The organism is Streptomyces sp. NPDC101160, from assembly GCF_044768205.1.
Classification (GTDB): Bacteria; Actinomycetota; Actinomycetes; order Streptomycetales; family Streptomycetaceae; genus Streptomyces.
The window spans coordinates 165,673-362,730 of sequence record NZ_JBIWPJ010000004.1; the positions used below are offsets into that span (position 1 = coordinate 165,673).

The window sequence follows — 197,058 nt, forward strand, 5'->3', positions numbered from 1 at the left end:
CTCCTGCTCGCCGTCACGGGCTGTTCCTCCGCGGACGCGAAGGCGTCGGTGGCGGTTCCCGGTCCTCCGGCGGCCGAGGCCGCCTTCTGCCGTGCGCTCGCGAAGGAGTTGCCCGACACCGTGGCGGGTCTGGAGCGGACCGGCACCGAGCCGGAGTCCGAGCTGACCGCCGCGTGGGGAGATGCGGCGATCGTACTGCGCTGCGGGGTCCCCCGGCCCGAAAAGATGAACGATCCGCAGGCGCAGGGGATCGACGCGAACGGCGTGAACTGGCTGTTCGAGCCGCGCGCGGGCGACGGACCCCGCTTCACCACGACGTACCGGAAGACGTACGTCGAGGTGACGCTCGACAAGCGGTACGCGCACGATGTCGGCCCGCTCGTGGATCTCGCCGCCCCCGTGAAGAAGGCCGTCCCGCCCAGCCTCTGAGCGGGAGGGCCCAGTCTCCGAGCGGGAGGGGCTGCCTAGCGCAGGCCGGTGGAGCGGTTCAGCGCGGCCTGGATGAGCCGGTCGACGAGCTCCGGGTAGCTGACGCCGCTCTCCTGCCACATGCGCGGGTACATGGAGATGGGCGTGAAGCCGGGCATGGTGTTGATCTCGTTGATGACGAAGCCGCCGTCCTCGGTGAGGAAGAAGTCGGCGCGCACCAGGCCCTCGCAGGAGACCGACTCGTAGGCGAGGACGGCGAGGCGCTGGATCTCGGCGGTGGCCTCGTCGCCGATCGGCGCGGGCACCAGGCCCGAGGCCGAGTCGATGTACTTCGCCTCGAAGTCGTAGAAGTCGTGGTCGGTGACCGGCGGGATCTCGGCCGGCACGCTGGCGCGCGGGCCGTCCTCGAACTCCAGGACGCCGCACTCGATCTCGCGGCCGCGGACCAGCGCCTCGACGATGATCTTCGGGTCGAAGCGGCGGGCCTCCTCGACGGCCTCGTCCAGGCCGGAGAGGTCGTCGACCTTGGTGATGCCGACGGAGGAGCCGCCACGGGCCGGCTTCACGAAGAGCGGCCAGCCGTGGTCGGCGGCGAACTCCACGATCTTCTTGCGGGCCGCGGCCGGGTTCTGCTCCCACTCGCGCGGCCGGATCACCTCGTACGGGCCGACGGGCAGGCCGAAGGAGACGAAGACGCGCTTCATGTACTCCTTGTCCTGGCCGACGGCGGAGGCGAGGACGCCCGCGCCGACGTACGGGATGCCGGAGAGCTCCAGGAGGCCCTGGAGGGTGCCGTCCTCGCCGTACGGGCCGTGCAGCATCGGGAAGACCACGTCGACCTCGCCGAGGGCCTGCGGCAGCGCGCCGGGCTCGTTGAGGACGACCTCGCGGCTCGCGGGGTCGACGGGCAGCACCACGCCGCCGGTCTCGGACTCGGCGAGCTGGGCGACGTCCGGCAGGACGCGGTCGGCGATCGCCATCCGCTCGGGGGCGTCGGCGGTCAGCGCCCAGCGCCCCTCCCGGGTGATGCCGATGGGCAGCACGTCGTACTTGTCCCGGTCGATGGCGCGCAGGACGGCACCGGCGGTGACGACGGAGATGGCGTGCTCGGAGCTGCGTCCGCCGAAGACGACGGCCACGCGCGGCTTGCGGGGGCTCTGGGTGTTCTCGCTCATATCGCGATGAGCGTACCCTGCGACGTCCGAACTCCTGAGCGCCCCGCTCGTACGGCGCGCGTTCGGCTCAGTGCGTCGCCCGTCGCCGGCTCGCCCTCGTCCTCAGCGCCGCTCGGCCTTGGCGCTGCGCGACATCAGCTCCTTGAGCGCGACGATCGGCGGCTTGCCCTCGTGGACGATGGACACCACCGTCTCGGTGATGGGCATGTCGACGCCGTGCCGGCGGGCCAGATCGAGCACGGACTCGCAGGACTTGACGCCCTCGGCGGTCTGCTTGGTGGCGGCGATGGTCTCCTGGAGGGTCATCCCGCGGCCCAGGTTGGTGCCGAAGGTGTGGTTCCGGGAGAGCGGCGAGGAGCAGGTGGCGACGAGGTCGCCGAGGCCGGCCAGGCCGGCGAAGGTGAGCGGGTCGGCGCCCATGGCGAGGCCGAGCCGGGTGGTCTCGGCGAGGCCGCGGGTGATGAGCGTGGCCTTGGAGTTGTCGCCGAGGCCCATGCCGTCGGCGATGCCGACGGCGAGCCCGATGACGTTCTTGACGGCTCCGCCGAGTTCGCAGCCGACGACGTCGGTGTTGGTGTACGGGCGGAAGTACGGGGTCATGCAGGCGGTCTGGAGCCGCTGGGCGACCGTCTCGTCGGCGCAGGCGACGACGGCGGCGGCGGGCTGCCGGGCGGCGATCTCACGGGCGAGGTTGGGGCCGGTGAGCACCGCCACGCGCTCGGCCGGCACGTCCGCGACCTCGCGGATGACCTCGCTCATCCGCTTGGCGGTGCCGAGTTCGATGCCCTTCATCAGGGAGACGAGGACGGTGCCGGGGGCCAGCTTAGGCGCCCAGTCGGCGAGGTTCTCGCGCAGCGTCTGGGAGGGCACGACGAGGACGGTGAAGTCGGCGTCGCGGGCGGCCTCGGCGGCGTCGGCGGTGGCCGTGATGCCCTTGGGGAGTTCGACCCCGGGCAGGTAGTCGGGGTTGACCCCGGTGCTGTTGATCGTCTCCGCGAGGGCGGCCCGGCGGCCCCAGAGGCTGACCTCGCAGCCCGCGTCGGCGAGCACCATGGCGAAGGCGGTGCCCCAGGATCCGTTGCCGAAGACGGCTGCCTTGGTCACTTCTTGCCTTCCTCAGCGGCCTTCGCGGCCTTGCGGCGCTGCTCCTGGCGGGCCTTCTTGTGGTCGTACGGCTCGGCCGGGGCCTTCTCGCCGCGGACCTCCTCCAGGATCCGGGTGATCGCCGCCATGATCTCCTCGGTGGCCGCGCGCAGCACGTCGGGCGTGGGCTCGAGGTCGTAGAAGCGGGAGAGGTCGACGGGCGGACCGGCCTGCACGATCAGGGTCTTGCGCGGCCAGAGGCTGAGCTTGTTCTCCTTGGCGTACGGCGGCATCGCGAGGTTGGCGCCCCACTGGGCGACCGGGATGACGGGCGCCTTGGTGAGCAGCGCGACCCGGGCGGCGCCGGTCTTGCCGGCCATGGGCCACATCTCGGGGTCGCGGGTGAGGGTGCCCTCGGGGTAGAAGGCGACGCACTCGCCGCGCTCGATGGCGTCGACGGCGGACCGGAAGGCGTCCAGCGCGTTGGTGGTCTCGCGGTAGACCGGGATCTGACCGGTGTTGCGCAGCATCGTTCCCACGAAGCCGCCCTTGAAGAGCCCCGCCTTGGCCAGGAAGCGGGGCACGCGGCCGGTGTTGTACTGGTAGTGCGCGTAGGACAGCGGGTCCAGGTACGAGTTGTGGTTCACCGCGGTGATGAAGCCGCCGTCGGCCGGGATGTGCTCCGTTCCGCGCCAGTCCCGCTTGAACAGCACCACCAGCGGGGGTTTGGCGATGACCGCCGCCAGGCGGTACCAGAAGCCGATTCTGCGGCGGGACACTCGGACACCTTTCTCCGGACTCTTTCGCGGGGGGGGTCAAGTGTCGCCCCCCGCTCCTGGGCTGTCGAGGACACCGTACGCCCCGGGGCCCGGCCGGTTCGCGCGGGCGGGACGGAACTCCCGGGGCGCGGGCGGGCGGAAACCGGGCGGTGGGTGGGAGAAGAGAGGCCGGTGGGCGGGGGGAAACCGGGTGGCGGGTGGGGAAAAGGGGCCGGCGGACCGGGCGGAGGCGGGAAGAATGGGGCCCGATGAAGAGCTACGCCGACGAGAGCGCGGACGACGGCTGGTCGCTGGTCGTGCCCCTGAAGCCGCTGGCACGGGCGAAGAGCCGGCTCGGCCCCGCGGTGGGCGGCCCGCTGCGCCGCCGCCTGGCGCTGGCGTTCGCCGAGGACACGGTGGCGGCGGTGCTCGCCTGCCCCGCGGTACGGGATGTGGCGGTCGTCACGGACGATCCGGCCGCGGCCGGGGCGCTCGCGGCGCTCGGCGCGCGGATCGTGCCGGACCTGCCGGGCGCGGGGCTCAACGGGGCTCTCGCGCATGGAGCCCGTACGGTGCGGGCGGGGCGGCCGGGGGCCCGGGTGGCGGCGCTGAACGCGGACCTTCCGGCGCTGCGGCCGGCCGAGCTCGCGCGGGTCCTGGCGGTGGCGGGGCAATTTCCGCGGGCATTTCTCGCGGATGCCGCCGAAATAGGTACGACATTCCTCTCGGCCGGTCCGGACACGGAATTGGAACCGGCTTTCGGAGGGGCTTCCCGGCGTCGGCATTTGTCGTCGGGAGCGGTGGAAATCCGGCTGGCGGGGGTGGATTCCGTACGCCGGGACGTGGACACCGGAGAGGATCTGGCGGCGGCCCTGGCGCTCGGCGTGGGGCCGCGGACGGCGGCCCGCTGGGTGCGCGCGGCCGGGTAGCGGCCGGGCCGGATAGGCTGCCGTGCATGCAGGCGACCGCGTACACGTACGATCCCGAGACCCACAGCGGCAGTGTGCTGCTGGACGACGGCACCCCGGTCGATTTCGGGGGCGAGGCCTTCGTGGCGGGCGGGCTTCGGCTGCTGCGGCCGGGGCAGCGGGTGCGGATCGAGACGGAGGGCGAGGGTGCGGCCCTGCGGATCACGCTGGTGACGCTGCAGACGTTCTAGCGGCGCTCGTACGACCGCACACGCGACCGCACACGCGACCGCTCGCACGGCCCGTCCACGCGCCTGCTCGTACAGCGCCGATACGGCCGAAAATCCCCTTGTACGCGCCGCGGGCCGGGCTCCCCGACAGGGAGCCCGGCCCGGCGTATGAGCACGCGCCGCCTTACTTCTTCGCGGCGGTGGTCTTCTTCGCGGTGGTCTTGCGCGCCGTCGTCTTCTTGGCGGGCGCCTTCTTCGCGGTGGCCTTCTTCGCCGGCGCGGTCTTCTTGGCGGTGGTCTTCTTCGCCGCGGCGGGCGTGGCCTTCTTGGCCGCGGCGGCGGTGGTCTTCTTCGCCGTCGTGGTCTTCTTCGCGGCGGCCGTGGTCTTCTTCGCGGCAGCCGTGGTCTTCTTGGCCGCGGCGGCGGTGGTCTTCTTCGCCGGGGTGGCCTTCTTCGCCGGGGTCGCCTTCTTCGCGGCGGCCTTCTTGGCGGTGGTGGCCTTCTTGGCCGCGGCCTTCTTCACGGTGGCAGACGCGGCGCCACCACCCATGAGGCTGCCCTTCGGGGCCTTCTTGACGGAGACCTCGCCTCCCTTGGGGAGCTTCTTCGAGCCGCTGACCAGGTCCTTGAAGCCCTGACCCGCACGGAAGCGCGGAACGGAGGTCTTCTTGACCCGCACGCGCTCACCCGTCTGCGGGTTGCGGGCGTAACGGGCGGGGCGGTCGACCTTCTCGAACGACCCGAAGCCGGTGACCGAGACCCGGTCGCCGGAGACCACGGCGCGCACGATGGCGTCGAGCACGTGGTCGACGGCTTCGGCGGCCTGCTGGCGGCCGCCCAACTTGTCGGCAATCGCTTCTACGAGCTGCGCCTTGTTCACGTCTTCCCCTTCGGAGACTTTGCCAGAACGAAAGTGTTCAAGCTTTTTCGCACGTTAGGCATGTATATACCGCAAATCAAACACGAAACGGGCTAATCACCCTAGTGCCGCAACGCGGAAGAGCCGTTGCGGAGTTCCGGGCGTCAGTCGTCTTCAGGGAATCGACCCTCGTCGAGGTCCTTCATCAACCGGTCCAGACGCGCTGCCGCGTCCGTGATGTCGTGCTTCGCCGCGGCCGTCACGACCAGCAGCTTCCGGGACAGCGCCATCCTTACGCCCTCCGGGACTTGCAGTTCGCGCACCCTTCTGTGCGCTTGCTTCAATCGGGCGGCGACGGCCTCGTAGAGCTCGAGTTGGCTGTCACCTTCCATGCACCGATTGTGCCATCTAGGGCGAGTTGTCGCCCGACCGGGCCTCAACAAGCGACTGCGCCCCCCACCGGGCGGTGGGGGGCGCAGTCGTGGAAACGCGCTGCTCAGACCGTAATTGTACGGGGCTTGAAGGCCGGTCGAGCTGCCTCGTAGGCGGCGATGTCCGCTTCGTTCTGAAGGGTGAGGCTGATGTCGTCCAGACCGTTCAGCAGCCTCCACCGGGCGTTCTCGTCGAGCTCGAAGTCGGCGTCGATCCCGGGGGCGAGGACCTTGCGGGCCTCCAGGTCGACGGTGACCTCGACGGTCGGGTCGGCCTCGGTCAGCTCCCACAGGGCGTCGACGGTGGCCTGCGGCAGGACGACGGTGAGCAGGCCGTTCTTCAGCGAGTTGCCGCGGAAGATGTCGGCGAAACGGCTGGAGATCACGGTCTTGAAGCCGTAGTTCTGCAGCGCCCAGACGGCGTGCTCACGGGAGGAGCCGGTGCCGAAGTCGGGGCCGGCGACCAGGACCGTGGCGCCCTGCCGCTCGGGGCGGTTGAGGACGAACTGCTCGTCCTTGCGCCAGGCCTCGAAGAGACCGTCCTCGAAGCCGTCGCGGGTGACCTTCTTCAGCCAGTGCGCCGGGATGATCTGGTCGGTGTCGACGTTGCTGCGGCGCAGCGGGACGGCGCGGCCGGTGTGCGTGGTGAAAGCTTCCATGGTTCCTCAGACCCCCGCGGTGGTGGCGACGTCGGACAGATCGGCCGGGGAGGCCAGGTGGCCCAGGACGGCGGTGGCGGCGGCGACCTGGGGGGAGACCAGGTGGGTGCGGCCGCCCTTGCCCTGCCGGCCCTCGAAGTTGCGGTTGGAGGTGGACGCGGAGCGCTCACCGGGGGCCAGTTGGTCGGGGTTCATGCCCAGGCACATGGAGCAGCCCGCGTGCCGCCATTCGGCGCCAGCCTCCTTGAAGACCTTGTCCAGGCCCTCCTCGACGGCCTGCAGGGCGACCCTGACGGAGCCGGGGACGACCAGCATGCGGACACCGTCGGCGACCTTGCGGCCCTCCAGGAGGGTGGCGGCGTTGCGCAGGTCCTCGATGCGGCCGTTGGTGCAGGAGCCTACGAAGACGGTGTCGACCTTGATGTCGCGCAGCGGCTGGCCGGCGGTCAAGCCCATGTACTCCAGGGCCTTTTCGGCGGCGAGGCGCTCCGAAGCGTCTTCGTACGAAGCCGGGTCGGGGACGTTCGCCGAAAGCGGGGCGCCCTGGCCGGGGTTGGTGCCCCAGGTGACGAACGGGGCCAGCTCGGCGGCGTCGATGACGACCTCGGCGTCGAAGACGGCGTCCTCGTCGGTCTTCAGCGTCTTCCAGTACGCGACGGCGGCGTCCCAGTCCTCGCCCTCGGGGGCGTGGGCGCGGCCCTTCAGATAGGCGAAGGTGGTCTCGTCGGGGGCGATCATGCCCGCGCGGGCACCGGCCTCGATGGACATGTTGCAGATGGTCATCCGGGCCTCCATCGAGAGCTTCTCGATGGCGGAGCCGCGGTACTCCAGGACGTAGCCCTGGCCGCCGCCGGTGCCGATCCGCGCGATGATCGCCAGGATCAGGTCCTTGGCGGTGACGTCCTCGGGCAGCTCGCCGTCGACGGTGATCGCCATGGTCTTCGGGCGGGCCATGGGCAGCGTCTGGGTGGCCAGCACGTGCTCGACCTGGCTGGTGCCGATACCGAAGGCCAGCGCGCCGAAGGCACCGTGCGTGGAGGTGTGGGAGTCACCACAGACCACGGTGGTGCCCGGCTGGGTCAGTCCCAGCTGCGGTCCCACCACGTGGACGACGCCCTGCTCGACGTCGCCCAGCGGGTGCAGCCGGACGCCGAACTCGGCGCAGTTCTTGCGCAGGGTCTCCAGCTGGGCCCGGGAGACCGGGTCCGCGATCGGCTTGTCGATGTCGAGCGTCGGGGTGTTGTGGTCCTCGGTGGCGATGGTGAGGTCGAGGCGCCGCACCTGCCGGCCGTTCTGCCGGAGGCCGTCGAAGGCCTGGGGGCTGGTCACCTCGTGCAGCAGGTGCAGATCGATGAAGAGGAGGTCGGGCTCGCCCTCGGCGCGCCGGACGACGTGGTCGTCCCAGACCTTCTCCGCGAGTGTCCTACCCATCGCTTTCCCTCCGGCCGGCGGCGTGCGCCGGCACCCTAGAGACCCGTTTCGCGGGCCGTCGTGCGGCCGCACCTCAAGAGTGACAAGATCCTCGGAAAATTGAACTTGCGTTTCACAGAGTGAGACGCGAATATCGTTTCATGGACAACTCTAGCGGCGTAGGCGTTCTCGACAAGGCAGCCCTTGTCCTGAGCGCCCTGGAGTCCGGTCCGGCCACCCTCGCAGGTCTGGTCGCGGCGACGGGACTCGCACGACCCACGGCACACCGACTGGCCGTGGCACTGGAACACCACCGGATGGTGGCCCGCGACATGCAGGGCCGGTTCATCCTCGGACCGCGGCTGGCGGAGCTCGCCGCCGCGGCCGGTGAGGACCGCCTGCTCGCGACCGCCGGGCCGGTGCTGACACACCTGCGCGACGTGACGGGCGAGAGCGCCCAGCTCTACCGGCGCCAGGGCGACATGCGCATCTGCGTGGCGGCGGCGGAGCGGCTCTCGGGCCTCCGGGACACCGTGCCGGTCGGCTCCACGCTGACCATGAAGGCCGGCTCGTCCGCGCAGATCCTGATGGCCTGGGAGGAGCCCGAGCGGCTGCACCGCGGCCTCCAGGGCGCGCGCTTCACGGCGACGGCCCTGTCGGGCGTACGGCGCCGCGGCTGGGCCCAGTCGATCGGCGAGCGCGAGCCGGGCGTGGCGTCCGTCTCCGCGCCCGTACGCGGCCCCTCGAACCGCGTGGTGGCCGCCGTGTCGGTCTCGGGCCCGATCGAGCGTCTGACCCGCCACCCGGGCCGTATGCACGCCCAGGCGGTCATCGACGCCGCCGCCCGCCTGACCGAGGCCCTGCGCCGCAACGGCTGACCCTGCCCGCTTTCCCTCTCTTCATCTGTACGTGTCCGGCCCACCGCTCCAACGCCGCAGCGGTGGGCCGGAGTTGTGTGCGTGTCCTGACACACAACGAAGAAGCCCTCCCCCGAAGGGAAGGGCTTCTTCGTTCTGTACCCCCGACCGGATTCGAACCGGCGCTACCGCCTTGAGAGGGCGGCGTGCTAGGCCGCTACACAACGGGGGCGTGGATCTTGCGTTTCCGCAGATCACAGCTGGTCTACCAGGACTCGAACCTAGACTAACTGAACCAGAATCAGTCGTGCTGCCAATTACACCATAGACCAAAGTGGTTTAGACCAACTCGTACCCCCGACCGGATTCGAACCGGCGCTACCGCCTTGAGAGGGCGGCGTGCTAGGCCGCTACACAACGGGGGCCCTAGCGATCCTGCATCGGGTTCACCGGGAGCTACCCAAGTGATCCCGCGGGAAGGATCTGTACCCCCGACCGGATTCGAACCGGCGCTACCGCCTTGAGAGGGCGGCGTGCTAGGCCGCTACACAACGGGGGCTTTGTGGATGCCATCCACGGTTTGCAGATGAGCTCTGCGAGCTGGCCTACCTGGACTCGAACCAAGACTAACTGAACCAGAATCAGTCGTGCTGCCAATTACACCATAGGCCACCGGAACTTGATCACTTCGAGAAGGGATCCTGCTCGGCTTGCGCTTTCGGGGCTTTCCGGCCTTTCGGCCCGTTCCCCTGGGCGCAGGAAGAACATTACCCGAAGGTGGACGGTGCTCCAAAACGCGTATCCCCGAGCAGCACCCCGGGCAGCTGGTGGAGGTCCGTGATGCGGTTCAGCTCGGGCCGTCCGCCGGTGTCCGCCCGGTCCAGCCAGACCCCGAGCAGCCCCGCCTCGACGGCGCCGCGCGCGTCGGTGTCCGGCTGGTCCCCGACGTACGCCACCTGGCCCGGCGGCAACCCCAGGGCCGTACAGGCCGCGTGGAACGCCTCCGCGGCCGGCTTGGCCACTCCGAGCTCGGCGGCGCAGAGAACGGCCTCGAAGCGGTCCCGTACGCCCAGGGTGCGGAGCTTGGGGTCCTGGGCGTGGATGCTGGAGTTCGACAGGACGCCGTGGCGGTAGTCACGGGCCAGCAGGTCGAGCACGGGCACGGCGTCGGGGAAGAGCTCCCAGGCGGCCTCGTAGTGCACCACGTAGCGGTCGAACCAGCCGTCGGCCTCGTCCGAGGTCATCCCCGGCCGCTCCAGGAAGTCCCGCACCCGCCACCGCCGCTGCTCCTGCCAGTCGCCGAGCCCGGCCTCGTAGCGCCGCCAGTGCAGCGCCGTGAGCTCCTTCCAGCGCCCGAGGGCCTGGTCGACGGAGTCCCACCCGTCGACCAGACCCTCGGCGGCCAGGTGCGCCCGCATGCCGGCGCGGTCGGCGCCCCCGTAGTCGAAGATCGTGTCGTCCACGTCCCAGAGGACGGCGCGGATGGTCATGGAAATGACGGTACCCCCGGCCCGGGTGCGGGACGGGGGTACCGGCGGGTACGGACCGGGTCAGCCGGCGAGCTTCGCCAGGGCCGCGTCGATGCGGGCCAGGGTCTTGTCCTTGCCCAGGATCTGCAGCGACTCGAAGAGCGGCAGGCCGACCGTGCGGCCGGTGACGGCGACGCGGACCGGGGCCTGGGCCTTGCCGAGCTTGAGGCCGTGGGCCTCGCCGGCGGTCAGGACGGCGTTCTTGAGCGACTCCGGGTCGTTCCAGTCGGCGTCCACGAGCTTCTCGCGGGCGGTGGTGAGCAGGGCCACGGGCTCGCCCTTCATCGCCTTGTCCCAGGACGGCTGGTCGAAGACCGGCTCCTTGAGGAACAGGAAGTCGACGTTGGCCGTGATGTCCGACAGGACGGTCAGGCGGGTCTGGGCGTACGGCGCGATGGCCTCCCAGGCGGCGCGGTCGAAGTCCTCCGGGGCCCAGTTGGCGTGCGGGGCCTTCAGCCACGGCTCGCAGGCCGCGGTGAAGTCCTTCACGTCCAGCATGCGGATGTGGTCCGCGTTGATGGACTCGGCCTTCTTGAGGTCGAAGCGGGCCGGGTTGGCGTTGACGTCCGCGATGTCGAACTTCTCGACCATCTCGGGGATGGTGAAGAGGTCCTGGTCGGCGGAGAACGACCAGCCGAGGAGCGACAGGTAGTTCAGCAGGCCCTCGGGGAGGAAGCCGCGCTCCCGGTAGAGGTTGAGGGAGGCCTGCGGGTCGCGCTTGGAGAGCTTCTTGTTGCCCTCGCCCATGACGTACGGCAGGTGGCCGAAGGCCGGGATCTGCTTGGCCACGCCCAGCTCGATCAGCGCCTTGTAGAGCGCGATCTGGCGCGGGGTGGAGGAGAGCAGGTCCTCGCCGCGCAGGACGTGGGTGATCTCCATCAGGGCGTCGTCGACCGGGTTGACCAGGGTGTACAGCGGGGCGCCGTTGGCGCGCACGATGCCGTAGTCCGGGACGTTCTCCGGGGTGAAGGTGAGCTCGCCGCGGACCAGGTCGGTGAAGGTGATCGTCTCGTCCGGCATCCGGAAACGGACGATGGCCTCGCGGCCCTCGGCCTTGTAGACCTCGACCTGCTCGGCGCTCAGCTCGCGGCAGTGGCCGTCGTAGCCGGACGGCCTGCCGGCGGCGCGGGCGGCCTCGCGGCGGTCGTCCAGCTCGGTCTGGGTGCAGTAGCAGTGGTACGCGTAGCCGCCGGCGAGGAGCTTGTCGGCGACGTCCTTGTAGATGTCCATCCGCTGCGACTGGCGGTACGGCTCGTGCGGGCCGCCGATCTCCGGGCCCTCGTCCCAGTCGAGGCCGAGCCACTTGAGCGAGTCGAGCAGCTGGTTGTACGACTCCTCGGAGTCGCGCGCCGCGTCGGTGTCCTCGATGCGGAAGACCATGGTGCCCTGGTTGTGCCGCGCGAAGGCCCAGTTGAAGAGGGCGGTGCGGACCAGGCCCACATGGGGGTTGCCGGTCGGGGAGGGACAGAAACGGACGCGGATGTTCGCGTTAGCCACGCTTGATCACCCTGTTGGTGAGAGTGCCGATGCCTTCGATGGTGACGGCGACCTCGTCGCCGACGGTGAGGGGGCCGACCCCGGCGGGGGTGCCGGTGAGGATGACGTCGCCCGGGAGCAGCGTCATGGCCTCGGTGATGTGGACGACCAGGTCCTCGATGGAGCGGATCATGTCGCTCGTACGGCCGAGCTGTCGTTGTTCGCCGTTGACCGTGGCCTGGATGGTCAGGTCGCTCGCGTCGGCGATGCTCAGGCCGGTCTCGACCCAGGGACCCAGCGGGCAGGAGGTGTCGAAGCCCTTGGCGCGGGCCCACTGGGACTCGCGCTGCTGGACGTCGCGGGCGGTGACGTCGTTGGCACAGGTGAAGCCGAAGACGACGTCCTTGACGCGCTCGCGGGGAACCTCGCGGCACATGCGGCCGATGACCACGGCCAGTTCGGCCTCGTGGTGCAGCTCGTTGGAGAAGGAGGGGTACTCGATGGCGTCGCCGGGGCCGATCACGGAGGTGGTGGGCTTGAAGAAGGCCACCGGGACCTCGGGGACCTCGTTGCCGAGTTCCTTCGCGTGCTCCGCGTAGTTGCGGCCGATGGCCACCACCTTATTGGGGAGCACGGGCGGCAGGAGCCGGACCTTGCTCAGCGGGACCTTGGTGCCGCTGAGCTCGAAGTCGGTGTACGGGATGCCCTTGATGATGTCGAGGACCAGGCCGCCGGACTCGACGGTTCCCTCGCCCTCGACCGCGCCGAACGCGACGTTGCCGTCGATGGAGAATCTGGCGATGCGCACGAGTGCTGTCGCCCCTCACTTGCTACTGGCTGGAGTCTGACGCTCCAGGCTAACGCGGCGCGAGGGGCCGACCGGCGGATTTGCCGCCGGTCGCGGACGTGCGGGGACTTACGGGGCGGTGGAGAGGTACGCCGGGACGTACGGCGCCGGCGGGGTCATCAGGACCGTGCGGCGCGGGTTGGCGGTCGTGCCCGGGAGGGCGGCGGCGTACTCGGGCTGGACGGGGCGGCCCAGCTGTGCGGCGTCCTCGAGGTGGGCGAGGGTCGAGCGGCGGGGGTTGGCCGTGGTGCGGAGTACGGGCGTCGTCTTCATCGCGGTGTCGGACCCTTGTCTGCGGTGGGGGGCGCCCACGCGGGCGCGCGGGTCTCCCATTCTGTAAAGCGTCAGGCTAAACATGCAATTCCCTTCGATTGCATGGCGGACCCAACGAACTACGTGTGAGTTTGCTCACCAATTGAGGAACAAAGCGGGCATTACGCTCCGCCACGCGAGGTGACCGAAACGGACATTCCTCCACTGAACGCGGCATTCCGCTCCTGATCATGTCGACTGGGACACCCCTCCCCCCTTGCCCCTTCGGGCAGATTCGCCCGATTCCTCCGTGATCATCTTCTACATGGGGTGACACTTCGTACACGCGTTGTCATCCCCTTGGGGCCACGCCCCACGGCCCTTGTTGGAGATCCGGCACTGTGCTGGAATTCCACGCACCGCCGCGGGTTTGAGGCCGGTGTGCAGGGGGCGCAACGCAGCGCCGGCCGAGTGGCGGGACTAGGGGGATCTGCGCCGGTCACCGACGACCACCACTGGGACGCACCTGCGTCCCACGACGCCGACACCGTCTTCTCCGTTCATCCGGAAAGACGCCTGGTCCAGAGGTTGCGACGCTAGTGCAGGGACGTTTCAAGAGGGATGGCACGGGCTCTTCCCAGGCCCGAAAGGGCCGAGGGGAAGCTCCGGCGGAGCAGGAGCCGCGTGCCGGGACCCAGCACGGTTCCCCGGCCTCGCAGCCGCAGCATGCTTCCGGCGGCCCCGGCAACTCCGGCGCCGACCGCGGCGGCAAGGGCGGCAAGGGCGCCAACCCGGCCAAGGCCGGCGGCTCCGACGGTGCCCGCGGTACGGCCGCGGACGCCGCCGCCGAGCACGCCCCGCTGCCCAAGCTCAACGCCGAGGCTCAGGTCGGGCCCCGAATAGCCCTGCGCAACTGGCGCATCTCCACCCGCCTGGTCGCCCTCCTGACCCTCCCCGTGGTCGCGGCGACCAGCCTCGGCGGCATCCGCATCAGCGAGTCCCTGCACGACATGGACCAGCTGGACCAGATGCAGCTGCTCACCCGGCTGACCAAGGAAGCCACCAACTTCGCCGAGCAGCTCCAGCAGGAGCGCGACCTGTCCGCCGGTCCGCTGGCCAACGGCAAGGACCCGAGCGACTACCAGGTCGCCAACCCGCGGAAGAACACCGACCGCGCGTACCGGGCGTTCCTGGAGGCCACCAAGGAGATCCCGGCCACCGAGGACGACGAGTCGCTGCGGAGCATCCGGCAGAACGTCAACCAGATCGCCTCGCAGGTCAGCCAGCTCGGCACCATCCGCGTCAACGCGTACAAGCAGGACGGCACCGCCCACTCGGTGACCGTCGAGGCGTACAGCCGGCTGATCCGCTCGCTGCTCAGCCTGTCCCAGGACATGGCGCAGGCCACCAGCAACCCGGAGATGATCAAGCGGACCCGCGCGCTCGCCGCGTTCTCGTCCGCCAAGGAGTACGCCTCCATCCAGCAGGCGATCATCGCCTCCGCGCTGCCGCCGAACGACAGCAAGCCCGCCAACCTCCAGCTCGGTGACCGCCTCTACGGCGAGGCCGCGTTCACCAGTGAGGGCGTCGAGCTCAAGTCCTTCCAGGCGATCTACGAGTCGGCCGGCGGCGACGCCGCGGAGCTGACCGCCTCGCTGACCAACGGCAACCCCTCGATCGAGGCGGCCGACAACTACTCGCAGCGGCTGCTGAACTCCAGCCGCGGCCTGCCGGACGTCAAGCGCGGCCACCTGAACTTCACCGACGAGTACGGCACCAAGATGCGTGCCATGAAGACCATCGAGGCGACGCTGCTCGGCGAGATGGAGACCAAGGCGCGCGAGCTGCGCCAGGAGTCGCAGCGCGACGCCATCATCAACGGTGCGCTGATCCTCCTCGTCCTCGGCGTCTCGCTCGTCGGCGCCTTCGTCGTGGCCCGGTCCATGATCCGGTCGCTGCGCCGGCTCCAGGACACCGCGACCAAGGTCGCCCAGGAACGCCTGCCCGAGCTGGTCAAGCAGCTCTCCGAGGCCGACCCGCAGGACGTCGACACCTCCGTCGAGTCCGTCGGTGTGCACTCCCGCGACGAGATCGGCCAGGTGGCCGCGGCCTTCGACGACGTGCACCGCGAGGCGGTCCGCCTCGCCGCCGAGCAGGCCCTCCTCCGGGGCAACGTCAACGCGATGTTCACCAACCTCTCGCGCCGTTCGCAGGGTCTCATCCAGCGTCAGCTCTCGCTCATCTCCGAGCTGGAGTCCCGCGAGGCCGACCCGGACCAGCTGTCCTCGCTGTTCAAGCTCGACCACCTCGCGACGCGCATGCGCCGTAACGGTGAGAACCTCCTCGTCCTCGCCGGTGAGGAGCCGGGCCGCCGCTGGACCCGCCCGGTCCCGCTGGTCGACGTGCTCCGCGCCGCCGCGTCCGAGGTGGAGCAGTACGAGCGCATCGAGCTGGCCTCGGTCCCCGCGACCGAGGTCGCCGGCCGCGTCGTCAACGACCTCGTGCACCTGCTCGCCGAGCTGCTCGAGAACGCCACCTCCTTCTCCTCGCCGCAGACCAAGGTCCGGGTCACCGGTCACGCGCTGCCCGACGGCCGCGTGCTCGTCGAGATCCACGACACCGGCATCGGCCTCTCCCCCGAGGACCTCGCCGCGATCAACGAGCGGCTCGCCTCGCCGCCCACCGTGGACGTCTCGGTCTCCCGCCGCATGGGTCTGTTCGTGGTCGGCCGCCTGTCCCTGCGGCACGGCATCCGGATCCAGCTGCGCCCGTCCGACTCGGGCGGCACCACCGCGCTCGTCATGCTCCCCGTCGACGTCGCCCACGGCGGCAAGAAGCCGGCGCCGAAGGCCGGTCAGGCCGGCCAGGGCGCCGTCCCGCAGGGCCAGGGCGCCCCGGGCGGCCGGCTCACCGCCGGTCCCGGCGCGGCCGGCGGCCTCGGCGGCGGGCGTCCGGGCGGTGCCCCGTCCGCGCCCGGCGGCCGGCTCGGCGCGGGCGCGGCCCGTGGCGCGCTGCCCGGCCAGGGCGGTCAGCGGCCGAACGGCCAGGCTCCGCAGCAGCCGCAGGGTCCGAACCTCTTCCAGGAGCGCCCGCAGGCGCCGGCCCCGGCCCAGGCCCAGGACCGGTCCCTGGACCGGGGTCCGGAGACCGCGCAGCTGCCGCCCGTACCGCAGGACCCGCAGCAGCCGGGTCTCGGCGGCGCGGCGCCCGGCGGTTTCGTCGGCGGCGCGCAGAGCGCGATCCCGTCCCGTACGGACATCTGGGGCGGCCAGAACCCGCAGGCCCAGCAGGACCGGCAGGCCCAGCAGGACCGGCAGGCTCCGCAGGACCGGCAGCAGCCGGCGCCGCAGGGCCAGAACGGCTTCCCGCGTGCCGAGCTGCCGGGCGGCAACCCGCAGCCGCAGCAGCCCCGCCCGCAGGCCACCAGCTGGGGCAACGACCCGGTGCAGCCGGTCCGCCGGCCGCAGCAGGACATGACCCCGCCGGACGCGCCGCGCGGCCACGAGGACCCGGAGACCACCGGCGGCTACCCGCAGCCGGTCCCGGGCTACCCCGAGGGCCCCGGCTCCACCGGTCAGTTCGCCCGCCCGGACTACGGGATGCCGCAGCAGCCGCAGGCCCCGCAGGGCTACCAGGACCCGGCGTCCACCGGGCAGTTCCCGCAGGCGGACTACGGGATGCCGCAGGCGCCGCAGCCCCAGCAGGCCCCGCAGCAGCAGGCGTTCGGCCACCAGCCGTACGTGCCGCAGGCGCAGGCCCCGCAGCAGCACGCCCAGGCCCCCGCGCCCCAGCAGCGTCCGGCGAACCAGCCGGCCCAGCCGCAGCAGCCGCAGCTCCAGCAGCCGCGTCAGCCGGAGGCCCTGCCGCCGGCGCCGTCCGCCGGTGACGGCCGTACTCCGCTGTACGACACGCTGGAGACGAACTGGTTCCACCAGGAGCAGGCCCAGCAGGCCCAGGCCCAGCAGGGCGGTCAGGCTCAGCAGGCCCAGGCCCAGCAGGGTCAGCACGGTCTCCGTCCGCAGCAGGCCCCGGCGCCGCGTCAGGCCGCCCCGGCCCCGCGGGTGCCGGACGTCGAGCGGACCATGCAGACCCCGGTCGTCCCGCAGCGGCCCGCCCCGGCGGCCCCGCAGCAGCCGGAGGCCGGGCGGCAGAACGGCGCGGCCGCCTGGCGGACCTCGCCCAACGACGAGCTGGTGCGCCAGGCGGAGCGGGCGCGCAAGCCCGCGGCCGGCGGCGTCACCACCTCCGGGCTTCCGCGGCGCGTGCCGCGGGCCAACCTCGTGCCCGGGACCGCCCAGGAGCAGGCCAGCTCGGCCGGCCCCCAGGTCTCCCGCGCACCCGACGACGTCCGCGGCCGGCTCACCAATCTGCGCCGCGGTATCCAGCAGGGCCGTCAGGCGGGCAACTCCACCACGGGTTCCTTCCACGTCGGCCCGACCCAGCAGCAGGAGCGTTAGTTGAGCGCGATGAGCCAGGCGGCGCAGAATCTGAACTGGTTGATCACCAACTTCGTGGACAACACCCCAGGGGTGTCGCACACGGTGGTGGTCTCCGCCGACGGACTGCTCCTTGCCATGTCCGACGGGTTCCCCCGCGACCGTGCCGACCAGCTGGCGGCGGTCGCGTCCGGACTGACCTCGCTGACCGCGGGGGCGTCCCGGATCTTCGAGGGCGGGCCCGTCGCCCAGACCGTGGTGGAGATGGAGCGCGGCTTCCTCTTCATCATGTCCGTCTCCGACGGTTCCTCGATGGCCGTGCTCGCGCACCCGGAGTGCGACATCGGCCTCGTGGGCTACGAGATGGCGCTGCTCGTCGACCGTGCGGGCAGCGTGCTCACCCCCGACCTGCGGGCCGAGCTCCAGGGCAGCCTGCTGCGCTGAGCCAACCCTTTGTCCGTATCCGCAACCGAACCGACGTGCCCAGGGCGGTGCGCCCCTCCGCACCGCCTCCGGACCGTTCACCGTCCGGCCGCCCCACCCGGCCCCCCACCGGCCCCATCAGACGGCAGAAGGTTCTGCTGTCACGCCCGGAGGATTCATGACCCCGCCCCCCGCCTCTCACGATCCGTACGGCGTCTCCATAGACGATCCGTACGGATCGGAAGGCGACCAGCCGCTGGTCCGTCCCTATGCGATGACCGGCGGCCGGACCCGGCCGCGCTACCAGCTCGCCATCGAGGCGCTGGTCAGCACCACGGCCGACCCGGCGCACCTGGCCACCCTGCTCCCCGAGCACCAGCGGATCTGCCACCTGTGCCGTGAGGTGAAGTCGGTGGCGGAGGTCTCGGCCCTGCTCTCGATGCCGCTCGGTGTGGCGCGCATCCTCGTGGCCGACCTGGCCGAGGCCGGCATGGTGGCCATCCACCAGCCGGGCAACGGAGAGGCCGGCGGCACGCCGGACGTGACACTGCTCGAAAGGGTGCTCAGTGGACTTCGCAAGCTCTAGCGCCGGTGCCGCCTCGGCGGGCCGGTCGACCACCAGCGCGAAGATCGTGGTGGCCGGCGGCTTCGGCGTGGGCAAGACCACGTTCGTCGGCGCCGTCTCCGAGATCAACCCGCTGCGGACCGAGGCCGTGATGACCTCCGCCTCGGCGGGCATCGACGACCTCACCCACACCGGCGGGAAGACCACCACCACGGTGGCGATGGACTTCGGCCGCATCACCCTCGACCAGGACCTCATCCTGTACCTGTTCGGCACGCCCGGTCAGGACCGTTTCTGGTTCATGTGGGACGACCTGGTGCGCGGTGCGATCGGCGCCGTGGTCCTGGTGGACACGCGGCGGCTCGCCGACTGCTTCCCGGCCGTGGACTACTTCGAGAACTCGGGCCTCCCCTTCGTGATCGCGCTCAACGGTTTCGACGGGCAGCAGCCGTACACGCCGGACGAGGTCCGGGAGGCGCTGCAGATCGGGCCCGACGCGCCCATCATCACGACCGACGCCCGCCACCGCGCGGACGCCAAGAGCGCGCTCATCACCCTCGTCGAGCACGCGCTCATGGCCCGCTTGAAGTAGTACACATCAAGTAGAAGTCGAGATACGGCAGTTGTCGTAGAGGTTTTGGGGGTGGTCTGTGTCCTTCGACACGACCACCCCCACGTTGATAACAATCCGACAGAGAATCGGGGCGGGTCGGACACCCGACGCATCCAAGCGGTATCGCTGCGCTCACGTGAGCCCTGCCTTTTGGCGGGGCTCGCTCTTTATGCCCGTTTTATCTGTGGCGTGAGTGCCAAAAACCGGCTGCTTCACACTGTTTGGATGCGGCCCCCCTCACGTGCTGCAATTCATGAACTCCCGAGTAGTACGGCCCTGAACGAAACACCCGGCACAACGTAGGTGCCGACGCCGAGAGGTTGTTGGTCGAGTGAGGCGAAGCAAGGAAAGCTCCGCGGAACCGCAGGCGCGGGGCAACTTCACGCCGCCGTCCCACGCGGTGCCGCAGCCCGCGGAAGAGCTTCCACCCCCGGCCGCCGGCCGCAAGGGCAGCTCCAGCAAGCTGGCGCCGCGGAACTGGCGCGTGCCCACGCGTCTGAACGCGATCCTCCTCATACCCGCGCTCGTGGGCCTGGTCATGGGCGGCTTCCAGGTGAAGACGTCCATCGACACCTGGCAGGAGGCGCAGGACGCCGAGAAGACGGCGCTCATCGTGCGCGCCGCCTCGGACTACGGCCAGGCACTGCTCAACGAGCGCGACCTGACCGCCGCTCCGCTGCTCAAGGCCAAGAGCGCCGAGGACCGCCAGAGCGACGAGATCGCCCAGGCGTACGCCGCCACCGACGAGGCCAAGGCCAAGTTCGACCAGACCGTGCAGAACATGCCGGGCGGGCAGGGCCTGGAGCGCCGCCTCGGGCTGTTCCGCAAGGCCGAGCCGAAGCTGCAGCAGCTGCGCAAGGTCGCCTACACCCGCGCCATGGACCCGGTGAACACCCAGCTCGGTTACACCGAGGTCCAGCACTACCTGATGGAGTTCTCCAACGAGCTCGGTCTGGGCACCGGGAACATCACCAGCTACGGCCGTACGGTCTACGCCATCCAGCTCGCCAAGGCCGCCGAGTCCCTCCAGCGCTCGATCGGCACCCAGCTGCTCGTCCGTCCTTCCAAGAAGGAGGACGTGTTCGCGCAGCAGACGGTTGCGTTCAACTCGTACAACTACCTGGAGCAGATCGCCCTCGGCGAGTACAACTCCGGCGGTACCCAGGAGGACGTGGACCGGCTCAAGGAGGTCATGGCGGGCAAGGCCGCCGAGGGCTCCAAGAAGATGGCCGCGCTCGGCATCGAGCTGCCCAAGGGCGGCGGCCAGGACCCGTCCGTCTACGCCGGCGTGGCGCAGGCGATCGGCCGGTCCAAGGACGCCGACGCCATCGGCTCGCTGAAGCAGGAAGGCATCACCGCCGACACCTGGATGGCCGTCTCCACCGCCAAGTTCGACGGCTACACCGAGGTGGAGAAGGAACTCGTCGACAAGGCCGTGACCGAGGCCGCCGACATCTCCGACAGCGCCCAGACCGACGCCTGGGTCAACGGTGGCGTCGTCGTGGTCGCGCTGCTCGCCGCGTTCGTCATCGCCGGTCTCATGGCCCGCCAGATGGGCCGCTCGATGCGCGAGCTGCGCTCCGCCGCCTTCGGCATCGCCGAGCAGCGCCTGCCGATGCTCGTCGACCAGCTGTCCCGTACCGAGCCGGGCCGGGTCGACACCCGCGTCCAGCCCATCCCGATCGACACGACCGACGAGATCGGCGAGGTCGCCCGGGCCTTCGACCAGGTGCACCGCGAGGCCGTCCGGCTCGCCGCCGAGCAGGCCCTGCTCCGCGGCAACATCAACGCGATCTTCACCAACCTCTCGCAGCGCAACCAGTCGCTGATCGAGGGCCAGCTGACCCTCATCACCGACCTGGAGAACAACGAGGCCGACCCGGACCAGCTGGAGAACCTCTTCCGCCTGGACCACCTGGCCACCCGTATGCGCCGCAACGGCGAGAACCTCCTGGTCCTCGCCGGCCAGGAGCCGGGCCGCCGCTGGGACCAGCCGGTCCCGCTGGTCGACGTCATGCGCGCCGCCGCCTCCGAGGTGGAGCAGTACGAGCGCATCGACATCGAGGGCGTGCCGGAGGCCGACATCCACGGCCAGGCCGTGACCGACCTCGTGCACCTGCTCGCCGAGCTCCTGGAGAACGCCACCACGTTCTCCTCCCCGCAGACCAAGGTCCGGGTCACCGCGACCCGGCTGCCCGACGGCCGCGTCATGGTCGAGATCCACGACAAGGGCATCGGCCTCACCGCCGAGGACTTCGCGGACATCAACCACAAGCTGGCCAACCCGCCGACCGTGGACGCCGCGATCTCGCAGCGCATGGGCCTGTTCGTGGTCGGCCGGCTCGCCGACCGGCACGGTGTCCGGGTCCAGCTGCGCCCCTCGGGCGAGCAGGCCGGCACCACCTCCCTCGTCATGCTGCCGGACGCGATCACGCACGGTGGCGGTGGCGAGCAGCCGATGCAGGACGGCTTCACCGTCTCGCAGATGATGCCGCAGCAGGAGCAGCCCTCCTTCGACCCGCAGACGCAGCCGATGCGTACCGCGGCCGAGCTCGGCTTCGACGACTCGCGCTACGAGGAGCCGGCCGACGAGCGCCAGCTCGACCCGGTCAACCGCTCGCTGATGCGCGAGGAGCGCCGCGCGGCCCTGGAGGCCCAGGTCCAGCCCGGCGGCGACGCCGCGCTGTTCCGGGACGGGGCCGACCTCGGCGCCGCGCAGCAGGGTTACGTACCGCAGGAGCACGAGCAGGAGTACGCCGCGGAGTACTCCGGCGACTACGCTCAGGGCCAGGACGGCTACGCCCCGGCGCAGGACGCCTACGGCTTCCCGCAGCAGGGCTACGAGGGCTATGAGCAGCCCGTCGACGGTTACTCGGAGCAGGCGTATGCGGAAGCCGCGTACGACGGCTCGGCGAACGGCCAGACCGGCTACGTCAACGGCTACGAACCCCAGTCCCACCAGGATGACTGGCCGCAGCAGCCGGCCTACGGCGACGCCTACGCGCAGCAGTTCGGGACGGAATCGGAATCTGTCCAGGTCGCTCCCGAACAGCACCTGGACCACGTAGGCTTCGACCGTCCGGGTGCCACGCCGAACCCCGTCCCGGACACCGGCAACGGACTGACCGGAGCCGGACTGCCGCGCCGCGGCGGCGGCGCCCCCCAGGCGCCGCGGACCGCGCAGCCCGCGCAGTCCGCGCCGCAGGCCCAGCCCGCGCAGCCGGTCGGCGACAGCTTCAACGGCTTCGGCGTCGGCAACGCCGGTGCGGCCGGCAACGGCACGGCCGGCAACGACAACGAAGCCCACGGTTCCGACGACTGGCGCTCGGCCAACGACGAGCGCTGGAAGCGGGCCGAGAAGCTCCGCGACCCGAAGGCGGGCGGGGTCACCTCCTCCGGCCTTCCGCGACGGGTCCCCAAGGCCAATCTGGTCGAGGGCGCGGCGGAGCACACCCCGCAGGGCGGCCCCCAGGTCTCCCGCGCACCGGAGGACGTCCGGGGCAGGTTGAGCAACCTGCGCCGGGGCATCCAGCAGGGACGCAGTGCGGGTACGGACACGAACGGATCGGGCCTCGGCCCGGGCAACACCTACAACCAGGAGCGTTAGTGTGAGCGCGATGAGCCAGGCGGCGCAGAATCTGAACTGGTTGATCACCAACTTCGTGGACAACACCCCCGGGGTGTCCCACACGGTGGTGGTCTCCGCCGACGGCCTCCTGCTGGCGATGTCCGACGGGTTCCCCCGGGACCGCGCCGACCAGCTTGCGGCGGTCGCGTCCGGTCTGACGTCGCTGACCGCGGGCGCCTCCCGGATCTTCGAGGGCGGCGCGGTCAACCAGACCGTGGTGGAGATGGAGCGCGGCTTCCTCTTCATCATGTCCATCTCCGACGGCTCCTCGCTGGCGGTGCTCTCCCACCCCGAGTCCGACATCGGTCTCGTGGGTTACGAGATGGCGCTGCTGGTCGACCGCGCGGGCAGCGTGCTGACGCCTGACCTGCGGGCAGAACTTCAGGGAAGCCTTCTCAACTAACAGACAGACAGTGCGTTTCTCGCCACCGCACCGTAGGGTGCGGTGGCGCGGTTCCGAGGGACATGGGGCCGCGAGGCAGTCGGAGGAGGAAGACGTGGGCACACCCCCGGGCGCGAGCCCTTACAACGGTTACGACGCGCATCAGGCACCGCTCGGCGACGCCGCGCAGAACCGGTACAACTTCCCTTCCGCGCCGAGCAGACAGGGCGTGTCGCAGCCCTACCAGCAGCCCCAGGCCCCGCAGCACGTCCAGCACACCGCCGCCGGCTCACCGAGCGCGCCCGCCGCGCCCGGCCGCCGGCCCGGCTCCCAGGGCGGTTCGGGCGGGCACAACCCGCTCGTCCGTCCGTACGCGATGACCGGTGGCCGTACCCGGCCCCGGTACCAGCTCGCCATCGAGGCGCTGGTCAGTACGACGGCCGATCCGGCCCGGCTGCAGGGGCAGTTGCCCGAGCACCAGCGGATCTGCCGACTGTGCTTCGAGATCAAGTCGGTCGCCGAGATCTCGGCACTTCTCTCCATCCCCCTCGGCGTCGCCCGGATTCTCGTCGCCGACCTGGCGGAGGCCGGACTTGTCGCCATCCACCAGCCCGGCGGCGACGAGGCCGCCGGCGGTCAGCCAGACGTGACACTGCTCGAAAGGGTGCTCAGTGGACTTCGCAAGCTCTAACGGCGGTGCGGCTCGTTCTACCACCAGCGCGAAGATCGTGGTGGCGGGCGGCTTCGGCGTGGGCAAGACCACATTCGTCGGCGCCGTCTCCGAGATCAACCCGCTGCGAACCGAGGCCGTGATGACCTCCGCCTCGGCGGGCATCGACGACCTCACCCACACCGGCGACAAGACGACGACGACTGTCGCCATGGACTTCGGCCGCATCACCCTGGACCAGGACCTGATCCTGTACCTCTTCGGTACGCCCGGTCAGGACCGCTTCTGGTTCATGTGGGACGACCTGGTCCGGGGCGCCATCGGCGCCGTCGTCCTGGTCGACACCCGGAGGCTCGCCGACTGCTTCCCGGCGGTCGACTACTTCGAGAACTCGGGCCTGCCGTTCGTCATCGCGCTGAACGGCTTCGACGGCCACCAGCCGTACACCCCCGACGAGGTCCGCGAAGCCCTGCAGATCGGCCCCGACACCCCGATCATCACGACCGACGCCCGCCACCGCGCGGACGCCAAGAGCGCGCTCATCACCCTGGTGGAGCACGCGCTCATGGCGCGCCTGCGGTAAGTCCCGGCGGACCGAGGACAGTTGCGCGAAGGCCCCGTACACCGATCCGGTGTACGGGGCCTTCGCATGTGTGCGGGTCCGCGGTACGGGCCGGTCAGGAGCCGAGGACCTCGACGTGGTCGCCCACCGCCACGACCAGGACCCGCGCGCCGGGCCCGGTGGTGCGCCAGCGGTGCCGCACCCCGCCGGAGAGCAGGATGGTGTCGCCGCGTCCGAGCCGGTGCACCCGGCCCTCGGCCTCGACCTCCACGGCGCCCTCCGCGACGTAGAGCAGCTCGTCGTTGCGGTGCCGGAACTCGCGGTCGGCCTCCTGCGCGCCGGTGAACTCCAGGGCGTGCAGCTGGTGCCGGCCGCGCACCACGGGCCGCACCCGGGCGTCCGGGTGCAGGCCGCTGTCGGCGTCGGCGCGTACGACGTCGACCGTGCGCGTCTCGTCCGAGGCGGCGAGCAGCTGCACGGCGGTGGTGTCGAGGGCGTCCGCGATCCGCTGCAGCGAGCGCATGCTGGGCCGGGCCCGGTCGTTCTCGATCTGGCTCAGGAAGGGCGAGGACAGGCCGCTGCGGGCGGCCACGTCGGCCAGGGTGAGTTCCAGGGCCCGGCGCCGGCGGCGCACGGCGGCCCCCACGCGTGGCGTGTCCGTCGCCTCCACCGATCCCCTCCCTTTCCCCTGTTCCCGAACCCTACGCGACCCGGGCGGCGACCCCGGCCACGGTTTCGTACTCCTGACACACGCCCGTCACACAACACCTCTACGGTCAAAGTCAGTTGCTCTCATCAAAGAAACTTTGACAGCCGAGGAGTCCCGCCATGTCCGTCGTCGACCAGAACTCACGCCGCCGGCGCCCCACCGGCCTCGTCGCCCTCGACGAGGAGGCCGCCTCCCCGGGCTACACGCTCTTCGCCCCGCTGACCGGCTCCGGCGAGGTCTACCTCGTCGACCTGCACGGCAGGCCCGTCCACCAGTGGACGCTCCCCTACCGGCCGGGCCGGCACGCCCGGCTGCTCGCCGACGGGACGCTCGCCTACAACGGCGTGCTGCCCGGCGAGCCGGCGCTGTTCCCGATGTGGCACAAGTACCGCGGCGGCGTGATGCTGCGGGCCGCGCCCGACGGCACGGTGCTCGGCGAGCACCGCGACCCGTTCCAGCACCACGACGCCCACCACCTCGACGACGGACGGATCCTCTACACCGCGCTCGAACCCCTGCGCGGCGCCGAGGCCGCCTCCGTGCGCGGCGGGGTGCCCGGCTCCGAGGCGCAGGACGGCACCGTATGGGCCGACACCATCCGCGAAGTCGCGCCCGACGGCACCCTGTTGTGGTCCTGGCGCGCCGCCGACCACCTCGACCGCGCCGACTACCCGCTGCACCCCGCGTACGCCCGGGAGCACTGGCCCCTGATCAACAGCGTGACCCCGCTGAGCGACGGGAACATCCTGGCGAGCCTGCGCAGCGTGTCCGCGGTCGTCGTGATCAGCCGGGACACGGGCGAGATCCTCTGGCGGACCGAGCCCGGCACCGTCTCCCAGCAGCACGCGCCGACCGAACTCGCCGACGGCCGGCTGCTCGTCTTCGACAACGGCGTCTTCCGGCCGCACAGCGACGTCCCCTACTCCCGGGTGATCGAGATCGACCGCGGCAGCGGCAAGGTGGTGTGGGAGTACCACGACCCGGCCCGCGAGTTCTTCTTCGCGCCGTTCATGGGCTCCGCGCAGCGCCTGCCGAACGGCAACACGCTGGTCACCGACTCCCCCTCCGGACGGCTCTTCGAGGTGACCCGGGACGGCTACCTCTGCTGGGAGTACGTCGTCCCGCACTTCGCCCCGTACCGCGAGAAGGAGGTACGCGGCCTGTTCCCCGCCGAGCCCAACGCCGTCTTCCGCGCCTACCGCTACCAGGCGTCCGACCTCCCGTGGCTGGGGGCCGGCTCGTGACCCCGACCGCCACCGCCCCGTCCTCCGCCTCCGCCTCCGCCTCCGACGCGCCCGTCGCCTCCGACCCGTCCTCCGCACCCGTACCGGTGCGCCGCCTCGTCCCGCTGGCCGCCCAGCACGTCCTGGCGCTGATCGCCGCCCCGGTCTCCACCGTCTTCCTCACCGCGGGCACCCTGCACCTGTCGCCGGGCGCCACCGCGTCCCTGCTCAGCGCCGTGCTCGTGCTGTGCGGGGCGGGCGCGCTGCTGCAGTCGCTCGGCAGGTGGCGGATCGGCGCCCGGCTGCCCTTCGTGATGCTCCCCGGCGGAGCGGCGACGGCGCTGTTCCTCCAGATCGCCCAGGAGCACGGCGCGCCGGCCGCCACCGGCTCCGTGCTGCTCGCGGCGGCGCTGCTCATCGCCGTGCTGCCGCTGTACGCGCGGATCGTCCGGCTCTTCCCGCCGCTGGTCATGGGCGTCACCGTGCTGCTCATCGGCGTCGCGATGATCCGGGTCGCCGCCCGGCTCGTCACCGGCCCCGACGGCACCGGGGAACCACGCGCGGTGCTGCTCGCCGGCCTCACGGTCGCCGCGACGGTCGCCGCCCTGCTGCTGCTGCGCGGGGTGTGGCGGCAGACGGCGATCCTCATCGGCATGGCGGCGGGCACGCTGCTCGCCGTCGTCACCGGCCTCGGCGCGTTCACGCCCGCCGCCGGCAGCGGCTTCTCGCTGCCCGCCCTGCTCCCGTACGGCGCACCCCGCTTCGACCCCGTCGCCGCGCTCCCGCTGCTCGTCTTCGCTCTCACCACCCTGGCCGAGATCACCGGCCAGACCGTGCTGAACAGCGAGACCGTCGGCCGCACCCCCGACCCCGGCCGGGACGTGCCCCGGGTCGCCCGCGCCGACGCCCTGGTCTCGCTGGTCGGCGGCCTGTTCGGTACGTCGCTGATGGTGACCAGCGCGGAGAACATCGGCATCGTCCGGCTCACCGGCGTCCGCAGCCGGTTCGTCACCGCGGGCGCGGGGGTGCTCCTCGTGGCCCTCGGCCTGGCCACCCCGGTGTCCCGGGCCGTGGCCGGCCTGCCGGCGGCCGTGGTCGGCGGCTCCTCGCTCGTCGTGTACGCGGTGATCGCCGTGATGGGCGTGGAGATGCTGCGCCGGGCCGATCTCTCCGGCACCGGCGGCGGTGCGACGGCGGCGGCCCTGGCGCTCGCGGCCGGCCTGCTGCCGCTGCTCGTCCCGGGCCTGTACGACGGCTTCCCGGCCGTGGCCCGTACGGTCCTGGGCAGCGGGGTGGTCGCGGGCACCCTGACGGCGGTGCTGCTGACCCCGCTCCTGACGAGGGCGCGGCCCGGCGCCCGTACCGCGCCGGAATCCACCGGATAGGGCCGCCGGGAACGCCGAGGCCCCCGGCTCGGGAGGAGCCGGGGGCCTCGTTCGCTTGTCAGCGCCAGCTGTGCGGGGCGCGGAAGCCGTTCTCGCGTTCCAGACGGCGCCAGCCGGCCGTCGTGTGGCGGGGGTGGGCGGGCTCGGCGGGCTGGGCGGCGGCGCGGGCGAGGAGGACCGCGGTGATGGCGGCGAGCTCCTCGGGGTCGGCGTGGCCCTTCTCGACGCGGAGCAGGTTGGCTGTGGCAGGCGTGGTCACTTCGGTGGGCTCCTCTTACTGAGGCGGGTTGCCGTGCTTGCGGGACGGCAGGTCGGCGTGCTTGGTGCGGAGCATGGCGAGGGACCTGACGAGCACCTCGCGGGTCTCGGCGGGGTCGATGACGTCGTCGACCAGGCCGCGCTCCGCGGCGTAGTACGGGTGCATGAGCTCGGCCTTGTACTCCTTGACCATGCGCGCGCGCATCGCCTCGGGGTCCTCGGCCTCCGCGATCTGCTTGCGGAAGATGACGTTGGCGGCGCCTTCGGCACCCATCACCGCGATTTCGTTGGTGGGCCAGGCGTACGTCAGGTCGGCTCCGATGGACTGGGAGTCCATCACGATGTAGGCGCCTCCGTACGCCTTGCGCAGGATCAGCGAGATCCGGGGCACGGTCGCGTTGCAGTACGCGTACAGCAGCTTCGCGCCGTGGCGGATGATTCCACCGTGCTCCTGGTCGACGCCGGGCAGGAAGCCGGGTACGTCCAGAAGGGTGATGATCGGGATGTTGAAGGCGTCGCACATCTGCACGAAGCGGGCGGCCTTCTCGGACGCCTCGATGTCGAGCACACCGGCCAGCGTCTGCGGCTGGTTGGCGACGATGCCGACGACCTGGCCGTCGAGCCGGGCCAGGGCGCAGATGATGTTGCGGGCCCAGCGCTCGTGGATCTCCAGGTAGTCGCCGTCGTCGACGAGCTCCTCGATGACCTTGTGCATGTCGTACGGGCGGTTGCCGTCGGCGGGCACCAGGTCGAGCAGCACGTCGGAGCGGCGGTCGGCCGGGTCCTCGGAAGCGACGACGGGCGGGTTCTCGCGGTTGTTCTGCGGGAGCATCGACAGGAGGTAGCGCACCTCGGCGATGCAGGTCTCCTCGTCGTCGTACGCGAAGTGCGCGACGCCGCTGGTCTCGGCGTGCACGTCGGCGCCGCCGAGGCCGTTCTGGGTGATCTCCTCGCCGGTGACCGCCTTGACGACGTCCGGGCCGGTGATGAACATCTGCGAGGTCTCGCGGACCATGAAGACGAAGTCGGTCAGCGCGGGGCTGTAGGCGGCGCCGCCGGCGCACGGGCCGAGCATCACGCTGATCTGCGGGATGACGCCGGACGCCCTGGTGTTGCGCTGGAAGATGCCGCCGTAGCCGGCGAGGGCGGAGACGCCCTCCTGGATACGGGCGCCGGCGCCGTCGTTCAGGGAGACCAGCGGGGCACCGGCCGCGATGGCCATGTCCATGATCTTGTGGATCTTGGTGGCGTGGGCCTCGCCCAGGGCGCCGCCGAAGATCCGGAAGTCGTGCGCGTAGACGAAGACGGTACGGCCCTCGACCGTGCCCCAGCCGGTGATGACACCGTCGGTGTACGGCTTCTTGGCCTCCAGGCCGAAGCCCTGCGCGCGGTGCCGGCGCAGCTGCTCGACCTCGTTGAAGGAACCAGGGTCGAGCAGCAGCTCGATGCGCTCGCGAGCGGTCAGCTTGCCCTTGGCGTGCTGAGCCTCGGTCGCTCGGTCACTCGGGCCACGCCGAGCCTGCTCACGCAGCTCGTGCAGCTCGGCCACACGGCCACGGGCGTCGGCGGGCTCGCTCGGGATCTGGTCCACAACGGTCATGTACCGACCCTACGAAGTCGGTCGGGAAAACCCCGCCGTCCACTCCGTACAGTCTCGCGTGTCGAATCCTGGTGAGGCCTGACAGAACCGTCGCCTCACCGGCGCGAGTCAACAGCCAGACACCCCCGACGATTGTAGGGTTTCCACATAAGCGGCTCGTGACCACGGCTGAGGGGGCGGCCGGCGCACCGACCACCCCCTCAGTCTGACCCCGGCGGACCGGGGGCCCGGACCGGACGGCTCAGCAGCCGCCGCAGTTGTAGTAGGTCACGTCCCAGTGGCTGCCCTCGTCGGCGTAGACGTTGCCGGAGGCGGACTGCCACTGCGGGGCGCCGTCGCCGCGCAGGCCTATGTAGCTGAAGGTGTTCTTGATGTAGCCGCCGAGGCACGTGTACTTGCTCATGTCGAGCTTGTAGCCGTTCCAGTGCGAGTAGGTGCCGCTCGCGTGGCCGGTCTCGGTGCCGCCGGTGATGTTGATCGCGCAGCCGCTGGCGCGCTTGAGGGTCTGGGCCCCCTGGGCGGTGGCGAGGTTGAGCTGCTCGAAGGACGTGCAGCTGGAGTTGTTGCGGTCCGAACAGTTACCGGACGAGGACCAGGTGATGCCGACCTCGCGGAACATCGAGGTGGCGGTGGCCTGACTGATCTTGGTGACGGCGGCCTGGGCGTCGGTGGCGCCGGCCAGCACGCCGAAGCCGGGGGCGAAGAGGGCGCCCAGGACCAGGGCGAGGGCGGTGAGGACGGAGCGGAGTTTCACAGATGCCTCCTGCGGATGACCGTGACGGTTGGGGACGGCTGTGCAGGTGGTGCTCGCGCATGGTGCCGCAGTTCTACGCGCGTCCGCCAGAGGGCGTCGGGGGCCGTTCGGTGAACCTCTTCCCTAGATGTTGAAAGTTGAACGGAATAGGTCTACAGTCGTTCTCGTTGAAGGTTCAACAAAGCGCACTCTCCCCTCTGCGCACCGTCCCCAAGGAGCACGTCATGGGTCTGTTCAACCGCAAGAACAACACCGAGTCCGCCGCCGCCGTCGCCACCCTCCCCGTGGACCCGGCCCTCGCCGCCCTGACCGGCGACTACACGATCGACCCGGCCCACAGCAGCATCGGCTTCACCGTCCGGCACGCGATGGTCACCAACGTCCGCGGCACCTTCGCCGAGCACGAGGGCAAGCTGCAGCTGAACGGCGCCGAGCCGGCCGCCTCCAGCGCCGCCATCGACGTGAAGATCGCCTCGATCGACACCGGCATCGCCGACCGCGACGGGCACCTGCGCAGCGCTGACTTCTTCGACGCCGACGCCTTCCCGCTGATGAGCTTCCGCTCCACCGAGGCGGCCCACCTGGGCGGCGACAAGTACCGCGTCAAGGGCGACCTGACCATCAAGGACGTCACCAAGCCGCTCGCCATCGACCTGGAGTTCAACGGCACCGCCACCGACGTCTACGGCAACGAGCGCGTCGGCTTCGAGGGCTCGGCCGAGATCCTGCGCTCCGACTGGGGCCTGACCTGGAACGCGGCCCTGGAGACCGGCGGCGTCATGGTCAGCGACAAGGTCAAGCTGAACTTCGACATCTCCGCGATCAAGAACGCCGCCTGACCCGCCCCCTTCCGGGCCCGCAGCGCACGCACCCCGAACCCGGCAGCCGCCACGGCTGCCGGGCGGTGGTGTTTCCCGGGGTCTCTCAGCCGCGCTCCAGGGCGCCGAGCACCCGCTCCAGCTCCTCCGGCAGGACCGCGATCAGGACGGGCCCCGCGGCCGACTCACAGGCCACGACCCGGGCCCTCGGATTGAACCGGATGGCCTCACGCAGCGTGGGCGGACGCGTCCCGGCCGGGCGCAGGTCCGCCGGCAGGGCGAGCTCCGGGCCGCCCCGGGAGGGCCGCCAGACCGGCGGCTCCGCTCCGATCACCAGTCGCCCGGCCCGCCAGCGGGCCCCCTGGCCGGGCCCCTTGAGGAGGCCGGGCACCGCGACGACCTCTCCCGCGGCGAACGCGTCCGATCGCCGCCGCTGCTTGCGGTTGACCAGCCAGCCGACGAGTGCGGCGAACGCCGCCAGAAAGATCAGCTCGATCACGCGTACTCCTCCAGACGGTCGGCGGCCGCCGTCACCGCGCGGACCAGGCGGGTGTTCTCGGGGGCGCCGGGGCCGCCGAGGAAGGCGAAGCGGCGGCGGGTGTAGCTGTAGGCGAGGGTACGGGAGGGGTCGGCGAAGGACTGGGAGCCGGGGGCGCCGCTGTGGCCTATCGCGGTCGGGCCCAGCTCGGGGTGGCGGGTGGCGAGCGGCACGAAGCCGAGGCCGAAGGCGTTGAACTCGCCGGTGACCAGGTCACGGCCGGAGGAGTGGGTCCGGGAGAACTCGGCCAGCACGTCGGGCTTCAGCAGCGGCGGCCGGCCGGCCAGTTCGCCCGCGACCGCCGCGTACATCCGGGCCAGGCCCCGCGCGCTGCCGATGCCGCCGCCGGAGAGCGGGGCGGCGGCGTGGACGGCGCGGGAGTTGCCGAAGGCGACCAGGTCGGCGGGCGGGTCGCCGTGCAGGCCGAAGGAGACGGCCATGAGGCTGGCCGGGTCGACCGGGCTCGCCGCCAGGAAGGCCTGCTGGAGCGGCGTGGGCAGCATCGGCAGGGCCGGGCGGAAGCGCGCTTCGAGCTCCTCGGGGAGGCCGAGGTGGTAGTCGACTCCGTAGGGGGCGCGGATCCGCTCCTCGTACAGCTCCTGGACCGTCCGGCCGGTGGCCCGCAGGACGACCTCGCCGACCAGGGCGCCGAAGGCGAGCGCGTGATAGCCGTGGCCCGTGCCGGGCTCCCAGTACGGGCGGTGCGCGGCGAGCCGGGCGGCGACCAGCCGGTCGTCGGCGAGCTCGTCGAGGGTGAAGCCGCCCTCGACGCCGATGGCGCCGGACCGGTGCGCGAGCAGCCCGCGCAGGGTCAGGGCGCCCTTGCCCTCGGCGGCGAACCCGGGCCACCAGGACGCCACTTCGCGGTCCAGGTCGAGCGCGCCGTCCTGCACGAGAAGGGCGACGACCAGGGCCGTGGCGCCCTTGGACGAGGAGTACAGCGCGAGCAGCGAGTCCCCGTCGACCCCGTCGCCGCCCCACAGGTCGACCACCTGGCGGCCCCGGTGGTAGACCGCGAGCTGGGCGCCGCCGTCGCGCGCCTCGGCGGCTGCGACGGTGGCGAACTCCTCGCGCACGGACTCGAATCCGGGCGCCACGGTGCCGTGGACGTCAGTCACGTCCGCCCTCCCCCTTCGTCTGCGGACGCTCGTCCGCGCCTGCCCCTCGCAGAGGCGAACGATCAAGGGCCCGCGCGGATTCCCGGCGGCCGCCGACCGACGCGATTGTCAGTGGCGGTCGCTAGCGTCGGCGGCATGGAATTCCGTATCGACAGCGGCGCGTTGACCGAGGCCGTGGCCTGGGCCGCCCGCGTGCTGCCCGCCCGTTCCCCCGTGCCCGTCCTCGGCGGCCTGCTCCTGGAGGCGGCCGGTGGCCGGCTGCGCGTCTCCGGTCTGGACTACGAGGCGTCCGCGCGGATCGAGGTCGCCGCCGACGTCCTCGGCGAGGGCCGGGCCCTGGTGCTCGGGCGGCGGCTCCTCGACATCTGCAAGGTGCTGCCGCACGGCCCGGTGGACTGCGCGGTCGACGGCGCCCGGCTCGCGGTGACCGGCGGCGACGCCCGCTTCGGGCTCTCGCTGCTGCCCCTGGACGACTACCCGGCCCAGCCCGCGCTGCCCGCCTGGCGCGGCACGGTGGACGCCGACGCCTTCGCGGCGGCCGTCGGGCACGTGGCGGTGGCGGCCGGCCGGGACGACTCGCTGCCGATCCTCACGGGCATACGGCTCGGCCTGGACGGCCCGGTGATGACGCTGGCCGCGACCGACCGCTACCGCTACGCGGTGCGCACCCTGGACTGGCGGCCGGCCGAGCCCCTGGACGCGCCGGACAGCCCGGACGCGCCGGTCGACGTCGTGGTGCCGGCCAGGCGCCTCACCGAGATCGCCCGCTCGCTCGCGGGCGCGGGGACGGTCCGGCTGGCCCTGGACGGCGGCTCCGCCGGTTTCGAGAGCGGCGGCAAGCGCACCACGACCCGGCTCATCGACGGCCGCCTCCCCCGGCACGACAAGCTCTTCGCGCTCGGCGAGCACGCCGTCGCGGTCACCGAGCGGGTCCCTCTGGTCGAGGCCGTGAAGCGGGTCGCGGTGGTCGCGGAGGGCGACAGCCCCGTACAGCTCGCGTTCGACGGCACGACGGTCCACCTCCAGGCCGGGTACGAGGACGACGTGGCCTCGCAACGGCTGCCGGCCGCCCTCACCGGGGCCGGGTCGATGACGGTCGCCTTCAACCCGGGCTATCTCCTGGACGCGCTCGGCTCCTTCGACGCGCCGGAGCTCGGCCTCCACCTCGTCGGCCCGGGGCAGCGCGCGCTGATCACGGCGGGCGGCGACGGCGGGGCCGGGACCCACCGTCATCTGCTGATGTCGGTGAAGCCGCTGGTGTGAGGGCCGTTAGAAGCCGCCGCCGCCTCCGAAGTCGCCACCGCCTCCGAAGTCACCGCCGCCACCGAAGTCACCGCCACCACCGCCGAAGTCGCCCGACCCGAAGTCGTCCGGGTTGAAGTCGGCGCCGGAGAAGTCGCCGCCCTGGAAGTGCTGGAAGTCCCCGCCGCCGTACTCGGCGGCGTAGGCCGGGGTGGCGAGCATCGAGCCGAGCACGGTGCCGACGAGCAGGCCGGGCAGCATGCCGCCGCCGAAGTAGCCGCCGGCCCAGGGGCCGTACGCCGGTCCGGCCTCCCAGTACGGGCGGCGGCCGCCGTCGGTCTCGACCGTGCGGGCCTGCGGGTCGAGCCCGTCGTCCAGGCGGGCCGCGTCGGCGGCGCAGACCGGGACCTCGCGGGCCGAGCCGCCCGCCGGAGTCCAGGTGCGGTCCGCGACGGACGGGCCGTGGCGCGGGTCGAAGAAGCAGGGCGCGCGCCGCTCGGGCAGCGGCCGGCCTTCCCGACGCGCGGCGAGCACGGCGAGCGAGAAGCGGCCGTCCTCCAGCGACTCGGTGACCCCGCGCACCTCGTGCGGCCGGGTCACCGCGCCCATCCGGGACTTCGCCTGGTCGTAGGAGTCGAGGGCCCGTTCGTAGTCACCGCGCATGGCGTCCGTGGCGCCCGCCTCGGCCGGGTGGAAGTCGAGTCGCTCCAGTTCCTCGCCGAAGGCGGTGATGTCCTCGTCGACGACGACCCGCAGCCGGTCCAGGGCCGCACGCTCCTCGGCCTCCCGGCGCAGCCGCTTGCGCCGCGAGAGCGCGTAGAGGCCGGCGCCGCCGGCCACCACGACCGCGCCCAGGGTGACCAGGCCGGCCACCGGCACCCCGCTGCCCTTGCCGGCCCCGCCCCAGGAGGCGGGCGCGGAGCCGCGCATGCTCGGCAGGGCCTGGTCGACGAAGTTGTTCAGCTGGGTCTTCGCGTCGACGCCCGGCTCCTTCACGGCCGTGACGAGGTTGTGCACGGCGTTCTTGGACAGCACGACACGGTCGGCGCCCGCGTCGAAGCCGTTGCCGAGGCGTACGGCGTAGAGGCCGGTGATCCCCGTGTCGGTGCGCAGTCTGAGCAGCAGGTCCTTCGGCGGGAACTGCGCGTTCGCCGGCAGCACCGCCACGAACAGCGGCTTGTCCGCGTCCTTGATCTTCTTCGCCAGGGCGTCCGCGTCCCCCTTCGACAGCTGTCCGGCCGCCCCGGGGTCCACGTACACCGGGCCCTGCTTCAGGGCGGCGGCCGCGTCGGAGATCCCCGTGGCCCTGGCGCCCGCGAGGGGCGCCAGGGCCAGGGAGAGCAGCAGAAGCAGTCCGCCGATGGCCGACAGCAGCGGGATCCTGGTCCTCATACCACCGTGATTACCCCCAAAGAGGGATATTCAGACCTGATGTCGCACGGCCGTGCGATCAGCGCCCGCGGGGCCGGGTGATCAGGCCCCAGCCGTACGGGAACTGCGGGGTGCCCAGGCGGCCGGCCTGCTTCAGCGGCAGCTGGTCCTCGGACTTCGGCCAGGTCAGCGGCAGCCGGCCGGTGAAGCCCCGGCGCCCGTAGAGGACGTCGGCGATCCCGTCGCCCTCGCTGCCGGGCAGCCAGGAGGCGACCAGCGCCCCGATCTCGCCGAGCCGGTCACCGATGAACTGCGGGCGGCCGGAGACGACCAGGACCACGCACCGCATCCGCCCGCAGACGCGGTCGACGGCCTGCTTGTCGGCCGCCGAGAGCTCCAGGTCGTGGCCCTCGGTGCCGACGTCGCCCATCCCCTCCGCGTACGGGTCCTCACCGACCACGACCACGCCCACGTCGTGCCCGGTCATCGGGGCCGAGGCGTCCTCGGAGTAGGTGACGCGGGCCGTCGGGTCCGCCCTGCGGATGGCCTGCAGGATCGTGGTGCCGCGCGTCGCGCGGTCGGCGGCGCCCTGCCAGCCGATGGTCCAGCCGCCCTCCTGGGCGGCGAGGTCGTCGGCGTCGGAGCCGGCCACGTACAGCCGCCGGCCCTTCCTCAGCGGCAGCAGCTGCGCCTCGTTCTTCAGCAGCACCTGTGACTTCGCCACGGCCTCGCGGGCGGCCGCCCGGTGCTCGGCGGAGCCGATCCCGGCGAGGTGGGCGGTGTCGGCGTACGGCTTCTCGAAGAGGCCGAGGAGGAACTTCTTCTCCAGGATCCGGCGGACGGCGTCGTCGATCCGGGAGAGCGGGATCCTGCCCGCGGCGACCTCGTCCGTGACGATCCGGCCGAAGTCCCTGTAGGTCAGCGGGGCCATGGTGATGTCGATCCCGGCGTTGACCGCGTCGCGCACGTTGCCGACCGCGTCGCCCGGCATCTGGTCGACGGCCTCCCAGTCGCTGACGACGATGCCCCGGAAGCCGAGCTCGCCCTTCAGGACCCCGCTGAGCATCTTCCGGTGGGCGTGCATCTTCACCGGCCCGCCGGGCTCGCCGACGACTTCGAGCGAGGAGAACGAGGGCATCACCGAGCCCGCCCCGAGGGCGATCGCCCGCCGGAACGGGGCGAGGTGCACCTTCTCCAGTTCGTTGCGGTCGATCAGGGTGGCGCCCTGGTCGAGGGTGTACGGCGGCCGGCCGGAGCCGTAGGCGGTGCCGCCGTCGCCGATGAAGTGCTTGACGGTGGCCAGCACCTTGTCGTTGCGGGCGAGGTCGCTGCCGTCGGCGGCGCCCTGGAGGCCGCGGACGGCGACCGCCAGGGAGGAGACCAGGTCCGGGTCCTCGCCGAAGGACTCGTACGTGCGGCCCCAGCGCACGTCGCGCACGACGCAGACGCAGGGCGAGAAGTTCCAGGCGATGCCGGTCGCCCGCGCCTCCTCGGCGGTGATCGCGGCGAGCCGTTCGACGAGCGCGGGGTCGCGGGTGGCGCCGAGTCCGATGTTGTGCGGCATGACCGTGGCGTCCTTGACCAGGGCGTGGCCGTGCACGGCGTCGGTGGCGAGCAGCAGCGGGATCTGCAGGCGGGTGGCGCGCGCGTACCCCTGGTAGCCGTCGGTGGTCTGCCGCCACTCCTCGGCGGTGCGGGCCGGCGCGCCGTCGGCCGCGGAGTCGTGGACGACGGAGCCGAGGGCGTAGGTGGTGATGTCCTGGTCGGCGCCGAGGGTGTTGCGGGCGGCCTGGGTCATCTGCCCGACCTTCTCGGCGAGGGTCATCCGTCCGAGCAGGTCGGCGACCCGTTCCCGGACGGACCGGGCCGGGTCCAGGTACGGCAGGCCGTTGGCGTCCACCACGACCAGCGGGGGCCGTTCGGGCGCGGTGGCGCCGGTGACGTCGAGGGTGACCGGCACGGTCTCGGCGGTCTCGGGCGTCGGGTCGCGCAGGGTGGCGACCTCGACGGTGCGTACGGCCCCGGGCAGGGTGCCGATCGGGAAGATGACGGTGCCGGAGGCGGCCCGGTAGTCACGGGAGGGGTCGGCGGCCCGCGGCCCGGCCGCCGGCGCGGGCGCGCCCGCCCGTGCGGCCGCCGTCGGGCGGCCGGCCGTCGTCCAGCGGACCGTCACGCGGCGGGTCAGCGGGCGGGTGGCGTCGAGGCGGAGGCGGACCCGGGCGGTGCCGCCCTCGGTCACCGTCGTGACCGGCGGGGCGACGAGCCGCACCGGGTGCCGGTTCCGCTCGGTCCCGGGCGCGGCCGCCGCGGCGGTGGGGTCTCCGGTGAGCAGGGCCGCCGCGCTGACGGCCGCGGTGACGGCCGCCACCGCGCCCGGCCGCACCCCATGGAATGTACGACTAGTCATACCGGACATACTTGGGCGTAAAGGCCCCGGAACCCCGGTACGACGCGCGGTCACTCCGCCGGGTCGACGCCCGCCCGCAGCAGCCCGTAGGTGAAGGCGTCCTCGATGGCCTGCCAGGAGGCGGCGATGACGTTCGTGCCGACGCCGACCGTGGACCACTCGGCGTTGCCGTCGCTCGTGGTGACCAGGACGCGGGTGGTGGACTCGGTGCCGTGGCGGCCCTCGAGGATGCGGACCTTGTAGTCGGTCAGCTCGAACTTGGCGAGCTGCGGGTAGATCCGCTCCAGGGCGACCCGCAGGGCCCGGTCGAGGGCGTTGACGGGGCCGTTGCCCTCGGCGGTGGCGACGATCCGCTCGCCCTTGGACCACAGCTTCACGGTGGCTTCGTTGGCGTGGGTGCCGTCCGGGCGGTCCTCGACGATCGCGCGCCAGGACTCCGTACGGAAGTAGCGCCGCGGCCGGCCCTCGGCCTCCTCGCGCAGCAGCAGCTCGAAGGAGGCGTCGGCGGCCTCGTAGGTGTAGCCCTGGAGCTCGCGCTCCTTGACCCGCTCGACGACCCGGGCGACCAGGGCGCGGTCGTCGCCGAGGTCGACGCCGAGCTCCTTGCCCTTGAGCTCGATGGAGGCGCGGCCGGCCATGTCGGAGACGAGCATCCGCATGGTGTTGCCGACCAGCTCGGGGTCGATGTGCTGGTAGAGGTCCGGGTCCACCTTGATCGCGGAGGCGTGCAGGCCCGCCTTGTGCGCGAACGCGGAGACGCCGACGTACGGCTGGTGGGTGGACGGGGTGAGGTTGACGACCTCGGCGATGGCGTGGGAGATCCGGGTCGTCTCGGCGAGCGCGCCCGCGGGCAGCACCCGCTTGTCGTACTTGAGCTCCAGGGCCGCGACCACGGGGAAGAGGTTGGCGTTGCCGACCCGCTCGCCGTAGCCGTTCGCGGTGCACTGGACGTGGGTGGCGCCGGCGTCGACGGCGGCGAGGGTGTTGGCGACGGCGCAGCCGGTGTCGTCCTGGGCGTGGATGCCGAGGCGGGCGCCGGTGTCGGCGAGGACGGTGGCGACGACGGCCTGGACCTGGGCGGGCAGCATGCCGCCGTTGGTGTCGCAGAGGACGACGACGTCGGCGCCGGCCTCGTGCGCGGCGCTGACGACGGCCTTGGCGTAGCCGGGGTTGGCCTTGTAGCCGTCGAAGAAGTGCTCGCAGTCGACGAACACGCGGCGGCCCTGGGAGCGCAGGTAGGAGACGGTGTCGCGGACCATCTCCAGGTTCTCGTCGAGGGTGGTGCGCAGGGCCAGCTCGACGTGCCGGTCGTGCGACTTGGCGACGAGGGTGATGACCGGGGCGCCGGAGTCGAGCAGCGCCTTGACCTGCGGGTCGTCGGCGGCCCTGGCACCGGCCCGGCGGGTCGCGCCGAAGGCGACGAGCTGCGCGTTCCTGAACCGGATCTCCTGCTGGGCGCGGGCGAAGAACTCGGTGTCGCGCGGGTTGGCTCCGGGCCAGCCGCCCTCGATGAAGCCGACGCCGAAGTCGTCGAGGTGTCGCGCGATGGTCAGCTTGTCGGCGACGGTGAGGTTGATTCCTTCACGCTGGGCGCCGTCGCGCAGCGTGGTGTCGAAGACGTGGAAGCTGTCGTCGGGGCGCGAGCTCTCGCCGTTCTCCGTGGTCATGACGTGATGGCTCCTGTCGGATGTGGCTCCGGAATGTCTGGATCCACTTGCCCCCATTCTCACGCGCGGTCCGTTTCCGGCGGTGGTGGGGCCGGAAAACGAAAAAACCCCTCGCGGGTGCGAGAGGTCTGCGCGCGGGTCTGGGGCACGGTGGCCGCTGCCGTGGGGGTGGAGTCCCACGGTTCAGCGGTCACTGCGGACCGGCGCGCTGCTGCCGATAATCATCGTGGTAGCAAGCACGTCGGCAGTTTGCCACACCCGCGCGCGGCGTCGGACACGAATCTCACGATGCGGAATCGACGGCGGCGGGCGCGCGGGAGGACTTCGCCGGCGCCGCGGTGCCCACCCGGGCCAGGTCGATGTCGCGGGTCTCGCGCATCGTCACGTACACGATCAGGGAGACGGCCGCGCAGCCGGCGACGTACCAGTAGTAGCCGGACTCGATCCCCGCGTTCTTGAACCACAGCGCCACGTATTCGGCGGTGCCGCCGAAGAGGGCGTTGGCGAGGGCGTACGGCAGGGCGACGCCGAGGGCTCGGACGCCGGTCGGGAAGAGCTCGGCCTTCACGCAGGCGTTGATGGAGGTGTAGCCGGTGACGACGAGGAGCGCGAGGAGGGAGAGGCCGAGGGCCGGCCAGAAGGAGCCCGCGTGCTTCAGGAGCGTCATGATCGGCACGGTGAGGAGGGTGGAGCCGACCGCGAAGGTGATGAGGAGCGGGCGGCGCCCGATGCGGTCGGAGAGGCGGCCGGCGAGCGGCTGCAGGCACGCGAAGACGATCAGGGCGCAGAAGGAGACCAGGGTGGCCGTCTGCTTGGGCAGTCCGGCGGAGTTGGAGAGGTACTTGGTGAGGTAGGTGGTGTACGTGTAGTAGGCCACCGTGCCGCCCATGGTGAGCGCCATGACGAGGAGGGCCTCGCGCCGGTGCGCCCAGAGGGCCTTGAGGGTGCCCTTGGCGCGGCTGCCGACGCCGTCGTCGGCGGTCTCCTCGTACACCTCGGTCTCCAGCATGGTGCGCCGCAGGTAGAAGACGACGGCCGCGCCGAGGGCGCCGATGACGAACGGGATGCGCCAGCCCCAGCTGTGCAGGGCCTCGGCGGACATGGTCCGCTGCAGGACGATCTGCAGGCCCAGGCCGATGATCTGGCCGGCCGTCATCGACACGTACTGGAAGCTGGAGGCGAAGCCGCGCCGGTCGGGCGCGGACGCCTCGGTGAGGTACGTGGCGCTGGCCGCGTACTCGCCGCCGACGGAGAGCCCCTGGAGCAGCCGGGCGACCAGCAGCACCGCGGCGCCGCCGTAGCCGGCGACGGCGTACGTGGGCGCGACGGCGATGAGGACCGCCGAGGCCGACATCAGCGTGACGGTCAGGGTGAGGGCCGCCTTGCGGCCCTTGCGGTCACCGACCCGGCCGAGCAGCCAGCCGCCGACCGGGCGCATGAAGAAGCCGACGGCGAAGATGCCGGCGGTGTTCATGAGCTTGGCGGTGTCGTCGCCCTCGGGGAAGAACGCCCCCGCGAAGTAGGTCGCGAAGCTCGCGTACACGAACCAGTCGAACCACTCGACCATGTTGCCGGCGGACCCGACCCAGATCTTCTTCCAGTGCTCTCGTCCCATGGGCAGGAACCGTGCCGGAGGTGAGCCCGGCTCAACAAGGCCGCACGGGGCAACGATCGGGAGTACTTGCGTGCCTAACGGTCACGGAAGCAGGGTTTCGGCGATGAACTCCCGTACGTGGGCGCGGACTTGATCCCGCCCGGTGCCGGGGATGCCGACGGCGACGTGCACGCTGAACCCGTCGAGCAGCGCCCGCATCCGGTGCGCGAAGCGGTCCGGGTCGACCGGCCGGAACTCGCCGCGCGACACGCCCTCGGCGAGGATCGCGACCAGGTCGCGGTGCCAGGCCCCCTCGATGGCGGCCTGCCGGGCGCGGGCGTCCGCGTCGGCGTTCTGCGAGCGGTTCCAGACCTCCAGCCACAGCGTCCAGTGCGGATCGCGCGGCCCGTCCGGCACGTACACGTCCACGTACCCGTCGAGCCGCTCCCGCGCCGTACCCGGCTTCGCGAGCAGCGCACCGCGCTCGGCGCCGAGCCGCCCCTCGCTCCACTCCAGGGTCTGCAGCAGCAGCTCGTCCTTGGTGCGGAAGTAATAGAGCAGGTGCCCGCTGCTCATCCCCACCTGCCGCCCGAGCCCGGCCATGGTCAGCCCGTCGAGCCCGCGCTCGGCGATGGTGTCCATCGCCGCCGCGAGCACGTCCTCCCGCGGCGGCGCGGCCTGGTTGCGCCGTCGGGGATGGGGGGCGGGGCCGGGGTGGGGCGGGCTGCTCTGACTCACTCGTACGTTCTACAGGATGCGGCGGCCGGGAGGATCCGGCCGCCGGGTCCGTGCCTGCCGGCGGTCTCAGACCGCCGGCTGCTGCTGGGTGATGCAGTGGATGCCGCCGCCGCCCGCGAAGATCGGGCGGGCGTCGACGAGTACGACCTCGCGCTCCGGGAAGAGGCGGCGGAAGATCTCGGCCGCGAGCTCGTCGTGCGGGTCGTCGAAGGCGCAGAGGACCACGCCGCCGTTGCAGAGGTAGTGGTTGATGTAGGAGTAGTCGACCCAGTCGCCCTCCTCGTCCTTGAGGACGGTCGGGGCCGGGACCTCGATGACCTCCAGCGGGCGGCCCTGGGCGTCGGTCTGGCCGCGGAGGAGGTTGACGTAGAGGCGGGAGCGCTCGTAGTCGGGGTGCTGGGGGTTCTGCTGGCTGTGGACCAGGACGGTGCCGGGGCGGGCGAAGGCGGCGACGATGTCGACGTGGCCCTGGGTGCCGAAGAGGCCGTAGTCGCCGGCCAGGCCGTGCGGCAGCCAGATGGCCTTCGTCGTGCCGAGCTTCGCGTGGATCTCGGCCTCGACGTCCTGGCGGTTCCACTCGGGGTTGCGGCCCGCGCCCAGCTGGACGGTGTCGGTGAGGAGCACGGTGCCCTCGCCGTCGACGTGGATGGCGCCGCCCTCGTTCACCAGGGCGCTGCTCACCACCGGTACGCCGGCCGCGTCCGCGACATGGCGGGCGATCTTGGAGTCGTGCTCCCAGCGGGCCCAGTCCTGCGCGCCCCAGCCGTTGAAGACCCAGTCCACGGCGGCCAGCCGGCCCTGCTCGTCCTTGACGAAGGTGGGGCCGATGTCGCGCATCCAGGCGTCGTCCAGTTCCCGCTCGAGCAGCTCCACGTCGTCGCCGAGCAGCGCGCGGGCGGAGTCGCCGTCGCCGGGCGCGACGACCATCGTCACCGGCTCGAAGCGGCGCACGGCGCGGGCCACGCTCGCCCAGGCGGCGCGGGCCTCGGCCAGCTCCTCTTCGTTGGTGAAGGTCGGGTTGGGGCTGGGCCAGGCCATCCAGGTGCGCTCGTGCGGCGTCCACTCGGCGGGCATGCGGTAGTTCATCAACAGGTCCTAAGCGGGTCAGAGGAAGTAGAGGCGGTTGAGCGAGACGGACTCGGCCGCCTCCGAGCGGATCGGCGAGCCGTCCAGCGAGACGAGGCCGGTGTGGCCGTCGACCTGGACGTCGCCGACGCGCGAGTTGCGGAGCAGGTCGGCGGGGCCGATGCCGCGGGTGCCGCGCACGGGGACGCGGCGCCGGCGGGTCGGCAGCGCGTCCGTCCCGAGGTCGACGGCGGCCTGCGCGACGAAGGCGACGGCGAGGTCGGCGGGCGCGGCGCCGTGCGCGCCGAACAGCGGGCCGAGGACGAGCGGCTCGCAGGTGTCGGTGGCGGCGTTGGGGTCGCCGGTCACGCCCCAGGCGGGGAAGCCGTTCTTGATGACCAGCTGCGGCTTCGCGCCGAAGTACTCCGGCCGCCACAGCACGATGTCGGCCATCTTGCCGACCTCGACCGAGCCGATCTCGTGCGCGAGGCCGTGGGCGATGGCCGGGTTGATGGTGAGCTTGGCCATGTAGCGCAGCACGCGCGCGTTGTCGTCGTGCGCGCCGTCGCCCTCCAGCGGGCCCAGCTCGGCCTTCATCTTGCCGGCCATGGCGAAGGTCCGGCGGACGGTCTCGCCCGCGCGGCCCATGCCCTGGGCGTCGGACGAGGTGATGCCGATCGCGCCGAGGTCGTGCAGGACGTCCTCCGCGCCCATCGTCCCGGCCCGGATCCGGTCGCGCGCCATGGCGGCGTCGCCGGGCAGGTCGGTCTTGAGGTCGTGGACGGAGACGATCATCCCGTAGTGCTCGGCGACGGCGTCACGGCCGAAGGGGAGCGTCGGGTTGGTGGAGGAGCCGATGACGTTCGGCACGCCCGCCATCTTCAGCACGTTCGGTACGTGCCCGCCGCCGCAGCCCTCGATGTGGAAGGCGTGGATCGTCCGGCCTTCCAGGACGCGCAGGGTGTCCTCGACCGACAGGCACTCGTTGAGGCCGTCGCTGTGCAGGGCGACCTGGACGTCGTGTTCCTCGGCGACGCGCAGCGCGGTGTCCAGGGCCCGGGTGTGGGCGCCCATGTCCTCGTGCACCTTGAAGCCGGAGGCCCCGCCCTCGGCGAGCGCCTCGACGAGCGGCGCCGGGTCCGAGGAGGAGCCGCGGGCCAGGAAGCCGATGTTGACCGGCCAGGCGTCGAAGGCGCTGAAGGCGTGGCGCAGGGCCCACGGCGAGTTGACGCCGACGCCCCACACGGGGCCGAACTCCTGGCCGATGATCGTGGTGACGCCGCTGGCGAGCGAGGCCTCCATGATCCGGGGGGAGAGCAGGTGCACATGGGTGTCGACGGCGCCGGCGGTGGCGATCAGGCCCTCGCCGGAGACGATCGAGGTGCCGGTGCCGACGACGACGTCGACGCCGTCGAGGGTGTCCGGGTTGCCGGCCCGCCCGATGGCGTGGATGCGGCCCTCGCGGATGCCGATGGACACCTTGCGGATGCCCTGCACGGCGTCGATGAGCAGCACGTTGCTGATCACGACGTCGCAGGTCTCGCGGACGGCCGCGGCCTTCAGGTGGAGGCCGTCGCGGGCGGTCTTGCCGAAGCCGGCGAGGAACTCGTCGCCCGGCTTCTGCGAGTCGGACTCGACGCGTACGACGAGGCCGGAGTCGCCCAGGACGACGCGGTCGCCGGCCCGGGGGCCGTGCACGGAGGCGTACTCGTAGGGGTCCATCAGCTGTCCTCCTTCGGGGACTCGAACGGGGCGGAGGACAGGTGGTCGAGGGTTTCGCCCGCACCGAGATATCCGCAGGCAGCGGCCCTGCGCAGGGCCTCCTCCTTCGCGCCGGGAGCGTCGAGCGGGCCGTCGACGAGACCGGCGAAGCCGATGGCCACGCGGGCGCCGCCGATCGGCACGAGCCCGACCTCGGCCTCGCCGCCCGGGTCGAAGCGGGTCGACGAGCCGGCCGGGGCGGCGAGCCGCATCCCGTAGGCGGCGGCGCGGTCGAAGTGGAGCCGCGGGTTGGCCTCGAAGAAGTGGAAGTGCGAGGTCACGCTCACCGGCACGTCGGCCGTGTTGCGCACGGTCAGCCGGAGGGCCGGCTCGGTCTCCTCGTACGCGGGCCCCGGGAGCAGCGCGCCGGGCGCGCCCTCTCCGAGCGAGCCCCCGCCGATGGGGTCGGAGACCACGGCGAGCCGGGAGCCGTCGTCGAAGACGGCCTCGACGTGGACCTCGGTGACCACGTCGGCCACTCCGGGCAGGACGTCGTCGGGGCCGAGGACGGAGCGGGCCGCCTCGATGGCCTCGGCGAGCCGCCGGCCGTCCCGGGCCGCCTCGCAGACAGTGTCCGCGATGAGCGCGGTGGCCTCGGGAACGTTGAGCTTCAGGCCACGGGCCCGGCGGGCGCGAGCGAGCTCGGCGGCGCCGAAGAGCAGCAGCCGGTCGCGTTCCGTGGGGGTCAGTCGCACGCCGTGCACCTCCTGATCGAATCGAGCCGATGGAACGACTTTGAGCAACACTCTAAATGTTGAGACGGCATCTTCCAAGCATTGACGTGACCAATAACCGTGGTTCACATTGGGCCACTGAGCCTGATAGAGCGCCGCTCTAAAACCGGCCCGCAGAAATCCCCCCACGCCCCACCCTCCTCCCCCACCCCCTCCCGGAGTTCCCATGGCGATAGAACAGCGCGGAGTCGACACCATCCCCGAGGCGGAACGCACCAGCGGCCCCCGCGACCTCGTCTCGATCCTGCTGGGCTCCAATCTCTGCCTCGGCGTGATCGTCTTCGGCTGGCTGCCGGTCTCCTTCGGTCTCGGCTGGTGGGCGTCGGTGACCTCGATCGCCACCGGCACCCTCGTCGGCGTGGCCGTCACCGCCCCGCTCGCGCTGGTCTCGCTCCGCACCGCCACCAACCTCTCCACCTCCTCCGGCGCCTTCTTCGGCGTCCGCGGCCGCCTGGTCGGCTCGGTGGTCGGTCTGCTGCTCTCGCTCGGCTACACCGCGCTGACCCTGTGGATCGGCGGCGACGTGATGGTCGGCACCCTGGAACGCCTGATCGGCCTGCCCACCGGCGGCGCCACGCACGCCGCCGTCTACGCGCTCCTCGCCGCCCTCACCGTCGTCGGCGCGGTCTACGGCTACCGGCTGCTGCTCAGGCTGAGCCAGGCCCTCGCGATCGGCATGACCATCCTGCTCGCCATCGGACTCGTCGCGTACGCCGGTGACTTCACCACCGCGGCCGTGCCGCACACCCCGTACCTGCTCGGCTCCTTCTGGCCGACCTGGCTGCTCTCCGCGGTCGCCGCCGGACTCAGCGGCCCGGTCGCCTTCATCACCCTGCTCGGCGACTACACCCGCTACATCTCGCCGGCGAAGCACAGCCCGAAGAAGGTCTGGCGCGCCACCTGTACCGGCCTGGTCATCGGCCTGCTCGTGCCGCAGCTCTTCGGTACGTTCACCGCGCTGGCCGCCCGCGGCGGCACCGACTACGCCGGACCGCTCGTCGCGGCCTCGCCCGTCTGGTACCTGGTCCCGCTGCTGCTCGCCGCGACCGCCGGCTCGGTCGGCAACGCCGGACTGATGCTCTACTCCATGGGTCTGGACCTCGACGCGATCCTGCCGAAGGCCACCCGCGCCCGCGCCACCCAGGTCGTCGCGGCCGTGTCCACCGCCTTCGTCTTCCTCGGCCACTTCGCCTCGGACGCGCAGACCGCGATGACGTCCTTCGTCCTGCTCCTGACCGCCATCGGCACGCCGTGGGCGGTCATCACGCTGATCGGGCACCGGCGATGTCGCGGCGAGTACGACGCCGAGGCGCTCCAGGTCTTCAACCAGCGCTCGCGCGGCGGCATCTACTGGTTCAAGGCGGGCTGGCACCCGCGCGCCACGGTCGCCTGGGCGATCGGCGCCGCGGTCGGCCTGACCGCGGTGTCGACCCCGCTCTACGAGGGCCCGCTGCTCTCCCTGACCGGCGGGATCGACTGCAGCTTCGTGTTCTCGGGGATCGTCGGCGGCCTGCTGTACACGGCCCTGACGCCGGGGGCGGCGAAGGCCGCGGACGCTCCGGCCGCGGACGTGGAAGCGCCCGGGACGGAGACCGTCCCGGGCGCCCTGGTGGACTGACCGCCTGCGAGGCCTACTTGCCCAGCTCGTGCATCCAGCCGTGGACGTCCTCGGACTTCCCGGTCTGGATGGCGAGCAGGGCCTCGCGCAGCTTCATCGTGACCTCGCCGGGCACGCCGCCCGAGTGCTGCCAGTCGCCGCGGGCGGACTTGACCGTGCCGACCGGGGTGATGACGGCGGCGGTGCCGCAGGCGAAGACCTCGGTGAGGGTGCCGTTCGCGGTGTCCTCCTGCCACTGGTCGATGGAGACGCGCGCCTCCACGGACTCGTAGCCGAGGTCGTTGGCGACCTGCAGGAGCGAGTCGCGGGTGACGCCCTCCAGGATGGAGCCGGAGAGGGTCGGCGTGACGATCTTGTTCTCGTTCCCGTACACGAAGTACAGGTTCATGCCGCCGAGCTCCTCGACCCACTTGTGCTCGACCGCGTCGAGGTAGCAGACCTGGTCGCAGCCCTTCTCCGCCGCCTCGGCCTGCGCGAGCAGGGAGGCCGCGTAGTTGCCACCGGTCTTGGCGTCGCCCATGCCGCCGGGGACGGCGCGGACGCGGTCCTCGGAGGCCCAGATGGAGACGGGCTTGACGCCACCCGGGAAGTACGCGGCGGCCGGGGAGGCGATGACCACGAACAGGTACTCGTTGGCCGGCCGGACGCCCAGGCCGACCTCGGTCGCGATCATGAACGGGCGCAGGTAGAGGGACGACTCGCCGCCGTGCTCGGGAACCCACGCCTTGTCCTGCTGGACCAGCACGTCACAGGCCTCGATGAAGGTCTCGACCGGCAGCTCCGGCATCGCGAGCCGGCGCGCGGACGACTGGAAGCGGCGGGCGTTGGCGTCGGGGCGGAAGGTGGCGACGGAGCCGTCGGGGCGGCGGTACGCCTTCAGGCCCTCGAAGATCTCCTGGGCGTAGTGCAGGACGTTCGTCGCCGGGTCGAGGGAGAGCGGGCCGTACGGCACGAGCTGGCCGTCGTGCCAGCCGCGGCCCTCGGTCCAGCGGACGGTGACCATGTGGTCGGTGAAGTGGCGGCCGAACCCCGGGTTGGCCAGGATCGCCTCGCGCTCCGCGTCGGACAGCGGGCTGGAGGAGGGCTTGAGCTCGATGGTGGGCGTCGTCATGAGTGCTTGTCCTTCACCGGTTGTGTGGGTCGGACCGCGCTCACGCCGCTCCGCAGTCACACAGGTCACTGCTAGGACGTCCGAGCTTTCCCGCATGCCGCGGCCCACGTCCGATTATCGCGCGCGGTGCCGCGGCACGAAACGGGTGGGTACGCGTAGACGCGCGGAGACGCGCGCGCGGTCCGAGGATTCGATGGTGGCACCGGGCGACCGCACAGGAACAGCCGCCGGGTGCTGGTGTGCGACCCGGCGGCTGGGTGGATGTCAGCGTCGGGTCAGCTCGCTACGCGTACCGCGAGCGCGTCGCCGATCTCGTCCGTCGTACGGACCCTGTCACCGCGCTCGGTGAGGTCGGCGGCGACGGCCTCCTCGATCCGGGCGGCCTCGGCCTCGTGGCCGAGGTGGCGCAGCAGCAGGGCGACCGAGAGCACGGTGGCCGTCGGGTCGGCCTTGCCCTGGCCGGCGATGTCCGGCGCGGATCCGTGGACCGGCTCGAACATGGAGGGGAACTCGCCGCTCGGGTTGATGTTGCCCGAGGCGGCGACGCCGATGCCGCCGGAGACGGCCGCGGCGAGGTCGGTGATGATGTCGCCGAAGAGGTTGTCGGTGACGATGACGTCGAACCGGGCCGGGTCGGTGACGAGGAAGATCGTCGCGGCGTCGACGTGCAGGTAGTCGGTCGTGACCTCGGGGAACTCGGCCGCGACCTTGTTGAAGATGTTCGTCCACAGGTGGCCCGCGAAGGTCAGCACGTTGTTCTTGTGGACCAGCGTCAGCTTCTTGCGGGGGCGGGCCTGGGCGCGGGCGAAGGCGTCCCGGACCACGCGCTCGACACCGTACGCCGTGTTCACGGACACCTCGGTGGCGACCTCGTGCTCGGTGCCCTTGCGGATGGTGCCGCCGTTGCCGGTGTACGGACCCTCGGTGCCCTCGCGGACGACGACGAAGTCGATCTCGGGCTGGCCGGCGAGCGGGGTGGCGACACCGGGGAGCAGTTTCGAGGGGCGCAGGTTGACGTGGTGGTCGAAGGCGAAGCGCAGCTTCAGGAGGAAACCGCGCTCCAGGACGCCGGACGGGACGGACGGGTCGCCGATCGCGCCGAGCAGGATCGCGTCGTGCTGCTTGAGGGCGTCGAGGTCGGCGTCGGTGAGGGTCTCACCGGTGGCGTGGTAGCGCTGGGCGCCGAAGTCGTACTCCTTCGTCTCCAGCTTCACATCCTCGGGAAGGACGGCCGCGAGGACCTTGAGGCCCTGGGCCACGACCTCCTGGCCGATTCCGTCGCCGGGGATGACTGCGAGATTGATGCTGTGAGACATGTCGGCACCCTACTCTTCGTCCCATCGTCTGACACGTTCCGTCCACCATGTGGACGAACGGACAGCAGTCACGGAGGGACGGACGTTCCTGCGGATCAGTGACCGGTGGAGCCGCCGTTGTCACGGCGGTCGAGGGCGCGCTGGAGGGCGGCGGCGGCGTTCTGGCGGGCCTCGTCGGAGGGACGGGCGGCGGAGTGGCGGACGCGGCGGGCGGTCTGAGCGGCCATGAGGGATCGACTCCTTGAGATCAGTTCTCCGGACGTGCGGGTACGGAGGGGCGTGGTGATCGAAGGCGCCGGAAGGGGCGGGGAGCGCCGCCGCAGGGGTTGCCTGCTCGGGGGCGTCGCGCTCTCGACCGCCCTGCGCTCGATGGAGCGGGACGTTCGGCTTCTACAAAGCTAGGACAGCGGGCTGCTTCTGTCTCCACAATTACTCGGACTTCCTACTATCTGAGACGGCGGTCAGCCCGCCCGGCGCCCGGACTGCGCCCGCAACTCCCGGATCAGCGCCCGCACGGCGAGGGATCCGCCCAGCTCAGGGGTGGTGACATAGCCGACCGAGCGGGTCGGGCGCTCCGTTCCGAGATCGGTGATCTCGACCGAGGACGGTGCTCCGATCAGGGACAGTTCCGGCATCACGGCCATGCCGAAACCGGTGCTCACCATCGAGAGCACCGCTCCGTCGTCCTCCGCCTCCACGGTCGCCGGCGGCAGCCACTCCTGTGCGGCCCACCACTCCCTGGTGTACGAGGTGCAGTTCTCCACCCAGTCGACCAACGGCAGCGAGCGCGGCGCCGGATGCCCGGCCGGATGCACCAGCGCGTATCCCTCCTCCAGGAGCACGCCTCCGATCAGCTCCGGCGGTACGGGCGACGTGGTGCCGATCGTCGCGATGCCGAGGTCCGCCCGCCCGTCGAGCACCTCGCCGGCCGTGCCGCGCCCCACCTCCCGCACGATCCGGACCTCGGGCGCGATCCCCGGGTGCCGGGCCGTGAGCCGCTCCAGGGCCGGCGGCAGCAGATGCAGGGCGGCGCTGCGGAAGGCGGCGATCCGCAGTGGACCGGAGAGGGTTCCGGCTCCGCCGGCGCCCCCGGCCGCGCCCCGCACCTCGGCGCCCATCACCTCCAACAGCCGCAGCACCCGCCGGGCATGACCGAGCGCCACCTCCCCCGCCGCCGTGGGCGTCGCACCCTTCCGGCCCCGCTCGAAGAGGACCGCCCCGAGCTTGCGCTCGCTCGTGCGCACGGAGTGGGAGACGGCCGACTGGGTCATGCCGAGCGCCGTCGCGGCGGCCGAGAAGCCGCCCTCGCGCGCCACGGCCAGCAGGATCCGCAGTTCACCCACGGCGGGCAGGGGTTCGGTCGCCATCAGGGCTCTCACCTCGTCGTATGAGCGGGATTCATGGAACGGGGGCAGCCATCGACGCTACCTCCTGCCCGGCCGCCGGATTCCTTCCTACGGTCTTCCGCATGACGAACGAGACCATGATCACCGTCCGGCAGACCGCCCGCCCCGACGGCTTCCCCACCCCCGGGCTCTTCTCCTTCACCGAGTCCCCGCTCCCCGCCCCCGAACCCGGCACCGCCCTGGTCGAGAACCTGCTCTGGTCCGTGGACCCCTACCACCGCGAGGCCATGGACGGCGACTTCCTCTGGACGCTCGGCTCACCCATGGAGGGCCGGACGCTCGGCCGGGTGCTCGACTCCCGCGACCCGGCGCTGCGCCCCGGCGACCTGGTCCTGCACCGCAAGGGCTGGCGCACCCACTCCGTGGTCGCCCGCGCCGAGGTCCGCCCGGTCCCCGACTTCGGCCCCGGGGTGCCGCTCGCCGCGCACCTCAGCATCCTCGGCGGCACCGGGCTCTCGGCGTACGTGGGCCTGACCCGGATCGCCCGGCTCCAGCCCGGCGAGGACCTGTTCGTGTCGGCGGCCGCGGGCGGGGTCGGCACGGCGGCCGGCCGCTTCGCCCGGCTGCTCGGCGCCGGCCGGATCGTCGGCAGCGCGGGCTCGGCGCGCAAGGTCGCCCACCTCACCGGGCGCATCGGCTTCGACGCGGCCTTCGACTACCACGACGGCCCGGTCGCCGAACTGCTCACCAAGGCCGCCCCGGGCGGCGTCGACACCGTCCTCGACGGGGTCGGCGGCGACCATCTGGAGGCCGCGATCGGATCGCTGCGCGACCACGGGCGGATCGCCTGGGTCGGCGCGGTCGCCCAGTACCACTCCCTCGCCACTCCCCCGCCCGCCCCGCGCAACCTGTTCGACCTGGTGGAGAAGAGCGGCCGCCTGGAGGGCTTCCTGGTGCGCAACCACATGGACGCGCAGGAGGAGCTGTACGACTTCGCGGTGGAGCACCTGCGCAGCGGGCGCCTCGAGCCGGACGTCACGGTGGTGGAGGGCTTCGAGCACATCGTGACGGCGTTCCTGGGCATGCTGCGCGGCGAGAACACCGGGAAGATGCTGGTCGCCCAGGAGGGACTGGAGAGCTAGCTAGATTGCTTTCCTACCTAGGTAGTGATGGAATGCCGTCATGGCCGCAGACCGCAGATCCAGCTGGCTCAAGGGAGTCCTCGACCTGCTCGTCCTCTCCTGCCTGACCGCCGGCGAGAGTTACGGGTACGAGATCGCCAAGTCGCTCGCCGAGGCGGGCCTGGGCGAGATCAAGGGCGGGACGCTGTATCCCGTACTGAACCGCCTGGAGGAGGCGGGCCTGGTGGAGGCCGAGTTCCGGGCCGCCGAGCGCGGACCGGGGCGGCGCTACTACCGGCTCACCGAGCGGGGGCGTACGCATCTGGCGGCCGAGAGCGCGGCCTGGACGGAGTTTCACCGGGCCGTACGAGGCAAGCTGCAAGCGGGGGGAAACGCATGAACACCGACGCCTACTTCACCGAACTCGCGGAGGCGCTGCGCACGACCGGCGTCCCCGAGGAGCAGCTCGCGCGGACCGTCGACGAACTGCGCGCCCACCTCGCCGAGTCGGGCACGGCCCCGGAGGAGGAGTTCGGCCCGGCCGCGCTGTTCGCGGCCTCGCTCGGCGGGCTCGCCCCGGCGCCCGGCGAGCCGGACCGGGCGGCGGAGCACTGGACCTGGACGGCGGACCTCTTCAACGACCGGCGGATGCTCGCGGTCCACGGCGACCAGGGCTGGGAGGTGGAGCACCTGGACTCGCTCGGCCGCTTCGTGTGCCGCCGGGCGCCCGGGGTCGCGCTCGCCTGGGAGTACCGCCGCGAGGTGATCGCCGGCCGGCGCCGCGCGAAGGTGCTCGCCGAGCTGGACCCGGAGGGCTGGGAGCTGTGCGGCGAGTGGCTGGTGTACGGCTACTTCAAGCGCCCCAAGGCGGCGACCGCGGGACCGGCCGGCACTCTGGACGCGCCGCCGGCGGCGCCGGAGAAGGTCTGGTTCCTGAGCCGCCGCGCCAAGGCGCTGCTCACTGTGTGGGCGCTGGCGTGCGGCGCCGCGTACCTGTCGCTCGGCCTGCCCGGGTTCGCGATCCTGGTCGCGGTCGGCAGCGCGCTGTCGGCGGTGTACACGGCGAACCTGGAGACGAGGCGGGGCAAGGTCGCGGGCGCCCGTACCGCCACCGGGAAGGACTGACGGAGCACCTCACGGGGATTCACATCACGTCCCCGTCCCGCCAGTCGAAGACCAGCGGCTCGGCCGGGTCCGGCAACGGGCGCCCGGCCGCCGGCCACAGATACGTCGAGTCCTCCTCGTCCGGCAGCCGCACGATCCCCGCCGGGCTCAGCGTCTCGATCCGCCCGCGCCACAGCCGCCATCCGCGCCCCCGGTAGAGCCCGGCCCCGCCCTCCGACGCGGACAGCGCCCCGAAGGCGTAGGCCCCGTCGATCGCGCGCTCCAGCTCGCCCATGATCCGCCCGCCGAGGCCCTGCCGCCGCAGCTCGGCCCGTACGGCCACGGCCTCGACGTACCCGACGCGGTACGAGCGCCCGTGGTGCAGCACGCGCCGCATCACCAGGCTGCCGTGCGCGGCGACGCCCCACTCGTCCTCCGTCCAGGCGTGGAGGCCGCCGAGCGCGTGGTCCCAGTCCTCGTCGGAGAACTCCCCGTCGAAGGCGTCGTCCAGCATCTCGCGCACGGCGCGGAGCCGCTCGGCGCCGAGCTCGTGGGTGGGGGCGGTCCAGAGGGTCATGCCCCCAGTCTCCTCCGGCGGTCTCCCCGGCCGCGGGACGGCGGAATGGAAACCGCCCCCGACCTCGGTTGGGGGACCAAGGAAGGGGGCGGTGACTAGGGGGAGGGGCTGCCTCAGCCCATGTGCGGGTAGCCGTACTCGGTCGGCGGGACCAGCGTCTCCTTGATGGCCCGGGTCAGGGTCCAGCGCATCAGGTTCTGCGGGGCACCGGCCTTGTCGTTGGTGCCGGAGGCGCGGCCGCCGCCGAAGGGCTGCTGGCCGACGACGGCGCCGGTCGACTTGTCGTTGATGTAGAAGTTGCCCGCGGCGAAGCGCAGCTTCTCCATCGTGTACGCGGCGGCGGCGCGGTCGTTCGAGATGACCGAGCCGGTGAGGGCGTAGTCGGAGACGGACTCCATCTGGGCCAGCATCTCGTCGTACTTGTCGTCCTCGTACACGTGGACGGCGAGGATCGGGCCGAAGTACTCGGTCGTGAAGACCTCGTTCTCCGGGTCGGTGCACTCGATGACCGTCGGGCGGACGAAGTAGCCCTCGGAGTCGTCGTAGGTGCCACCGGCGACGATCGTGCAGGTCTCGTCGGCCTTGGCGCGGTCGATGGCGGCCTTGTTCTTGGCGAAGGCACGGTCGTCGATGACGGCGCCGATGAAGTTCGACAGGTCGGTGACGTCACCCATCTTGATGCCGTCGACCTCGGCCGCGAACTCCTCCTTGAAGCCGTCGTTCCAGATGGAGGCCGGGATGTACGCACGCGAGGACGCGGAGCACTTCTGGCCCTGGAACTCGAAGGAGCCGCGGGTCAGCGCGGTCTTCAGGACGGCGCGGTCGGCGCTGGGGTGGGCGACGACGAAGTCCTTGCCGCCGGTCTCGCCGACGATCCGCGGGTAGGAGCGGTACTTCTCGATGTTGTTGCCGACCGTCTTCCACAGGTGCTGGAAGGTCCTGGTCGAGCCGGTGAAGTGGATGCCGGCCAGGTCGCGGTGGTTCAGGGCCACCTCGGAGACGGCGATGCCGTCGCCGGTCACCAGGTTGATGACGCCCTTCGGCAGGCCGGCCTCCTCCAGGAGCTCCATGAGGAGCACGGCGGAGTGGGTCTGGGTCGGGGACGGCTTCCAGACCACCACGTTGCCCATGAGGGCGGGGGCGGTGGGCAGGTTGCCGGCGATGGCCGTGAAGTTGAACGGCGTGATCGCGTAGACGAAGCCCTCGAGCGGGCGGTGGTCCAGACGGTTCCACACGCCCGGGGAGTTCGCCGGCGGCTGCTCGGCGAGGATCTGGCGGGCGTAGGCCACGTTGAAGCGCCAGAAGTCGACGAGCTCGCAGGGGGTGTCGATCTCGGCCTGCTGGGCGGTCTTCGACTGGCCGAGCATGGTGGAGGCGGCCAGCGTCTCGCGCCACGGGCCGGCGAGCAGCTCGGCGGCGCGCAGGATGATCGCGGCGCGGTCGTCGAAGGACATCGCGCGCCAGGCCGGGGCGGCGGCCAGGGCGGCGTCGATGGCGTCCTGGGCGTCCTGCTGGGTGGCGCCGGCGAAGGTGCCGATGACGGACTTGTGGTTGTGCGGCTGCACGACGTCGACGCGCTCGCCGCCGCCCATGCGCTTCACGCCGCCGATGGTCATCGGCAGCTCGCGCGGGTTGTCGGCCAGCTCCTTGAGCTTGGCCTCCAGGCGGGCGCGCTCGGGCGAGCCGGGGGCGTAGCCGTGCACCGGCTCGTTGACGGGAGTGGGGACCTGGGTCACAGCGTCCATGAGTCTCGGAACTCCTTCGGAGGGGTGTGGGGCTCAGCCCTTGGTGAGGATGGAGCGGACGAAGAAGAGGAGGTTGGCCGGCTTCTCCGCCAGGCGGCGCATGAAGTAGCCGTACCAGTCGGTGCCGTACGCGGTGTAGACGCGCATCCGGTGGCCCTCGGCCGCGAGCCGGTTCTGCTCCTCGGTGCGGATGCCGTACAGCATCTGGAACTCGTACTCGTCCAGCTTGCGCCCGGCGCGGCGGGCGAGCTCCTGGCCGACGGAGATGAGCCGGGGGTCGTGGGACCCGATCATCGGGTAGCCCTCGCCCTCCATCAGGATCTTCATGATCCGGACGTAGGCCTTGTCGATCTCGGGCTTGTCCTGGATCGCGACGGACGCGGGCTCCTTGTAGGCGCCCTTCACGATGCGCACGCGCGAGCCGTTGGCGGCCAGGCGGCGGGCGTCGTCCTCGGTGCGGAAGAGGTACGCCTGGATGACGCAGCCGGTCTGCGGGAAGTCCTTCCGCAGCTCCTCGTGGATGGCGAACATCGAGTCGAGGGTGGTGTGGTCCTCGGCGTCCAGGGTGACCGTGGTGCCGATCTCGGCGGCGGCCGCGACGACCGGGCGCACGTTGGCGAGGGCCAGCTCGTGGCCGTTCTCCAGGGACTGGCCGAACATCGAGAGCTTCACCGACATCTCGGCGCGGGCGCCGAGGCCCAGCTCCTTGAGGCGGCCGATGAGCTCCAGGTAGGCGTCGCGGGCGGCGTAGGACTGCTCGACGGTGGTGATGTCCTCACCGACGACGTCGAGGGTGACCTCCAGGCCGCGGGCGGCCAGGTCCTGCACGATCGGGATGACGTCGCCGACGGTCTCGCCCGCGATGAAGCGGGCGACGACCTGCTTGGTCCCGGGGGCGGCCGACACGAAACGGCGCATCTTGTCGCTGCGCGACGCGGCGAGGATCACGGGACCCAGCACGGGGCACCTCCAGAGGGCAGGGTGAGGAAAGGTGTCGTACCCGGATGGACGTGACCAACCGGGAACAGCACGAAGAACCACCGTGAAACCTAAGGATCGCTCCGATCGTCCGCCATCTACAGCTGTCACGCATCCGTGGCCGCGCTCTCAGACATCTGTCTGAAGGCGCGGGCGAACGGTGCGAGAATGGGCGCCGTGAAGGGCGATTACCAGGACCTGGTGGACGAGATCTCGACGCTGCTCGGCGCCCCCGCGACCCTGGAGAACCGGGACTTCGGGCTGATCGCCTTCGGCGCGCACGACTCCGAGGACGACAGCGCCATGGACCCGGTCCGCACCCGCTCGATCCTGACCCGGAAGTCCACCCCGGCGGTCCGGGCCTGGTTCGAGGGCTTCGGCATCACCCGCGCGACCGGCCCGGTCCGCATCCCGGCCGCGCCCGACGCGGGCGTGAACCGGGGCCGGATCTGTCTGCCGGTACGCCATCGGGGCGTGGTCCTCGGTTACGTGTGGCTGCTCGACGCCGAGCCGGGCCCCTCGCACGCCCAGCTGACCGCCGCCATGGAGGTCGCCGCCCGGATCGGCGACCTGCTCGCCGACGAGGAACGGGCCGGCGCCGACCTCTCCCGCGAACTGCGCGCCACCCTGACGGCGGAACGCGGCTGGCAGTACGACATGGCGGTCGCCGCCCTCCGCACCGCCCTCGGCCCGGACGCCGACGGCCTGCACGCCCTGATCTGCCTGGCCCCCTGGCCGGACGAGGACTCCCCGTCCCCACGCACGGTGCCGGGCGCGGCGGCTCTCTGCACGGTGCCGTGGAGCCGGCCGCGAACGGGGGACGCGGGGCCAGGGCCGGGCATGGGCGCGGCATCCCGTACGGGGGCGGGGGCGCGGCCCGGCTCGGGCGGCGGCGCGCGGGCAGGCTCGGGCGCGGCATCCCGTACGGGCGCGGGGGCACGGTCCGGCTCGGGCGGCGGCACGCGGGTGGCCTCCGGCGCGGGAGCCCGTACGGGCGCGGGCGGCGGGCTCGCGGGCGACCCGGGGCCCGGCGCCCCGGCCGGGTCCACGGAGGGCGGCGGCGCGGCGCGGGCGCTCGCCGCGCTCGTGCGGCTGCGTTCGGGGGACAACCTGTCGCCCGCCACCACGGCGGCCGGCCGGCTGCAGGCCACGGCGGGGGCGGCCGGGGTCGCCGGCATCGCCTCACCGCGGCGCGGGCTCGCGGACCTCGACATCGCCTGGCGGGAGGCCGCGTCGGCGGCGCGGGCCGCGAGCGCCCAGCCGCACCTCGGCCCGCTGGCCGAGTGGGCCGCGCTCGGCCCGTACCGGATGCTCACCGCGCTCCCGCCCGCCGAACCGGACCCGGCGGTGCGCGCCCTGCTCGCCCCGGCCCATGCCGAACTGGCCCGCACGGCCGAGGTGTTCCTCGACCACGCCGGCCAGGCGGGCCGCACGGCGACGGCCCTCGGCATCCACCGCCAGACCCTCTACTACCGCCTCTCCCGCGTCGAACAGCTCACCGGCCTCGACCTGGACGAGGGCGAGGACCGGCTGCTGCTGCACATGGCGCTGAAGGCGGCGCGGCTGTAGCCGCCGGGGCCGTCAGGCGGGCGGCGCCGGCTCCAGGCGCACGCAGCAGCGCCCCTCACCGGGCGCGAGACAGGCCTCGTACCCCTCCTCGTCGAGCCCTTCCAGGACCCCGCGCACCAGGTGCAGGTTCATCCCGCACACGGTCGCCGTGTGCTCGCGCGCGAGCGCGTGGAAGGGGCAGTTGCCGAGCACGAGGGCGGTCCCGCCGGGCCCGTCGGGACGTGGCTCGAACCCGTACCGCTCCAGGAAGGCGAACAGCTCGGCGCGTTCGCGCGCGGCGAGCCGGGCGCCGAGCGCGTGCGCCCTGCGGTGCAGTACGGCCCTGACCGGCTCGCCGGTCTCCTCGGACTCCTCCAGGGCCTGGGCGAGCAGCCGGCCGGCGAGTTCGTAGTGCCGCTCGGGCAGGCTGACGGCGACCTCCCGCGCGGAACGCCGGTAGAGCTTGGCCGGGCGGCCGGCGCCGGGGCCGGTGCGGCCGGTGCGGCGCTCGTAGACCACGTCGAGCAGGGACTCGTCGGACAGCCGGTCCAGATGGAACGCCGCGGTCTGCCGGGCGATCCCGAGGGCCTCGGCGGCCTCGTCGCGGCTGACCGGTCCGGGCTGCCGGACCACGTGGTCGTAGAGCCTGCGCCGGGTCGGCTCGTCGAGTGCGGCAACCGCCGATACGTCTTTCGAGTGCTCCACGAACACCAGTGTAAAACCCATCGCCATTGACTAAAGAGGGCGACCGCGCTTCTATCGTTAATGAGAGTTGTCGATAGAAATCGACAGCGCGGACCCCGAGAGGCGTGTGCCATGTCGTCCTCAACCACCGCACCCACCACCCCCGCGCGGCAACAGCGCCGGGCCGCCCTCCGCGACCCCGGCTACCAGGCCTTCCTGATCCTGCGGACCGGCTTCACGGTGGCGCCGATCCTCTTCGGCCTGGACAAGTTCGCCAATCTGCTCACCGACTGGCCCCACTACCTCGCGCCGTGGATCAACGACATCGTGCCCGGCACCGCGCAGCAGGCCATGTACGCGGTGGGCGGCGTCGAGATCGTCGCGGGCGTCGTCGTCGCGCTCGCCCCGCGGTTCGGCGGCTGGCTCGTGGCGGGCTGGCTGGCCGGCATCATCGTCAACCTGCTGACCATTCCGGGGTATTACGACGTCGCCCTGCGCGACTTCGGCCTGCTGCTCGGCGCGGTCGCCCTGGCCCGGCTCGCGGAGCGCTACCGGGCGCGGTGACCACCCCTACTCCCCCATCAGCACCTTGAGGCCCTCGGTCAGGTCGTCGGCGCTCGGCGCGGTCTCCGGGTCGACCATCCACTGGATCATCACCCCGGTGGCCAGGGCCTGCACCAGCAGCCCGGCGACCCGGGCCTTCTCGGGCTCGGCCGCCGGGTCGATGCCGAGGAAGCCCTCCGCCATGCCGAGCCGGCCCTCGCGCTGGGGCTCCTTGATGGCCTCGCGCAGCTTCTCGTCGTCGTCGATGCGGGTGACGACCTCGGTCTGCAGCTTCCACACCGGGCGGCTCGCCTCGGCGCTGGCGATGAGCTGCGCCCAGACGTCACGGAAGCGCTGGTACGGGTCGGGGGAAGGATCCTTTCCGGCCTCCTCGGCCGGGCCCACCCGGTGGCCCCACTCCTCGGTGAGCGCCAGGAACGCCTGCTGGAGCAGGGCGTCCTTGGAGCCGTAGTGGTAGCCGATGGAGGCGAGGTTGGTGCCCGAGGCGGCGACGATGTCGCGGGCCGTGGTGCGCCCGTACCCCTTCTCCAGGAGGCAGCGCTTGGCGCCCTCCAGCAGATCTTCCTTGTGTCCCATGAAAAGCACTGTACCCGGCCTCTAGACATCCGTGTAAGACGAGTGTCTAGAAGCCGGGTACGAGGTCCGGCGGGTGAAGCGTCAGACCAGGTTGACCGAGCGGGCCGAGGCGGCGCCGATCTCGGCGGCGATGTCCGCGAGCACGTTCGCCGGGACGGTCTCGTCGACGGTGAGCACGACCAGCGCCTCGCCGCCCTCCACGGTCCGGGAGACCTGCATGCCCGCGATGTTCAGACCGGCCTCGCCGAGGATCCGGCCCACCGTGCCGACGACACCGGGACGGTCCTCGTAGCGCAGCACCGCCATGTGGTCGGCGAGCGCCAGGTCCACGTCGTAGTCGCCGACCGCGACGATCTTCTGCAGGTGCTTCGGGCCCGCGAGCGTGCCGGAGACCGAGACCTCCTGACCGTTCGCCAGCGTGCCGCGCACGGTGACCATGTTGCGGTGGTCGGGCGACTCGGAGCTCGTCGTCAGGCGCACCTCGACACCGCGCTCCTGCGCGAACAGCGGCGCGTTGACGTACGACACCGTCTCGTCGACGACGTCCTCGAACACGCCCTTGAGCGCGGAGAGTTCGAGCACCTTCACGTCGTGCTGGGTGATCTCGCCGTACACCTCGACGTCGAGGCGGGCCGCGACCTCGCCGGCGAGCGCCGTGAAGATCCGGCCGAGCTTCTCGGCGAGCGGCAGACCCGGCTTGACGTCCTCGGCGATGACGCCGCCCTGCACGTTGACCGCGTCCGGGACCAGCTCGCCGGCGAGCGCCAGGCGCACCGACTTGGCGACCGCGATACCGGCCTTCTCCTGGGCCTCGTCCGTGGAGGCACCGAGGTGCGGGGTGCAGACGACCTGGTCGAGCTCGAAGAGCGGGGAGTCCGTGCAGGGCTCCTTCGCGTACACGTCGAGGCCCGCGCCGGCGACCCGGCCCTCCTTGAGCGCCGAGTACAGCGCCGCCTCGTCCACGATGCCGCCGCGCGCGGCGTTGACGATCCGGACCGACGGCTTGACCTTGTGCAGCGCCTCGTCGCCGATGAGACCGAGGGTCTCGGGGGTCTTCGGCAGGTGGACGGTGATGAAGTCGGCGACCTCGAGCAGCTCGTCCAGGGACAGCAGCTTCACGCCCATCTGGGCGGCGCGGGCCGGCTGCACGTAGGGGTCGTACGCGACGATCTTCATGCCGAAGGCGGACATCCGCTGGGCGACCAGGACGCCGATGCGGCCGAGGCCGACGACGCCGAGGGTCTTCTCGCTGAGCTCGACGCCCGTGTACTTCGAGCGCTTCCACTCGCCGTTCTTCAGCGCGGTGTTGGCCTGCGGGATATTGCGCGCGGTGGCGACGAGCAGACCGCACGCGAGCTCGGCGGCGGTGACGATGTTGGAGGTCGGGGCGTTGACGACCATCACGCCGGCCTTGGTGGCGGCGGAGACGTCCACGTTGTCCAGGCCGACACCGGCGCGGGCGACGACCCGCAGCTTCTTGGCGGCGGCGATGGCCTCCGCGTCGACCTTGGTCGCGGAGCGGATCAGGATGGCGTCGACATCGGCGATCGCGGGGAGCAGTTCGGCGCGGTCCGCGCCGTTGCAGTGCCGGATCTCGAAGTCCGGGCCCAGGGCGTCGACGGTGGCGGGCGACAGCTCTTCAGCGATGAGTACGACGGGTTTCGAGCTCACGTTGAGTCCTCACAGAGACGGTGCGGACGGCCGTCCCGACGGCCGCAGCAGTGGAGGGGGCTAGCCGCGTGAAAGCGCACGACGCTGTGGGCCAGACGCGATGTTGTTGAGCAGTGTAGTGGTGCGGGGACACGGTTCCTGCGCCTCCTTGGCAGGATCACTCATCCGTGGTTGGACGGGGTGTCCAAGGCCGTGGGACGAGGTGTCCAGGATGTGGCACGGGGCCGGACGAACCGCCCGGCCCCTTGCCTTGGAGGCTTACGCCTCCTCGTCGTTCACCCAGCTCATGAGCTTGCGCAGCTCCTTGCCGGTGGTCTCCAGGAGGTGCTTCTCGTCCTGGGTCTTGTACTCGTTGTACTTCTTCAGGCCGCCGTGGTACTCGTCCATCCAGTTCTTGGCGAAGGTGCCGTCCTGGATCTCCGCGAGGACCTTCTTCATCTCGGCCTTGGTGGCGTCCGTGATGATGCGCGGGCCGGTGATGTAGTCGCCCCACTCGGCGGTCTCGGAGACGGACCAGCGCATCTTCTCCAGGCCGCCCTCGTACATGAGGTCCACGATCAGCTTCAGCTCGTGGAGGCACTCGAAGTACGCGATCTCCGGCTGGTAGCCGGCCTCGACGAGGGTCTCGAAGCCCGCCTTGACGAGGGCGCTGGCGCCACCGCAGAGGACGGCCTGCTCGCCGAAGAGGTCGGTCTCGGTCTCCTCGGTGAAGGTCGTCTTGATGACGCCGGCGCGGGTGCCGCCGATGGCCTTGGCGTACGACAGGGCCAGGGCGAACGCGTTGCCCGTGGCGTCCTTCTCGACGGCGGCGATCGCCGGGACGCCGCGACCCTCCTCGTACTGGCGGCGGACCAGGTGGCCCGGGCCCTTCGGGGCGACCAGCGCGACGTCGACGCCGGCCGGGGGCTTGATGAAGCCGAAGCGGACGTTGAAGCCGTGGGCGAAGAAGAGGGCGTCGCCGTCCTTCAGGTTCGGGGCGATGGACTCCTCGTAGACCTGGGCCTGGATCGGGTCCGGGATGAGGATCATGATGACGTCGGCCTCGGCGGCGGCCTCGGCGGGCGTCACGACGCGCAGGCCCTGCTCCTCGGCCTTGGCCTTGGACTTGGAGCCCTCGTGCAGACCGACGCGGACGTCCACGCCCGAGTCGCGGAGCGACAGCGCGTGGGCGTGTCCCTGGCTGCCGTAGCCGATCACCGCGACCTTGCGGCCCTGGATGATGGACAGGTCGGCGTCGGCGTCGTAGAACAGCTCGGCCACTGGGAATCTCCTTGAGGTGCTGGTGTTGCTCCCACCGTACGGCGGGGTGCGGGAGGAAGGTTTTCGGGTCTCGCCAGGCGGACCGCCGGGTGGACCGGCGGTCACGGCCTGTTGACGACAGAGAGTGTCACGCGCTGCGGTCGAGGGCCCGCAGGGACCGGTCCGTGATGGACCGGGCGCCACGCCCTATGGCGATCGTGCCGGACTGGACGAGCTCCTTGATGCCGAACTGCTCCAGCATCTTCAGCATCGCCTCGAGCTTGTCACTCGAACCGGTGGCCTCGATGGTGACCGCCTCCGGCGAGACGTCCACGGTCTTCGCTCGGAAGAGCTGGACGATCTCGACGATCTGGGAGCGGGTCTCGTTGTCGGCGCGGACCTTCACCAGGACGAGCTCGCGCTGGATCGCAGCGCTGGGCTCGAGTTCGACGATCTTCAGGACGTTGACCAGCTTGTTGAGCTGCTTGGTCACCTGCTCAAGGGGCAGGTCCTCGACATTGACCACGATGGTGATGCGGCTGATGTCGGGGTGCTCGGTGACACCGACGGCGAGGGAGTCGATGTTGAAGCCGCGACGGGAGAACAGGGCGGCGATCCGGGCGAGGATGCCGGGGGTGTTCTCGACCAGGACGGAGAGCGTGTGCTTGGTGGACATGGTGTGGGTCTCTTCCCTCTAGCTCTTCTTCGCTCTGCGGCTCAGTCGTCTTCGCCGTCGCCGAAGTCGGGGCGGACGCCCCGGGCGGCCATGACCTCGTCGTTGGAGGTGCCCGCGGCGACCATCGGCCAGACCTGGGCGTCCTCGTGGACGATGAAGTCGATCACGACCGGGCGGTCGTTGATGGCGTTGGCCTCGGCGATGACCTTGTCGAGGTCGGCCGGGTCCTCACAGCGCAGCGCGACGCAGCCCATGGCCTCGGACAGCTTGACGAAGTCCGGGATACGGGTGCCCCGGGCGTCCGGGTTGACGTCGTCCGGGCCGGAGTGCAGCACCGTGTTGGAGTAGCGCTGGTTGTAGAACAGCGTCTGCCACTGGCGGACCATGCCGAGGGCGCCGTTGTTGATGATGGCGACCTTGATCGGGATGTTGTTCAGGGCGCAGGTGACCAGTTCCTGGTTGGTCATCTGGAAGCAGCCGTCGCCGTCGATGGCCCAGACCGTACGGTCCGGCGCGCCGGCCTTGGCGCCCATGGCGGCCGGGACGGCGTAGCCCATCGTGCCGGCGCCGCCGGAGTTGAGCCAGGTGCGCGGCTGCTCGTAGTCGACGAAGTGCGCGGCCCACATCTGGTGCTGGCCGACGCCGGCGGCGAAGATCGTGCCCTCCGGGGCCAGCGCGCCGACGCGCTGGATGACCTGCTGCGGCGACAGGCTGCCGTCCTCGGGCAGGTCGTAGCCGAGCGGGTAGGTCTCGCGCCAGCGGCTGAGGTCGCTCCACCAGGCGCTGTAGTCGCCCTTGTGGCCCTCGGTGTGCTCGGCCTGGACGGCCTGGACCAGGTCGGCGATGACCTCGCGGGCGTCACCGACGATCGGGACGTCGGCGGCGCGGTTCTTGCCGATCTCGGCCGGGTCGATGTCGGCGTGGACGATCTTGGCGTACGGGGCGAAGCTGTCCAGCTTGCCGGTGACGCGGTCGTCGAAGCGGGCGCCGAGGGCGACGATCAGGTCGGCCTTCTGCAGGGCGGTGACGGCGGTGACGGCACCGTGCATGCCGGGCATGCCGACGTGCAGCGGGTGGCTGTCGGGGAACGCGCCGAGCGCCATCAGGGTGGTGGTGACCGGGGCGCCGGTGAGCTCGGCGAGGACCTTCAGCTCGGCGGTGGCGCCGGCCTTGATGACGCCGCCGCCGACGTACAGGACGGGCCGCTTGGCGGAGGTGATCAGCTTGGCCGCCTCGCGGATCTGCTTGGCGTGCGGCTTGGTCACCGGGCGGTAGCCGGGCAGGTCGGTCTGCGGCGGCCAGCTGAAGACCGTCTTCGCCTGGAGGGCGTCCTTGGCGATGTCGACCAGGACCGGGCCGGGGCGGCCGGTGGCGGCGATGTGGAACGCCTCGGCGATCGTCCGCGGGATGTCCTCGGCCTTGGTGACCAGGAAGTTGTGCTTGGTGATCGGCATCGTGATGCCGCAGATGTCCGCCTCCTGGAAGGCGTCGGTGCCGATCGCCTTGGAGGCGACCTGGCCGGTGATCGCGACCAGCGGGACCGAGTCCATGTGGGCGTCGGCGATCGGGGTGACCAGGTTGGTGGCGCCCGGCCCGGAGGTCGCCATGCAGACGCCGACCTTGCCGGTGGCCTGGGCGTAGCCGGTGGCGGCGTGGCCCGCGCCCTGCTCGTGGCGGACCAGGATGTGGCGGACCCGCTGCGAGTCCATCATCGGGTCGTACGCCGGGAGGATGGCGCCGCCGGGGATGCCGAAGACGGTGTCGGCGCCCACTTCCTCGAGAGAGCGGATGAGGGACTGCGCACCCGTGACGTGCTCGACGGTGGTGGCGGGCTGTGCGCCGCTACGGGGTCGCGGCTGCGGATGGTGCCCGGTGGCCTGCTCGGTCATCAGCATTCTCTTCTCGAAGCAGAGGGTTTTTGCGAGGGTTTGGTACGACTTCGGGGTGTTCCGGTGCAACAAAAAACCCCTCGTGCCGTGAGGCAAGCGAGGGGAGCGCGTCGGGTGCTTTTCAGGCGGACCTTCTGGGGGCCTGCCTCAGCCGACGCGCTTGCCAAGTACGAGAATTCGGGTGCGCATGGCACTGACCCTCCCCCCGACGCGCTGTCACTGTCAAGTGGGTGGGACGGGCGTCTCATCATGTGAGCGCACGGGAGGCCGGTTTCCGGCGGTCAGAGCGCTCACCGGGGTCGCGGCGGTCGCCGCGTTCACCGGAACGGACGCACCCGGCAGCGGGTACTCGTCCCGGACCAGCGCGCGGCGCAGCCGGTACTCGTCGAGCGGGCCGGAGAAGGCCATGCCCTGGCCGTGGGTGCAGCCCATGGCGCGCAGGGCGAGGACCTGCTCGGGCATGTCGACGCCGTCGGCGACGGACTGCATCCCGAGGTCGCCGGCGATGCGCAGCAGACCGCTGGTGATCTTGCGCAGTCTGGCCGATTCCACCACGCCCTCGACCAGGCCCCGGTCCAGCTTCAGCAGGTCCACGGGGAGCCTGCGCAGCGCGCTGATGGCGGCGTGGCCGCTGCCGAAGCCGTCGAGGGCGATCCGGACGCCGAGCCGGCGCAGGGCGGCGAGCCGCTGCTCCAGCTCGTCGAAGGTCACCCGGGGGTCCCGCGGGTCGGTGTCGGCGAGCTCGATGATCAGGGACCCGGAGGGCAGCCCGTGCCGGGTGAGCAGGGCCTCGACGGAGCCGAGCGGCATGGACCGGTCGAGCAGCCGGCGGGCGGAGAGCCGGACGGTGACCGGGGTGCGGTGGCCGATTCCGGCCCGTTCGGCGGCCTGCTCGACGGCCTCCTCCAGGAGCCACCGTCCGAGCTCGGCGGTGCGCTCGCCGTCGTCGGCGGCCCGCAGGAACTCGGCCGGGGTGAACAGGATGCCCTGCGCGGAGCGCCAGCGGGCCTGGGCGGCGACGGCGGTGATCCGGCCGGTGGCGAGGTCCACCACGGGCTGGTGCAGCAGGGCGAACTCGCCGTCGTGCAGGGCCGTGCGCAGCCGGGCGGCGAGCTCGGTGCGCTTGACCACCTCGGCCTGCATCTGCGGGGCGTAGAGCTCGACCCGGTCCTTGCCGCCGGCCTTGGCCCGGTACATCGCGAGGTCGGCGTTGCGCAGCAGGTCGCCGGCGCTGATGCCGGGCTCGGCGAAGGCGACGCCGATCGAGGCGGCGACCCGCACCTCGTTCCCCGCCTGCAGGCGGTACGGCTGGGAGAGCCGGACCCGCAGCCGGTCGGCGATGTCGTGGACGCGGCACTCGCGGGCGGCCTGGTCGCGGGTGCCGTCGCCGAGGATGAGCGCGGCGAACTCGTCGCCGCCGAGCCTTGCGGCGGTGTCCCCGGCCCGTACGGCGTCCTGGAGCCGGCGGGCGGCCTGGACGAGCAGCTCGTCACCGGCCTGGTGGCCGAGGCGGTCGTTGACCGCCTTGAAGCCGTCCAGGTCGATGAAGAGCACGGCGGTGCCCGGGTCGGTGGCGCGGCGGCCGCCGAGCGCGCCGCGCACCCGCTCGGTGAACAGGGCGCGGTTGGGCAGGTCGGTGAGCGGGTCGTGCTCGGCGTTGTGCCGCAGCTGCGCCTGCAGGCGGACCCGCTCGGTGACGTCGCGGCTGTTGAAGAGCAGGCCGCCCTGGTGGCGGTTGACGGTGGACTCGACGTTCAGCCAGGCGCCGGTGCCGGAGCGGAAGCGGCACTCGATCCGGGTGGTGGGCTCCTCGGCGGGCGGCGCGGCCAGGAAGCGGCGCACCTCGTGGACGACTGCGCCGAGGTCCTCGGGGTGGATGAGCGAGGCCAGCTCGGAGCCGACCAGGTCCTCCGCCTCGCGCCCGTACACGCCGGCGGCGGCGGGGCTGACGTACCGCAGTATGCCGGTGGGCGCGGCGATCATGATGACGTCGCTGGAGCCCTGCACGAGCGACCTGAAGTGGTTCTCCTTCTGGGCCAGTTCGTGGGTGAGGGCGATGTTGTCGAGCAGCATGATGCCCTGCCGGACGACCAGGGCGAGCACCACGGCGCAGCCGGTGAGGACGACGACGCGGTCCACTCTGCGTCCCTCGACGACGTTGTACAGGATGCTCAGGGTGCAGACCGCCGCCGCGAGGTACGGCGTGAGGGCGGCCAGCGATCCGGCGAGGGGGCGGCTGTGCGGGTGCCGGGCGGTGCGGGCCGGCGCGGGCGGCGGGTCGGCGTGCCGGCGCGCACCCCAGGGCGCGTAGGCGAGCAGCAGGGAGCCCGCGAACCAGCCGGCGTCCAGGAGCTGCCCGGAGCTGTAGTGCTCGCGCAGCAGCGGCGAGGTGAACAGGGCGTCGCACAGCACGGTGAGCGCGAGGGCGGCGATGGCCGTGTTGACCGCGGAGCGGTTGAGGTGGGAGCGGCGGAAGTGCAGCGCGAGCACCATGCTGACGAGGACGATGTCGAGCAGCGGGTACGCGAGCGAGAGCGCGGCCCGCGCGACGCTCTCGCCGGGCACGTACGCGGTGTGCGCGAGGGCGAGGCTCCACGAGAGGGTGAGCAGCGAGCCGCCGATCAGCCAGGCGTCGAGCCCCAGGCAGACCCAGCCGGCCCGGGTCACCGGCCGCTTGGCGAGGACGAGCAGCCCGACGATCGCGGGCGGTGCGAAGAGCAGGAAGCACAGGTCGGCGACGGAGGGGCTGGGCACCGGGCGGCGCAGCACCACCTCGTACCAGCCCCAGACGGCGTTCCCGGCGGAGGCCATGAAGGACGAGAAGGCGAAGAGCAGCCAGGCGGGGCGGAAGACGCGGTGGCGGCCGCGGGCGTAGAGCAGGCAGGAGACGGCGGCGGCGAGCGCGGCAGCGCTCAGCCCGAAGTCACCCATGACGAGCGCGAGTTCCTCGGAGCCCCAGCCGAGCGCGGCGCCGGTCGCGTATCCGCCGCAGATGAGCCCGAGCCCGATCTGCGCGATCACCCCGCCGGCCCCGCCCGCGGGCCGCTGCGGCACCCCGGGCCGCGCCGCCCCGGCCCCGGCCCCGGCCCGGCTTCGGACGAGCGTCCCGGTGCTCACCGGCTCCTCCGGAAACTCGCACGGGTGCCCGTGCGCCCGCTGCGGCGCGGCCCCGTCCACGACCCCCTCCGACCGCACCCCGGCATGCCCGCCGCACCCACCGGCCGGCTCGACACCACGGCACGCCCCGGGCGAGCGGGGCGCGGCGGCGTCGGCGGCCGTCGCGTCCTGCCCGGCGGCCGCGCCGGGGGCGAGGCCGTCGGTGCCGTCCGCGGTCGCGGTGTCGCTCGCGCGGGGGGCGGGGACGACGAGGGGGCGGCCGGGGGCGCCGGGCGCGCCGCGCTCGACGGCGGACGGCTCGGGCGCGCCCGCAGGCATGCGGCGCTCGACGGAGGACCGCTCGGGTGCGGCAGTCCGGTCCCCGGGCGGGCGGCGCTCGACGGGGGGCGGTTCCGGCCTGTCGGAGGTGGCGGGCTGGTCCGGGACCGTGCGGTCCGGGAGGGTCGTCGGGAGGGCGGCCGGCGGCGGCGTGGCCGCGCCGGATCGGCGGTCGCTCGGCCGTGCTTCACCCGTCGCCCCCCTCGGAATCTGATGTCCCGTCACTTCGCTCCCCAGCGTCTGCCCGTACCTCGACGCAGTCCCCCGCTCCGGGACGATACACCAGGATCGTCACTCAGGGACAGGGGATAAGTACTCTGCGTGATGACCAGGGGGCTTGTGTCCGGCGCACTCCGGAGGCTTGCCCGCCCGGAGCGGCCTCACGTGGTCAGGACGACGTTCGCGAGCTCCTGCCCCGCGGCGAACCGCGTCAGCTGGGCCGCGAGCAGGCGCTTCGCGCGGGGCATGAACGCCGAGGTGGAACCGCCCACATGAGGGGTGACGAGGACGCCCGGAGCGTGCCACAGCGGGTGGCCGGCGGGCAGCGGTTCGGGGTCGGTGACGTCGAGCGCCGCCGTGATCCGGCCGCTCTCCACCTCCTTCAGGAGCGCCGCGGTGTCCACCACGGAGCCGCGCGCCACGTTGACCAGCAGCGCACCGTCCTTCATCCGGGCGAGGAAGCCCGCGTCGGCGAGGTGACGGCTCTCGGGGGTCAGCGGTACGGAGAGCACGACCACGTCGGCCTCGGGCAGCAGCGCGGGCAGTTCGGTGAGCGGGTGCACGGGACCGCGCTCCGTGGCACGCGCGGAGCGCGCGACGCGCACGACCCGCGCGCACTCGAAGGGCGCGAGCCGGTCCTCGATGGCGGCGCCGATCGACCCGTACCCGACGATCAGCACCGACTTGTCGGCGAGCGCCGGGTAGAAACCGGCCCGCCACTCCTCCGCGTCCTGGCCGCGCACGAAGCCCGGGACGCCGCGCAGCGAGGCGAGGATCAGGGCGAGCGTCAGCTCGGCCGTGCTGGCCTCGTGCACGCCCCGGGCGTTGCACAGCCGGACGCCCGGCCGCAGCGCGCCGAGACCGGGGGTGACGTGGTCGATGCCGGCGGACAGGGTCTGCACGGCCCGGACGTTGGTCATCCCGGCGAGCGGCCGGACGGCGACCGCCTCGCCCTTCATGTACGGCACGACGTAGAAGGCGCAGTTCGCCGGATCGGCCGGGAAGTCCGGTTCGCCGTCCCAGAAACGGTAGTTCAGGCCCGCCGTGCCCGGCGCGGGGAGTCCGTCGATCTCCTCGGCGGGGATCGGAAGCCACACGTCGGTGGCGCCGGCGGGTGCGGTCTGTTCGAGTGTCATGTCCGCGAGGCTATGCGAAGGATCCCGCGCGCCATTGGTTACTTTGGGGGACGGCACAGGGAGGGGTAGCGGCACGGTGGAGCGCAGGACGATCGGGGCGGCGGCGCTCGGGGTGGGGGCGGTGGGTCTCGGCTGCATGCCGATGAGCTGGGCGTACAGCGGCTCGGAGCGGCGGGGCGACCGTTCGCTGCGGGCGGTGCACGCGGCCCTGGACGCCGGGGTGAGCCTGCTCGACACCGCCGACATGTACGGCCCGTTCACCAACGAGCTGCTGCTCGGCCGGGTGCTCAGGGAACGCCGGGCGGACGCCTTCGTGTCGACGAAGTGCGGGCTGCTCGTGGGCGACGGGCACGTCGTGGCCAACGGCCGCCCCGGCTATGTCCGCCGCGCCTGCGACGCCTCGCTGCGGCGGCTCCAGACCGATGTGATCGACCTCTACCAGCTGCACCGGGCCGACCCCGAGGTGCCGGTCGAGGAGACCTGGGGCGCCATGGCCGAGCTGGTCCGGGCGGGCAAGGTGCGGGCGCTCGGGCTCTGCGCGGTGGGCGCGCGGTCCACCCGGCGGGGCACGCGCGGCGGCGACCATGACGGAACGATCCGGCAACTGGAGCGCATCCAGCAGGTCTTCCCGGTCAGCGCGGTCGAGGCCGAGCTGTCGGTGTGGTCGCCGGAGGCCCTGGAGCGGCTGCTGCCCTGGTGCGCGGCGCGGGGCGTGGGCTTCCTGGCCGCGATGCCGCTGGGCAGCGGCTATCTGACCGGCACCCTGAAGCCGGGCGGCGGCTTCGAGGCGGACGACCCGCGGGCCCGCCACCCGCGCTTCACGGCCGAGATGATGGCCGCCAACCAGCCTCTGGTGGCGGGTCTGCGCCGGGTCGCGGCCCGGCACGGCGCGGACGTCACCCCGGCGCAGGTGGCACTCGCCTGGGTGCTGGCCCAGGGCCCGCACGTGATCCCGATCCCGGGCGCGAAGCGGGAGCGGTGGGCCGTGGAGAACGCGCGGGCGGCGCAGCTCGTCCTGGACGCGGCGGACCTCGCGGAGATCGCGAAGCTGCCGGCGCCGCGGGGGTCGTGGGACTGAGGGACCAGGCACTACGGAGAGGACCGGGAGCATGGGCAGAGGCCGAGGCGGAGTCGTCGTGAAGGGTGCGGCGGGCGCTGTCGCCGCCCTGCTGCTGGCCGCCGGGTGCTCCTCGCCCTCGACCCCGTCGGCACCCTCGTCGCCGCCGACAGCGTCGGCGCCCCCGTCCTCCCCCTCCTCGTCTCCCTCCCCCACCGCCACCGCGGCCCGCGTCCGTGTCCTCGGCACCCTCACCCGGGACCTGAAGTCGCCGTGGGGGCTCGTCGAGCTGCCCGGCGGCGATCTGCTCGTCTCCTCCCGCGACGAGCGCACCATCACCCGCGTCGACGCGAGGACCGGCCGCAAGACCTCGCTCGGCGAGGTTCCCGGCGTCGTCCCGGGCGGCGAGGGCGGGCTGCTCGGCCTCGCGCTGCGGGACGGCCGGCTGTACGCGTACCTGACCTCCGCCACGGACAACCGGATCGTCCGCATGCGGTACGGCGGCGGGGCCGGCGACCGGCTCGGGAAGCCGGAGCCGGTGCTCACCGGCATCCCCAAGGGGCTGGTGCACGACGGCGGCCGGATCGCCTTCGGGCCCGACGGGATGCTGTACGCGGGGACCGGCGAGACCGGGCGGACCGGGCTCGCCCAGGACAGGGGCTCGCTCGGCGGCAAGATCCTGCGGATGACGCCGGAGGGCCGCCCCGCGCCCGGCAACCCGTTCCCCGGCTCCGTCGTCTGGTCGTACGGCCACCGCAACGTCCAGGGGCTGGCCTGGGACGCGGACGGGCGGCTGTGGGCGTCGGAGTTCGGCCAGGACACCTGGGACGAGCTCAATCTGATCGAGCCCGGCCGGAACTACGGCTGGCCGGTGGTCGAGGGCCGCGCCGGGCGGGCCGGCTACACCGACCCGGTGGCCCAGTGGCCCACCGACGAGGCGTCGCCGAGCGGCATCGCGTACGCGCGGGGCGCGATCTGGCTGGCCGCGCTGCGGGGGCAGCGGCTGTGGCGCGTTCCGCTCTCCGGAGCGGAACGTTCCGGAGAGCCTCGGGCGTTTCTGAAGGGTGAGTACGGGCGGCTGCGCACGGTCCTGGCGACCGCGGGCGGCACCCGGCTCTGGCTGGTGACCAACGAGACCGACACCCGGGGGACCCCGGAACCGGGGGACGACCGCATCCTCCGCCTGGAGGTCTCGCCCTAGCGCAGGAGGAAGGCGAGACCGATGTTCAACGCCATGGACGAGTTCTTCGCGCCCGGCCGCAAGCACACCGAGGACGAGCGGCAGCGCCTCGCCCTGACCCGGGAGGACCTCGGCGACGGCGATCCCTCCCGGGGGCCGATAGACCTGACCTCCGGGAAGGTGACCATACGCATACCGCCCGCCTCCCCCGCCGCCGAGCGCGGCTGATCAGACCGGCGGGGCCTCCAGGAGGCGCAGCCGGTGGGCCATCGCCGCCGCCTCGCCGCGCCCCGCGACGCCCAGCTTCGCGAGGATGTTGGAGACGTGGACGCTGGCCGTCTTCGGTGAGATGAACAGCTCCTCGGCGATCTGCCGGTTGGTGCGGCCCTCGGCGACGAGCCGCAGCACGTCCTGTTCGCGCGGCGTCAGACCGAAGGCGTCGTCCTGCTCCGGCTCGGGCTGTGCCGGGACCGTGGCGGCGCCGGTGACCGGGGCGAGCCGGGCGCGGGCGGCGAGCAGCTCGATGTCCTCGCGCAGCGGGTGCGCCCCGAGGCGTGCGGCGGTGGTGTGGGCCTCGCGGAGCAGCGCGGCGGCCTCGTCGCGACGGCCGCCCTCGGCGAGGAGCGCGTCGGCGAGCCGCTGCCGGACCCGGGCCAGGTCGTAGGGCCGGTCGAGGGGCTCGTAGGCGGCGACGGTCTCGGCCCAGCGCTCGGCGGTGTCGCGGCCCTCGGCGCGGGCGAGTTCGGCCGAGACGTGCAGCGAGTGGGCCTGCCAGACGGGTGCGGGCGCGGCCAGGCCCCGTGCGCTGCGGCGGATCAGGTCGAGCGCGGCGGCGCGGCCCTCGGCGGCGGCGGGCAGGCCCAGGTTGTCGGCCTCGGCGGTGGCGGCGGCGAGCAGGATCGGCCAGCCGTAGCGGTGGGTGCCGGGCGGGAAGCCGGCCTCGGCGGCGGTGGCGACCCCGGTCCGTACGTCGGCGAGCCGGCCCTCGGCGGCGGCCAGGAGGGCGGTCACGTGGGCGACGATCAGGTTGTACTGCGGTATCGGGTCGCGGCCGTGGCCGTAGCGCTCGGCGGCCTCGGCGAGGCGGGCGGCGGCCGCGGTGGTGTCGCCGCGGCCGACGGCGAGCTGGGCGAGCAGGGCCAGGGCGCTGCCGCCGGGCTTGGTGGCGGCGGCGCCGGTGCGCAGCAGCGCCTCGGCCTCCTCCTGGGCCCGGTCCCACTCGCCGAGCGCGTACAGCGACTCGGCGAGGTTGGCGCGGATCCAGCCGGCGCTGTCGACGAGGCCGTGGGAGCGGGCCAGCTCGATGCCGGCGGTGGCGGTCTCCACGGCCTCGCGGGAGCGGCCGAGCCCCTCCAGCGAGGAGGAGATGTTGACGTGGGCGCGGGCGGCCTCGTGGAACTGGCCGAGGGCCGTGGTGCGCATCCGTACCTCGTGCATCTCGGCGAGGCCGTCCTCGACGTCCCCGGCGAGGACCAGGATGGTGCCGAGGGTGAGCCGGGCGTTGAGTTCGGTCGGCTCGGCCTTGACCAGACGGGCGTATTCGACGGCCCGTTCGGCGGCGGCGAGGGCGGCGTGGCCGGGGTTGCGGAGCATGCCCCAGCCGGCGGCGACGGCGAGGACGACGGCGTGCACGGCGGACGGCGGCAGGCCGCGGACGAGTTCCTGGGCGCGGGCGATCTCGGCCCAGCCGTCGCCGCGGGCCAGGTTGGACTTCATGCGGGCCGCCTCGACGTAGAACCAGGCGGCGCGCAGCGGGTCCTGCTCGCCGTCCTCGTCGAGGATCCGCAGCGCGGTCCGGCCGATCTTCAGGGCGCGTTCGCGTTCGCCGGAGAGGCGGGCGGCGACGGCGGCCTCGGCGAGCAGGTCGACGTAGCGCAGCGGGGTGTTCTCGGGGTCGCAGCCGCAGGCCGGGTATGCCTCGGCGTAGTCGATGGGGCGAAGCGAGCTGCGGACGTCGTCGGCGACCTTGTCCCAGAGTTCCAGGGCGCGTTCGAGGAGCCGGAGCTGCTCGGCGTACGCGTGGCGCTTGCGGGTCTCGACGGAGGCGCGGAGCACGGCGGGCAGGGCCCGGGCGGCGTCGTTGGCGTGGTACCAGTACGTGGCGAGCCGGTTGGCGCGTTCGTCGGCGCGGACAAGGCCGGGGTCGGCCTCCAGGGCCTCGGCGTAGCGGCGGTGCAGGCGCGTGCGTTCGCCGGGGAGCAGGTCGTCGCTGACGGCCTCGCGGACCAGGGAGTGGCGGAAGCGGTAGCCGTCGCCGTCGGGGGCGGCGAGCAGGATGTTGGCGCCGACGGCGGCGCGCAGGGCCTCGATGAGGGTGTCCTCGGGGAGCCCGGCGACGGCGGCGAGCAGGTCGAACTCGACGGTGGAGCCGCCTTCGGCGACGATCCGGACGACCCGCTGGGCCGACTCGGGCAGCGTCTCGACGCGGACCAGGAGGATGTCGCGGAGGGATTCGCTGAGGGAGCCGACCTCGCAGCCGCACTCGTGGGAGGCGACGAGTTCCTCGACGAAGAAGGCGTTGCCGTCGGAGCGGCGGAACACCTCGTCGAGCAGCGCGGGTTCGGGTTCGGCGGCGAGGATGCCGGTGAGCTGGCGGTGCACCTCGGCGCGGGTGAAGCGGGCGAGCTCGACGCGGCGGACGGAGCGCAGGCGGTCGAGTTCGGCGAGCAGCGGGCGCAGCGGGTGGCGGCGGTGGATGTCGTCGGCGCGGTAGGTGGCGACGACGGCGATCCGGCCGCGGTCGAGGGTGCGGAAGAGGTAGGCGAGCAGGTGCCGGGTTGAGGCGTCGGCCCAGTGCAGGTCCTCCAGGACGAGGACGAGGGTGCGGTCCTCGGCGAGGCGTTCCAGGAGCCGTGCGGTCAGCTCGAAGAGGCGGGCGGTGGCGTCCTCGGCGGCGGGTTCGAGGCCGCCGATGTCGCCGAGTTCGGGGAGGAGCCGGGCGAGTTCGCCCTCCTGGCCGTCGGTGGCGGCGGCGAACTCCTCGGGCAGTTCCCGGCGCAGGGCGCGCAGGGCGGTGGAGAAGGGCGCGAAGGGCAGCCCGTCGCCGCCGACCTCGACGCAGCCGCCGAGAGCGACGACGGCGCCCTGGGCGCGGGCTCGGGCGGTGAACTCCTCGATGAGCCGGGTCTTTCCGACACCGGCCTCGCCGCCGACGAGGAGCGCCTGGGGCTCTCCCGCGCCGCTGCGGGAGAGCGCCTCGGTGAGGGCGTTGAGTTCGCCGGCGCGGCCGACGAAGACGGGGCTGACTGACCTGGTCTCCACGGCGCCGAGCATGGCACAGAGATCCGGTGTTCCGCTCGTACGGGTGACCATGTGGACGTCACGCGGCCCGGGCGAAGCGGTTCCGGTCGGCGATCACCCGCCCCTCCGGTTCCTGGCGGCCGGTGCGGCGGGCGCGGCGGCCGGCGCGGGCGGCCTCGTGGGCCAGGCGCTGGGCGGCGGCCTCGGCGACGAGCTCGGCGTGACGGGCGACGTGCAGCTGGTACTCGAACATCGTGTTCTCCCTGGGGCTTTCGGTTTCGGTATCGCTCCTTGCGATGCCTCTACTTTCGTCTCCCAGGGGGGTCTGCGGCATCGGGCGGGTGCCGCATGTTCGACGTACGGGGGGCCTTAGACGTACCTCGGGGTGCCTTAGGGGGTGCTGAGGAGCACCTAGGCGTCCTCGGCCTTGGCCAGGACCACGCGCTGAGCCGGTATCCCGGCGGCCTCCGCGACCTCGGCGGCCTCCGTGGGGAGCTCCGCGCGGGCGTCGGCGGCCTCGCGGCACTCCGGCGGTTCGATGCTGATCCGGGGCAGCCGGCGGTCCAGCCAGCGGGGCAGCCACCAGTTGGCGCCGCCGAGCATGTGCATGAGCGCGGGGACGAGGAGGGTGCGCAGCACGAAGGCGTCGAGGGCGACGGCCGCGGCGAGCCCGATGCCGAACATCGCGACGACCCGGTCGCCGGAGAGCACGAAGGCGAGGAAGACGGAGATCATGATGACCGCCGCCGAGTTGATCACCCGGCTGGTCTCGGCGAGCCCGACCCGGACCGCGCGGCGGTTGTCGCCGGTCTCCAGCCACTCCTCGTACATCCGGCTGACCAGGAAGACCTGGTAGTCCATGGAGAGGCCGAAGAGCACCGAGACCATGATCACGGGCAGGAAGGGTTCGATGGGCCCGGCGCTGCCGAGGCCCAGCAGCTCGCTCCCCCAGCCCCACTGGAAGATCGCGACGACCACGCCGAAGGCACCGGCGACGGCCATGATGTTCATCAGCGCGGCCTTGAGCGGGATGCCGATGGAGCGGAAGGCGAGCAGCAGCAGCACACAGCCGAGGGCGATCACGACACCGACGAACAGCGGCAGCTTGCCGACGATGATCTGCGCGAAGTCGTCGAAGGAGGCGGTGACGCCGCCGACGTGCACCTGGAGCGAGGTGCCGTCGGAGGCCGCCGGCACGACGTGGTCGCGGAGCCGGTCGACGAGGTCGCTGGTGGCGGTCGACTGCGGCGAGGAGTCGGGGACGACGGTGATCACGGCGGTGTCGCCGGAGCTGTTGTACGTGATCGGGGAGACCGACTCGACGCCCTTGGTGTGCGCGAGGCGGGCCGGCAGCTCGTCGAGGGCGAGCCGGTCGTCGGCGCCGTCGAGCGAGGCGACGAGGGTGAGCGGCCCGTTCGTACCGGGGCCGAAGCCGTCGGCGATCAGGTCGTACGCCTTGCGGGTGGTCGCCGTGGCCGGATTGTTGCCCTGGTCGGAGGAGCCGAGGTGGAGCGAGAACGTCGGCAGGGCGAGCACCACCATGACGACGGCGGCGACCGCGCCGAGCAGCTTGGGGTGGCGCTCGACGAAGGCGGACCAGCGGGCGGCGAAGCCGGTGGGCAGCTCGGGCTGCGGGCCGTGCTCGGTGAGCTGCCGCCGCTCGCGGCGGCTGAGGGCGCGCATGCCGATGAGGGAGAGCAGCGCGGGCAGCAGGGTGACGGAGGCCGCGACGGTGAGGACGACGGTCAGCGAGGCGGCGATGGCGACGCCGTTGAGGAAGCTGAGCCGCAGGATCAGCATGCCGAGCAGCGCGATGCAGACGGTGGCGCCCGCGAAGACCACGGCCCGGCCGGTGGTGGCGACCGCCGTCCGGGCGGCCTCCTCGACCGGCAGGCCGCGTTTGAGGCCCTTGCGGTGTCTGGTGACGATGAACAGCGCGTAGTCGATGCCCACGCCGAGGCCGATGAGCATGCCGAGCATCGGCGCGAAGTCGGCCACCGTCATGACGTGGCCGAGCAGCACGATGCCGGAGAAGGCGATGCCCACGCCGACCAGGGCGGTCGCGATGGGCAGCAGGGCCGCGGCGAGGGAGCCGAAGGCGAGGAAGAGGACGACGGCGGCGACGGCCACGCCGACGATCTCGGCGATGTGCCCGCCGGAGGCCTGCGTGGAGCCGACGGCGGCGCCGCCGAGCTCGACCTGGACGCCGTCGGTCTCGGCGGCCTTGGCGGTGTCGACGAGGGCCTGGGCCTCGGCCTCGGGGATGTCGCCGGCCTGCGCGTCGAAGGTGACGGTGGCGTAGGCGGTGTGCCCGTCCTCGCTGATCTGGCCCGGCGCGGAGCCGTACGGGGAGGTCACCGAGGCGATGCCGGGGAGGGCCTCGACCTTGCGGAGCATGCCGGTCATCCGCTGTTCGACGCCGGAGGCGCTCACGCTGCCGCGGTCGGTGTGCCAGACGATGGTGTCGGTGTCACCGCCGGCGCCGTGGAAGCCCTTCCCGAGGAGGGCGGTGGCGCGGCCGGACTCGGTCCCGGGGACCTCGTAGTCGTTGGAGTACGCGCTGCCGGCGAGCGCCGCCCCGGTGGCGACCCCGCCGAGGGCGAGGAGCCAGAGCAGGACGGCGGCGAGGCGGTGCTTCACGCACCATCGGGCGATGGCTGCCAACGGACGCGCTCCCTGGATGGATCGGTGTTCCGCCTACTCTCGCAGCCAAACGTGATCGTTTGTCCCTTTCGTGGCAATGGTCACAGGGGTGTGACGGGGGTAAGGACGGAGGTCCCCGACCCCCGTCACGAGGGCCGGCGGGTCAGCTGCGCTGCCACTTCTGGTTGCTGCCGTCGTTGCCGTACCAGAGGCCGACCGAGCTGCCCGCGGCCGTGGCCGCGCCGCCGACGTCGAGGGCCAGGCCGGAGTCCTGCGCGGTGACCGAGCCGCCGGCGTTGATGTTCCACTTCTGGTTGCTGCCGCCGTTGCAGGGCCACAGGATCAGCGGGGTGCCGCCCGTCGTGCCGCCGTGGTCGACGTCCAGGCACATGTCGCCGTAGACCCGGAGCTCCTTCTGGGCCGTGTAGGTCCACTGCTGGTTGCCCTGGCCGTTGCAGTACCAGATGATCATCTTGGTGCCCGGCTCGTGCGAGGCGCCCGGCACGTCCAGGCAGAGGCCGGAGCCCACGCCGCGCAGCACGCCCGCCGTGACGGCCGGGCTGCCGGTGCCGAACCAGGACCAGGCGAGCCGGTCGGCGGCGGAGGTGTTGGTGGTGCGCAGGGTGAGGTCGGTGCCGGTGCCCTGGAGCTCGGTGAGGCTGTAGCCGTCGCCGCGTCGCAGGCCGGGCCAGTAGACCGAGCCCATGTTCAGCTCGCGCAGGGTGTCGGTGTCGGCCTGGAGGTAGGCGATCTCGTTCGAGCCGTTGATCGCGCCGTTGTAGTTCAGGCCGGTGTTCAGCGTGGCGCCGAACTCGGTCAGGACGGTGCGGGAGGCGCAGCCGCCCACCTTGGTGCGCAGGTCGGCGGACCACTGGGAGTGCTGGGTCCAGTCCGGGTGCCAGAAGCCGTAGTGGTGCAGCGAGAGGTGGGTGCCGGCGAGGCGGCTGTCGGCGCAGACGGGCCGGACGTCGTCGTCGTAGCCGGTGCCGCCGACGAAGACGCGGTCGCGCGGGATGCTGCGGCCGTGGTCGCCGAGCCAGCGGGCGGCGGTGTCGGTCCACTGGCTCGCGGAGTAGCCGAAGGGTTCGTTCATCGGCTCGAAGTAGACGCGGTCGTTGTCGGCGTACCGGTCGACGATCGTCGACCACATCGCGTCGTAGGCGGCCTGGTTGTCGATCCGGCCGTCCTTGGCGGCGCCGGGGCCCTCCCAGTAGGCGAGCACGACCTTGGCGCCCTTGCCGACGGCCGCGTCGACGGCGCCCGTGTACGAGCCCCACCAGGGGCCGTTGACGGTGGCCGGGTTGACCGGGAGGCGGACGGTGTCGGCGCCGAACTTGCTCTGGAACTGGCCGACGACGGCGGCGGACTTGTTGTACGTCGTCAGGTAGTCGTCGGCGGTCGACAGGCCGGACGGGACGACCTCGTCGTCGGCGTAGTTGTCGCGCGGGTCGGCCCAGTTGACGCCGTGGAACTGGTTGCCGCCCAGCGTGGTCGCGGCGGCCGCCGCGGTCGCGAACGGGCCGGCCTGCAGGCCGAGCACGCCGGCCAGGCTGAGCGAGCCGACGGCGCCCACCGCCAGGGCTCTTCGGAAAACGGACATGTATTCCCCCCATATGATCACGTGTCGATCAGGCGTGATCGTATAGCAGGCGACTCCTCGCCAAGTGCCTTGATCGAAAAGGCAGGTTGGAATCGTTCACGAGTGCCGGCGCGCGCGCCCGCCCAGCAGTGGGACTGCCGCTACGGCGCCCACCAGAAGTGGACCTTCACCCACACGGGCATCCACTCCTGACGTACGACCGCGGCCCCGCACCGGAACTCCGGTGCGGGGCCGCGCCCACTGAGCCGTACGGGGCCGGGATCAGCCCTCGCTGACGCCCAGCTTCTCCAGGATCAGGTCCTTGACCTTCGCCGCGTCGGCCTGGCCACGCGTGGCCTTCATGACCGCACCGACCAGGGCGCCGACCGCGGCGACCTTGCCGCCGCGGATCTTGTCGGCGATGGCCGCATTGCCCGCGATGGCCTCGTCGACGGCCGCGCCGAGCGCGCTGTCGTCGGAGACGACCTTCAGACCGCGCTTCTCGACGACCTCGTCCGGGGTGCCCTCGCCGGCGAGGACGCCCTCGATGACCTGGCGGGCCAGCTTGTCGTTCAGGTCACCGGAGGCGACCAGGGCCGACACGCGGGCGACGTCCGCCGGGGTGATCGGGAGCTCCTCCAGGGAGACGCCCTTCTCGTTGGCGTTACGGGCCAGCTCGCCCATCCACCACTTGCGGGCCGAGGCCGCGTCGGCGCCCGCCTCGATCGTGGCGACGATCGCGTCGACCGCGCCCGCGTTGAGGATGGACTGCATGTCCAGCTCGGACACGCCCCACTCCTCGCGCAGCCGGTTGCGGCGCACGCGCGGCAGCTCGGGCAGGGCCTGCCGCAGCTCCTCGACCCACTCGCGGGAGGGGGCCACCGGCACCAGGTCCGGCTCGGGGAAGTAGCGGTAGTCCTCGGCGTTGTCCTTGATGCGGCCGGAGGTGGTGGTGCCGTCGTCCTCGTGGAAGTGACGGGTCTCCTGCACGACCGAGCCGCCGGCGGCCAGGATCGCCGCCTGGCGCTGGACCTCGAAGCGCGCCGCGCGCTCCACGGAGCGGAGCGAGTTGACGTTCTTCGTCTCCGAGCGGGTACCGAAGGTGTCGGAACCCTTCGGCATCAGCGACAGGTTGACGTCGCAGCGCATCTGGCCCTTGTCCATGCGCGCCTCGGAGACGCCCAGGGCACGGATCAGCTCGCGCAGCTCGGCCACGTACGCCTTGGCGACCTCCGGGGCCCGCTCGCCCGCGCCGACGATCGGCTTGGTGACGATCTCGATCAGCGGGATGCCGGCCCGGTTGTAGTCGAGCAGCGAGTGCGAGGCGCCGTGGATGCGGCCGGTCGCGCCACCGATGTGGGTGGACTTGCCGGTGTCCTCCTCCATGTGGGCGCGCTCGATCTCCACGCGGAAGATCTCGCCGTCCTCCAGCTGGACGTCCAGGTAGCCGTTGAAGGCGATCGGCTCGTCGTACTGGGAGGTCTGGAAGTTCTTCGGCATGTCCGGATAGAAGTAGTTCTTCCGGGCGAAGCGGCACCACTCGGCGATCTCGCAGTTCAGCGCGAGGCCGATCTTGATGGCCGACTCGACGCCGACGGCGTTGACGACCGGCAGGGCGCCGGGCAGGCCGAGGCAGGTCGGGCAGGTCTGGGCGTTGGCGTCCTGGCCGAGCTCGGTCGAGCAGCCGCAGAACATCTTCGTCTTGGTGCCCAGCTCGACATGGACCTCGAGGCCCATGACGGGGTCGTACTCGGCGAGCGCCGCCTCGTACGACAGCAGTTCAGTGACAGTCACGGTGGAACTTCCCTCTCAGCCCATCAGGACGTCGTCGTCGCCGAGACGCTTCAGCTCGCGGTACAGGATCGCGAGGCCGGTGACGATGGCGGCGGCGGACACGACGGCGTCGATCAGCTGCAGCGTGTCGTGCTCGGTGCGGGCCTTCTTGACCTGCTTCAGCACGCTCACGGCGCCGAAGGCGGTGGTGCCCATGGACAGGTACGTACCGGTCCTGGACTTCTTGAAGCCCTTGGCCTTCTGAAGTGCACTCACAGCGACGGAGCCTCCTCAAGCAGCGGGTGGCCCCACTTTTCCACGAAGGCGGCCTCGACGGCGGCACCGACCTTGTAGAGACGGTCGTCCTTCATGGCGGGGGCGATGATCTGCAGGCCGACCGGCAGACCGTCCTCCGGCGCCAGGCCGCAGGGCAGCGACATGGCGGAGTTGCCGGCCAGGTTGGTCGGGATGGTGCACAGGTCCGCGAGGTACATCGCCATCGGGTCGTCGGCGCGCTCGCCGATCGGGAAGGCGGTGGTCGGCGTCGTCGGGGAGACGATCACGTCGACCTGCTCGAAGGCCTTCTCGAACTCGCGGGTGATGAGGGTGCGGACCTTCTGGGCCGAGCCGAACCACGCGTCGTAGTAGCCCGAGCTCAGCGCGTACGTGCCGAGGATGATGCGGCGCTTGACCTCGGGGCCGAAACCGGCCTCGCGGGTGAGCGCGGTGACGTCCTCGGCGGACCGGGTGCCGTCGTCGCCGGTGCGCAGGCCGTAGCGCAGACCGTCGAAGCGGGCCAGGTTGGAGGAGCACTCGGACGGCGCGATCAGGTAGTACGCGGAGAGCGCGAGGTCGAAGGACGGGCAGTCCACCTCGACGATCTCGGCGCCGAGCGACGTGAGCAGCTCGACGGACTCGTCGAAGCGCTGCATCACACCGGCCTGGTAGCCCTCGCCGCGGAACTGCTTGACGACGCCGACGCGCATCCCGGCGACCGAGCCGTTGCGGGCGGCCTCGACCACCGGCGGGACCGGCAGGTCGATGGAGGTCGAGTCGAGCGGGTCGTGGCCGGCGATCGCCTCGTGCAGCAGGGCCGCGTCGAGCACCGTACGGGCGCAGGGGCCGCCCTGGTCCAGCGAGGAGGAGAAGGCCACCATGCCGTAGCGGGAGACCGCGCCGTAGGTCGGCTTGACGCCGACGGTGCCGGTGACGGCGGCGGGCTGGCGGATCGAACCGCCGGTGTCCGTGCCGATGGCGAGCGGGGCCTGGTACGCGGCGAGCGCGGCCGAGGAGCCGCCGCCGGAGCCGCCCGGGATGCGGGTCAGGTCCCACGGGTTGCCGGTCGGGCCGTAGGCGCTGTTCTCGGTGGAGGAGCCCATGGCGAACTCGTCCATGTTGGTCTTGCCCAGGATGACCACGTCGGCGGCCTTGAGCTTCTTGACCAGGGTCGCGTCGTACGGCGGGATCCAGCCCTCGAGCATCTTCGAACCGACCGTCGTGGGCACGCCCTGGGTCGTGAAGATGTCCTTGAGCGCCAGCGGCACACCGGCCAGCGGGCCGAGCTTCTCGCCCCGGGCGCGCTTCTCGTCCACGGCGCGGGCCTGGGCGAGGGCGCCCTCGCGGTCGACGTGCAGGAAGGCGTGGACCTTCTCGTCGACGGCCTCGATGCGCGCGAGGTGGGCCTCGGCGACCTGGACGGCGGTGAGCTCGCCGGAGGCGATCTTCGCCGCGATCTCGGCGGCGGTGAGCTTGATGATGGTGCTGTTGTCCGTCATGACGTTCTTAGTCCTCCCCCAGGATCTGCGGCACCTTGAAACGCTGCTGCTCCTGGGCCGGGGCGCCGGAGAGCGCCTGCTCGGGGGTGAGCGACGGACGGACCTCGTCCGCGCGCATGACATTGGTCAGCGGCAGCGGGTGGGAGGTCGGCGGTACGTCTTGGTCAGCGACCTCGGAGACGCGGGCGACCGCGCCGATGATGTCGTCGAGCTGTCCGGCGAAGTGGTCGAGTTCTTCGCTCTTGAGCTCCAGACGCGCCAGCCGTGCGAGGTGTGCGACCTCCTCGCGCGTGATGCCAGGCATGCGGATCCTCACGGGGTGAGTTTGATGGTGTTGGCCCAATCCTATGGGGCCCGCACCGCTGCCCGTGAAACGGTGGGGTCTGTGCGGCGGATCAGGGCCGGAAAGGCCGCGGCGTCTGGTGCGGTGCATCGCAAGGCGCCGGAGGGTCTCGATAGCGGAGCTATCGAGGCGCTTCGGCAACGCGGCGAGGTGCCGTGCCAGGCGTTGCGGACCCGGTCCTGATCCGCCGCACAGGCCCCAGGCCCCGTGAGGGGCTCGCCCTTGATCCGTACGGCTACTGGACGACGTGTCCGGAGGGGTGCTCGACCTCCACGATCGCCGCGCTCGCCGCGATCTCCGACGGGCGGCGCCAGCCGTGCTCGCCGCGGGCGCGCAGCCAGGCGGTGGTCTCGGCGGGCGGCATGGCGGCGGCCACCAGCCAGCCCTGGACGGCGTCGCAGCCCAGGTCGCGCAGGCGCTCCCAGGTCTCGTCGTCCTCGACGCCCTCGGCGACCACGAGCAGGCCGAGGGAGTGGGCGAGGTCGACGGTGCAGCGGACGATCTCGGCGTCCTCGGTGTCGACGGCGAGCCGGGCGACGAAGGAACGGTCGATCTTCAGTTCGCTCACCGGGAGGCGGCGCAGGTGCACCAGGGAGGAGTAGCCGGTGCCGAAGTCGTCGAGGGACATCTTGACGCCGTGCCCGGTGAGGCCGGCCATGGTGTCGGCGGCCCGCTGCGGGTCCTCCAGGAGGACGTGCTCCGTTATCTCCAGCTGGAGCGCGCCGGCCGGGACGCCGTGCCGGGCGAGCCGGGCGGCGACGGCGCCGGCGAAGCCGGGGGTGTGGACGTCACGCGGCGAGACGTTGACGGCGACGGGCACGAGGAGGCCCTGGGCGCGCCAGCGGGCCACCTGGGCCAGGGCGGTCTCCAGGACGTACTCGGTGAGGTGGGGCATCAGGCCGGAGGACTCGGCGATGGCGATGAACTCGTCCGGCGGGACCTTGCCGCGCTCCGGGTGCACCCAGCGGACCAGGGCCTCCAGACCGGCGACCTGGCCGTCGAAGCGGACCTTGGGCTGGTAGTGCAGCTCGACCTCGCCGGCGTCGAGGGCCCGCCGCAGGTCGCCGAGGAGTCCGAGCCGGTCGGGGGTGTTGGAGTCGCGCTTGGACTCGTACACCTCGACGCCGGTGCGGTCCCGCTTGGCCTGGTACATCGCCACGTCGGCGCGGCGCAGCAGGCCCTCGGCGTCGAGGGCGTGCTCGGGGAAGACGGCGACGCCGGCGCTGGCCTCCAGGACGAGGGTGAGCCCGTCCAGGTCGAGCGGCGAGGAGAGCTCGGCGACGAGGTGGCGGGCGACCCGCTGGGCGCTGGTGGTGGAGTCGGCGGTGGGCAGCAGCACGGCGAACTCGTCGCCGCCGAGCCGGGCGGCCTCGGCGCCGCGGGGCAGGGCGAGCCGCAGCCGTTCGGCGATCTGGAGCAGCAGCCGGTCGCCGGCGAGGTGCCCGAGGGTGTCGTTGACCGAGCGGAAGCGGTCGAGGTCGATCAGTACGAGGGCGGAGCGGAGGCCCTCGCCCTCGGCCTCCTCCAGGGCGGTCCAGGTGCGCTCCAGGAGCCACTGGCGGTTGGGCAGCCCGGTGAGCGGGTCGCGCAGCTGTTCCTCGGCGCGGGCGCGGGCGATCCACAGGGTGGAGTCGAGGGCGATGAGCGGGACCGCGAAGAGCGGCAGCAGCGGCGGCCGGGAGGCGGCGACGACGCAGATCAGCGGTGCGATGGCGAGCAGCGCGACGGCGACCAGGCCCTGGCGGAGCAGGGCGCTGCGGGCGGCCGTGGGCAGTCCGCCGCCGTGGGGCGCGAGCGCATACCACAGCAGCATCCGGGTCGCCACGAGGTAGGCGATGGCGGCGAGCGCCACTTCCGGTACGGCGCCGATCCCCCAGTCGAGGGGTTGCCAGGGCCGCTCGACGGTCGGGGCGGACCCGAAGGTGGCGAGGACGAGGGCGGCGGCGCCGGTGCCGATGACGTCGACGGCGCCGTGCAGCAGGCCCTGGCGCCAGCGGTGCCGGCGGGCGGCGGCGACGAGCACGACGACGGCGAGTGAGACCAGACAGGCCGGCATCCAGCCGTAGAGGAGCAGGACGGCCAGGGTGAGGGCGGCGCCGGAGCCGGTGCCGCCCCACCAGCGGTCGCGGCCGAGCGCGACCAGATGGCCGACGATGAGGCCGGTGAGGACGGCGAGCGACCAGCCGGGGGCGCCGCCGGGGAAGAGGGCCTGGCCGGTGCTCAGCGCATGGTAGAGCCCGGCGGTGAGTGCGACGGCGGCGATGCCCAGCAGGGCTCCGGGGAGTCCTGCTGTGATGCCCACGAAGGCCGCTCGGCCCTGGGGCCGTGCGACCGGGGCGGCGCTCTCGGTCGGTTTCATTCCCGTCCCTCTCACAGGGGGTAGTGCGCGTCCTGCTCCCGCACACGCCGGCAGGTGTCCCTCGCGCGGCCGTGCGCGGCGGACGCACGGTCACCACACTAGGCCGCGGAGGGCCGCTACGGGCAGCGCTCTCCATGTCTTGCCCGAATGCGACCCGGCCACCCGTAACGATCTGGTATGCGCCGAACGGGTGAGCTTTCAGGGCCCGTCGGGGCCGCCGGACGGCTGCCCCGGCGGCCGCCCGACCCGCCTCGCCGCCGGCGGGCCCGTCGGCTACTCCGGGACGGGCAGCGCGGCCTCCTGAGCGGCTTCGGGACCTTGTTCGAGCAGCACGACGAACCCGTCTTCGTCGAGAACCGGAACCTTCAGCTGCATCGCCTTGTCGTACTTGGATCCCGGGTTGTCGCCGACGACCACGAAGGCCGTCTTCTTCGAAACGGAACCGGTCACCTTCGCACCTCGGGCCTGGAGCGATTCTTTTGCGCCATCCCTGGTGTAGTTCTGCAGGGTGCCGGTGACGACGACGGTGAGTCCGTCAAGTGGCCGCGGCCCCTGCTCCTCGCCGGCGCCCTCGTCCTCGAAGCTCACCCCGGCCGCGCGCCACTTGCGCACGATCTCGCGGTGCCATTCCTCGGCGAACCACTGCTTCACGGCGGCGGCGATGATCCCGCCCACGCCGTCGACCGCGGCCAGCTCCTCCTCCGTCGCCTGCTCGATCCGCTCCAGGGAGCGGAACTCGCGGGCCAGCGCCTCGGCCGCGACCGGGCCGACGTGACGGATCGACAGGCCGTTGATGAACCGGGCCAGCGGCCGGGTCTTGGCCGCCTCGATGTTCGCCAGCATGGCCAGGGCGTTCTTCTTCGGCTCGCCCTTCTGGTTGGCGAAGACGGAGACGATCTTCTCCTCGCCGGTCTTCGGGTCCCGCTTGGGCAGCCCGCTGTCCGGGTCCAGGACGTACGCCCTGATCGGCAGCAGCTGCTCGATCGTCAGGTCGAACAGATCGCCCTCGTCGACGATCGGCGGCTCGGCCGGCTCCAGCGGGCGGGTGAGCGCCGCCGCCGCGACCATGCCGAAGTTCTCGATGTCGAGGCACTGGCGGCCGGCCAGGAAGAACAGCCGCTCGCGCAGCTGGGCGGGGCACGACTGCGCGTTGGGGCAGCGCAGGTCGATGTCGCCCTCCTTCATCGGCTTCAGCGGCGTGCCGCACTCGGGGCACTCGGCCGGCATCACGAACTCGCGCTCGGTGCCGTCCCGCAGGTCCGCGACCGGGCCGAGGATCTCCGGGATGACGTCACCGGCCTTGCGCAGCACCACGGTGTCGCCGATCAGCACGCCCTTGGCCTTCACCACGTCCTGGTTGTGCAGGGTGGCGAACTCGACCTCGGAGCCGGCCACCGTCACCGGCTCCACCTGCGCGTACGGCGTGACGCGCCCGGTGCGGCCGACGCCGACCTTGATGTCGACCAGCTTGGTGTTGACCTCCTCCGGCGCGTACTTCCACGCGATGGCCCAGCGCGGGGCGCGGGCCGTGGAGCCGAGCCGGCCCTGGAGCGGGATCTCGTCGAGCTTGACGACGACGCCGTCGATCTCGTGCTCGACGGAGTGCCGGTTCTCGCCGAAGTAGGCGATGAACTCGCGGACCTCTTCGAGGGACGGGACGACCTTGTTGTGCCGGGCGGTGGGCAGTCCCCACTCGTGCAGCAGCTCGTACGCGTCCGAGAGGCGGGTGATCTCCAGGCCGTCCCGGGCGCCGATCCCGTGCACCACCATGTGCAGCGGCCGGGTCGCCGTCACCTTGGGGTCCTTCTGCCGCAGCGAGCCCGCCGCCGCGTTGCGCGGATTGGCGAAGGGCTTGTCGCCGGCCTCGACCAGGCGCGCGTTCAGCCCCTCGAACGCCTCCATCGGGAAGTAGACCTCGCCGCGGATCTCCACCAGGTCCGGGACGCGCTCGCCGCGCAGCCGGTCCGGGATGTCCGCGATCGTCCGCACGTTCGGCGTGATGTCCTCGCCGGTGCGGCCGTCGCCACGGGTCGCGGCGCGGGTCAGCCGTCCCTTCTCGTACGTGAGGTTCACGGCCAGGCCGTCGACCTTCAGCTCGCACAGGAAGTGGTAGTCGCCCGTGCCGACGTCCTTGGCGATCCGCTCGGCCCAGGCGGCCAGCTCCTCGTCGTCGAACGCGTTGTCCAGCGACAGCATCCGCTCCCGGTGCTGCACGGACGCGAAGTCCGTCTCGTACGACCCGGCGACCTTCTGGGTCGGCGAGTCGGGCGTGCGCAGCTCCGGATACTGCTCCTCCAGCGCCTCCAGGGCGCGCAGGAGCTTGTCGAACTCCGCGTCGCTGATGACCGGCTGGTCCTTCACGTAGTACCGGAAGCGGTGCTCCTCGACCTGCTCCGCCAGCTCGGCGTGCTTCTCCCGCGCCTCGGCGGGGGCCCCCTGTTCGACTGCCACCTTCGTCCGTCCTCCCGTGCTTACGACCCCGGTCACTCTGGGTTGTCCGCGAGCGATCTCGCCGCCCGGACGCAGTGCGCGAGCGCCTTGCGGGCGTATGCCGGCGTGGCACCCGCGAGACCACAGGTCGGGGTGACCACCACGGACTCGGCGAGAGTCCCCGGATTCAGCCCCAGCCTGCGCCACAGCGTCCTGACACCCATGACGCTACCGCCCGGGTCTGACAATGCCCCCGACGCCGGGTCCGTGGACGGCACCACACCGGCGAAGAGCTTGGTCCCGGCCTCCACCGCCTCCCCGATCGGCTCCTCGTCACGCTCGGTGAGAAGCGAGAAGTCGAACGACACGCCCGCCACCCCGGCCCGCCGCAGCAGGGCGAACGGCACCCCCGGCGCGCACGAGTGCACGACGACGGGTCCGTCGTGCACGGCGATCACGTCCCGCAGCGCCGCCTCCACGACCTGCCGGTCGACGGCCCGGTGGGTGCGGTAGCCGCTGGCGGTACGGACGTGGCCCAGGAGCACGGCGGTCAGCGAGGGCTCGTCGAGCTGGAGCACGACCCTGGCCCCCGGCACCCGCTTGCGCACGTCAGCCAGGTGCCCGTTCAGCCCCTCCGCGAGCGACGCGGCCAGGTCCCGGCAGGCCCCGGCGTCCGACAGCGCCGCCTCTCCGCCGTGCAGTTCGAGCGCCGCGGCAAGCGTCCACGGCCCCACCACCTGCACCTTCAGCGCGCCCTCGTACCCCTGCGTGAACTCCTCCAGGGCGTCCAGGTCCTCGCCCAGCCAGGACCGGGCGCGGCGGGTGTCCCGCCCCGGCCGGTCGCTGATCCGCCAGCCGCTCGGCTCCACGTGCGCGTACACCTCCGCGAGCAGCCCCGTGGTCCGCCCGATCATGTCCGCGCCGGGCCCGCGGGCGGGCAGCTCGGCGAGGAACGGGAAGTCCTCGAAGGACCCGGTGACGGTCTTGGCGGCTTCACGGGCGTCGGTGCCGGGGAGGGAGCCGACGGCGGTGGCGGGGGCCCAGGGAAAATCGTTCTTCTCGCTCACGCGGGAAGCGTACGTGCCAGGGCTTCCCGTGTGGCGATCGTGACCGGGTGGTCGGCACCGAGGACGCGGGTGCGGGCGTCGAGGACGGCGGTGAGTTCGGCGCGGGCGCCCGCGGGGGCGAGGCAGCGGGCGAGGTTGAAGCGGGCGGAGAGCGTGTGCGGGTGCTCCGCGCCCAGCAGCCGCTGCCGCGCCACGATCACGGCTTCCAGCTCCGCCCGTGCGACGGCCCGGTCGCCGAACTCCAGGAGCAGGACCGCCCGGTTCTCCCGGGTGACGAGCGCGTTGGGATGGTCGGGGCCCAGGGTGCGGGCCTCCACCGCCCGTACGGTCTCCAGCTCGGCCAGCGCCTCGCGGGTCCGCCCGAGCAGGGCGAGGCACACCGCGAGGTTCTGTCGGCAGGCGAGGGTTCGCCAGTGGTCCGGCCCCAGGGCGCGGGCGCAGCCGGCGAGCGCCCCGGCGTACTCCGCGCGGGCCCGCTCCAGGTGTCCGTTCTGCTGGAGCGCCGTGGCCAGCTCGTTGCGGACCTGGAGGACGAAGAGCTCGTCGGAATCACCCGCCCCACCCTCCGCCGCGAGTTCGCCGAGCAGTTCCAGTGCCTCCCGCTCGCGGCCGGCGTTCAGCAGCGCCCGGCCGTGTTCGAAGCGCGCCTCTCGCACGATCCGGTGCTCGGCCCCGAGCCCGTCCGCGGCGCCCCGGCGCACCAGGTCCACCGCCGCGCCGGCCTCGGCGACCAGACCGCGCGCGTTCAGCGAGCGCACGGCGAGCACCGCGCCCTCCCAGACGTCCTCCGGCGCGCCCGGCCGCAGGTCGTCGAGGAGGTGCGGGACGAGCAGCGGCCACAGCGGACCGTGCTCCTCCGGCACCTCGCAGCCGAGCGCCGCCTCCGCCGACAGCCGCTCCCGCCCCGCACGGTACGCGTCCCGCACCAGCGGATGCACCGTCACTACCGGCTCGCCGTCCGTCCGCAGACTCGCGAGCCCGAGCCGGTCCAGCGCCTGGAGGCAGGTCCACAGCTCCCCCGGCGGAATCGCGATCCGCTCCGGCGCGAACACCCGCAAGGGCACCGGCGCGTCGGCGAAGCCGGCGAGGAGGCGCAGGACGTCCTCCGCGTGGACGTGGCCGCGGTCGTGGAGGAGGCGGAGGGACATGGCCCAGATCCGGGCGAGGGTGCCGTCGCGGTCGACGGCGAGGTCCCCCGTACCGAGGGCGGCGAGGTAGGCGCCGTACGTGGCGGGCTCGCCGGGTGCCCGCAGGAAGGGCGGGCGTTCGGCGACTGACGCCAGGTAGCGCCCCGCGCTGTCCAGGGCGAGCGGCAGCCCTCCGAGGCGTACGGAAAGGGACTCGGCGTCCGTCGCGGGCCCGGCCTCCGCGCCCGCCCGGTCCGCCAGCGCGCGGGCGCCCTCGTCACCCGGCAGCGCGCCGAGCGGGTGGAGTACGGGGCCGTTGCCCCAGGCGGCGGGGTCGCCGTCGCGGGTGGTGACGAGGACGAGGCCGGCCGTACCGTCGGGCGCGCGGACCCAGCCCGTACCGGCGGCGAGGGAGCCCGGGCCGTCGAGCAACGCCAGGTCGTCGGCGTTGTCGAGGACGAGGAGCCAGGGGCCGGGCAGGGCGGCGAGCCGTTCCCACAGGAGGTCGGCGGTCTGGCCGCTCGCCAGTTCGTCCTCGCGGACGCCGACCCGGCGGGCCACCGCGCGCAGCCCGCCCGCGAGCCGTCCGGCGTCCTGCGCGGCCACCCACCACACGGGCGCGCCGCCGCGCGCGAGGACGTCGGCGACCTCCAGGGCGAGGCTGGTCTTGCCGACGCCGCCGAGCCCGTACAGCACCTGCGTGCCGGAGGCGGAGCACAGCCGGGCGAGGAGCTCCCCGCGTCCCCGCAGCGGGGTGCCGCGCCGTCCGAAGGGCGGGGCGACGGTCACCTCGTCGGCGGGCGGCGGGGCCTGGTGCACGACGAGGTGCTCGATGTGCCCGGCCTGGACGACGCTCCCCTGCGTCCCACCGGTGATGGAATTGCCGGCCCCCGCCCCCGTCATGCGGCGCTCAGCGTCCCGGGCGCACGGTCAGGTCGTTGACCTCGGCGTCCCGCGGCAGGTCGATCGCCATGACGATGGTCGTCGCCACCGACTCCGGGTCGATCCAGCGCTCGGGGTCGTACTCCTTGCCCTCCTGCTGGTGCACCTTCGCCTGCATGGGGCTGGCGGTCCGCCCCGGGTACACCGACGTCACCCGCACCCCGTTGGCGTGCTCCTCCTGCCGCAGCGAGTCGGCGAGCGCCTTCAGGCCGTGCTTGGAGGCCGCGTACGCGCCCCACTCGGCGTGCGCGTTGAGCCCGGCGCCCGAGTTCACGAACAGCACATGGCCCTTGGAGACCCGCAGCAGCGGCAGGAAGTGCCGCGTCAGCTCGGCCGGCGCGACCAGGTTGACGTTCAGCTGGTGGTGCCAGGTCTTCGGCGTCAGCTCCCCGACCGGCCCGAGGTCGACGACCCCGGCGATGTGCAGCAGCGTGTCCACCCGCTCGGGCAGGGTCTGGTGCGAGAACGCCCACGACAGCCGGTCCGGGTCCGCCAGGTCCCCCACCAGCGTCCGCACCCCGGGAAACTCGCCCGCCAGCTCCTTGGCCCGCGCCGCGTTCCGCGCGTGCAGCACGAGCTCGTCCCCGCGCGCGTGCAGCCGCCGCGCGACGGCGGCGCCGATGCCGGAGCCGGCTCCGGTGATCACATGTGTAGCCATGGCCCCCATGCTCGCATCATCGACGGAGCTCGCGTCAGCCGCGGGAGGAGACCGTCTCCTCCAGGTACGCCAGCGCCGCCGCCCCGTCCTCGGCGAAGAAGACGAGGTCGGTGAGGGGTATCGGGAGGAAGCCCTCCTCCTCCATGCGGCGGAACTGGGCCTTGAGGCCGTCGTAGAAGCCGGCCGTGTTGAGGAGGACGACGGGCTTGGTGTGCTTGCCGTGCTTCTTCAGTTCCAGGATCTCGGTGGCCTCGTCGAGGGTGCCGGTGCCGCCGACCATGACGACGATCGCGTCGGACTTGGCGAGGAGCAGGGCCTTGCGCTCGGCGAGGTCCTTGGCGAAGACCATCTGGTCGGCGACCGGGCGGGCCTTGGCCGCGAGGAAGTCGACCGAGACGCCCACCAGGCGCCCGCCGGCCTCTTCGACGCCGTCCGCGACGACCTTCATCAGGCCCGTGTCGGAGCCGCCCCAGACCAGGGTGTGGCCCGCCTTGCCGAGGCGGTGGGCGAAGTCGCGGGCGGGGACCGTGTAGCGGTCGTCGAGGTCGGCGGCGGACAGGAAGACGCAGATGTTCATGGGCTCCACCGTACGGCCCGGCACCGACAGCCGGGATCTTCCCGGAAGTTCCGCCGGGAGCGATGAGTTCCGGGCGCGGCGCCGGTCTGCCCTGCCATGGACGAGGTGAGGACCACACCGTGCCGGGCCAGGGGCCTGGTCAGGGCGCAGGACGGGACGCGGATCGCGTACGAGCGGTACGGGGACGGGGCGGGGGACGCGGACGGGCCGCCGCTGATCCTGGTGGGCGGGGCGGACGGGAGCCACTCCGTGCTCGCCGGGCTGCTGGCGCGCCGGTTCCCGGTGGTGGCGTACGAGCGGCGCTCCGGACCGGGGGCCGGTCAGGTGGAGCGGGAGATCGCCGATCTGGCGGCGCTCGTCGACGCGGTGGGCGCGGGCGCGGCGGGTACGGCGGCGGTGCACGGCACGGCGTCCGGCGGGGCGCTCGCCCTGGCCGCGGCGGCGGCGGGGGTGCCGGTGGGGCCGGTGTCGGTGTACGAGCCGCTCTACCCGCTCGGTGGCGCCGGACCCGCGGCGCAGCTGGGCCGGGTGCCCGCGCGCGTCCTCGTGGTCGACGGCGGCGCGAGCCCGTCCTGGACGCGGCGGGCGGCCCGGACGGTCGCGGCGGCCGTCCCGCGCGGCCGGCACCGCACGCTGACCGGCCAGACGCACGAGGTGTCCCCGCACGTGCTCGCGCCGGTCCTGGCCGACTTCTACGCGGAGGAGCCGGCGATCGGCTGACCGGGCGTCAGGCCTTCGTGGCCGCCTCGGCCGTCCGTCGTACCGTCGTCGCGATCGTCGCCGAGCCGACCACCCGCGTGCCGTCGTAGAGCACGATCGCCTGGCCGGGGGCCACGCCGCGGACGGGCTCGTCGAAGGTGACCTTCAGCTCGCCGTCCTCCATCGCCGCGCTGACCGGGGTCTCGTCGCCGTGGGCGCGGAGCTGGGCGGTGTAGCGGCCGGGGCCCTCGGGGGCGGTGCCGCACCAGCGGGGCCTGATCGCGGTGAGAGCGATGACGTCGAGGGCCTCGGCGGGGCCGACGGTGACGGTGTTGTTCACCGGCGAGATGTCGAGGACGTAGCGCGGCTTGCCGTCCGGCGCCGGGTGCCCGATGCGCAGGCCCTTGCGCTGGCCGATGGTGAAGCCGTACGCGCCGGTGTGGCTGCCCACCTTCGTACCGGACTCGTCGACGATGTCGCCCTCCGCCGTGCCGAGGTGCTTGGCGAGGAAGCCCTGGGTGTCGCCGTCCGCGATGAAGCAGATGTCGTGGCTGTCGGGCTTCTTGGCGACGGCGAGACCGCGCCGCTCCGCCTCGGCCCGGATCTCGTCCTTGGTGGTGACGGTGTCGCCGAGCGGGAACATGGCGTGGGCGAGCTGCTTCTCGTCGAGCACCCCGAGCACGTACGACTGGTCCTTAGCCATGTCGGAGGCCCGGTGCAGCTCGCGGGTGCCGTCCTCGCGCAGCACGACGGTGGCGTAGTGGCCGGTGCAGACGGCGTCGAAGCCGAGGGCGAGCGCCTTGTCGAGGAGCGCGGCGAACTTGATCTTCTCGTTGCAGCGCAGGCAGGGGTTGGGCGTGCGGCCCGCCTCGTACTCGGCGACGAAGTCGTCGACGACGTCCTCGCGGAACCGCTCGGCCAGGTCCCACACGTAGAACGGGATGCCGATGACGTCCGCGGCCCGCCGGGCGTCGCGCGAGTCCTCGATGGTGCAGCAGCCCCGCGCTCCGGTACGGAAGGACTGCGGGTTGGCGGAGAGGGCCAGGTGCACGCCGGTGACGTCGTGGCCCGCCTCTGCGGCGCGGGCGGCGGCGACGGCGGAGTCCACTCCGCCGGACATGGCGGCGAGGACCCGGAGGGGGCGGTCGAGGGGGCGCTGCGGCGGGGTCTGAGTCATAGCCCTACCAGGGTACGGGGCCGGTCGGGGTGCGGGCCGGGGAACCGTGGTCATGGGAGTGAGCGTTCTCGATCACATGGGGAACCAGGGGCAGGGCAAGGGCGGGGCCGGGAGCGGGACGAAGGCGCCCGCGGGGAAGAGCGGGGGCGGGGGCAAGGGCCGGGCCGGGAGCAAGGGCGCGGCCGGGGGGAAAGGCGGGAAGAAGGCGCCCGCCAAGAAGGGCGGGCCCGGGCGGCGGGCCTTCCTGCTCGGCGGCACGGTCGCCGTCGTCGGCACCGTCGCGCTCGCCCGTGACGAGCTGGCCCGCCTCTACTGGCGGCTGCCCGGCGTCGAGCGCAAGCGCGTCGAGGGCGTGCTCGACCACAAGGGCGCCGAGTGGACGGCGGCGTCCCGCTACAACTGGCGGCGCGCCGACCGCCCCGACGACTACGTGATCGACCGGGTCGTGATCCATGTCGTCCAGGGCAGCTACGCCTCCGCCCTGCGGGTCTTCAAGGACCCGGGGCACGGGGCCGCCGCGCACTACGTGGTCCGCAAGGACGGGCACGTCGCGCAGATGATCCGGGAGCTCGACGTGGCCTTCCACGCCGGGAACCGGGACATGAACGAGCGCAGCATCGGCATCGAGCACGAGGGCTTCGTCGACCGGCCGCAGGACTTCACGCCGGCGATGTACGCGGCGTCGGCCCGGCTCACGGCGGACATATGCGCGCGGTACGGGATACCCGTGGACCGGGAGCACATCATCGGGCACGTGGAGGTGCCGGGCACCGACCACACGGACCCGGGGCCGCACTGGGACTGGCCCCGGTACATGGCGCTCGTGAAGAAGGAGCGCGCGAAGCTGCCGCCGGTCGGCTGAGGCCGCGGTCGGCTGCGGCCGCGGTCGGCTGCGGCCGCGGTCGGCTGCGGCCGCGGTCGGCTGAGGCCGGCGGTCGGCTGAGGCCGGCGGTCAGCCGAGGCCGACGGCCAGCGCTGAGGCCGGCGGTCAGCTGAGGCCGGCGGTCCGCGCCCGTTCGACGGCCGGGCCGATCGCCTCCGCGACGGCCGCCACGTCCTCCTTGGTGGAGGTGTGGCCGAGGCTGAAGCGCAGCGTGCCGCGGGCCAGGTCGGGGTCGGCGCCGGTGGCGAGCAGCACGTGGCTGGGCTGGGCGATGCCGGCGGTGCAGGCGGAGCCGGTGGAGCACTCGATGCCGGCGGCGTCGAGGAGCAGCAGCAGCGAGTCGCCCTCGCAGCCGGGGAAGCTGAAGTGCGCGTTGGCGGGGAGCCGGTCGACCGGGTCGCCGCCGAGGATCGCGTCGGGGACGGCGGTACGGACGGCGGTGACGAGTTCGTCGCGCAGCGCGCCGACCGTACGGGCGAACTCCTCGCGGCCCTCGTCCGCGAGCCGGCCCGCGACGGCGAACGCGGCGACGGCGGGCACGTCGAGGGTGCCGGAGCGGACGTGGCGCTCCTGCCCGCCGCCGTGCAGGACGGGGACGGGGGTGTACTCGCGGCCGAGGAGCAGCGCCCCGATGCCGTACGGGCCGCCGATCTTGTGGCCGGAGACGGTCATCGCGGCGAGGCCGGAGTCGGCGAAGCCGACCGGGACCTGGCCGAACGCCTGGACGGCGTCGGCGTGCAGCGGTACGCCGAACTCGGCGGCGACGTCGGCGAGTTCGCGGACCGGCATGAGCGTGCCGATCTCGTTGTTGGCCCACATGACGGTGGCGAGGGCGACCGAGTCGGGGTCGCGGGCGATGGCCTCGCGCAGGGCCTCGGGGTGCACCCGGCCGTACGTGTCGACGGGCAGGTACTCGACGGTGGCGCCCTCGTGGGTGGCCAGCCAGTCGACGGCGTCGAGGACGGCGTGGTGCTCCACGGGGCTCGCGAGGACCCGGACGCGGCGCGGGTCGGCGGCGCGTCGGGCCCAGTACAGGCCCTTCACGGCGAGGTTGTCCGCCTCGGTGCCGCCCGAGGTGAACACGACTTCGCTGGGCCGCGCGCCGAGCGCGCCCGCGAGCGTCTCGCGGGCCTCCTCGACGGTCCGCCGGGCGCGCCGGCCGGCGGCGTGCAGCGAGGAGGCGTTGCCCGTGACGGCGAGCTGGGCGGTCATCGCCTCGATCGCCTCCGGGAGCATGGGCGTGGTCGCGGCGTGGTCGAGGTATGCCATGGTGGCAACGATTCTACGAGGCGGCCCGCGGGGGGCGAGCGCCTGGCCGGTTCCTGCCGGTGGAGGCCGGGGCCCCGGGGGGTTCCCGGCTCCCCTTCCGTTGCCGGGGCGCCGGGGGCTCGCGCCGTCCGTCAGCCTCGCGGTGCCCGGGCCAGCTGCCTCGACTGGGCGACCAGCCGGTCCGCGGAGTCCCAGACCTCGGCGTCCTCCTCCAGGAAGCCGCCCGCGAGGTTGCGGGTGGTGATGGAGACGCGGAGGGGGCCGGGGGCGGGGCGGCAGCGGACGTGGGTGGTGAGTTCGACGGTGGGGGTCCAGCCCTTGAGGCCGAGCTCGAAGGAGGTCGGCGGCAGGGCGTCGACCGTGAGCAGCAGGGAGAGCGCGTCGGGCTCGCGGCCGTCCGCGAGGCCGAACCAGCCGCGCATCTCGCCCTTGCCCGAGGGCGCGCCGACCGCCCAGCCGACCGTCGCCGGGTCGAGCCGGAGGTCGAGGCGGTCGGCGATGGCGGAGGAGCCCGGGATCTGCGGGGTCGGGCCGTCGGAGGCGCCGAGGCACTGGTCGATCGGGGCGAACGCGGGCGGCGTCGCGGAGGTGCGGACGTCGTCCGGGAGCGCGTCCAGGTCGCCGTACGAGGCGAGCACGCGGATGCGCTCGATCTCGGTGCCGTCCTCCGCGTACTGGAAGAGGGAGGCCTGGCCGGTGGAGAGCGTGCGGCCGGTGCGGACGGTCTCGGTGCGGATGACCGCGGGGCCCGGCACGGACGGCGTCAGGTAGTGCGCCGAGATCGTGAACGGGTCGGGGTGCGGCAGGTGGTCGCCGAGCGCGCGGCCGAGGAGGGCCAGGAGGTAGCCGCCGTTGACGGCGTGGATGATCGTCCAGCCGGCGGACAGCTCGGCGTCGTAGACGCCGGGCTCGCGGAGGATGACGGCGGTGTCGCGGTCGAACTCGCTCGCCGTCCCGGCCGTGGTCCCGGCCGTCGTCTCGATGCTGCTCGTGCTCATACCAGAGACCGTACAGGATTCAGCTACTAAGCGGTAGCTTTTCCGGCTCCGACGCCCGTCCCCGTCTCCTCGCTCGCGCTCGACCGCCGATTCCACGCCCGCGGCGCTCTCCAGTGATAGCGCATGGCGAGCAGCCGCAGCACGAACGCGGTGAGCACCGCCGCGCCGCTCGTGTACGCGTTGAGCACGTCGAAGCGGATGGCGAGCACCACGATCGTCGCGCCCACGATCGCCGGCACCGCGTAGAGGTCGCGGTCCCAGCGGAGCAGCGACGGCACCTCGTTGGCCAGGACGTCGCGCAGCACACCGCCGCCGACGGCCGTGGCGAGGCCGAGCGCGGCGGAGGAGGTGAGGCCGAGCCCGTAGTCGTACGCCTTGGTCGTGCCGGTCACGCAGAACAGGCCCAGACCGGCCGCGTCGAAGACGTTGACGGCGGTCTGGGTGCGCTCGACCTCCGGGTGGAGGAAGAACACCAGCACGGTCGCGACCAGCGGCATCGTGAAGTAGCCGAGATCGGTGAAGGCGGCCGGGGGTACGGCGCCGATGATCAGGTCGCGGAAGAGGCCGCCGCCGAGGGCCGTGACCTCGGCGAGGACGGCGATGCCGAAGACGTCGAAGTTCTTGCGGACGGCGAGCAGGGCGCCGGAGATCGCGAAGACGAAGATGCCGACGAGGTCCAGGGCGTGTTGGACGGACGGGTTGAACAGATCGTGGAGCACCGCCCCATTGTCCCGGTTGTTCCGGGTGCGCCACACGTGAGGCCCCCGCCGCGCGATGCGGCGGGGGCCTCACCCGAACTCACGCCTCGGGAGACTTCTCCGGCGCGGCCTCCGCCGGGGCGGCCTCCGCATCGGCGTCCGTCGCGGCGGACTCCGTCGCGGCCTCCGCCGCGGCGCCCTCCGCCGTGGCGGACTCCGTCGGCTCCTCCGCCGGGGCCTCGGGCTCGGGCTCCGGCTTCTTCGTGATCGTGACCTCCACCGACTCGCGCGCCGCCGGCACCGTCACGCCCTCCGCGTTCTCCGGGTGGTGGCACGCCACGCGCTGGCCCGGGCGGAGCTCCAGGAGCGGGGGCTCCTGGGTCTTGCAGACCTCGGTCGCCTTCCAGCAGCGGGTGTGGAAGCGGCAGCCGGCCGGCGGGGCGATCGGGGACGGGACGTCACCGGTCAGCAGGATGCGGTCGTTCTTCTGGCCCCGGCGGCGCGGGTCCGGGATCGGGACCGCCGACATCAGCGCGCGGGTGTACGGGTGCATCGGCGACTCGTACAGGGACTTGCGGTCGGCGAGCTCGACGACCTTGCCCAGGTACATGACCGCGATGCGGTCGGAGACGTGCCGGATGACCGACAGGTCGTGCGCGATGATCACGTACGTGAGGCCCAGCTCCTCCTGGAGGTCGTCCAGGAGGTTGACGACCTGCGCCTGGATGGAGACGTCCAGGGCCGAGACGGGCTCGTCCGCGACCACGAGCTTCGGCTTGAGGGCGAGCGCGCGGGCGATGCCGATGCGCTGGCGCTGGCCGCCGGAGAACTCGTGCGGGTAGCGGTTGTAGTGCTCCGGGTTGAGGCCGACGAGCCCGAGCAGCCGCTGGACCTCCTTCTTCACCCCGCCCTCGGGCACGACGCCCTGCAGGTGGAAGGGGGCCGAGATGATCGTGCCGACCGTGTGGCGCGGGTTCAGCGAGCCGTACGGGTCCTGGAAGATCATCTGGATGTCGCGGCGCAGCGGACGCATCTTCGCCACCCCGAGGTGGGAGATGTCCGTGCCCTCGAACTCGATCCGGCCGTCGGTCGGTTCGAGGAGCCGGGTGATCAGCCGGCCCATCGTCGACTTGCCGCAGCCGGACTCGCCGACGACGCCGAGGGTCTCACCGGGGTAGACCTCGAAGTCGATCCCGTCGACCGCCTTGACCGCGCCGGTCTGGCGCTGCAGCAGGCCCTTCCTGATGGGGAAGTGCTTCTGCAGGCCCGTCACCTTCAGCAGGGGTTCCATGTCACTCACGGCCTTGGTGTCGCTCACAGCTTCGGCGCAATCTCTTCGGTCCAGATCCGGGTCCGCTCCTCCTGCGACATGTGGCAGGCGGAGAAGTGCCGGCTACCGTCCTGGGACTCCGTCAGCTCGGGGCGTACGGTCCGGGTGATGCCGTCCTTGGGCACGTCCGCGTACGGGCAGCGCGGGTTGAAGGCGCAGCCGCTGGGGACGTTGATGAGGCTGGGCGGGTTGCCCTTGACCGGGATGAGCCGGTCGGTCTGCTCGCGGTCGATGCGCGGCATGGAGCCGAGCAGGCCCCAGGTGTAGGGGTGCTTCGGCGTGTAGAAGACGTCCTCGGCCGTGCCGCGCTCCACGCACCGGCCGCCGTACATCACGAGGATGTCGTCGGCGATCTCGGCGACCACGCCGAGGTCGTGCGTGATGATGATGACCGCGGAGCCGAACTCCTTCTGCAGGTCCCGGATCAGGTCGAGGATCTGGGCCTGGACGGTGACGTCGAGCGCGGTGGTCGGCTCGTCCGCGATGAGCAGCTCGGGGTTGTTGACCAGCGCCATCGCGATCATCGCGCGCTGGCGCATGCCGCCGGAGAACTCGTGCGGGTAGTTGTCGAAGCGCTTGGCCGGCTCGGGGATGCCGACCCGGTCGAGGAGTTCGACGGCCCGCTTCTTCGCCGTCTTCTTGTCGACGCTGTGGTGGACGCGGTACGCCTCCACGATCTGGTTGCCGACCGTGTAGTACGGGTGCATCGCGGACAGCGGGTCCTGGAAGATCATCGCCATCTCGCGGCCGCGCATCCGGCGGACCTCGTCCGGGTTCGCGGAGAGCAGCTCGCGCCCGTTCAGCCAGATCTCGCCGGAGATGCGGGCCTTCTGCCGGCCGTACTGGCCGACGGTGTGCAGGCCCATGATGCCGAGCGAGGTGACCGACTTGCCGGAGCCGGACTCGCCGACGATGCCGAGGGTCTTGCCCTTCTCCAGCTGGAAGGTGAGGCCGTCGACGGACTTGACCAGGCCGTCGTCGGTCGGGAAGTGGATCTTCAGGTCGCGGACGTCGAGGAAGGCGTCCGACGGGGCGTTCCCGGCGGGGGTGACGGGCTCTCCCACGGCAGCGCCGGTCCTGGTGAGCTTGTCGGTCATGCGAGCCTCACTCGGGGGTCGATCACGGCGTACAGCAGGTCGACCACGAGGTTCGCGAGGACGACACAGGCGGCGGTGATGAGGGTGACCGCCAGGATGATCGGCAGGTCGCGCTCGCTCACGCCCTTGATGGCGAGGCCGCCGAGGCCCTTGAGGTTGAACGCGGTCTCGGTGAGGATCGCGCCGCCGACGAGGGCGCCGAGGTCCATGCCGAAGATGGTCAGGATCGGGGTCATGGTGGAGCGCATGGCGTGCTTGCCGAGCACGACCGGCTCCGGGAGGCCCTTGGCGCGGGCGGTACGGATGTAGTCCTCGCCCAGGACCTCGAGCATGGTGGCGCGGGTGAGCCGCGCGTACATCGCCGCGTACAGGAAGGCGAGCGTCACCCAGGGCAGCAGCAGGCCGGAGAACCAGCCGCCGACGGACTCCGTGATCGGCACGTACGTGGCGTCGAGCCAGCCCAGCTGGGTGCGGAAGACGAGCATCGCCAGCATGGCGGTGAAGAAGATGGGGAGCGAGACACCGGCGAGCGCCGTGATCATCGCGGCCCGGTCGATGATCGTGCCCCGCTTGAGCGCGGAGACGACACCGGTGGCCACGCCCATGACCAGCCACAGCACGGCGGCGCCGATGACCATGGAGAGGGTCACGGGGAAGGCGTCGACCAGCATCGACGACACGTCCTGGTCGGTGCGGAACGAGTAGCCGAAGCAGGGCGCCGCGCAGTGGATGGAGTCGCCGCCGCCGACGTAGTCGCGGCCGACGAAGATGCCCGAGACGAAGTGCCAGAACTGCACCAGGATCGGGTCACCGAGGCCCAGCTTCTGCCGGATGCCCTCGATGGAGGCCGGATCCGCCTGCTTGCCGACGAACATCGCGGCAGGATCGCTGCCGGTCATCTTGGGGATGAGGAAGAAGATGCTGAGCGTCACCAGGGTGACGACGAGCAGCATCACGACGACGGCGAAGAGCCGTCGGATTATGTATGCAAGCATGCGGTCGGCCGGTCGGCGGCCGGGGGATCCGATCGGATCCCCCGGCCGCCGCGCACGGCCCTCACCTGCCCTTCGGGCCTAGCGGCGGGTGCGCCGTTGGAGCGAGTTGAGTGGGATTACTTGACGACGCCGATGGACGCGTAGTCGTAGCGGCCGTTGAACGCGTCGGCCGTGTAGACGTTGGTCAGTCGCGAGCTGCGCCAGATGATGTTCTTCTCGTTGGTGAACGGCAGGTAGACCGCGGCGTCCGAGACCTTGGCGTTGATCTGCTTGTAGAACTCGCCGGCCTTGGTCGGGTCCGTCTCCTTCAGCGCCTTGTCGAACAGGCCGTTGATGGCCGGGTCGTTCAGCTCGGAGAAGTTGTTGTTGCCGGACTGCAGGATGAAGCGGCCGTCCACGAGCGGCTGCAGGAAGCCCTGGCCGGTCGGGAAGTCGGCGGCCCAGCCCATGATGATGATGCCGTAGCCCTTCTCTTTGACCACCTTCGGCGAACCGATGATGCCGGAGGACTGGGCGCCGTCGTACGCGTCGATCTGGGCGTCGATGCCGACGGCCTTCAGCGAGTTCTGCAGCGACTCGGCGGTGGCGATCTCGATCTTCTTGTTGTTGCGGACCGCGATCGTCGTCTTGAAGCCGTTCGGCTTGCCGCACTTCTTCAGCGCCTCCTTGGCCTTGGCCAGGTCGGGGGCGCCGGAGAGCTTGCCGTACGGGTCGGCCTTCGGGTCGGAACCCTTGATGCCCGGGGGAAGCATGTTCGGGGCGATGTCGCCACCGGCCTGCGGGCCGCCACGGGCGGTCTGCAGGGACTTGGAGTCGGCCGCGTAGATGATGGCCTTGCGGCACTCGATGTTCGGGATGACCGTCTGCGGGAACGCCGCGTACCGGATGAAGCCGGTCTGCGGGTTGTCGACGTTCTCCTTGTGCTGCTGGAGCACCTTCTGGCGGGCCGCGGCGCCGACACCGGTCGCGTTGAGGTCGAGGTCGTACTCGCCCTCGACCAGACGGTTGTCCATGTCGTCGGCGTTCGTGGTGAACGTGACGCTGATCTTGTCCGGCAGGGCCTTGCGGACCGTGTCCGACTTCGCGTCCCACTTGTCGTTGCGGACCAGCTTCAGGGACTTGTTCGGGGTGTACGAGTCCCACTTGTACGGGCCCGAGGAGAACGGGTGCAGACCGTACTGCGCCTTGGTGTCCTTGTCCTGGCGGACCGGCGAGGACATGGGCAGCGCCAGCATCTGCAGGAAGTCGCCGTTGGGGGCGGCAAGCTTGAAGACGATGGTCTTGTCGTCCGGCGTCTGGATGGTGCTCAGACCCAGCTTGTCCGGGGCGGTGTCCTTGTACGGGCCCGGGTAGGTCTTCTTCGGGTCGAGCATCTGCTGGAGGTAGATCGGACCGCCGGAGATGACGTCCTGCGCCCAGGTCCGCTCCATGCCGTACTTGAGGTCCTTGGAGGTGATCGGCTTGCCGTCCTCCCAGGCGACCCCGTCCTTCAGCGTGAAGGTGTAGGTCAGGCCGTCGGCCGAGACCTTGCCGGTGTCGGTGGCGAGGTCGCCGACCAGCTCGGTGGAGCCGGAGCCGGGCACGGGCTTGTAGGTGACCAGCTGACGCGTGTAGTAGCGCGCGAAGTCGAAGACGAAGCCCGTGTAGGTGCGCGCCGGGTCCCAGGAGTCGGCCTCCTGCGACGCGATGAACTTCAGCTCGCCGCCCTTCTTGTCAGAGGGGCTGGCGATCTGGTTCACACCCGCGTTGAAGCCGGGCGCGCCGCCCTTGCCCTTGTCGCCGCCGCTGCCGTTGCCGCCGCCACAGGCGGTGGTGACGACCATCGTGGCCGCCGCGAGCAGCGCACCCGCGGCGATTCTGCGCCTCTGGGAGCTGTTCATCGTCATGGTCGTGCAACCTCCGGTGTAATGGCGGCCGTCTTGCGGTGGTCCGCCGTTGGGGGATTCGCCTCCTGGCAACAGCGGCAGGGGCTGGTCTTGCGGGGGGAGCGGCGTACGGTCAGCGGGAGCCCTTCGGGTCGAGCGCGTCACGCACGCCGTCGCCGAAGAGGTTGAACGCAAGCACGGTGATGAAGATCGCGAGGCCGGGGAAGATCATGAACAGCGGGTCGGACTCGTAGGTGGTGATCGCCGTCGACAGCATCTGGCCCCAGGAGGAGGTGGGCGCCTTGACGCCCGCACCGAGGAAGCTGAGGGCCGCTTCGGTGAGGATGTTGGTCGGGATCATCAGGGTCGCGTAGACCATGATCGGCGCGATGAGGTTCGGCAGCAGTTCCTTGCGCAGGATGTAGAACCGGCCGGCGCCGAGCGACTGGGCGGCCTCGACGTACTCGCGGTTGCGCAGGCTGAGCGTCTGGCCGCGGACGATGCGGCCCACGTACGGCCAGCCGAAGAAGCCGATGACGACGACCAGGGCGAGGATGCGCACACCCGAACCCTCCAGGCCGAACAGCGAGTTGGGCAGCACGGAGACCAGCGCGATGGTGAAGAGCAGCTGCGGGAAGGCCAGCATGACGTCCATGACCCGGCTGAGCGCCGCGTCGACCCAGCCGCCGAAGTAGCCCGCGACGATGCCGAGGATCGTGCCGAGCGCGACCGCGAAGAGGGCGGCGGCGAAGGCGACGAGCAGCGAGATCTGGGCGCCGTAGATGATCCGGCTGAAGACGTCACGGCCGTTGACCGGCTCGACGCCGAGCAGGAAGTCGCCGCTGATGCCGCCGTAGCTGCCGATCGGGGTGCCGAACAGCGGGTCGATCTGGTCCTCGTGGAACTGGTCCGGCGGGTGGCCGAGCAGTCCGACGATCAGGGGGGCGCAGATCGCGACGAGGATCAGGAACAGGACGACGAAGCCGCCGGCCAGGGCCAGCTTGTCCTTCTTGAGCCGCGTCCAGGCGATCTGCCAGGGGGAACGGCCCTCGATCGCCTTGGCCGGCGTGCCGGGCACGGCGTCGACGGCGTCGGCGCTCTCTGCCGCACTCGTCTCGTGCAGTGGTGCCGTCATCGTGGTGAGGACCCCTCTCGGCCGCCGGGTCGCCGGCCCTTGCCCGCCGCGGGTAGCGGCTCGGTGGAACAACTGCAGGGCACCGGCTTCGTACAGCCGAACGCCCGGTGTTCCGGGGAGTCTTCAATGTGTCCGCGATCACCCGCCAGACTCCCAGAGGAATGTTTGCGTAAACGTGATGCGGTTCGTTGTCTTCCGTTATCCGGACGCCGGGCACATCTGAGCGGACCATCTCGGCCGCTATTCGACCACATCGGACATCCGGCCCAAGTGCTGTCGCGCGGGCGGGAATTAGGGCGACAGGAAGGCCGGAAAGGGACGTTTCAGCGCCCGCCGGAACGCCCCGGCCTACCCGTCAGTACGCGGACGGGGCGGCCGGGGGATAGCCGTAACCGGTCGCGGGCGGGGCCGCGGGGGCGGCGTGCGCGTCACGGTCGTAGAACGGGCGCGAGTGGGCGTAAAGCCACATGGCGACCGGGTCGTACGTGTCGGACATGGCCACCGTCGAGACGGGCAGGCCGTCGGGGACGGCGGCGACCGTCTGGTGCATCATCGCCCGCACGGCCTCGACGGACGCCGGCGAGGAGTCGTACAGGTCGAGGCCGATGGCGAGGTACGGGGAGCCGAGCGCGGGCTGCACCCAGGCGCGGCGCAGCGAGCGGACGGCCGCGGTGCGGTGCGCGTTCTGCGTGAGCAGCGCGTAGAACTGCGGGATCTCCAGGGCGGGCTCGGAGAGCCGCAGCGGGCCCGCGGGCATCCGGTCGAGGCCGGTGGCGATGCGGCGCAGATCGGCCCAGGGGATGCCGACGCCGCCGCCGGGGGCGTGCGGATTCAGCCAGATGCCCCAGCGGTCGGGATAGAGGGCGCGGGCGATCTCCAGGCCGGAGACGAGCTCGTGGGCGCGGGTCCAGCCGGAGGCGGCGAGCTCCTGGGCGGAGGTGACGCAGGGCGCGTACCCGTACCCGTCGACCTGCATGTTGCCGTACTGGGCGTCGGGCGAGCCGGCGGTGCCCTGCCAGAGCAGCATCCGGACCTCGGAGCCGGCCAGGGCCTGCAGCAGCTGCTCGTAGGTGTCGTGCCGCCCGGGTGCCACCTGGCGCAGCATGTGCTCGACCTGTCCGGCCGCAGCGGTGCCTGACGCGCTCACCCTGGGTCCCGCCCCTCTGGTTGTCCTGCTTGTGGTACGGCTCGTTGTACGGCTCGCCTGACTGAGTTCAGCCCTGACCGACCTCAGCCCTGACCGAGTTCGGTTCTGACTGAGTTCAGCTTAGACAGGGGGTCTGTCACACGGCGGCGCGCTGGAAGAAGGGGCGCACCTTCTCCAGCATCCAGTCGGCGACCGGGTCCTGGGCCACGTCGAGCAGGATGAGGTTGACCGGCCAGGCGACCTCGACCCGGCCGAGGGCGCGGCCGAGGGCGTCGAGCGGCACGGCCAGGTCGCCGGCGCCGCCGAGCAGCTGGACGCCGACGAAGAGGGCGGGTTCGGTGCCCTCGACGCTGGCGAGCGCGCGGCGGGCGGTGGCGACGATGCCGGTGGCCTCGAACTCGGCGGAGGCGGCGGCGAGGAAGTCGACCGGGTCGTCCTGCCAGTCGGGCTCGAAGAGCCGCACCCGGCCGCCGCCGGCGGGGCCGTCGAGTTCGGTGCGGCCGGTCCGGCAGAGCTCGGCCACGGCGGGCGGGGGCAGCGGGACGCCGACGGTGCCGCCGGGGTTCACGGCGATGCCGAGCTGCGGGGGCAGGCCGCGGGCGAACTCGACGGCGGGGGCGACGGTGTACGACATGTGGTCGCCGACGCAGGCGAGGAACTGCTGCTCGGAGCTGAAGACCGGCACGTAGGGCGCGCCGTCGAGCTCCAGGGTCGGCAGGTCGAGGTCGGGGCTGTCGGGGCCGCCGCCGTTGGGCAGGGGCACCCAGACGGGGCTGCGGCCGAGGACCTCGACCAGGCGGCCTCCGGCGGCGGCGTTGCCGAGCGAGGCGGCCAGTACTTCCTCGAGCTCATTGCCCGGCCACGTCACGTCCACGCTGTCGTCGTCCCCTTCTCGCTGCTCCCCGGTGCCGTTCAGCCGGTGCGGTTCAGCACCTTAACGGCGTCCACCCGCCTCCGTGACCGAAAGGGGATGCGGAGTGCGTCACGGCACCTCCCGGAAGCCGATCTTCCGCAGGGTGTCCGCGGCGTCCCGGTCGAGCAGGGTGACGGAGGCGCAGCCGGGCGGCAGGGCGCCCGCCTCGGCCGTGCGGACCAGCCGGCCGACGGCGCGGCGGTGCCGGGCGAAGGCGTAGCCGGAGACGCCGCGGCCGCGGGAGCGCTGGCCGGCGAGCGCGAGGGCGGGGTCGACGTCGAGCAGGATCAGGTGGAGGGCGGCGCCGCGCCGCCGGGCCGCTCGGGCGAGCCAGCCGCGGACCCAGGACTGGGTGCCGCAGTCGTGGACGACCACTCCGGCGCCGGAGCGCAGGACGCGGCGCAGGCCGGCGTAGTGGGCGAGCCGGGCGAGCGGGCGGTAGAGGGCGTACGGCAGGAAGCGGGGCAGCCGGGCCTCCCAGCGCTCCCGGGTGTGCTGGGAGTCGACGGCCCGGCCGTCGGCCGCGCGGCCCATCAGCGTGGACTTGCCGGCGCCGGGCAGTCCGGAGACGACGACGATGTCGCCGGCGGCGAAGCTCAGCACGCGCGGGCTGCGTCCGCCGCGCTCGCGCAGGTCGCGCAGGAGCCGTCCGCGGCGCACCCGGCGCCGGGTGCGCTGGACCGGTATGCCGGCGCTCGTGGCGTAGGCGCTGGTGTGCCGGATGGTCATCGCTCGCTCCCCCCGTCGGGTCCCGCGCGGACCTCTGCCCACGAAGTGTAAAGAAACGGTAATGAGACGCAAGCGATTTGCCGCGCGGACCCGCCGTGCAATGATGAGCGCGCCACGCGCTCGCACGAGCGCGCACAACCGCATACCGGCCGCTCGAATCCGCGCGGGAGAGTCCCGGGGCACCTCGTGCACCGGGCGCCGAAGGAGCAAGCACCTCCCTTGAATCTCTCAGGCCCCGTACCGCGTGGATGAGGCAGATCTGAAAAGCGGGACGCGTCGTCGCGTCCCCACCCAAGGTGCAAGCCGAGGATGCCCTCGGTGAACCTCTCAGGTTCCATGACAGATGGGGAGGATCGTCCTCACCGTCATGTACGTCGTGCCCTGCACGCCCTGGGACCCGGGAGCCACCCCATGAGCACTGCCCCCCGTCTGACCGCCCTCGATGCGCTGCATCGTTCGCTGGGCGCGACCATGACCGACTTCGCCGGCTGGGACATGCCGCTGCGCTACGGCAGCGAGCGCGACGAGCACAACGCCGTCCGCACCAGGGCCGGCCTCTTCGACCTCTCCCACATGGGCGAGATCACGGTCACCGGTCCGCAGGCCGTGGAGCTCCTGGACTACGCCCTGGTCGGCAACATCTCGACCGTGGGCAACGGCCGCGCGCGCTACACGATGATCTGCCAGGAGGACGGCGGCATCCTCGACGACCTGATCGTCTACCGCCTCGGCGAGACGGAGTACATGGTCGTCGCCAACGCCTCCAACGCCCAGGTCGTCCTCGACGCCCTGGTGGCCCGCTCCGAGGGATTCGACGCCGAGGTCCGCGACGACCGCGACGCGTACGCCCTGATCGCCGTCCAGGGCCCGGAGTCCCCCGGCATCCTGAAGTCCCTCACCGACGCCGACCTGGACGGCCTGAAGTACTACGCGGGCCTGCCCGGCACCGTCGCCGGCGTCCCCGCGCTGATCGCCCGCACCGGCTACACCGGCGAGGACGGCTTCGAGCTGTTCCTGAAGCCGGAGCACGCCGAGGGCGTGTGGCAGGCGCTCACCGAGGCGGGCAAGGACGTCGGCCTGATCCCGTGCGGCCTGTCCTGCCGTGACACGCTCCGCCTGGAGGCGGGCATGCCGCTGTACGGCCACGAGCTGACCACCGCGCTCACCCCGTTCGACGCGGGCCTGGGCCGGGTCGTCAAGTTCGAGAAGACCACGAACGAGGGCCGCTTCGTCGGCCGCGAGGCCCTGGAGAAGGCCGCCGAGCGCGCCGAGTCCGCCCCGCCGCGCAAGCTGGTCGGCCTGATCGCCGAGGGCCGCCGCGTCCCGCGGGCCGGCATGTCCGTGGTCGCGAACGGCGAGGTCGTCGGCGAGATCACCTCGGGCGCCCCGTCCCCGACGCTCGGCAAGCCGATCGCCATGGCCTACGTCGACGCGGCCTTCGCCGCGCCCGGCACCGAGGGCGTCGGCGTCGACATCCGCGGCGCCCACGAGCCGTACGAGGTCGTCGCGCTGCCGTTCTACAAGCGCCAGAAGTGACCTTTCGGCACCCTCCGCGGGTGCCTGACGTGACGGTGACGTGACCCATTCGTCTCAGGACATGTCTCACCTCGCAAGACCCCCGTACATCCGCACTCCCCGCATCCAGGAGAATCAGGTCATGAGCAACCCCCAGCAGCTTCGCTACAGCAAGGAGCACGAGTGGCTGTCGGCCGTCGAGGACGGCGTCGCCACGATCGGCATCACCGAGCACGCGGCCAACGCCCTCGGTGACATCGTGTACGTCCAGCTCCCCACCGTCGGTGACACCGTGACCGCGGGCGAGGAGTGCGGCGAGCTGGAGTCGACCAAGTCCGTCAGCGAGCTGTACTCCCCCGTGACCGGCGAGGTCGTCGAGGCCAACCAGGACGTCGTGGACGACCCGTCGCTGGTGAACACCGCCCCGTTCGAGGGCGGCTGGCTGTTCAAGGTGCGCATCGCCGGCGAGCCGGAGGACCTGCTCACCGCCGACGAGTACACCGCCTTCACCGCCGGCTAAACCGAGACCCCCAGGGATCGATTCATGTCGCTTCTGAACACCCCTCTCCACGAGCTGGACCCGGACGTCGCCGCCGCCGTCGACGCCGAGCTCCGCCGCCAGCAGACCACCCTCGAGATGATCGCCTCGGAGAACTTCGCTCCGGTCGCGGTCATGGAGGCGCAGGGCTCGGTCCTCACCAACAAGTACGCCGAGGGCTACCCGGGCCGCCGCTACTACGGCGGCTGCGAGCACGTCGACGTGGCCGAGCAGATCGCGATCGACCGCATCAAGGAGCTGTTCGGCGCCGAGTACGCCAACGTGCAGCCCCACTCCGGTGCCTCCGCCAACCAGGCCGCGCTGTTCGCGATCGCCCAGCCCGGCGACACGATCCTCGGCCTGGACCTGGCGCACGGCGGTCACCTCACCCACGGCATGCGCCTGAACTTCTCCGGCAAGCAGTTCAACGTGGTCGCGTACCACGTGGACGACAACGGCCTGGTCGACATGGCCGAGGTCGAGCGCCTGGCGAAGGAGCACCGCCCGAAGGTGATCATCGCCGGCTGGTCGGCGTACCCGCGTCAGCTGGACTTCGCCGAGTTCCGCCGGATCGCCGACGAGGTCGAGGCGTACCTGTGGGTCGACATGGCCCACTTCGCGGGCCTGGTCGCGGCCGGTCTGCACCCGAACCCGGTCGAGTACGCGGACGTGGTGACCTCCACCACGCACAAGACGCTCGGCGGCCCGCGCGGCGGCATCATCCTGGCGAAGAAGGAGTTCGCGAAGAAGCTGAACTCCTCCGTCTTCCCGGGCTTCCAGGGCGGCCCGCTGGAGCACGTGATCGCGGCCAAGGCCGTCTCCTTCAAGGTCGCGGCCTCGGAGGAGTTCAAGGAGCGCCAGCAGCGCACCCTGGACGGCGCCCGGATCATCGCCGAGCGCCTGGTCCAGGACGACGTCAAGCAGCACGGCGTCGCGGTCCTGTCCGGCGGCACCGACGTCCACCTGCTCCTGGTCGACCTGCGCGACAGCGAGCTGGACGGCCAGCAGGCCGAGGACCGGCTCCACGAGGTGGGCATCACGGTCAACCGGAACGCCGTTCCGAACGACCCGCGCCCGCCGATGGTCACCTCCGGTCTGCGCATCGGCACGCCGGCCCTCGCCACCCGCGGCTTCACGGCCGAGGACTTCGCCGAGGTCGCCGACGTGATCGCCGAGACGCTGAAGCCCGGCTTCGACGCCGAGGCGCTGAAGGCCCGGGTGACCGCTCTGGCCGAGAAGCACCCGCTGTACCCCGGCCTGAAGTAATTTCGTACGCTTTAGTTCCAGCTTCTGTTCGTACGAAAACTCCGGGGCACCGCGCACACTGGACAGTGAGCGCGGTGCCCCGCCCCATGCTCAGCGTTTCTGCACCACCCCGGCAGACAACGACGTCTAGCCCCCACAAGGAGTCCTCCGTGGCCATCTCGGTCTTCGACCTGTTCTCGATCGGTATCGGCCCGTCGAGCTCCCACACGGTGGGCCCGATGCGCGCGGCCCGCATGTTCGCCCGTCGTCTGAAGAACGAGGGCCTGCTCACGCACGTCGCCACGGTCCGGGCCGAGCTGTACGGCTCGCTCGGCGCCACCGGCCACGGGCACGGCACCCCGAAGGCCGTGCTGCTCGGCCTGGAGGGCCACTCGCCGCGCACGGTGAACGTCGAGACCGCGGACGACGAGGTCGAGCGGATCAAGTCGAGCGGCCGGATCAACCTGCTGGGCGCCCACGAGATCCCGTTCTCCTTCGACGACGACCTGGTCCTGCACCGCCGCAAGGCGCTGCCGTACCACGCCAACGGCATGACCGTCTTCGCGTACGACGCCCAGGGCGCGCTCGTCCTGGAGAAGACGTACTACTCGGTCGGCGGCGGCTTCGTCGTCGACGAGGACGCGGTGGCCGGCGAGAACCCGATCATCCCGGACGACACCGTCCTGAAGTACCCCTTCCGCACCGGTGACGAGCTGCTCCGGCTCACGAAGGACACCGGCCTGTCGATCTCCTCGCTGATGCTGGAGAACGAGAAGGCCTGGCGCACCGAGACCGAGATCCGCGAGGGCCTCCTGGAGATCTGGCGCGTCATGCAGTCCTGCGTCTCGCGCGGCATGTCCCGCGAGGGCATCCTCCCCGGCGGCCTCAAGGTCCGCCGCCGCGCCGCCACCTCCGCCCGCAAGCTGCGCTCCGAGGGCGACCCGGCCGCGCACGCGATGGAGTGGATCACCCTCTACGCGATGGCCGTGAACGAGGAGAACGCGGCGGGCGGCCGCGTGGTCACCGCCCCGACGAACGGCGCGGCCGGCATCATCCCGGCGGTCCTGCACTACTACATGAACTTCGTGCCCGGCGCGGACGAGGACGGCGTGGTCCGCTTCCTCCTCGCGGCCGGCGCCATCGGCATGCTCTTCAAGGAGAACGCCTCCATCTCCGGCGCCGAGGTCGGCTGCCAGGGTGAGGTCGGCTCCGCCTGCTCCATGGCCGCCGGCGCCCTCGCCGAGGTCCTGGGCGGCTCCCCCGAGCAGGTCGAGAACGCGGCCGAGATCGGCATGGAGCACAACCTGGGCCTGACCTGCGACCCGGTCGGCGGCCTGGTCCAGATCCCGTGCATCGAGCGCAACGGCATGGCGGCGGTCAAGGCCGTCACCGCGGCCCGCATGTCGATGCGCGGCGACGGCAGCCACCTGGTCTCCCTCGACAAGGTCATCAAGACCATGAAGGAGACCGGCGCCGACATGAGCGTGAAGTACAAGGAGACCGCGCGCGGCGGCCTCGCGGTGAACATCATCGAGTGCTGACCGGCTGACCGGCTGAGCGGCCCGGGGGCTGATCGGCCGGGCGGAGAACGGGGGGTGTGCCGCGCTGTGCGGCACACCCCCCGTCGTACGCGTCGGGGGCGTCCGTTACGAGGCGCGCCCCGCGAACGCGCGGGCGGCCCGCCGGCGCGCGGGGTCGAACGCGTCGACCGCGCCCGCGCCCTCGTTGCCGGGACCGCTGTTCCAGCCGCCGATCTTGCGGGCGACGCCCTTCAGGCGCGGGTGGCCCGGCCTGACCGCGATCTCGAAGTGGGACTCCTTCGGCGTCGTGAAGTCGCCGCCCCAGGCGACGACGCCGTCGAGCTCGGTGAGGATGTCCCGGACGACGACCAGCTCGTTCGGGTAGAGGTTGCCCTTGGCGCCCACGGGGTACCACGTGGGGCGGATCGCGAGCGCGCTGCCGGACAGGTAGTTCGACTCGTACGGCTCCGTCACCGTGCGGTCGGCGGTCCAGCCGTGCACGTCGCCGGGGCGCAGCGTGTCGATCTCGTAGTGGAAGCGCCGGGCCACGTGCAGCAGGACGGTGGCGGCGTCGCCGTCGGCGAGCGACACGTGCTCGCCGCTGCCCTCGATGGCGTGGCTGCCGGCGTGGTCGAGGACGGACCAGCCGTTGCTGGACGTCGCCGGCTGCCATGTGCGGCTGTCGGCCAGGGCCGGGGCGGCCCCGCCGAACTCGACCAGCGTCGCGGCGACCGCGACACCGGAGGTGGCGCCGATGAAGCGGCGCCGTGAGAGACCGGTCAGGTTCATGACTGGTGCTCCTTTCTGGACGGGCTGACAAGACGTGCGAACGCGAACCGCAGCAGGACGGCGAGCGCGACCAGGGCGACGACGGCGAGGATCACCACGGTGGGGTTGACCCACGCGGGCACCAGGTCGTAGTCCGCGTTGCACTTGTTGTGCAGGGGGAAGAGCTTCGAGAACTCCTCGGTGTGCGCCTTCCGGTAGGCCTCGTCGTAGTTCTCGTGGCGCAGGTAGAGGCAGGTGTCGCGCACGTCGAGACCTCCGGTGAAGAGGCCCCAGACCCACGCCAGCAGACCGGCGCAGAGGGAGACGGAGAGGACGCGCGCCCACCACACGGGGCGCCGCCATCCGCCGTCCCGCAGTCCGCCGGCGATGCGGAAGAGGTTCCACAGGTTCCACAGCGTCCATACGACGACGAGGACGACGCCGAGGGGTACGAGGATGTGCTTCATGCTGCTGTTGTCGCCGATCGTTACCGGGCGGAGCGCGCCTGGGCGGCCTTGAGGTACTTCTCGTGGTTCGCCTTGTACCGCGTCAGGCTGCGCGTCTCCATGCCCATGCGGGCGAGCAGCGCGTCGACGAAGCCCTGCTCGAACCTCTGGAGCTTGTCGAAGCCGCCCGGGAGGTTCTGGTAGTCGGCGGGGAACGCCGCGCCGGCCCAGCCGATGAGGTACGCCTGGGCGACGGAGAGCGTTCCGTCCAGAGCGGTGAGGGCATTATGGGCGGAGGTCTTGCAGTCCGTGGCGTTGCCCCACCGCCCGGTGAAGTAGTTGTTGAAGCGGCGCAGACCGCCACCGCCGTTGTAGTGGGCCTTCATCGCGTCGACGATGTTCTTGCCGCCCCGCACTGCCTGGGCGAGCAGGTACCCGTCGGCGTCCTCGATGAGGTCGTTGAAGCCGAACGACGAGGAGACGCCGGGCACGCCGAGCCTGGCGTGGGCGAAGGCCAGCGGATCGGCGTACTGCTTCTCGGAGTTGCGCCAGTCGGCCCAGAACGTCATCAGGTCACCGGCCCAGCCGCCCACGTCACCACCGTTGGCGGACTTCTTGTTGTCCGGCTGGGCGGTCAGCAGATGGGCGTTGGCCGTGGCCATCATGTGCTCGGAGCCGAGCTGGTACCCGGTGAACGGGTCGGTGAAGAAGGGCGTGACGCTCATGCCCCTGGAGTTGCAGAAGTCGACGAACCCGCCGTCGTAGCCGCCGATGAGGTACCACCAGCCGAGCTTGTTGGCCGTGTCCTTGTTGCCGTACGCGGAGTGCCGGATGTACTCCATGACCAGCTGGCTCTGCTTCTGGCCGCTCGCGCCGTACTGGCCCGCCAGGTCGTACAGCTTCTGCACGTAGGCGATGAAGCCGTCCGCCGGCCCGCCCGACTGGTTGACCGAGGAGACGCCGGCGTCGAGCCCGGAGGCGACATCGTTGTCCAGGTCGAAGGTGTCGGTGCCGTTGGTGACCTTGAACTCCTTGATCTGGTTGAACGCCCAGTTCCGCGGGATGGGGAAGCCGAGGTTCCCGGAGAAGCCCCAGGACATGCCGGAGACGAAGGAGAACCGGGCGAACGTCTTGTCGCTGACGGTGCTGCAGACGTTCCGGGAGCCGTAGACACCGTGCGTGTACTTCTTGCCCTGGCTCGCGAGGGCCGCCTGCACGCCCTGGAAGTACGGCACGATCGCACTCGCGATCTCCTCGCTGGTCGCGTCGTAGTCGACGGCGAAGTAGATCGTGGTGCCCCGGTTGAAGCCGTAGCCCTCGGCGCACTTGTGGGCGTTCAGACCGTGCTGGTAGCCGGTGGTGTACGAGAAGTCCGACAGCTTGCGGGCGTTGTCCTGGTAGATCGGGAAGACCTTCAGCCCCGCGCGGAAGATGGTGTCCAGCTCGCCCGGCTTGATCTCCTTGTCCAGGGTCGAGCCGGGCGGGTCGAATATGTAGCGCCCGACGAACCGGTAGCCGTTGTCGTACAGCCACTTGGCGCGTGACGCGGTGATCTCGTACCGCGTGTCCGACGCGGTCGCCTTGCGGTCGGGATCACCCATGGACACCAGGAGCTGCGCCCATGTCTCGAAATCGCCGGTGCGGTTGTCGGCGAGCTTGTTGAACTTCTGGAACGCGCTGACCCAGTCGCCGAGCTTGCTGTCGAACGTGGAGCGCCACGTCGTGACGACGGGGTCGCCCTGGGCGTCGAAGGTCGGCGAGTTGAAGAGGCACGCCGCCGAGAACAGCTGGACGAAGACTCCCGAGGCGCCCTCGGAGAGGGTGTGGGACCGCAGTCCCGTCTGCGTCGCGGGGCCGAAGGCGCCGTTCGGCGCGGCGATGCCCAGCTCGTACTGGAGGGCGATCATCAGCGACTTCTGGACGTCGCGGGAGTAGATGCCGTCGCAGGGGCCGATGCTGTAGGCGTCCTTGTTCCAGTAGCGCCCGTTGAGCCACTGCTGGATGGTGCGGATGCCGTCGCTGCCGCCGGCCACGACGACATAGGCGTCCATGTTGAGCAGGGCCTTGGCGACCTTGGCGTTGATGACGCCGGCGCCGCCGATTCCCATGTCGGCGCGGAGCTTCGACACGGCGTCACGGGTGACGCCGGTGAACCAGCCCTCGCTCTTGGGCTCGACGGCCCAGTACCCCTTGCACCACATGGCGAACTCGAGGATCGCCACGATGTTGCGGTTCTTGTCCCAGCCGAAGCCGATGTCGCCGAGCGCGGCCAGCTTCGCGTAGGTGGTCGGGCCGAAGGAGGCCATGACCGGAGTGATGCCGAGTTCCTTCTGCAGGCCCATGATCAGGGAGTTCATGGTCCCCCAGCCCGTGCGGCCGTCCTCGGGACACCTGACGTATCCGGCGACGTCGCCGTATGTGGAGTTCACCCACTTCTGGGCCCGGAGAACTTGCTCGTCCGCCACAGCGCAGTCCTTTCGTACGTACTGGAGCGGACGTGCTGGTGTCGGCGCGGCGTGACGGCGCTTCCCCCGGTCGATGCGGGTCGGTCGGTCCCGCACAAGAAATCCGTGATCTCCGCCCCCGTTGGATGGATTTCCCGGATGCAAACTATCCACGCCCCGGTGGCCTGGACCAGTGATCTTCCGGCCACGGGTGCCCGTGTTGCGGTGATTGTCATCACGTGCCGGATCCGTGAACCGGCGGAACCGCCGGGGACCGCGGCTCGTCCGCGCACGCGAGACGGGCCGGCCCCGGAGGCTTCCCGGGGCCGGCCTGTCTCTCCGTCAGGCGCGGACCCAGAGGACGATGATGTCCTGGCGGGTGGAGCTGAAGGGCTCGCAGGTGAAGTTGGGGCCCCAGGTCCGGTAGCCGGCCTTCCCCGCGGCCTGGCAGTCGGCGTACGAGGCGTAGGAGCCCTGTGCGTAGTAGCCCGGACCCGGGCTGGCCTGGGCGGCGCCGGCCGCGCCGAGCGCGAGGGCTCCGGCGGTCACGGCGGTGGCGAGAGCGGCCGCTGTGCGACGGTACATGGCATGTCCTCCTGAAAACGCCGGGATGCCCCGGCGGAATACCTGACGATGCGATGTGGTGCGTTGTGTACCGGCTGCGCAGCCGGGGACGAACGTATCGTCACGGACACGCCCGCACAATAGGTCTAGGCCAATCCGCCGGAACCCGGCGAGCGGTGGCTCACCGGGGCAGCAGCCAGTGCGGGTCCGGCACCACCGTGAGCAGCGCGGAGACCAGCACCACCGCGGCGAGCACGCCGAGCTCCACGCGGGCCGGGGGCTGGGCGTCGGCGCCGCGGAGCATCCGGCGGCGGGCGGTGAGGGCGAGCAGCGCGGTGAGCCCGAAGAGGGCGAGCTTGACCAGCAGGACCCGGCCGTACGCGGTGCTGAACACGCCGTCGAGCGGCAGCCGGCGCAGCGTGGAGCAGGTGCCGGTGACGCAGAGGGCGCCGAAGACCCACGCGGCCGTCTTCGCGTAACGCATCAGCACGTCCGGGGCGCCGCCGCGCAGCCGCATGGTGCGCAGCACGTGGGACAGCGTGCCGAACCACAGCGAGGCGGCCGTCAGGTGCACGACGGTGAGGCCGACGCCGATGGCCGGGCTGTACGACTCGGGGTGGGCGCGCATCGCCTCGGCGCCCACGGCGGCGGCGAGCGGGAGCGCGGCGAGCGCCGGGCGGCGGCCGGCCGCGCAGACGGCGGCGAGGACGAAGGCGTTGGCCGTGACGAGGATCAGCCGGCCCTCGCGCAGCCCGTACACGGTGGTGAGCCCGAGTCCGCTGACGGCGGCGAGCAGGAGCAGCAGTCCCACGGAGGCCGCGCAGCCCAGGGTGGCGGCGGGCAGGAACCAGCGACGCGGCAGCGGGCCGTCTCCGGCGATGCGGACGCCGGCGAGTTCGCCGATGGTGACGGCGAAGGCGACGAGGACGAGGAGCCGCAGCAGGGTGATGGTGCCGGCGGCGGGAATCACCAGTTCGCCGGTGCCCGTCTGGGCGAGCCCGGCGCCGAGGAGCGCGAGGGCGAGGACGGCGGTCCCGGCGAGAACCGCTGCCGTCAGACGGGTCGGGGTGCCGAAGGATCCGGGGAGCGTCACCCCGTGATCGTCACCGGGGTCCGGACGGGCGGCAACTCACGTACGTACGCATGGTCGTACGCGGTCCGCGGGGGCTCGGCGGCCCCGTGCCCGCCCGTCCGCCGGACAGGCCTCAGGCCTGCTTGGCCTTGCTGAGGTGGGCCCAGAACTCCTCGAAGGTGAGCTTGCCGTCGCCGTTGCCGTCGCGCTGGGCGATGATCGCCTCGGCGACCGTCTCGGTCACGTTGAAGTCGCCCATCTCGGCCATGACGTGCTTGTACTCGGCGGCCGTGATGAAGCCGTCCCCGTCCACGTCGAACTTGTTGAATGCCGTGCGAGCCGACTCGATGTCCGCCACTGCTTCCGCCCCTTCATGGTGCTTCGGTACTTCGATGTAGGGGGCCAGATTAGCGGGGCGCCGCCGTGTCGCATGATGGGGGCATGAGCGCGGACACGGCCGGCACGGTGGCGGGGATCCTGGCGGCGGCGGCCCGGGGGGACTTCCCGGCGCCGGACGGGTCGACGACGATCCTGCCGCAGCCGAACGGCCGCGACGCGGGCGTGCTGTCGTTCACGGCGCACTCGGTGGTGCTCCTCGACGAGGACCCGGAGTGGATCCGCGCCGAGCTGGCCGCGGCGTCCGCGGACCCGCTGGTGGCGAGCATGACCCCGGGCTTCCTGACCGCGCTGACGGCCCGCACCGGCCGGTACATGAACACCATCGACCTGATGACGGTCGCGGACGCGCTGCCGGGTGACCCCGAGATCGAGCTGCGGGAGATCGACGACCAGGAGCATCCGCGGGTGGCGCGGGCCCTGAAGTACCGCGACGGCGTACGGGTGTGGGTCACCGACGGCGGTCTGGTGACCCTGGGCCGGGGCGTGGCGGGCCGGACGGAGGTCGCGGTCGAGGTCGACGAGGACGTCCGCCACCGCGGCCTCGGCCGCGCCCTGGCGACCGCGGCGCGCCATCTCACCCCCGACCCGGTGGTCTGGGCCCAGGTCTCCCCCGGCAACGCCCGCAGCGTCCGCACGTTCCAGGCGGCGGGCTACCGCACGGTCGGGGCCGAGGCCCTGCTGGTGGCCCGCTAGGGGGTGTCCGGCCCTGATCCGTCCGCGGGGCGGCCCTGGGGGCCCTAGCGGAAGATGCCGGTGTGCCCGAGCGAGTAGCGGCCGGGCTGCGGGTACACCGCCAGGCCGTGCGGGCCGCTGCCGACCGGGATGCGGGCCAGCTGCTTGCCGCTCGTCGTGTCGATCGCGTACACCTCGGAGTCGTAGCGGCCGGAGAGCCACAGCACCTTGCCGTCGGCGGAGACGCCGCCCATGTCCGGGGAGCCGCCGTCGGGGAGCCACCACTTCTTGGTGAGCTTGTTCTTGGTGAAGTCGAAGACGGAGACGGAGCCCTCGCCGCGGTTGGAGACGTACATCTCCCTGGAGTCGCGGGAGACGTAGAGGCCGTGGCAGCCCTTGCCGGTGGGCAGCAGTGTCGGGGTGGTGAACCGGTCGCCGTCGAGGACCCACATGCCGTGGGCCATCATGTCGGCGACGTAGAAGGTCTTGCCGTCCGGGGAGATCTTCACGTCCTGCGGCATGGCGCCCTGGAAGGGCAGTTTCTGCTGGCCGACGACCTCCATCTTCTCGGTGTCGACCTTGAGCAGCTCGCCGGAGAACTCGCAGGAGACGATGAAGTAGCGCCCGTCGGCGGAGAAGTCCGCGTGGTTGACGCCGTAGCAGCTGACGGGGACGGTCTTCTTCCGCTCCATGGTGTGCGGGTCGCGGAAGACGAGCTCGCGGTCGAGCGAGGCCATGACGACGGCGTACCGGCCGTTCGGGGTGAAGTACAGGTTGTACGGGTCGTGGACCTCGACGGGTTTGCCGGCGGCGCCGGTGGCCGGGTCGATGGGGGTGAGGGTGTGGCCGCGGTCGTTGTTGACCCAGAGGGTCTTCATGTCCCAGGAGGGGACGACGTGCTGCGGCTGGTTGCCGACCGGGATGGTCTCGATGACCTTGTAGGTGGCCGGGTCGATGACGGAGACCGTGTTGGAGTTGGTGTTGGGGACGTAGACCCGGGACGGGAAGTTCTTGACGACCGGCGAGAGCGCGTTCGGCCGGTCGGCGGCGTAGACGTCGTCGGCCTTGAGCAGCGGCGGCATGCCGGGCAGCCCGGTGGGGACGGGGGCCCGCTTCTTCGGTGCGGCGGGGAGCGCGCCGGCCTCCTTGGTGCCGCCGGTGCGCGGGGTCGCCGGGTGGGGGCTGCCGCAGCCGGCGAGGCCGGCGCCGAGGGCGAGCAGCAGGGCGGCGGCGCCCAGGTTCCTGGTACGAGTCGTGAGGTTCGGCATCAGCTCAGCAGCTCCGTGGTGGTCACCGCGCGCAGGCCGCGGCGGTCGAGGTCGGCGAGGAGGAGGGGCAGCGCGGCGACGGTGTCCGGGTAGCCGAAGTGCAGGCTCACGACGGAGCCGGCCCGGATCCGGCCGGTGACGTTGGCGACGACGGCCGCCGGTCCCGGCCGGGTGAAGTCGAGCGAGTCGACGTCGTACGAGAGGACGTGCGGGTAGCCGGCGCGGCGGGCGGCCCGCTGGACGACGGCGCCGGCGTGCTGGGTGCGGGAGGGCCGGAACCAGGTGCCGATGGAGCCGGTGAGGCGGCGCAGCCGGCGGGCGCAGCCCTCGATCTCGGCGTGGGCGTCGGTCTCGTTCATCGCGTTGATGTCGATGTGGCGCTGGGTGTGGTTGCCGAGGTCGTGGCCGCCGTCCAGGATGCGCCGCGCCATCTCGGGGTGCCGGTCGAGCCACTCGCCGACGGCGAGGACGGTGAGGTGCGCGCCGGCGTGCTCGGCCCGGTCGAGGATCGCCCGGGCGAGGGCGGGGTCGCCCTGGCCGTGGAAGGTGAGGGCGACCCGGGGGCGGTCGGGCGGGCCGGCGGCGATCTCGGTGGGGCGGCCCGGGTAGCGGCGGGGCGCCGGGGCGGCGACGGGGGCCGCGGGCGCGGGGCTGTGCGGGCCGGGTTCGGGGCGCGGCTCCGTACCGCAGGCGGTGGCGAGGGCTCCCGCGAGGGCGGTGGCCGCGCCGGCCCGGAGGGCACCGCGGCGGTCGGTCGGCATCACGGGCACTATTTAAAGGCTGTTAAGCCCGAAAGATAACGATTGGGCCGATTCAGGACGTTTGCGGGTCGCGATCAGCCGTCCACTATGCGGACGAGCCGGGGAAACACCCGATGAACCCCATACTTATTCATCGTTTACAAGGCAGGTGCTCTAGGTCACCAACGATTCATCGACGATGAATCCAGGTATGTCCAGATATGACCCGGTACGGACTTTTGGCACCGAGGCCACCTGTCTGCCATAGTCGATGACACGACCCCCATTGACCCGGGCCAGGTCGACATAGCTGCCGTGGGCGACACCCCCCCCTAGCCCACGGCGCACCACACGTAAGCCCCCAAACGCCTCACCAGGGCAGACGGGGGCTTTCGTGCGTCTGAGGCCGTTCAGTCCCGCTCCGGGGCGCGCATGATCCGCGTCAGCCGGGCCGAGGCACGCCGGGCGTCGCCCAGCGCGCGCCCGTACTCCGGGGCGCGCGCCGGGGCATCCGTACCGCAGTGCGGGCACACCTCGGTGCCGGAGAACACGTAGCAGTCGCATCCACGACACGACACGAGCGAGCGCAGCCGCGGGTCGGCATGCGCCCGCACGGGCCTGGGCGCCGGCCCGTGCGCCTCCGGCGTCGCAACGGGCCGGCCGGCATCCGGATCGAGCTCCGGGCCGGCATCCGGGTCGGGCTCCACCACGACGGCGAACCGGCCGTGGTCGAACGACGTCCCCGGGGCCGGGAGCTCCTGGACCACCCGTTCGCGCTTGCCCTGCTTGCGCAGCTCCAGCGCCCGGTGGTGGCAGTACGGGTTGTTCCCCGGCCGGCCCAGCAGGGAGTGCGAGGTCCAGGTGCAGCCGCCCTCGCAGACGTCCGCGTAGTAGCAGCCGGCGCAGAAGCCCCACAGCTCCCGGGCCCGGCTCTCGCGGGCGAACGACAGCTCGGGGGCGGACGCCCACAGCTCGGCGATGCGGGCGTCGCGCACGTTGCCGCCCGCGTAGGCCGTGGTGGGAAGCGACGGGCAGCCCTTGATCGTCCCGTCGGCCTCGATGCCCAGCACGTTGCGGCCGGCGAAGCAGCCGGCCCAGTGCGTGGCCTCGGCGCCGTTGCCGCGCAGCTGCGCCTCGTACGGGCCGAAGTACCCGATGTTGTTGCCCGGTTGCAGCAGCAGCCCGCCGGCCAGGCCCGCCGTGTGGAGCTCGGCGAGCAGCGGCATCAGCTCGATCATCTGGTACGGCTGCATCAGGAGCTCGTGATGGTCGGCGGCCCGGCCCATCGCGACGGTGAGCTGCACCTGCCAGTTGCTCACCCCGAGCGCGAGGAACTCCCCGAGCAGGTCCCGCAGGTGGGGGATGACGGCGGCGGTGATCTGCGTGTTGACGCTCGTCCTGATCCCGTGCGCGCGCAGCCTGCCGAGCGCGCCGACGGCTGCGTCGAACGAGCCGGGGCGCCCCCGCAGGTGGTCGTGGAGCGCGGCCGGCCCGTCGACCGAGACGCCGCAGGCGACCAGCCCGGCCTCCGCGGCCCGGGCGATCCGGGCGTCGGTGAGCTGCCAGGCACCGGTCTGCAGGGTGCACTGCATCCCTGCGTCGGAGACGGCCCGGACGATCTCCAGCCAGTCCGCGCGCAGGTACGCCTCGCCGCCGATCAGGGTGACCTCGCGGGTGCCCATCGTGTGGAGTTGCCGGACGACCTCCAGGCACTCCTGTGTCGTCAGCTCCTCGGGGCGCTTGGCGCCGGCCCGGGACCCGCAGTGCCGGCACTTCAGGTTGCAGGCCAGGGTCAGTTCCCACACGGCGTGCACGAGCTGGTGCTCGCGCACGTCACGGGTGCTCAGATACCGCCGGGGCGCCCCGCCGTCCGGATCCGGACCCGGCTCATCCATCCGCTCCACCCGCTCGGTCCAAGCGGGTGATCGCCGCCTCCAGGGCGTCCAGCGCCTGCTTCACCTCGCCGTGCCGGTCGGGTCCGACGGGTGCGAAGTCGACGCCGTACAGGGCCCGTCTGGCCGCCTCGGCGACCGCCTTCATGTGCTGCAGGTCGTTGCCGGCGATCGCGTCGTGGATCGGCGGTCCGTACGGAGGACGAGGGTGCACGCCGGGGGCCTCTTCCCCGCTTGCGGTCATGTCGCTCTCCCTTTCAGGCGTACGCGTACGAGCTCGACGAGTACTCGGAGTACTCGCCGCCGCCCCCGTTGAGCTGGCCCAGGGGCAGGTCCTGGTCGCAGTTGGCGCACAGCACGGGGCGGCCGCCGTCCGTGCCGCGGACGGTGACCCAGGCGGCCTCGGCGTCGGTGAGCACGGCCCGCACCTGGGCGCGGTCGTGCTGCTTGGCGTCGACCGCCGTCTTGACGAAGTCCAGGAAGGTGGTGGCGCGGCCGCAGTAGGAGCAGGTGTGGTCCACGACCCGGAACGGCCCTCGCAGGGAGGAGGGGGAGGCGTCCAGGTAGTCGGCCAGTTCCTGGACCTCTTCGTCGCTCATGGGACGGAGGGACGCCGGGGTGTCGAGCGGAAGCCGCTCGATGACTCCGGCCTCGACCTCGAACGTCCTCGTCCGTTCGGGCCTGTCCTGCAGCATCCGCACGATGTCGTCATAGCCGAGCTTCTCGGTCTTCACGGGTGGAACCTCCTCCTGCGGCCGTCCGGGCCTGTTGTTCGGCAGAGAACTCGCTGCCGTAGTACATGAGGATCTCCTCGCCGGGAGCGATGTCCCGGCGGGCCTCGACTTCCATCACGGCGGCCGCCCGGTCCACGGACCAGTTCGCGTTGGGGCCGTCGGCGTGGTTGTACAGGGCGCCGTACCCCAGGGGCAGCGCCACTCTCAGGGGTCGGGTCGAAAGGGTGACCACATGCTCGACTTCAGGAACCGCATCCGGTCGGGGTCGCGAAAGGCCACGGGACCTGTTCGTCGGTGGGGTCGATCGCGACGCCCTTCGTGCCGACCAGAACGCCGAACCCGAACGGGAGCGGCGTGGTCCGTTCGGCGCGCATCGGGTCTTCCTCCGGCGCGTCCTCGTCGGCCACCATCATGGGCGTCATCGGGGGATTGCCCCCGATGCAGAAGCTGCATCCGGTCATCGCTGACTCACTCCTCGCTCGTCCTCCGCCCATTGAGGCACAGGCCGTGGCGGCGTGCGCGGCCACGAAGCCGAACGGAGTCAGGGCAGGGTGACGCACCTCCGGGCGGGTCTCCGATGCCCGTGGGACAGGACCTAGCGATCCAGAACCCGCATCTCGAACCAGGTGGTCTTGCCGCGCGGCGCCAGGTCGACCCCCCAGCGGTCGGAGAGCTTGTCGACGAGGAAGAGGCCGCGGCCGCTGGTGTCCAGCTCGTGCACCGGCATCAGACAGGGCAGCCCGCGCGAGGGGTCGCGGACCTCGATCCGGATCCAGCCGCGGCGGCGCAGCATCCGCAGCGCGAAGACCCGGGCCCCGGTGTGCCGGACCGCGTTGCCGACGAGTTCGGAGACGAGCAGCACCGCGTGCTCGGCGATCTGCGGGTTCAGCTTCCAGTGGCGCAGCACCACCCACTGGGTGAGCCGGCGGGCGACCGCGGCGGACTCGGGGCGGGACGGCAGCCGGACGTCCTCCTCGGCCGGGTTGCCGTACGTCGCCAGCGCCTCGGTCGCCAAGTCCTGCGCGTCCGGGGCCGGTTCCTCCTCGGCGCCCGGCACCCACCGTGCGGCGGTCGCACCGCCACGCTGCCGCGGTTGTTCCGTACCCTCCAGGCCCGCCATGCCCCCATCATGGCCGCACGGAGCCGCCCGCGGGGCCGTTCCGGGGGAATCGATCCCCCGGAATCGACAATTCCACGAGACTGACGGAGGCATATGCCAAAGTCAGTCGAAAGACCGTCCCAAGACGGTCGGGCTCAGACGAACTTGGCCTTGCCCGGACCCTCCTCGACGAAGCTGCGCATCCCGCGCTCCCGGTCCTCCGTCGCGAACAGCCCCGCGAACCAGGTGCGTTCGATGGCGAGGCCGGTGTCGATGTCCGCCTCCAGACCCTGGTCGATCGCCTCCTTGGCGGCCCGCAGCGCGACGGCCGGGCCCTGGGCGAGCTTCGCGGCCCAGGCGTGCGCCTGCTCGTACACCTCGGCGGCCGGGACGACCCGGTCGACCAGGCCGAGCTGGAGCGCCTCGTCGGCCTTCACCATGCGGCCGGTGAAGATGAGGTCCTTGGCCTTCGAGGGGCCGATGAGGCGGGAGAGCCGCTGGGTGCCGCCGGCGCCCGGGATGAGGCCGAGCAGGATCTCGGGCTGGCCGAGCTTGGCGTTGTCCGCCGCGATCCGGTAGTCGGCGCACAGCGCCAGCTCGCAGCCGCCGCCCAGCGCGTAGCCTGTGACGGCCGCGACGACGGGCTTCGGGACGCGGGCGATCGCCGTGAAGGAGTCCTGCAGCGCGCGGGACCGCTTGACCATGGCCACGTGGTCCATGACCTGCATCTCCTTGATGTCCGCGCCGGCCGCGAACACCTTCTCGCCGCCGTAGAGGACGACCGCGCGGACGTCGTCGCGGTCGGTCACCTCCTGGGCCAGCTCGCGCAGCCGGTCCTGGGTGGCGATGTCCAGGGCGTTCATCGGAGGACGGTCGAGGCGGATCGTGCCGACGCCTTCGGCGACTTCGAGGTTCACAGTCATGGTCCGAAGGTTAGCCGCCGTTAACGGGAAGGGCCCCGGTGCGGTCGGGGGTTTGGGGGTATCCCCCGAAAAGTCCCGTACAGCACCGGGGCCCTGTCGGCTCGTTCGGGACGAGGCTTACGCCTTCCACTCCGACCAGGACATGTTCCAGCCGTTGAGGCCGTTGTCCGGCTGGATCTGCTTGTCCTTCGAGTTCTTCACGATGACGACGTCACCGATGAGCGAGCGGTCGTAGAACCAGGCCGCCGGGGTCGAGCTGTCACCCGCGCCGCGGGCGTCGCGCAGACCGACGCAGCCGTGGCTGGTGTTGGTGTTGCCGAAGATGCCCGGGGAACCCCAGTAGTTGCCGTGCACGAAGGTGCCGGAGCTGGACAGGCGCATCGCGTGCGGCACGTCCTTGATGTCGTACTCGCCGCCGAAGCCCACGGTGGCGCCGTTCATGCGGGTCACCTTGTACTTCTCGCTGATGACCATCTGGCCGTTGTACGTCGTCGTGGACGGCGCGCCCGCACTGATCGGGATGGTCTTGATGATCTTGCCGTCGCGCTCGACCTTCATGGTGTGCGCGGAGGCGTCCACCGTGGAGACCTGGCGGCGGCCGATGGTGAAGGAGAAGGTCTTCTTCTGCTTGCCGTAGACGCCCGGCCGGCCCTCGACGCCGTCGAGGTTGAGCTGCACGGTCACCTTGGTGCCGGCGGCCCAGTAGTTCTCCGGACGGAAGTCGAGGCGGTCGTTGCCGAACCAGTGGCCCTCGATCGGCACGGACGGCACGGCCGTCACCTTGATGGCGCGCTCCACGGCCTCCGGGTCGGTGATGCCCCGGGTGAAGTTGATGGAGACCGGCATGCCGACGCCGACGGTCTCGCCGTTCTCCGGCGTGTAGTGGCCGATGAAGGTGTTCTTCGGGACGAGCGTGGTGAAGGTGGTGTCCTTCGCCGACTCACGGCCGTCGGAGTCCTGGGCGATCGCGTGCACCTTGTACTGGGTGCTCGCGGACAGGTGCGAGGTCGGCTCCCAGCTGGCACCGTCGGCGGAGATCTTGCCGTCGACCTTGTTGCCCTCGGAGTCGGCGACCGTGACCGTGGTCAGCTTGCCCTGGTCGGCCGTCACCTTCAGCGCGCCGCTGGTGGCGACGGAGTCCGCGCCGTCCTTCGGGGCGACGTTGACGACCGCCTGCGAGGCCGCGTTCTCCTGCTTGCCGCCGGCGCTGCCCGCCGGGTCCTGGCTCCCCTTGCCGCCGCCGGTGGCACCGCCGCCGCACGCCGTCAGGACGAGGAGCAGCGTCCCCGTCGCCAGGGCGCCCAGGCGGGCGCTGCGCCGCCGTCGTCCCGCGGTCGCCCCGGATATCGGCTGCCCGTTCACTATGGATCTCTCCCCTCGCACGACCCGGCACTGCCAGGGCCCCACCCCCGTGCGCATCCTTCCGCGCACACGGCGTTAGATAATCACACCGTGGGACACGAAAGTTCCTCGTGAATGTCACCGTTCAGTCGCAGTTGGCGTGGTAGAGCGGAAGCCGCCCCCTCAGTTCGGCGCCGAACCGCCGGAGAAAGCCTCAGCTCAGGGCCGAGCCCTCCTTCCAGCGGCTCCACTCCACGTTCCAGCCGCCGAGCCCGTTGTCCGGGGCGACCTGCTTGTCGCGCGAGTTGACGACCTCGATCACGTCGCCGATCAGCGTCCGGTCGAAGAACCAGCCGGCCGGGGTGTCCGCGCCGCCGCCCTTCACGTCCCGCAGGCCGACGCAGCCGTGGCTGACGTTCGCCGAGCCGAAGGTGTCCGCCGAGGCCCAGTAGTTGCCGTGCAGGAAGGTGCCCGAGTCGGTGAGCCGCATCGCGTGCGGCACGTCCTTGATGTCGTACTCGCCGCCGAAGCCGACCGTCCGCCCGTCCATCCGCGTCACGTCGAACAGCTCCGTGACCACCATCTTCCCGTTGTACGTGGTGGTCTTCGGCGCGCCCGCGGTGATCGGCAGCGTGGTGAGCGGCTCGCCGTCGCGCACGATGTCCATCGTGTGCTTCTCGGCGTCGACGCGGGAGACCTGCGAGCGGCCGACGGTGAAGCCGACGGTCTTGCGCTGGATCCCGTAGACGCCCGGCGCGCCCTCGACGTCGCGCAGCCGGAGGTCGACGGTGACCCGGGTGCCCGGCTGCCAGTACGCGGCGGGACGGAAGTCGAGCCGGTCCTTGCCGAACCAGTGGCCGACGACCTCCACGGGCGGGTCGGAGGTCACGCTGATGGCCCGCTCGACCTCGGCGCGGTTCTCGATCTCCCGGTTGAAGGAGAAGGAGACGATCATGCCGACGCCGACCGTGGAGCGGTTCTCCGGCTTGAAGTAGCCGATGAAGCGGTGCTCGGGGACGACGGTGGTGAAGGTGGTGTGCCGGGCCGAGCGGCGGCCGTACCCGTCCAGGGCGACCGCGTCGACGCTGTACTTGGCGGCGAGCGTGAGCCGGGTGCCGGGCCGGGGCCGCCAGTGCATCCCGTCCGTGGAGATCTCCCCCGCGAGCTCGGTGCGCTGCGCGTCCTCCACCTGGACCACCGTCACCCGCTCGAGGCGTCCGCTGTCGACCGAGATCTCCACCGGGTCCCCGGCGAGCACCCCGCGGCTGCCGTCCTCCGGGCTCACCCGGATCACATCGCCCGGCGCCCGGGCCTTTCCGGGCAGGGGCCCGTCGAACAGGCCGCCGCCCCCGCCGCCGTCCGTTCCGCTGCAGCCCGCGAGGCCCGCGAGCAGGCCCGCCACGGCGAGCGCGAGCCCCGCCCGCTTCATCACATGTCTCACGCCCGGCCCAACGACGGCGCCCCTCCAGGGGAAACGTGCGTGCGCGGCATGTTGGGAGCGGGGCCGACCGGGCAGAACAGTCGGGAGGACGTACGGGGAGCCGCGGCCGGGACGCCGCCCTGCGCCGTACGAGAGCCGCGGGAGGCCGGACGGTGTCGAGCGCAGCCGAGCAGGAGGCGGTACGTCAGCGTGCCCACGAGCCACGGGTGCCGGTGGTGTGGCCGGGGGCGCCGACGCCGCTGGGCGCCCGGGTCCGGGTCGGACCGGACGGGGTCATGGGCACCAACTTCGCGCTGTGGGCGGGCGGGGCGGAGGCGGTGGAGCTGTGTCTGTTCGCGCCGGACGGCACGGAGACCCGGCTGCCGCTGACCGAGCTGACCCATGAGATCTGGCACGGCTTCGTGCCCGGCATCGGCCCCGGGCAGCGGTACGGCTACCGGGTGCACGGCCGCTGGGACCCGTGGACCGGAGCCCGCTGGAACCCGGCGAAGCTGCTCCTCGACCCGTACGCGCGGGCCGTCGACGGCGACTTCACGCTGCCGCCGGAGGTGTACGGCCACGTCCGCGACTGGCCGCAGCAGCATGTCGCCGACACCGTCCGCGACGAGCGGGACTCCGCCCCGTACGTACCCAAGGGCGTCGTCGTCCAGGACGACGACGACTGGTCCGACGACCGCCGGCCCAAGACGCCCTGGCCGGACTCGGTCATCTACGAGCTGCACGTCCGCGGCTTCACCATGCGCCACCCGGGCATCCCCGAGCACCTGCGCGGCACCTACGCGGGCCTCGCGCACCCGGCGGCCGTCGAGCACCTCGTACGGCTCGGGGTGACGGCGGTCGAGCTCCTGCCCGTGCACCAGTTCGCGCACGAGGACCATCTGCTGCGGCGCGGGCTGTCCAACTACTGGGGCTACAACTCGATCGGCTACTTCGCCCCGCACGCCGGCTACTCCTCGTCCGGCACCACCGGGCAGCAGGTCGGCGAGTTCAAGCGGATGGTGCGGGCGCTGCACGCGGCCGGGATCGAGGTGATCCTCGACGTCGTCTACAACCACACCGCGGAGGCCGGGGAGCTCGGCCCCACGCTGTCCCTGAAGGGCATCGACAACCGCGGCTACTACCGGCTCCAGTCGGACGCCCGCCGCTACGCCGACTACACCGGCTGCGGCAACACCCTGCACGTGGTGCAGCCGCAGGTGCTGCGGCTCATCACCGACAGCCTGCGCTACTGGGTCACAGAGATGGGCGTGGACGGCTTCCGCTTCGACCTCGCCGCGGCGCTCGCGCGCTCGATGCACGACGTCGACATGCTCTCGCCGTTCCTCGCGGTCATCGCCCAGGACCCGGTGCTGCGCCGGGTGAAGCTGATCGCCGAGCCGTGGGACGTCGGCAACGGCGGCTACCAGGTGGGCGCCTTCCCGCCGCTGTGGACCGAGTGGAACGACCGCTACCGCGACGCGGTCCGGGACTTCTGGCGCGGCGCGCTGCCGGACGTGCGCGACCTCGGCTACCGGCTCTCCGGCTCCAGCGACCTGTACGCGTGGGGCGGCCGGCGCCCGTACGCCTCGGTCAACTTCGTCACCGCGCACGACGGCTTCACGCTCCGCGACCTCGTCACGTACGAACGCAAGCACAACGAGGCCAACGGCGAGGGCAACCGGGACGGCACCCACGACAACCGGTCCTGGAACTGTGGCGTGGAGGGCGAGACCGACGACCCGGCGGTGGGCGCCCTGCGCCGCCGCCAGTCCCGCAACCTGCTGACCACGCTGCTGCTCTCCACCGGCGTGCCGATGCTGGTCGCGGGCGACGAGATGGGCCGCACCCAGGGCGGCAACAACAACGCCTACTGCCAGGACAACGAGATCGGCTGGCTCGACTGGACGCTGCCCGAGGAACCGGGCCGCGCCCAGCTCCTCGCGCTGACCCGGCGGCTGCTCGCGCTGCGGCACCGGCATCCGGTGCTGCGCCGCGGCGCCTTCTTCTCCGGCCGGCCGCAGGGCGCGGACGGGCTGCGGGACCTGGCCTGGTTCACCACCGAGGGCACCGAGATGACCGAGCGGGACTGGTACGCGCCCGCCGCCACGCTCGGCCTGTACCTGTCGGGCCGTGACATACCGGGCCGGGACGCCCGCGGCGAGCAGGTCCTCGACGACAGCTTCCTCGCGGTGCTGCACGCCGGACCGCGCCCGGTGCGCTTCCGGCTGCCGGGCCCGCCGTGGGCGGAGTCGTACGAACTGGTCGTCGACACCGCCCTGGAGGACCAGTCCGGCCCGCCGGGCACGGTGCACCCGGGCGGGGAGAGGCTCACGGTGGCGGAGCGGTCGGTGGTGCTGCTGCGGGTGAGGAGCTAGACCCGGCCGGAGGTCACGACGTAGCAGGTGAAGTCGCCCTCGATGTCGACGTCCGGTCCGGTGTAGGAGGAGCTGGAGGAGCCGGCGCCGTAGGTGTAGTACGTGCCGGCCGGACGCGCGTCGCGCACCCAGGCGGCCGGCGCGGAGTCGAACCTGCTGCCGCAGCGCTCGCCGGCCTTCTTGTCGGCGACGCCGGTCGGGTTGCCCTCGATGCTCTCCTTGATCTTCACCTGGCCGAAGACCCGCAGGTCGGCGTCGCTCCCGCAGGGGACGGCGCGGACCAGGTCGAGGCTGCCGGCGAGGCCGGTGTCGGCGGAGCCGCAGGCGCCGGGCCTCAGCGCATGGAGCGGGGTGAGGGCCTTCTCGGCGTCCTCCAGTCTGCCGCTCTTCCCGGCGGCCGGGGCGGGGACGGTGGTGCTGCCGAGGCCGGTGAGGACGTAGTCGGCCTTGAGGGAGGTGACGCCCTTGAGGACGCCGTCCTGGTGCAGCGGCTTCAGCAGGGGCGTGTAGTCGGCGCTGGCACGGAGGAGCCGGCCCTGACCGTCGAGGACGACGGTCAGCGCGATGCTCTCGCTGCTGTTGCCGTACGTCGACGAGGCCGCGAGGCTCGTCGGCAGGGCATCGTTGGCTGTCTGCGAGGGGATGCTCAGTGCGTAGGTGCGGCTGCCGTCGGCGCCCTTGACGGGCTGTTTCTTGGCGTAGGAGTTACGCACCACCTCGGCGAGGGTCCCGCCGAACGGGGCGGCGTCACCGGCCCGCGCGAGGACGGGGCCGAAGTGGTCGACGACGTCCATGGAGGCCTGCGAGGAGTAGCGCAGCCAGCCGCCCTGCCGAGTCCGGTAGTCGACGTGGTTGCCCTTGATCTCGTACGCCTCGGCCACCGGCTTCCCGCCGGGCCGGCCGCCGAGGTCGGTGGCGGCGTCCTCGGGAAAGCGGCGCGGGATGTCGAGGACGCGCTCGGCCTGGGCGGTGTCCTTCGCGTAGTCCTGCGTGCCGGTCGTGCGGTCCACCGCCGTGCCCTTGGCGGAGCCGTAGCTGAGCGTCCAGGTGAAGGCGGACGAGCCGGCCGCTGTGGTCGCCCGGGTGGCCGCCGCGAGCTGGCCGTCGAGCCGTCCGTCGAAGACCGGCGTCCCCGAGGGTGACGGGCTCGCCTTGGCGTCCCCGGTGCCCCCGGACTGGCACGCCGAGAGCGCCGTCAGCAGCAGCGGCAGCAGAGCGGCCGCGGCACCCTTCCGAAGACTGTGTGTGGTTCCCACCCTTGTGTTCCTCATTCCCACCCCAGGATCAATGGCCGGTGATCCTACGGGACGGGCTTCAGCCGCTGCGACCGAGAATGCCCCGCTCGTAGCCGACGGCGACCGCCGCGGCGCGGTCCTTGGCGCCGAGCTTGCCGAAGATGTGGGTGAGATGGGTCTTCACGGTGGCCTCGCTGATGAACAGCTCGGCGGCGATCTCGCGGTTGGAGGTGCCCTTGGCGACGAGTTCGAGGACCTCGCGCTCGCGGGCGGAGAGCGACTCGTCGGCGGGCGGGGCGGGGGTGCGGACCCGGGAGACGAGACGGCTCGCGACGGCCGGGGAGAGCACGGTGCGGCCCTCGGCGGCGGCCCGGACGGCGGCGAACAGTTCCTCGCGCGGCGCGTCCTTGAGGAGGTAGCCGGTGGCGCCGGCCTCGATGGCGGGCAGGGTGTCGGTGTCCGTGTCGTACGTGGTGAGGACGAGGACCCGGGCGCGGGCGCCGCGCCGGGCGAGCTCGGCGATGGCGTCGACGCCGCCGCCACCGGGCATGCGCAGGTCCATCAGGACGACGTCCGGATCGAGGCGCTCGGCGAGCTCGACGCCCTCGACCCCGTTCGACGCCTCGCCGAGGACCCGGAAGGCGGGGTCGGCCTCGAACATGCCGCGCAGGCCGTCGCGGACCACGGGGTGGTCGTCCACGAGGAGGAGGGTGATCTCAGACATGGCGCTCATCGGGACCCAACGGTACGCGAGCGCTGACGGCGGTGCCGTGACCGGGTTCGGTCTCCAACGTGAGGTGTCCGGCGAGCCGTTCGGCCCGGGCGCGCATCCCGTCGAGGCCGAAGCCGCCGGCCCGGGACCGGGCGGGGACGGCGGCCGGGTCGAAGCCCTGGCCGTCGTCGCGGACGTCGAGGGTGATCTCGTCGCCCATGTAGGAGAGGGTGACGCCGGCGCGGGCGGCGCCCGAGTGGCGCTCGGCGTTGGCCAGCGCTTCCTGGGCGATCCGCAGAAGGGTGGCGGCGATCTCGTCGTGCAGCGGGCGCACGGTGCCGGTGACGGTGAACCGGGCGGTGATTCCGGTGCGTTCGGACCAGGCCGCGACGGTCTTCTTCAGCGCCTCGGGCAGGGTGTCGTGTTCCAGGGCGACCGGGCTGAGGTTCTGCACGGAGCGGCGGGCCTCGCCGAGGCTGTGCCGGGCGAGGTCGGCGGCGCGCCCCAGGTGGACCCGGGCGAGTGCGGGGTCGGTGGTCATGGAGACCACCTGGAGCTGGGCGATGACGCCGGTGAGGCCCTGCGCGATGGTGTCGTGGATCTCGGCGGCGAGCCGCCGCCGCTCGTCGGCGACGCCCGCCTCGCGGGCCTGCACGAGGAGCTGGGCCTGGAGGGCGGCGTTCTCGGCGAGGGCCTGCTCCAGTCGGGCGTTGGTACGGGCGAGGGCGGCGGCCTTCTCGGCCTCCTTCTGGCCGAGGTGGGCGAGGCCGAGGGCGAGGCAGGCGTTGATGACGAACAGCCCGCCGAACGCGACCCACTGGAGCGCCGAGCGGGGCGGCAGGCCGCCGGACTGGGATCCGGCGAGGGTGAGCGCGACGGCGAGCAGTCCGGCCCGGCCCGGGACCGGCCGCGGCGGAAGCAGGTGGTAGGCGTCGAAGTAGCCCATGCACGCGAAGACGGCGAAGAAGGGGTTGACCCAGGTGAGCGCGAACGCGAGGGCGGTGCGGAGCACGAAGTAGCAGGTGGAGGCGGCGCCAGGAGCGCCCGGCACGAGGTGGACGATCGCCTGGCCGGGGCGGGGTTCCACCGGCTCCGGGTCGGGCAGCCCCCGCTGGTGGAGGGTCCACCACAGCTGAAGGGTGAAGACCGCTGCGACGAGCGCGGCGGCGACGAGCGGGCGCGGGCTGTACGGGACCTGGTCGGCCGTGGCGGCGGCGAGGACCGTGGCGATGGCGAGCAGCACGTACGGCCCCCAGCGGAAGAACTGCCGCCAGCGTGCCTCGACCGGCGTCGTGCCCGTGGCCGTGCCCGTGGCCGTGCCGGTGCTGCCGCTCGTGGTCGTGGTCACTTCGCCCCTCATGTACGTCACTCCCAGCGGAACCAGCGGACCGCCGCCCCGGTGAGCAGCACCGCCCACAGGGCCATCACCCCGAGCGCGCTCCAGGCGGGCCAGTCACCCGCGGCGGCCGCGTCGAGCGCCCGGGAGGCGGCGCCGCACGGCGTGTACTCGACGATCCCGCGCAGCGTATCCGGCATGCCCTGGACCGGCAGCCAGACACCCGCCGTGAACATGCTGGGGAAGTAGACGGCCGAGCCGACCGCCTGGGACATCTTCTGGGTGCGGGAGACCGCGCAGACCGCCGCGCCGAGCGCGAGGGTGCCGGAGGCGGCGAGGAAGAGCGCGAGGGCGTAGCCGGGGAGGTTGCCGGGCAGGGCGACGTCGAAGGCGATCCGGCCGGTGGCGATCACGAGCAGCGCGGAGACCAGCGAGGCGGCGCCGTTCAGGGCGAGCTGGGCGCCGAGCAGGGCGCGGGGGCGGACCGGGGTGGTGGACAGGCGGCGCAGGATGCCGTTCTCGCGGTAGCCGGTGAGGGCCGGCGGCATGGCCTGGAGGCCGGCCGTGATCAGGGCGAAGAGGACGGCGACGGGGACGTAGTAGTCGATGACCCGGGCGCCGCCGTAGTCGGCGCTCGGCTCGCGGAAGGACGGGATGCTGCCGAGGATCACCAGGAGCAGGGTGGGCGCGATCATCACCCAGAACAGGGCGCCGGGTTCGCGGCCGAAGAGGCGGAGTTCGGTCCGCAGGAGGGTGATGGCGGGGCGGCTGCGCGGGGCGGCGTGGGCGGTGGGCGGGGTCATGGGCGTCGCGGTGGTCACTGGTCGGCTCCGGTCAGGTCGAGGTAGGCGTCGTCGAGGGTCGCGTCGGTGACGCGCAGGCCGCGGGCGGTGAGGCCGCGGCGGGCGAGCAGTTGGACGAAGGCGTCGACGGTGGCGTCGGTGCCGGTGACGACGGTCCGGCCGCCCTGGGTGTGCACGTTGGTGGCGCCGGGCAGGGCGAGGAGTTCGGCCCGGTCGATGCCTGCGTCGCGTCCGTCGTCCTCGTACGAGACGGACTTGGCGGCCCCGGCCCGGCGGATGAGCCCGGCGGGGGTGTCGAGGGCGGTGACCCGGCCGCGGTCGATGACGGCGATCCGGTCGCACAGCCGCTGGGCCTCCTCCATGAAGTGGGTGACGAGGAGGACGGTCACGCCGCTGTCCCGTACGGACTCGACGAGCGCCCAGGTGTCGCGGCAGGCCCGCGGGTCGAGGCCGGTGGTGAGCTCGTCGAGGATCACCGCGCGCGGGTTGCCGACGAGGGCGAGGGCGATGAAGAGGCGCTGCTGCTGTCCGCCGGACAGCTTGCCGTACCGCTTCCCCAACTGTGCGGTGAGGCCGAGCCGTTCGGCCAGGACCCGCCAGTCGGCGGGCCGCTCGTGGAAGGAGGCGTACAGTTCGAGCGCCTCGCGGACGGTGAGCTTGGGCTGGAGTGCGCTCTGCTGGAGCTGGACGCCGAGCAGCCGGGTGACCTCGGCGTGCCGGGTGACGGGGTCGAGCCCGGCGACCCGGACGGTGCCGGCGTCGGGGACGCGCAGTCCGGCGACGCACTCGACGGTGGTGGTCTTGCCGGCGCCGTTGGGGCCGAGGATGCCGAAGATCTCCCCTTCCTCGACCGTGAACGTGACGCCGTCGACGGCCTTGCGCTCGCCGTAGGACTTCTGCAGGTCCTGAACCTCGATCATGGGCATGGCTCAAGGTTCGGCCGCGCGGCCGGCCGGCGGTATCGGCCATCGCGCTCGGTCCGCGATCAACCGATCGGTTGATGGCGGCTACGACCGGCGGGCCGTCCACGGCTCGGTCGCCGGCGGCTCCGGTCGGTGGCCGGAAAACCACATGAGCGATGTCAGGGGTGAACCTTAGGCTCGGCCCTGATGCCCTCAGAACATGTACCCACCAAGAACGCGGCCGCCGGCCGCTCCACCACCCGTACGCTGCTGCGGCTCTGGCCGTACGTCGTACCGGTGCGCGCCCGCCTGTGCACGGCCGCGGTCGTCGCGGTCGTCGCCTCGCTGCTCTCCATCGTCATCCCGCTCGTGCTGAAGTGGCTGGTCGACGGTCCGGTGGCGGCGGGCGACACGGCGGGGGTCTGGTTCGGCGCCCTGTACCTGCTGCTGCTCGGGATCGCGGAGGCGGTCCTGTTCGGCATACGGAGGTGGCTGGTGGCGCGGCCGCTGGCGGGCGTCGAGGCGACGATGCGGGCCGATCTCTACGGACGGCTGCAGCGGCTCCCGATCGCCTTCCACGACCGCTGGGCGTCCGGCCAGCTGCTCTCGCGCGCGACGGGCGACCTGATGCAGGTCCGGCTCTTCCTCGCCTTCCCGCTGACCTTCCTGCTCGTCAACGGCGTGACGATCCTGGCCGGTTACGCGCTGCTGCTCGCCCAGGACTGGACGCTCGGCCTGGTGCTGCTCGGTCCGGCCGCGCCCCTGGTGGTCCTCAGCTCGCTCTTCGAGAAGAAGTACGCGGTGGTGGCGCGGCGCGCGCAGGACCAGGTGGGCGATCTGACGACGGTGGTCGAGGAGAGCGTGCTCGGCATCCGGATCGTCAAGGGCTTCGGGCGCCATCGCAGCCAGGCGGAGGCGTTCCGCACGCTGGCCGAGCGGCTGCGCGGCACGGAACTGGTCAAGGCCCGGCTGCTCGCCGGGATCTGGGCGGTCATCACGCTGCTGCCGGAGCTGGCCGTGGGCTCGGCGCTGGTGCTCGGCACGGTGCAGGTGGCGGACGGGACGCTGTCGGCGGGCACGCTGGTGGCGTTCCTGTCCACGGCGCTCGCGCTGCGCTGGCCGGTGGAGTCGATCGGCTTCCTGCTGGCGATGAGCCAGGAGGCGGCGACGGCGACGGAGCGGTACTTCGAGGTCATGGACGCGGCGGAGGAGACGGATCCGGCCGCCCCCGAGGGCATCGCGCGGGACGTCGTGGCGGACGGTGTGCGGTTCGAGAACGTCAGCTTCCGTTTCCCGGACGCCCCGGCCGGCGCGCCGCCCGTCCTCGACGGCGTCGACCTGCACATCCGGCCCGGCGAGACGCTGGCGCTCGTCGGCGGGACGGGTTCCGGCAAGACCACGCTCACCGCGCTCGTACCGCGGCTGCACGAGGCCACCGGCGGGCGGATCCTGCTGGACGGCGAGGACATCGCGCTGATGCCGCGGGAGCGGCTGCGGTCGCTGGTGTCGGTGGCGTTCGAGGAGCCGACGCTCTTCTCGGCGACCGTCGGCGCGAACGTCCTGATGGGCGCCGGGCCGGACGCCGCCGAGCCGGAGCTGCGGCGCGCGCTGGAGGTCGCCCAGGCCGACGGCTTCGTGGACCGGCTCCCGGACGGCGCCGCGACCGAGGTCGGCGAGCAGGGCCTGAGCCTCTCCGGTGGCCAGCGGCAGCGGCTCGCGCTGGCCCGCGCGGTGGTCGGCCGGCCGCGCTTCCTGATCCTGGACGACCCGTTGTCGGCGCTCGACGTCCACACGGAGGCCCGCGTCGAGGCGGCCCTGCGGGAGGTGCTGCGCGACACGACCGCCCTGGTCGTCGCCCACCGCCCGTCCACGGTGCTGCTCGCCGACCGGGTCGCCCTGCTGTCCGGCGGCCGCGTCACGGCCGTCGGCACCCACCACGAACTGCTGCGCACCAGCGCCGAGTACGCCTGGCTGATGTCCGGCGAGCGCGAGGAGGACCGGGACCGATGACGGACACGAGCACGGGGACGCCGTCGGCGCCCGCCGACCGCCCGACGCCGGCCGCGGCCGAGCAGGACAGTGACCGTGAGCCGGCCGGCGGCCGCGACCTGCCCGGTTCACCGGGCGCGGCCGAACAGGCCGAGCCGGCCGGCCAGGCGGCGGCCGGCGACGGGCCGACGGCCGGCGACGGGCCCGGCGACCCCTTCGACCAGGACGATCTCCCCGTCGCTCCCGGTGCCACCGGGCGGCTGCTGCGTTCGCTCCTCGCCACGCACCGGTGGCGGGTCGGGCTCGGGGCGCTGGTGCTGCTCGTGCAGCAGGCGGCGCTGCAGGCGGGGCCGCTGATCGTGGCGTACGCGCTCGACCGGGGCGTGCCGGCCTTCCGGGCCGGGGATCACGGGCCGCTGGTCGCGGTCGCCGTCGGGTACCTGCTGTGCGCGGCGGCCGGCGGGCTGCTGCAGTACGCCTTCGTCCGGATCGCGGCCCGGGTCAACCAGGACGTGCTGCTCGACCTGCGCGGGCGGATCTTCCGGCACGCGCAGGTGCTGAGCGTCGACTTCCACGAGCGCTACACCTCCGGCCGGCTGATCTCCCGGTCGACGACGGACGTGGAGTCGCTGCGCGAGCTGCTCTCCGAGGGGCTGCAGGAGCTGATCGCCGTCGTCCTCTCCTTCGTGTCGATCTCGCTGGTGCTGCTGTGGCTCGACCTGGGCATCGGCGCGGTCGCGGTGGCCTCCTTCGGGCCGCTGTATCTGCTCGTACGGATCTACCGGCGCCGCTCGGCCCTGGTCTTCGCGGAACGGTCCACGGCGGCCGCCGGGGCGATCGTGAAGTTCGCGGAGACGATGAACGGAATCCGGCCGGTGCGGGCGTTCCGCCGGGAGCGGGTCAACGACGCCGAGTTCGCGGTCCTGAACCGGCGCCACGAGCGCAGCAACGGCGACGCGCTCCTCGAAATGGCCCGCTATGTCGTCGGTTCCCGGCTCGTCGCCAACACGGCGGTGGCTGGAATGTGCCTATGGGGCGCGTGGCGCGTCGCGCACGGATCGCTGGAGCTCGGCGTGCTCGCCGCGGCCGTGCTGTACGTGCGGCGGCTCTACGACCCGATCGACCGGCTCGGCATGTTCCTCAACTCGTACGAGTCGGCGGCGGCCTCGCTCGCCAAGATCGCCGGGCTGTTGGCGCAGGAGCCGGGCGTGCCGGAGGCGGCCGCGCCGCGCGAGCTGCCGGCCAGGACGGGGGCGGCGCCGGGGCGCGAGGTGGTCTTCGAGGGCGTGCGGTTCGCGTACCGCACGGGCGGCGAGGTGCTGCCGCGCTTCGACCTGACGATCCCGGCCGGCCAGACGGTCGCCGTGGTCGGCGCGACCGGCGCGGGCAAGTCGACGCTGGCGAAGCTGCTCGCCCGCTTCTACGACCCGACCGACGGCCGGGTGCTCCTCGACGGGGTGGACCTGCGCGATCTGGCCACGCCCGAGCTGCGGCGGGGTGTGGTCATGGTGACGCAGGAGGCGTTCCTGTTCTCGGGGACGGTCGCCGAGAACATCGCGATCGGCCGGCCGGACGCGACCCGCGCGGAGATCGAGCAGGCGGCGAAGGCGATCGGCGCGCACGACTTCATCGCGGGCCTGCCGGACGGCTACGACACGGACGTACGCAAGCGCGGCGGCCGCATCTCGGCGGGGCAGCGACAACTGGTGGCCTTCGCCCGGGCGTTGCTCGCCGATCCGGCGGTGCTCATCCTGGACGAGGCGACGAGCTCGCTCGACGTGCCGGGCGAGCGGGCGGTGCAGCGCGCGATGGACACGGTGCTCGCGGGCCGTACGGCGGTGGTGATCGCCCACCGGCTCTCGACGGTGGAGGTCGCCGACCGGGTCCTGGTGATGGAGGCGGGCCGCGTGGTGGAGGACGGCTCGCCGGCCGAACTGGTCGGCGGCGAGGGCCGGTACGCGGGGCTGCACCGGGCCTGGCGGGACAGCCTGGTGGGCTGAACCCGCCCGGCGAGGCAGCCTGGTGGGCTGAACCCGCCCGGCCGGCCCGGCCCCGGCGGCACCCGCCTCCGGGCCGGGCCACCGCTCTGACCGCAGCCCCCTCGCGGCGCCACGGGCCCCGCCGGCACCCGGCTCAGGGCGTCGTCGGAGCCCGCAGGGTCGCACAAGAGCGTCCGCATGGCGGACGGTACGGAACGCGCCACCACCTTTTTCCGGCCCGCCGAGAGGTTCCGTTGTTGCCGGTATAAGGCCCCGGACCGGGGCCGAAACCCCGAACTGACGGGGCCGTGCGCGCCGTACGACACCTTCGTTCCGATTGCTGAAACGTCCGCTTAACGAACAGCGACGTACGAGCAACGGACGATTTCCGGCCAACTTGTTGACGCGGTCCTGACAGGTACCCGCCAGTACTGCCAGTCTCTCCACAGCTTCAGGCGAACCAACGTTCACAGATTCACCCGAACGTTGGTCCACGTCGCTCCCCAGCTCTGTTTGCTCCGCCCGGTTGGCCCCACCCAGCCCTCCGGATACCCCCCTCGCAAAAGGAGTTTGCGTGAGAACCACGCCCAGCCGTCGCCTCACCGCGACCGGTGCCCTGATCGCCGCCGCTGCCATGGTCGCCGTCGGCGTCCAGACCGGCACCGCCGCCGCGTCCAACGGCTCTCTCGCCGCCGCGCCGAAGGCGCAGGCCGCCGGCAAGGCCAACCCCGGCAAGCTGCCGGCGGACCTCTCCCCGGCCCAGCGCGCCGCGCTGATCAAGGCCGCCCAGGCCGACTCCGCCGCCACGGCGAAGCGCCTCGGCCTCGACGCCCAGGAGAAGCTGGTCGTCCGCGACGTCGTCCAGGACCGTGACGGCTCCACCCACACGCGCTACGAGCGCACCCTGAACGGCCTCCCGGTCCTCGGCGGCGACCTGATCGTCGACGAGACCAAGGCCGGCGCCCAGACCGGTGTCATCAAGGCCAACCGTGCCGACATCGCCAAGGTGGACACCGCCGCGGCCACCGTCGCCCCGGCCGCCGCCCAGAAGCAGGCGATCGGCGCCGCCAACGCGGCCGGTGCCGAGAAGGCCGCCGCCAAGCGCGCCCCGCGCAAGGTCGTCTGGGCCGCCAACGGCACGCCCGTCCTCGCCTACGAGACGGTCGTCGGCGGCTTCCAGGACGACGGCACCCCGAGCGCGCTGCACGTCATCACGGACGCCAAGAGCGGCGCCAAGCTGTACGAGTGGCAGGCCATCGAGACCGGCATCGGCAACACGATGTACAGCGGTCAGGTCACCCTGGGCACCGCCCCGTCGTACTCCCTCACGGACACGACGCGCGGCAACCACAAGACGTACAACCTCAACGGCGGCACCTCCGGCACCGGCACGCTGTTCACCAACAGCACCGACACCTGGGGCAACGGCCTGGCCTCCAACAAGGAGACCGCCGGCGCCGACGCGCACTACGGTGCCGCGCTCACCTGGGACTACTACAAGAACGTGCAGGGCCGCGCCGGCATCCGCGGTGACGGCGTCGGCGCGTACTCCCGCGTCCACTACGGCAACGCGTACGTCAACGCGTTCTGGGACGACTCCTGCTTCTGCATGACCTACGGCGACGGTGCCAGCAACACCCACCCGCTCACGTCCATCGACGTGGCCGCGCACGAGATGACGCACGGCGTCACCTCCAACACCGCGGGCCTGGTCTACAGCGGCGAGTCCGGCGGCCTCAACGAGGCGACCTCGGACATCTTCGGATCGGTCGTCGAGTTCTACGCCAACAACTCGACCGACGTCGGTGACTACCTCATCGGCGAGAAGATCAACATCAACGGCGACGGCTCCCCGCTGCGCTACATGGACAAGCCGAGCAAGGACGGCGGCTCCAAGGACTCGTGGTACTCGGGCATCGGCAGCGTCGACGTCCACTACTCCTCGGGCCCGGCGAACCACTTCTTCTACCTGCTGTCCGAGGGCAGCGGCACGAAGACCATCAACGGCGTGACCTACAACTCGCCGACCTCCGACGGCCTGCCCGTCACCGGCATCGGCCGCGACAAGGCCGCGGCGATCTGGTACAAGGCGCTGACCACCAAGTTCAGCTCCAACACCAACTACGCGGGCGCCCGCACCGGCACGGTCGCGGCGGCCACCGACCTCTACGGCGCGAACAGCCCCGAGGTCCTGGCCGTCCAGAACGCCTGGGCCGCCGTCAACGTCGGCACCCGCCCCGGCGGCGGCACCCCCGGCGGCACGGTGTTCACCAACGACACCGACGTGTCCATCCCGGACAACGGCCCGGCGGTCACCTCGAACATCACGGTGACCGGCGTCACCGGCAACGCGCCCAGCAACCTGCAGGTCGGCGTGGACATCATCCACACCTGGCGCGGTGACCTGGTCGTCGACCTGATCGGCCCGTCCGGCACGGTCTACAACCTGAAGCCGTTCTCGTCCTCCGACTCGGCGGACAACGTCCAGGCGACGTACACGGTGAACGCCTCCAGCGAGGTCGCCAACGGCACCTGGAAGCTCCGCGTCCAGGACAAGGCCACGTACGACACCGGCTACATCAACCAGTTCAAGCTGACCTTCCCGTAAGTCCGGGAAGCCGCTGAACCGGCCCTGACCGACGGCCCCCGGGGTGGAGACACCCCGGGGGCCGTCGGCGTTCGTCGTCCCCTCAGCGGAGCAGCACCCCCGCCCCCGCTCCCGTCGTCTCCGCCGGCAGCGCCACCAGGCCCAGCTCGGCCGGGTGGGCGAGGAGGCGGTGTGCGGGCAGGACGCGGACCGTGCAGCCGAAGGGGCCCGTGCGGTCGAGGGAGAGGGCGCCCGCGTAGGGCAGGCGGCCTTCCAGGTCGGGGCCGGACGAGGGTTTCAGGATGCTCGTACGCGGGTCGAGGAGGCGGTCGTCGGCGTCGACGCGGCCGGTGACGGCCTGGACCTCGACGTCGTCGGGGGTCAGCTCGCCGAGGGCGACGCGGACCCGGACGGCCGGGGTCGCGCCGAGCTCCGCGTCGGCGAGGTCGTCGCCGACCTCCACGTGGTCGACGGAGACCTTGGGCCAGGCCGCGCGGACCCGGGCCTTCCATGCGGCGAGTTCGCGGGCGGCGGCGGGACCGAGGGCGCGGTGGGCGGCGGCCGCGGGAGCGTACAGCCGCTCCACGTACTCCTGGACCATCCGGTCGGCGAGCACCTTGGGCCCGAGGTCGGCGAGGGTGCGCCGGACCATCGCGGTCCAGCCGGCCGGGACGCCGTCCGCGCCGCGGTCGTAGAAGCGGGGCGCGACCCGGCGTTCGATCAGCTCGTAGAGCGCCGCGGCCTCCAGGTCGTCCCGGCGCTCCTCGTCGAGCGCGGCGGCCCCGTCGGCGGTGGGGATGGCCCAGCCGAAGTCCGGCTCGTACCACTCGTCCCACCAGCCGTCCAGGACGGACAGGTTGAGGCAGCCGTTGAGCGCGGCCTTCATCCCGCTGGTGCCGCACGCCTCCAGTGGCCGCAGCGGGTTGTTGAGCCACACGTCGCAGCCGGGGTAGAGGCCGCGGGCCATCTCCATGCCGTAGTCGGGCAGGAAGACGATGCGGTGCCGCACCCGCGGGTCGTCGGCGAACCGCACCAGCTCCTGCACCAGCTGCTTCCCGCCGTCGTCCGCCGGGTGCGCCTTGCCCGCGACGACCAGCTGCACCGGCCGCTCGGGATGCAGCAGCAGCGCCCGCAGCCGCTCCTTGTCGCGCAGCATGAGGGTGAGCCGCTTGTACGAGGGGACCCGGCGGGCGAAGCCGATGGTCAGGACGTCGGGGTCGAGGACGGAGTCGGTCCAGCCGAGTTCGGCACCCGCCGCGCCGCGCTGCCGCCAGGAGGCCCGCAGCCGGCGCCGTACGTCCGTGACGAGCCGTTCGCGCAGGGTCCGGCGCAGCATCCACAGCTCCCGGTCGCTCGCGTCGGCGCCGAGCAGGGCGACCTCGGGGGCGGTCCAGGTGGGGGCGTGGACACCGTTGGTGACGGAGGTCAGCGGGGTCTCGTCGGGGTCGAAACCGGGCCACAGGCCGGCGAACATGGCGCGGCTGACGCCGCCGTGGAGGGTGGAGACGCCGTTGGCGCGCTGGGCGAGCCGCAGCCCCATGGCCGCCATGTTGAAGAGGCCGGCCTCGCCGCCGAGCGGGGTCTCGTCGCCGAGGGCGAGGATCCGGGCGGTGTCGACGCCGGGCAGCGCGCCGTCCTGGCCGAGGTGGCGGGCGACGAGGGCCCGGTCGAAGCGGTCGATGCCGGCGGGCACGGGGGTGTGGGTGGTGAACACGGTGCCGGCCCGGACGAGCTCCAGGGCCGCGTCGAAGCCGAGCCCCGCACCGCCGCTTTCACCGCCGAGTTCGCGGATCCGTTCGAGGCCGAGGAAGCCGGCGTGGCCCTCGTTGGTGTGGAAGACCTCGGGCGCGGGGGTGCCGGTGAGCCGGCAGTACGTACGGACCGCGCGCACACCGCCGATGCCGAGCAGCATCTCCTGGAGCAGCCGGTGCTCGCTGCCGCCGCCGTACAGCCGGTCGGTGACCTCGCGTTCGCCGGGCGCGTTCTCCTCGACGTCCGAGTCGAGCATGAGCAGCGGCACCCGGCCGACCTGCGCCAGCCACAGATGGGCGTGCAGGCTGCGCCCGCCGGGCAGCGCGAGGGTGACCCGGGCGGGGCTGCCGTCGGCCTCCCGGAGCAGGGTGACGGGCAGTTCGCCGGGGTCGAGGACGGGGTAGTGCTCCTGCTGCCAGCCGTCGCGGGAGAGCGACTGCCGGAAGTAGCCGTGCCGGTAGAACAGCCCGACGCCGATCAGCGGGACGCCGAGGTCGCTGGCGGCCTTCAGATGGTCCCCGGCGAGGATGCCGAGGCCGCCGGAGTACTGCGGCAGCGCGGCGGCGACGCCGAACTCGGGCGAGAAGTACGCGATCGAGGCGGGCAGCCCGGTGGCCTCGGACTGCCGCTGGTACCAACGGGGTTCGGTCAGATAACGGTCGAGATCCGCGGCCGCGGCCCGCAGCCGTTCCAGGAATCCGGAGTCGGCGGCGAGCGCGTCGAGCCGCCCGGCGTCGAGGCGCCCGAGCACCCGTACGGGGTCGGTGCCGTCGTAGGCGCTGTCGACGGTCTCGAAGAGTTCACGGGTGGGCTCGTGCCAGGACCAGCGCAGGTTGCGCGCCAGGTCGGCGAGGGGTCGAAGGGTGTCGGGGATGACGGGACGCACGGTGAATCGACGGATTGCCTTCACGTGTTCCACCTTCGCAGGCAGTGGCGGAGCGGAGCGGAAGCACCACGCTGTGCGTCCACGGGTTCCGCTCCGGGAGCCTAGGCGCGGCGGGCCCGCGGGGCCAGGGCGCGAACCGGGGGCGCAGAGGTCCGGCCGTACCGCGCGGCCTCATGGCGCTGTCGTCAGGCCGCGCTCGCGACCCCGGCCCGGTACTCCCCCGGCGTCGTCCCGAACCATTTGCGGAACGCCAGGTGGAAGCCGACCGCGCTCTGGTAGCCGACGCGGGCGGGGACGGCGGACTGGGGCAGGGTGGTGTCGGTGAGGAGGCGGGCGGCCTCCTGCATGCGGCGGGCGGTGAGGTGGCGGGCCGGGGGTTCGCCGACGAGGTCGCGGAAGGCGGCGGTGAAGGCGGAGCGGGACATGCCGACCTCGCGGGCGAGCGCGTCGAGGGTCCAGGGCTCGGCGAACCGGGTCGCGATCACGACGAGGGCGCGGCTGATGCCGGGGTGGCGCAGGACGGGCAGCGCGGCCGGGTTGGCGGCGAGTTGGCGCAGGAGCGGTCGGAGGGCGAGGACGAGGGCCATCTCGAAGGCGCGCAGGGTGATGAGGCGGTCGCCGGGTCCGTCGGGCCGGTCGGTGGCGGCGAGCAGCCGCAGGGTGTCGCGGAGCAGCGGTTCGCGGTCGACCTGGGGGCGGTCGAGGACGAGGGCGGCGGGCAGGGCGCGGTAGAGGCCGGTGGCGGCGCCGGCGTCGTAGTGGAGTCCGGCGCACAGCAGTCGGCTCCGGACGCCGCTGCCCTCGATGCGGATCTCGCCGGAGGTGCCGGGCCGGCGGCCGGGCAGCACGGCCTTGAGGGGGACGCCCCGGCGGTCGGGGCAGTCGGCGAGGCGGTGGGCGGCGCCGGTGGGGAAGAGGACGAGGTCGCCGGCGCTCAGGTGGAACGGGGGCCGGCCGGCGCCGGTGATCCAGCAGCCGCCCTCGACGACGTAGTGCAGGACGGCGCACTGCTCTTCGGCGTCGCCCTCGATGGCCCAGGGGGCGCTGACGTGCCAGCGGCTGTCGAAGACGCCGGTGAGCCGGAGCGGTGTGAGCAGTTCGCTCAGGAGGTCGGGGTGCTCGGCGCTCTTGGTGCTCTCGCTGTACTCGGTGTGCCCGGATTCCATGGACGATCCTTCAATTTCCGCCCCATTTTGTTAATTGAACGGACCAGGCCGCCGTCCGAGCCTGGAAGGAAGCGGGAACGGCAGCGGTTCCCCCAGCCTATCGAAGGGCCTCCTCCGCTCATGTCCAGTCAGATTCCGATGCCGGTGGCCGTGGTCGGCGCGACCGGCTTCCAGGGCGGCGCCGTGGCCCGGCTGCTCGCCGAGCGGGGGCACCGGGTGCGCTCGCTGACCCGCCGCCCGGACGGAGACCGTCCGCCGTTGCCGGGTGCCGAGTTCACGGCGGGCGGGCTGGGCGACCCGGCGGCCGTGCGGCGCCTGTTCGAGGGTGTGACGCACGCGTTCGTGACGATGCCGCTGGTGTACGACGCTGAGCTGGTGCGCCGGTACGCGGAGAACCTCGCGCGGGCGGCGCGCGAGGCGGGTTTGGCGCGGCTGGTGTTCAACGCCAACACGCGGGTGCCGCAGGCCCCGACGCCGGTGCCGGCGTTCGAGACGCGGCGCGTCGCGGAGGACGTGTTCCGCGGCAGCGGGGTGCCGCTGGTGGTGCTGCGGCCGCCGGTGTACCTGGACAACCTGTTCTCGCCGTGGAACGGGCCGGCCCTGGTGAACGACGGCGTGCTGGCCTATCCGCTGCCGGAGGCCCTGCCGACGGCGTGGCTGTCGCACGGGGACTTGGCGGAGGCGGCGTACGCGGCGCTCACCCGGGACGGGCTGACGGGCCGGACCTTCGACATCGGCGGGGCGGCGCTGACCGGCGCCGAGCTGGCGGCGGCCTTCGGGCGGGGCCTCGGGCGGCCGGTGCGCTATGTGCCGTTGCGGCCCGAGGTGTTCGAGCGGGGTCTCGCGCGACTGGCCGGGCCGGAGGCGGCGGCCGGCGTGGCGGGGGTCTACCACCATCTGGCGGCGGGCGGCGATCCGCTGCTGTTCGCGGGCGACGGCGGGGAGTCGGCGGAGGCGCTGGGGGTGGCGCCGGCGGCCGTGTCGGAGTGGGTGGCCCGGCAGCCCTGGCACGTGTGGTCGAACGACCCCGCGCAGGGCCGGGAGGAGCACTCCTTCTGACCTCTGCGGCCGCCGAAAGGAAGAGCCTTCCGGAGCCGGAGCCACGGACCGGATCCGGGGGGAACCGGCCCCGTCCCACAAGGACGGGGCCGGTTTCTTGTCCGGGACGAGTTCTTGCCGGTGCGGCTACGCCCTAGTAGTTAACAAAGCGCCGGATTGCCCACCCGAATTCAGGGGGAAGGTTCCTCCTCGTACCCCGCTGGACCGTCGTCAGACCCGCCATCCGAGTGAACGCGCACAGGAGCGGCGATGCTCGCAACCAACCGGCCTTCGACGGAGCTACAAAGAGCGCACACCACCCGCACCCCCGCGAACCGTCAGGTGATGCCGTGAATCCGCTCATGGGACGTATTCCCGTCTTGGACGTCCGCCCGCTGGTCGACTGTGGCCGCCGCCCCGCGAAGGCGGTGGTGGGCGAGACCTTCGAGGTCACGGCCACCGTATTCCGGGAGGGGCACGACGCGGTCGCCGCCAATGTCGTGCTGGTCGGCCCGTCGGGCCGGCCGGGTCCCTGGACCCCGATGCGGGAGTTGGCCGAGGGGACCGACCGCTGGGGGGCCGAGGTCACCCCGGACGCCGAGGGCCTGTGGACGTACACGGTCGAGGCGTGGAGCGATCCGCTGGCCACCTGGCGGCACACCGCGCGGATCAAGATCCCGGCCGGGATCGACTCCGAACTGGTCCTCGCCGAGGGCGCGGAGCTGCACGAGCGCGCCGCGAAGGGCGTGCCGAAGAAGGGCGGTGGCCGGGAGGCGGTGCTCGCCGTCGTGGACGCGCTGCGCGACGAGTCCCGGCCGGCCGCGGTGCGGCTCGCGGCGGCGCTGGCGCCGCGGGTCCTGGAGGCCCTGGAGCGCCATCCGCTGCGTGAACTGCTCACCGCCTCGGCCGCGTTGCCGCTGCGGGTGGAGCGGGAGCGGGCGCTCTTCGGTTCCTGGTACGAGTTCTTCCCGCGCTCGGAGGGCGTACGGAAGGTCCGCGGCCGGACCAAACAGGGCACCTTCCGTACGGCGGCGAAGCGTCTTCCGGCCATCGCGGCGATGGGCTTCGACGTGGTGTACCTGCCGCCGATCCACCCGATCGGGGTGACCCATCGCAAGGGCCCCAACAACTCGCTGTCGGCGAGCCCGCAGGACGTGGGCGTGCCGTGGGCGATCGGCTCGCCGGAGGGCGGGCACGACGCGGTCCACCCGGACCTGGGCACGATCGAGGACTTCGACGCGTTCGTGGCGCGGGCGCGCAAGCTGCGGCTGGAGATCGCGCTGGACTTCGCGTTGCAGTGTTCGCCGGACCATCCGTGGGTGGAGAAGCACCCGGAGTGGTTCAGCAGGCGTCCGGACGGCTCGATCGCGTACGCCGAGAACCCGCCGAAGAAGTACCAGGACATCTATCCCATCGCGTTCGACGCGGACATGGACGGGATCGTGGCGGAGACGGTCCGGATCCTGCGCCACTGGATGGACCACGGGGTGCGGATCTTCCGCGTGGACAACCCGCACACCAAGCCGGTGGTGTTCTGGGAGCGGGTGATCGGCGAGATCAACGCCACCGACCCGGACGTGATCTTCCTGGCGGAGGCGTTCACCCGGCCCGCGATGATGCGCACGCTCGGCGCGATCGGCTTCCAGCAGTCGTACACGTACTTCACCTGGCGCAACACCAAGGAGGAGATCACGGAGTATCTGACGGAGCTGTCCGGGGAGGCCGCCGCGGTCATGCGGCCGAACCTCTTCGTGAACACGCCGGACATCCTGCACGCCTATCTGCAGCACGGCGGCCGGCCGGCGTTCGAGGTGCGGGCGGTGCTCGCCGCGACCCTCTCCCCCACCTGGGGCATGTACGCGGGGTACGAGCTGTGCGAGAACACCCCGCTGCGCGAGGGCTGCGAGGAGTACCTGGACTCGGAGAAGTACCAACTCCGGCCGCGCGACTGGGAGTCGGCGGAGCGCTCGGGCGCCTCGCTGGCCCCGCTGGTCACCACCCTGAACCGGATCCGGCGCCGTCATCCGGCGCTGCAGCGGCTGCGCAACCTGACCTTCCACGTCACCGACAACGACGCCGTCGTCGCGTACAGCAAGCGCACCGGTGCCGACACCGTCCTCGTGGTCGCCAACCTCGACCCCCACCACACCCAGGAGGCCACGGTCTCGTTGAACATGCCGGAACTCGGCCTCGCGTGGCACGAGACCGTGCCGGTGCGCGACGAGCTCACCGGCGAGACCTATCACTGGGGCAGGGCCGCTTACGTGCGACTGGAGCCGGGTGTCGCGCCCGCGCACGTACTCGCCCTGCGACCGTCCCCGCAGACCGGAGGGTCACCCGCATCATGACTGTCAACGAACCCGTCCCCGACACCTTCGAGGACACCCCCGCCAAGGACCGCGATCCCGACTGGTTCAAGCGGGCGGTCTTCTACGAGGTCCTGGTGCGTTCCTTCCAGGACAGCAACGGCGACGGTGTGGGCGATCTGAAGGGCATCACCTCCCGCCTGGACTACCTCCAGTGGCTGGGCGTGGACTGCCTCTGGCTGCCGCCGTTCTTCAAGTCCCCGCTGCGGGACGGCGGCTACGACGTCGCGGACTACACCTCCGTACTGCCGGAGTTCGGCGACCTGGCCGACTTCGTGGAGTTCGTGGACGCGGCGCACGCACGCGGGATGCGCGTGATCATCGACTTCGTCATGAACCACACGAGCGACGCCCACCCGTGGTTCCAGGAGTCCCGCAGCGATCCGGACGGGCCGTACGGGGACTACTACGTCTGGGCCGACGACGACAAGCAGTTCGCGGACGCCCGGATCATCTTCGTCGACACGGAGACCTCCAACTGGACCTTCGACCCGGTCCGCAAGCAGTACTACTGGCACCGCTTCTTCTCGCACCAGCCCGACCTCAACTACGAGAACCCGAAGGTGCAGGAGGAGATCATGTCCTCGCTGCGCTTCTGGCTGGACCTGGGCATCGACGGCTTCCGGCTCGACGCCGTGCCCTACCTCTACCAGGAGGAGGGCACCAACTGCGAGAACCTGCCCGCGACCCACGCCTTTCTCAAGCGGGTGCGGAAGGAGATCGACGACCACTACCCGGACACGGTGCTGCTCGCCGAGGCGAACCAGTGGCCGGAGGACGTCGTCGACTACTTCGGCGACTTCAGCTCGGGCGGCGACGAGTGCCACATGGCCTTCCACTTCCCCGTCATGCCGCGGATCTTCATGGCGGTGCGGCGGGAGTCGCGCCACCCGGTCTCCGAGATCCTGGCGAAGACCCCGGAGATCCCGGCGGGCTGCCAGTGGGGCATCTTCCTGCGCAACCACGACGAGCTGACCCTGGAGATGGTCACCGACGAGGAGCGCGACTACATGTACGCCGAATACGCCAAGGACCCGCGGATGCGGGCCAACATCGGCATCCGGCGGCGGCTCGCCCCGCTCCTCGACAACGACCGCAAGCAGATGGAGCTGTTCACCGCGCTGCTCTTCTCGCTGCCGGGCTCGCCGGTGCTCTACTACGGCGACGAGATCGGCATGGGCGACAACATCTGGCTGGGCGACCGGGACGGGGTGCGCACCCCGATGCAGTGGACGCCGGACCGGAACGCGGGCTTCTCGTCCTGCGATCCGGGGCGGCTCTACCTGCCGACCATCATGGACCCGGTGCACGGCTACCAGGTGACCAATGTGGAGGCGGGGATGGCGTCTCCGTCGTCGCTGCTGCACTGGACGAAGCGGATGATCGAGATCCGCAAACAGAACCGTGCCTTCGGACTCGGCTCTTACACCGAACTCCCGGCCTCGAACTCGGCCGTTCTCGCCTTCCTCCGGGAGTCCGCGCCCGAAGAGGGACAAGAGGCCGATCTCGTCCTCTGCGTGAACAACTTCTCCCGGTTCGCGCAGCCGACCGAGCTGGACCTGCGCCGCTTCGCCGGGTCGAGGCCGGTGGAGCTGATCGGCGGGGTGGAGTTCCCGGCGATCGGCGAGCTGCCGTACCTGCTGACGCTGGCCGGGCACGGCTTCTACTGGTTCCGCCTGAAGCGCTCCTGACGTAACGTCAATTGAGTCCCGTCACGTGGGGCGGTTTCCCCCGCCCCACACCGGGAACTGTGACCCACACACGATTCAGGTCAGTTCAGGTCCATACGGGCCTTCTTGCCGGGCCCATACGGATCTTCCCCTTCCGACACGTCCCGCACAGCCGGACAGCCCAAGCCGCCATCCGGGACACTCTGCGCATTTGAACGCATACGAACGCCTTGTGCGCGCCCCGGGGAAAGGACGCGATGCCATGCCGGAGACCGCATCCACCACCGAGGCCCAGGACGCCCTCCTTCCGTCACTCGCGCCGCTGCTGCACACCTGGCTGCCACGGCAGCGCTGGTTCGCGGGCAAGGGCCGCCGGGTCACCGGATTCACGCTGGACGCGGCCACCGAGCTGCTGCCGCTCGACGGCAACGGGCCCGGGCTCCTCCATCTCCTCGTCCGGGTCGAACAGCCGGCCCGCCCGGCCGGAACGCCCGCCGACTGCTACCAGTTGCTCCTCGGGGTCCGGCCCCAGCTGCCGCCCCGGCTCGCCCCCGCCCTGATCGGGCGGGTCCGGCAGGGCCCACTGGCCGGCCGGGCCGTCTACGAAGGGCTGCGCGACCCGCGGCTCGCCGGACTGCTCTACGACCGGCTGCGCACCCCGGGCCGGACCGGCCCGCTGCGCTTCCACGCCACCGCCCCGCTGCCGCCGGCGCTCGCGCCGCGCATGCTGGACGCCGAGCAGTCCAACTCCTCGCTGGTGTTTGGTGATTCGTTCATCCTGAAGATCTTCCGGCGGGTCTCGCCGGGCGCCAACCCGGACCTGGAGCTGCCGCTGGCCCTCGCCGGCGCCGGCTGCGCGCGGGTCCCGGCACCGGTCGCCTGGTTCGAGACCGGCGCGGCCACGCTCGGCGTCCTCCAGCCGTATCTGCGCGGTTCGCGGGACGGCTGGCGGCTCGCCCTCGACGCGCTCGCCGACGGACGGGAGTTCACGACGGAGGCGCGCGCCCTCGGCCGGGCCACCGCGGAGGTCCACCTCGCGCTCGCCACCGCCCTGCCGACCGAGCGCGTCCCGCGCGACCGCGCCGCGCACCTCGCCGCCTCGATGGACGCCCGCCTGCACGCCGCCGCCCAGGCGGTGCCCGCGCTCCTGCCGTACGTGCCGGGGCTCCGCGCCGTCTTCGCCGCGGCCGGCGACTCGCTCGGCGCGGGGCGCCTCCAGCGCATCCACGGCGACCTGCACCTCGGCCAGACCCTGCGCGGCTCGGACGGGGCCTGGGCCGTCATCGACTTCGAGGGCGAACCCGCCAAGACGCTCGACGAACGCCGCAGCGCCCAGCCCCCGGTCCGCGACATCGCCGGCATGCTCCGCTCCTTCGACTACGCGGCCCGCACCCACCGCCCCTGGAACGCCGCCTGGGCGGCCCGCTGCCGCGCCGCCTACTGCGCGGGCTACGCGGAGGCCTCGGGCACCGACCCGCGCGAACAGCCCGCGCTGCTCCGGGCGTACGAGACGGACAAGGCGGTCTACGAGGTCGTCTACGAAGCCCGCCACCGCCCGGACTGGCTCCCGGTCCCGATGGCAGCGATCGAACGCCTGGCGGGAGGAGAGTGACACCGTCGTGTGCGCGGCTCCCGCCGACCAGTCCCCCGTGTGGGCAATCGTTCCGCAGGGCGATGGGGGCACCCCCCGGACGAAGTCCGGGGGAGGGTGGGCACACGGAACGGCGCCCTGGCGGGCGCGTTCCGCCCCTGTCCGTACCCGCGCCACGACCACGCCGCCCATTCGGCCCAGTGCCACCCCGTACGGCCAGGGCCACCGCCTGCGGCGACGCGGACGGTGCCCGTTCGGCCGAGTTTCCGGACGGACGCCCCCGCGTTCCGTACCCGTACCCCCCTCGCACCCCCAGGAGGCACCCCCGGTGACCGCCCGTCCCGCAGGAAACCCCGCAGGAAAGAAGGCCGGCACGACGCCCCGTACAGCGCCCCGTACGGCGCCCCCGCTCGACCCCGGTGACCGGGCCCGGCTGATCGCCGGGGAGCATCACGATCCGCACGGGCTGCTCGGGGCGCACCCGGTGCAGGGCGGGGTGGTGATCCGGGTGCTGCGCCCGTGGGCGAAGGAGGTGGCGGCGGTCCTGCCGAAGGGGCGCCGGGTCGAGCTGCGGTCGGAGGGCGACGGGCTGTTCTCGGCGCTGGTCCCCCGGCTCCGCAAGGTCCCGGAGTACGAGCTCCGGGTCCGTTACGAGGACGCCGCCCCCGAGCTCGAGCTCGACGACCCGTACCGCTTCCTGCCCGCCCTCGGCGAGCTCGACCTGCACCTCATCTCGGAGGGCCGCCACGAGGAGCTGTGGACGGCGCTCGGCGCCCGGGTGATGACCCACCAGGGCGTCGCGGGCACCCGGTTCACGGTCTGGGCGCCGAACGCCCGCGGTGTGCGCGTCACCGGCGACTGGACGTACTGGGACGGCAGCGCGCTGCCGATGCGTTCGCTCGGGTCGTCCGGCGTGTGGGAGCTGTTCGTGCCGGGCATCGGCGAGGGCGCGGTCTACAAGTTCGACATCGCCCGCCCGGACGGCTCGCACACGCTGCGCGCCGACCCGATGGCCCGCCGCACCGAGTGCCCGCCGAACACCGCGTCCGTCGTCACCGCCGACCACCACGTGTGGCAGGACGCGGAGTGGATGGCGCGGCGCGGCGCGCGCCCGGCCCACGAGGCGCCGATCTCGGTGTACGAGCTGCACCTGCCGTCCTGGCGGCCGGGGCTGACGTACCGGCAGCTCGCGGAGCAGCTTCCGGACTACGTCCGTGATCTCGGTTTCACGCACGTGGAGTTCATGGCGGTCGCCGAGCACCCCTTCCACGGTTCCTGGGGCTACCAGGTCACCGGCTTCTACGCGCCGACCGCCCGCATGGGCACCCCCGACGACTTCCGTCACCTCGTCGACGCGCTGCACCAGGCCGGCATCGGCGTCCTGATGGACTGGGTGCCGGCGCACTTCCCGCGCGACGACTGGGCGCTGGCCGAGTTCGACGGGCGGCCGCTGTACGAGCACGAGGACCCGCGCCGCTCGGCGCACCCGGACTGGGGAACCCTGGAGTTCGACTACGGCCGCAAGGAGGTGCGGAACTTCCTGGTGGCCAACGCCGTGTACTGGTGCGAGCAGTTCCACCTCGACGGCCTGCGCGTCGACGCGGTCGCCTCGATGCTCTACCTGGACTACTCGCGCGAGAACGGCGAGTGGCTGCCGAACGAGTTCGGCGGCCGGGAGAACCTGGACGCGGTGGCCTTCCTGCAGGAGATGAACGCCACGGTCTACCGGCGCTGCCCCGGCGTGGTCACCTTCGCCGAGGAGTCGACCGCCTGGGACGGTGTGACCCGGCCGACCGACCAGGTGGGCCCGGGCGGCTTCGGCGGGCTCGGCTTCGGCATGAAGTGGAACATGGGCTGGATGCACGACTCCCTCGGCTACATCGAGAAGGATCCGGTGCACCGCAAGTACCACCACCACGAGATGACCTTCTCGATGGTGTACGCGTACAGCGAGAACTACATCCTGCCGATCTCGCACGACGAGGTCGTGCACGGCAAGCGGGCGCTGGTGTCGAAGATGCCGGGCGACTGGTGGCAGCGGCGCGCCAACCACCGGGCGTACCTGGGCTTCATGTGGGCGCACCCGGGCAAGCAGCTGCTCTTCATGGGGCAGGAGTTCGCGCAGGGCGCGGAGTGGTCGGCGGAGCACGGCCCCGAGTGGTGGCTGATGGACGAGACCTACCACTCGGCCGGTGACCACCGGGGCGTACGGGACCTGGTGCGCGACCTGAACACGGTGTACGCGGCGACGCCGGCGCTCTGGGAGCGGGACACCTCGCCGGAGGGCTTCCAGTGGATCGCGGGCGACGCGGCCGAGGACAACGTCTTCGCGTTCCTGCGCTTCGACGCGTTCGGCTCACCGCTGATGGCCGTGTGCAACTTCTCGCCGGTGGTGCGGCACGACTACCGGCTCGGTGTGCCGGAGGACTTCGCCGCCTGGTCGGAGGTGCTGAACACGGACGCGGCCCGGTACGGGGGCGGCGACGTGGTCGGCACCGACCCGGTGAAGACCGAGTCGGTGCCGTGGCACGGGCGGGCGGCGAGCGTGCGGATGACGCTGCCGCCGCTGGCGACGGTCTGGCTCAGGCCCGCCTGACCGGACCGCGCGCCGGCTCCCGTCCGATCAGACCGCCTGCCTGACGACGCCGAGCCGCTGGGTGGCCCGGGTCAGCGCCACGTACAGGTCGTTGATGCCGTGCGTGGCGCCGGCCCGGATGCCGTCCGGGTCGACGACGAGGACGGTGTCGAACTCGAGGCCCTTGGCCTGGCGCGGGTCGAGCAGCACGACCCGGCGGGTCAGGTCGGGCTTCGGGCCGTGGGCGGCGTCGGGGAGGGCGGCGAGCAGCTCGGGGTGCAGGGCCTGGGGGGCGATGACGGCGAGCCGGCCCTCCTCCCGCGCCTTCAGCTCCGCCGCGACCGCGTCGGCGGTCTCCTTCACCGGGTCCTCGACCGTGCGGTCCCAGGGCTCGACGCCCGTGGAGCGGACCGAGCGCGGCGGCTCGAAGCCGGGGTCGGCCGCCCGGCGCACGTCGGCGGCGACGGCCATGATCTCGGCCGGGGTGCGGTAGTTGACGCCGAGCCGGACGAGCTCCCAGCGGTCCTCCACGTACGGGTCGAGGATGTCCTGCCAGGCGCCGACGCCGGCCGGGTCGCCGGTCTGCGCCGGGTCGCCGACCAGGGTCATGGAGCGGGTGGGGCTGCGGCGCATGAGGAGGCGCCACATCATCGCGGACAGCTCCTGCGCCTCGTCGACGATGATGTGCCCGAAGGCCCAGGTGCGGTCGGCGGCGGCGCGTTCGGCGGCGCTGCGGTGGTCGGCCTCCTCGTGGCGCTCGGCGAAGCGCTCGGCGTCGATGATGTCGTGCGCGGAGAGCACCTCGGAGGCGTCTTTGTCGACCTCCTCCTTGTCCTCGAACTCGTAGGTCCGGGAGGCGAACGAGACATCGAGGACGCCCTGCGCGTAGGCGATCTGCTTCTGCCGTTCGGCCTCCTCGGCGGCGCGGGCCGCGGAGTCGTCCTGGCCGAGGAGTTCGGCGGCCTCGTCGAGGAGCGGCACGTCGCCGGGGGTCCACGGACCGCCGTCCCGGCGGATCGCCCGGAGGTCGGCCTCGTCGTCGAGGTGGGTGGGCTCGGCGAGGTAGTCGGCGAGGAACTCCTGCGGGGTGAGCGCCGGCCACAGGGTGTCGAGGGCGGTGTGCACGTCGGGGTTGGCGGCGACGCCCTTGGCGAGCAGGGCGCGGTCGTCGGGGCCGAGGAAGTTGGGGCCGCCGTAGGGGTCGGCGCCGATGCGGTCGGCGAGCTGTTCGGCGAGCGCGTCGAGGACGTGGAAGACGAAGTAGGGGCGGGCCAGGTTGTGCGGGAGGAAGGTCTCGCGGGCCTTGTGCCGGGCTTCGAGGGCCATGTCCCAGTCGATGACCAGGTCGCCGTCCTCGTGCGGCACGATCAGCGGCTCGCCGCGTTCGGGGACCTGCTGCCGGTCCCGTACGGCCGCGGCGAGGGCCTCGGCCATCCGTGCCGAGCCCTTGACGGCGGCGGCGCGCGGGGTGTCCGTACCGGTGGCGTGGACGCCGGGGAAGAGCTCGCCGGGCGTGGCGAGCAGGACGCCGGTCTCGCCGAGGGAGGGCAGGACGTTGCCGATGTAGCCGAGGAAGGCGGGGTTGGGGCCGACGATCAGCACGGCGCGCTTGGCGAGCTGCTCGCGGTGCGCGTAGAGCAGGTACGCGGCCCGGTGCAGGGCCACGGCGGTCTTGCCGGTGCCGGGGCCGCCCTCGACGACGAGCACGCCGCGGTGCGGGGAGCGGATGATGGCGTCCTGCTCGGCCTGGATGGTCTGCACGATGTCGTGCATCCGCCCGGTGCGGGCCGCGTCGAGCGCGGCGAGCAGCACCTCGTCGGCGTCGCGGCTCTCGTGCCCGGTGCGGGTGGCGTCGGCGAGGTCGAGCACCTCGTCGTGGAGCTGGACGACCTCGCGGCCCTGGGTGGTGATGTGCCGGCGCCGGGTCAGGCCCATCGGCTCGTACCCGGTCGCGAGGTAGAAGGGCCGGGCGATCTCGGCGCGCCAGTCGACGACGAGCGGGGTGCGCTGGGGGTCGTCCTCGCGGACGCCGATGCGGCCGATGTGGTGGTCCCGCCCGTCCTTGAACACAAGCCGCCCGAAGCACAGCCCGCTCTCGCCGGCATTGAGGGCCGAGAGCAGCCCGGACTGCTCGGCGACGAGCACGTCACGCTCGAGCCGCGCCTGCGCGTTGCCGACGCCGGGGGTGCCGAGGGCGTGCGCGACGCCGGCCTCGGCCTGGTCCCTCAGGTCGTCGAGTCGCGCGTAGAGCTCGCTGATGAATCGCTGCTCTTTCCGAAATTCCTCGGTTGACAATTCGACTCCCGGCGGGTTACAGTGCTTTTAGTGAACTTCTCCGCGTCTTTCGGCTGCTATCTTTCGATGGGCCAGACACGGAATCCATGAATATACGCGATGCACGACCCCGGCTGTCAATTCTAGTCCGGGGTATTTTTGTGCCCCATGGGAACCGACCCGCCCGGCCCCGCCGCCTTCGCCGCGGCCCGCGACCTCCTGACCCGCTGCGGGGCGGCCACCGTCCCCCACCCCGGCGGCACCGGCACCTGGCCGCCGAAGACGGCCCCTTCCGCGACCGCTTCTCGGGCGAGACCTTCCTTCCGACCGCCCGGCAGCGAGCGGACTTCGCGGAACTCACGGCGGCGAACGAACTCGACCTGGCAAAGGTGAATCCAGAATTCCGCACCACCTGGGGCGGCCCCCTGCTCCGTCTCTTCACCCGGTGGCGCCCCCGCCTCAGCGAGCAGGCGTTCGCGGACGCGCGGGCGCTCCTCGTCCTGGACGCCGAGGAAGGAGCCGAGCCCGATCTCCAGCGGCCGAATAATCCCGCGCGCGGTGGAGCGCGTGCTGCTAGCGTCAGCGGCATGAAGCGCGCTGCCGTCAACACGACGACGCCGGAGAGTGTCCCGGCGCGCTGACAGCTGTCTTTGTCCGAAGCCCCGGGGCGAGCGCCCCGGGGCTTCGGCGTTTCCGCGGGTGCTCACTCCCTCCCCTTCGGCCTCAACGAACCGAGGAGTGACCATGAGCGAGTCCCACGACGTCATCGACCACCGCAGGCTGGGCCGTGAGCTGGAACTGTTCGACACCGATCCGCTGATCGGGGCCGGGCTGCCCTACTGGCTGCCGGACGGGGCCGTCGTACGCCACGCGCTCGAGGAGTACGTACGGGAGGCCGAGCGGCGGGCCGGGTACCGGCACGTGTACTCGCCGGTGCTCGGGAAGCGCGAGCTGTACGAGATCTCCGGGCACTGGGCGCACTACAGCGACGACATGTTCCCGCCCATGGAGGTCGGCGGGGAGGAGATGGTGATGCGGCCGAGCCTCTGCCCGCACCACGCCGTGATCTTCCGCTCCCGGGCCCACAGCTACCGCGAACTTCCTCTGCGCATGGCCGAGTTGGGTGGCATGTACCGCTCCGAGCTGTCGGGCGTCCTCGGCGGCCTCACCCGGGTGCGGGCCATCCAGCTCAACGACGCGCACATCTTCTGCACCCTCGACCAGGTCGCCGAGGAGGCCGCCGGCGCCCTGGAGCTGATCCGGGCGGCGTACGCGGCCATGGGCATCGTCCCGGTCCGCTACCGGCTCTCGCTGCCCGGCCCCGGCGGCAAGTACGTCGACGCGCCGGAGAAGTGGGAGCGGTCGACCGCGCTGCTGCGCGAGGTGCTGGACGCGTCCGGGCTCGACTACGAGGAGGCGGCGGGCGAGGCCGCGTTCTACGGCCCGAAGATCGACGTCCAGGTCGCGGACCCGGCCGGGCGTGAGTCGACCCTCTCGACCGTCCAGGTCGACTTCCACCAGCCCGAGCAGTTCGACCTCCACTACATCGGCGCCGACGGCGCCAAGCACCGCCCCGTGATGGTCCACCGCTCCGTCATCGGCAGCGTCGAACGCGCCGTCGCCCACCTCGTCGAACTCCACGCCGGCGCCTTCCCGGCCTGGCTCGCCCCCGTCCAGCTCGCCGTCCTCCCCGTCTCCGACACCGAGTACGACACCGCCGCCCGCCTCGCCGCCCACGCCACCGCCCTCGGCCTGCGCGCCGACGTCCTCCCCCCGTCCCGCGGCACCCTCGGCGCCCGCATCCGCGCCGCCCGCCTCGCCCCGTACCAGGCGATCATCGGCGCGAAGGAGGCGGCGGCGGACGAGGCGTCGCTCCGCCTGAGGGACGGCCGCCGCCCCGACCCGATGCCGGTGGAGGAACTGCTCGACCGAGTAAGGGGGTTGGTGGCGGAGCACTCGACCCGGCTTTGGGACTGACGCCCGGTCAGAGCACGTCCGACAGTTCCTCCAGGAGGCGGCGCTTCGGGCGGGCGCCGACCATGGACTTCACGGGTTCTCCGGAGCGGAAGACCAGGAGGGTGGGCATGGAGAGGACGCCGTAGCGGGTGACGGTCGCCGGGTTGGTGTCGGCGTCGATCTGGACGACCTTGAGGTGGCCGGTCTGTTCCTCGGCGACGGCGCTGAGGACGGGGGCCAGCTGGCGGCAGGGGCCGCACCAGTCGGCGGTGAACTCGACGAGGACCGGGAGTTCGGCTCCCAGGACCTCGGCGTCGAAATCGGTGTCGGTGACCTCGGCCACGCCCTTCGCTCGGATCATGATGTCCGCTCTCCCTGTTCCCGTTCGTGAGATGTGAGTTCGCACCGCGGCTCCGGGCCGGCCGGCAGTTCCGCCTCGGCCCGGAGCAGCTGCGCGCCGACCTGGGCGCGCACCTGCTGGAGCTGTGCGATGAGTCCGTCGATCTCGGCGAGCTTGCGCCGGTAGACGGCGAGGGACGCGGGGCACGCGTCGCCCGCCGGGTGGCCGGCGCGCAGGCAGTCGACGAAGGGCCGGGTCTCCTCCAGGTCGAACCCGAAGTCCTGCAGGGTCCGGATCTGCCGCAGGAGCCGCAGGTCGTCCTCGTCGTAGGTGCGGTAGCCGTTCTCCGTGCGCCGTGCGGTCAGGAGGCCGCGGGACTCGTAGTAGCGCAGAGTCCGCGTGGTCGTGCCCGCCCGCTCGGCCAGCTCGCCGATTCGCATGTCCACGAACGTAAGCCTTGACGCCGACGTCAAGGCAAGGGAAGTCCGTCAGACGCCCGGCGGGAGCAGTGGCTTGCGCTCGACCGGCGAGGAGAGCACCACGGAGGTCGTGGTGCGGCCGAGAGCCGAGGTCTGTTCCAGGATCTCCTCCAGGTGCACCGTGTCGGTGACGGCGACCTTGAGGATCCAGCAGTCCTCGCCGACGACGTGGTGGACCTCGCGGATCTCGGGGCGGGCGATCAGCTCCAGGGTGCGCGGGTGCTTGAGGTTGTAGCCGCCGTGCGGGTTGACCCGGATGAACGCCTGGATGCCGTAGCCCAGTCGGGCCGGGGCTACCTGAGCGCCGTATCCGGTGATCGCGCCGCACGCCTCCAGGCGGCGGACCCGTTCGGTGACGGCGGCCGGGCTCAGTCGGACCCGGCGGCCGAGCTCGCTGAGCTTGATGCGGCCGTCGCTCTGCAGCAGGTCCAGGATCTGCCGGTCGATGGGGTCGAAGGCGCCCGCCGAGGTTTCGACGGTGGCGGCGCGCGGATGCCGTGGTTCCTTCGGTGCGACGGCCTGGACTCCCATGTTTCCCCCTTCAGGCAACGAGCGCTCAACGTAACACTTGAGGCATGGAGATTCTGATCATCGGCGGCAACCGCTATTTCGGAAAGCGCCTGATGGCACGTCTGCTCGACGGCGGACATCGCGTCACGGTGCTCAATCGGGGTTCCTCACCGGCGCCGGCCGGGACGATATCCCTGGTCGCCGACCGCGATGACGAGGACGCCCTGGAAAAGGCGCTCGCCGGGCGGAATTTCGACGTCGTGGTCGACCAGGTCTGCTACACCCCGCGTCAGGCGGACATCGCCCGGCGGGTTTTCGCGGGGCGGACCCGGCGTTATGTGATGACGTCGACGGTGGAGGTGTACGAGTACGAGGACTCCGCCGTCCCGGTCGCCGAGGACGCGCTCGACCTGGACACCGTCGGCGTCGACCTCGGACTGCCTTGGGAGGACCCGGAGTTCCTGGCGGCGCACTACGGCGAGGGCAAGCGGCAGGCGGAGGCGGTGTTCGCGGCCGCCGCGGCCGAGGCCGGCTTCCCGTGGGCCTCGGTGCGGGTCGCGCACGTCCTCGGCGGCGCCGACGACTTCACCGGGCGGGTGGCACACTACGCGCAGCGGATCCGGGCCGGCGAGCCCGTCGCCGTCCCGACGACGAACCGTCCGGCCACCTATGTGTACGTCGAGGAGATCGCCGCGTTCCTCGCCTGGGCGGCGGTCGGTTCGGAATTCACCGGGCCGGTGAACGCGCATTCCCCCGGGCCGCTGACGACGGCGGAGATCTGCGCGGAGATCGAGGACCTGGTGGGCGGCCGGACCGTTTTCCAGGAGGTGGAGGTCGGGGAGGTCTCGCCGTTCTCCTTCGCCCGTTCCTACGGCATGGACAATTCCCGGGCGGAGCGGCTGGGATACCGGTTCTCGCATTCCCGGGAATGGCTCCGCACGGCGCTTTCCGAGACGATCACGGCGGAGGTGGCGTGATGCTGCGGCGCACGCTCGGCGACCGCGTCGCCGTCAGCGCCATCGGGCTCGGCGCCATGCCCCTGTCCATCGAGGGCCACCCCGACGAGGCCCGCGCCCTCGCCACCGTCCACGCCGCCCTGGACGCCGGTGTGACGCTGCTCGACACGGCCGACTCGTACCATCCGCCCGGCGGCGACACCGGCGCGAACGAGCTCCTGATCGCCCGCGCGCTCGCCGCGTACGGCGGCAGCGGCGCCGGCCGGGACGACATCCTGGTCGCCACCAAGGGCGGGCGGGGCCGCAGCGCCGACGGCGGCTGGACGGTCGACGGCCGCCCCGCGCACCTGCGGCGCGCGGCGGAGGACTCGGCGCGGCGCCTGGGCGGCGGGGCGATCGGCCTGTACCAGCTGCACAAGCCGGACCCGGCCGTCCCGTACGCCGAATCCCTCGGCGCGATACGGGAGCTGGTCGACGCGGGCACGGTCCGGCTGGCCGGGATCTCCAACGTGGACCGCGCGCAGATCCTGCTCGCCCGCGAGATCCTGGGCGACGCCCTCGTCTCCGTACAGAACCAGTACTCGCCCGCCGTCCGGGACAGCGAGCCCGAACTCCGCCTCTGCGCCGAGCTCGGCCTGGCCTTCCTGCCGTGGAGCCCGCTCGGCGGGATCTCGCGCAGCTCCCTGGACGGGCCGTCCGGCCGCCGGGCCGACCCGCACTTCGCCGCCTTCCACCGGGTGGCCGCGACCCGCGGGGTCAGCCCCCAGCGGGTGGCGCTCGCCTGGCTCCTGGCCCGCCCCGGCGGCCACGTCCTCCCGATCCCGGGCGCGAGCCGCCCGGAGACGGCCCGCGACTCCGCCCTGGCCACCGAACTGAAGCTGACAGCGGAGGAGTTGGCCGAGCTCGGCGAGTGACCGGCGGGCGCCGACGGCCGAGGGCCGAGGGCCGAGGGCGGCGGAACGCTCCCGGCCGCGCGGGACGCGCGACGACGACGGAAGGCTCCTGGTCGCCCGGACTGCACGACGACGACGGAATGCCCCCGGCCGCGCGGCTGCGCGACCAGGGGCATTCCGTACCGGGACCCGGATCCGGCTCAAGGCCCGGGGCCCGGGGGTTCAGGGGGCGGGGGCAGGGGGCGAGGGTCGCCGGCGGGGGCAGCCGGAGGCCCGCAGGCCGAGGGCCGGGGCACCGAGACCCGGGGGCCCCTGAGACCCGGTCCGAGGGGCCCGGAGACCCGGCCCGGTGGGCCCGGAGACCCGGGGGCCCGGAGAACCCGGCTCCCGAGAGGCCCGGAGACCCAGCCCGAGGGGCCGAGGGTCCAGGGCCGGGCCCGCTGGGCCGCCAGGCCCGGAGGCCGCCACGGGCCAAGGCGCCACAGCCTCGCCCCCGGTCTCAGACGCCCGCCCGCGCCTTCTCCTCGCCCTCGTCCGCCGGGCGCTGGTCCGGCAGCGGCGACGGGGCGCCGTGGCCGTCGTCGACGAGGGTGGTCTCGTCGAAGGGGACGCGGCCGGCGAGGACCTCGGCGGCGCGGGTCTTGTCGATCTCCTTGGTCCAGGTGCCGACCAGCACCGTGGCGACGGCGTTGCCCGCGAAGTTGGTGAGGGCGCGGGCCTCGCTCATGAAGCGGTCGATGCCGACGATCAGGCCGACCCCGTCGACGAGCTCGGGGCGGTGCGACTGCAGGCCGCCGGCGAGGGTCGCCAGACCGGCGCCCGTGACGCCCGCCGCGCCCTTCGAGGCGATGATCATGAAGACGAGGAGCGAGATCTGCTCGCCGAGCGACAGCGGCTTGCCCATCGCCTCGGCGACGAACAGCGAGGACATCGTCAGATAGATCGCGGTGCCGTCGAGGTTGAAGGAGTAGCCGGTCGGGACGGTGATGCCGACGACCGGCTTGCTGACGCCCAGGTGCTCCATCTTGGCGATGAGCCGCGGCAGCGCCGACTCGGACGACGAGGTGGACAGGATCAGCAGGAACTCGCGGCCCAGGTACTTGAGCAGGGCCAGGATGTTCACGCCGGCGACGAGCCGCAGCAGCGTACCGAGGACCAGGAAGACGAAGAGCGCGCAGGTGACGTAGAAGCCGATCATGATGACGGCGAGCGACTTCAGGGCGGCGGTGCCGGTCGCGCCGACGACCGCGGCCATCGCGCCGAAGGCGCCGACCGGGGCGGCCCACATGATCATGGCGAGGATGCGGAAGACGAGCTTCTGGATGTGTCCGATGCCGCGCAGCACCGGCTCGCCGGCCTTGCCCATCGCCTGGAGCGCGAAGCCCGCGAGGAGGGCGACGAGGAGGGTCTGCAGGACCTCGCCCTCGGTGAAGGCGGAGACCATGGTCTTCGGGATGATCCCGAGGAGGAAGTCGGCGGTGCCCTCGCTCGCGCCCGCCGCCTGCTTGGCGCCGGCGGCGGCGAGGTCCTTGGTGAGGTGAAGGCTCGAGCCGGGCTCCAGGATGTTGCCGACGACGAGGCCGATGGCGAGCGCGACGGTCGACATCACGAGGAAGTAGCCGAGGGCGAGGCCGCCGACCGCGCCGACCTTGGCGGCCTTCCGCACCGAGCCGACCCCGAGCACGATCGTGCAGAAGATGATCGGCGAGATCATCATCTTGATCAGGCTCACGAAGCCGGCGCCGAGCGGCTTGAGCTCCACGGCGAAGCCGGGCGCCAGGAAGCCGACGGCGATGCCGAGCAGGACGGCGCCGATCACGGCCAGGTACAGATAGTGGGTGCGGTCCCGTCGTGCGGTTGCGGCCACGGGGTCCTCCTCGTGCTCGGGGGTCGTCCACGTCCCGGTGGACCTCCGCGACTATCCACCAGCCTGTGACCGGGGTCACGCTTGCGTACGTTTCGTTCACGGCCGAACGGAACGCCGCTGCGCAACCGTCGACATAACGATTCGGGCCGCGCGGTACGAGGGAGCAAAACGGGCGGGGCACACTGGCACGCATGCGTCTCCCCCTCCCCCGGCCCCGCAGCCTCGCAGCTCAGCTCTTCGCGATGCAGGTCGTGCTCGTGGCCGTCGTCGTCGCGGGATGCGCCGTCTTCGCGTACGTGACGGACCGTGCCGAGGCCGAGGAGACGGCGCGCCGCCAGTCGACGGCGACCGCGACGGCCGTCGCCGCCTCGCCCTCGGTGGTCGCGGCGGCGCGCGCGGCGCGGACGGTGAACCCGACGACGGTGCTCCAGCCGTACGCGGAGGAGCTGCGCCGGCGGACCGGTGTCACCTTCGTCGTGATCATGGCTCCGGACGGCACCCGCTGGACGCACCCGGAGCCGGAGCAGATCGGCCGCAGCTATCTGGGGCACATCGCGCCCGCCGTGCGCGGCGAGACCTTCTCCGAGACGCACCTGGGCGTGCTCGGGCCCTCGGTCCGCACGGTCGCGCCGGTCCGTGACCATGCCGATCACGACCGGGTCATCGCCCTGGTCAGCGCGGGCATCACGATCGAGCGGATCAGCGAGCAGGTACGGGAGCAGGTGACCGCGCTGCTCGGGATGGCGGGCGCGGCGCTCGCGCTCGGCGGCGTCGGCACGTACGTGATCAACGCCCGGCTGCGCCGGCACACCAAGGGGATGAACGCGACGGAGCTGAGCCGGATGCACGACTACCACGAGGCCGCGCTGCACGCGGTGCGCGAGGGTCTGGTGATGCTGGACGGGCAGCGGCGGATCGCGCTGATCAACGACGGGGCGCGGGAGCTGCTCGGCCTGGCGGACGACGCCGTGGGCCGCTCGGCGGCGGAGCTCGGGCTGCCGGCGCCGCTCACGGGCGCGCTGCTCGCGTCGGAGCCGCGGGTGGACGAGCTGCATCTGACGGACGAGCGGGTGCTCGTGGTCAGCACCCGCCCGGTGGTCGGCGGCGAGCGCCGCGGCACCGTCGTCACGCTCCGGGACCGCACCGAACTGCAGGCACTCTCCGGCGAGTTGGACTCGGAGCGGGGCTTCACGGAGGCGCTGCGCTCGCAGGCCCACGAGGCCGCGAACCGCCTCCACACCGTCGTGTCGCTCATCGAGCTGGGCCGGGTCGAGGAGGCGGTGGACTTCGCCACGGCCGAGCTGGAGCTGGCGCAGGCGCTGACCGACCGGGTGGTGAGCGCGGTCGGCGAGCCGGTGCTCGCGGCGCTGCTGCTCGGCAAGGCGGCGCAGGCCAACGAGCGGGGCGTGGAGCTGGTGCTGACCGAGGACAGCCGGATCGACGACGGCGTGCTGCCGGTGTCGCTGCCGGCCCGCGACCTGGTGACGATCCTCGGCAACCTCGTCGACAACGCGGTGGAGGCGGCGGGCGGCACCGTCCCCGCGCCGCGCTCGGCCGGCCCGGCCCATGAGCCGGGATCGCTCGGTGACGCGCCGACGGCTCCGCGCAGCGGCCGGGTCACCGTGACCGCGCTCGCCGAGGGCGGCGAGCTGCTGCTGCGCGTCGGCGACAACGGACCCGGCGTACGGCCCGAGGACCGCGCCGCCGTCCTGGACCGCGGCTGGTCGACCCGGGGCCCGGGCCGCGGGCTCGGCCTGGCGCTCGTCCAGCAGGCGGTGACCCGGGCGTCGGGAAGCCTCACGCTCGCCGAATCCCCGCTGGGCGGCGCGGAGTTCACGGCCCGGCTGCCCCTGGACCGTACCCCCGCGCGTACCGCCGGACCTCCCCCCGGCCCTGACGCCGTCCGTGCCGCGGCCGGCACATCCGCCCGTACCGGACCGGAGACCGCCCTGGAGGCGCGCGCATGAGCGACATCGCAGCGAAGCCCGGCATCCGGGTGCTCGTCGTCGAGGACGATCCGGTCGCCGCCGACGCGCACGCGCTGTACGCGGGACGGGTGGCCGGGTTCACGGTGGTCGGGGTCGCGCACTCGCGGGCCGCGGCCGTGCGGGTGCTCGACCGGGTGCCGGTGGACCTGATCCTGCTCGACCTCTACCTGCCCGACGGGCACGGGCTGCAGCTGCTGCGGGCGCTGCGCGCGGCCGGGCACGCGGCGGACGTGATCGCGGTGACGTCTGCGCGCGACCTGGCGATCGTGCGGGAGGGCGTGTCGCTGGGCGTCGTGCAGTACGTGCTCAAGCCGTTCACCTTCGCCACGCTGCGGGACCGGCTCGCCCGGTACGCGGAGTTCCGCGCGTCGGCCGGGGAGGCGTCCGGGCAGGACGAGGTGGACCGGGCGCTCGCGACGCTGCGCGCCCCGCAGCCCGCCGCGCTGCCGAAGGGGCTGAGCGGGCCGACCCTGGAGGCGGTGACCCGCTCGCTGCGGGCGGCGGCCGACGGGCTCACGGCGGCGGAGGCGGGCACGGCCGTCGGGATCTCGCGGATCACCGCGCGCCGCTATCTGGAGCACCTGGTGACGGCGGGCCGGGCGGCCCGGGCCCCGCAGTACGGACAGATAGGGCGGCCCGAGCTGCAGTACCGCTGGCTCGGGGAGGCCGAGCGGACGCCCCGCGCCTACTGATCAGTTCCCATCTTCCTACGACCATGAGCGTTGGGTGAACGCACCGTAGCCAGCGGTCACCCTGCGCTCCTACCGTGGCGGGGTGCACCAACCCTCTCCACCCTTCAACGCCCTCGCCGCCCGCCGTCTGCGCGAGGGTCTCGGCATGCAGCCCGGCCACGTCGCCTACGGTCTGCGCGCCCAGTACGGCCTCCTCGTCACCCCCGAGATCGTGATGGCCTGGGAGCGCGGCAGGATCGCCCCCACCTCCCAGGAGCTGACCGCGCTCGCCGGGGTCCTGTGGTGTTCCCCGGCCGAGCTGCTCACCTCCGCGACCTCCCTGCGCGAGCACCGGCTGGCCCGCGCCCTCGCGCCCGAGGACCTGGCCCGCCGGGTGGGCCTGGACCCCTCCGCGTACGTACGGATGGAGGAGTCGGGCCAGTGGCGCGGCAACGAGCGCCAGACCGCCGCCCTCGCCGAGGTCCTCGGCCTCGGGCCGCGCGCGCTGCTCACGGCGACGGGCACGGACGGGAAACTGGCCGGGCTGCTGCGGGACGCGGCGACCACGCGCTGGCAGGGGTACGTGAAGCCGGTCGTGAAGCTGGTCCTGCTGCCGAAGCAGTCGGTGGAGAAGGCGCTGCAGCAGCTCTTCGACGACTACCACGCCCGGATGGCGGCGACGAGCAGCTGGGGCGCGTCGGGGGCGACGGGCGACGCGGGCCGCGCGTACCTCGACGAGATCACGGAGCACTTCTGGGCGGCCGTCGGCCAGTAGCCGTGACGGCACGGCTGCGGCGCTTCAGCCACGGGTGGCGTGCGTCAGTCACTGCTGAGGTGCGTCAGTCACGGCTACCGCGCCTCAGTCACGGCTGACGTGGATCAGTCACGGCTACCGCGTTCGGTCACGGCTACCGCGCTTCAGTCCCGGCGGTCGAAGCTGAAGAGCTGGCCGCGGGCGTCCGGCCGGCACGGCGCCTGGGCGAGCGAGGCCCACGCGGCCTTCGGGTCGCCGACGAAGGTGACGCAGCCGCCGGGGACCACGGAGCCGGCCGGGAGGATGCGCCAGCCGGTGACGGGGGTGCCGTACGGCGCCAGGACGAAGCCTTCGACGCGGGTCGGGTCGCCGCACTCGGCGTCCTCGAGGGCGGCGCCGGGTATCCGGCCGCTGCCCGGTATCCCGACGCAGCCGGGGCCGCGGTCCGGGTGGTCCGTGATGATCCGCCAGGTTGCGGCTCCCAGCCGTTCGAGGGTGTAGGCCGGCACGTCCGCGTCCGCGCAGTCCCGCTGGTGGACCTGCCCGCTCGGGCTGCCGCGGCGCTCGCCCAGGCACAGGTCCGAGCCGACGACCCGGATCCGCACCGGGCCTTCGTCGGGTGCGGTGAGGGCCGGGTGCCGACGGTGGCCCGGGATGCCGTCGCGCATGACGGCGACCACGCTGACGGTCGCGAGGACGAGCCCGGTCACGGCGATGCCGGCGACGAGGGTGCGGCGCAGCCGGGAGCGCGGGCCGGGCGGCTCCTCCTCGGGGACGGGCGTCTCGTCGGGCGCCGCCGCTTCACAGCCGGGCCAGACGAGCGGACCCTCCTCCGGGCCGTCCCCCGGCCGGCCCTCCGGGTCGTCCTCCGGCCAGTCCTCCGACTGGTCGTCCGGCTCGTCCCCCGGCCGGCCCCCCGGCCCGTCCCCCGTGGTCATGCCTGCCGCCCCTTCGCCGCCAACCCAGGGGCCAAGCCTTGTTGATCGCGGCGCCGGGCTCAAGCGGGGATTCGGCCCGGCTCGGCCCCACCCGGCTCAGCCCGGCCCGGCTCAGCGCCGCTCGGCTCGGCTCAGCCCGGCCCGGCTCAGCGCCGCTCGGCTCGGCTCGGCCCCGCTCGGCCCGGCCCCGCCCGGCAGACCACTCGGAAGCCTCAGAAGACCGACTCGGCCTCGCGCATCCGGTGTTCCGGCACCGTCTTCAGCTGGGTGATGGCCTCGGCCAGCGGAACCATCCGTACGTCCGTCCCGCGCAGCGCCGTCATGTTGCCGAAGTCGCCGTGGTGCGCGGCCTCCACCGCGTGCCAGCCGAAGCGGGTGGCGAGCACCCGGTCGTACGCGGTCGGGGTGCCGCCGCGCTGGACGTGGCCGAGGATGACGGGCCGGGCCTCCTTGCCGAGGCGGCGCTCCAGCTCGTACGCGAGGGCGGTGCCGATGCCCTGGAAGCGCTCGTGGCCGAACTGGTCGATCTCGCCCTTGCCGTAGTTCATGGTGCCGTCGGCGGGATGGGCGCCCTCGGCGACGCAGATGACGGCGAACTTCTTGCCGCGCGCGAAGCGTTCCTCGACCATCTTGACCAGGTCGGCCGGGTCGAAGGGGCGCTCGGGCAGGCAGATGCCGTGGGCGCCGGCGGCCATGCCGGACTCCAGGGCGATCCAGCCGGCGTGCCGGCCCATCACCTCGACGACCATGACGCGCTGGTGGGACTCGGCGGTGGTCTTGAGCCGGTCCATCGCCTCGGTGGCGACGCCGACGGCGGTGTCGAAGCCGAAGGTGCGGTCGGTGGCGGAGATGTCGTTGTCGATGGTCTTCGGCACGCCGACGACGGGCACGCCGGCCTCGGACAGCATCCGGGCGGCGGTGAGCGTGCCCTCGCCGCCGATCGGGATGAGGGCGTCGAAGCCGCTCTTCTCGATGAGTTCCTTGGCGTTGTCGCAGGCGGCGCGGAAGCGGGCGCGCTCCAGGCGGGAGGAGCCGAGGATGGTGCCGCCGCGGGCGAGGATGCCGCTGACGGCGTCGAGGTCGAGGCGGCGGTAGCGCCCGTCGAGCAGGCCCGCGTAGCCGTCCTCGAAACCGATGACCTCGTCGCCGTAGTGCGTCACGGCCCGGTGCACGATCGACCGGATCACCGCGTTCAGGCCGGGACAGTCGCCGCCCGCTGTCAGAACTCCGATGCGCATCGTGCTGGGTCTCCTGCTCGGTAGTGGTACGTGTGAGCCGCGTCGATTCTCACACGGTCGGCGGTGCGGGCGCGCTCGCTGCTACTCCGCGTCCGCCGCCCCGGCGGGGCCTCGGGGGCCTTTGGTCCCGGGCTTCCGTGCCCTTCGTCCAGCGGGCGTCGTATCGAGCCGCAGAGGTATTGTCAAGAGGGCATTGCCGCCCTATCGGTGGTTTTTACACACACCGGCTTGACATCAGGCCCATGGGAATTCGGACAGGAGACCACGGCGTGACGCGCAGCGTGTACGTGACCGGGATCGACCGCGGGGACGGCCGGCAGGTCGTCGAGCTGGGAGTCATGGAGCTCCTCACCCGCCAGGTGGACCGCGTGGGGGTGTTCCGGCCGCTGGTCCACCACCGCCCGGACCGCCTCTTCGACCTGCTGCGCGCCCGCTACCGGCTCACCCAGGACCCGGCCACCGTCTACGGCATGGACTACCACGAGGCGTCCGCGCTCCAGGCCGAGCGGGGCACCGACGAGCTGGTCTCCGTCCTGATCGACCGCTTCCACGCCGTGGCCCGGGACTACGAGGTCGTGCTCGTCCTGGGCACCGACTTCGCCGACACCCAGCTGCCGGACGAGCTGGCGCTGAACGCCCGGCTCGCCAACGAGTTCGGCGCCTCGGTGATCCCGGTGGTCGGCGGCAAGGGCCAGCCCGCGGAGTCCGTACGGGCCGAGGCGCGCAACGCGTTCCGCGCGTACGACGGGCTGGGCTGCGACGTGCTCGCGATGGTGGTCAACCGGGTCGCCGGCGAGGACCGGGCCGGGATAGCCGAGCGGCTCGCCGCCCGGCTGCCGGTGCCCTGCTACGTGCTCCCCGACGAGCCGGCCCTCGCCGCGCCGACCGTCGCCCAGATCACCCACGCGCTCGGCGCCTCCGTCGTCCTCGGCGACGACGCCGGGCTCGCCCGCGACGCCCTCGACTTCGTCTTCGGCGGCGCGATGCTGCCGAACTTCCTCAACGCGCTGACCCCGGGCTGTCTCGTCGTGACCCCCGGGGACCGGGCCGACCTGGTCGTCGGCGCGCTCGCGGCGCACTCGGCCGGCACCCCGCCGATCGCCGGTGTGCTGCTCACCCTCAACGAGCGGCCCAGCGACGAGATCCTCACGCTGGCCGCGAAGCTCGCGCCCGGCACGCCCGTCATCTCGGTGCCCGGCAACAGCTTCCCCACCGCCGCCGAGCTCTTCTCCCTCGAAGGGAAGCTGAACGCGGCGACCCCGCGCAAGGCGGAGACCGCGCTCGGTCTCTTCGAGCGCCACGTCGACACCGCCGACCTGCTGCGCCGGCTCTCCGTGGCCCGCAGCGGCCGGGTCACCCCGATGATGTTCGAGCACGAGCTCCTGGAGCAGGCCCGGGCCGACCGGCGCCGGGTGGTGCTGCCCGAGGGCACCGAGGAGCGGGTGCTGCGCGCCGCCGACGTGCTGCTCCGCCGCGACGTCTGCGACCTCACCCTGCTCGGCGACGTCGAGGTCATCCGCAAGAAGGCCGCCGACCTGGGCGTGAGCCTCGGCGACACCCAGCTGATCGACCCGCAGACCTCCGAGCTGCGCGACGCCTTCGCCGAGAAGTACGCGCGGCTTCGCGCCCACAAGGGCGTGACGGTGGAGCTCGCGTACGACGTCGTCTCGGACGTGAACTACTTCGGCACCCTGATGGTCGAGGAGGGCCTGGCCGACGGCATGGTGTCCGGCTCGGTGCACTCCACGGCCGCGACGATCCGCCCCGCCTTCGAGATCATCAAGACGAAGCCGGACGCCTCGATCGTGTCGTCGGTCTTCTTCATGTGCCTGGCGGACAAGGTGCTCGTGTACGGCGACTGCGCCGTCAACCCGGACCCGAACGCCGAGCAGCTCGCCGACATCGCCGTGCAGTCCGCGGCCACCGCCGCCCGCTTCGGCGTCGAGCCGCGCATCGCGATGCTCTCGTACTCCACCGGCACCTCGGGCTCCGGCGCCGACGTCGACAAGGTGCGCGAGGCGACCAAGCTGGTCCGCGAGAGCCGTCCGGAGCTGATGATCGAGGGGCCGATCCAGTACGACGCGGCCGTAGAGCCGTCCGTGGCGGCGACCAAGCTGCCCGGCTCTGAGGTCGCCGGACAGGCGTCCGTGCTGATCTTCCCGGACCTCAACACCGGCAACAACACCTACAAGGCCGTGCAGCGCTCGGCCGGCGCGGTCGCCGTCGGCCCGGTGCTCCAGGGTCTGCGCAAGCCCGTGAACGACCTCTCGCGCGGCGCCCTCGTCAGCGACATCGTCAACACCGTCGCCATCACGGCGATCCAGTCCCAGGCCCAGGAGCTCCCGGCATGACGACCCCCACCCGTGTACTGGTCCTCAACTCCGGCTCCTCGTCGGTGAAGTACCAGCTGCTCGACATGCGTGACGACAGCCGCCTGGCGCAGGGGCTCGTCGAGCGGATCGGCGAGGAGACCTCGCGGCTCGTCCACACGCCGCTGCTGGGAGGCGGAGCGGAGAGGCGCGAGAAGAGCGGGCCCATCGCCGACCACGCGGCCGCGCTGAAGGCCGTCGCCGAGGAGCTGGCCGCGGACGGCATCGGCCTTGACTCCCCCGAACTCGCGGCGATAGGCCACCGGGTGGTGCACGGCGGGCTGCGGTTCACCGCGCCGACCGTCATCGACGACGAGGTCCTCGCCGAGATCGAGCGCCTGGTGCCGGTGGCCCCGCTGCACAATCCGGCGAACCTCGTGGGCATCCGTACGGCGATGTCGCTGCGCCCCGACCTGCCGCAGGTCGCCGTCTTCGACACCGCCTTCCACACCACGATGCCGGAGGCCGCGGCGCGCTACGCGATCGACGTGGAGACGGCGGACGCGCACCGGATCCGCCGCTACGGCTTCCACGGCACCTCGCACGCGTACGTCTCCCGGGAGACGGCGAGGCTGCTCGGCAAGGCGCCCGAGGAGGTGAACGTGATCGTGCTGCACCTGGGCAACGGGGCCTCCGCGTCGGCGGTGGCGGGCGGCCGGTGCGTGGACACCTCGATGGGGCTGACCCCGCTGGAGGGCCTGGTCATGGGCACCCGTTCCGGCGACGTCGACCCCGCGGTCATCTTCCATCTGATGCGGAACGCGGACATGTCGGCCCAGGACATCGACGAGCTGCTGAACAAGCGGTCCGGGCTCGTCGGACTGTGCGGCGACAACGACATGCGGGAGATCCGGCGCCGGATCGACGAGGGCGACCGGCGCGCGGCGCTCGCCTTCGACATCTACGTCCACCGGCTGAAGAAGTACATCGGCGCCTATTACGCGGTGCTCGGCCGGGTCGACGCGGTGGCGTTCACGGCCGGGGTCGGCGAGAACGCGGCCCCCGTTCGGGAGGCCGCCATCGCCGGCCTGGAGGAGCTGGGCCTGGCGGTGGACGCGGACCTCAACGCCGTCCGGTCCGACGAGCCCCGGATCGTCTCGCCGGAGTACGCGCGGGTGGCGGTGGCGGTCGTGCCGACCGACGAGGAGCTGGAGATCGCCCGACAGAGCTACGCACTTGTGAGCGAATCAACCCCTGAAGGAGTGAACGCCTGAGCGGCCCCCCGCCCATTTGTACTTTCCACCAGACGGAATATTCCGCCGCGAAACAAACCGATAGGATCCGCCTCATGCGCCGTTCCAAAATCGTCTGCACGCTGGGCCCCGCCGTCGACTCCTATGAGCAGCTGAAGGCTCTCATCGAGGCCGGCATGAACGTGGCCCGATTCAACATGAGCCACGGGACCCAGGCAGAACACCAGGAGCGGTACGACCGTCTCCGCCGGGCGGTGGCGGACACCGGCCGTGCCGTCGGCGTCCTCGCCGACCTGCAGGGCCCCAAGATCCGTCTGGAGACCTTCGCGGAGGGCCCCGTCGAGCTGGTGCGCGGTGACGAGTTCACCATCACCACCGAGGACGTCCCCGGCGACAAGTCCATCTGCGGCACCACGTACAAGGGCCTGCCCGGCGACGTCTCCAAGGGCGACCAGGTCCTCATCAACGACGGCAACGTCGAGCTGCGCGTCGTCGAGGTCGACGGCCCGCGGGTCAAGACGATCGTCGTCGAGGGCGGGGTCATCTCCGACCACAAGGGCATCAACCTGCCCGGCGCGGCCGTCAACGTCCCGGCCCTGTCCGAGAAGGACGTCGAGGACCTCCGCTTCGCGCTCCGCATGGGCTGCGACATGGTCGCCCTCTCCTTCGTCCGCAACGCCGAGGACGTCAAGGACGTCCACAAGGTGATGGACGAGGAGGGCCGCCGGGTCCCCGTCATCGCCAAGGTCGAGAAGCCGCAGGCCGTCGAGAACATGGCGGACGTCGTCGCCGCCTTCGACGCCGTCATGGTGGCCCGCGGCGACCTCGCCGTGGAGTACCCGCTGGAGCGCGTCCCGATGGTGCAGAAGCGCCTCGTCGAGATGTGCCGCCGCAACGCCAAGCCGGTCATCGTCGCCACCCAGATGATGGAGTCGATGATCACCAACTCCCGGCCGACCCGCGCCGAGGCGAGCGACGTCGCCAACGCGATCCTGGACGGCGCGGACGCGGTCATGCTCTCCGCCGAGTCCTCCGTCGGCGCCTACCCGATCGAGACCGTGAAGACGATGTCGAAGATCGTCGCCGCGGCCGAGGAGGAGCTGCTCTCCAAGGGTCTGCAGCCGCTGGTCCCGGGCAAGAAGCCGCGCACGCAGGGCGGTTCGGTCGCCCGCGCGGCCGCCGAGATCGCCGACTTCCTCGGCGGCAAGGCGCTGGTCGCCTTCACCCAGTCCGGCGACACCGCCCGCCGCCTCTCCCGCTACCGCGCGGCCCAGCCGATCCTGGCCTTCACCACGGACGAGAGCACCCGCAACCAGCTCACCCTGAGCTGGGGCGTCGAGTCCTTCCTCGTCCCGTTCGTGGACAACACCGACGCCATGGTCGACCTGGTCGACGCCGAGCTGCTCAAGCTCCAGCGCTACAACCCGGGCGACACCATGGTCATCACCGCCGGCTCGCCCCCCGGCGTCCCTGGCACCACGAACATGGTCCGGGTGCACCACCTCGGCGGCCCCGAGAGCGCCTGACGCCTGACGCACATGACGGAGCCCCCGTCCCTCCTCGGAGGGGCGGGGGCTCCGTCGTGTGCGGCTCCCGGAAGGGTCTCGCTGGTGCCGTACGGGTCAGCTCGGCTCGATCGTGTTCCGCAGACCCGGCACCGTGAGCGTGCCGCCGAACTGGCCGGCCTGCTTCACCGTGCAGTTGGTGAAGATCGCCCACGGAACGTCGAGCGGCGGCGGGGTCTGCGGGCTGAACGTGACCGGGATGAGGCCGAAGAGGTTGCCCTTCAGCTCCTCCGTGTACATGGTCACCGTCCCGTGGCGCATGGTCGACTCCGACCCGGGGTTGGAGCGCACGTGGCCGGTCAGGCCGTCGGAGTGGACGGTCAGCTGGTGCAGGTTCCAGATGTCCACCTCGTCCGCGGTGAACTTGAGGACCTTCTTGATCTTGCCACTGCCCGTCTTCACCTCGACGATGCCGTGGTACTTGAGACCGCGCAGCTCCAGCTTGCTGGTCTGGAGGATCCACGGCTCGTCCGGGAGCAGCGGCACGCCCTCGTCCAGGTCGGCCGCGGCGAGCGCCTGCGGGTCGGGCGTCGGGCACGGGAAGCGCGGCTTGGCGCCGTCCGGAATGTCCGTGTCCTTCTTGGCGTCGAGGCCCTTGGCGGAGTCGGCCAGTTCGGTGGTGGTGGCACCGGCCTTGTCGGCGGCGGCCTTGATGGCGTCCTTGGTCTTGTCGACCGTGTCGTCGGCCGTCTTGTCCACGGTCTTGCCGGCCGTCGCCGTCGGCGTCGGCTTCGGGGCCGTCGAGGACGTCGGCGCCGTCGAGGCCGTGGGGGCGGTCGAGGACCTCGGCTTCGGGGCGGCCGTGGTCGCCGTCGGGGCCGGGGCGGCCTCCTTGCTCGTCGCCGTGAGGCCGAGCAGACCGCCCAGCGCGTCGCCGAGACCCAGCGGGTCGAGCGGGTTGGTCGACTTCGTCGCGGTCGGCTTCGGCGCGGACGGCTGCGGCGCGGACGTGGTCTTGGGCGCGGACGTCGTGCCGGCCGGCTGCCGGGTCGGCGCGGCCGTGGTCGCGCCCGGCGTGGGCTCGGTGCTCGCGGAGGTGTCCGGCGCCGGCTTGTCGGTCGCGGTGGCGCTCGCCGTCGGCTTCGGGGACTGCGTCCCGTCGGGCTTGGCGGTGTCGGTCGCGTCGGGCGTCGGCTCGTCCGAGCGGGTCACGCAGGGGCCGGGGGCGAAGGGGATGTCCGTGCCGTTGGTGTCGGCGAGGGCGAGCCGGGGTGCCAGGCCCATGCCCACGAGCACCGCGGTGGGCATGGCCGCGAGGGCCATCGCCTTGCCGGCGGGCACGTGGATCTTGTTCAGGAAGGACTTGCGGGGCGCCGCGTGGCGCGGCCCTCTCGTCGTCCCGGCCGACTGTGTTTCGTCACCCCGCACTGTTCCTCCCGCCGTTGGCTTCGGTCGTGGTCTCGGCCACCTGCGGCTCGGAACCCTGGTGCGGGATCACGGGCTGCGTCGTGCCGTCGTGCATGTGGTGCTCGGCCGGCTCGGCCACGGGCTGTTCCTCGGCCCTCACATCCGACGTCTCCTGCGCCAAGGGGCCGGCCGGGGCCCAGGCCACGGACATGCCGCCGCCGACGAGGGCGAAGAGGAAGCCGACGACCAGGCCGCCGAAGTTCGACACGGGGATGGAGACCAGCGCGAGCACGATCGCCGCGACACCGGCGAAGGTCCGGACGTGAGGCTGGAACCACATGGTGAGACCGAGCGTGATGAGCAGGACACCGATGATCAGCGCACCGGCTCCGGCCGTCGTCTGCATGGCGAGCGTCATGTTGCCGAGCCGCATGTCCCCGTACGGGAGATAGGCGATCGGGACGCCGCCGATCATGGTGAAAAGGCCCGCCCAGAACGGCCGGGTCTGCCGCCAGACCTTGAACCGGTTCTCTTTGGGGACTCCGCGGGAAGCAGTGGACTCGGCGCTCATGGAAACAGCTCCCTGGAAGCGGTGTTGCTGAAAGGTAAAGAAGAAGAGGTGGTGCCGAAGCGGGTGGGGGCCGTACGGGACGGCCCCCTCCCCCTGAGGCGTCAGTCCTGGACGGACGTCGGCATCAGTAGCACTCGACCCCGGCGCCCTTGCCGCGGTGCAGCGAGAGGTCGAGGTTCGGCAGCTTGAAGGTCGCGGCGGTGGTGGCCCACGCCCTCTGGTGGACGTTGGTGAGCTTCGCGTCCTCGGCCCGCTGGCCGAAGCCGTACGGGTTGGCCTTCGTGTTCGGCTGGATGCCCGGCTTGCCCGGGGACTTCGGCAGGGCGCCGGCCGCGACACCGATGTCGATGTTGCCGAACTCGGCGTCGGCCTTCAGTTCGGCGACATCCAGGTAGATGCCCTTGGCGTAGACCGGCTTGTTGTCCTCGGTGCCGGCCTTCAGCACCAGCGTCACGTCACCGACGAACGGAACCTTCGGCGTCACGACGGACTGGCACATGTTGGTGATCCAGGCCTCGGAGAAGCCGGACACGGCGACGGGCTCCGCGAAGTCCTTGCCGTCGAGGTCCTTGCCGCCGTCGACGCTGCCGTACTGGACGAAGTCCTTGCCGACGAGGCTGTCGGCACTGACCTTGAAATCCTGGCCGGAGATGCTGAAGGACGCGGCGAGCGCGCCCTGGGCCAGGCCGACACCGATGGCGGCCGTCGCGGCCACGCTCGGCACCATGACGACGGCGAACCGCTTCCATCTGGTCCCGCCACGAACCTGGGACTTCATGAGAATTCCTCCTTCTCGGACGTACATCTCCGGATGGGCCCAGGGCCCGTCCTGGGATGGGAGAAGTGCTACGTCCTCGGGAAGGAGAGCGCCGAGGGCTCAGGCGGCACGACGCGCGTCCGAATCACCGGCGATCACCCCCGAGCGACAACCACTGGCCACGCCGTGCGCGCGGCCGGATTGGACAGGCCCTGCCGGTGAGAGCAGGAACCCCCCTGTCCACGGCCGACGGCGGGGCCGCCGGCCCGCTCGGTGGGGACCCTCCGCCGCGCCGATCGGCGGGTGTGCCGGGCTGGTGCGGTGTCGGACCGAGCGTGGCCGATCGTGGTCCATTACGAGCGCCCGCACAAGGGGGTTCGTTACTCGCTAGTAACGGCCTGATAACCACGCGGCGACGGGCTGCCGCCGTCCGGGCACACAGGGTGCCGCCGGGTCACGCGACAAAGGGCGATGAGATCGGAGAAACTCGGACAGAATCCCGAGATCGATTTACTGCAAGTAACAGCGGCCGCGATTACCAAGTTTTGGTAAAGCGCGGCCGCCGAATGTCACTGTGTCGCCAAATCGTCCCCTTCCAGGGACGCGATGACGACGCCATGACGGCCCCGGACGCCTAGAACAGGGCGCTCGCCAGGGCCTGCCGGGCCGAGACCACCCGCGGGTCCTCGGGGCCGATCACCTCGAAGAGCTCCAGGAGCCGGACCCGCACCGCGTCCCGGTCCTCGCCGAACGTGCGGCGCACGGTGTCGACGAGCCGCCCGAAGGCGTCCGTCACATGACCGCCCACCAGATCCAGGTCCGCGGCGGCGATCTGCGCGGCCACGTCGGCCGGGTTGTCGGCCGCGTTCTTGCGCACCTCGGCCGGGTTCATGTCCTGCACCCGTGCGAGCAGTTCGGCCTGGGCGAGACCGAGCTTGGCCTCCGGGTGCTCCGGGTCGTCCGCGAGCACGTTCTTGTACGCCTGGACCGCGCCCGCCATGTCACCCGCGTCGAGCGCGGACATGGCCGCTTCGAGCAGTGCGTCGTACGGGCCGGCCGGGCGCGCCGCCGGGCCGCCGTCCGCCGCCGCGTCCGCGTCGACCCGGAGCCCGGTGAGGCCGAAGCGCTCCTCGCCGACCTGGATCAGCTGGTCGAGGGTCTGCCGGATCTGCGCCTCGGGCGCCGCGCCCTGGAAGAGCGGCAGGGCCTGGCCGGCGACGACCGCGAAAACGGCCGGAATTCCCTGGATGCCGAACTGCTGCATCAGCATCTGGTTGGCGTCGACGTCGACCTTGGCGAGCAGGAAGCGGCCGTTGTACTCGACGGCGAGGCGCTCGAGGAGCGGGCCGAGCTGCTTGCAGGGCTCGCACCACTCGGCCCAGAAGTCGATGACGACCGGGACCTCGGCGGAACGTTCGAGCACATCGCGCTCGAAGCCCGCCTCATCGACGTCGATCACCAGGGCGGAGGGGGCGACGGCCGGCGAACCGCCGTGCCGCGCCGCCTCGGCGCGCGCCTGCTCCGCCTTCGCCTTGGCCTCACCGGCCGCCTTCACCGCGGCGAGGTCGACGACGCCGCTCATGGACATGTTTCGGGGCTGCATGGTCCCATCCTCCCCCTTCCGCGCACGTAACCGGTAAGCCATGGCCGAACCGTGCCGTCCGGGGCCGGACGGCAGGGTTCGCGTGTTCGTGTGCGCCGGGTCCCCACCCGGCGCGGTGGTTGTCGCGAGGTGACCGGGCGAGTGCCGCGGAGCCTTTCGCTACGGGTCGTAGCGTAAGGGTCGAGCCCGGAGCGCCGCAGCGGGAAGACGGGTGAACTGCCTCACATCACCGCCCCCTGGCGCAATACCTACTGACGGGTATGGTCGTCGTCCATGTCCCCCATGTGCCGCCGAACCAGCTCCCACAGCCGTACCGGACGCCCGCGTTCCGCCGAGGCCGGCACGGCCATCCTGGAGGCGACCCGGGCGGCCCTGGTGGACCTCGGCTGGTCGAAGCTGACCATGGGCGACGTCGCCACCCGCGCCGGGGTCGCCAAGACCACGCTCTACCGGCGCTGGGGCAACAAGAACGAACTCGTCGTCGACGCCGTCGCCGTCCTCTTCGACGAACTCGAACTCCCCGACCTGGGTTCCCTCCAGGCCGACATCGAACACGTCGTCCTGCAGTTCGCCGCGCTCCTCGAACGCCCCGAGACCAAGACCGCCCTGATGGCCGTGGTCGCCGAGTCGACCCGCGACGAGCCGCTGCGCGAGCGCATCCGCGCCTCCATCGTCGACCGCCAGAAGCGCCTCGTCCTCCAGGGCCGCCGGCGCGCCCAGGAGCGCGGCGAACTCCCCGGGGACCGCGAGCCGGAGACCGTGGCCGCCCTCGACGACCTCATCTTCGACGTGGTCGCCGGCGCGGTGGTGCACCGCGCCCTGGTCAGCGCCGAGCCGGTCGACGGCCCCTGGGCGGCCCGCCTCTCCGCGCTGCTCCTCGGCGGCCTGGGCGCGGCGGCCGCGACATAGGACCGAGGGGCCGGACGACCGAGGGGCCGGACAACCGAGGGGCGGTACGGGAACTCCCGTACCGCCCCTCGTGTCTGACGGGGTCCTAGAAGCCGGCCGGCTCCGTGTAGACGCCCCACTCGTCGCGCAGCACGTCGCAGATCTCGCCGAGCGTGGCCTCCGCCCGTACGGCGTCGAGCATCGGCGGGATCATGTTGGAGCCGTCCCGGGCCGCCGCCAGCATGGCGTCCAGGGAGGCGCGCACCTTCGCCTCGTCCCGCTTGCCCTTGCGGTCGCCGAGGACCCGGACCTGCTCCCACTCGACCTCGTGGCTGACCCGCAGGATCTCCAGGTCGCCGGTGACCGAGCCGTGGTGCACGTTGACACCGACGACCCGCTTCTCGCCCTTCTCCAGGGCCTGCTGGTACTGGAAGGCGGACTCGGCGATCTCGCCGGTGAACCAGCCGTCCTCGATGCCGCGCAGGATGCCGGAGGTGATCGGACCGATCGGGTGCTTGCCGTCCGGGTGGGCGCGCAGACCGCGCTCCTTGATCTGCTCGAAGATCTTCTCGGCGTCGGCCTCGATCCGGTCGGTGAGCTGCTCGACGTACCAGGCGCCGCCCAGCGGGTCGGCCACGTTGGCCACGCCGGTCTCCTCCATCAGCACCTGCTGGGTGCGCAGCGCGATCTCGGCGGCCTGCTCGCTGGGGAGCGCGAGGGTCTCGTCGAGGGCGTTGGTGTGGAGGGAGTTGGTGCCGCCGAGGACGGCCGCGAGGGCCTCGACCGCGGTCCGCACGACGTTGTTGTACGGCTGCTGGGCGGTGAGCGAGACACCGGCGGTCTGGGTGTGGAAGCGGAGCCACTGCGCCTTGTCGGTCTTGGCGCCGTAGACCTCCTTCATCCAGCGGGCCCAGATCCGGCGGGCGGCGCGGAACTTGGCGATCTCCTCGAAGAAGTCGAGGTGCGCGTCGAAGAAGAAGGAGAGGCCGGGCGCGAAGACGTCGACGTCGAGGCCGCGGGAGAGGCCGAGCTCCACGTAGCCGAAGCCGTCGGCGAGGGTGTACGCGAGCTCCTGCGCGGCCGTCGCACCGGCCTCGCGGATGTGGTAGCCGGAGACCGAGAGCGGCTTGTACGCGGGGATGCCGGCCGCGCAGTGCTCCATCAGGTCGCCGATGAGGCGCAGGTGCGGCTCCGGCGGGAAGAGCCACTCCTTCTGCGCGATGTACTCCTTGAAGATGTCCGTCTGCAGGGTGCCGTTGAGGACGGCGGGGTCGACGCCCTGCCGCTCGGCGGCGACCAGGTACATGCAGAAGACCGGGACGGCCGGGCCGGAGATCGTCATCGAGGTGGTGACGTCGCCGAGCGGGATGTCCTTGAAGAGGACCTCCATGTCGGCGGCGGAGTCGATGGCGACACCGCAGTGGCCGACCTCGCCGAGCGAACGCGGGTCGTCGGAGTCGCGGCCCATCAGGGTCGGCATGTCGAAGGCGACCGAGAGTCCGCCGCCGCCGGCGGCCAGGATCATCTTGTAGCGCTCGTTGGTCTGCTCGGCGTTGCCGAAGCCGGCGAACTGGCGGATGGTCCAGGTGCGGCCGCGGTAGCCGGTCGGGTGCAGACCGCGGGTGAAGGGGTACTCGCCCGGCCAGCCGATGCGCTCGAACCCCTCGTAGGTGTCCCCGGGGCGCGGGCCGTAGACCGGCTCCACGGAGTCGCCGGAGAGCGTGGTGAAGTCGGCGTCGCGCTTGCGGGCCTTGTCGTAGCGGGCCTGCCAGCGACGGCGGCCTTCCTCGATCGCGTCAGCGTCCATGCTTCAAATTTACTAGGACGTCCTAGTAAATGTCGATGGCAAAGCCCCGCACATATGTGCGGGGCTTCTGCCCTACGCGTTGGCCGGGGCCGGCTGCGCGCCGCTGACCAGCGGAAGCGTCTCGGCGACGACCTTGCGCTCGACGAAGAAGGCGGCGGTCGGAATCGTGCCCGACACCAGCACCCAGATGAGCTTGCCGAACGGCCACTTGGCCTTGGAGCCCAGGTCGAAGGCGAAGACGAGGTACACGATGTAGAGGACGCCGTGGATCTGGGAGACCACGAGGGTCAGGTCCTCGCCGACGCCGAAGCCGTACTTGGCGACCATGCAGGCACACAGGATGAGGAGCATGACCGCGGTCACGTACGCCATGACGCGGTAGCGGGTCAGCACGCTGGATTTCATGGCATCGAGACTAACCGCCCGATCCGGGCGATCTTCGCGCGGGTCGGGCTCGCCCGGACGCGTGACAGGGTCCGGTCAGGACACCTGACGGGGGCCGGTCAGGCGCGTGGCAGCGCCCGGTCAGGACTCCTCGAAGTCGCCCGCCGCGACCCGCAGCGGCCGCAGCATCGCGAAGATCTCCGCGCACTCCTCCGCGTCGTACGCGCCGAGGCCGAACTCCATCCCCATCAGGTCGCGGGTCGCCGCCTCGACCACCTCGCGGCCCTTCTCCGTGATGGAGGCGAGGGTGCCGCGGCCGTCGTTGGGGTTGGGGCGCTTGGCGACGAGGCCGGACCTCACCAGGCGGTCCACCGTGTTCGTCACGGACGTGGGGTGGACCATCAGCCGCTCGCCGATCTTGGACATCGGCAGCTCGCCGGCCTTGGAGAAGGTCAGCAGCACCAGCGCCTCGTACCGGGCGAAGGTCAGCCCGTACGGCTTGACCACGGCGTCGACCTCGGCCAGCAGGATCTGGTGGGCGCGCATGATCGAGGTGATCGCGGCCATCGAGGGGACCGGACCCCAGCGCTTCTGCCACAGTTCGTCGGCGCGGGCGATGGGATCGAAGGGGAGACTGAGCGGCTTCGGCACGCGTCGACCTTACCCATGGGTCATCTGGCGGTCAGCCGCGTCTCGCCCTTCGGTCGCCTCCGCGGCCGCCCGGGCCGTCGCGCGGACCTCCGCCACCAGCCAGAGGAGCACCGCGGTGCCGAGGACGCCGGTCCCGGCGACGACGGCGCGCACGGAGGCGAACTCGGCGGCGACGCCCGCGCCCGCCATGCCGATGCCCTGCGTGGTCGTCATGCCCGCGGTCATCAGGGTCATCGCCCGCCCGCGACGCCCGTCGGGCACGGCGGCGACGAACCAGGCGTCGAGTCCGAGGGTGTACGCACCGGTCGCACCGGCCAGGAACAGCGCGACGGCCGCGAGTGCGAGGCCGGGCCCGGCCGCGTACAGCAGGAACGGCAGCAGCCCGGTCGCCGCGAGCGGCAGCATCGCTCGCGCACCGGCTCGGGCTCGCGCCCTCCTCGGTGTCGGCGCATCTGTCGGTGCTGCGCGGGGCCGGTCTGCTCACCTCGCGCCGCTACGGGCACCAGGTGCTGTACGAGCGGACGCCGCTGGGCATCGCGCTCGCGGTGTCGCAGCCGGACGCCGACTGACCGTCATGTCACGATGGCCCGACCTGTCACCAGCCGTCGTCGCGTCGCCCGAACCTGGGGGCCGGATGTCCCGCCGCCGTCACGTCGTCGTCCCCGCCCGCGTCTGGTCCCTCGCCCTGGCCGGCGCGCTGCTGCTCGCCGGCTGCGGGACGGGCGCCGGCGGGCCCGCCGCCACGGTCGGCCCGCCCTCCGCACGCGGCGAGGCGGCGCCCCCGACCGACGGCTCGCCGTTCTGGGTGGACCCGGACAGCGACGCGGCCCGGCAGGTGAAGGCGTACGAGGCGCAGGGCCGTGCCGAGGACGCAAGGGTGCTGCGGCGGATCTCGGAGCGGCCGGTCGCCGACTGGCCGGACGGGACCGACCCCGTACCGGACGTCGCCAGGGCGGTCCGGGGCGCGGCGCGCGACAAGCGCACGGTGGTCTTCGTCGCGTACGACATCCCGCACCGTGACTGCGGGAAGTACTCGGCGGGCGGGGCGCCCGACGGGCAGGCGTACCGGAGCTGGGTGGACGCCTTCGCCAGGGCGATCGGGGACGCGCCGGCGGTGGTGATCCTGGAGCCGGACGCGGTGCCGCACATCGTGGACGGCTGCACCCCGGCCGAGTACCACGAGGAGCGGCTGCGGCTGCTCGCGGAGGCGGTGGACCGGTTCAAGCGGCAGCCGCACACCCGAGTCTATCTCGACGCCGGCAATCCGGCCTGGCTGCGCACCCCGGAGAAGCTGGTGGAGCCGCTGCGCCGGGCGGGCGTCGGGCGGGCCGACGGTTTCGCGCTGAACGTGTCGAACTTCCAGACCAACGACGTCGTACGGGGCTTCGGCGCGGGTCTGTCGCGGCTGCTCGGCGGCGCCCACTTCACCATCGACACCAGCCGCAACGGCGCCGGGCCGCTGCCCGGCGACCGCGCCGAGGGGTGGTGCAACCCGCCCGGCCGGGCCCTCGGCGTTCCGCCGACGGACCGGACCGGGGACGAGCTGGTCGACGCGTACCTGTGGATCAAGCGGCCCGGTGACTCGGACGGCACCTGCCGGGGCGGCCCGGCCGCGGGGACATGGTGGCCGGAGTACGCCCTCGGCCTGGCGCGCCGGGCCAGGGAGTGAACCGGGGGCCGACCCGGGGACCGAGACGGGGGCCGAGACGGGGGCCGAGACGGGGACGGACCCGGGGACCGACAAGAGGACCGACCCGGGGACGAGCCGGGAGCCGGCCCTTCGGCGCCCGGTCAGGACACCTGGATCCATTTCGCCTCGGACGGGATCCCGTCCCGGTCCGTCACGAACAGCATGTACCAGCCGGGCGGGACGAGGGTCCGGTCCTTCGGTACCTGCACGGTGACCGTGACGCCGTCCGGGTCCTTGGTCAGGCCCAGTTCCACCGAGCGCTGTTCGACGTCGGTGGTGTGGGTGACGGCGCTCGGGCGCATCAGCCGGGCCTTGGCGATCCGGCCGGCGTCCTTGCTCCTGAAGGTGGCGCGGCCGTTCCGGTCGAGTTGCCGCGGGCCTTCGCCGAGCACCGGCCGGTCGGGGCCGGCCCGGTGCAGGGACGGCGGGGTGAAGACCTCGATGCGCTGCTCGAAGGTGCCGAGCTTGGTGTTGTCGGCGTCGTCGAAGAGCGGGTCGGAGCCGAAGGTGGCGACCCGGCCGTCGGGCAGGAGCAGCGCCTCGGAGTGGTAGTTGCGGCCGACGGTCGGCTCGGCGGCCTTGCTGAAGGCGTTGCTCTTCGGGTCGTAGAACTGCGCCTTGAGGATGTCGCTGCGGCTGCGGCCGCGGTAGCCGCCCGAGCCGCCGGTGGTGAAGACGGTGTCGTCGGGCATGAGCACGCTGCTGAGGTAACGGGTGCCCTGGGGCAGCCGCGGCCCGTCCCGGAAGACCGGGCTGTCCTTGGACAGGTCGATGATCGAGGTGCGGGCGGTGGAGGCGGGCGACTCGCCGACCCCGCCGCCGCCGAGGACCATCACCTTCTGGTGCTGCGCGGGCGGCAGCAGCACGGAGGCGGAGGTCTCCAGCTGGTCGGGGTCGGTGAGCCCGGGAAGCGTGGTGAAGGAGTTCTTCCTCAGGTCCCACAGGCCCGGCCGGCGGCCCTTGTCGGCGGGACCGTAGCCGGCGCTGGAGCCGGTGAAGAGGAGCTTGCCGCCCTTGGTGAGGAAGAGCGCGGGGTAGGTCGGGAAGTAGCGGAAGGGTCCCTTGGACCACTTCCTGGTGGCGGGGTCGTAGATCTCGTTGTCGCCGGGGACGACGTCGCCGACGTCGTTGAGGCCGGAGACGGCGAGCACCCTGCCGTCGTCGAGGGTGACGAGGGTGGGGTACCAGCGGGCGTCCTTCATGGGCGCGACCGGGACGTACCGCTCGGCCTTGGGGTCGAACTCGTAGGCGGCCCTGATGCCCTGGAAGTCCTGCTTCTCGGTGGTGAGCCTCTGTGCGAGGCCGTGGACGTGGTCGGCGTCGGCGCCCTTGAGGCCGACGACCTCGTACTGCGCGGCCTCGGTGGTGAGCGCCTGCGGACCCGCCTTGACGGCCTCGACGAAGACCCGTGCCTCGCCCGCGGTGACCTTGGTCTCCCACGGTTTCATCTGGCCGCTCTTGATGTACGAGCTCTCGAACTCGCGCCTGGCCCTGGGGACGGTGACGTCGAACTTCGACACGTACTCGACGCCGGACGGGGAGCGGAAGACGGTGCCCTTCTTCAGGGTGACGGCCTTGTCGGGGCTCTCGTTGTTGACCCGCATGGCGCCGCCGGCCTTCTTGACCTGGCCGTCGAGGACCTCGTAGCGGGCGGTGCCGCCGGCGACGAGGAGGTGGCCGTTCGCGAGCTGGGTGTGGCCGGAGCAGAAGAAGTCCTCGGGGGTGGGGATCTTCTTGAAGGTGTTCCGCGCGGGGTCCCAGAGGACGGTCTCGAAGGTGCCGGCGTCGAACTGCTTCTGGTTGTCGCCTGAGCCGGCGACGAGCAGCACCTTGCCGGTGTGCAGCAGGGCGGCGTGGACGGCGTTGATCCGGTACTGCGGGGGCACGTCGACGACGGCCCAGGAGCCGTACTTCCTCTGGTAGCCGGGCTGGGCGATCTTGTACGCGTGGTACTTCTCCGTCGCGAAGGAGACGGCGGCCGGGGCGTTGAGGGCCGCGAGGACGAGGACGGCGCCGCTGCCGAGCAGGGTCTTCTTGAACTGCTTGGACGGCCGGTAGGCCATGGCTCAGCTCCCTCCGCTCGTCGTGGGCGCGGTGGTGGGGGCGGATCCGGTCTTCGCGGGGGCCGGGGCGGTGACGACGGTGACCCGGCCGAGGCTCTCGGCGGCGTCCGTACGGCCACGGGCACGGGCACGGCCACGGGCCCGGGCCCGGGCGGCGGTGCGGAGCTCGGTGCGGACCCGGTCCCGGCGGCGGGCGCGCAGTCCGGTGGCGGTCCGGACGGCGAGCGGGGCGAGCGCGATGAGCAGGGCGAGGACGGCCCAGGTGCGCATGGCCGCGTGGGTGTGGCCGTAGTGGACGGAGGCGGCGAGGGAGGCGACGAGCACGGCCGCCCAGGAGAGGTGGATGCGGAAGGTGAGGACGCGGTCGGGGCTGGCCTCGCCGCCCTTCGGGGTGACGACGAAGCGGCCGGGGGTGCGGAGCAGCGCCGAGCCGAGGCCTTTGAGGTAGACGGGCGCGCAGAGCGCGGACATCGCCATGCCGGCGAGGCCGCCGGAGCCCTCGGGCTCGTGCGGCGAGACGTTGTGGCGCCGGTTCCACAGGTAGAGGCCGATCTGGAGGGCGACGGCGTCGCTGTAGATCATCAGCCAGACCGAGGAGGAGACCTGGGTGCCGGAGGCGCCGATCCAGAGGTAGAGGACGCAGGAGAGGATGCCGAGGAGCCAGTTGACGGCCGTCATCGGGTAGTAGACGAGCATCAGCGTGTAGTTGAGGAGCCGGCCGGGCGGGGTGCGGAAGGGCGCTTTCCAGTACTGCCTGAGGAGCGTCTCGTACGTGCCGCGGGACCAGCGCAGCTGCTGGGTGAAGAAGTCCGTCCAGGAGGCGGGCCCCTCCCCCACGGCGAGCACGTCGGGCGTGTAGACGGAGCGCCAGTGGCGGCCGGTCGCCGGGTTCTTCCTGCGGTGCAGTTCGAAGCCGGTGGCCATGTCCTCGGTGATGGAGTCGACGAGGCCGCCGATCTGCTTGAGGGCGGCGATCCGCACGACGTTGTTGGTGCCGACGAACATGGGGGCGCGGTAGCGGTTGCCGGCCCGCTGGATCAGCGCGTGGAAGAGGAACTGCTGCGACTCGGCGGCCTTGGTGACGGCGGTGGTGTAGTTGCCGTAGACCTGCGGGCCGACGACGAAGGCGACGTCGGGGTCGCGGAAGAAGCCGAGCATCCGTTCCAGGAAGTTCGGCAGCGGCACGTGGTCGGTGTCGACGGAGGCGAAGAACTCGTAGGCGTCGCCGTGCACGGCGAGCCAGGCGTTGTAGTTGCCGTGCTTGGTGCGCGCCTTGTGGACGCCCTTCCCGCGGTTCCACTCGGGGACGCCGGCCCGGGTGAAGTGGCGGACGCCGAGCTCCGCGCACAGGGCCTTGGCGTCGGCGTCGTCGCCCTCGTCGAGCAGCCACACGTCGAGCGGACCGTCGTGCCGCAGCCGGACCGCGGCTTCGAGGGTGGCCCGGACCATGGAGAGCGGTTCCTTGCCGGGCACGTACGTGGTGAGGAAGGCGACCCGGGTGCCGGGTTCGGCGCGCACGGGTATGGGGTCGCGGGCGACGAGCGTGGCGTGGGCGATCGACGTGACGTTCACCAGCATGAAGAAGCAGATCAGCCCGATCGAGACCAGCATCACGGTGTCGTACGGGACACGCCAGACGTCGTCGCCCTCGCGGACGGTCCAGTGGCTCGGCCAGACGAGGTAGACCAGGAGCAGCGCGGAGAGCAGGGGCGCGAGGCCCATGAGGAGGGCGGCTCGTATTCGGTGCGGTTCCTTCGAGAGCAGGCTTCGGTACCGCACCCGGTAGCCCCCGGCCGCCGGGTCCGGGTCGGGGTCCGTGAGGGGACCGGCGAGTCGGCTGTAGGTGTCGTAGTCGTAGCCTCCCGGCCGCACGGTGCCTCCAGCTGCTGTCGAACGGGTCGATAGCCTCACGAAAAGGGACGTGCATCGGCGTGTCGACCGGAAGCGTCCGAGTGAGCGGTTTTACGGAAGACGACCCTTTCGGCGCAGTGCGAGGCGTACGGCCTTCTGGGCGACCGGACCGAGTCCGTCGAGCGCGGCCATGAGGGTGCCCAGGTGTTCGAGCGTGTCGAGCGCGGCTCCGGCGCCGGCCGGGTCGACCCCTTCGTACAGTTCGAGCCCGACGAAGGAGGCGGCGACCGCGCGGGCGAGGCCGGCCGGGTCGACGACGCCGTCGAGCGGGCCGCCGGCGAGCACCCGCCGCAGCACCTGCTCGATCTCCGTGATCCACAGGTCGAGCCCGGCGGCCGTGGCGGGCCCGAGCCGGGGATGGGTCTGCGCCCCGGCGAGCAGCTGCCCGAGCACGGCGACCTGCCCGGCGGCCCGCTCCTCGACGTGCATCTCCCGGGCGAAGGCGAGGAGTTCGGAAAGGCTTCCGACATCACCGAGCCGTTCCCGGTACAGCGCGACCCGCTGCTCGGCGCCGTACCGGCAGGCAGCGGAGAGGAGTTCGTCCACCGACCCGAAGTGGTAGAAGACCAGCGCCTGGTTGACCCCGGCGGCCGTCGCCACCGACCGTGCCGACGTCTTGGCGATGCCCTGCTCGACGAGGACCTGAAGGGCGCCTTCGAGCAGCTTGCCCCGGGTCTCCTCGGTGCTCACGCGCGGGCCTCCTCGCGTACGGGGCGGAGCCCCGGGCGGACGCCGCAGGAGCGCACGGACGCGTACGAGGCGGTGAAGGAGCCCTCGTACCCGAACAGCGGCCCGACGTACGGGTTGACCACCCGGACCCGGATGCGGAAGCGGCCGGTGCGCTCGTCGAAGGACTCGCGCACCTCGGCGTCGGCGCCGACGAGCGCGGGCACGCGGACGTCCACCGGGCCCTCGCGGAAGCGGTGTTCGCCGGAGCGGATGAGCAGCGACCCGTCGGGCTCGGCGGACAGGCGCAGCTCGCTGGCGAGGTGCTGGTGGGTGCCGAGGTAGTCGAGGACGGTGCCGGGCGCCGGGCCGGCCACCATCGTGGCGTCGAAGCGGCGCGGCCCGCCGGGGAGGCGGAAGGTCCGTACGAAGGTGACGGTTTCACGGCCGTACGAGTCGAGGTACGGCACGTTCTCGATGACGAAGGGCACGTCGCGGCCGGTGCGCGGGAGCAGGATGTTGCGGGTGGAGCCCAGTGCGAGGAACGGGCGGATGAGGTGGCGGGTGAGCCCCTTGCTGTGCCAGATCCGGTCCATGACGCCGCGGCCGACGCAGAGTTCACCGCTCGCGAGGCCGACGGAGAAGCGCCGCCGGAGCTCGGGGTGCAGGCGGGCGAAGGCGTCCTCGCCCATGGCGGTGCGGAAGATCGAACTCGGGCTCGGGCTCGGGCTCGGACTCTCGGTTCTCATGACTTCTCCGGTGGGGTGCGCAGACAGCGGCGGGCGGCCGGGGTGCGCGGCGACGGCGGTACGAGGAGGGCGGCGGCGCAGGCGAGGGCCAGGGCCGCGGGGTGGACGGCGGCGCCGAGGGCCGTCAGCAGGGCGCGGGCGGCGAGTTCGAGCTGCCAGTGGGTGCGGGCGCGCTCGGGCGTGATGCCGTGCTCGCACCACAGGCGCAGCCGGTCGAAGGACCAGGCGGTGGCCCAGCCCATGAGGGGCCGGAAGACGAGCCGGTCGGCGAGCCGGCCGAAGCGTCCCCAGCGGGGCCGGTAGTCGTAGCCGGTCAGGAACCGGATCCCGTCGGCACGGTCCGGTTGCGGGACGTACCGCCAGTACCCGCTTCCCTCGGCGAGGAGGGAGAGCGGGTCCGGCGAGGCGAACCGCAGCGAGGAGACCCGGTCGCCGCCGGCCCGGTGGCGCTCCCCCGCGGAGACACCGGTGCCGGCGACGACCAGGAAGGGCAGCACGCGCACGGCGTACCGGAACCGCCGCGGCTCACCCTCGGCCTCGGCGCCGGGCTCTCCGGGCAGGTAGGTGATCTCGGTGAACCGCAGATCCCACCGCTCGTGCTGCGCCGGATCCTGGGTCCGCTCCCAGAGCGTGTCCAGGCCGGCGCGCACACGCGTCTCGACGTAGAGCCCCAAGGCTCGGCCCCCCTTCCTCCTTTTGAGCGACCGCTCAAAAGAAAGTACCTCAGCGTTGAGCACTCGCTCAAGACCGGGTCGTCCTGGCGAGCGAGTCGACGAACGCGGTGATGAGCCGGGCGAATTCGACGCGGTCGGAGTCCGGCCAGTCGGCCATCACCCGCGCGAAGACCTGCTGCCGGAAGCGGTGGGTGCGGTCGACCTGCTCCTGCCCGGCGGCGGTGAGGCTCAGCAGCGTCCGCCGCGCGTCGGCGGGATCCGCCGCCCGCTCGACCCACCCCTCGTCGACGGCCTTGACCACGAGCCGGCTCGCCCGCGGCTGGTCGACCCCGAGTGCCGTCGCCACATCGCTGACGGAGCAGGCGCCGTCGCGGCCCTCGACGGCATCGAGGACACCGAACAGCGTGGGGTCGACCGCCCCGCCACCGTCGGGCGACGCGAGCCGGCCGAGCTGACGGCGGGTCTGGCTGCGACGGATGGCCACCATGGCGCGCTCGACGGCGGTCAGCGCTTCTTCTTGATCCCTGTCGGACATGCATGCTAGTTTACAACTGTTGTCAGATGACATGCACTAGGGGGGACCATCATGCCCATGTCCGACGCCATGCCCGACGTCCGCAAGCACCGCCCGCTCGGCTACTGGCTGCGCCACATCGACGGCGCGCTGGAAGACACCATGGCCCGCCTCTTCGCCGCCGACGGCCTCACCCGCCGCGGCTGGCAGGTCCTCAACACGCTGTCCTACGAGCCGATCGCCCTGCCCGACGTCGACGCGACCATGGCCGCGTTCCTGACGGCCGACGAGCCGACCATGCGCCCGTACGTCGACGAGCTCGTCGCCCGCGGCTGGGCCCACCGCACGGACGACGAGCTCATAGCCCTGACGGCCGAGGGCCGCGAAGGCCACCGGCGCGTCGCGGAGAAGACCCGCGCCTTCCGGGCCCAGGTGGTGGAGTGCCTGGCACCCGAGGAGCACACGGCCCTGATGGAGCTGCTCCAGCGGGTGGCGGGACACCTGGACACGCTGGCGGCCGAGGCCGCCCAGGACACCGCCGCCTAGGACACCGTGGCCGACGCCTCCCGCACCGTGACGTTCGCGTGGCTCTCCTGGAAGCTCTGGTCGGAGACGAGGGTGAGGCGGGCCGTGGACTGGAACTCCGGGAGGGTGGTGGAGCCGCAGGAGACCATCGTGGTCTTGAGCTTGGCGACGGTCAGGGCGAGGCCCTCGTTGAGGTCGCCGGCGTAGGGGACGTAGCCGTCGACGCCCTCCTCGAAGAGGAGTCCCTGGCCTCCCTGCCCGTAGCGCTGCCAGTTGCGGGCGCGGTTCGAGCCCTCGCCCCAGTACTCCTTCACGAAGCCGTCGCGGGTGGGCAGCTTCGCGCCCGCCGCCTGGTCGAAGCGGGCGAAGTAGCGGCCCATCATGACGAAGTCGGCTCCCATCGCCAGCGCCAGGGCCACGTGGTAGTCGTGCACGAGGCCGCCGTCGGAGCAGATCGGCACGTACGCGCCGGTGCGTTCGCGGAAGGCGTCCCGGGCTGCCGCGACGTCGAGGACGGCGCTGGCCTGGCCGCGGCCGATGCCCTTCTGGTCGCGGGTGATGCAGATGGAGCCGCCGCCGACGCCGACCTTGACGAAGTCCGCGCCCGCCTCGGCGAGGAAGGTGAACGCTTCGCCGTCGACCACGTTGCCGCCGCCGACCGGGATCTCCGGGTAGTGCTTCTTCACCCAGGTCAGCGCCTGGGCCTGCCAGTCGCTGTAGCCGTCGGACGAGTCGAAGCACAGCGCGTCCACGCCCGCTGCGATCAGGGCCGGGACGCGCTCCTGGTAGTCGTGGGTGTTGATGCCCGCGCCCACGCGCAGCCGCTTGGCGGCGTCGACGAGCTGATGGGGGAAGCGCTTGTTGTCCGTGTAGTCGGAGCGGAACACCAGATGCTGCAGCCGGCCCTCGGCGTCAAGGACCGGGAGGCAGTCGAGGCGTTCGTCCCAGAGCCGCGCGTTGGCCTCGGAAAGGGTGATGTCGGGCCCGGCGTGGGCCAGGTCGGCGACGGCGGTCATCCGGCCGCTGACCGGTGCGTCCAGGTCATGGCGCTGGGGGTGGAAGTCCCGGGAGGTGACCAGGCCGAGGAGGCGGCCGCCGGCGGTCCCGTCGTGGGTGACCGCGGCGGTGTTGTGGCCGGTGCGGCGCATGACCTCGGCCAGGACGCCCAGGCTGTCGCCGGGGCGCACGTTGGTGTCGCTGGTGACGAATCCGGCCTTGAAGTTCTTCACCTGACGGACCGCCGCCGCCTGGTCCTCGACCGGCTGGTTGTGGTGCACGAAGCTGAGCCCGCCGCTGCGCGCGAGCGCGATCGCCAGCTCGGGTGTGCTGACGGCCTGCATGATCGCCGACGTGAACGGCGACTGCAGCTCGATCGCCGACGCCTCGCCCACCATGTGCCGCACCAGGGGCGTACGCAGGTCGACGGTCGCGGCCGAGCAGTCGGTCCGAGTCCGGTTCGGCAGGAGCAGGAACTCGTTGAACGTCCGCGAGACCTCGGCGATGATCTGTGCCACTGTTCCTCCTGGCCCGTCGGCCGGGGCCGACTGCCCCGCGCCGTGAGGACCGCCCCCCGTGTCCCGGGGCCCGGGCAGGCAGAGATCGGCACGGCAGCCGTGGAGTTGCCACGCACTGCGGCAGAGCCCTGACCGGCCCACGGATCGAACGAGGGTGCGGTCGTTGACCGAGGACCTTATCGATCAAGACAGCCGCAGCGCGAATCGGGCCGGCGAGCGACCCGGCCCCAGCCGGCCGGAGCCGGGCCGGGGCCGGGGAGGAAGTGACGGCCGTCAGTCGGCCAGGTGGCGTTCCACGGTCGCGACCTTCGCCGTGAGGCCGTCCGTGACGCCCGGGCGGATGTCGGCCTTCAGGACGAGCGAGACGCGGGGCGCCCGCGCCTCGACGGCCGCGACGGCGCGCTTGACGACGTCCATTACCTCGTCCCACTCGCCCTCGACGGAGGTGAACATCGCGTCGGTGCGGTTCGGGAGGCCGGACTCGCGGACGACGCGGACGGCGTCGGCGACGTACTCGCCGACCTCTTCGCCGACGCCGAGCGGGGTGACCGAGAAGGCGACGATCATGCGTTCACGACCCCCTCGCGGCGGGCGCGGGAGGCGATGACCGCGTTCTCGGCCTCGCGCTTGAGCCTGCGCTCGGCGACGAAGCCGCCGAAGGGCAGGACGGACAGGACGAAGTAGAGGGCCGCCGTCTTGAAGGCCCACTTGGTGCGGTTCCAGGCGTCCAGCCAGAAGAGCACGTAGAGGATGAAGAGGATGCCGTGGATCAGACCCATCGGGAAGACCGCGTCGAAGCCGACCGTCCGCTTCAGGACCGAGCACGTCAGCAGCAGCAGGAACGACACGCCCTCCGGAGCGGAGACGAGCCGGAGGCGGTGCAGTGAGGAAGCGGTCTTGATGTCCACGACAGGGGTCACCTTCGTTCGATCTTGTGAACGGATGCACAAGGGCCCGTCCATTGTGCATGGCGACTTTGCTGTTCCTTTGTCCGGGGGGCCAGTACGGTCCCTCCGTGGCAACGTTTCGACTCCAGGGCAGCAAAGTGCTCGCCGTGACCATGACCGGCGACGCCGTGAAGGCGAAGAACGGCTCGATGGTGGCCTATGACGGTCAGATGGCGTTCAAGAAGATGAGCGGTGGCGGTGAGGGTCTGCGCGGCATGGTGACCCGGCGGCTGACCGGGGAGCAGATGGCGGTGATGGAGGTCCGCGGGCAGGGCACCTGCTGGTTCGCCGACCGGGCCTCCGAGATCAACCTGGTCCAGCTGCGCGGCGACAAGCTGTACGTCGAGGCGAGCAATCTGCTCTGCACCGACGCCGGCCTGCGCACCGGCACCACCTTCACCGGACTGCGCGGCGGCGTGACGGGCAACGGCCTGTTCACCACGACCGTGGAGGGCACCGGGCAGGCCGCGATCATGTCGGACGGCCCGGCGGTGGTGCTGCGGGTGAGCCCGCAGTACCCGCTGTCCGTGGACCCCGGCGCGTACATCGCCCACCAGGGCAACCTCCAGCAGCACTTCCAGTCCGGTGTGACCTTCCGCACCTTCATGGGCGAGGGCGGCGGCGAGGCGTTCCAGATCCGCTTCGAGGGCGACGGCCTGGTCTACGTCCAGCCGAGCGAGCGGAACACGATCGGGGGTGACGTCTGATGTCCTTCCGCGAGGTCAATTCCAAGATGATCGAGGCCACGGTCGTCCCGGGGCAGCGGCTCTTCAGCCAGCGCGGCGCGATGCTCGCGTACCGCGGCGAGGTCAGTTTCACGCCGAACCTGACCGGCGGCCAGGGTGGTGTGATGTCGATGATCGGCCGCCGGGTGGCCGGTGAGGCGACGCCGCTGATGACGGTGGAGGGCAGCGGCACGGTGATGTTCGGGCACGGCGGCCACCACGTCCATGTGATCCGGCTGACCGGCGACACCCTCTACGTGGAGGCCGACCGGCTGCTCGCCTTCGAGGGCACGCTGGAGCAGGGCACGATGTTCATGGGCTCGCAGGGCGGGGTCATGGGCATGGTGCGTGGCCAGGTCACCGGCCAGGGCCTGTTCACCACCACCCTGCGCGGTCACGGCGCGGTGGCGGTCATGGCGCACGGCGGCGTGATCGAGCTGCCGATCGCCCCGGGCCGCCCGGTGCACGTGGACCCGCAGGCGTACGTGGCCCACCACGGCGACGTGCGCAACAAGCTGTCCACCGCGCTCGGCTGGCGCGACATGGTGGGGCGCGGTTCGGGCGAGGCGTTCCAGCTGGAGCTGAGCGGGAGTGGCGCGGTGTACGTGCAGGCGTCGGAGGAGAAGCTGTGAGCGGCCCCGTGATCCATGACCCGCAGTCCCTGCCGTCGGACGACAACGTCAACGCCTACACCTTCTGCGTCGAGCTCAAGGGCTCTCCGTGGTTCCTGCAGAAGGGCAAGATGATCGCCTACTACGGGCGCATCGAGTTCAACGGCATCGGCCACGGCCGGCTCGACCGGCTGGTCCGTACGTCGTTCCACTCGCCGCTGCACGCGAGCGACTGGGTGGTGGCCGAGGGCAGCGGCAAGATGCTGCTCGCGGACCGGGCCTTCGACGTCAACTCGTACGACCTGGACGAGGGCAATCTGACGATCCGGTCCGGCAACCTGCTGGCCTACCAGCCCTCGCTCGCGCTGAAGCAGTCGATCGTGCCGGGCTTCGTGACGCTGATCGGCACGGGCAAGTTCGTGGCCGCGTCGAACGGGCCGGTGGTCTTCATGGAGCCGCCGCTCCGGGTCGATCCGCAGGCGCTGGTCGGCTGGGCCGACTGCCCGTCCCCGTGCCACCACTACGACCACGGCTATCTGACGGGCGTGATGGGCGGCCTGCGGGCGCTCACCGGGATCGGCGGCTCGTCGGGCGAGGAGCACCAGTTCGAGTTCGTCGGGGCGGGTACCGTGTTGCTCCAGTCGACGGAGCTGATGATGCCGGACCGGGCGATCGGCGAGCCGGGTGGGCAGCCGGGGGTTCCGGGCGGTCATGGTGTGCCCGGGGCGCATGGTTCCGGCCAGGGGCCGCTGGGTTCGGTACCGCGTCTTCCCGGCCAGCTCGGGGACCTGCAGCGGCGCTTCGGTCTGTGAGCGGTAGTCTGCGGAGCGTGACGCGTCGAACACACTCCCAGAACTCGTCAAGTATTCAACTTCTTAGGTAGAATCCATACATGGAGACCGAGACGGCCACCCCCTGGCTCACCGACGTCGAGCAGTGCGCCTGGCGCACCTTTCTGGACGTCAACAGAATGCTGACGTACCAGCTGGAGAAGGACCTCCAGCCCTTCGGCCTGACGATGAACGACTACGAGATCCTGGTGAACCTCTCGGAGTCGGCGGAGCGGCGCCTGCGCATGAGCGACCTCGCGGCGGCGACCCTGCAGTCGAAGAGCCGGCTCTCCCACCAGATCACCCGCATGGAGAACGCCGGTCTGGTCCGGCGGGCGAACTGCGAGTCCGACCGGCGCGGGCTCTACGCGGTCCTCACCGACCAGGGCATGGAGACCATGCGGAAGGTCGCCCCGCACCACGTCGAGTCGGTGCGCAAGCACTTCATCGACCAGCTCAGCCCCGAGGCCCTCGGCGACCTGCACGAGTCGCTGAAGCCCATCGCGGAGCAGCTGCGCGGCCGCCGCGGCAAGCTGTAGGGCGCGCACAGGCGTGGGGGGGGGCCCGCCCGGGGGGCGGGGGCCCCCGCCCCCCCCCCGGGCCCCCCCCCCCCCCCGCCCCCCCCCCCCCCCCCCCCCCCGGCCCCGGCGCGGCCCCCCCCCCCCCCGCCCCCCCC

Annotated in this window: 172 protein-coding genes, 5 tRNA genes, 1 pseudogene and 1 riboswitch (1 of these 179 only partly in view); of the genes and pseudogenes, 59 read left to right on the forward strand and 119 right to left on the reverse strand. The window is 72.1% G+C overall.

Going from position 1 to position 197,058, the window contains the following annotated elements:
• A protein-coding gene (locus ACIRSU_RS13795; protein ID WP_403792549.1) for a DUF3515 domain-containing protein crosses the window boundary here: on the forward strand, positions 1-429 show its 3' portion. Its footprint begins 54 nt before the window's first position; 429 of the gene's 483 nt are visible here — the last part of the coding sequence; its start codon lies beyond the left edge, outside the window; it ends in the stop codon at positions 427-429.
• A 35-nt stretch (positions 430-464) separates the two neighbouring features.
• On the opposite strand, the gene ACIRSU_RS13800 is transcribed toward ACIRSU_RS13795, so the two are convergent.
• The 3 genes from ACIRSU_RS13800 to ACIRSU_RS13810 all read right to left on the reverse strand — a co-directional run bounded on the left by ACIRSU_RS13800 (position 465) and on the right by ACIRSU_RS13810 (position 3,466).
• Positions 465-1,604 carry a D-alanine--D-alanine ligase family protein gene (locus ACIRSU_RS13800; protein ID WP_403791729.1) on the reverse strand — a complete coding sequence of 380 codons (1,140 nt, stop codon included), beginning with the start codon at positions 1,602-1,604 and terminating at the stop codon, positions 465-467.
• 102 nt (positions 1,605-1,706) lie between these two features.
• A complete protein-coding gene (locus ACIRSU_RS13805) occupies positions 1,707-2,708 on the reverse strand; it encodes an NAD(P)H-dependent glycerol-3-phosphate dehydrogenase (protein ID WP_403791730.1) in 1,002 nt (333 codons plus the stop codon).
• Entirely contained in the window at positions 2,705-3,466 is a 762-nt protein-coding gene (locus tag ACIRSU_RS13810; protein WP_403791731.1) for a lysophospholipid acyltransferase family protein, read from the reverse strand. Before ACIRSU_RS13810 ends, ACIRSU_RS13805 begins: the two co-directional genes overlap by 4 nt.
• A gap of 248 nt (positions 3,467-3,714) precedes the next feature.
• On the opposite strand from ACIRSU_RS13810, the gene cofC reads away from it, so the two are divergent.
• Both cofC and ACIRSU_RS13820 read left to right on the forward strand, forming a co-directional pair.
• On the forward strand, positions 3,715-4,374 hold the full coding sequence (gene cofC, locus ACIRSU_RS13815; RefSeq protein ID WP_403791732.1) for a 2-phospho-L-lactate guanylyltransferase: 660 nt from the start codon (positions 3,715-3,717) through the stop codon (positions 4,372-4,374).
• 26 nt (positions 4,375-4,400) lie between these two features.
• Positions 4,401-4,604, forward strand: coding sequence for a hypothetical protein (locus tag ACIRSU_RS13820; RefSeq protein WP_403791733.1), 204 nt, complete (start codon positions 4,401-4,403; stop codon positions 4,602-4,604).
• 163 nt (positions 4,605-4,767) lie between these two features.
• On the opposite strand, the gene ACIRSU_RS13825 is transcribed toward ACIRSU_RS13820, so the two are convergent.
• The 4 genes from ACIRSU_RS13825 to leuC all read right to left on the reverse strand — a co-directional run bounded on the left by ACIRSU_RS13825 (position 4,768) and on the right by leuC (position 7,963).
• Positions 4,768-5,463: an HU family DNA-binding protein gene (locus tag ACIRSU_RS13825; RefSeq protein WP_403791734.1), complete on the reverse strand. Its 696-nt coding sequence runs from the start codon at positions 5,461-5,463 to the stop codon at positions 4,768-4,770.
• 143 nt (positions 5,464-5,606) lie between these two features.
• A complete protein-coding gene (locus tag ACIRSU_RS13830) occupies positions 5,607-5,834 on the reverse strand; it encodes a hypothetical protein (RefSeq protein WP_403791736.1) in 228 nt (75 codons plus the stop codon).
• A gap of 104 nt (positions 5,835-5,938) precedes the next feature.
• On the reverse strand, positions 5,939-6,532 hold the full coding sequence (gene leuD / locus ACIRSU_RS13835) for a 3-isopropylmalate dehydratase small subunit (protein WP_403791738.1): 594 nt from the start codon (positions 6,530-6,532) through the stop codon (positions 5,939-5,941).
• Between the two features lie 6 nt (positions 6,533-6,538).
• Positions 6,539-7,963: a 3-isopropylmalate dehydratase large subunit gene (gene leuC / locus ACIRSU_RS13840; RefSeq protein ID WP_403791740.1), complete on the reverse strand. Its 1,425-nt coding sequence runs from the start codon at positions 7,961-7,963 to the stop codon at positions 6,539-6,541.
• A gap of 140 nt (positions 7,964-8,103) precedes the next feature.
• Here leuC and ndgR point away from each other — a divergent pair, with 140 nt between their 5' ends.
• Positions 8,104-8,820, forward strand: a complete 717-nt coding sequence (ndgR, locus tag ACIRSU_RS13845) for an IclR family transcriptional regulator NdgR (RefSeq protein WP_128977462.1) — start codon at positions 8,104-8,106, stop codon at positions 8,818-8,820.
• Positions 8,821-8,958: 138 nt separating this feature from the next.
• Here the strand turns inward: ndgR and ACIRSU_RS13850 are convergent.
• The 9 genes from ACIRSU_RS13850 to ACIRSU_RS13890 all read right to left on the reverse strand — a co-directional run bounded on the left by ACIRSU_RS13850 (position 8,959) and on the right by ACIRSU_RS13890 (position 12,924).
• Positions 8,959-9,031 (reverse strand) — tRNA-Glu (locus ACIRSU_RS13850).
• A 28-nt stretch (positions 9,032-9,059) separates the two neighbouring features.
• Positions 9,060-9,131, reverse strand: a tRNA-Gln gene (locus tag ACIRSU_RS13855).
• A 20-nt stretch (positions 9,132-9,151) separates the two neighbouring features.
• Positions 9,152-9,224, reverse strand: a tRNA-Glu gene (locus tag ACIRSU_RS13860).
• A gap of 61 nt (positions 9,225-9,285) precedes the next feature.
• Positions 9,286-9,358, reverse strand: a tRNA-Glu gene (locus tag ACIRSU_RS13865).
• 41 nt (positions 9,359-9,399) lie between these two features.
• A tRNA-Gln gene (locus tag ACIRSU_RS13870) sits at positions 9,400-9,471 on the reverse strand.
• A 95-nt stretch (positions 9,472-9,566) separates the two neighbouring features.
• Positions 9,567-10,289, reverse strand: coding sequence for an HAD family hydrolase (locus tag ACIRSU_RS13875; RefSeq protein WP_403791742.1), 723 nt, complete (start codon positions 10,287-10,289; stop codon positions 9,567-9,569).
• 60 nt (positions 10,290-10,349) lie between these two features.
• Positions 10,350-11,825 carry a glutamate--tRNA ligase gene (gene gltX / locus ACIRSU_RS13880; RefSeq protein WP_403791744.1) on the reverse strand — a complete coding sequence of 492 codons (1,476 nt, stop codon included), beginning with the start codon at positions 11,823-11,825 and terminating at the stop codon, positions 10,350-10,352.
• Entirely contained in the window at positions 11,818-12,612 is a 795-nt protein-coding gene (locus ACIRSU_RS13885) for a fumarylacetoacetate hydrolase family protein (RefSeq protein ID WP_403791745.1), read from the reverse strand. Before ACIRSU_RS13885 ends, gltX begins: the two co-directional genes overlap by 8 nt.
• A 108-nt stretch (positions 12,613-12,720) precedes the next feature.
• Positions 12,721-12,924 (reverse strand): hypothetical protein, encoded by a 204-nt coding sequence (locus ACIRSU_RS13890; protein WP_403792551.1) that lies wholly within the window; start codon positions 12,922-12,924, stop codon positions 12,721-12,723.
• 578 nt (positions 12,925-13,502) lie between these two features.
• On the opposite strand from ACIRSU_RS13890, the gene ACIRSU_RS13895 reads away from it, so the two are divergent.
• The 8 genes from ACIRSU_RS13895 to ACIRSU_RS13930 all read left to right on the forward strand — a co-directional run bounded on the left by ACIRSU_RS13895 (position 13,503) and on the right by ACIRSU_RS13930 (position 24,203).
• Complete coding sequence (locus ACIRSU_RS13895; RefSeq protein ID WP_403791747.1) at positions 13,503-17,360, forward strand: nitrate- and nitrite sensing domain-containing protein; 3,858 nt, start codon at positions 13,503-13,505, stop codon at positions 17,358-17,360.
• Between the two features lie 9 nt (positions 17,361-17,369).
• Positions 17,370-17,783, forward strand: a complete 414-nt coding sequence (locus ACIRSU_RS13900) for a roadblock/LC7 domain-containing protein (protein ID WP_403792553.1) — start codon at positions 17,370-17,372, stop codon at positions 17,781-17,783.
• A 157-nt stretch (positions 17,784-17,940) separates the two neighbouring features.
• A complete protein-coding gene (locus ACIRSU_RS13905; RefSeq protein WP_403791749.1) occupies positions 17,941-18,348 on the forward strand; it encodes a DUF742 domain-containing protein in 408 nt (135 codons plus the stop codon).
• A complete protein-coding gene (locus ACIRSU_RS13910; protein WP_403791751.1) occupies positions 18,329-18,919 on the forward strand; it encodes a GTP-binding protein in 591 nt (196 codons plus the stop codon). Before ACIRSU_RS13905 ends, ACIRSU_RS13910 begins: the two co-directional genes overlap by 20 nt.
• Positions 18,920-19,271: 352 nt before the next feature.
• On the forward strand, positions 19,272-22,547 hold the full coding sequence (locus ACIRSU_RS13915; RefSeq protein WP_403791753.1) for a nitrate- and nitrite sensing domain-containing protein: 3,276 nt from the start codon (positions 19,272-19,274) through the stop codon (positions 22,545-22,547).
• A 10-nt stretch (positions 22,548-22,557) separates the two neighbouring features.
• Positions 22,558-22,971 (forward strand): roadblock/LC7 domain-containing protein, encoded by a 414-nt coding sequence (locus ACIRSU_RS13920; protein WP_362534025.1) that lies wholly within the window; start codon positions 22,558-22,560, stop codon positions 22,969-22,971.
• A 94-nt stretch (positions 22,972-23,065) separates the two neighbouring features.
• On the forward strand, positions 23,066-23,641 hold the full coding sequence (locus ACIRSU_RS13925; protein ID WP_403791755.1) for a DUF742 domain-containing protein: 576 nt from the start codon (positions 23,066-23,068) through the stop codon (positions 23,639-23,641).
• Positions 23,622-24,203: a GTP-binding protein gene (locus ACIRSU_RS13930; RefSeq protein ID WP_399749970.1), complete on the forward strand. Its 582-nt coding sequence runs from the start codon at positions 23,622-23,624 to the stop codon at positions 24,201-24,203. The genes ACIRSU_RS13925 and ACIRSU_RS13930 overlap by 20 nt, the downstream gene beginning before the upstream one ends.
• Before the next feature lie 94 nt (positions 24,204-24,297).
• On the opposite strand, the gene ACIRSU_RS13935 is transcribed toward ACIRSU_RS13930, so the two are convergent.
• Positions 24,298-24,852 (reverse strand): helix-turn-helix domain-containing protein, encoded by a 555-nt coding sequence (locus ACIRSU_RS13935; protein ID WP_403791757.1) that lies wholly within the window; start codon positions 24,850-24,852, stop codon positions 24,298-24,300.
• Positions 24,853-25,010: 158 nt separating this feature from the next.
• Here ACIRSU_RS13935 and ACIRSU_RS13940 point away from each other — a divergent pair, with 158 nt between their 5' ends.
• Positions 25,011-26,135: an aryl-sulfate sulfotransferase gene (locus tag ACIRSU_RS13940; RefSeq protein WP_403791759.1), complete on the forward strand. Its 1,125-nt coding sequence runs from the start codon at positions 25,011-25,013 to the stop codon at positions 26,133-26,135.
• A complete protein-coding gene (locus ACIRSU_RS13945; protein WP_403791761.1) occupies positions 26,132-27,499 on the forward strand; it encodes a uracil-xanthine permease family protein in 1,368 nt (455 codons plus the stop codon). Before ACIRSU_RS13940 ends, ACIRSU_RS13945 begins: the two co-directional genes overlap by 4 nt.
• Before the next feature lie 58 nt (positions 27,500-27,557).
• On the opposite strand, the gene ACIRSU_RS13950 is transcribed toward ACIRSU_RS13945, so the two are convergent.
• The 3 genes from ACIRSU_RS13950 to ACIRSU_RS13960 all read right to left on the reverse strand — a co-directional run bounded on the left by ACIRSU_RS13950 (position 27,558) and on the right by ACIRSU_RS13960 (position 30,111).
• Complete coding sequence (locus tag ACIRSU_RS13950; protein ID WP_403791763.1) at positions 27,558-27,758, reverse strand: acyl-CoA carboxylase subunit epsilon; 201 nt, start codon at positions 27,756-27,758, stop codon at positions 27,558-27,560.
• 15 nt (positions 27,759-27,773) lie between these two features.
• A complete protein-coding gene (locus ACIRSU_RS13955; protein ID WP_403791765.1) occupies positions 27,774-29,357 on the reverse strand; it encodes an acyl-CoA carboxylase subunit beta in 1,584 nt (527 codons plus the stop codon).
• A 241-nt stretch (positions 29,358-29,598) separates the two neighbouring features.
• Positions 29,599-30,111, reverse strand: a complete 513-nt coding sequence (locus ACIRSU_RS13960; RefSeq protein WP_403791766.1) for a hypothetical protein — start codon at positions 30,109-30,111, stop codon at positions 29,599-29,601.
• 224 nt (positions 30,112-30,335) lie between these two features.
• Between ACIRSU_RS13960 and ACIRSU_RS13965 the strand changes: the two genes are divergently transcribed.
• A complete protein-coding gene (locus ACIRSU_RS13965) occupies positions 30,336-30,950 on the forward strand; it encodes a YceI family protein (protein ID WP_403791768.1) in 615 nt (204 codons plus the stop codon).
• A gap of 85 nt (positions 30,951-31,035) precedes the next feature.
• On the opposite strand, the gene ACIRSU_RS13970 is transcribed toward ACIRSU_RS13965, so the two are convergent.
• Together ACIRSU_RS13970 and ACIRSU_RS13975 are read right to left on the reverse strand one after the other, a co-directional pair.
• Positions 31,036-31,428: a hypothetical protein gene (locus ACIRSU_RS13970; protein ID WP_403791769.1), complete on the reverse strand. Its 393-nt coding sequence runs from the start codon at positions 31,426-31,428 to the stop codon at positions 31,036-31,038.
• Positions 31,425-32,585 carry a serine hydrolase domain-containing protein gene (locus tag ACIRSU_RS13975; protein WP_403791771.1) on the reverse strand — a complete coding sequence of 387 codons (1,161 nt, stop codon included), beginning with the start codon at positions 32,583-32,585 and terminating at the stop codon, positions 31,425-31,427. The genes ACIRSU_RS13970 and ACIRSU_RS13975 overlap by 4 nt, the downstream gene beginning before the upstream one ends.
• Positions 32,586-32,720: 135 nt before the next feature.
• Here ACIRSU_RS13975 and dnaN point away from each other — a divergent pair, with 135 nt between their 5' ends.
• Positions 32,721-33,848 (forward strand): DNA polymerase III subunit beta, encoded by a 1,128-nt coding sequence (gene dnaN / locus ACIRSU_RS13980; protein ID WP_403791773.1) that lies wholly within the window; start codon positions 32,721-32,723, stop codon positions 33,846-33,848.
• 6 nt (positions 33,849-33,854) lie between these two features.
• On the opposite strand, the gene ACIRSU_RS13985 is transcribed toward dnaN, so the two are convergent.
• The 8 genes from ACIRSU_RS13985 to ureA form a co-directional block, all read right to left on the reverse strand.
• On the reverse strand, positions 33,855-35,219 hold the full coding sequence (locus ACIRSU_RS13985; protein WP_403791775.1) for a hypothetical protein: 1,365 nt from the start codon (positions 35,217-35,219) through the stop codon (positions 33,855-33,857).
• A gap of 58 nt (positions 35,220-35,277) precedes the next feature.
• On the reverse strand, positions 35,278-37,605 hold the full coding sequence (locus ACIRSU_RS13990; protein WP_403791777.1) for a glycoside hydrolase family 3 protein: 2,328 nt from the start codon (positions 37,603-37,605) through the stop codon (positions 35,278-35,280).
• Between the two features lie 50 nt (positions 37,606-37,655).
• Positions 37,656-39,272 (reverse strand): citramalate synthase, encoded by a 1,617-nt coding sequence (gene cimA / locus ACIRSU_RS13995; protein ID WP_403791779.1) that lies wholly within the window; start codon positions 39,270-39,272, stop codon positions 37,656-37,658.
• A 283-nt stretch (positions 39,273-39,555) separates the two neighbouring features.
• Positions 39,556-40,887 carry an MFS transporter gene (locus tag ACIRSU_RS14000; protein ID WP_403791780.1) on the reverse strand — a complete coding sequence of 444 codons (1,332 nt, stop codon included), beginning with the start codon at positions 40,885-40,887 and terminating at the stop codon, positions 39,556-39,558.
• 81 nt (positions 40,888-40,968) lie between these two features.
• A complete protein-coding gene (locus ACIRSU_RS14005; RefSeq protein WP_403792555.1) occupies positions 40,969-41,508 on the reverse strand; it encodes a TetR/AcrR family transcriptional regulator in 540 nt (179 codons plus the stop codon).
• A 162-nt stretch (positions 41,509-41,670) separates the two neighbouring features.
• A complete protein-coding gene (locus ACIRSU_RS14010) occupies positions 41,671-42,690 on the reverse strand; it encodes an agmatine/peptidylarginine deiminase (RefSeq protein WP_403791782.1) in 1,020 nt (339 codons plus the stop codon).
• An 18-nt stretch (positions 42,691-42,708) separates the two neighbouring features.
• Complete coding sequence (locus ACIRSU_RS14015; RefSeq protein WP_403791784.1) at positions 42,709-44,391, reverse strand: urease subunit alpha; 1,683 nt, start codon at positions 44,389-44,391, stop codon at positions 42,709-42,711.
• On the reverse strand, positions 44,391-45,125 hold the full coding sequence (ureA, locus tag ACIRSU_RS14020; RefSeq protein ID WP_403791786.1) for an urease subunit gamma: 735 nt from the start codon (positions 45,123-45,125) through the stop codon (positions 44,391-44,393). The genes ACIRSU_RS14015 and ureA overlap by 1 nt, the downstream gene beginning before the upstream one ends.
• A 205-nt stretch (positions 45,126-45,330) precedes the next feature.
• On the opposite strand from ureA, the gene ACIRSU_RS14025 reads away from it, so the two are divergent.
• Entirely contained in the window at positions 45,331-46,782 is a 1,452-nt protein-coding gene (locus ACIRSU_RS14025; protein WP_403791788.1) for a cytosine permease, read from the forward strand.
• A 13-nt stretch (positions 46,783-46,795) separates the two neighbouring features.
• On the opposite strand, the gene ACIRSU_RS14030 is transcribed toward ACIRSU_RS14025, so the two are convergent.
• From ACIRSU_RS14030 to ACIRSU_RS14045, 4 genes are all read right to left on the reverse strand, one after another.
• Entirely contained in the window at positions 46,796-47,893 is a 1,098-nt protein-coding gene (locus ACIRSU_RS14030; RefSeq protein WP_403791790.1) for a branched-chain amino acid aminotransferase, read from the reverse strand.
• 275 nt (positions 47,894-48,168) lie between these two features.
• Positions 48,169-49,209: a 3-isopropylmalate dehydrogenase gene (locus ACIRSU_RS14035; RefSeq protein ID WP_403791791.1), complete on the reverse strand. Its 1,041-nt coding sequence runs from the start codon at positions 49,207-49,209 to the stop codon at positions 48,169-48,171.
• A 95-nt stretch (positions 49,210-49,304) separates the two neighbouring features.
• Positions 49,305-49,436 (reverse strand): hypothetical protein, encoded by a 132-nt coding sequence (locus ACIRSU_RS14040; protein WP_361396577.1) that lies wholly within the window; start codon positions 49,434-49,436, stop codon positions 49,305-49,307.
• Between the two features lie 234 nt (positions 49,437-49,670).
• A complete protein-coding gene (locus tag ACIRSU_RS14045; RefSeq protein WP_403791793.1) occupies positions 49,671-50,576 on the reverse strand; it encodes a LysR family transcriptional regulator in 906 nt (301 codons plus the stop codon).
• 101 nt (positions 50,577-50,677) lie between these two features.
• On the opposite strand from ACIRSU_RS14045, the gene ACIRSU_RS14050 reads away from it, so the two are divergent.
• From ACIRSU_RS14050 to ACIRSU_RS14060, 3 genes are read left to right on the forward strand one after another with little or no spacing between them, the layout of a single operon-like run.
• Entirely contained in the window at positions 50,678-51,697 is a 1,020-nt protein-coding gene (locus tag ACIRSU_RS14050; protein WP_403791795.1) for a zinc-binding dehydrogenase, read from the forward strand.
• Between the two features lie 40 nt (positions 51,698-51,737).
• Positions 51,738-52,076 (forward strand): PadR family transcriptional regulator, encoded by a 339-nt coding sequence (locus tag ACIRSU_RS14055; protein WP_403791797.1) that lies wholly within the window; start codon positions 51,738-51,740, stop codon positions 52,074-52,076.
• Positions 52,073-52,801 carry a hypothetical protein gene (locus ACIRSU_RS14060; RefSeq protein ID WP_403791799.1) on the forward strand — a complete coding sequence of 243 codons (729 nt, stop codon included), beginning with the start codon at positions 52,073-52,075 and terminating at the stop codon, positions 52,799-52,801. The genes ACIRSU_RS14055 and ACIRSU_RS14060 overlap by 4 nt, the downstream gene beginning before the upstream one ends.
• 19 nt (positions 52,802-52,820) lie before the next feature.
• On the opposite strand, the gene ACIRSU_RS14065 is transcribed toward ACIRSU_RS14060, so the two are convergent.
• The 3 genes from ACIRSU_RS14065 to ACIRSU_RS14075 form a co-directional block, all read right to left on the reverse strand.
• Entirely contained in the window at positions 52,821-53,357 is a 537-nt protein-coding gene (locus ACIRSU_RS14065) for a GNAT family N-acetyltransferase (protein WP_403791800.1), read from the reverse strand.
• Positions 53,358-53,470: 113 nt separating this feature from the next.
• Positions 53,471-55,102: an L-glutamate gamma-semialdehyde dehydrogenase gene (gene pruA, locus ACIRSU_RS14070; RefSeq protein ID WP_403791802.1), complete on the reverse strand. Its 1,632-nt coding sequence runs from the start codon at positions 55,100-55,102 to the stop codon at positions 53,471-53,473.
• Between the two features lie 33 nt (positions 55,103-55,135).
• Positions 55,136-56,062, reverse strand: coding sequence for a proline dehydrogenase family protein (locus ACIRSU_RS14075; RefSeq protein WP_403791803.1), 927 nt, complete (start codon positions 56,060-56,062; stop codon positions 55,136-55,138).
• A gap of 195 nt (positions 56,063-56,257) precedes the next feature.
• Here ACIRSU_RS14075 and ACIRSU_RS14080 point away from each other — a divergent pair, with 195 nt between their 5' ends.
• Entirely contained in the window at positions 56,258-57,649 is a 1,392-nt protein-coding gene (locus ACIRSU_RS14080; protein WP_403791805.1) for a PucR family transcriptional regulator, read from the forward strand.
• 12 nt (positions 57,650-57,661) lie between these two features.
• Here ACIRSU_RS14080 and ACIRSU_RS14085 read toward each other — a convergent pair whose 3' ends face one another.
• Positions 57,662-58,360 (reverse strand): helix-turn-helix transcriptional regulator, encoded by a 699-nt coding sequence (locus ACIRSU_RS14085; RefSeq protein WP_403791807.1) that lies wholly within the window; start codon positions 58,358-58,360, stop codon positions 57,662-57,664.
• Positions 58,361-58,444: 84 nt separating this feature from the next.
• Between ACIRSU_RS14085 and ACIRSU_RS14090 the strand changes: the two genes are divergently transcribed.
• Positions 58,445-58,876, forward strand: a complete 432-nt coding sequence (locus ACIRSU_RS14090; protein WP_403791809.1) for a hypothetical protein — start codon at positions 58,445-58,447, stop codon at positions 58,874-58,876.
• 6 nt (positions 58,877-58,882) lie between these two features.
• On the opposite strand, the gene ACIRSU_RS14095 is transcribed toward ACIRSU_RS14090, so the two are convergent.
• The 7 genes from ACIRSU_RS14095 to ACIRSU_RS14125 all read right to left on the reverse strand — a co-directional run bounded on the left by ACIRSU_RS14095 (position 58,883) and on the right by ACIRSU_RS14125 (position 69,717).
• Complete coding sequence (locus tag ACIRSU_RS14095; protein WP_403791811.1) at positions 58,883-59,452, reverse strand: TetR/AcrR family transcriptional regulator; 570 nt, start codon at positions 59,450-59,452, stop codon at positions 58,883-58,885.
• An 81-nt stretch (positions 59,453-59,533) separates the two neighbouring features.
• Positions 59,534-61,123: a phosphoglycerate dehydrogenase gene (serA, locus tag ACIRSU_RS14100; protein ID WP_403791813.1), complete on the reverse strand. Its 1,590-nt coding sequence runs from the start codon at positions 61,121-61,123 to the stop codon at positions 59,534-59,536.
• A 258-nt stretch (positions 61,124-61,381) separates the two neighbouring features.
• Complete coding sequence (ilvC, locus tag ACIRSU_RS14105; protein ID WP_403791815.1) at positions 61,382-62,383, reverse strand: ketol-acid reductoisomerase; 1,002 nt, start codon at positions 62,381-62,383, stop codon at positions 61,382-61,384.
• 127 nt (positions 62,384-62,510) lie between these two features.
• A complete protein-coding gene (gene ilvN / locus ACIRSU_RS14110) occupies positions 62,511-63,038 on the reverse strand; it encodes an acetolactate synthase small subunit (RefSeq protein ID WP_046905405.1) in 528 nt (175 codons plus the stop codon).
• A 41-nt stretch (positions 63,039-63,079) separates the two neighbouring features.
• Positions 63,080-64,933 carry an acetolactate synthase large subunit gene (locus tag ACIRSU_RS14115; RefSeq protein WP_403791817.1) on the reverse strand — a complete coding sequence of 618 codons (1,854 nt, stop codon included), beginning with the start codon at positions 64,931-64,933 and terminating at the stop codon, positions 63,080-63,082.
• A 216-nt stretch (positions 64,934-65,149) separates the two neighbouring features.
• Complete coding sequence (locus tag ACIRSU_RS14120) at positions 65,150-68,362, reverse strand: putative bifunctional diguanylate cyclase/phosphodiesterase (protein WP_403791819.1); 3,213 nt, start codon at positions 68,360-68,362, stop codon at positions 65,150-65,152.
• A gap of 380 nt (positions 68,363-68,742) precedes the next feature.
• Positions 68,743-69,717 (reverse strand): 2-hydroxyacid dehydrogenase, encoded by a 975-nt coding sequence (locus ACIRSU_RS14125; RefSeq protein WP_403791821.1) that lies wholly within the window; start codon positions 69,715-69,717, stop codon positions 68,743-68,745.
• A gap of 76 nt (positions 69,718-69,793) precedes the next feature.
• Between ACIRSU_RS14125 and ACIRSU_RS14130 the strand changes: the two genes are divergently transcribed.
• The 3 genes from ACIRSU_RS14130 to ACIRSU_RS14140 are packed head-to-tail and all read left to right on the forward strand — an operon-like array spanning position 69,794 to position 72,182.
• Complete coding sequence (locus ACIRSU_RS14130) at positions 69,794-70,795, forward strand: aldo/keto reductase (RefSeq protein ID WP_403791823.1); 1,002 nt, start codon at positions 69,794-69,796, stop codon at positions 70,793-70,795.
• Between the two features lie 31 nt (positions 70,796-70,826).
• The gene (locus ACIRSU_RS14135) at positions 70,827-71,975 is read left to right on the forward strand and encodes a PQQ-dependent sugar dehydrogenase (protein WP_403791825.1); all 1,149 of its coding nucleotides are present in this window, start codon (positions 70,827-70,829) and stop codon (positions 71,973-71,975) included.
• 21 nt (positions 71,976-71,996) lie between these two features.
• On the forward strand, positions 71,997-72,182 hold the full coding sequence (locus tag ACIRSU_RS14140; protein ID WP_403791826.1) for a DUF6191 domain-containing protein: 186 nt from the start codon (positions 71,997-71,999) through the stop codon (positions 72,180-72,182).
• On the opposite strand, the gene ACIRSU_RS14145 is transcribed toward ACIRSU_RS14140, so the two are convergent.
• The 4 genes from ACIRSU_RS14145 to ACIRSU_RS14160 all read right to left on the reverse strand — a co-directional run bounded on the left by ACIRSU_RS14145 (position 72,183) and on the right by ACIRSU_RS14160 (position 79,437).
• Positions 72,183-75,227: an AAA family ATPase gene (locus ACIRSU_RS14145; protein WP_403791828.1), complete on the reverse strand. Its 3,045-nt coding sequence runs from the start codon at positions 75,225-75,227 to the stop codon at positions 72,183-72,185.
• A 46-nt stretch (positions 75,228-75,273) separates the two neighbouring features.
• The gene (locus tag ACIRSU_RS14150; protein WP_403791830.1) at positions 75,274-75,447 is read right to left on the reverse strand and encodes a hypothetical protein; all 174 of its coding nucleotides are present in this window, start codon (positions 75,445-75,447) and stop codon (positions 75,274-75,276) included.
• 158 nt (positions 75,448-75,605) lie between these two features.
• Positions 75,606-77,858 (reverse strand): MMPL family transporter, encoded by a 2,253-nt coding sequence (locus ACIRSU_RS14155; RefSeq protein ID WP_403791832.1) that lies wholly within the window; start codon positions 77,856-77,858, stop codon positions 75,606-75,608.
• A 142-nt stretch (positions 77,859-78,000) separates the two neighbouring features.
• On the reverse strand, positions 78,001-79,437 hold the full coding sequence (locus ACIRSU_RS14160; RefSeq protein WP_403791833.1) for a ricin-type beta-trefoil lectin domain protein: 1,437 nt from the start codon (positions 79,435-79,437) through the stop codon (positions 78,001-78,003).
• Positions 79,438-79,539: 102 nt separating this feature from the next.
• Here ACIRSU_RS14160 and ACIRSU_RS14165 point away from each other — a divergent pair, with 102 nt between their 5' ends.
• The gene (locus tag ACIRSU_RS14165; RefSeq protein ID WP_403791835.1) at positions 79,540-79,629 is read left to right on the forward strand and encodes an RICIN domain-containing protein; all 90 of its coding nucleotides are present in this window, start codon (positions 79,540-79,542) and stop codon (positions 79,627-79,629) included.
• A 69-nt stretch (positions 79,630-79,698) separates the two neighbouring features.
• On the opposite strand, the gene gatB is transcribed toward ACIRSU_RS14165, so the two are convergent.
• From gatB to ACIRSU_RS14215, 10 genes are all read right to left on the reverse strand, one after another.
• Complete coding sequence (gene gatB / locus ACIRSU_RS14170) at positions 79,699-81,210, reverse strand: Asp-tRNA(Asn)/Glu-tRNA(Gln) amidotransferase subunit GatB (protein WP_403791836.1); 1,512 nt, start codon at positions 81,208-81,210, stop codon at positions 79,699-79,701.
• Between the two features lie 15 nt (positions 81,211-81,225).
• The gene (locus ACIRSU_RS14175; protein WP_403792557.1) at positions 81,226-81,405 is read right to left on the reverse strand and encodes a hypothetical protein; all 180 of its coding nucleotides are present in this window, start codon (positions 81,403-81,405) and stop codon (positions 81,226-81,228) included.
• 56 nt (positions 81,406-81,461) lie between these two features.
• Positions 81,462-82,964 (reverse strand): Asp-tRNA(Asn)/Glu-tRNA(Gln) amidotransferase subunit GatA, encoded by a 1,503-nt coding sequence (gene gatA, locus ACIRSU_RS14180; RefSeq protein WP_403791838.1) that lies wholly within the window; start codon positions 82,962-82,964, stop codon positions 81,462-81,464.
• A gap of 7 nt (positions 82,965-82,971) precedes the next feature.
• The gene (gene gatC, locus ACIRSU_RS14185) at positions 82,972-83,268 is read right to left on the reverse strand and encodes an Asp-tRNA(Asn)/Glu-tRNA(Gln) amidotransferase subunit GatC (RefSeq protein WP_007266718.1); all 297 of its coding nucleotides are present in this window, start codon (positions 83,266-83,268) and stop codon (positions 82,972-82,974) included.
• Between the two features lie 274 nt (positions 83,269-83,542).
• Positions 83,543-85,666, reverse strand: coding sequence for a putative bifunctional diguanylate cyclase/phosphodiesterase (locus ACIRSU_RS14190; protein WP_403791840.1), 2,124 nt, complete (start codon positions 85,664-85,666; stop codon positions 83,543-83,545).
• Between the two features lie 273 nt (positions 85,667-85,939).
• The gene (gene ligA / locus ACIRSU_RS14195; RefSeq protein WP_403791841.1) at positions 85,940-88,117 is read right to left on the reverse strand and encodes an NAD-dependent DNA ligase LigA; all 2,178 of its coding nucleotides are present in this window, start codon (positions 88,115-88,117) and stop codon (positions 85,940-85,942) included.
• A 32-nt stretch (positions 88,118-88,149) separates the two neighbouring features.
• Complete coding sequence (locus ACIRSU_RS14200; protein ID WP_403791843.1) at positions 88,150-89,163, reverse strand: methionine synthase; 1,014 nt, start codon at positions 89,161-89,163, stop codon at positions 88,150-88,152.
• The gene (locus ACIRSU_RS14205) at positions 89,160-91,193 is read right to left on the reverse strand and encodes a tetratricopeptide repeat protein (protein ID WP_403791845.1); all 2,034 of its coding nucleotides are present in this window, start codon (positions 91,191-91,193) and stop codon (positions 89,160-89,162) included. The genes ACIRSU_RS14200 and ACIRSU_RS14205 overlap by 4 nt, the downstream gene beginning before the upstream one ends.
• A 7-nt stretch (positions 91,194-91,200) precedes the next feature.
• Positions 91,201-91,899, reverse strand: coding sequence for an SDR family oxidoreductase (locus ACIRSU_RS14210; protein WP_403791847.1), 699 nt, complete (start codon positions 91,897-91,899; stop codon positions 91,201-91,203).
• 25 nt (positions 91,900-91,924) lie between these two features.
• Complete coding sequence (locus ACIRSU_RS14215; protein WP_403791848.1) at positions 91,925-92,467, reverse strand: TIGR00730 family Rossman fold protein; 543 nt, start codon at positions 92,465-92,467, stop codon at positions 91,925-91,927.
• Between the two features lie 96 nt (positions 92,468-92,563).
• Here ACIRSU_RS14215 and ACIRSU_RS14220 point away from each other — a divergent pair, with 96 nt between their 5' ends.
• Entirely contained in the window at positions 92,564-93,187 is a 624-nt protein-coding gene (locus ACIRSU_RS14220; RefSeq protein WP_403791849.1) for an alpha/beta fold hydrolase, read from the forward strand.
• 7 nt (positions 93,188-93,194) lie between these two features.
• Here the strand turns inward: ACIRSU_RS14220 and mnmA are convergent, their stop codons facing one another.
• Complete coding sequence (gene mnmA / locus ACIRSU_RS14225) at positions 93,195-94,343, reverse strand: tRNA 2-thiouridine(34) synthase MnmA (protein WP_403791851.1); 1,149 nt, start codon at positions 94,341-94,343, stop codon at positions 93,195-93,197.
• Between the two features lie 76 nt (positions 94,344-94,419).
• Between mnmA and ACIRSU_RS14230 the strand changes: the two genes are divergently transcribed.
• The gene (locus ACIRSU_RS14230) at positions 94,420-95,205 is read left to right on the forward strand and encodes an N-acetylmuramoyl-L-alanine amidase (RefSeq protein WP_403792558.1); all 786 of its coding nucleotides are present in this window, start codon (positions 94,420-94,422) and stop codon (positions 95,203-95,205) included.
• Between the two features lie 126 nt (positions 95,206-95,331).
• Here ACIRSU_RS14230 and ACIRSU_RS14235 read toward each other — a convergent pair whose 3' ends face one another.
• From ACIRSU_RS14235 to ACIRSU_RS14285, 11 genes are all read right to left on the reverse strand, one after another.
• A complete protein-coding gene (locus ACIRSU_RS14235) occupies positions 95,332-96,495 on the reverse strand; it encodes a cysteine desulfurase family protein (protein WP_403791852.1) in 1,164 nt (387 codons plus the stop codon).
• A gap of 131 nt (positions 96,496-96,626) precedes the next feature.
• The gene (locus ACIRSU_RS14240; protein ID WP_403791854.1) at positions 96,627-97,493 is read right to left on the reverse strand and encodes a thioesterase family protein; all 867 of its coding nucleotides are present in this window, start codon (positions 97,491-97,493) and stop codon (positions 96,627-96,629) included.
• A gap of 26 nt (positions 97,494-97,519) precedes the next feature.
• Positions 97,520-98,212: a trimeric intracellular cation channel family protein gene (locus tag ACIRSU_RS14245; RefSeq protein ID WP_403791856.1), complete on the reverse strand. Its 693-nt coding sequence runs from the start codon at positions 98,210-98,212 to the stop codon at positions 97,520-97,522.
• Between the two features lie 79 nt (positions 98,213-98,291).
• Positions 98,292-99,482: an ABC transporter ATP-binding protein gene (locus tag ACIRSU_RS14250; protein ID WP_403792560.1), complete on the reverse strand. Its 1,191-nt coding sequence runs from the start codon at positions 99,480-99,482 to the stop codon at positions 98,292-98,294.
• A 23-nt stretch (positions 99,483-99,505) separates the two neighbouring features.
• The gene (locus ACIRSU_RS14255) at positions 99,506-100,618 is read right to left on the reverse strand and encodes an ABC transporter ATP-binding protein (protein ID WP_403791857.1); all 1,113 of its coding nucleotides are present in this window, start codon (positions 100,616-100,618) and stop codon (positions 99,506-99,508) included.
• A complete protein-coding gene (locus ACIRSU_RS14260) occupies positions 100,615-101,613 on the reverse strand; it encodes an ABC transporter permease (RefSeq protein ID WP_403791859.1) in 999 nt (332 codons plus the stop codon). Before ACIRSU_RS14260 ends, ACIRSU_RS14255 begins: the two co-directional genes overlap by 4 nt.
• A gap of 116 nt (positions 101,614-101,729) precedes the next feature.
• A complete protein-coding gene (locus ACIRSU_RS14265; RefSeq protein ID WP_403791861.1) occupies positions 101,730-103,499 on the reverse strand; it encodes an ABC transporter substrate-binding protein in 1,770 nt (589 codons plus the stop codon).
• Positions 103,500-103,611: 112 nt separating this feature from the next.
• Complete coding sequence (locus ACIRSU_RS14270; RefSeq protein ID WP_403791863.1) at positions 103,612-104,613, reverse strand: ABC transporter permease; 1,002 nt, start codon at positions 104,611-104,613, stop codon at positions 103,612-103,614.
• Between the two features lie 355 nt (positions 104,614-104,968).
• Positions 104,969-105,760 (reverse strand): enhanced serine sensitivity protein SseB C-terminal domain-containing protein, encoded by a 792-nt coding sequence (locus tag ACIRSU_RS14275; protein WP_403791864.1) that lies wholly within the window; start codon positions 105,758-105,760, stop codon positions 104,969-104,971.
• Between the two features lie 136 nt (positions 105,761-105,896).
• The gene (locus tag ACIRSU_RS14280) at positions 105,897-106,634 is read right to left on the reverse strand and encodes an enhanced serine sensitivity protein SseB (protein ID WP_403791866.1); all 738 of its coding nucleotides are present in this window, start codon (positions 106,632-106,634) and stop codon (positions 105,897-105,899) included.
• Between the two features lie 108 nt (positions 106,635-106,742).
• Positions 106,743-107,402: an AAA family ATPase gene (locus ACIRSU_RS14285; RefSeq protein ID WP_403791868.1), complete on the reverse strand. Its 660-nt coding sequence runs from the start codon at positions 107,400-107,402 to the stop codon at positions 106,743-106,745.
• A 154-nt stretch (positions 107,403-107,556) separates the two neighbouring features.
• Positions 107,557-107,655: riboswitch (glycine riboswitch) on the forward strand.
• 158 nt (positions 107,656-107,813) lie between these two features.
• On the opposite strand from ACIRSU_RS14285, the gene gcvT reads away from it, so the two are divergent.
• The 4 genes from gcvT (at position 107,814) to ACIRSU_RS14305 (ending at position 112,241) form a co-directional block, all read left to right on the forward strand.
• Positions 107,814-108,938, forward strand: coding sequence for a glycine cleavage system aminomethyltransferase GcvT (gene gcvT / locus ACIRSU_RS14290; RefSeq protein ID WP_403791870.1), 1,125 nt, complete (start codon positions 107,814-107,816; stop codon positions 108,936-108,938).
• Between the two features lie 121 nt (positions 108,939-109,059).
• Positions 109,060-109,437 (forward strand): glycine cleavage system protein GcvH, encoded by a 378-nt coding sequence (gene gcvH, locus ACIRSU_RS14295; RefSeq protein WP_403791872.1) that lies wholly within the window; start codon positions 109,060-109,062, stop codon positions 109,435-109,437.
• A gap of 24 nt (positions 109,438-109,461) precedes the next feature.
• On the forward strand, positions 109,462-110,721 hold the full coding sequence (gene glyA, locus ACIRSU_RS14300; RefSeq protein WP_403791874.1) for a serine hydroxymethyltransferase: 1,260 nt from the start codon (positions 109,462-109,464) through the stop codon (positions 110,719-110,721).
• Positions 110,722-110,870: 149 nt separating this feature from the next.
• A complete protein-coding gene (locus ACIRSU_RS14305; RefSeq protein WP_403791876.1) occupies positions 110,871-112,241 on the forward strand; it encodes an L-serine ammonia-lyase in 1,371 nt (456 codons plus the stop codon).
• A 105-nt stretch (positions 112,242-112,346) separates the two neighbouring features.
• Here ACIRSU_RS14305 and ACIRSU_RS14310 read toward each other — a convergent pair whose 3' ends face one another.
• The 6 genes from ACIRSU_RS14310 to ACIRSU_RS14335 form a co-directional block, all read right to left on the reverse strand.
• The gene (locus ACIRSU_RS14310; protein WP_403791878.1) at positions 112,347-113,009 is read right to left on the reverse strand and encodes a hypothetical protein; all 663 of its coding nucleotides are present in this window, start codon (positions 113,007-113,009) and stop codon (positions 112,347-112,349) included.
• Positions 113,006-113,455 carry a hypothetical protein gene (locus tag ACIRSU_RS14315; RefSeq protein ID WP_403791879.1) on the reverse strand — a complete coding sequence of 150 codons (450 nt, stop codon included), beginning with the start codon at positions 113,453-113,455 and terminating at the stop codon, positions 113,006-113,008. Before ACIRSU_RS14315 ends, ACIRSU_RS14310 begins: the two co-directional genes overlap by 4 nt.
• Positions 113,456-113,475: 20 nt before the next feature.
• Positions 113,476-115,899: a glycoside hydrolase domain-containing protein gene (locus tag ACIRSU_RS14320; RefSeq protein WP_403791881.1), complete on the reverse strand. Its 2,424-nt coding sequence runs from the start codon at positions 115,897-115,899 to the stop codon at positions 113,476-113,478.
• Between the two features lie 321 nt (positions 115,900-116,220).
• Positions 116,221-116,463 carry a hypothetical protein gene (locus ACIRSU_RS14325; protein WP_403791882.1) on the reverse strand — a complete coding sequence of 81 codons (243 nt, stop codon included), beginning with the start codon at positions 116,461-116,463 and terminating at the stop codon, positions 116,221-116,223.
• A gap of 160 nt (positions 116,464-116,623) precedes the next feature.
• A complete protein-coding gene (locus ACIRSU_RS14330; protein ID WP_403791884.1) occupies positions 116,624-117,535 on the reverse strand; it encodes a CopD family protein in 912 nt (303 codons plus the stop codon).
• A gap of 112 nt (positions 117,536-117,647) precedes the next feature.
• Positions 117,648-117,872 carry an EF-hand domain-containing protein gene (locus ACIRSU_RS14335; protein ID WP_403791885.1) on the reverse strand — a complete coding sequence of 75 codons (225 nt, stop codon included), beginning with the start codon at positions 117,870-117,872 and terminating at the stop codon, positions 117,648-117,650.
• An 83-nt stretch (positions 117,873-117,955) separates the two neighbouring features.
• Here ACIRSU_RS14335 and ACIRSU_RS14340 point away from each other — a divergent pair, with 83 nt between their 5' ends.
• Positions 117,956-118,606 carry a GNAT family N-acetyltransferase gene (locus ACIRSU_RS14340; RefSeq protein ID WP_403791887.1) on the forward strand — a complete coding sequence of 217 codons (651 nt, stop codon included), beginning with the start codon at positions 117,956-117,958 and terminating at the stop codon, positions 118,604-118,606.
• A 44-nt stretch (positions 118,607-118,650) separates the two neighbouring features.
• Here ACIRSU_RS14340 and ACIRSU_RS14345 read toward each other — a convergent pair whose 3' ends face one another.
• The 11 genes from ACIRSU_RS14345 to ACIRSU_RS14395 form a co-directional block, all read right to left on the reverse strand.
• Positions 118,651-119,853: a YncE family protein gene (locus ACIRSU_RS14345; RefSeq protein ID WP_403791888.1), complete on the reverse strand. Its 1,203-nt coding sequence runs from the start codon at positions 119,851-119,853 to the stop codon at positions 118,651-118,653.
• The gene (locus ACIRSU_RS14350; RefSeq protein WP_403791890.1) at positions 119,853-120,614 is read right to left on the reverse strand and encodes a polysaccharide deacetylase family protein; all 762 of its coding nucleotides are present in this window, start codon (positions 120,612-120,614) and stop codon (positions 119,853-119,855) included. The genes ACIRSU_RS14345 and ACIRSU_RS14350 overlap by 1 nt, the downstream gene beginning before the upstream one ends.
• Positions 120,615-121,003: 389 nt before the next feature.
• Entirely contained in the window at positions 121,004-122,488 is a 1,485-nt protein-coding gene (locus ACIRSU_RS14355) for a radical SAM protein (protein ID WP_403791891.1), read from the reverse strand.
• Entirely contained in the window at positions 122,481-122,729 is a 249-nt protein-coding gene (locus tag ACIRSU_RS14360) for a DUF1843 domain-containing protein (RefSeq protein ID WP_403791892.1), read from the reverse strand. The genes ACIRSU_RS14355 and ACIRSU_RS14360 overlap by 8 nt, the downstream gene beginning before the upstream one ends.
• 13 nt (positions 122,730-122,742) lie before the next feature.
• Positions 122,743-123,219 (reverse strand): hypothetical protein, encoded by a 477-nt coding sequence (locus ACIRSU_RS14365; protein WP_403791894.1) that lies wholly within the window; start codon positions 123,217-123,219, stop codon positions 122,743-122,745.
• Positions 123,194-123,451 (reverse strand): SET domain-containing protein-lysine N-methyltransferase, encoded by a 258-nt coding sequence (locus ACIRSU_RS14370; RefSeq protein WP_403791896.1) that lies wholly within the window; start codon positions 123,449-123,451, stop codon positions 123,194-123,196. The genes ACIRSU_RS14365 and ACIRSU_RS14370 overlap by 26 nt, the downstream gene beginning before the upstream one ends.
• A gap of 10 nt (positions 123,452-123,461) precedes the next feature.
• A complete protein-coding gene (locus ACIRSU_RS14375) occupies positions 123,462-123,632 on the reverse strand; it encodes a hypothetical protein (RefSeq protein ID WP_403791898.1) in 171 nt (56 codons plus the stop codon).
• Between the two features lie 182 nt (positions 123,633-123,814).
• Positions 123,815-124,339: an ATP-binding protein gene (locus ACIRSU_RS14380; protein ID WP_403791900.1), complete on the reverse strand. Its 525-nt coding sequence runs from the start codon at positions 124,337-124,339 to the stop codon at positions 123,815-123,817.
• Positions 124,340-124,473: 134 nt separating this feature from the next.
• Positions 124,474-125,241 carry an enoyl-CoA hydratase/isomerase family protein gene (locus tag ACIRSU_RS14385; protein WP_403791902.1) on the reverse strand — a complete coding sequence of 256 codons (768 nt, stop codon included), beginning with the start codon at positions 125,239-125,241 and terminating at the stop codon, positions 124,474-124,476.
• A gap of 117 nt (positions 125,242-125,358) precedes the next feature.
• Positions 125,359-126,603, reverse strand: coding sequence for an Ig-like domain-containing protein (locus ACIRSU_RS14390; RefSeq protein ID WP_403791903.1), 1,245 nt, complete (start codon positions 126,601-126,603; stop codon positions 125,359-125,361).
• A gap of 193 nt (positions 126,604-126,796) precedes the next feature.
• Positions 126,797-128,023, reverse strand: a complete 1,227-nt coding sequence (locus tag ACIRSU_RS14395; protein ID WP_403791905.1) for an Ig-like domain-containing protein — start codon at positions 128,021-128,023, stop codon at positions 126,797-126,799.
• Between the two features lie 152 nt (positions 128,024-128,175).
• On the opposite strand from ACIRSU_RS14395, the gene glgX reads away from it, so the two are divergent.
• Complete coding sequence (glgX, locus tag ACIRSU_RS14400) at positions 128,176-130,377, forward strand: glycogen debranching protein GlgX (RefSeq protein ID WP_403791907.1); 2,202 nt, start codon at positions 128,176-128,178, stop codon at positions 130,375-130,377.
• Here the strand turns inward: glgX and ACIRSU_RS14405 are convergent.
• The 5 genes from ACIRSU_RS14405 to ACIRSU_RS14425 are packed head-to-tail and all read right to left on the reverse strand — an operon-like array spanning position 130,374 to position 135,389.
• Positions 130,374-131,633, reverse strand: coding sequence for a hypothetical protein (locus ACIRSU_RS14405; protein ID WP_403791908.1), 1,260 nt, complete (start codon positions 131,631-131,633; stop codon positions 130,374-130,376). The two genes, glgX and ACIRSU_RS14405, sit on opposite strands and share 4 nt — an antisense overlap.
• Positions 131,634-131,691: 58 nt before the next feature.
• Positions 131,692-132,336 (reverse strand): response regulator, encoded by a 645-nt coding sequence (locus tag ACIRSU_RS14410; RefSeq protein ID WP_403792562.1) that lies wholly within the window; start codon positions 132,334-132,336, stop codon positions 131,692-131,694.
• Positions 132,329-133,684: a sensor histidine kinase gene (locus ACIRSU_RS14415; RefSeq protein WP_403791910.1), complete on the reverse strand. Its 1,356-nt coding sequence runs from the start codon at positions 133,682-133,684 to the stop codon at positions 132,329-132,331. Before ACIRSU_RS14415 ends, ACIRSU_RS14410 begins: the two co-directional genes overlap by 8 nt.
• Before the next feature lie 5 nt (positions 133,685-133,689).
• Positions 133,690-134,463, reverse strand: a complete 774-nt coding sequence (locus ACIRSU_RS14420) for an ABC transporter permease (protein ID WP_403792564.1) — start codon at positions 134,461-134,463, stop codon at positions 133,690-133,692.
• A 14-nt stretch (positions 134,464-134,477) separates the two neighbouring features.
• Positions 134,478-135,389 carry an ABC transporter ATP-binding protein gene (locus ACIRSU_RS14425; protein WP_403791912.1) on the reverse strand — a complete coding sequence of 304 codons (912 nt, stop codon included), beginning with the start codon at positions 135,387-135,389 and terminating at the stop codon, positions 134,478-134,480.
• Between the two features lie 183 nt (positions 135,390-135,572).
• Between ACIRSU_RS14425 and ACIRSU_RS14430 the strand changes: the two genes are divergently transcribed.
• The 3 genes from ACIRSU_RS14430 to ACIRSU_RS14440 all read left to right on the forward strand — a co-directional run bounded on the left by ACIRSU_RS14430 (position 135,573) and on the right by ACIRSU_RS14440 (position 141,941).
• Entirely contained in the window at positions 135,573-137,375 is a 1,803-nt protein-coding gene (locus ACIRSU_RS14430) for an ABC transporter ATP-binding protein (protein WP_403791914.1), read from the forward strand.
• Positions 137,372-139,354: an ABC transporter ATP-binding protein gene (locus ACIRSU_RS14435; RefSeq protein WP_403791915.1), complete on the forward strand. Its 1,983-nt coding sequence runs from the start codon at positions 137,372-137,374 to the stop codon at positions 139,352-139,354. Before ACIRSU_RS14430 ends, ACIRSU_RS14435 begins: the two co-directional genes overlap by 4 nt.
• 553 nt (positions 139,355-139,907) lie before the next feature.
• The gene (locus tag ACIRSU_RS14440; RefSeq protein WP_403791917.1) at positions 139,908-141,941 is read left to right on the forward strand and encodes a M4 family metallopeptidase; all 2,034 of its coding nucleotides are present in this window, start codon (positions 139,908-139,910) and stop codon (positions 141,939-141,941) included.
• Between the two features lie 82 nt (positions 141,942-142,023).
• On the opposite strand, the gene glgP is transcribed toward ACIRSU_RS14440, so the two are convergent.
• The gene (glgP, locus tag ACIRSU_RS14445) at positions 142,024-144,582 is read right to left on the reverse strand and encodes an alpha-glucan family phosphorylase (protein ID WP_403791919.1); all 2,559 of its coding nucleotides are present in this window, start codon (positions 144,580-144,582) and stop codon (positions 142,024-142,026) included.
• A 161-nt stretch (positions 144,583-144,743) separates the two neighbouring features.
• Positions 144,744-145,724 carry an AraC family transcriptional regulator gene (locus tag ACIRSU_RS14450; RefSeq protein ID WP_403791921.1) on the reverse strand — a complete coding sequence of 327 codons (981 nt, stop codon included), beginning with the start codon at positions 145,722-145,724 and terminating at the stop codon, positions 144,744-144,746.
• A 120-nt stretch (positions 145,725-145,844) separates the two neighbouring features.
• Between ACIRSU_RS14450 and ACIRSU_RS14455 the strand changes: the two genes are divergently transcribed.
• The 5 genes from ACIRSU_RS14455 to glgB all read left to right on the forward strand — a co-directional run bounded on the left by ACIRSU_RS14455 (position 145,845) and on the right by glgB (position 154,985).
• A complete protein-coding gene (locus ACIRSU_RS14455) occupies positions 145,845-146,783 on the forward strand; it encodes an SDR family oxidoreductase (RefSeq protein ID WP_403791923.1) in 939 nt (312 codons plus the stop codon).
• Between the two features lie 341 nt (positions 146,784-147,124).
• Positions 147,125-149,110: an alpha-1,4-glucan--maltose-1-phosphate maltosyltransferase gene (locus tag ACIRSU_RS14460; protein WP_403791925.1), complete on the forward strand. Its 1,986-nt coding sequence runs from the start codon at positions 147,125-147,127 to the stop codon at positions 149,108-149,110.
• Complete coding sequence (gene treS, locus ACIRSU_RS14465; protein ID WP_403791927.1) at positions 149,107-150,819, forward strand: maltose alpha-D-glucosyltransferase; 1,713 nt, start codon at positions 149,107-149,109, stop codon at positions 150,817-150,819. Before ACIRSU_RS14460 ends, treS begins: the two co-directional genes overlap by 4 nt.
• A gap of 241 nt (positions 150,820-151,060) precedes the next feature.
• Complete coding sequence (locus tag ACIRSU_RS14470) at positions 151,061-152,410, forward strand: maltokinase (protein ID WP_403791929.1); 1,350 nt, start codon at positions 151,061-151,063, stop codon at positions 152,408-152,410.
• A 307-nt stretch (positions 152,411-152,717) separates the two neighbouring features.
• Positions 152,718-154,985, forward strand: a complete 2,268-nt coding sequence (gene glgB / locus ACIRSU_RS14475; RefSeq protein WP_403791931.1) for a 1,4-alpha-glucan branching enzyme — start codon at positions 152,718-152,720, stop codon at positions 154,983-154,985.
• 27 nt (positions 154,986-155,012) lie between these two features.
• Here the strand turns inward: glgB and ACIRSU_RS14480 are convergent, their stop codons facing one another.
• Positions 155,013-157,259 carry a HelD family protein gene (locus tag ACIRSU_RS14480; RefSeq protein WP_403791932.1) on the reverse strand — a complete coding sequence of 749 codons (2,247 nt, stop codon included), beginning with the start codon at positions 157,257-157,259 and terminating at the stop codon, positions 155,013-155,015.
• Between the two features lie 723 nt (positions 157,260-157,982).
• On the opposite strand from ACIRSU_RS14480, the gene thrS reads away from it, so the two are divergent.
• The gene (thrS, locus tag ACIRSU_RS14485; RefSeq protein WP_403791933.1) at positions 157,983-159,215 is read left to right on the forward strand and encodes a threonine--tRNA ligase; all 1,233 of its coding nucleotides are present in this window, start codon (positions 157,983-157,985) and stop codon (positions 159,213-159,215) included.
• 7 nt (positions 159,216-159,222) lie between these two features.
• Here thrS and trxA read toward each other — a convergent pair whose 3' ends face one another.
• Genes trxA through ACIRSU_RS14500 form a run of 3 tightly spaced genes read right to left on the reverse strand, consistent with a single transcriptional unit; the run spans position 159,223 to position 160,544 of the window.
• Positions 159,223-159,555, reverse strand: coding sequence for a thioredoxin (trxA, locus tag ACIRSU_RS14490; RefSeq protein ID WP_403791935.1), 333 nt, complete (start codon positions 159,553-159,555; stop codon positions 159,223-159,225).
• A complete protein-coding gene (locus ACIRSU_RS14495; RefSeq protein WP_403792566.1) occupies positions 159,552-159,974 on the reverse strand; it encodes a MerR family transcriptional regulator in 423 nt (140 codons plus the stop codon). The genes trxA and ACIRSU_RS14495 overlap by 4 nt, the downstream gene beginning before the upstream one ends.
• A 48-nt stretch (positions 159,975-160,022) precedes the next feature.
• The gene (locus ACIRSU_RS14500; protein ID WP_403791937.1) at positions 160,023-160,544 is read right to left on the reverse strand and encodes an Lrp/AsnC family transcriptional regulator; all 522 of its coding nucleotides are present in this window, start codon (positions 160,542-160,544) and stop codon (positions 160,023-160,025) included.
• 44 nt (positions 160,545-160,588) lie between these two features.
• On the opposite strand from ACIRSU_RS14500, the gene ACIRSU_RS14505 reads away from it, so the two are divergent.
• On the forward strand, positions 160,589-161,500 hold the full coding sequence (locus tag ACIRSU_RS14505; RefSeq protein ID WP_403791939.1) for an NAD-dependent epimerase/dehydratase family protein: 912 nt from the start codon (positions 160,589-160,591) through the stop codon (positions 161,498-161,500).
• Positions 161,500-162,393 (forward strand): aldo/keto reductase, encoded by an 894-nt coding sequence (locus ACIRSU_RS14510; RefSeq protein WP_403791940.1) that lies wholly within the window; start codon positions 161,500-161,502, stop codon positions 162,391-162,393. The genes ACIRSU_RS14505 and ACIRSU_RS14510 overlap by 1 nt, the downstream gene beginning before the upstream one ends.
• A 478-nt stretch (positions 162,394-162,871) precedes the next feature.
• Here ACIRSU_RS14510 and ACIRSU_RS14515 read toward each other — a convergent pair whose 3' ends face one another.
• Positions 162,872-164,239, reverse strand: a complete 1,368-nt coding sequence (locus tag ACIRSU_RS14515; protein WP_403791942.1) for a cation:dicarboxylate symporter family transporter — start codon at positions 164,237-164,239, stop codon at positions 162,872-162,874.
• Positions 164,240-164,430: 191 nt separating this feature from the next.
• On the opposite strand from ACIRSU_RS14515, the gene ACIRSU_RS14520 reads away from it, so the two are divergent.
• The 3 genes from ACIRSU_RS14520 (at position 164,431) to ACIRSU_RS14530 (ending at position 167,673) form a co-directional block, all read left to right on the forward strand.
• Positions 164,431-166,206, forward strand: coding sequence for an ATP-binding protein (locus ACIRSU_RS14520; RefSeq protein WP_403791943.1), 1,776 nt, complete (start codon positions 164,431-164,433; stop codon positions 166,204-166,206).
• The gene (locus ACIRSU_RS14525) at positions 166,203-166,919 is read left to right on the forward strand and encodes a response regulator (protein WP_403791945.1); all 717 of its coding nucleotides are present in this window, start codon (positions 166,203-166,205) and stop codon (positions 166,917-166,919) included. Before ACIRSU_RS14520 ends, ACIRSU_RS14525 begins: the two co-directional genes overlap by 4 nt.
• 145 nt (positions 166,920-167,064) lie before the next feature.
• Positions 167,065-167,673, forward strand: a complete 609-nt coding sequence (locus tag ACIRSU_RS14530) for a helix-turn-helix domain-containing protein (RefSeq protein WP_403792568.1) — start codon at positions 167,065-167,067, stop codon at positions 167,671-167,673.
• Positions 167,674-167,816: 143 nt separating this feature from the next.
• On the opposite strand, the gene ACIRSU_RS14535 is transcribed toward ACIRSU_RS14530, so the two are convergent.
• Complete coding sequence (locus ACIRSU_RS14535) at positions 167,817-168,590, reverse strand: RICIN domain-containing protein (RefSeq protein WP_403791946.1); 774 nt, start codon at positions 168,588-168,590, stop codon at positions 167,817-167,819.
• 212 nt (positions 168,591-168,802) lie between these two features.
• Positions 168,803-169,828, reverse strand: a complete 1,026-nt coding sequence (locus ACIRSU_RS14540; protein ID WP_403791947.1) for a 6-phosphofructokinase — start codon at positions 169,826-169,828, stop codon at positions 168,803-168,805.
• A 269-nt stretch (positions 169,829-170,097) separates the two neighbouring features.
• On the opposite strand from ACIRSU_RS14540, the gene pta reads away from it, so the two are divergent.
• The 3 genes from pta (at position 170,098) to pyk (ending at position 174,916) form a co-directional block, all read left to right on the forward strand.
• Complete coding sequence (gene pta, locus ACIRSU_RS14545) at positions 170,098-172,179, forward strand: phosphate acetyltransferase (RefSeq protein ID WP_403791948.1); 2,082 nt, start codon at positions 170,098-170,100, stop codon at positions 172,177-172,179.
• A complete protein-coding gene (locus ACIRSU_RS14550; protein ID WP_403791949.1) occupies positions 172,176-173,411 on the forward strand; it encodes an acetate kinase in 1,236 nt (411 codons plus the stop codon). The genes pta and ACIRSU_RS14550 overlap by 4 nt, the downstream gene beginning before the upstream one ends.
• 74 nt (positions 173,412-173,485) lie before the next feature.
• A complete protein-coding gene (gene pyk, locus ACIRSU_RS14555; protein ID WP_403791951.1) occupies positions 173,486-174,916 on the forward strand; it encodes a pyruvate kinase in 1,431 nt (476 codons plus the stop codon).
• A gap of 96 nt (positions 174,917-175,012) precedes the next feature.
• On the opposite strand, the gene ACIRSU_RS14560 is transcribed toward pyk, so the two are convergent.
• From ACIRSU_RS14560 to ACIRSU_RS14575, 4 genes are all read right to left on the reverse strand, one after another.
• A complete protein-coding gene (locus ACIRSU_RS14560; RefSeq protein ID WP_403791952.1) occupies positions 175,013-176,323 on the reverse strand; it encodes a hypothetical protein in 1,311 nt (436 codons plus the stop codon).
• Positions 176,313-176,873: a DUF6114 domain-containing protein gene (locus ACIRSU_RS14565; protein ID WP_403791953.1), complete on the reverse strand. Its 561-nt coding sequence runs from the start codon at positions 176,871-176,873 to the stop codon at positions 176,313-176,315. Before ACIRSU_RS14565 ends, ACIRSU_RS14560 begins: the two co-directional genes overlap by 11 nt.
• 124 nt (positions 176,874-176,997) lie before the next feature.
• Entirely contained in the window at positions 176,998-177,651 is a 654-nt protein-coding gene (locus ACIRSU_RS14570) for a DUF6230 family protein (protein ID WP_403791954.1), read from the reverse strand.
• 613 nt (positions 177,652-178,264) lie between these two features.
• Positions 178,265-179,233 carry a tetratricopeptide repeat protein gene (locus ACIRSU_RS14575; protein WP_403791955.1) on the reverse strand — a complete coding sequence of 323 codons (969 nt, stop codon included), beginning with the start codon at positions 179,231-179,233 and terminating at the stop codon, positions 178,265-178,267.
• A gap of 273 nt (positions 179,234-179,506) precedes the next feature.
• Between ACIRSU_RS14575 and ACIRSU_RS14580 the strand changes: the two genes are divergently transcribed.
• Positions 179,507-180,142, forward strand: a complete 636-nt coding sequence (locus tag ACIRSU_RS14580; protein WP_403791956.1) for a TetR/AcrR family transcriptional regulator — start codon at positions 179,507-179,509, stop codon at positions 180,140-180,142.
• Positions 180,143-180,227: 85 nt separating this feature from the next.
• Here ACIRSU_RS14580 and ACIRSU_RS14585 read toward each other — a convergent pair whose 3' ends face one another.
• The 4 genes from ACIRSU_RS14585 to ACIRSU_RS14600 all read right to left on the reverse strand — a co-directional run bounded on the left by ACIRSU_RS14585 (position 180,228) and on the right by ACIRSU_RS14600 (position 183,368).
• Positions 180,228-181,928, reverse strand: a complete 1,701-nt coding sequence (locus ACIRSU_RS14585) for a methylmalonyl-CoA mutase (RefSeq protein ID WP_403791957.1) — start codon at positions 181,926-181,928, stop codon at positions 180,228-180,230.
• 72 nt (positions 181,929-182,000) lie between these two features.
• A complete protein-coding gene (locus ACIRSU_RS14590; RefSeq protein ID WP_403791958.1) occupies positions 182,001-182,333 on the reverse strand; it encodes a DUF3817 domain-containing protein in 333 nt (110 codons plus the stop codon).
• A gap of 120 nt (positions 182,334-182,453) precedes the next feature.
• Positions 182,454-182,963: a MarR family winged helix-turn-helix transcriptional regulator gene (locus tag ACIRSU_RS14595; RefSeq protein ID WP_403791959.1), complete on the reverse strand. Its 510-nt coding sequence runs from the start codon at positions 182,961-182,963 to the stop codon at positions 182,454-182,456.
• 9 nt (positions 182,964-182,972) lie between these two features.
• Positions 182,973-183,368, reverse strand: a complete 396-nt coding sequence (locus ACIRSU_RS14600; RefSeq protein ID WP_403791960.1) for an MFS transporter — start codon at positions 183,366-183,368, stop codon at positions 182,973-182,975.
• On the opposite strand from ACIRSU_RS14600, the pseudogene ACIRSU_RS14605 reads away from it, so the two are divergent.
• Positions 183,299-183,532: pseudogene (locus ACIRSU_RS14605) on the forward strand (ArsR/SmtB family transcription factor); the annotation flags it as partial. The gene ACIRSU_RS14600 and the pseudogene ACIRSU_RS14605 sit on opposite strands and share 70 nt — an antisense overlap.
• 65 nt (positions 183,533-183,597) lie before the next feature.
• On the forward strand, positions 183,598-184,632 hold the full coding sequence (locus ACIRSU_RS14610; RefSeq protein ID WP_403791962.1) for a glycoside hydrolase family 6 protein: 1,035 nt from the start codon (positions 183,598-183,600) through the stop codon (positions 184,630-184,632).
• A gap of 122 nt (positions 184,633-184,754) precedes the next feature.
• Here ACIRSU_RS14610 and ACIRSU_RS14615 read toward each other — a convergent pair whose 3' ends face one another.
• The 6 genes from ACIRSU_RS14615 to ACIRSU_RS14640 all read right to left on the reverse strand — a co-directional run bounded on the left by ACIRSU_RS14615 (position 184,755) and on the right by ACIRSU_RS14640 (position 191,251).
• Complete coding sequence (locus tag ACIRSU_RS14615) at positions 184,755-186,716, reverse strand: galactose oxidase-like domain-containing protein (protein ID WP_403791964.1); 1,962 nt, start codon at positions 186,714-186,716, stop codon at positions 184,755-184,757.
• Positions 186,717-186,719: 3 nt separating this feature from the next.
• Complete coding sequence (locus ACIRSU_RS14620) at positions 186,720-188,588, reverse strand: glycosyltransferase family 2 protein (RefSeq protein WP_403791966.1); 1,869 nt, start codon at positions 188,586-188,588, stop codon at positions 186,720-186,722.
• 90 nt (positions 188,589-188,678) lie between these two features.
• Complete coding sequence (locus ACIRSU_RS14625) at positions 188,679-189,317, reverse strand: TetR/AcrR family transcriptional regulator (protein ID WP_403791968.1); 639 nt, start codon at positions 189,315-189,317, stop codon at positions 188,679-188,681.
• The gene (locus ACIRSU_RS14630) at positions 189,314-190,042 is read right to left on the reverse strand and encodes a DUF4166 domain-containing protein (RefSeq protein ID WP_403791970.1); all 729 of its coding nucleotides are present in this window, start codon (positions 190,040-190,042) and stop codon (positions 189,314-189,316) included. The genes ACIRSU_RS14625 and ACIRSU_RS14630 overlap by 4 nt, the downstream gene beginning before the upstream one ends.
• Positions 190,039-190,716, reverse strand: a complete 678-nt coding sequence (locus ACIRSU_RS14635; protein WP_403791972.1) for a hypothetical protein — start codon at positions 190,714-190,716, stop codon at positions 190,039-190,041. The genes ACIRSU_RS14630 and ACIRSU_RS14635 overlap by 4 nt, the downstream gene beginning before the upstream one ends.
• A gap of 67 nt (positions 190,717-190,783) precedes the next feature.
• Positions 190,784-191,251, reverse strand: coding sequence for a MarR family winged helix-turn-helix transcriptional regulator (locus tag ACIRSU_RS14640; protein ID WP_403791974.1), 468 nt, complete (start codon positions 191,249-191,251; stop codon positions 190,784-190,786).
• A 57-nt stretch (positions 191,252-191,308) separates the two neighbouring features.
• Between ACIRSU_RS14640 and ACIRSU_RS14645 the strand changes: the two genes are divergently transcribed.
• A complete protein-coding gene (locus ACIRSU_RS14645; protein WP_403791975.1) occupies positions 191,309-191,776 on the forward strand; it encodes a MarR family winged helix-turn-helix transcriptional regulator in 468 nt (155 codons plus the stop codon).
• Here ACIRSU_RS14645 and ACIRSU_RS14650 read toward each other — a convergent pair.
• From ACIRSU_RS14650 to ACIRSU_RS14660, 3 genes are all read right to left on the reverse strand, one after another.
• Entirely contained in the window at positions 191,773-193,269 is a 1,497-nt protein-coding gene (locus tag ACIRSU_RS14650; RefSeq protein WP_403791977.1) for an IMP dehydrogenase, read from the reverse strand. The genes ACIRSU_RS14645 and ACIRSU_RS14650 overlap by 4 nt on opposite strands.
• A gap of 273 nt (positions 193,270-193,542) precedes the next feature.
• Positions 193,543-193,836, reverse strand: coding sequence for an MTH1187 family thiamine-binding protein (locus tag ACIRSU_RS14655; RefSeq protein ID WP_403791979.1), 294 nt, complete (start codon positions 193,834-193,836; stop codon positions 193,543-193,545).
• Entirely contained in the window at positions 193,833-194,177 is a 345-nt protein-coding gene (locus tag ACIRSU_RS14660; protein WP_403791981.1) for a DUF3817 domain-containing protein, read from the reverse strand. The genes ACIRSU_RS14655 and ACIRSU_RS14660 overlap by 4 nt, the downstream gene beginning before the upstream one ends.
• 107 nt (positions 194,178-194,284) lie before the next feature.
• Between ACIRSU_RS14660 and ACIRSU_RS14665 the strand changes: the two genes are divergently transcribed.
• The 4 genes from ACIRSU_RS14665 to ACIRSU_RS14680 all read left to right on the forward strand — a co-directional run bounded on the left by ACIRSU_RS14665 (position 194,285) and on the right by ACIRSU_RS14680 (position 196,921).
• The gene (locus tag ACIRSU_RS14665; protein ID WP_403791983.1) at positions 194,285-194,923 is read left to right on the forward strand and encodes an AIM24 family protein; all 639 of its coding nucleotides are present in this window, start codon (positions 194,285-194,287) and stop codon (positions 194,921-194,923) included.
• Positions 194,923-195,573: an AIM24 family protein gene (locus ACIRSU_RS14670; RefSeq protein ID WP_403791985.1), complete on the forward strand. Its 651-nt coding sequence runs from the start codon at positions 194,923-194,925 to the stop codon at positions 195,571-195,573. The genes ACIRSU_RS14665 and ACIRSU_RS14670 overlap by 1 nt, the downstream gene beginning before the upstream one ends.
• Complete coding sequence (locus ACIRSU_RS14675; protein ID WP_403791987.1) at positions 195,570-196,364, forward strand: AIM24 family protein; 795 nt, start codon at positions 195,570-195,572, stop codon at positions 196,362-196,364. Before ACIRSU_RS14670 ends, ACIRSU_RS14675 begins: the two co-directional genes overlap by 4 nt.
• 80 nt (positions 196,365-196,444) lie before the next feature.
• Positions 196,445-196,921, forward strand: coding sequence for a MarR family winged helix-turn-helix transcriptional regulator (locus tag ACIRSU_RS14680; protein WP_403791989.1), 477 nt, complete (start codon positions 196,445-196,447; stop codon positions 196,919-196,921).
• The last annotated feature ends 137 nt before the right edge of the window (positions 196,922-197,058 follow it).

What these genes read in the sequence shown, in the direction of transcription:
- ACIRSU_RS13800 (WP_403791729.1), bottom strand. Translation starts at nt 1,604, where the DNA reads ATGAGCGAGAACACCCAGAGCCCCCGCAAGCCGCGCGTGGCCGTCGTC.
- cofC (WP_403791732.1), top strand. Translation starts at nt 3,715, where the DNA reads ATGAAGAGCTACGCCGACGAGAGCGCGGACGACGGCTGGTCGCTGGTC.
- ACIRSU_RS13820 (WP_403791733.1), top strand. Translation starts at nt 4,401, where the DNA reads ATGCAGGCGACCGCGTACACGTACGATCCCGAGACCCACAGCGGCAGT.
- ACIRSU_RS13830 (WP_403791736.1), bottom strand. Translation starts at nt 5,834, where the DNA reads ATGGAAGGTGACAGCCAACTCGAGCTCTACGAGGCCGTCGCCGCCCGA.
- leuD (WP_403791738.1), bottom strand. Translation starts at nt 6,532, where the DNA reads ATGGAAGCTTTCACCACGCACACCGGCCGCGCCGTCCCGCTGCGCCGC.
- leuC (WP_403791740.1), bottom strand. Translation starts at nt 7,963, where the DNA reads ATGGGTAGGACACTCGCGGAGAAGGTCTGGGACGACCACGTCGTCCGG.
- ndgR (WP_128977462.1), top strand. Translation starts at nt 8,104, where the DNA reads ATGGACAACTCTAGCGGCGTAGGCGTTCTCGACAAGGCAGCCCTTGTC.
- ACIRSU_RS13875 (WP_403791742.1), bottom strand. Translation starts at nt 10,289, where the DNA reads ATGACCATCCGCGCCGTCCTCTGGGACGTGGACGACACGATCTTCGAC.
- ACIRSU_RS13890 (WP_403792551.1), bottom strand. Translation starts at nt 12,924, where the DNA reads ATGAAGACGACGCCCGTACTCCGCACCACGGCCAACCCCCGCCGCTCG.
- ACIRSU_RS13900 (WP_403792553.1), top strand. Translation starts at nt 17,370, where the DNA reads ATGAGCCAGGCGGCGCAGAATCTGAACTGGTTGATCACCAACTTCGTG.
- ACIRSU_RS13905 (WP_403791749.1), top strand. Translation starts at nt 17,941, where the DNA reads ATGACCCCGCCCCCCGCCTCTCACGATCCGTACGGCGTCTCCATAGAC.
- ACIRSU_RS13920 (WP_362534025.1), top strand. Translation starts at nt 22,558, where the DNA reads ATGAGCCAGGCGGCGCAGAATCTGAACTGGTTGATCACCAACTTCGTG.
- ACIRSU_RS13940 (WP_403791759.1), top strand. Translation starts at nt 25,011, where the DNA reads ATGTCCGTCGTCGACCAGAACTCACGCCGCCGGCGCCCCACCGGCCTC.
- ACIRSU_RS13955 (WP_403791765.1), bottom strand. Translation starts at nt 29,357, where the DNA reads ATGACCGTTGTGGACCAGATCCCGAGCGAGCCCGCCGACGCCCGTGGC.
- ACIRSU_RS13965 (WP_403791768.1), top strand. Translation starts at nt 30,336, where the DNA reads ATGGGTCTGTTCAACCGCAAGAACAACACCGAGTCCGCCGCCGCCGTC.
- dnaN (WP_403791773.1), top strand. Translation starts at nt 32,721, where the DNA reads ATGGAATTCCGTATCGACAGCGGCGCGTTGACCGAGGCCGTGGCCTGG.
- ACIRSU_RS13985 (WP_403791775.1), bottom strand. Translation starts at nt 35,219, where the DNA reads ATGAGGACCAGGATCCCGCTGCTGTCGGCCATCGGCGGACTGCTTCTG.
- ACIRSU_RS13990 (WP_403791777.1), bottom strand. Translation starts at nt 37,605, where the DNA reads ATGACTAGTCGTACATTCCATGGGGTGCGGCCGGGCGCGGTGGCGGCC.
- cimA (WP_403791779.1), bottom strand. Translation starts at nt 39,272, where the DNA reads ATGACCACGGAGAACGGCGAGAGCTCGCGCCCCGACGACAGCTTCCAC.
- ACIRSU_RS14000 (WP_403791780.1), bottom strand. Translation starts at nt 40,887, where the DNA reads ATGGGACGAGAGCACTGGAAGAAGATCTGGGTCGGGTCCGCCGGCAAC.
- ACIRSU_RS14005 (WP_403792555.1), bottom strand. Translation starts at nt 41,508, where the DNA reads ATGGACACCATCGCCGAGCGCGGGCTCGACGGGCTGACCATGGCCGGG.
- ACIRSU_RS14010 (WP_403791782.1), bottom strand. Translation starts at nt 42,690, where the DNA reads ATGAACTACCGCATGCCCGCCGAGTGGACGCCGCACGAGCGCACCTGG.
- ACIRSU_RS14015 (WP_403791784.1), bottom strand. Translation starts at nt 44,391, where the DNA reads ATGGACCCCTACGAGTACGCCTCCGTGCACGGCCCCCGGGCCGGCGAC.
- ACIRSU_RS14025 (WP_403791788.1), top strand. Translation starts at nt 45,331, where the DNA reads ATGGCGATAGAACAGCGCGGAGTCGACACCATCCCCGAGGCGGAACGC.
- ACIRSU_RS14030 (WP_403791790.1), bottom strand. Translation starts at nt 47,893, where the DNA reads ATGACGACGCCCACCATCGAGCTCAAGCCCTCCTCCAGCCCGCTGTCC.
- ACIRSU_RS14035 (WP_403791791.1), bottom strand. Translation starts at nt 49,209, where the DNA reads ATGTCTCACAGCATCAATCTCGCAGTCATCCCCGGCGACGGAATCGGC.
- ACIRSU_RS14040 (WP_361396577.1), bottom strand. Translation starts at nt 49,436, where the DNA reads ATGGCCGCTCAGACCGCCCGCCGCGTCCGCCACTCCGCCGCCCGTCCC.
- ACIRSU_RS14045 (WP_403791793.1), bottom strand. Translation starts at nt 50,576, where the DNA reads ATGGCGACCGAACCCCTGCCCGCCGTGGGTGAACTGCGGATCCTGCTG.
- ACIRSU_RS14050 (WP_403791795.1), top strand. Translation starts at nt 50,678, where the DNA reads ATGACGAACGAGACCATGATCACCGTCCGGCAGACCGCCCGCCCCGAC.
- ACIRSU_RS14055 (WP_403791797.1), top strand. Translation starts at nt 51,738, where the DNA reads ATGGCCGCAGACCGCAGATCCAGCTGGCTCAAGGGAGTCCTCGACCTG.
- ACIRSU_RS14060 (WP_403791799.1), top strand. Translation starts at nt 52,073, where the DNA reads ATGAACACCGACGCCTACTTCACCGAACTCGCGGAGGCGCTGCGCACG.
- ACIRSU_RS14065 (WP_403791800.1), bottom strand. Translation starts at nt 53,357, where the DNA reads ATGACCCTCTGGACCGCCCCCACCCACGAGCTCGGCGCCGAGCGGCTC.
- pruA (WP_403791802.1), bottom strand. Translation starts at nt 55,102, where the DNA reads ATGGACGCTGTGACCCAGGTCCCCACTCCCGTCAACGAGCCGGTGCAC.
- ACIRSU_RS14085 (WP_403791807.1), bottom strand. Translation starts at nt 58,360, where the DNA reads ATGGCGATGGGTTTTACACTGGTGTTCGTGGAGCACTCGAAAGACGTA.
- ACIRSU_RS14090 (WP_403791809.1), top strand. Translation starts at nt 58,445, where the DNA reads ATGTCGTCCTCAACCACCGCACCCACCACCCCCGCGCGGCAACAGCGC.
- ACIRSU_RS14095 (WP_403791811.1), bottom strand. Translation starts at nt 59,452, where the DNA reads ATGGGACACAAGGAAGATCTGCTGGAGGGCGCCAAGCGCTGCCTCCTG.
- ilvN (WP_046905405.1), bottom strand. Translation starts at nt 63,038, where the DNA reads ATGTCCACCAAGCACACGCTCTCCGTCCTGGTCGAGAACACCCCCGGC.
- ACIRSU_RS14115 (WP_403791817.1), bottom strand. Translation starts at nt 64,933, where the DNA reads ATGCTGATGACCGAGCAGGCCACCGGGCACCATCCGCAGCCGCGACCC.
- ACIRSU_RS14120 (WP_403791819.1), bottom strand. Translation starts at nt 68,362, where the DNA reads ATGCCTGCGGGCGCGCCCGAGCCGTCCGCCGTCGAGCGCGGCGCGCCC.
- ACIRSU_RS14125 (WP_403791821.1), bottom strand. Translation starts at nt 69,717, where the DNA reads ATGACACTCGAACAGACCGCACCCGCCGGCGCCACCGACGTGTGGCTT.
- ACIRSU_RS14135 (WP_403791825.1), top strand. Translation starts at nt 70,827, where the DNA reads ATGGGCAGAGGCCGAGGCGGAGTCGTCGTGAAGGGTGCGGCGGGCGCT.
- ACIRSU_RS14140 (WP_403791826.1), top strand. Translation starts at nt 71,997, where the DNA reads ATGTTCAACGCCATGGACGAGTTCTTCGCGCCCGGCCGCAAGCACACC.
- ACIRSU_RS14145 (WP_403791828.1), bottom strand. Translation starts at nt 75,227, where the DNA reads ATGCTCGGCGCCGTGGAGACCAGGTCAGTCAGCCCCGTCTTCGTCGGC.
- ACIRSU_RS14150 (WP_403791830.1), bottom strand. Translation starts at nt 75,447, where the DNA reads ATGTTCGAGTACCAGCTGCACGTCGCCCGTCACGCCGAGCTCGTCGCC.
- ACIRSU_RS14160 (WP_403791833.1), bottom strand. Translation starts at nt 79,437, where the DNA reads ATGTCCGTTTTCCGAAGAGCCCTGGCGGTGGGCGCCGTCGGCTCGCTC.
- ACIRSU_RS14175 (WP_403792557.1), bottom strand. Translation starts at nt 81,405, where the DNA reads ATGGGCACCACCGCCTTCGGCGCCGTGAGCGTGCTGAAGCAGGTCAAG.
- gatA (WP_403791838.1), bottom strand. Translation starts at nt 82,964, where the DNA reads ATGACGGACAACAGCACCATCATCAAGCTCACCGCCGCCGAGATCGCG.
- gatC (WP_007266718.1), bottom strand. Translation starts at nt 83,268, where the DNA reads ATGCCTGGCATCACGCGCGAGGAGGTCGCACACCTCGCACGGCTGGCG.
- ACIRSU_RS14190 (WP_403791840.1), bottom strand. Translation starts at nt 85,666, where the DNA reads ATGAAACCGACCGAGAGCGCCGCCCCGGTCGCACGGCCCCAGGGCCGA.
- ACIRSU_RS14205 (WP_403791845.1), bottom strand. Translation starts at nt 91,193, where the DNA reads ATGACGGGGGCGGGGGCCGGCAATTCCATCACCGGTGGGACGCAGGGG.
- ACIRSU_RS14210 (WP_403791847.1), bottom strand. Translation starts at nt 91,899, where the DNA reads ATGGGGGCCATGGCTACACATGTGATCACCGGAGCCGGCTCCGGCATC.
- ACIRSU_RS14215 (WP_403791848.1), bottom strand. Translation starts at nt 92,467, where the DNA reads ATGAACATCTGCGTCTTCCTGTCCGCCGCCGACCTCGACGACCGCTAC.
- ACIRSU_RS14220 (WP_403791849.1), top strand. Translation starts at nt 92,564, where the DNA reads ATGGACGAGGTGAGGACCACACCGTGCCGGGCCAGGGGCCTGGTCAGG.
- mnmA (WP_403791851.1), bottom strand. Translation starts at nt 94,343, where the DNA reads ATGACTCAGACCCCGCCGCAGCGCCCCCTCGACCGCCCCCTCCGGGTC.
- ACIRSU_RS14230 (WP_403792558.1), top strand. Translation starts at nt 94,420, where the DNA reads ATGGGGAACCAGGGGCAGGGCAAGGGCGGGGCCGGGAGCGGGACGAAG.
- ACIRSU_RS14235 (WP_403791852.1), bottom strand. Translation starts at nt 96,495, where the DNA reads ATGGCATACCTCGACCACGCCGCGACCACGCCCATGCTCCCGGAGGCG.
- ACIRSU_RS14240 (WP_403791854.1), bottom strand. Translation starts at nt 97,493, where the DNA reads ATGAGCACGAGCAGCATCGAGACGACGGCCGGGACCACGGCCGGGACG.
- ACIRSU_RS14250 (WP_403792560.1), bottom strand. Translation starts at nt 99,482, where the DNA reads ATGGAACCCCTGCTGAAGGTGACGGGCCTGCAGAAGCACTTCCCCATC.
- ACIRSU_RS14255 (WP_403791857.1), bottom strand. Translation starts at nt 100,618, where the DNA reads ATGACCGACAAGCTCACCAGGACCGGCGCTGCCGTGGGAGAGCCCGTC.
- ACIRSU_RS14260 (WP_403791859.1), bottom strand. Translation starts at nt 101,613, where the DNA reads ATGCTTGCATACATAATCCGACGGCTCTTCGCCGTCGTCGTGATGCTG.
- ACIRSU_RS14265 (WP_403791861.1), bottom strand. Translation starts at nt 103,499, where the DNA reads ATGACGATGAACAGCTCCCAGAGGCGCAGAATCGCCGCGGGTGCGCTG.
- ACIRSU_RS14270 (WP_403791863.1), bottom strand. Translation starts at nt 104,613, where the DNA reads ATGACGGCACCACTGCACGAGACGAGTGCGGCAGAGAGCGCCGACGCC.
- ACIRSU_RS14285 (WP_403791868.1), bottom strand. Translation starts at nt 107,402, where the DNA reads ATGACCATCCGGCACACCAGCGCCTACGCCACGAGCGCCGGCATACCG.
- gcvT (WP_403791870.1), top strand. Translation starts at nt 107,814, where the DNA reads ATGAGCACTGCCCCCCGTCTGACCGCCCTCGATGCGCTGCATCGTTCG.
- gcvH (WP_403791872.1), top strand. Translation starts at nt 109,060, where the DNA reads ATGAGCAACCCCCAGCAGCTTCGCTACAGCAAGGAGCACGAGTGGCTG.
- glyA (WP_403791874.1), top strand. Translation starts at nt 109,462, where the DNA reads ATGTCGCTTCTGAACACCCCTCTCCACGAGCTGGACCCGGACGTCGCC.
- ACIRSU_RS14310 (WP_403791878.1), bottom strand. Translation starts at nt 113,009, where the DNA reads ATGAACCTGACCGGTCTCTCACGGCGCCGCTTCATCGGCGCCACCTCC.
- ACIRSU_RS14315 (WP_403791879.1), bottom strand. Translation starts at nt 113,455, where the DNA reads ATGAAGCACATCCTCGTACCCCTCGGCGTCGTCCTCGTCGTCGTATGG.
- ACIRSU_RS14325 (WP_403791882.1), bottom strand. Translation starts at nt 116,463, where the DNA reads ATGTACCGTCGCACAGCGGCCGCTCTCGCCACCGCCGTGACCGCCGGA.
- ACIRSU_RS14340 (WP_403791887.1), top strand. Translation starts at nt 117,956, where the DNA reads ATGAGCGCGGACACGGCCGGCACGGTGGCGGGGATCCTGGCGGCGGCG.
- ACIRSU_RS14345 (WP_403791888.1), bottom strand. Translation starts at nt 119,853, where the DNA reads ATGCCGAACCTCACGACTCGTACCAGGAACCTGGGCGCCGCCGCCCTG.
- ACIRSU_RS14350 (WP_403791890.1), bottom strand. Translation starts at nt 120,614, where the DNA reads ATGCCGACCGACCGCCGCGGTGCCCTCCGGGCCGGCGCGGCCACCGCC.
- ACIRSU_RS14355 (WP_403791891.1), bottom strand. Translation starts at nt 122,488, where the DNA reads ATGGATGAGCCGGGTCCGGATCCGGACGGCGGGGCGCCCCGGCGGTAT.
- ACIRSU_RS14360 (WP_403791892.1), bottom strand. Translation starts at nt 122,729, where the DNA reads ATGACCGCAAGCGGGGAAGAGGCCCCCGGCGTGCACCCTCGTCCTCCG.
- ACIRSU_RS14375 (WP_403791898.1), bottom strand. Translation starts at nt 123,632, where the DNA reads ATGATGGTGGCCGACGAGGACGCGCCGGAGGAAGACCCGATGCGCGCC.
- ACIRSU_RS14380 (WP_403791900.1), bottom strand. Translation starts at nt 124,339, where the DNA reads ATGGCGGGCCTGGAGGGTACGGAACAACCGCGGCAGCGTGGCGGTGCG.
- ACIRSU_RS14385 (WP_403791902.1), bottom strand. Translation starts at nt 125,241, where the DNA reads ATGACTGTGAACCTCGAAGTCGCCGAAGGCGTCGGCACGATCCGCCTC.
- ACIRSU_RS14410 (WP_403792562.1), bottom strand. Translation starts at nt 132,336, where the DNA reads ATGTCTGAGATCACCCTCCTCCTCGTGGACGACCACCCCGTGGTCCGC.
- ACIRSU_RS14415 (WP_403791910.1), bottom strand. Translation starts at nt 133,684, where the DNA reads ATGAGGGGCGAAGTGACCACGACCACGAGCGGCAGCACCGGCACGGCC.
- ACIRSU_RS14420 (WP_403792564.1), bottom strand. Translation starts at nt 134,463, where the DNA reads ATGACCCCGCCCACCGCCCACGCCGCCCCGCGCAGCCGCCCCGCCATC.
- ACIRSU_RS14425 (WP_403791912.1), bottom strand. Translation starts at nt 135,389, where the DNA reads ATGCCCATGATCGAGGTTCAGGACCTGCAGAAGTCCTACGGCGAGCGC.
- ACIRSU_RS14430 (WP_403791914.1), top strand. Translation starts at nt 135,573, where the DNA reads ATGCCCTCAGAACATGTACCCACCAAGAACGCGGCCGCCGGCCGCTCC.
- ACIRSU_RS14435 (WP_403791915.1), top strand. Translation starts at nt 137,372, where the DNA reads ATGACGGACACGAGCACGGGGACGCCGTCGGCGCCCGCCGACCGCCCG.
- ACIRSU_RS14450 (WP_403791921.1), bottom strand. Translation starts at nt 145,724, where the DNA reads ATGGAATCCGGGCACACCGAGTACAGCGAGAGCACCAAGAGCGCCGAG.
- ACIRSU_RS14455 (WP_403791923.1), top strand. Translation starts at nt 145,845, where the DNA reads ATGTCCAGTCAGATTCCGATGCCGGTGGCCGTGGTCGGCGCGACCGGC.
- ACIRSU_RS14460 (WP_403791925.1), top strand. Translation starts at nt 147,125, where the DNA reads ATGGGACGTATTCCCGTCTTGGACGTCCGCCCGCTGGTCGACTGTGGC.
- treS (WP_403791927.1), top strand. Translation starts at nt 149,107, where the DNA reads ATGACTGTCAACGAACCCGTCCCCGACACCTTCGAGGACACCCCCGCC.
- ACIRSU_RS14470 (WP_403791929.1), top strand. Translation starts at nt 151,061, where the DNA reads ATGCCGGAGACCGCATCCACCACCGAGGCCCAGGACGCCCTCCTTCCG.
- thrS (WP_403791933.1), top strand. Translation starts at nt 157,983, where the DNA reads ATGAGCGAGTCCCACGACGTCATCGACCACCGCAGGCTGGGCCGTGAG.
- trxA (WP_403791935.1), bottom strand. Translation starts at nt 159,555, where the DNA reads ATGATCCGAGCGAAGGGCGTGGCCGAGGTCACCGACACCGATTTCGAC.
- ACIRSU_RS14495 (WP_403792566.1), bottom strand. Translation starts at nt 159,974, where the DNA reads ATGCGAATCGGCGAGCTGGCCGAGCGGGCGGGCACGACCACGCGGACT.
- ACIRSU_RS14500 (WP_403791937.1), bottom strand. Translation starts at nt 160,544, where the DNA reads ATGGGAGTCCAGGCCGTCGCACCGAAGGAACCACGGCATCCGCGCGCC.
- ACIRSU_RS14505 (WP_403791939.1), top strand. Translation starts at nt 160,589, where the DNA reads ATGGAGATTCTGATCATCGGCGGCAACCGCTATTTCGGAAAGCGCCTG.
- ACIRSU_RS14510 (WP_403791940.1), top strand. Translation starts at nt 161,500, where the DNA reads ATGCTGCGGCGCACGCTCGGCGACCGCGTCGCCGTCAGCGCCATCGGG.
- ACIRSU_RS14520 (WP_403791943.1), top strand. Translation starts at nt 164,431, where the DNA reads ATGCGTCTCCCCCTCCCCCGGCCCCGCAGCCTCGCAGCTCAGCTCTTC.
- ACIRSU_RS14525 (WP_403791945.1), top strand. Translation starts at nt 166,203, where the DNA reads ATGAGCGACATCGCAGCGAAGCCCGGCATCCGGGTGCTCGTCGTCGAG.
- ACIRSU_RS14530 (WP_403792568.1), top strand. Translation starts at nt 167,065, where the DNA reads ATGCAGCCCGGCCACGTCGCCTACGGTCTGCGCGCCCAGTACGGCCTC.
- ACIRSU_RS14535 (WP_403791946.1), bottom strand. Translation starts at nt 168,590, where the DNA reads ATGACCACGGGGGACGGGCCGGGGGGCCGGCCGGGGGACGAGCCGGAC.
- ACIRSU_RS14540 (WP_403791947.1), bottom strand. Translation starts at nt 169,828, where the DNA reads ATGCGCATCGGAGTTCTGACAGCGGGCGGCGACTGTCCCGGCCTGAAC.
- ACIRSU_RS14550 (WP_403791949.1), top strand. Translation starts at nt 172,176, where the DNA reads ATGACGACCCCCACCCGTGTACTGGTCCTCAACTCCGGCTCCTCGTCG.
- pyk (WP_403791951.1), top strand. Translation starts at nt 173,486, where the DNA reads ATGCGCCGTTCCAAAATCGTCTGCACGCTGGGCCCCGCCGTCGACTCC.
- ACIRSU_RS14565 (WP_403791953.1), bottom strand. Translation starts at nt 176,873, where the DNA reads ATGAGCGCCGAGTCCACTGCTTCCCGCGGAGTCCCCAAAGAGAACCGG.
- ACIRSU_RS14570 (WP_403791954.1), bottom strand. Translation starts at nt 177,651, where the DNA reads ATGAAGTCCCAGGTTCGTGGCGGGACCAGATGGAAGCGGTTCGCCGTC.
- ACIRSU_RS14575 (WP_403791955.1), bottom strand. Translation starts at nt 179,233, where the DNA reads ATGCAGCCCCGAAACATGTCCATGAGCGGCGTCGTCGACCTCGCCGCG.
- ACIRSU_RS14580 (WP_403791956.1), top strand. Translation starts at nt 179,507, where the DNA reads ATGTCCCCCATGTGCCGCCGAACCAGCTCCCACAGCCGTACCGGACGC.
- ACIRSU_RS14585 (WP_403791957.1), bottom strand. Translation starts at nt 181,928, where the DNA reads ATGGACGCTGACGCGATCGAGGAAGGCCGCCGTCGCTGGCAGGCCCGC.
- ACIRSU_RS14590 (WP_403791958.1), bottom strand. Translation starts at nt 182,333, where the DNA reads ATGAAATCCAGCGTGCTGACCCGCTACCGCGTCATGGCGTACGTGACC.
- ACIRSU_RS14600 (WP_403791960.1), bottom strand. Translation starts at nt 183,368, where the DNA reads ATGCTGCCGCTCGCGGCGACCGGGCTGCTGCCGTTCCTGCTGTACGCG.
- ACIRSU_RS14610 (WP_403791962.1), top strand. Translation starts at nt 183,598, where the DNA reads ATGTCCCGCCGCCGTCACGTCGTCGTCCCCGCCCGCGTCTGGTCCCTC.
- ACIRSU_RS14615 (WP_403791964.1), bottom strand. Translation starts at nt 186,716, where the DNA reads ATGGCCTACCGGCCGTCCAAGCAGTTCAAGAAGACCCTGCTCGGCAGC.
- ACIRSU_RS14630 (WP_403791970.1), bottom strand. Translation starts at nt 190,042, where the DNA reads ATGAGAACCGAGAGTCCGAGCCCGAGCCCGAGCCCGAGTTCGATCTTC.
- ACIRSU_RS14640 (WP_403791974.1), bottom strand. Translation starts at nt 191,251, where the DNA reads ATGTCCGACAGGGATCAAGAAGAAGCGCTGACCGCCGTCGAGCGCGCC.
- ACIRSU_RS14645 (WP_403791975.1), top strand. Translation starts at nt 191,309, where the DNA reads ATGTCCGACGCCATGCCCGACGTCCGCAAGCACCGCCCGCTCGGCTAC.
- ACIRSU_RS14655 (WP_403791979.1), bottom strand. Translation starts at nt 193,836, where the DNA reads ATGATCGTCGCCTTCTCGGTCACCCCGCTCGGCGTCGGCGAAGAGGTC.
- ACIRSU_RS14670 (WP_403791985.1), top strand. Translation starts at nt 194,923, where the DNA reads ATGTCCTTCCGCGAGGTCAATTCCAAGATGATCGAGGCCACGGTCGTC.
- ACIRSU_RS14680 (WP_403791989.1), top strand. Translation starts at nt 196,445, where the DNA reads ATGGAGACCGAGACGGCCACCCCCTGGCTCACCGACGTCGAGCAGTGC.